The sequence below is a fragment of the Enterobacter sp. 186315 genome (assembly GCF_053290175.1).
Map to the genome: position 1 here is coordinate 1 of NZ_JBPTTK010000009.1, position 212687 is coordinate 212687.

Consider the following 212687-nt stretch of genomic DNA (forward strand, 5'->3'; position numbering starts at 1 on the left):
TGCCGCCCGACGTACTGCCGAAGCTGCTGCCGCCGCTCAGGCTGATACCGGTATGACTGACTTTATAGTCCGCCGCGTTGCCAATATCGCTGAACCCGAGCGTGCCCGTATCAAGGCTGTTTTTCTCTGCCGTGGCGGCAGAGGCGATAACCGCGCCGTCCAGCTGGGTATGGCGACCCACCATCACGTCAAAGCCGCCCTGCCCGGCAAACAGCCCGGTCTGCTCCTGCACCGAGTCGTACGTGCTCTTCATCCTGTCCTGGCTGGCGCTGATGTACCCCGATCCGGTCATGCTGCCGAAGGTGAAGCTCCCGCCCGCCGCCACGCTGGTCTGCTTCGATTTGAAATCGTTGCTGTCCTGCTGGCTGCGCATCCGCAGGTCGCGCCCGATATCGGCGATAATGTTGTCACCGCTCACCTGCGCACCGTCCAGAATCGCATCCCGGCCGCTGGTCATCGACACCGTGCCGCCGCTGTCCAGCGTGGTCTCGGTCCATGCCGTGCCGTTGCCCTTCTCGCTGCCTCCGGACGCGTTGACGTTCGCAAACACGCTGATGCCGTAGCCGTTAGTACCGCCGCCGATGCTGACGCCCACGCCTCCGCCGCTGCTGCTGTTTTTACCCGTGCTCTGCTGCGTGCTGGCCGCGCCGCCCAGCACGATATCGTTCGCAGCGGAAAGCGACGTGTCGCCCCCCGCTTTCAGCTGGCTGCCGCTGATGAGAATATCGCCGCTGTTCGCCCCTTTCCCCTGCCCCGTCGCGGTGATGGCAAGGTTGCTGCCCGCGTTCAGGGTGCTGCCTGCCACCGCGTCGCTGCGCAGATGGTTTTCAGATTTGGACTTTTGCGAGTTCAGCGAAATGCTGACGCCGATGCCGTTGTTCGGATCGCCGTTCGCCTGGGCGACATCCGCCCCCTTCGACGCCTGCACGCCCGATAGCACCGCCTTGGTGGCCTGCAAGGCGGCAAGGCGACCGTCGCTCTCCTCTTTTGCCTCCTGAGCAGCCTGTACGGCGGTGTTCAGCGCCGAGCCAACCACGCCCGACAGCGCGACCGTCAGGCCACTGCTCTTCTGCTCGTATTTTTCAACACGGGTGCGTTTGTCGTGGCCCGGATCAATCACCACGCTGTCGCCCGTAATGGCGAGATCCTGCTTCGCGATCAGATCCGCGCCGCCGATATGCGCCTGCTTGCCCGCCGCAATGCTGACGTTGCCGCCCGTCGACCCCACGGTGCTGAAACTGTCGCTCTGGGTGGTGCCCTTCTCGCGCATATCGTGCGTGGTTTTGCTGCTGCCGATGGTAAAGCCGATGCCGCCCGTCCCCATCAGTCCGGATTTTTTGGTCTCCTTAAAGCGCCATGAGGTGTCGCTGTTGGTGGCGGCAACGATGTCCACGTCATTCCCGGCACGCAGCTGCACGTCGCCGTCGCCCGCCACCGCAGAGCCTTTCACCAGCAGGTTATTACCCGCCGAGACCGACACGTTATCGCCGCTCAGCAGCGCCCCTTTTTCACGGGTGTTACTGTCTTCCGTGATGGTGTGCGTGGTCTTTTTGCTCAGGAAGCCGCTGCTGGTTTTGGTTTTTTCCCGGAAGCGATAGTCGCTTTCCGTGGCGGTGGTCAGCGTCACATCGCGACCCGCCGCCGCGCGGATATCGCCCTGCGCCGTCACGTCTGCGGCCTGCGCGGTAATATCCCGACCGGCGATAATGGCGGTGTTGCCGCCGCTGGCAATCGCGGTGCCCTGCTGGCGCACGGACTCATCAATCGACGTTTTCTTCTTCGATTTGCTGCTGGCGAATTCCGATGTGGCTTCCGCCAGCAGGTTGACGTCGCGTCCGGCCTGAATGCCCACATCGCCCTGCGCGGCGATCCCGGCGGCACGGGCGGTGACGTCATTGCCTGCCACCAGCACAAGATTATCGCCCGCCGTCAGGGTGCTGTTTTGCACCGCCACGCTGGCGCTGGCAATCGTCTTTTTACCCGATTTACGGGTCTGGCTCTCGGCGATATCGTTAGCGGCAATCGTGATGTCATGACCTGCGGCCATGCCCAGACTGCCGCCTGCCGACACGTTTGCGCCAGTCACGTTGATATCCTGCCCGGCACGCATCGTCAGCGCGTCCGTTGCGCTGATGGACGCGGTGTTACCCACGTCCGTACCGCTGAATCGTGTGGTGCCTTTGCCAACGCTCCACTGCTGAACGCGGGTCTGGTTGTTAATGCTCCCGCCGACGCTTTCCAGCGACACGCGCTTGCCGCTGATGGTCGAGCCAATATTGTTGATATCGCCCAGCGCGCTCAGGTTAAGGTTGCCCCCCGCGCTGACCAGCCCGGCGTTGAGGTTATCCAGGCTGTTGCTGCTGTCGACGTTCAGCTGGCTGGCGGCACTTATCGTGCTGCCGCTGTTGCTGACCTTCCCGCCCGCAAGCTGAACGTTATTGGCGGTAATGACGCTGCCGCGCTGGACGGTAACGTCTTTCGGCGAAAGATAGACTTTCGGGATCATCACCGTCTGTCCGTTAACGGTGGCGGATTCCCACCACAGCAGGCTGCCGTTCAGCGCTGCGACCTGCTCAGCCGTGAGCGATACGCCAAACTTCAGCCCCAGCTTTTGCTGCTGCGCGGCGGCGCTGTCCATCAGGTAGCGCATTTGCTCCATATCTGAACCGACGCCATTGATATAGCGGCTGCCGGTCAGGTTGAGGACGGCATTGCTGACGTAGCGGGTATCAAAGGCCGCATCGCCGAGGAAGCGATAGTCCCTTTCCGGGTTAAGTCCGAGTTTGCCGAGGAAATACGCCGAACCGAGGAACTGTTTTGTATCGGTAAAGGCGCTGTTGGTTTCGCGCGGCGCGTCGCCGGGCTTCATGCCCAGCAGCGCATGAAGATCGCGATACAGAGTCGAGTCAAGCTGCCCCAGACCGTCGAGCTTCGGGTTAACGGTGATGAGGTACGGGCTGTTTGGATCGCTCGCCGGAACGAAGTAGCCGTTTTTGCCCGACGGCAGCGGCCAGGCGCTGGTATCCGCCCCTTTGCCGAAGGCGTTGTCCAGCGCGCCGCCGGTGAGATCCTGTAACGCATCGCTAATCGCATCGCGCCACGCTGGGCCGCTTAGGGTGGTCGTGTCAGCACGGGTAAGGGACTGCGCTTTTTCAGCGCTGCCCACAGACGTTTTGCTGAGCGGGGTCAGCGCTGGCGCTGCCACGGTATTGCTAAAGCCAGCCGTGTTAGCGGTGGTCAGGGTATTGCTAATATCACGGGTGAAACGGGCGCTGATATTGCCGCCGGCCTGAATGACCGAGCGGAACGCTTCCCCCTCCGTCCATTCGGTTTCACGGCCTTTGAGGGTATATCGCAGTTTGGTGGTTGCGGGTTTCTCCGCATTGACGTCCCGGGACATGATTTCGCGGAGGTTATCGGCAGCCATATTCGCGTAGCCATAACCATCAGGATCGTAAGCGTAAACCATGTACTCGGTTGAAGAACCTGACTGCCAGCTTTGGTTACTGAGCGTGGAGCCTTTGAGCGAAATATCATTTTTGGCAAGGATCGTACTGGCCTGGTTACTCAGATTTCCGGCTTCAACGGCAAGATTATTACCGGACGCAATCCGTGCCACACCGCCCCTGCTGGTAACCGAGGTTCCTTTCTGACCAAGGATAAACTTCTGTTCTGGCGAGTCTCTAAAACCCGCATAGCTGTAACTGACAAACGTCTTTTCAACACAGCTACCGTTGGCGCCACAGCCACTAATTGCGCGTTGATATTCTCTTCTTATAACGCCGTAACTGCCCTCAGGCAGAAGGCTAATATCCACAGATAGGTTCGTGTTACCCAGCCCCGGAATAGCACTCTCGCCATCAATGCGCGTTTCCGTCACCTCCAGCCCATCACGCTCATTCAGCAAATACCCGGTCTTGACCGTAATATCGCCCTTCTGGGTTTCGATATTCCCCGAGCGGTTCACCACTTCCGTATTCGCCGCGCCCGCCGCATTTTTCTGCATCCACAGGCTATTGTCCGCGAGGATATCGCCGTACTGGTTATGAATACGATCCGCGAACAGTTTCATATTCTGCGCGGCGTACAGCAGCGCCGTGTTAAGCAGCGTGCCCGCCGCATTCACCATCATCGAGCCTGCGGTGCCGGTAAAACCGGCCAGCGTCACGTCGCTGCGGCTGATCAGAGTAATATCGCCGCCGCCCTGTAAACTCCCCTGCTCGTTGAAGGTCAGCTTGCTACCGCTGAACTGGCTGTTGCCGCTGCCCGTAACGATTTTCCCGCTGTTGGTCAGCGCGTTACCGGCGTTCAGCACAACCGCGTTTCCCTGCATCACTCCCTGGTTTGTCACCGCCCCCTGCGAGGTGACGGAGAGGGTGCTGCCCGCCGCCAGCGTCGCGGTGTGGGTAAAGGTGCGAACCAGATCCAGCGTGACGTTGCCGAGCGCCACCACCTGCCCCAGCAGGCTCACCCCGGTCGCGTTCACCCGCAGATCGCCTGCGCTAAACAGCGCGCCAGCCTGCTGATGATCAAGGGTATCGGCGGTGACCGTCAGCGCGCTGTTACCAAGCAGCGTGCCGCCGTTGGTCAGCGTGGTGTAATTCACCCGCAGATCCGCACCGTTCACCTTGCCGGTATTGCTCAGGGTGCTGCCAGTCAGATCGGCCCTTCCCGATGCTATCCAGGTGCCGCTGTTACTGGCCTTCGCCGCGTTAAGCACCAGCTGTCCGGCCTGCCACCAGCCGGTATTAATAAACTCCGGCGTGGAGAGGGTCATCTTGCCGCCCGACATCAGCTTGCCTGCGTTTTGCAGACGGCTGCTTGCGGTAACGCTGCTTTCCCCGTTGCCCTGAATAATTCCGGCGTTAGTAAGCGAGCCGGTCGAGAGGGCCAGCGCGTTCTGGCTCAGCAACACGCCCGCCGCCGCGTTGGTGGTCTCTTGCGCGGTGATATGCAGGCTGTTCTCACCCTGAATGCGCCCGCTGTTGGCGAGGTTTTTGGTGCTGACGGTGGTGGATTTACCCTGGATCTGCCCGGCGTTGTTCACGCCTGCCGACGTGAGGCTAAGATCGCCCGCGCTCAGCAGTTTCCCCGTCCTTTGGGTCAGGCCGTTGTTCAGCGTGACCCGCAGGCCGTTGACGCCCGTAATTTCACCGTTGTTCGCGAGCGCATCACCAGAAACCGTCAGACGGCTGGCGATCCACTGACCGTCGTGGGTTATGCCGAGCGCCTGAATGGCGGCGTCGCCGTTGGCGGTAATTTTACTGCCCGCGCTGCTGATGAGATTACCGCTGATGGCCAGGCGCAGCGCGTCGGCGCTTTGCAGCGAGCCGCTGTGGATCATATCGCTGGCGCTTAAAACGATTTTTTGACCCTGCCAAAGCCCTTTGCTGGTGACGCTGCCCGCGCTGACGTTCAGCTCGCCGGAGGTTAACAGCTTGCCCTTTGTCTCGTTGACCAGCGTCATCTGCGGCGCAGCCATCGCCAGCCGCGAGGCGAGCGTCAGCGCCTGAATACCGGTCATCGTTCCCTGATTGGTCACGCTGTCCTGATGCAGCGCCAGCGTGGCGGCCTGAAGCGTTCCGCTGTTGCTCAGCTGTTCGCCCTCTGCGGTCATTGCGCCCGCGCTCAGCGCCGCGCCGCGGTTGTCCAGGGTGGCGGCGCGCAGGGTGGCGTTGCCGTGACTCAGCAGCTCCCCGTGATTGCGTAACGCGCCGGACACCTGGGCCACCAGCGATCCGGCGGCCAGCAGCGTGCCGCTGTTGCGCCAGTCAGCGGCCGCAACGGTGATATCCTGCCCCTGCATATGACCGCCGCTGTACAGATCGGTGGCCGACAGCGTCAGAGTGCCTGCGGTCAGGCTGCGGGAAGCGTCGCCAGCGTTCAGGGTATCGCCCGCCATACTCAGGCTGCGGTTTCCCTGAATCAGCCCGGTGCTGGTGAGCTGGCCGTAATTAAGCACGACGCGATCCGCACTTAGCTCCCCGCTGTTGGTCAGCGTATTGCCGTTAAGATGCAGCGCGGTATCGCTGGTTATCACCCCGCGATTGTCCAGTTCCGGCACGCGCAGAGTGAGATCGGTGGTGCTGTAAATCAGCCCATTTTGCTTGTTAAGAAGCCGCGTGGCCTCAAGGGACAGGCTCTCGCTGCCCTGAATCAGGCCGCTGTTATTGATGTTCTGCCCGCGCATGGCCAGCGCGGGGGCGGTCAACACGCCGCTGTTGGTGAGCGCAGGGGCGTGGATGTTGATCAACGGCGCGCTGCTTTTACCGCTGTGCGTCAGGGAGCCTGCGTTGACCTCCAGCGCATTGCCCGCCGAGTGCGTTCCGCGCAGGTCCGCCGAGGCGCTCTGAATACGCAGGTTCCCTTCGGATTGCAGCCGCGCACCGTCAAGGGTGGTGAGGCTGTTGCTATTCAGGGTGAGATCGCCCGTGGCGGCCATATCACCGCCGAGCGTAGCCGTCCGCGCGGAGAGGTTCATCGCCCCTGCGCTGTTCAGCCCGCCGCTGTTGTGAAGCGTAGTGCTGTCGACGCCGATTTGTTTGCCCTTAAGCGTGCCGCGATTGTCGAAAGCGCTCGCCTTGACTCTCGCGCTCTCCCCGGCGCTCCACTGCCCGCTGTGGGTTAGGGTGCCGCCTTTTACGGAAAGTCCTTTCCCGGCGATAAGCGCTCCCTGAGTGGTCGCCCCTTCGCGGGTCTGAAGAGTGATATTTGCCGCCGCGTTGGCCTGGGCGGTCTGGCTCTGGGTAAAGGTTCCGGCGTTCAGGGCAAGATCCTGTCCCGCCGTCAGCCTGCCGCCGTTATGTGCGAGCGTGCCGCCCGCCGTCAGGTGCAGGTTTTTATCGCCAAGCAGGGTCGCGTTGTTGAGCATCAGATCCTGCGCGCTGTTGACGGTGAGATGCGTACCCGCTTTGTGCGCGCCGCTCAGCTGCACGCTCTGCCCGCCGGCAACGAGCGCCCCGCTGGCGAGGGTGTTGCTGAGGGAAAGTTTGCCGCTGGCATCAAGAGAAATATCCCCCTGACGCGCGTTCAACTCCCCGAGGTTAACCCCCAGCCCCTTTTCGCTGGAGACCAGACGAATGCGGTTGGCGTACATCCCGCCAAGCGCCCCGGTGTCTACCGCTACTTTCGGCGCGGCACCTTCGCCTTTCAGGGCGCTGACGCTGCCTTCCGGGGTGACGCGGTTGCTTCCGGCAATCACGCGCAGATCTTTCGCGTGAAGCTGAGCGTTGATCTCCGCCGCGCGGGCGATAATCGACACCGCGTCGCTCTGGCTGGCGTCCAGCCCCAGCCCTTCAACGACGATCGCGCCTTTGCTGACCTCCAGCGACTGTAGCTTTCCGCTGGCATCCAGCACCGGTTTTCCGGTCGTCAGCGTGGCGTTGGGGGTATTGATAAATCCGCAGCCGTTACAGGTGATGCCGTAAGGGTTCGCCACCATCACGTTGGCGGCTTTGCCCGCTACTTCGGTGTAGCCATTCAGCTGCGAGCGCGATGTCCCGGTGACTTCGTTAATGATGCCTTTCGCTTCCTGCCCGGCCTTCAGGTTGGGGTTACTCTGAACAACGCCGCCGAGCTGCGTCTGGACCATTTTCCCGGTGGCGTTATTGAGGATAAGCCCCTCTTTTCCCACGTTGTAGTCGGTGTATTTGTTATGGGAAATGCCGGACGCATTGGGCGTAGCGATGTCAATCACCGGCACGCCGTTCACTGCGCTATCCAGCCGCGTCGTGCCGGAAGGGGTAAGCGTAGCGGCCACCGCAGGCAGCATCGGCTGGGTTGCCAGCAATACGCTCAGCAACGCGCTCAGCGCGCGCTGTGTGAAATGAATCTGTTCCTGTTTCATCGTCCCTGATCCTCAGAAAGCCACGGATGCGCGGTAGTAAAGAGTGAGATGATCCGGCGCCATCCAGGCCGGATAGTGCAGCGGCGTGCCGAGCGTAAGCTGGGCGGCGTACCATCGATGGCTGACGGTCAGGCCGAACGCCGCGCCCCAGACGGTGCCGCTGGCATAGGGGTCAACCGCGTCTTTTTTCAGCCAGCCCCCGTCCACGGCGGCCATCGCGCCGATCTCGCCCACCCACGGCAGGGTAAAGAGCAACGCGCTGATTTCGTTTCGCCAGTAGCCGCCGTTATCCCCGGAGAGGTACTGCTCTTTAAAGCCGCGCACCGAGCTTTCCCCGCCGAGCGTGAGGCGCTCGCTGCCGTAGAGCCGGTCGGGCGACCACTGAAAATAGAGGCTGCTCAGCCAGCACAGGCTCTCGCTCAGAGGACGCTGATAGCTGGCATTGACGCTCCCTTTGCGGAACTCCGCTTTCGGCACGTCGCCCCGTTTGTCGCTATCGTCCTCTGCGTCAAACCAGGGGACGCCCCGGGTAAAGCTGGGGTTTAGCGTGGCGACGCCGGAGGCGATTTTTTGCGTGTGGCTAATGCCCAGCGATGCGCTGGAGAGCCTGCGGCTGCTGGTCGCCAGCAGGGTGTCGTCGAGGTAGTTGTGGTTGTTCCGGTGCGTCACGCCCGCCGAGACGCTGGTTTTGATATCGCCATTGCGAAACAGCACCCACGAGCCGTTCAGGCGATGCGTTTCGCTGTCGCCGCTGGAGCGCCACAGGTAGCCGTTGTTATCAAGCACGCTAAGGTAGTTGCTCCAGCTGTAGCTGTAGTCCAGCAAGCCGTAGCCGTAAGGTACGCTGAGCCCGGCGGCAAAATTCTGCGCATCATGGCTAGTCGAAAAATCGCTGCTGCGCCCGCCGCTGACAAACCATTTATCGGCCAGTCCCAGCAGGTTGTTTCCGTACAGCGCGCCGTTAAGCTGGCCGGTGCCGGTGCTTTTCTGCCCGCTGTTATCGAAGCTCACGGAGCCGCTGAACGGAAATTCCGGCGTGGCGGTCAAATTCACAATCGAATAGCCCGGCTCGTCGCCCGGTAAAATTTCAATTTCTACGGGCGTCTTGCGCACCCGGTTCAGCTGCTCCATACCCTGCTCGATGTCGCGCAGGTTGAGGACCTTCCCCTCCATCCGGGGAAAGGTCATATGCAGCGTGCGGGCGGGAACGCCTTCCAGGCGGATTTGCTGAAGCTTGCCTTCCAGCACGGCGATATGCAGCTCGCCGCCGGAGAGATCCTGCTCGGTTAAAAACGCCCGGCTGGTGACGTAGCCCCGGCTGATGTACCAGTCGGACACCGCATGGGTAATTTGCGTTAAATCCGCCCTATCCAGACACTGTCCGAGCCAGGGCGCCGTCAGCCTGTTCGCGGCGGTGAGTGACAGCAGACGCGCATTCAGCAGATCTATGCGATTGATCACAAAGCAGCGGCCCGCTTCCGCAGAGGTGCTGGCGGCCCGAGCAGGCTCCGGCAGGACAATGCTGCGCTCCAGTTCTTCGCGCTGGCGCTGGTTGGTTTCCAGAAAATGCTGCTGCTGTTGCTCAACGGCGCTTCTGTCCGCGGGGGACAACATTGCCCCCTGAAGCGTGCCTGAAACCAGCATGGCAGCGCCTAAAATCACTCTCTTCCCTGACATATCCACGCTCCCTGCGCGATGTCCGTTTACGGACCTGTCGATAAAAAAGCGAGCAACTTATTTCAAAATGTAAGCGCTGTAAATTGGAGCTTTTTAAACCACTTCCTTTTCGGATTTTGACCCGGGACAGGTTCTGAGAGCCCCGTACGGCGAAAAACTAAAGAAATCCCCCGTCGCGCCGATCATCATCCGTGTGTATTATTTCCGGTAGCTTTCTCAACAACTATCCTTAACTCAAATACTTAAGCGTTAATGCGAAAGGCATCATGAGCACACCGATCAAACGTCTGGAAATCATTAAAAATGCCATCGAGCTGGAAGATGACGACATCATCCAGAGCCAGCTGGCACGACTGAAAAGTGAAGCGTTTGACGATGGGCTACAGGCGATCGTCGGGGCGCTTGAGCAGAAGAATTACACCGCCGCGCTTCGGGCGATTATCAGCTGGTTGCAGAGCCAGCGGGCGATTACCCAGTGGCGCGATCCGCAGGTGGCGGCGAGCAGGCTGGAGCTGAAAGCGCTGGAGGAGCGTCTGCGGGATTTGATTGACCGCCGCAACGCCCGGGTGCAGCAGTTGGATGAGTTTAACGACCTCTACTTCTCCCGCCTCGGGCCGCTGATGCAGCAAATACTGTCCCTGCGCAAAACGCTGGCGGAGCTGAACCTGCGCCGTCAGCAGGCGGAGGCGCGTCGTCGGGAAGAAGATTACCGCCGCTGTCAGCTTTATATGGCGCAGGCGGTTGAGGTGCTGGCCTCCCTGACCCAGCGCTGGCGCGAGCTGCCCGCCGAGTCGGTGCAGGCCGCCGAGGCGCGTAAACATCTTCAGCAGCAAAGCAACCTGATTGCCAACCTGCTGGCGGAAGCGCTGGAGCTGGAAAGCGGGCTAACGCGTGAAGAGGAGCCCGCGCGCCAGGCGCGGGACGAGGCCAACAGCGAGTATGAAAAATACCGCGAGCAGCATCAGGACGTGGAAAAACGGCTGCGCAAAGGCAAAAACCTCTCGGAAGAGGATCGGAACGAGCTGAAACGGCTCTGGCGTCAGGCGAGCAAGCTTTGCCATCCGGATCTGGTGGCGGACGATCTGAAGGAAGAGGCGAACGCGATGATGGTGCAGCTGAATCAGGCGAAACAGCGCGGGGACGTTAAAGCGATCCGCTCGCTGGTGGCGCGACTACAGCAGGGCTTTGAGCCGCTGATGGCGAGCGACCGGCTGAACGATCTGGAGCGTATCCGCAAAAAAATGGCTCAGGTGCGCGAGCAAATCGACACCCTGGTGAACGAGCTGGCGGAGCTTGAAAAAGAGGAGTCGTGGCTGCTGGTCTCCTCGCTGAACAATATGGAAGCCTACTTTGCCCAGCAGGAGAAAGCCCTGCACGAGGTGCGCGCTTCGCTCGAACTTCAGGTGAACGAAGCGCAGCTGGATTCGGCAGCCTGATTATTTGGCGTGCCAGTACGCGCTGGCACGCACAAGCTGTTGGTCGATAGCCGCGGTTTCAAACTGACGGCTCAGGCTTTTCACCACCTTCCCTTCCCCGGTCAGCCAGATAAAGTAATCCTCCGCCGGAACGGTGAGCGCCGCCAGATGCTCAGCCACCGCCTGCTCGCTGTGGCCGACAACCCAGGTGATGTTAAATCCGCTCAGATGCGCCAGATAGTCTTTATAAGAGGCGTCGCCCACGGTCACCACCGCGTGGATTTCCGGGCGTACCGGCAGCGCGGCGATGGCCTCCAGGCGGCGGCGCAGCGCGGGCATGCCGGACTCGTCGCAGACGTACAGCTGCCAGGCGTAATCTTCCGGTACCACCAGCGAGCCGCGCGGACCGCCGATGGTCAGCGTGTCGCCCGGTTTTGCCCCAAGCGCCCAGCGGCTGGCAATTCCGCCGTCGTGGATAAAGAAATCAAGCACCAGCTCGTTGCGCGCCGCGTCAAACAGCGGCGTATAGTCGCGCGTCTGCGGGCGAACGCCCTCGCCCCAGTCGATACCCTCTTCCGTTACGACGGGCGGCACAAAGGTCGTGCCCGGTTCCGGGAAGAAGACTTTGGTGTGGTCGTCGAAACCGCGAGAGCTAAAGCCCTCCAGCGCCTCGCCGCCTAACACGATGCGCTGAAAGCCGGCGCTGACCCGCTCCGCGCGGAGCACGGTCAGCTCGCGAAAGCGCAGGTCGTTACGGACGCGTTGTGGATAGCGTGTGGATGTCATAATTAAGCCCTTTTAACGTGAATACGATATATCTAAATTATTTTTAGATGATAATGATTGCTATTAAGGCGGAATGCAAGGGTTTTTAGATTGCATCTAAATATATCTTAGATATAGTTTAGATATATCAGTTATGAGGAATTGACCATGCGACATGAACACGAAGGCGGCGGACGTCGACCGCGATTTTTCGGCCACGGCGACCTGCGGCTGGTGATTCTGGATCTGCTGACGCGTAACGCCAGCCACGGTTACGAGTTGATTAAAGAGATCGAGAATTTGACCCAGGGGAACTACACCCCAAGCCCCGGCGTGATCTACCCGACCCTCGATTTTTTGCAGGATCAGGCGTTTATCAGCATTAAAGAAGAAGAGAACGGGCGTAAGCAGATTTCAATTACCGTCGCCGGACAGCGCTGGCTGGATGAAAATCAGGAGCAGCTTGAGAACATTCAGGTGCGAATTAAAGCCCGCTGCGTCGGTTTTCAGCTGCGCAAAAACCCGCAGATGAAGCGGGCGCTGGATAATTTTAAGGCCGTGCTGGATCTTAAAGTGAATCAGGGAGAGCTCAGCGACGCGCAGCTTAAGCAGATTATCGGCGTAATCGACCGCGCGGCGCTGGAGATCTCCCAGCTGGATTAAGCCGGAGCGTGCTCGCTCACGCGGAAGACGCGTACCAGCGCTTTCAGGTGCATCGCCTGTTCGTTAAGCGATGCCGCTGCCGCCACGGACTCCTCCACCAGCGCGGAGTTCTGCTGGGTGGTGGCGTCAATCAGGCCAATCGCGCTGTTAATTTGCGAAATGCCCTCCGTCTGTTCATGGCTGGCCTGGCGAATGTCGCGCAGGATCATGTCCATTTCCTCAACGTTCCCGACCATACCGTTGATCAGCGTGCTCGCCTTCTCAACGAGATTCATCCCGTCCTGGGTCTGGCTGGTGGAGCTTTCAATCAGCTGGCGAATTTCGCTCGCCGACGAGGCGCTCTTCTGCGCAAGCTGGCGCACTTCGCCCGCCACCACCGCAAAGCCGCGCCCGTGCTCGCCAGCCCGCGCCGCTTCTACCGCCGCGTTCAGCGCCAGGATGTTGGTCTGGAAGGCAATGGCGTCGATCAGATCGATAATGTCGGACATGCGGTTGGAGGTTTCGTTAATCAGGCGCATTTTGCTGGTCACCTGCTTCATCATCTCGCCGTTGCTTTTCACTACCGTGGCGGCATCCGCCGAGAGGGTGGTGGCTTCCCCGGTATGGGAGGCGGTGTTTTTCACCGTGGCGGTGATCTGCTCCATCGATGCGGCGGTCTGCTCGACGGAGCTGGCCTGCTCTTCCGTGCGCGCGGCCAGATCCTGGTTCCCCGCAACAATCTGCGCGGCGGCGCTGGAGATATTCTCGGAGCCGGACTGCACCTGCTGCACGATCTCCAGCAGGCGGGTTTTCATCTCCATCAGCGCGTGCAGCAGTAGCCCGGTTTCATCCTTCCCGTGCGAGGTAATGCTGCGCGTCAGATCGCCCTCGGCAATCGCCTCCGCAAAATCCACCGCCTTGCCCAGCGGACGGGTAATGGAGCGCACAATGAACCAGCCGATCGCGCTGCCCATCGCCACGCTGAACAGGGTAATCGCAATCAGCATCAGGCGGTTGGTTTTGAAATCGCCGTCCACCTGCGTTCCCGCGCGTTGCATCTCGGCGTCCTGAATCGCAATCAGCTCCTGTACTTTGGCTTTATAAGCCTGTTGCAGGCTGAGGGTGTTGGTCATCATCTCCTGAATCGCCCCCGCGCGATCGTTGTTCTGTACCGCCTGTAAAATACGGTAGCGGGAGTCCAGGTACTGCTGACGCACCCCGCGAATATCCGCGAGCACCCGCTGCGATTTGCCGTCGGGCAGCGCGTTATTCAGGTCGCCCAGGATAACGGTGATGCGCTCGCTGATCGCCTTCAGATGCTGCTGCGACTGCGCCGTGTAGGTGCCCTGGTCATCCAGCAGCATCAGCTGCTGCGTGCTGATAAATTCCTGGAAGTTGTCGATTAACTGATTGGCTTTTACCGTGGTTGGGTAGTCATTGCCGATGATGGACTGCATCCCGTTGTTCGCCCGGTTCAGGCTCATCAGGGATAAACTTGCGCTGACCACCATCAGGACAATAAAGAATCCAAACGCCAGAAATAATTTTGTGCCGATCTTTACGTCATGTAAGAACATATTTACTCCATCAAGGTGATTATTTCTCAGACGATCGCTGTTATCGGTAACGAATCCGCTAACTTTATGACTTTGATCGTTTTTTTATTTCATAACCCGCGCAATGGATAGGCTAAGACTATTAATAGACAGGCATTGATCGTTATACCGCCAGCGGAAAGGGGTTTACTGAAATAGCATCGGGGAAATCAGGCTTAGGCTGAGATAAATAACTGAGCAAGTTTTTTTAGTTATTTAATATAAAATTAACATATCGCCTGAATAATAACGGCATAGCGGGGGAAAAATAAAGCCGCTTATCCCGTGAGGAATAAACGGCTTTTACGGGAACCTGACGGCTTAGTGCAGCACGGTGACCGCATCCTCCAGCCGTCCGGCGCGGTGCTTCACCATCGCCGAGATCTGGGCGCTCTCTTCTACCAGATCGGCGTTTTTCTGGGTGATGCTGTCCAGCTCGGCCACGGCGCGGGTTAATTCAGACAGCCCGGTGGCCTGTTCGGAGGTGGAGTGGCTGATCTGGGCGATAAGCTGGGTGACGTTTTTCACCTGCTCGACGATATCGTCCATCGTGCGCCCGGCAGCGTGAACCTGATCGGAGCCAGACTGCACCTTGCTGGCGCTGGCATCAATCAGCTTGCGGATATCGTTTGCCGCGTTGGCGCTGCGGCTTGCCAGATGACGCACTTCCCCCGCCACCACCGCAAAGCCTTTGCCCTGCTCGCCCGCCCTTGCCGCTTCAACCGCCGCGTTCAGCGCCAGAATATTGGTCTGGAAGGCGATGTCGTTGATAAGCGAGGTGATGGAGCCGATCCGCTGGGTGCTGTCGGCGATATCGTCCATGGTTTTCACCACGGTTTGCATGGCGTGTCCGCCCTGGCTAGCCGCGCTGCTGGCCGCCACGGAGAGTTTATCCACCTCGGCGGCGGTCTCCGAATTGCTCTGCACCGACGCGGCCATCTGGTTCATGGTCGCGACCGTCTGCTGCACGTTGGCGACGGTCTGACGGGTGCGGTCGTTCAAATCTTCATTCCCCTGCGCCAGCCTGTCGCTGCCGTCGCGCACGCTCACCACCTGGCTTGAAACGTCGTTGATCAGCCAGCGGCACATTAACCCCAGCTGCCCGACCGCGCGCAGGGTCAGCCCCAGCTCGTCGCTGCGGTTAAGGTGCTGCACGCTGTTGCGCTCCCCGGTCGCCACCTTCAGCGCCTGACGCGCCACGTTCTCTACCGGGCGAACAATCTGCTGCTCGAACAGCAGCGTGCCGAGCAGCATCACCACGGCGCTTGCCGCCAGCGGTGCCCAGCCGGCGGCGGTAGTCAGCAGCGTGGCGGCCAGGGCCGCAAACAGCACCGCCATCACTCCGCGCACCCGCCAGCGCAGCGGCATCGACGGGAGTTTCCCGAGCCAGCCCTTGCGCACCACCAGCCCTTTATGCACCCGCTTGTTGCAGCGCCCCGCGTTCAGCGCCTGATATAAAGGCTCCACGGCGGCGATCTCCTCCTGCGTCGCGCGAACGCGAATCGACATATACCCGGTGGTCTGGCCGTTACGCACCATCGGCACGGCGTTCGCCCGCACCCAGTAGTGATCGCCATTTTTACGGCGGTTTTTGACGATCCCGCTCCAGGGTTCGCCCTGTTGCAGCGTGTACCACATGTCGGCAAAGGCCGCTTTCGGCATATCAGGATGGCGCACCAGGTTGTGCGGCTGGGCCAGCAGCTCGTTCAGCGTGTAGCCGCTTACCTGCACAAAGGTGTCGTTAGCGTGGGTGATGTAGCTTTGCAGATCGGTGGTCGACATTAAGGTGGTGTCAGCATCCAGAGGATATTCGTTCTGGGTGACCCAGGAAGAAGAGGACATTATTGGCATCCCTTGCAGGTTATTTGAATGTTAATTTTGTGGGTTAATCTTTTTTCGGCGGTAAACAGTTTATCTTTAGTTGTTAAATTTGATTGAGATCGCAAATCCGCCATAAACCGCACCTTTTGTGCGTTTTTCTAATCGATTGATTTAGAATACTTTCGAAGAGAAATTACTTACAAAGTATGACCTGTTAATGTCCACTTAAGCAGTGCCCTGCACCACCTCAGTGCAATTGAGCTCATGTACAGTGCAAACGCCCCCGTCGTCCCTGCCGCTTCATCCCGTTTGGCCTGCATCGGCATGATTAAATATTGCGCAACATATTTTAAACCTGGCGTTTATCCCGATTTTTGTTAAGGCACCGGAAGTGGCGTAATCCCTGCAATACTTATCTCAGTATCATGTGATACGCGATCCCCGGGAGCATATTTTGAACAGGTTACCTTCCAGCGCCTCGGCTCTTGCCTGTACCGCGCACGCACTGAATCTCATCGAAAAGCGAACGCTTGACCATGAGGAGATGAAACAACTTAACCGTGAGGTCATCGACTACTTTAAAGAGCATGTGAATCCTGGTTTTCTGGAGTATCGCAAATCTGTTACCGCTGGCGGGGATTACGGAGCCGTAGAGTGGCAGGCGGGAAGTCTGAATACGCTTGTCGACACCCAGGGACAGGAATTTATCGACTGCCTGGGTGGTTTCGGTATTTTCAACGTGGGGCACCGTAATCCAGTTGTGGTTTCCGCCGTACAGAATCAACTCGCGAAGCAACCGCTTCACAGCCAGGAACTGCTTGATCCCCTTCGCGCCATGCTCGCGAAAACGCTGGCGGCCTTAACGCCCGGCAAGCTCAAATACAGCTTCTTTAGCAACAGCGGCACGGAGTCGGTCGAGGCGGCGCTTAAGCTCGCCAAGGCGTACCAGTCCCCGCGCGGCAAATTCACCTTTGTTGCCACCAGCGGCGCGTTCCACGGTAAATCGTTAGGCTCGCTGTCGGCGACCGCCAAATCGACGTTCCGTAAACCTTTCATGCCGCTGCTGCCGGGCTTCCGTCACGTTCCCTTTGGCGACATCAACGCAATGCGCACCCTGCTGAGCGAATGCCGTAAAACCGGGGATGACGTGGCGGCGGTGATCCTTGAGCCTATTCAGGGCGAAGGCGGCGTGATCCTGCCCCCGCAGGGTTATCTGCCCGCCGTGCGTCAGCTGTGCGATGAGTTTGGCGCGCTGCTGATCCTCGACGAAGTGCAGACCGGAATGGGGCGCACCGGCAGGATGTTTGCGTGCGAGCATGAGAACGTGCAGCCGGACATTCTGTGCCTGGCGAAGGCCCTCGGCGGCGGCGTGATGCCGATTGGCGCGACGGTGGCCACCGAAGAGGTCTTCTCGGTGCTGTTCGACAACCCGTTCCTGCATACCACCACCTTTGGCGGCAACCCGCTCTCCTGTGCGGCGGCGCTGGCGACCATCAACGTGCTGCTGGAGCAAAACCTGCCTGCGCAGGCGGAGCAGAAAGGCGACATGCTACTGGACGGCTTCCGCCAGCTGGCGCGGGAATATCCGGATCTGGTGCAGGATGCGCGTGGCAGAGGAATGCTGATGGCGATTGAGTTTGTCGACAACGAAATCGGCTACAGCTTCGCGAGCGAGATGTTCCGCCAGCACGTGCTGGTGGCCGGAACGCTCAACAACTCGAAGACGATCCGCATTGAACCGCCGCTCACCCTAACCATTGAGCAGTGCGAGCTGGTGCTCAAAGCGACCCGAAAAGCGCTCGCGGCGCTACGGGTTAGCGTGGAAGAAGCGTAAAGTAATATTGCCGGGCGAGCCCTCTTCTCGCCCGGCCTTTATCAGGTAAATCTAACGTTCCAGCCCGCCGGTGTAAGAATTTACTTACAAAAACAGGGGTTATTTACAACCCCTATTCTGATTTCAGAAAAGTTGTTCGTGTCTAAAAATTAAAACATTATTCCGGTCGTGTCATAATTCCCGTCACAGGCTGCGTAATATTCACAGCATCAATATTATGTTAATGGTAACCGAACATTATTCCAGGAATATCCGTACATGTTTAAATTAAACGTCGATGAGTTAAACGGCGACGCTTTGCATGCCTTTTCCTTTGCTCACAATACCAAACCGACATTAGCCACCGAAACCTTATTCAATGCGCTGATGCCAGCCGGGAAACCGTTTGAATTAGAACAGGGAAAAACCCACTACCTGAGTCCTGACCGGGAAAATGCAGGGATTATTTTGTTTGAACACGGAATATGTTCAATATGTCATGTGGGCAACGATCTGTTCATTTCCAGCATGTTCTCACCCGCAATATTAGGGCTGATTGACGGATATAGCGTATTTTATGAAGTCCCTTCCCGACCGCAGCATTATCTTTATGCCGAAACGTTGTGCTATGGAAAATTTGTCGCGCTGAATGACTTTGTTCGCATCTGCGATGAACAGAACCTGTGGCACGACGTTGCCCGTATTCTGGCGCACCGGCTGATGGTAATGAGCGCCCGCGAGGAGGAGCTGCTGGGCGTGGACTCCTATCTTAAGGTCCGCACCCTGCTTATCGAGCTGAACGCCTACCCGGAAGAGTACCGCTTGCAAATCCAGGTACTCAATTTTATTCAGCGCCGCACCAATATTTCGCGCAGTCGCGTCATGGCAATATTATCCGAGCTTCGCAAAGGGGAATATATTACCATCGACAACGGCAAACTTATTGCCATCGAACAGAAACTTCCCGCCGCATTTTAAGTCACTCTACGCCGCGTTCTGCGGCGTATCTTCCCTTTTGCTTTATTTCATTAAATAATATTAATTCAGATAGCTGACGCCTGTAGTTGTCTATACAGGATATAATCAGACGTTAAAAATCTACGCCCCTCTGTCAAGGCCTTAAGACCTGTCTTATGTTGGACTGATTTAACAATTTTAATTCACAAACAACTTTGTAAAACTATTCCCCGAGCTGATACGGAACATCCTCATCAGAAGATTTAATTTCCTGGCTAATTATTATGGCTTACGCCTTTTATTGCCAAGAGGAAGTGAAATCATGGAAAAATCCAAAATAAGAGAACAGGTTTACATATGAAAAACGCATTTGTGATTAAGAGTCTGGCAGCAGCAGTGATTATGGCAGCAGGCATTTCTTCAGCAATGGCTGGAACCAGCGGCGCAACCTCTAACACCGTGCAGGGCGGTACCGTTGAGTTTAAAGGTGCTGTGGTTGATGCAGCCTGTGCGGTAACTGCCGACACCGCAAACCAGATCGTTACCCTGGATCAGGTTCGCCTCGCGACCTTCACCGGTAAAGACACCGTGGCTAACCAGAAAACGCCTTTCTCTATCAAACTGGCTGACTGCGACACCACCACCTCTACTCAGGCTTCTGTAACCTTCGACGGTAACGCAGCAGACGGCGAAGCTGGCGTGCTGGCTAACACCGCGGGCGCAGGCTCTGCGTCTGGCGTAGGCATCCAGATTTATGACAAAGACGGTTCTGCGCTGGATCTGGGTAACGCGTCCCAGGCCGTTACGCTGATCGACGGCGACAACACCCTGAACTTCACTGCGGATTACTACCAGACTGCCGACACCGCAACCGCGGGCAGCGTAGACACCACGGCAACGTTTAACGTGACCTACCAGTAATTCCACACCAGGGAGCACGACACGCCACGGACGGTGTTTTCACGACTGAAAGAGGCTGGTATGAAAACACGCTTCATCACACTCGCTTGCCTTGGCACGCTTTTACTACCCGCACTGGCGCAGGCTGGCGGCCATCAACACGTGACGATTAAAGGCGGCAACGTTGAATTTCAGGGGGCCGTCGTCAATGCGGCCTGCACGGTAGAGGCAGACAGTCAGCATTTACAGGTGCAGATGGGGCAGGTCCGCTCAAGTGATTTTCGCGGACTCGGCAGCTGGACCAACCCACAGGCCTTTACGCTGACGCTCAAAGATTGCGATACCACCGTGAGCCAGCAGGCGGGCATTACGTTTCGCGGGCAGACGGATAAAAAGGATCCCGGCGTACTGGCTATCGTCGATGGCGCACAAAGCGCACAGGGCGTAGGGCTGGGACTGTTTGACGCCATGGGGAACCAAATTATCCCTAACCAGCAGCCCCTGAACTTCACCACCTTAGAGGACGGGACGAACCAGCTGAGGTTCACCGCGCGCTACCGGGCGACATCAAGAACCGTGGTTGCCGGTGAGGCCAATGCCCAGACCTGGTTCACCCTGACCTATCTGTAACTACCGACCTATCTATTTCTGGCAAAAGTCTAAAGGCTCACTATGTCTGTTATTTCTACGCTTCGTCGCGTACTCGCGATGACGATTCTTTTCACGGCAGCCGCCAGCGCGGCGCCGAACGGCGGCGTTTCATTAGGCGCGACCCGCGTGATTTATCCGCAGGGCAATACGCAGGTTTCACTCGCAGTGAATAATACCGATCCGAAGGCCGTGTTCTTAATTCAGTCCTGGATTGAAAATGCCCAGGTAAATAAAAGCAGCGATTTCGTCATTACGCCGCCTTTATTTGTGATGAAGCCGAAGAAAGAGAACACGCTGCGCATTATGTACGTCGGCCCGAATAACCTGCCGACCGATCGCGAAAGCCTGTACTGGGTGAACGTCAAAGCGATCCCGTCCGGCAGCAAAGAGACCGCAAATAAAAACACGCTTCAGATTGCCGTGCTGAGCCGCATCAAGCTCTTCGTTCGTCCGAAAAATCTGCCGATGGCCTCCATTGATGCGCCGGCAAAACTGCGCTTCCACACCAGCGGCAGCACCCTGACCATCAAGAACCCGACGCCGTATTACATGACGCTGGTGCAGATGCACGCGGGTCTCGCCACGCTGCCTACCACCATGGTGGCGCCGATGTCGCAGGTAGACGTGAAGCTTCCGGCGAATGCCCAGGGCGAAATCAGCTACCAGACGGTGAATGACTACGGAGCCAACAGCCCAACACTAAAAGCCACTATGGATTAACCTCAGACAGGTCGGCTAACTCATGACTCTACGAATGAACAGGATCGCCCGCGCTATGGCGCAGGTGCTATCAACCCGCCGCAATGTTTACCGCATTATTTTGCCGGCAGCAATTACGCTTCTGCCGCTGCAATCCTGGGCGGATAACTATTTTAATCCGGCGTTTTTATCGGACGACCCTCATGCCGTTGCCGACCTTTCCCATTTTGAAAAAAGCGATAGTCAGGCACCGGGGAAATACCACGTTGATATTTATCTCAACGATGAGTTTGTCGACGCTGAAGATGTGACGTTTGCGGCGGCGAAAAATAAAAATGACGCCAAAGACGACACCGGCCTCCAGCCCTGCTTTACCGCAGGGCGCATGGAAGGCATGGGCATCAACATGAAGGCCTTCCCTGAGCTGGCGAAGCTGGCGCCCGAGCAGTGTGTGCCGATCAACGCCATCCCTGACGGGGCGACGGAGTTCGACTTTGAGCACCAGCGTCTGAACATCAGCGTGCCGCAGGCGGCAATGAAGCAGAGCGCGCGCGGCTATATTCCGCCAGAGCAGTGGGATCAGGGGATTAACGCCCTGCTGCTGAACTACGATTTTTCCGGCAGCAACAGCGGGGGAAACAGCGACGAAGACAGCTACTATCTGAACCTGCAAAGCGGCCTGAACCTGGGCGCGTGGCGGCTGCGTGATTACTCCACCTGGAACTATTCCCGCGGCGAGGGCGATACCCAAAACGAATGGGAACATATCAGCACCTACGTGGAACGCACCATCGCGCCGTTAAAGGGCGAGTTAACCGTCGGTGAGAGCTACACCCCGTCCGACGTGTTTGACAGCCTGGGCTTTCGCGGCGTGCAGATCGCCTCCGATGACAACATGCTGCCGGACAGCCTGAAAGGGTTCGCCCCGACGGTGCGCGGCATCGCCAAAAGCAACGCCAAAGTGACCATCCGACAAAACGGCTACGTCATCTATCAGACCTATGTCTCACCGGGCGCGTTCGCGATTAACGATCTCTACCCCACCTCGTCGAGCGGTGATTTACAGGTCACGGTTCACGAGAGCGACGGCAGCGACAACAGCTTTACCGTGCCTTACTCCGCCGTACCGCTGTTGCAGCGTGAAGGCCGACTCAAGTACGCCTTCACCGCCGGTAAGTACCGCAGCACTAACGACGACCAAAATGACGATAACTTCGTCCAGGCCACGGCGCTCTACGGGCTGGTACACGGCTTTACCCTCTACGGCGGCTCACAGGCGACCAGCGATTACCACGCCTTTGCCTTAGGGCTGGGGCTGAACATGGGCGACTTCGGCGCCGTGTCGGTGGACGTCACCCAGGCCAACAGTACCCTGGTGGACGGCAGCCAGCACGACGGGCAGTCGATGCGTTTCCTGTACGCGAAAGCGCTGAACAACATCGGCACCAACTTCCAGCTGCTGGGCTATCGCTACTCCACCGAAGGTTTCTATACCCTCGACGAAACCACCTACAAGCATATGCACGGCTATACCGGTGACGACGAGTGGAAGGATGAGGATCACGACGGCAAGCAGGACGACCCGGTGTGGACCGATTTCTACAACCTGGCCTACACCAAAAAGGGCAAGATCCAGCTCAACATCTCCCAGCAGGTGGGGGATATGGGGTCGGTCTTTATCACCGGCCAGGAGCAGACCTACTGGAACACCGACGAAAAAGATCGCCTGTTCCAGGTGGGCTATAACGGCAGCTGGCAGGATATCTCCTACAGCCTGACCTACAACTACAACATTTCGCCGGGCCAGGAGGAGTCAGACCAGGTCTACGCCTTCAACGTGTCGCTGCCGATTGGCAAATGGCTGTCCGGCAACAGCAATGCCGATCTCTATCGCTCGGCGAACACCACCAACGCCAGCTTCAACATGAACACCGACCGGCATGGCAATACCACCCAGAGCACCGGGATCAACGGCACCCTGCTGGCGGATAACAACCTGAGCTACAACGTGCAGGAGAGCTACGGCAACCACGGTACGGGCGACAGCGGCAACGCCAGCCTGAACTACCAGGGCACCTACGGCAACCTGAAGGCCGGGTACAACTATAGCGATGGCTATCACCAGACCAACTACGGCGTCAGCGGCGGCGTGGTGGTTCACCGCAACGGCGTGACCTTAAGCCAGCCGCTGGGCGACACCAATATTCTGGTGAAAGCGCCGGGCGCGGCGGGCGTCGAGCTGGAAAACGCCACCGGGGTGAAAACCGACTGGCGCGGCTATGCGGTCATCCCTTACGCCACCACCTATCGCCAGAACCGCGTGGCGCTCAACACTAACTCCATGGGACAGAACATCGATATTGACGATGCGGTGACCAACGTGGTGCCCACTCAAGGGGCGATGGTGCGCGCTGAATTTACCGCTCACGTCGGCGTGCGCGCGCTTATGACGCTGCTGCACAACGGCAAACCCGTACCGTTCGGCGCAATGGTGAGCCAGAAAGGCGGGAGCAGCACCATAGTCGGCGACGAGGGGATTGCCTATCTGGCAGGGCTGCCGCTCGCGGGCGCGCTCGACGTGCAGTGGGGTCAGGGAAGCGATCAGCACTGCAAAGTGCAATACCAGCTACCGGAAAACGCGACCACGCAGCCGGTGAACAAGATCAGCGAAAGGTGCCAATAATGATACGTACACTTTTTAAAACCAGCTTATTCCTGTTTTGCACCGTCATCCTCTGGTGCAAGGCCGACAACGCGATGGCGACCTGCGCCCTGACGTCAGCGACGGCAAGCGTGACGATCACGCAGGATTACAATTTCAAAACCAACAGTAATGGTTCGTCCGTTTTGGGTAACGGCACGGCCAATACCTTCTGGAGCGGTCAGCAGGATGAACAGTACTCCTGCCCACAATCCACCAAAGCGCTCTATTTTTGTTCAACTGACGATCAGATGACGGGCGGAGGAACATCAACGGTTCTTGGGCCGGGTATTTCTGGCGGGGCCTATGCCTACGACGGTGGCTCATGGACCACCATTGAATATAGCGGCTGTTTTGGTGTGTCAACATCCGGGATATATAACGCAACAGGAACGCTGCCGGGGAGTTTGGTGAAATGGAAATATGCCGGGGTGAAACTCATCATCACTGATTCGAACCAGGCCAGAAATGTCACGGTCACTAACAAGCTTGTAGGCACGATTTTCCTGACAACGGAATTGTTAAACAAAAAAACAATTGGGGGTACTCCTCTCACCCGCGTTTACCTGACCGGCACCATCCACATCCCGGCCTCCTGCAAGCTCTCGTCCGGCTCAACCATTGTGCTGCCGGACACCTACTCAGGCGAGTTCAGCAAAGCCGGCGCGGGCGGAAAAGTCGGAACGGGAACCAGCCAGACCATGTCAATTGCCTGCCTGGGCGGGAGCGATAGCGCCACGATTGACCTGCATGTCTCCACCAGCAAAGTCTCCGGGGACGATATTGTCACCTCTAATCCGGACGTTGGCGTGCGCGTTCTGGATGGCAGCGGCAATACCGTATCGGCGAATAACGGCAAGGTGTCTGCGACCCTGAGCGCTGGCGCGGTCAACGTACCGTTCAGCTATGTGCCGGTCGCCATTACCGGAAAAAACCCGGCGCCGGGGGACTACTCCGCGATTGAAACCATTTCAGTCACCATCCCGTAAGGCAAGGAGCAGCAATGAAACGTTTCGTACTCCTGCTGGGGCTGTTTAGCGCGGCCTCCCACGCGGACACGCAGATTGGCAACTGGAACATCACTATACAGGGCAAGGTGCTGGCCTCTTCCTGCGACCTTGAGAGCGTGGATCAGACCGTGTCGCTGGGCCACTTCTCCACCACAACCTTTAAGAATGTGGGCGATACCAGCACCGACACGCCGGTGAAACTCCTTCTGAAAAACTGCGGTGAAAACATCGTTGGCGCAAAGGTGACCTTTAGCGGCGTTTCGAATCCCGACAATCCGGATCTGCTGGTCCTGTCCGTGACCCACAGCCCCATCGTGGCACAGGGCGTAGGCGTGGAACTGATGGACACCGCTAAAAAGGTGATTCCGATTAACAGCACCACCGCACAGTACCCGCTGAGCGCTGGCGATAACACGCTGAATTTCCTGATGCACTACAAGGCGACAAAAATTCCGGTAAGCGGAGGAAGTGGTACCGCCGTCATGTATTTCGACATGAGCTATCAATAATGAAAAAAGTCATTTTTACCCTGCTGGGCTGCGGCTGGTCGCTTGCGGCACTCGCCCACGACGGCTCGATCACCATTGACGGCCTGATTGAAGATAACTCCTGCACCGTGGCGCAGGAGTCGGTTGACCAGTCGGTCACGCTGGGGGACATTGCCTCACGGCAGCTGCGCCAGGCGGGAGATTCTTCCCTGCCGGTGGCCTTTAGTATCGATCTGCAAAACTGCGGCTCGGGGACGACGGGCGTTGAGATCACCTTCACCGGCGATGCGGACGATGCCAATCCTTCGCTGCTGGCACTGACGAAGGACAGCGGCTCCGCGTCCGGGCTGGGCATCACGATCAAAGACGATCGTTCAACGCCCATTCCGCTCAATCAGGCCAGCCGGACGTACACCATCGACCCCACGCAGACCGATAACCGCCTGACGTTTTACGCGCAGTACACCGCCACCTCGTCAGAAGTGACCGCGGGTACCGCAAATGCCACCGCCACCTTTACGATGACCTGGCAGTAACCATGAAGCCGATTCACCTTCTCAGGACGTTAAGCGTGCTGGCGGTCTGCTGGGCCTTTTCCGCCCAGGCCGCCATCGTCACCGGCGGCACGCGCTTTGTCTTTTACAGCAACGCCGACAGCCTGACCGTCAACCTGCGCAATACCTCAGCGGCCCCGTATCTGGTACAAACGAAAATCAGCGCCGACGCCAGAACCGCGCCTTTCGTGGCCACGCCGCCGCTGTTTGTGCTTAAGGGCGGCAGGGAAAATATTCTGCGGATTATCTACACCGGCGAGCCGCTGCCCGCCGATCGCGAAAGCCTGTTCTGGCTGACGGTGGCGGGTATTCCCTCCTCCTCAACGTCCACGGATCCCAACCTCGTCGAGATAGCGCTGCGCCAGCGCATGAAGCTGTTCTGGCGTCCCGCCACGCTCAAGGGCAATGCCGACGAGGCGTACAAGCACCTGATCTGGTCGCACAGCGGCGCGCGCGTCACCGTCCACAACCCCACGCCCTGGTACGTCACGCTGATCAACCTGAAGAGCAACGGCCAGGCGATTGACGATCCGGGGATGGTCGCCCCCTTCTCCTCGCGCACGGAAAGCTGGTGTCCGGCGCAGGGTAACTGCGCGCTTCAGTGGCAGACGCTGAACGATTACGGCTCCCTGCTGCCCGTAACCTCCGCGAATGTTTCCGGGGAGCCTCACTGATGCGCAGCCGTATAACGCAGGATGCCGCCTGCTGGGTGATTGGCCTGCTGGCGCTGATTTTCCTGGTCGTGATGCATCTGGCCCTGCCGAACACGGGCGGCAGCGGCGCGGATCTGCCCCAGGCGCTGCTGGTCTGGACCACGCTGCTGGTACTGATTACCGGCGGGGCGTGGATCTTATGCCACCAGCGGCTCCAGCTCACCCATTGCGCCCGCCTGCTGGCGATTGCCGCCGTCCTGCTGACGCTGCCCCTGCTCTGGAGCCAGCACCCGGACTGGCAGCTCGACGCGCTGCCGCGTCTGGCCGGGCTGTGGGCAGGGCTCGGCTTTTATCTGCTGCTCATCAACTGCCATTTCACCGACCGGCAGAAGCAGGTGATGCTGTGGCTCATCGTGACCGCCGCCCTGATCCAGACCGTCTGGAGCCTGACGGGCATGTGGTGCCCCTCTCTGTTACCGGAGGTGGCGCAGAACGCGCTGCGCCTGAATCCCGGCATCGGCGTAGGCGTTTTCCAGCAGCGCAACGTCACCGCCTCGTTTATTGCCACCGGCGCGGCTCTGCTGCTCTGGCTGCTGGCCGACAGCCAGTATCACCTCGCGAACCCCGTTCGGGAACGGCTGCGACAGGGGGCGATCTCTGCCGCGATCGTCGTGCTGTACATGACCCTGACGCTTATCGCCTCGCGTACCGGCTGGCTGGGCGGGCTGTTGATCTGGCTGTGGTTCACGGTGGTGTACTGGCGCAAAGAGAGCAGCGAGGAGATTTCCTCGCGCGGATGGGTACGGCTGGCGCCCGCGCTGGGGATCGGCCTCGGCGCGCTGCTGCTAAAAAGCGGGCTGCTTGAGGCGCTCAATGCGCACGACACCTCCACCGCCGATCGCATTTTTATCCTGCAACAGACCTGGCAGATGATTAAGGAGCACCCGCTGACGGGCTGGGGCTACGGCGGATTCACCTGGTCATTTGCCCATTTCCTGGCAGACCGTCCCGTTCCGCTCTCTCGCGGCATGAATGCCCTGACGCATCCGCATAACGAGCTGCTGTTCTGGTGGGTTGAGGGGGGAATTGTCGCCCTGGCGGGTACTGTGCTGGCGATGATAGCGGGCGGCGTGCTCCTGCTGCGCCAGCCGCGGCGCTACACGCTGGCGGTGCTGGGCTGTCTGCTGCCGGTGCTTCTGCACACCCAGCTGGAATATCCGCTTTACCAGTCGCCCGTTCACTGGCTGCTGGTGATGCTGCTGCTGAGTTTTGCCGATACGCCCGCTGCCGACCCCTCGGCGTCGCGCAGCGTGTTCAAAACGTCGCGCTTCAGGCTGCTCCCGACCCTGATGGCGGCGCTGGCCTGCTCCGGCGCGCTGCTGGTGGCGGTGACCTTCTGGCAGGGGCGTTACCTGACGAAATTTCAGGCCTCACCGGAAGGCTATGCCAGCCGGGTACTGACGCTGACCGAAACGGGCATTGGCACCGAACGTCTGCGAAAAGACCAGGCGCTGAGCTATATCGTGCGCTATCAGAAAAGCGGCAACGTGGAAGATCTCCAGCAGTTCAGCACCCTGGCAAGGCGCTGGCTCACCACCTGGACCGATGCGGATATCTATCACAATCTGATCAACATCGAGCACTATCTCGGCAACGAGAAGCTGGCGCTACAGGTTGCTGACGAGGCCCACCGGCTCTATCCCGAGGATCCTCGCTTCGTGCTCTGAGCTATGAACGGCTCAGCTCCGCCACGGTCATGGTGAAGGCAAGCAGGGTATCGCCTTCGTTGGCGTAGCGGTGCGCGGCTTCGGTTTTCGCCACCGCCGACGCCCCCGCAGGGATGCGGGTCACTTCGTCATCAACCGTCAGGGTTAACTCTCCGGCTTCAACGTGCAGCAGCTCGAAGGTCACGCTCGGATGGCCGGGCGACGAGAAGCTCTCGCCGGGCTGCATTTCCCATTTCCACAGCTCGACCATATCCGGGCCAGCGGTTCCGGCCAGCAGCCTCGCGCTGCCGCCCTTCGCCCCCTGCCACAGCACCGGGATCGCCTCTTTCGCAATCAGATGCACCGACGGCTCGCTGGAAACGTTGACGATATCCGCCACCGACACGCCCAGCGCGACGGCCAGCTTGCACAGAATGGCGATACTCGGGTTGGCCGCGCCCTTTTCGATCTCCACCAGCATCCCTTTGCTGACGCTGGCGCGGCGCGACAGCTCGTCCAGCGACAGCTTTTTCTCTTTGCGCCAGTTGCGAATACGGTTTGCCACCGCCAGGCTTACTTGGGCGATATCGGCCCCCTGCGTGGTCATTATATTGACTTTATCAGTCATTGGTCACTACCATGATATAAAACAGTCGATACAGGATTATTTATGTCTCTCGTTACGCCGTCAATAGACCCGCGTCTTGCCGGGATCGCCCCTGGCTTCCGGGCGCTGAGCATTCTGGTTGAAGCCGCGCCGATTACCCACCCGGAGGTGGCTCCCGCCGCCCTGGCCCACGCCTGCCAGCAGGTGCTGAATGACGACCTGCCCTGGGCGCAGGCGCATCTCGACGCCTGGGACGAGGTGTTTAAAGCCTTTGGCGCGAAGCCCAAACGCACTCCCTGTTCAGCGTCAGCGCTGCGTAAGCGGGTGCTGAAAGACGGCTCGCTGCCGCCGCTCGATCCGGTGGTGGATATCTACAACGCCATCAGCATTCGCTACGCCATTCCGGTCGGCGGCGAAAACCTCGCGGCCTACAGCGGCGCGCCGCGCCTGACGATCGCTGAGGGTAGCGAACCCTTTGATACCGTCAAAGAGGGGCAGCCCGCGGTGGAATATCCCGACGCCGGGGAAGTTATCTGGCGTGACGACATCGGCGTAACCTGCCGTCGCTGGAACTGGCGGCAGGGGGTGCGCACCCGGCTGGACAGCCAGGCGCAGCGCATGTGGTTTATTCTTGAAAGCCTGCCCGCCATGCCGCTCGACGCGCTGGAAGAGGCGGGTAAAGAGCTGGTGGACAACCTGCAAAAGCTGATGCCAGGCGCCACGGCGCAGGTTCAGCTACTCACACTCTGAGGAGCAAACAATGTTTCACGGGTTAAGCGCGTTTCCGCTAACGCCGCTCAAGGACGGCCGGTTTGATGACCAACGGTTTTCGCAGATGCTGGCGCCGCTGGTTGACGCGGGCGTGGATTCGCTGGGGATCCTCGGGTCAACCGGCAGCTACGCCTACCTCACCGTTGAGGAGCGGGCGCACATTACCCACCGCGCGGTGGCGCAGGCCGGAAATACTCCGGTGATGGTCAGCATCGGCGCGCTTCGCCAGGATGACATTTTCCGCCTGGCGCATGACGCCCAGGCCGCAGGCGCGCGCGGCGTGCTGATGGCGCCCGTGTCCTATCAGCGGCTGACGGAAGAGGAAGTCTACTCCCTGTATGAAACGGTCTCCCGGCAGCTCTCCGTCCCGCTGTGCGTCTACGATAATCCGGCCACCACCGGGTTTACCTTCAGCGAAGAGCTGATGGTTGCCGTCGCGGCGCTGCCTCAGGTCGGCTCGGTAAAGTTTGGCCGTATCCCGCAGGATGTGGCGGCGCTGCGCGCGCGTCTGCCGCAAACGGTCACTATGGGGATCAGCGGCGACTGGCAGGCGGCATCTGCACTACAGCAGGGTTTTGACGTCTGGTATTCGGTCGTTGCCGGACTGTTCCCGCAGGCGGCGCTGGCTATCGTGCGCGCCACCGATACCGCGCCGTCAGACAGGCTCGAACCGCTGTGGGCGCTGTTTCGCCAGTACGGGAGCCTGCGGGTGATGGCCGCCGCAGCAGAGCTAATGGGGAAAGCTGCCGCGCCCGCGCTGCCGTTCCCGTTACGGGCGCTGCACGGAGAGGCGCGAGAAACGCTGGCCGCCGTGCTTGAGCGTCTGCAACTGGCCTGAATGCAAGCGCGGCGCAGACCGTTTTTATCCATTTTCACACTGAATTATATTGACCAAATATAGTTAGCCTGATAATTATTATGCGGGGATAGGATTTTCCTCATAATGGATTAACACAGGAGTGTGACCTCATGGATGCTAAAAAACTTTGCGCCGCGTTCGCGGTATTTGCCCTTTCCACTTCAGTTTGTCTGGCCGCAGGCCATAGCGGGAAAATCCGCTTTATCGGCCAGGTCGTCGAAGGCGGATGCTGGAACGTGACGGGTACGCACAACGTCACCTGCCAGCACAACAACGCCACCACCCATTATCAGCTGACCAGCAACAGCCAGTCGACGCTCGATGCGAGCAACGCCACGGTGATTACCCGCGCGGTTGCCCGCGACGCGTCCCTTGAGCTGATGCAAATCACCTACCACTAACGCTCTGCCCCGGCTGCCCGGCAGGTATCACGCCGCCGGGCAGATCGGTTATTCCGGCAACAATCCGACAAAACAGCGCTTTTTGCGCGGCTCCGACATCAACGCTTCCAGCTTATCCACGCACGCCAGATAGTGCGGCGTTTGCTTATGCGCCAGCACCGCCTCTTCATCCTTATAGGCTTCGTAGATAAAGAAGCGGGTCTTCACCCTCGGGTCCTGCAATACGTCAAAACGCAAATTTCCCGGCTCCCGGATCGCCCCCTCGTGGTTGGCGCGAAACACCTCCAGAAACTCGTCTACCCGCTCGGGTTTGATGTTGATCTCCACTAACGTCACGTTCATTTTGCCTCTCCCTGTTTCTCTTCCTGCCAGAACTGGAACGCGTCGCGCGCGCTCATGTTCTCGTGAACCACTTTTTTCACCGACTTGAGCATCGCCAGCGGCGCGCTGGACTGGAAGATGTTGCGCCCCATGTCCACGCCGGATGCCCCCTGATCGATAGCCCGCCAGCACATCTCCAGCGCCTCCTGCTCCGGCAGCTTTTTACCGCCCGCGATGACAATCGGCACCGGGCAGCTGGCGGTCACTTTTTCAAAGCCCTCTTCCACGTAGTAAGTTTTGACAACCTGCGCCCCCATTTCGGCGGCGATACGGCTGGCGAGCGAGAAGTAGCGCGCGTCGCGGGCCATCTCTTTACCCACGCCCGTCACCGCCAGCGTCGGCATACCGTAGCGCGCCCCCGCGTCCACCAGCTTAATAATGTTGTTGATCGACTGATGCTCAAACTCGCTGCCAATATAGACCTGCGCCGCCACCGCGCAGACGTTCAGGCGCAGGGCATCCTCCATCGCCACCGCCACGCACTCGTTGGAAAGCTCGCCCAGAATCGAGTTCCCGCCGGATGCGCGAAGCACCACGGGTTTATTGGTCGCAGGCGGCACCTGGCTGCGTAAAATTCCGCGCGTACACATCAGCACGTCGGTTTCGCCAAACAGCGGCGCGATAGAGAGATCGATACGCTCAAGCCCGGTGGTCGGCCCCTGAAAATAGCCGTGGTCAAAGGCCAGCATCACCGTGCGGTTGCTGTGCGGACTGAAGATGCGCGCCAGCCGGGACTGCATCCCCCAGTCCAGCGCCCCGCACCCCTTCAGGGTGAAGGGCACATTCTGCTGCGGTGTCCCGATACCGAAATCCTTGCCGTCTTTGATGTCGTCTAAATCAGCCATGTGCTCCCCCGTCAGAAATCGTATTTGTTGATGTTCTCTTTGGTGAATATCACGCGCTCCGGCAGCAGCACGATGCCGTTGCCCTTCGCCTCATACTGGTAGCCCTGCACGCTGTTCGGCTCGACCTTCAGCGTCCCGATATCTTTCACGTCCACGCTGTCGCCCACGTTAAGATCGCCTTTTTTCAGCAAACGATCGGCGACGTTGACCGCAATTTTGCCCTGCTGCACCACGTCCCACAGGCCGAAGGCTTTAACCGTGCCGCGCTCCACGTACGGGCGCATGACGTTCGGGGTGCTGAACCCGACGATCGCCACCCCGTCACGCTTGAGGTTTTCCGCCGCCTGCGCCGCCGCTGGCAGGGCGTTGGCGTCCGGGGCGATAATCGCGTCCAGATCCGGATAGGCTTTTAAGATCCCCTCGGCGGTTTGCAGGGATTTGGTGGCGTCGTTATAGCCAAACTGGGTGGTGACGACCTGCCACTGAGGATGGTCTTTCGCGATGTTGGCCTTCGCCTCTTTCACCCACTGGTTCTGGTCGGTGACGGTCGGGCTTGAGTAGAAGAACGCCACTTTGGCATTCGGTTTAGTGACCTGCTTGCCCGCCATCTCCACCAGCAGGCCGCCGAGCTGCTGCGGCGTGCCCTGGTTAATGTAGATGCTGCGGCACTCCGGTTTGGTGTCGGAGTCCCAGGTCAGCACCTTCACGCCGCGCTGCATCGCGCGCTTGAGCGCCGGGCAGAGGCCGTCCGGCGACACGGCGGAGACAATAATGGCGTTATAGCCCTGGTTGACGAAGTTGTTGATGAGCTGCACCTGGCCGGACACGCTCGGCTCGGTCGGGCCGTCGTAGGTCACGTCCACGCCGAGATCTTTCCCCGCCTCTTTCGCCCCGTTGCCGCCGCTGGTAAAGAACCCCACGCCGACCAGCTTCGGGATAAAGGCGATGCGGTCTGCCGCCTGCGCCGACGCAACGCTGAGAGCCATCGCCAGCACGATCAGTTTTGTTTTCATCTTACGCTCCGGATAGTTTTCTAAAGAGAGATCGCACCCATTCACGGTGCAGACTCAGCGAACGTCCCATCACCACCACAACCAGCAGCGCCCCTGACAGCGCGCTCGACACCTGGTTGGGGATGCCGACCATCTGTAAACCCTGTTGCAGATACCCCACCAGCAGCGCCGCCAGTGCCGTCCCCACAACCGAACCTGAACCGCCATAAATATTCGCCCCCCCGAGCACCGCGGCGGTAAGCGCGGGCATCAGCAGATCGCGCCCTAAATCCGAACGCGCAGAGCCGAAATAGGAGACCATCACCAGCGCGGCAATCGCCGAGGCCACGCCCACCAGGCCGTACAGCGCGTAGGGCATCCCGTTCACCGACAGCGCCGCATAGCGCGCCGCGCGCGGGTTTTGCCCTATCAGGAACAGGTGGCGTCCGAAGCGCCCGCGATGGGTGATCAGCCAGAAGAACAGCGTGATAAAGGCGAACAGCACCAGCGGGATCGGCAGCCCTAAAACGGTAAGGTTGGCGAACGCGGTAAAGCTATCCGGGAAGCCGCCGATCCCCTCGTAGCCCGTCGCCCCCGCCATGCCGGAGAGCAGCAGCGCCCCGCCGCCGTACAGGTACAGCGTACCGAGAGTGATCACCAGCGGGCTGATCCCGGTGTAGTGGATAAGCAATGCGTTAACCAGCCCGCACAGCAGGCCAAGCAGCAGCGTGAGCGGAATCGCCACCGCCATCGGCCAGCCCGCCTGCATCATCACCCCCAGCGCGATGGCGCACAGGCCGATGGTGGAGCCGAGCGAAATGTCGATCCCGCCGCTAATAATCACCAGCGTCAGCGGCAGGGCCACAATGCCGATGCAGATAAAATCGCTGGTGCTGAACAGCAGCATGTTCACGTCGAGCATGCGCGGGTTGATGGCCCCAAACAGGAGGATTTCGAGCACCAGCAACATCAGCAGCGCGCTTTCCCAGTTAAGCTTCATTTACGCCACCTCTTTTTTGCGTTTTGGAAACGGGGTGACGTGCTTTCCCCCTCTGTTACCCGGCTGGAAGCGGCTGTACTTCAGCGCCCGCTGCTGACGCGCCAGCGCCTGACGCAGGCGACCGTCGAGCACCAAAACGCCCAGCAGCACCAGCCCGGCGATAAAGTCGTTCCACCAGGCCGGGAGCTTAAACAGCACCAGCACGGTGTCGATCTGGGTCAGGAAAAACGCCCCGAGGAACGCGCCGACCAGCGTCCCGGTGCCGCCCAGCAGCGAAATGCCCCCCAGCACGCAGGCGGCGATGGCCTTCATCTCCAGCCCGCTGCCGGTCTGGTTCGGCACAAAGCCAATCTGCGAGGAGAAGACGATCCCGGCGCAGGCCGCCAGCATCCCGTTGAGCGTAAAGGCGATCATCCGGGTACGGTTCACCGCCACGCCAAGCTGGCGCGCGGCGGCGAGGTTATCCCCCACCGCGTAAAAATCACGGCCAGGCAGGGTGCGCGAGAAGATCCACGCCCCGGCCGCCGCCAGCAGAAGCACGCCGTAGCCGATGGGCGAGATCCCAAGTGCGACTGGCTCTGACAGAGACTTGAGGCTCGACGGCAGCCCTTCGATCCACTTGCCGCCCGTCCACAGCAGCATCGCGCCGCGGTAGAGCCCGAGCGTGCCGAGCGTGGCGACAATCGCCGGAATGCGCAGCCCGACCACCAGAAAACCGTTAAACGCCCCGGCCAGCGCGCCGATCAGCAGCGCAAAAAGGATCGCCACGGGCAGGCTGTAGCCGCCGTTCAGGGCCACCCCCACGGCGATCGCGCACAGCCCCACCGTCGATCCCACGGACACGTCGATGTTGCGGGTCAACATCACCATCGCCGCCCCCAGCGCCAGCAGGATCAGGATCTGCGAGCTGGCGAAGATCATCCCCAGCGTCTGAAAGCTGAGATAGGCCGGATTAAGCGCCACCAGCACGACAAACAGCGCGAGGATCGCCAGCAGCGCGCTCAGCTCGCGGTTCTTCAGTAACGTCTTCATGATTGTCCTCCGAAGGCCAGCGACATCATTTTGTCGAGGCTGACGGCGTGGCGCGGCAGCTCGCCGCTGAGCATTCCCTGATGCATCACCAGCACGCGGTCGGCAAGGCCGGGAAATTCGTCGAGATCGCTTGAGATCATCAGCACCGCCACGTTTTGCGCCGCCACGCTTTTGATAAGCTGATAAATATCCGCCCGCGCCGAGACATCCACCCCGCGCGTGGGTTCGTCCACGATCAGCAGCAGCGGGTTGGCCTCCAGACAGCGCGCCAGCAGCACCTTTTGCTGGTTGCCGCCCGAGAGCGTGCGCACGGGCTGATCGGCATGGTTAAGCTTGATCCCGAGCGCCCGGTGATAGCGTTCCACCACCGCCGCCTCGCGCTTGCGCTGCTGCCAGAGCGACGGCTCGTTCAGCGCCACGGTGTTCCAGCGAACGGGCGCATCCAGGAACAAGCCGGAAACCTGACGATCCTCCGGCAGATAGACCAGCCCTTTCTCCAGCCGCGAGGCTACCGTTTCGCCGCCGATATCCTGATTTTCCAGCCAGACGCGCCCGCCGCGCACGGGGCGCAGGCCGTAGAGGGTTTCGGCAAACTCGGTGCGCCCGGATCCCACCAGCCCGGCCAGACCGACGATCTCCCCGGCGTAGATCTCCATGCTGAGATCGATAAACCCCTCCCCGGTGAGCGACTCCACGCGCAGCACCGGAAAATCCTGCGCCTGGGTGCGTCGGTTGCCCGGCAGCGCCAGCCACAGCTTTTGCGTATCGCTCAGATCGGTATCGCGACCGACCGGAGTCATCGCCGCGATCAGCGCGCTGTCGTCGTACTGCGCGGTTTCACCGCTGAGCACCACCGCCCCGTCGCGCATCACCGAAACGTGGCTGGCGAGCTGGCGGATCTCCGGCAGCTTGTGCGAGATAAACACAACGCCGACCCCGAGCGCCTGAAGCGCACGGATCTGGCGAAACAGCCGTTCGGTTTCCCCCGGCGTGAGCGAGGCCGTAGGCTCGTCCAGAATGAGGATCGTCGCGTTGCGCATCAGGCCGCGCAGGATCTCCACCATCTGCTGATCCGCCACCTCAAGGGTGCTGGCGGTGGCGTCCAGGTTAAGCTGGCACTGAAGCTGCTGAAGCTTTTCCGCCAGACGCTTATGCACTCCGCTTTCCCGCGGCAGGCGGAAAAGGATGTTTTCGCGCACCGTCAGATTCGGAAACAGCATCGGCTCCTGCGGCACCAGGTAGATGCCGAGCCTGTGCGCCTGCCCCGGCGTGAGCCGAGCAAAGGGCTGGCCGTTTACCGAAAGTTCACCGCCGTCCGGGGTCTCTACGCCCGCGATGATTTTCATCAGCGTCGATTTCCCCGCGCCGTTACCGCCCATCAGCGCGTGAACCTGACCGGCAAGCAGCGTGAAATCAATGCCTTTTAATACCGGCACACCGGAGAACTGCTTGCTGATATCACGTGCTTCGATCAGTGGGGTCATCATCGCTCCGCTATTGAACAAATGATTTTTAGATTTAATAATGTTCAAAAGCGTAGACGGTGAACTATATTTACAACCGTGCAGGGATCACAGTTTTATCGATTCAGATCCATTTAAACCTGAAACCATCTTAAAGATCCGTTTTGCCGCGTGGCTCACATTTTCAACCCGCGCCATCACGAACATATGATCTAAATTTTTATAAGAGTTCAAATATGGGCGAGAAACGCATTACTGAAGAGAGTCGGTTTGCAGGGCTGGCACTGGCGGAAGAGGAGCTGGTGGCGCGCGTCGCCTGGTGTTACTACCACGACGGGCTGACCCAGAACGACATTGGCGAGCGGCTTGGCCTGCCACGACTGAAGATTTCGCGCCTGCTGGAAAAGGGGCGGCAGTCGGGGGTGATCCGCGTGCAGATCAACTCCCGCTACGAGGGCTGTCTGGCGCTGGAAACCGAGCTACAGCAGCGCTTCGGGCTGAAGCTGGTGCGGGTGATGCCCGCGCTTAACACGCCGCCGATGAACGTGCGTTTAGGCATTGGCGCTGCCCAGTCGTTAATGGGCGTACTGGAACCCGGACAGCTGCTGGCGGTGGGATTTGGTGAAACCACCATGAGCTGTCTTCAGCACTTAAGCGGATTTATCAGCTCTCAGCAGATCCGCATGGTGACGCTCTCCGGCGGCGTGGGGCCGTATATGACCGGGATAGGCCAGCTGGACGCCGCCTGTAGCGTCAGCATGATCCCCGCCCCGCTTCGCGTGTCATCCGCCGAGGTGGCGGGAATATTAAAGCGTGAAACCAGCGTGCGGGACGTGATCCTCGCCGCTACCGCCGCCGACGTGGCCGTTGTGGGGATTGGCGCGCTGAACCAGCGTCGGGACGCGACGATACTACGCTCCGGCTATATCAGCGAAGGTGAACAGCTGATGTACGCCCGCAAGGGGGCCGTGGCCGATATCCTCGGCTATTTCCTCAACGCTGAAGGCGAGTGCGTGGAGGAGCTGGAGATCCACAAAGAGTTACTTGGCGTCACCCTCGATGAGCTGGCGCAGCTGCCGACCATCGTTGGCGTGGCCGGCGGTGAAGAGAAAGCCGATGCGATTTACGCCGCACTGAAAGGTCGCCGTATCAATGGCCTGGTGACGGAAGAGAACACAGCCCGCGCGGTGCTCGCTCTGGCAACATAAGAGCCAGCCCTGCGCTAACAACGAGGCAAACTCATGGGTTACCTTTTAGCGTTAGATGCAGGGACAGGCAGCGTTCGCGCCGTCATTTTCGATTTGCAGGGCAATCAGGTGGCCGTCGGCCAGGCCGAGTGGAAACACCTTAGCGTAGAGAACGTGCCGGGATCGATGGAGTTTGACCTCGATACCAACTGGCGGCTGGCCTGCCAGTGCATCCATCAGGCGCTGGAGCGCGCGCGCCTGAGCGCGGCGGATATCCAGTCCGTCGCCTGCTGCTCCATGCGCGAAGGCATTGTGCTTTACGACCGCGACGGCGAGGCTATCTGGGCGTGTGCGAACGTCGACGCCCGCGCCAGCCGCGAGGTGGCCGAACTCAAAGAGATCCACGACTACCGCTTTGAATCCGAAGTCTATGACGTATCCGGCCAGACGCTGGCCCTGAGCGCCATGCCGCGCCTGCTGTGGCTGGCGCACCATCGCCCGGATATCTACCGCAAGGCCGCCACCATCACCATGATCAGCGACTGGCTGGCGGCGAAGCTCTCCGGCGAGCTGGCGGTTGACCCGTCGAACGCGGGCACCACCGGCATGCTCGATCTGTTTTCCCGCGACTGGCGTCCGGCGCTGCTGGACATGGCCGGGCTGCGCGCCGATATCCTTTCACCCGTCAAAGAAACCGGCACCGTGCTCGGTGCGATCACCCGCGCGGCGGCGGCGCAGAGCGGCCTGCGCGAAGGCACGCCGGTGGTGATGGGCGGCGGCGACGTGCAGCTGGGCTGTCTTGGGCTCGGCGTGGTGCGCCCCGCACAAACGGCGGTACTGGGCGGCACCTTCTGGCAGCAGGTGGTCAACCTGCCGCAGGTCAGAACCGATCCTGAAATGAACATCCGCGTGAACCCGCACGTCATTCCCGGCATGGCGCAGGCGGAATCCATCAGCTTCTTTACCGGGCTGACGATGCGCTGGTTCCGCGACGCCTTTTGTGCGGAAGAAAAGCTCATTGCCGAGCGCATGGGCATGGATACCTACTCGCTGCTCGAAGAGATGGCGAGCCGCGTCCCGCCCGGCTCACACGGGGTGATGCCGATTTTTTCCGACGCGATGCACTTCAGCCAGTGGTATCACGCCTCGCCGTCGTTTATTAACCTCTCCATCGACCCGGAAAAGTGCAACAAAGCGACGCTGTTCCGGGCGCTGGAAGAGAACGCGGCGATTGTCTCCGCCTGCAACCTGGCGCAGATCTCGCGTTTCTCCGGCGTGACCTTCGACAGCCTGGTGTTCGCGGGCGGCGGCGCGAAAGGGGCGCTGTGGAGCCAGATTTTAAGCGACGTCACCGGGCTGCCGGTGCGCGTACCGGAGGTCAAAGAGGCCACGGCGCTGGGCTGCGCGATTGCGGCCGGAGCAGGCGCAGGGCTGTTTGCGGACATGGCCGCGACGGGCGAAAAGCTGGTGAGATGGAGCCGGGAGTTCACGCCAAACCCCGAGCATCGGGAGCTGTACGACGGCATGATGCACAAATGGCAGGCGGTCTACGCCGACCAGCTTGGGCTGGTGGACAGCGGGCTCACCACGTCAATGTGGCAGGCGCCGGGGCTGGTAAAAACCCACACCCCTCACCCTGCCCCTCTCCCCTAAGGGGAGAGGGAATTGCTTTGTGCGGCCTTTCACCCTCTCCCTTTTGGGGAGAGGGCCGGGGTGAGGGGCATTATTTGAATCCCATCACAATCACCGCATTCCCCTTTTCCCTTTTACTTTCCACTGGCTAAATTAGTAACTCATCCGACCACATAACAATAATTTTACATTGGAAGAGACTATGAGCCGCTACCCGTCGTTATTCGCCCCCCTCGATCTGGGATTCACAACGCTCAAAAACCGCGTGTTGATGGGCTCGATGCACACCGGTCTGGAGGAGCATCCGGACGGCGCGGAACGTCTGGCGGCCTTTTACGCCGAACGCGCACGTCACGGCGTAGCGCTGATTGTTACCGGCGGCGTTGCCCCTGCCCCGTCCGGCGTGGGTATGGAAGGCGGCGCGGTGCTAAACGATGCGTCGCAGCTGGCCCATCACCGGATCGTGACCGATGCGGTTCACAAAGAGGGCGGCAAAATCGCCCTGCAAATTCTGCACACCGGGCGCTACAGCTATCAGCCAAACCTGGTGGCCCCCTCTGCCATTCAGGCGCCGATCAACCGCTTCAAACCCCACGCCCTAAGCCACGACGAGATCCTGATCCTCATTGACGACTTCGCCCGCTGCGCCGCGCTAGCACGGGAAGCGGGCTACGACGGCGTGGAGGTCATGGGCTCTGAAGGCTATCTGATTAACGAATTTCTCGCCGCCCGCACTAACCAGCGCGACGACGAATGGGGCGGCGACTACGCTCGCCGGATGCGCTTTGCCGTTGAGGTGGTACGCGCCGTGCGCGAACGGGCGGGCGCGGATTTTATTATCGTTTTCCGCCTGTCGATGCTCGATCTGGTGGAGGGCGGCGGCACCTTCGATGAGACCGTGCAGCTGGCGCAGGCCATCGAAGCGGCGGGTGCGACTATCATCAACACCGGGATTGGCTGGCACGAGGCGCGTATTCCGACCATCGCCACCCCGGTGCCGCGCGCGGCCTTTAGCTGGGTGACGCGCAGGCTGAAGGGCCACGTGTCTGTCCCGCTGATCACCACCAACCGCATTAACGATCCGCAGGTGGCGGACGATGTGATCTCGCGCGGCGACGCCGATATGGTGTCGATGGCGCGGCCGTTCCTCGCCGATGCGGAGCTGCTGTCAAAAGCCGAAAGCGGGCGCGCGGATGAGATCAACACCTGTATCGGCTGTAACCAGGCCTGTCTGGATCAGATCTTCGTCGGCAAAGTCACCTCCTGCCTGGTCAACCCGCGCGCCTGTCATGAAACCAAAATGCCGATCGTCCCGGCTGTCCGCAAAAAGCGTCTGGCAGTGGTCGGCGCTGGCCCGGCCGGGCTGGCGTTTGCGGTTAATGCGGCGGGCCGCGGGCATAGCGTGACGCTGTTCGATGCGAGCGCGGAGATCGGCGGGCAGTTTAATATCGCCAAACAGATCCCCGGCAAAGAGGAGTTTTACGAAACCCTGCGCTACTACCGCCGGATGCTGACCCTGACGGGTGTGGATCTGCGGCTTAATCAGTTCGTGAGTGCGGGCGATCTTGTGGATTTCGACGAGGTGATCCTGGCGAGCGGGATCGCCCCGCGCACTCCGGCGATCGCGGGTATCGATCATCCGAAGGTGTTGAGCTATCTCGACGTGCTGCGCGACAAAGTGCCGGTCGGCGAAAAGGTAGCGATTATCGGCTGTGGCGGGATCGGCTTTGATACCGCGATGTACCTAAGCCAGCCGGGAGAAGCCACCAGCCAGAACATCGCCGAGTTTTGCGTGGAATGGGGCATCGACACCAGCCTGAACCAGTCCGGCGGCCTGCGTCCGGAAGGGCCACAGCTGCCGAAAAGCCCGCGTCAGATCGTGATGCTGCAACGTAAAGCGAGCAAGCCGGGGGAAGGCCTGGGGAAAACCACGGGCTGGATCCACCGCGCCACTCTGCTTTCGCGCGGGGTGAAGATGATCCCTGCGGTGAGCTATCAGAAGATCGACGACGAAGGCCTGCACGTTACGATCGGCGGCGAACCGCAGCTGTTAGCCGTGGATCATGTGATTTTGTGTGCCGGTCAGGAGCCGAAACGGGATCTGGCGGATCCGCTGCGCGAGGCGGGGAAAACGGTGCATTTGATCGGCGGGTGCGACGTGGCGATGGAGCTGGATGCAAGACGCGCGATTGCGCAGGGGACGAAACTGGCTCTGGCGATCTAACGGCAACCTGGTTGCCGTTTTTCGTGTTTACCCCCTCTCCCTATGGGAGAGGGTTGGGGTGAGGGCATCAGGCCGCACCGCTCTCAATCTCAACGACGACGACCCAGCTTCACCGCCTTCAGCACCACAAACTTATTGTTGGTCGCCACGGTCACGCAGTTGCCGAAAATTTTCTTCAGCTTGTGGAAATAGTCCAGGTGACGGTTCGCCACGATGTACAGCTCGCCGTTGATTTTCAGGCAGCGGCGCGCGTGGTGGAACATCTCCCAGGCGACGTTATCGGTCAGGGCGTGCTTCTGGTGGAACGGCGGGTTGCAGAACACCGCGTTGAAGCGGAACGGCTCTACGCCCGACAGCGCGTTGTTGATCATAAACTCGCAGCGATCGAGCGCCTCCGGCATATTCACTTCGACGTTCATCCGGCTCGATGCGACCGCCATCGGCGATTCGTCGCTGAACACCACGCTGGCTTCCGGGTTCTTCGCCAGCAGGGTCAGGCCAATTACGCCGTTACCGCAGCCCAGATCGACAATCTCCCCTTCCAGATTTTCCGGCAGGTGTTCCATAAAGAAACGCGCGCCGATATCCAGACCGGTACGCGAGAAGACGTTCGCGTGGTTATGGATGGTCCAGTCGGTGCCTTCCAGCTTCCAGCTCAGTGTTTCCGGCGCATCCGCCAGCTCAGGGGCGCTGAAGGTACAGTTAATCAGACGCGCTTTTTTCCACGCCAGGGTCGTGGTGGTCGGGCCGAGCACTTTTTCGAACAGCTCCAGCGTGGAGGTATGGATATCACGCACCTTCGCACCGGCGATAATCCGCGTGTCTGGCGTCACCACTTTACGCAGCGCGCGCAGCTGCTGCTCCAGCAGCGCCATGGTTTTTGGCACTTTGATCAGCACCACGCCTGGCGACTGCGGATACTCCGCCGTGCTGTCGAGGAACTTAACGCTGGACTCGTCGAGCTCGTTATGGCGCAGGTTTTCACGCGTCGCCAGCTCGCTCAGGTAAGAGTCGCCGATGCTGTACGGCGAATGCTCCGCCAGGGCACAGCCCAGCGCGCCGAACGCGTCATTCAGGATCAGAACCGGGCCGCGGATTTCAGTGTCATCCAACTGTTGCAGCAGATATTCATCCGCCGCTTCCCACGCCTGAAGCGGGTTAACGTCGTCCGTTTCCGGGAAACGTTTTAAGTCGAGTGAACGGAAACCGTTGTCTAAGTGGCTCATCGGCCCTCCTGAATGGTAAAATTTGGCGTTATCCCTGAAAAGGGTGCGTGAGTATACCCGTTTTCACACTGATGTGGGCTTTTGATGAACCAACTAACTTATCTCCAGGGCTACCCGGAGCATTTACTTTCACAGGTTCGCACCCTGATCGCCGAGCAACGCCTGGGCGCCGTGCTGGAAAAACGCTATCCGGGCACCCACGATTTCGCCACCGATAAAGCGCTCTGGCAGTATACGCAGGATCTCAAAAGCCGCTATCTGAAGAGCGCCCCGCCGATCAATAAGGTGATGTACGACAACAAAATCCACGTTCTGAAAAACGCGCTCGGGCTGCACACCGCCATCTCCCGCGTGCAGGGCGGCAAGCTGAAAGCCAAAGCCGAAATTCGCGTGGCGACCGTGTTCCGCAACGCGCCGGAAGCCTTTCTGCGGATGATCGTGGTGCATGAACTCGCGCACCTGAAAGAGAAAGACCACGACAAAGCCTTCTACTCCCTGTGCTGCCACATGGAGCCGCAGTACCACCAGCTGGAGTTTGATACCCGGCTATGGCTTACGCATTTATCGTTAAATGGTAATGCGGAATAGCGCACGTGAATTGTCATGATGACGTGCTACAGTGGCTAAAGGTTCCCAGCTACGGAGTACGTAAACGTTTATGATACGTTTCGCAGTCATTGGTACGAACTGGATCACGCGCCAGTTCGTCGACGCCGCCCACGAAACCGGCAAATTCAAACTCACCGCCGTCTATTCCCGCAGCCTTGAGCAGGCGCAGAGCTTCGCGAACGACTATCTGGTGGAGCATCTCTTCACCTCGCTCGACGCGATGGCGCAAAGCGATGATATTGACGCGGTCTATATTGCCAGCCCGAACTCCCTGCACTTCCCGCAAACGAAGCTGTTCCTCAGCCATAAAAAGCATGTGATTTGCGAGAAGCCGCTGGCCTCGAATATTCAGGAAGTGGAAGCCGCCATCGCCCTCGCCCGCGAGAATCAGGTGGTGCTGTTCGAAGCCTTCAAAACCGCCAGCCTGCCGAATTTCCTGCTGTTGCAGCAGTCCCTGCCGAAGATCGGCAAGGTGCGTAAAGCCTTTATCAACTACTGCCAGTACTCGTCGCGCTACCAGCGCTATCTGGACGGCGAAAACCCAAACACCTTTAATCCGGCCTTCTCTAACGGCTCGATCATGGATATCGGCTTTTACTGTCTGGCCTCGGCTGTCGCGCTCTGGGGCGAGCCGCACGGCGTTACCGCGACCGCCAGCCTGCTGGACAGCGGCGTGGACGCGCACGGCCTGGTGGTGCTGGATTACGGTGATTTCAGCGTCACGCTGCAACACTCGAAGGTGAGCGATTCGGTGCTGCCGAGCGAGATCCAGGGTGAAGCGGGTTCACTGGTTATCGAGAAAATCTCCGAGTGCCAGAAAGTCAGCATCGTGCCGCGCGGCGGCAAGGCGCAGGAGCTGACGCAGCCTCAGCATATAAACACTATGCTTTATGAGGCAGAGGTTTTTGCGCGTCTGGTTGAGAGCAATGAAGTCAATCACCCTGGGCTGGCGGTCAGCCGCACCACGGCGAAACTGCAAACGGAGATCCGCCGTCAGACCGGCGTGGTATTCCCGGCAGACGGCGTGAATGAGGAAGCGATCGCGTAAAGCTGTGTAATGAAATTGTGCCCGCCATTGACGAAATGAATGGCCTGACATATTTTGTTACCCGCAAAGGGGAGTAACTTCTTCGCCGGTGGATCGTCATTACGATGCGTGTAAAACCGCATCCGGTCGCCGGGCAACCATCAGCGTTTATGGTTGTAAGTGAGACCTTGCCGGAAGGCGAGGTCTATGCATAAAAAGCTAACGGCTATCGTCTTCTGACCATGGCCGTTTTTGTTTTTTATGTGGAAGGAAAATTTTATGCATTCTGTCGGCACTCCAATGTTGTGGGGCGGATTCGCGGTTGTCGTGCTCATCATGCTCGCGATCGACCTCTTTTTGCAGGGCCGCCGCGGCGAGCATGGTATGACCATGAAGCAAGCCGCCGCGTGGTCGCTGGTCTGGGTTACCCTCTCTCTGCTTTTCTGCGCCGCCTTCTGGTGGTATCTGGCCTCAACCGAAGGCCGCGCGGTGGCCGATCCTCAGGCGCTCGCCTTCCTTACCGGTTATCTGATTGAAAAAGCGCTGGCGGTCGATAACGTCTTCGTCTGGCTGATGCTGTTTAGCTATTTTGCCGTACCTGCCTCCCTGCAACGCCGCGTGCTGGTCTACGGGGTGCTCGGCGCGATTATCCTGCGTACCATCATGATCTTCGCCGGAAGCTGGCTCATCACCCAGTTCGAATGGCTGCTGTACGTCTTCGGCGCGTTCCTGCTGTTCACCGGGATCAAAATGGCGCTGGCGAAAGAGGATGAAACCGGCATTGGCGAAAAACCGCTGGTGAAGTGGATCCGCGGGCATCTGCGCATGACGGATAAAATCGAGAGCGAGCATTTCTTCGTGCGTAAGAACGGCCTGCTGTTCGCCACGCCGCTGCTGCTGGTGCTGATTCTGGTTGAACTGAGCGACGTGATTTTCGCGGTGGACAGTATTCCGGCCATCTTCGCGGTGACCACCGATCCGTTTATCGTGCTGACCTCTAACCTGTTCGCGATCCTCGGCCTGCGCGCCATGTACTTCCTGCTGGCGGGCGCGGCGGAGCGCTTCTCGATGCTGAAGTATGGCCTGTCGGTGATCCTGGTGTTTATCGGTATCAAGATGCTGATTGTCGATTTCTACCATATCCCAATCGCCATTTCGCTCGGCGTGGTGTTTGGCATTCTGATCGTCACGCTGCTGATCAATACCTGGGTTAACCGCCAGCACGATAAGAAGCAGCAGGTTTAGTAAAACGTTCGGTGCGGGCTGATGCCCTCACCCCGGCCCTCTCCCACAGGGAGAGGGTGAACACATTTTTGTAACACAGTAGTTAAAAAACATGATGCAACACGTAAAATCCAGCATTTTACACTTCCCCCCTTCGCCACTTTCCTGAATACTCACACAGGCAAACAAAGATTTACATCCGGAAATAAATGTGACTGAGAGCACATCCAGGATGGAACACAATTTCACTTAGGAATACAGAATGAGCACACAATCGAAGGGGCTCTTTGCGCGTCTGGCGCAGGGGAGTCTGGTAAAACAAATTCTGGTAGGGCTGGTGCTGGGTATTCTGCTGGCGATGGTGTCAAAACCTGCGGCAGAAGCGACCGGGCTGCTCGGCACGCTGTTCGTGGGCGCACTGAAGGCCGTCGCGCCGGTGCTGGTACTGATGCTGGTGATGGCCTCTATTGCCAACCACCAGCACGGACAAAAAACCAATATTCGCCCGATTCTCTTTTTATATCTGCTGGGCACCTTCTCCGCCGCGCTGACCGCCGTTGTGTTCAGCTTCCTGTTCCCTTCTACCCTGCATCTGACCAGCGCGGCAGGCGATATCACTCCGCCGTCCGGCATTATTGAAGTGATGCGCGGCCTGCTTATGAGCATGGTGTCGAACCCGATCACCGCGCTGATGAACGCCAACTACATCGGTATTCTGGTCTGGGCAATTGGTCTGGGCTTCGCGCTGCGCCACGGTAACGAAACCACCAAAAACCTGGTCAACGACATGTCCAACGCCGTGACCTTTATGGTGAAGCTGGTGATTCGCTTCGCGCCGATCGGTATTTTCGGCCTGGTCTCTTCGACTCTGGCAACCACCGGTTTTGAAACCCTGTGGGGCTACGCACAGCTTCTGGTGGTGCTGGTGGGCTGTATGCTGCTGGTGGCGCTGGTGATTAACCCGCTGCTGGTGTTCTGGCAGATCCGTCGCAACCCGTATCCGCTGGTGCTGACCTGCCTGCGTGAAAGCGGCGTGTACGCGTTCTTTACCCGCAGCTCCGCGGCGAATATCCCGGTCAACATGGCGCTGGCTGAGAAGCTGAACCTGGATCGCGATACTTATTCCGTATCCATTCCGCTGGGCGCGACCGTCAATATGGCGGGTGCGGCCATCACCATCACCGTGCTGACGCTGGCGGCGGTGCATACGCTGGGTATTCCGGTGGATCTGCCAACGGCGCTGCTGTTGAGCGTGGTGGCATCGCTGTGCGCCTGTGGCGCTTCCGGCGTGGCGGGTGGTTCACTGCTGCTGATCCCGCTGGCGTGTAACATGTTCGGTATTCCGAATGAGATCGCCATGCAGGTCGTTGCCGTCGGCTTTATCATCGGCGTGTTGCAGGACTCCTGCGAGACCGCCCTGAACTCGTCAACCGACGTGCTGTTCACCGCCGCCGCCTGTCAGGCAGAAGACGCGCGCTTAGCGAAGAATGCTTTGCGAGGTTAACAGCAAAACGGCAACCCTGAGGTTGCCGTTTTTAGTGTTTGTACCCTCTCCCCGTGGGAGAGGGACAGGGTGAAGGCACCAGCCCGCACCCTTTTTACAGCGTCACACCACTCTTAAAGATCGCCAGCTCGCGGAAGTCGTTCTTCTCGTTGCAGGTCGGTTTGCCGTTAGCAAATTCCACAATGGTATCGATAAATTCAGTCAACAGCTGCGGCATGGCTTTGCCGTGGATCAGCTGACCCGCATCGAAATCAATCCAGTGCTTCTTCTTCGCCGCCAGCTCGCTGTTGGTGGCAATTTTCACCGTCGGCACAAAACCACCGTAAGGGGTGCCGCGCCCGGTGCTGAACAGCACCATGTGGCAGCCCGCCCCGGCCAGCGCGCTGGTGGCAACCGCATCGTTACCCGGTGCGCTGAGCAGGTTCAGGCCGTGGGTTTTCAGACGCTCCCCGTAGCGCAGAACGTCCACCACCTGGCTCGCACCCGCTTTCTGGGTACAGCCGAGGGATTTCTCCTCAAGGGTGGTGATCCCGCCCGCCTTGTTGCCCGGCGACGGGTTTTCGTAAATCGGCTGGTTGTGCGCGATAAAGTACTGTTTGAAGTCGTTGACCATCGTGACGGTCTTTTCAAAGGTCTCTTCGTCGCGGCAGTGGCTCATCAGAATACGTTCAGCGCCAAACATCTCCGGCACTTCCGTCAGCACGGTGGTGCCGCCGTTGGCAATCATGTAATCCGAGAAGCGCCCCAGCATCGGGTTCGCCGTGATGCCGGAAAGGCCGTCCGAACCACCGCACTCCAGACCAAACTTCAGCTCGCTCAGCTTGCCCGGCTCGCGTTTGTCGTGGCGCATCACCTCGTACAGCTGGTGAAGCTGCTCGAGCCCCGCTTCCACCTCGTCATCCTGATGCTGGCACACCATAAAGTGCACGCGGTCAGGATCGAAATAACCCAGCGTCTCGCGGAAGGCGTCCACCTGGTTGTTTTCGCAGCCCAGGCCAATCACCAGCACCGCGCCCGCGTTCGGGTGGCGCACCATGTTTTGCAGCATGGTACGGGTGTTAATGTGGTCATCGCCCAGTTGCGAACAGCCGTAGGTATGGCTGAAGAGATGCACGCCATCGGTGCCTTCGGCGTCATTTGTCTCTTTCAGGAAACGCGTCTGGATCTGACGCGCGATGCCGTTCACGCAGCCGACGGTCGGCAGGATCCACAGTTCGTTGCGGATCCCCACGTCGCCGTTGGCGCGGCGGTAGATCTGAACCTCGCGATCTGCCGCCTGCCCGGCTTCGGCCTGAAAATCAGGTTGATAGCTATACTCGTCCAGATCGCTCAGATTGGTGCGGGTATTGTGGGAATGAATATGTTCACCCGGCGCAATATCCGCCAGCGCGTGACCAATCGGCAAACCGTACTTAACGACGTTTTCCCCTTTGGCGATAGGGTACACGGCAAACTTATGCCCGCGTGCAATCGCCTGACGCAGCGTGACGCTTTGGTCTTCCACGGTCACTACTGCGCCTTCGGTCAGATCGGCCAGCGCTACCGCAACGTTATCCAGCGAATGGATTTTGATGTATTGCATATCAACCTCAAACGGGCTTAGTTCAGTTCAATGGCGAAGTAGTCACGCGCATTGTTAAAGCAGATGTTTCTCACCATGTCGCCCAGCAGCTGAATATCTGCCGGCGCTTCACCCGCCTGCACCCAGCGGCCAATCATCTGGCACAGAATGCGACGGAAGTATTCATGGCGGGTATAAGACAGGAAGCTGCGGCTGTCGGTCAGCATCCCGACAAAGCGGCTTAACAGGCCAAGCTGCGCCAGCTGCGTCATCTGACGCTCCATGCCGTCTTTCTGATCGTTGAACCACCAGCCGGAACCGAACTGCATCTTGCCCGGCATCCCTTCGCCCTGGAAGTTGCCGATCATGGTGCCCAGCACTTCGTTATCGCGCGGGTTCAGGCAGTACAGGATGGTTTTTGGCAGCAGGTTTTGTTCGTTCTGTTTGCTCAACAGTTTTGACAGCTCTTCCGCCAGCGGACGGTCGTTGATGGAGTCAAAACCCACGTCCGCGCCCAGCAGCTTGAACTGACGCTGGTTGTTATTGCGCAGCGCGCCGATGTGGTATTGCTGCACCCAGCCGCGACGGGCGTATTCCGCGCCGAGGAACACCAGCACCGCCGTTTTGAACTGGGCCACTTCGTGTTCGCTCAGGGCTTCACCGGAGAGGCGACGCGCCAGAATGCTGTCCAGCTCGGCTTCGTTAGATTCTGCGAACAGCACCACGTCCAGCGCATGGTCGGACACTTTACAGCCGTGGGCCGCGAAGTGATCCAGACGCTTAGTCAGCGCGGTTTGCAGATCGGCAAAGCGACGAATGTCGGTGTCGGACACTTCCGCCAGCTTCGCCATGTAGTCGTTAAAGGTCGCCAGCTCGATGTTGAAGGCTTTGTCCGGGCGCCAGCTTGGCAGCACTTTGATATCAAACGAGGTGTCTTTGGCGACCACCGCGTGGTGCTCCAGCGAGTCAATCGGATCGTCGGTGGTCCCGACCATCTTCACGTTCATCTGCTTCATGATGCCGCGCGCGGAGAACTGTTCCTGTGCCAGCAGTTCGTTGCACTGGTTCCAGATTTCATCTGCCGTAGACGGCGAGAGCAGCTTGCCGGTGATACCGAACGGACGGCGCAGTTCGAGATGGGTCCAGTGGTATAACGGGTTGCCGATGGTGTGCGGAACGGTCGCCGCCCAGGCGTCAAACTTCTCGCGATCGGACGCGTCACCGGTACACAGGCGTTCAGCCACGCCGTTGGTGCGCATCGCGCGCCATTTATAGTGGTCACCCTTCAGCCAGATGTCATACAGGTTTTTGAAACGGTAATTTTCGGCAACCTGCTGCGGCGGTAAATGGCAGTGGTAGTCGAAAATCGGCTGGTCTTTTGCGTAGTCGTGGTACAGACGGCGGGCAAATTCGGTATCTAACAGGAAATCTTCGGTCATAAACGGCGTCATTATCGTCTTCCTCGTAACGGGAGCGTCAGAAAGCTTATGTTCAGATGCTGCAAAGTTATCACACCAATTCCCAGAGGCTGAAGGTTTTTTCGTGAGTTAGATCAATAAACGTCGACAAAAAAATTACCCTCAAAGGAGTAAACCCTCTCGCAAGCCGCGCCAGAACTGGCTTCCCTCTCCGTACAGAATGTCCCTACAAAGAATCACACATTTGTGATGTCACTCACCTTTTAAAGTTGTATGACAAGTTATCTTTTCGCCGTCGCAAACACTACGCCGACGGAATGCATTCCCGATGCAAGACATCGGATTTAACGGTACGGATACCGACTTATGCACGATTACTTATGGCAAGGTTCGGGCCGTTCCGGGAAATTATCCCGGCTACGCCCCTCCCGTTACAGAACAGCTCCCGGAAACGGTTGAGATGTTGCCGCACCCCGGTGCGGAAATAACATAACGATGAGGTTTTACATGCGTAAAATTAAAGGGTTACGTTGGTATATGATTGCACTGGTGACGTTGGGCACCGTGCTTGGCTACCTGACACGTAACACCGTGGCAGCAGCGGCGCCAACGTTGATGGAAGAACTGCATATCTCCACGCAGCAGTACTCCTACATCATTGCTGCCTATTCCGCGGCTTATACCATCATGCAGCCTGTTGCAGGCTACGTTCTCGATATTCTCGGTACCAAAATCGGCTATGCCTTCTTTGCCGTCGCCTGGGCAGTATTCTGCGGTGCGACCGCACTGGCGGGCAGCTGGGGTGGCCTGGCGCTGGCGCGTGGTGCGGTCGGTGCCGCTGAAGCAGCGATGATCCCTGCGGGTCTTAAGGCGAGCTCAGAATGGTTCCCGGCGAAAGAGCGTTCTATCGCGGTTGGTTACTTCAACGTGGGTTCTTCTATTGGTGCGATGATTGCGCCACCGCTGGTGGTGTGGGCTATCGTGATGCACAGCTGGCAGATGGCGTTCATTATCTCCGGCGTGCTGAGCTTTGCCTGGGCAATGGCGTGGCTGATCTTCTATAAACACCCGCGCGACCAGAAAAAGCTGTCGACCGAAGAGCGCGACTACATTATTAACGGCCAGGAATCTCAGCATCAGACCAACAACGGAAAGAAAATGTCCGTCTGGCAGATCCTCGGCACCCGTCAGTTCTGGGGTATCGCGCTGCCGCGCTTCCTGGCAGAACCGGCCTGGGGTACGTTTAATGCCTGGATCCCGCTTTTCATGTTTAAAGTCTACGGCTTTAACCTGAAAGAAATTGCGATGTTCGCCTGGATGCCAATGCTGTTCGCTGACCTGGGCTGTATCGTCGGCGGTTATCTGCCACCGCTGTTCCAGCGCTGGTTTGGCGTGAACCTGATTGTCTCCCGTAAGATGGTGGTGACGATGGGCGCCCTGCTGATGATTGGCCCTGGCATGATCGGCCTGTTCACCAGCCCGTACGTGGCGATCGCCCTGCTGTGTATCGGTGGTTTTGCTCACCAGTCCCTGTCCGGTGCGCTGATTACGCTCTCTTCTGACGTCTTCGGTCGTAACGAAGTGGCCACCGCCAACGGCCTGACCGGGATGGCCGCCTGGACCGCAAGTACCATGTTCGCCCTGGTCGTGGGTGCGCTGGCTGACACTATCGGCTTCAGCCCGCTGTTCGCGGTGCTGGCTATCTTCGACCTGCTGGGCGCGGTGGTTATCTGGACGGTGCTGAAAAGTAAGTCCGCCGACGAACTGGCGAAAGAGTCTCTTGGGGGACCGGCGACGCAGAGTTAGCGTTGGGATGAACGTGCCGGGAGGCGGCTTCGCCTTACCCGGCCTACAAGACTTAACCGTACGTCAATACCCTTCCAAAGGCCGCTCAATAGCGGCTTTTTTCATGGCGAAATCTGGAGACTATCTTCTAAAAGTGGTATAACAAATAATCCGCCGTACCCTGCCTGGAGCGCATATGGAAATCACCGAATCACGTCGTTTATATCAACAACTTGCTGCCGAGCTGAAAGATCGCATCGAGCAAGGTGTCTATCTTGTCGGTGACAAACTCCCCGCTGAGCGCTTTATCGCGGATGAAAAAAGCGTTAGCCGCACCGTGGTTCGCGAAGCCATCATCATGCTGGAAGTGGAAGGCTATGTTGAGGTGCGCAAAGGCTCCGGTATTCACGTGATTTCCAACCAGCCAAAACACTCCCCTGTCCCGGACGAAAGCCTTGAGTTTGCAAGCTACGGCCCGTTCGAGCTGCTTCAGGCGCGTCAGCTTATTGAGAGCAACATTGCCGAGTTCGCCGCGACCCAGGTGACCAAGCAGGACATCATGAAGCTGATGGAAATCCAGGACAAAGCGCGTCAGGAAAAATGTTTCCGCGATTCCGAATGGGATTTGCAGTTCCACGTTCAGGTGGCGCTGGCCACGCAAAATACCGCGCTGGCGGCAATTGTCGAAAAAATGTGGACTCAGCGCGTTCATAACCCGTACTGGAAGAAACTGCACGATCACATCGATTTACGCACCGTGGATAACTGGTGCGACGATCATGACCAAATTCTTAAAGCGCTGATTCGCAAAGATCCGCACGCGGCTAAACTGGCGATGTGGCAGCATCTGGAAAACACCAAGCAGATGCTGTTTAACGAAACCAGCGACGACTTCGAATTCAACGCAGACCGCTATCTTTTTGCGGACAATCCGGTCGTTCACCTCGATACGGCGGCCAATCTCGCAAAATAAGATTTCCCTTTCGCTGGCAGGCGCTCCGCTGCGCCTTCCGGCGCGAGTGGGTAAGCAAAACATATATAGTGTCAGCCTGTGTAAATCCCCTCGCTCCCTTCCAGGGCTTAAGCCAAAATCATTTCGCCCCATGCAAAATCTGTGACGCAGAACGTTGGGCTTTGTTACAATTGGATTCACTTTGCTTTTTTTAAGTTAGTGCTTGCCAACCAGCCATTTAACAGGGAACAGTTCTGGCCACCACAACGTGTCCGCGAGCGACCATAATGAAATTATAAAAATGTCGCCGTGCTGTTTTTCCCGGATAACAGGCGTGACGTTAACCGATTTCCAGGAACACTGAATGGAACTTTTGACCCAACTACTGCAAGCCTTATGGGCTCAGGATTTCGAAACGCTCGCCAATCCTTCGATGATTGGTATGCTCTACTTTGTCTTGTTTATGATCCTGTTCCTTGAAAACGGATTACTGCCCGCTGCGTTCCTGCCTGGCGACAGCCTGCTGGTGCTGGTGGGCGTACTCTGCGCTAAAGGGGCAATGGCCTTCCCGCAAACCATCTTGCTGTTAACCATCGCCGCCAGCCTCGGCTGCTGGGTGAGCTACATCCAGGGACGATGGCTTGGCAATACGCGCATCGTGCAAAACTGGCTGTCGCACCTCCCCGCGCATTACCACCAGCGCGCGCACCATCTTTTCCACAAACACGGGCTTTCAGCGCTGCTGGTTGGCCGTTTCATCGCCTTTGTGCGTACCCTGCTGCCGACCATCGCCGGGCTTTCCGGCCTGAGCAGCGCTCGTTTCCAGTTCTTTAACTGGATGAGCGGCCTGCTGTGGGTCTTAATCCTGACCACGCTGGGCTACGCGCTGGGTAAAACGCCGGTCTTTATGAAGTATGAAGATCAGCTTATGTCCTGCCTGATGCTGCTGCCCGTCGTGCTGCTGATCTTTGGCCTGGTGGGTTCGCTTGTGGTTCTGTGGAAGAAAAAATACGGAGCCAAGGGCTAACGATGGCGACCTCACCGTTCACCCTGCGACGTTTTTCTTACGCACTGATTGCGCTGGTCATAATCAGCGCACTGCTTCTTGCCTGGAGCGCGCTCCAGCGCGAGGAGTCCACGCTTGCCATCCGTTCTGTCAATCAGGGTGCAAGCGTGCCGGACGGTTTCTCCATCTGGCACCATCTGGATGCCAACGGCATCCGCTTTAAAAGCATCACCCCGCAGGATGATGTTTTGTTGATAAAGTTTGACTCAAGCGCACAAAGTGCTGCCGCCAAAGCGGTGCTCGACAGAACCCTGCCGCGCGGATACATCATCGCTCAGCAGGACGAGGACAGCCACCCGGCGGCCTGGCTGTCACTTTTGCGCGACACGTCACATCGATTCGGATAACTTCCAGGATTCTGAATCTTTTCACTCACTTTGGTGATTCCCCCGTTTACTTACTATGCTTAAGTACGCGGAGCATCAGACATATGTTCTCCGCATGACTTTGGACATCAGCACACTCCCCGGACGTGCTGTAACAATGGAAGGTTCCAATAATGAAATACCGCATCACTCTGGCTCTGGCCCTTTTATCTTTAAGCTCCGCTTCTTTTGCGACTTCTCTGTGTCAGGAGAAGGAGAACGACATTCAGCGCGAAATCAGTTATGCCGAAAAGCATAACAATCAGCACCGCATCAACGGTCTGAAGAAAGCGCTGAGTGAAGTGAAGGCTAACTGTTCGGACGACGAACTTCGTGCCGACCACAAGAAGAAAATTGATAAGCAAAAGGACGAGATAGCTGAACGCCGTCATGACCTTGAGGAAGCCAAAGAGAAAGGTGATGCGGATAAAATTGCCAAACGCGAGAAGAAGCTGAAGGAAGCGCAAGAAGAACTGAAGGCGCTGGAATCACGCGATTATTGAGTTAACGGAAGTCTCACAGGAGAAAATCATGTCAAAAGAATCTACGTCAGAAAACCTGCGCTCTGAGCTGAAATCCCTGGCGGATACCCTGGAAGAAGTACTGAATTCCTCCGCCGATAAGTCAAAAGAAGAAGTCAGCAAACTGCGCAGCAAAGCGGAGAAGGCGCTGAAAGAGAGCCGCTACCGTCTGGGTGAAACCGGCGACGTGCTGGCAAAACAGACCCGTGAAGCGGCAGCACGCGCTGACGAATATGTTCGCGATAATCCATGGACTGGCGTAGGAATCGGTGCCGCAATTGGTGTGGTGCTGGGCGTCCTGCTTACGCGTCGTTGATTATGGAAAATCCTCGTCACGCACAAGGGCCTGCAAATAACGTCCTCGGCATTGGCCAGCGTATCTTGACCACTCTGGTCAGCATTGCCGAAACGCGCGTCCGGCTGGCAGTCGTTGAACTGGAAGAGGAGAAAGCGAATCTCTTCCAGATGCTGCTGATGCTCGGGCTTACCATGCTCTTTGCCGCGTTTGGTCTGATGAGCCTGATGGTGCTGATTATCTGGGCCATCGATCCTCAGTATCGACTGAACGCGATGATCGCCACGACCGTGGTGCTGCTTGTCGGGGCACTGATTGGCGGCCTGTGGACGCTACGCAAAGCGCGCCAGTCGACCTTCCTGCGCCATACGCGTCAGGAGCTGGCGAATGACCGCTCTCTGCTGGAGGATGACAAGCCGTGAGCAGCAAAGCCGAACTCATGAAACGCAAAGCGTACCTGTTAAGCCAGATCCAGCAGCAACGGCTGGATCTGTCTGCCAGTCGCCGCGACTGGGTTGAATCAACCCGTTCGTTCGACAGAGGCTGGAGTACCTTCCTGAACCTGCGTTCATGGGCTCTGGTGGGTAGCAGCGTGATGGCGATTTGGTCGGTACGTCACCCGAATATGCTGATACGCTGGGCCAGACGTGGATTTGGCGCCTGGAGCGCCTGGCGTCTGGTGAAAACCACGCTGCGACAGCAGCAGCTACGGTGATAAAGCAAAACGGTAACCTTGGTTACCGTTTTTTGTTTTTGCGCCCTCTCCCTGTGGGAGAGTGTTCCCTAGAAAAAATGTTGGCACGGAACAGTTCCCTCGCCCCTTTGGGGAGAGGGTTAGGGTGAGGGCACCAGCGCACACGCCCCCTTGCTCAATATCTTTGATAAAGATTGACAGTTTTCCTTGCTAACATTCCCCATTCGTCACGTTTATGATTCTCTCCATCGAAAGCAAGTTCGCGATATATATCCGAATTCGTAGACAAATAATGATTAGCCGCCTAAGTGGTTTTCTGGAGAGAAAGATGAAAAAATTAGAAGATGTTGGTGTACTGGTAGCACGCATTCTGATGCCAATTCTGTTTATCACCGCAGGGTGGGGAAAAATCACCGGATATGCAGGTACCCAGCAGTACATGGAAGCAATGGGCGTGCCGGGGTTCCTGCTGCCACTGACCATTCTGCTTGAGTTTGGCGGCGGCCTGGCGGTACTGTTCGGCTTCCTGACCCGTACCACCGCGCTGTTCACTGCGGGCTTCACGCTGCTGACCGCCTTTATCTTCCACAGCAACTTTGCGGAAGGCGTGAACTCCCTGATGTTCATGAAAAACCTGACCATCGCTGGCGGCTTCCTGCTGTTGGCTATCACCGGTCCGGGCGCATACAGCATCGACCGCGTTCTGAATAAGAAGTGGTAAGCACGCTATACTGATGTAAAAAAGCGAGGAGATTTCTCCTCGCTTTTGCTATCTGACGGAGGAGGAAAAAATGGGACAACTCGTAGACGGCGTCTGGCAGGATGTCTGGTATGACACTAAATCCACCGGGGGTCGCTTCAAGCGCTCCGTTTCGGCCTTCCGTAACTGGCTGACCGCCGACGGTGCGCCCGGCCCAAGCGGCGAAGGCGGCTTCGCGGCCGAAAAAGATCGTTATCATCTCTATGTATCACTCGCCTGTCCGTGGGCGCACCGCACGCTGATTGTGCGCAAGCTCAAAGGGCTGGAGTCATTGCTGCCTGTCTCGGTGGTCAATCCACTGATGCTGGAAAACGGCTGGACCTTTGACAGCGATTTCCCGGCCGCCACCGGCGACGATCTGTATCATCACGATTTTCTGTATCAGCTTTATCTGCGCGCCGACCCGCACTACACCGGCCGCGTGACCGTTCCGGTACTGTGGGACAAGAAAAACCAGACCATCGTCAGCAACGAATCTGCGGAGATTATCCGTATGTTCAACACCGCGTTTGATGCCCAGGGCGCACGCGCGGGGGATTACTATCCGTTCGAATTGCGCGACAAGATTGATGAGCTGAACGGCTGGATTTACGACAACGTAAACAACGGCGTGTATAAAGCCGGTTTCGCCACCAGCCAGGAAGCCTATGACGAAGCGGTCGGAAAGGTCTTTGAATCGCTGGAACGCCTGGAGCAGATCCTCGGCAAGCATCGCTATCTCACGGGCGATCGCCTGACGGAAGCGGACATTCGCCTGTGGACCACGCTGGTGCGTTTTGATCCGGTGTACGTCACCCACTTCAAGTGCGATAAGCATCGCATCAGCGACTACATGAACCTGTACGGTTTCCTGCGCGACATCTATCAGATGCCGGGGATCGCCGAAACGGTCGATTTTGACCATATTCGCACCCACTATTACCGCAGCCATAAAACCATTAATCCGACGGGCATTATCTCCATTGGCCCGTGGCAGGATCTGGATGAGCCGCACGGGCGCGACGTGCGTTTCGGCTAAATATTCAGGGCATCGATTGATGCCCTTTTTTATTTTTCGAACTCAATCTATTCTTATAGTGATTGCTTAAAAAACAAGTGATTGACTGATTATTGAGGCAAGGAAAATGGACTGGTATTTAAAAGTACTGCGCAACTACATCGGATTTGGCGGACGTGCCCGCCGCAAAGAGTACTGGATGTTCGTTCTGGTGAACTTCATCCTCGTTATCGTACTGGGCATTGTTGATAAAATTCTGGGCTGGGAACGTGCGGGGGGTGAAGGCGTTCTCACGACGATTTACGGTCTGCTGGTGATGCTGCCTTCCTGGGCCGTGCTGTTTCGTCGTCTTCACGACACGGATCGTTCGGCCTGGTGGCTACTGCTGCTGCTGATCCCGATTATCGGCTGGCTGGTGATCCTGATCTTTAGCTGTCAAAACGGCACGCCGGGCGACAACCGCTTCGGCCCGGATCCTAAACTCCACGCATAAAAAAAGCCCGGTAACTTACCGGGCCCGTTTGCTTATTTGTTGTAGTGGGCAAAAAGCTTGGGTATTTCGCGCAGACACCAGGACTTGGCTTCGCCCATGCTGTCACGACGCCACGCCATAATGATATCTACTTCGCTGGTGTACTCCGGGCTAACTACCCGCAGACGTCCTTCGGCGATGTCTTTTTCCACGAACGGGTAAGGCATGGTCGCCATTCCCAGCCCCGCCAGCAGCGCCTGGCGCTTGTCTTCCAGCGAGGTCACCGTCAGACGCGGCTGTTTATCCAGCAGCTGAACGGTTAACACCGGGCGCTCACGGGCGGTATCCGCCACCGCAACGCCGCGATACTTCACGCGCGTGACTTCGGAAAGCGGCTCCGGCTCCTGATGGATCGGGTGATCCGGCGCGGCCACATAGACGTTCATCACGCTGTAAAGCTTGCGGGAGTTGATCTCCGACGACGAACGAAAATGCATGTCCGGCGCAATCACGATATCCGCCCTGCCCGTTTCCAGACGCTCCCACGCCCCGGCCAGCACTTCGGTGATGATCGACAGCTGGGTGTTGGCTTTCGCCGCCAGCCGGTCCACCAGCGGGAACAGCGCCTCGGTCGGCACCAGCGCTTCGGTAACCAGCGTCAGGTGGGTTTCCCAACCGCGCGCCAGCGCTTCGGCGTCGGTGGTCAGCTTGTCGGCGGCTTCCAGCAGCACGCGCCCGCGCTCCAGCAGCATTCGCCCCACGTTGGTGAATTTTGTTCTATGACCGGAACGATCGAACAACACCACGTCCAGCTCCTCTTCGAGCTTCTGCATGGTATAGCTCAGCGCAGACGGAACGCGCCCCAGTTCATCTGCCGCAGCGGCAAAGCTGCCACGCCTGTCGATCGCGTCCATCACGCGAAGCGCCTCAAGCGTCAATGCTCTCTCTTTAGCCATCTCGTTCTCATTCAGGAAATTTGAACATACCGGGCAGAATATCTGGCTAACAATGCATCGTCCATACCTTTACCATTGTTTTAGTGTAAAGAGAGGTCACGTTTATGATTACGACAAGAACAGCTAAACAGTGCGGACAGGCTGACTTCGGTTGGCTACAGGCTCGCTACACCTTCTCCTTTGGACACTACTTTGACCCTAAACTCCTCGGTTACGCTTCCCTGCGCGTATTGAATCAGGAAGTGCTGGCGCCAGGCGCCTCCTTCCAGCCGCGCACGTATCCGAAAGTCGATATTTTGAACCTGATACTGGAAGGCGAGGCAGAATACCGCGACAGCGAGGGCAATCATGTCCAGGCGAAGGCTGGCGAAGCGTTGTTGATTTCAACGCAGCCCGGCATGAGTTACAGCGAGCATAACCTCAGCAAAGATAAAACGCTGACCCGGATGCAGCTGTGGCTGGATGCCTGCCCTGAGCGGGAAAATCCGCTGGTGCAAAAGATTGATATTAAACACGGTAAACAGCAGCTGATTGCGACGCCCGACGGCAGTCACGATAGCCTGCAACTGCGCCAGCAGGTGTGGCTGCACCATATCGAGCTGAAAAAGGGTGAACAGGTGAGCGTCCAGCTTCACGGGCCTCGCGCCTATTTGCAGTCCATCCACGGCACGGTCCATGCGCTGACGCACTCGGAAGAGAAAGAGGCGCTGACCTGCGGTGACGGGGCGTTTATTCGCGATGAAGCGAACGTCACCCTAGTCGCTGACACGCCGCTGCGCGCCCTGCTGATTGATTTGCCGGTTTAAAGAACGCCCTCACCCTAACCCTCTCCCAACGGGAGAGGGGACCGATCGAGCGCCGTACGCGACGACGAAATTACTCTGCCAGCGCGTTAGCCATATCGGTTTTAATCTGCTTGCGCTGTTCTGGCGTCAGCACCTGGTTCACGTCGAAGTAATATTTCACGCGATAGTAACGCGCCTGCTCTTCAATTTTGCTGAATGCCGCAAGCTGATTTTTCACCGTGCTTTCATCCCATTTATTTGCCTGGAACATCGCCACCAGCGCGCCGTCTTTCACGTTCGTCATGGGGATTTTGCTGACGTTGTCTTCCAGCGTCTGATGCAGATCGTCAATCTTTTTCACCTGCTCACTGCTGAGCTTCAGGTGCTGCACCAGCGGATCCTGAGAAGGCGAAGGCGCGGCCTGAACGTTCGCTGCCTGGGCGGTCATGCTCACGCCAACCAGCGACGCTGCCAGCAGGGCAATACGGGTCATTTTCATCATCTTACTGTCCTTTCATTCTGTTTATGGGAAATGCAGGCGCATTGTTTTTCAAGAGCGGATGAATATGTGTGATTTATTATATAAACAAATTTGTATGTTCTGCGGGCGATAAAAAAGCCCCCTTCGCAAAGGGGGCTGAGGCTGATACAGGTTACATTGCCTGGGTAAAGGTTCGCGAAATCACATCCTGCTGCTGGGCGCGCGTCAGGGCGTTAAAGCGCACCGCGTAGCCTGACACGCGGATCGTCAGGTTGGGGTAATTCTCCGGATATTCGATGGCATCCAGCAGCATTTCCCGGTTCATAACGTTCACGTTCAGGTGCTGCCCGCCCTCCACGGAGGCTTCATGATGGAAATACCCGTCCAGCAGCCCGACAAGGTTGGTTTTGCGCACCGCCTCATCTTTGCCCAGCGCCTGCGGCACAATCGAGAAGGTATAGGAAATACCGTCTTTGGCGTAGGTGAAGGGCAGTTTCGCGACGGAGGTTAGCGAGGCCACCGCCCCTTTGCGATCGCGCCCGTGCATCGGGTTCGCCCCCGGCGCAAACGGCGTGCCGCTGCGGCGTCCGTCCGGCGTGTTCCCGGTCTTCTCGCCGTACACCACGTTCGAGGTGATGGTGAGGATAGACTGGGTCGGCACCGCGTTGCGGTAGGTCGGCAGCGCCTGGATCTTCTTCATAAAGCGCTCAACCAGATCGCAGGCAATGCTGTCCACGCGGTCGTCGTTGTTGCCGTACTGCGGGTACTCCCCTTCAATCACAAAATCCACCGCCAGGCCGTTCTGGTCGCGCACCGGTTTGACCGTGGCGTATTTAATTGCCGACAGGGAATCCGCCGCCACCGACAGCCCGGCAATGCCGCAGGCCATCGTGCGGCAGACGTCCCGGTCGTGCAGCGCCATCAGCGAGGCTTCGTAGCTGTATTTATCATGCATGTAGTGGATGAGGTTCAGGGCGCTGATGTACTGCACCGCCAGCCAGTCCATAAAGCGATCGAGGCTGGCCATCACGGTATCGTAGTTCAGCACGTCGTCCAGCAGCGGCGCGGCTTTCGGGCCGACCTGGATTTTTAGCTTCTCATCCACGCCGCCGTTGATCGCGTACAGCAGCGTTTTAGCGAGGTTGGCGCGCGCGCCAAAGAACTGCATCTGCTTGCCGATCACCATCGGGCTGACGCAGCAGGCGATAGCGTAGTCGTCGCTGTTGAAGTCTGCACGCATCAGATCGTCGTTCTCGTACTGTAACGATGAGGTCACGATCGACACCTGCGCGGCGTATTTCTTGAACGCGATCGGCAGATGCTCAGACCAGAGGATCGTCAGGTTGGGCTCCGGCGCGGGCCCCATGGTGTGCAGCGTATGCAGATAGCGGAAGCTGTTTTTCGTCACCAGCGTGCGGCCGTCCAGCCCCATCCCGCCGATCACCTCCGTCGCCCAGATCGGATCGCCGGAGAACAGCGTGTCGAACTCCGGGGTACGCAGGAAGCGCACCATGCGGATCTTCATGATGAAGTGGTCGATCAGCTCCTGAGCCTGTACCTCGCTCAGCCGTCCGGCCTGCATGTCGCGCTCAATATAGATATCGAGGAAAGTCGCCGTGCGCCCCAGCGACATCGCCCCGCCGTTTTGCGATTTGACCGCCGCCAGATAGGCAAAGTAGACCCACTGCACCGCCTCCTGGGCGTTCATCGCCGGACGAGAGATATCAAAGCCATAGCTCGCCGCCATCTGCTGGATTTGCAGCAGCGCGCGCCTGTGTTCTGCCAGCTCTTCGCGCAGACGGATGGTGGCCTCAAGATCCTCGCCGCGCTCCAGCCTGCCCTGTAGGTCGGCGAACTGAAGCTCGCGTTCGCGCACCAGATAAGTGATGCCGTACAGCGCCACGCGGCGATAGTCGCCGATGATGCGCCCGCGCCCGTAGCCGTCCGGCAGACCGGTCAGCACGCCGGATTTACGGCAGCGCATCATCTCCGGCGAGTAGACGTCGAAGACCCCCTGATTGTGGGTTTTACGCAGGTCGGTGAACAGGTATTCAAACTGCGGATCCATTTCGCGGCCGTAGGCCTCAAACGAGCTGCGGATCATGTTGATCCCGCCGTACGGGTGCAGCGCGCGCTTGAGCGGCTTGTCGGTTTGCAGGCCGACGATCGTTTCCAGCTCTTCGTCGATATACCCCGGGCCGTGGGCGGTGATGGTGGTGGCAATATTGGTATCAAAATCCACCGGGGCGTGGGTGGCATTCTCCTGACGAATGCCAACCATTACCTTTTGCCACAGCGCCGTCGTAGCTGGCGTCGCCTGCGCGAGAAACGCGTCGTCGCCCTCGTAAGGGGTGTAGTTATGCTGGATAAAATCGCGAACGTTAACGGTGTTTTTCCAGTCTTCACCGCGAAACCCGGCCCAGGCGTCGCTGTAAGGCGCAACGCCGGTATCAATTGTAACTTTCATGAGATTCTCGCTTTATCAGGCGTAAGCCGCAGCCGGGACACGCTTTCCAAGACGGAGAGCATCCAGCGCGATCATTTTTTCTTCATTAGTAGGTACTACCGCGCAAGCCACGCGGGAGGCGTCAGTTGAAATCACGCGCTCGCCGGCGCTTCCCGGCAGGGCGTTTTTGGCCTCGTCGAGAACGATGCCGAAGACCTTAAGGTGCTCCGCCACCAGGGCGCGGATCAGCGTCGAGTTTTCGCCGATGCCGCCGGTGAACACCACGCCATCCAGCCGGTGCAGCGACGCGGCGTGTCCGGCGATGTGCCGCGCAATGCGATGCACAAAGGTGTTGATCGCCAGCGCCGCGCGCGGATGTCCCTCGTGCCAGGCTTTTTCAAGGGTGCGAAGATCGGCGGACAGCCCGGAGATCCCCAGCAGCCCCGACTCTTTGTTCACCACCCGTTCGAGATCGTCGAGCGACTGCCCGGTCTGGCGGGCAATCCACGCCATCGCGCCGAAATCGACATCGCCACAGCGCGTGCCCATCACCAGCCCTTCCAGCGGCGTCATCCCCATTGAGGTATCCACGCTTTCACCGTTGCGAACCGCGCAGATGGACGCCCCGTTACCGAGATGGGCAATCACCAGCCCGCTGTCGTCGGGGGACAGCCCGAGAAGCGCCTGCGCCTGCCCGGCCACGTAGCGGTGTGAGGTGCCGTGAAAACCGTAGCGGCGCACGCCAAGCTCCTCGAAATAGCGGTAGGGCAGCCCGTACAGATAGGCTTCTGGCGGCAGGGTCTGGTGGAAGCTGGTATCAAAGACCGCCACCTGCTGCACGCCGGGGAACAGGCTCGCGGCCGCTTCTACGCCGCTTAAGTTGGCGTAGTTATGCAGCGGGGCCAGCGGGGAGACCTGGCGGATCTGCTCGATCACGGCGTCCGTAATCAGGGTCGACTCGCTGAACAGCTCGCCGCCGTGGGCAATGCGGTGGCCGATTAGGGCCACGCTGCTCATCAGGTTGCGTTTTTCCAGCTCCAGGGCGATGGCGGCCAGCGCCCCTTCGTAGTCGTGATGAGCCAGTCTGACCGGCTCACCCCCGTTCACGGATATAAAGGCGTTTTCAGCGTTGATGCCGTCGGCAATGCCCGTCACCAGGGCATCGCAGCTGTCGGCGTCCAGAACCGAAAACTTCACGGAAGAGGATCCGCAGTTAATCACCAGTACAACCGGAAATTCAATCATCGTGCTACTCCGCTCATCCTGAGCCTTGATTAAAACAGTTTATAAACGATGTTCAGAATGGTCAGCAGACCCACCACGGTGACGAAAATGTTCTCCGGACGGCCTTTGTACTTCGCCAGCGCCGGGGTTTTGCGGATGGCGTACATCGGCAGCAGGCACAGCAGAGAGGCGATAATCGGCGCGCCCATCGCTTCAATAAGGTCCAGAATGTTCGGGTTGGCGTAGGCCACCACCCAGGTCGAGCCCATGATGAAAATCATGCTGATGGTGTTGAGCTTGCCGAGCGTGACCTTCTTCTTGTCACCCTTATAGCCGAACTTAAGGATCAGGCCGTTCAGCCCTTCCAGCGTGCCGAGGTAGTGGCCGAAGAAGGATTTAAAGATGGCGACCAGCGCAATGATAGACGCACCGTACTCCAGCACCGTGGCGAAGGTGGATTTGGTTCCTGACATCGACGCGAAGTGGTTCGCCAGGTATGAGAGCACCGGGATATTCTGGGCTTTGGCCTCCGCCATGTTCTGCGGAGAGAGGGTAAACAGGCAGCTAAAGGCGAAGAACATCACTACCGCCACCATCAGCAGGCTGGCGCGACCGATGATTTTGGAACATTTCTGCTCGGTGTACTCCTTGCCAAATTCCGGCTCGTACTCTTCACGCTTCGAGACCACAAACGAAGAGACAATCGGCGAGAAGTTAAAGGAGAAGACCATGATGGAAATCCCGAGCCATACCGTTACCAGAATGCCGTCGTGACCGGTGAAGGCGATGTCGCTCAGGTTAACCTGGTCGATGACCGCAGAGTTCCAGTAAGGGATCAGCGACAGGGAGATCAGCACCAGGCTGGCGATAAACGGGAACACCAGGAAGCTCATCACCTTGACCATCAGGTCTTTACCAAACCAGATGACAAAGGCCATCAGCAGCAGCAGGAAGAGCGCCACAAAGCCGCGGTTCAGGGCTGGCAACTGGAGCTGGTTTTCCCAGAAGGTCATGAAAGTGTTGGTAATGGTAACGCCGTAGATCCACAGCAGCGGGCAGATCGCGAAGAAATAGAGGAACGTTATCACCACCCCGCCGGTCTTGCCGAAGTGCTCCTCCACCGTTTCGGTAATGTTGCCGGAGACATTACTCCCCGACAGGCACAGCCGCGCCAGCGCCCGGTGGCAATAGAAGGCGATTGGGAAGGCGAGAAGCAGCATCAGCAGGATGGGGATCAGGCCGCCGAATCCGGCGCGGATCGGGAAGAATAATACCCCTGCGCCGATTGCCGTGCCGAACAGGCCGAGCGTCCAGGTGGTGTCCGATTTGCGCCAGGTCGAGGTTTTTGTCTGGCCAACGATAATGCTTTCAGAGTTGCTCATAGGTCATCCTTATGCGTCAACGAAGCCGGTAATTTGAGAAACGCGGGAGAGATCGATATTGCCGCCGGAAATAATGCTGACGGTCTTACGCCCCTGAATATAGTGGTCGAGCTTGCCGCTTAATAACGCCGCACAGGCCAGCGCGCCCGCCCCTTCGGTCACCACTTTATTTCGCTGGATCAGGGCAATCATGCTGTTGCGAATATCGTCTTCGCTGACCAGCACAATGTCGTCCACCAGTTCACGGACAATATTGAAGGTTAAATTCCCCGGGCGAGAAACATCGCAGCCGTCGGCTAATGTTCCGGTCACGCGGTGGTTCATTATTTCCCCGGCATAATATGAGGCCGCCATGCCGTGAACGTTTTCCGACTGTACGCCGATAATATTAATGGTCGGGTTAATGGATTTAATCGCCGTTGCAATGCCCGCAATTAATCCGCCGCCGCCGATTGGCACAATCACGTTATCCACATCGTAGAGATCTTCGAGAATTTCCAGACCGATGGTGCCCTGCCCGGCAATGACTTTGGCGTCGTCGTAAGGCGGGATAAAAATACGCCCTTCCATCTCGACGATTTCGCTCACTTTGGCGATGGTGTCGTTAAAGTTCTCGCCGTGCAGCACCACTTCCGCCGAGTAGTCGCGGGTGGCCGCCACTTTGGACTTTGGCGCGCCCATCGGCATCACCACCTTGCCGTCGATACCGAGCATCGCGCAGGAGAGCGATACCCCCTGCGCGTGGTTTCCCGCCGAGCAGGCGACCACGCCCTTGCGTTTTTCGGCGTCGGTGAGCGAGGCCAGCTTATTAAACGCGCCGCGTATTTTAAACGACCCGGTACGCTGCATATTTTCAAACTTCAGGTATATCTCACCTTTACAACGTTCGCTGAGGTAATTAGAGCGCGGCATTCCGGTTTTATAGATTTTACCGGCCAGGCGTTTTCTGGCGTCCTGAATATCGTCAATCGTTACCGGGAGATCGTAGGTAATGTGCATAATATCCTCGTTATAATAATTCATTTTTTCAGGCAAAGTCAGGGTATCAGAGCGGAAATAAATAACGCCCCGGGTGTTTTAAAACGTAATGAACCTTATCGTCGCTTTTTACAATTTAGCGCTGAATATTGTTTCGCCAGTTCAACTAATACCGACGCGGATTTTTTAATACTGTAATTTTTTGACCATACGGCAGCGTAGCGCGCCACCGGTAATTCATCCTCAACCGGCAGGACAATAAACTGGTCAGAGCCGAACGGCGCAATCATGTCGCGGGGAATAACCGTCAGATAATCGGCATTGAGGACAAGGTTATAAATGGTGACCACGGAGTCGGTCTGGACGATGTTTTCAATGCTGATGTGGTTGTCTTGCAGGGTGGTCAGGAGATCTTTGTAGTAGCCCATATCGGTTTGCGGCATCACCCACTGCTCTTGGGTGAGCGATGCCAGGGTTGTCGGGCCGGTGCACGTTCGTGATTTGCTGGCCACCAGCACAAACTCGGATTCAAACAGCGGCTCGACGTGCAGATCCTGAAGCAGCATTTCGTCGCTCAGGGTACCGATGGCAAAGTCCAGCCGACCGTCGCGAATGGCAGGCAGGAACGACGAGAGCTGCGCTTCATACATCGAGACACGCGCCTTCGGGAACACCTCCCGGAACTTTTTGATCATCTCTGATAGGAAGGTAAAGCCAATCAGTGACGGGTAGCCAAAAGAGACATCCATGACGGTGCTGAAACTCAGGCTGTTGATTTCGCTCACCATGTTTTTCATCTCGCGAGTGATCGACTCGGCGTAGGAGAGCAGCACCTGGCCTGCGGCGGTCAGTTTGACGCCGGTGTTTTTGCGCACCATCACTTCCACGCCGAAGTAGGATTCGATATCGCTGATGATTTTGCTGACGGCGGGCTGCGTCAGCCCCAGCTGTCTGGCAGCAGAACCTATGGAGCCACTTTTAATGACTTCCTGAAATACCACGAGGTGCTGTGTTTTCGGTAGAATAATAGTGTTCATAATATTCTGCGCTTATTTCCCTATGACGGGGCGAATTCTACCCAATAATCTTTCGGGGGGTATGTGCTGTTACTCACAATTTATCTTTGCTCGACTTCTCCGCCCTCTCAAATCACCAATAAAAACACTATAAATCAATAAATTAACTTAACATCAGAGTGCGTTTTGGCTGATATCGATCAATAAAAACGGCGCTAATAACTTTATTTTATGGCAATAAACACGGTGTTTTTATGCGCGATTAAAATATCAAATAAGACCATCTTTCAGGCAATTAACGGTTAATAAAACGACGTTATTTCATTAAACGATTTTTGTGAATTATCAACTTCGCGGTTAATTTTTTTTGCAGCCCAACGGAAAGAGTGGAGCAGGTCACATATTCATGCGGTAAATGTTTTGAGATTCAATAACCCTTTAGCAAACGAGAAAGCATTAGGCATCATCGAAGCAACATCATTAACAAATCAACAACACTGAAAAATCACCCATTTATAGCGCGAAATAGTGTGATTTAAATCGCCCGCGGCGCATGAATGTATTCATTTACGGTAAAAACAGTGAAATGTGCTTAGTGTCGCAAATTTGAGAATTGATATCGTTTGTCTACATTGGCGCCAGGTCAGAAAGCAAAAACCCCGCCGAAGCGGGGTTTTGTAAGAAGTTGAAGCTGACCGATAAGCCGGGTTCTGTCGTGGACAGTCATTCATCTAGGCCAGCAATCGCTCACTGGCTCAAGCAGCCTACCCGGGTTCAGTACGGGCCGTACCTTGTGAACCCCTATTTGGCCTTGCTCCGGGTGGAGTTTACCGTGCCACGGACTGTTGCCAGCCGCGCGGTGCGCTCTTACCGCACCCTTTCACCCTTACCTGATCCCACTTACGTGGGCCATCGGCGGTTTGCTCTCTGTTGCACTGGTCGTGGGTTTCCCCCCCAGGCGTTACCTGGCACCCTGCCCTATGGAGCCCGGACTTTCCTCCCCTCCGCCCGTCTCCCCCGAAAGGGACGACGACGAAGCGGCGACTGTCTGGTCAGCTTCGGCGCGCAGTATAGAGGGTTTGCGCGCCGCTGTCACCCTTGGGTGCGCATCCCTATCTGTAACGTCGCCGCGATGTTGCGCGACGAGCGGTAAATATTGTCGAACGCGCCGCGAAACGCCTCTTCCAGCGAGCCAATACTGGTCAGCACGCTGAACACTGCGTCGATACCGTACTGATGCACTACGCCCACGTCTTTGGTCAGGCTTCCGGCGATCCCGATCACCGGCTTATGGTATTTTTTGGCGACGCTCGCCACGCCCACCGGCACTTTGCCGTGAATGCTCTGGCTGTCGAGCCGCCCTTCCCCGGTCACTACCCAGGTGCAGTCGTGGATGTGCTCTTCCAGGTTAAGCGCCTGGGTGACAATCTCGATGCCGCTCTTAAGCTCCGCGCCCAGAAACGCCATCAGCGCCGCGCCCATTCCGCCAGCCGCACCCGCGCCGGGCACATGCTTCACGTCGATACGCAGGGATTTTTTAATCACGTCCGCGTAGTGGCTCAGGTTGGCGTCCAGCTCGAGGATCATCCCTTCGGTTGCCCCTTTCTGCGGGCCAAAGATGCGCGATGCGCCTTTCTCCCCCACCAGCGGGTTGGTCACGTCGCACGCCACGCGGATGGTACAATCTTTCAGACGCGGATCGAGACCCGAGGCATCAATGCTGTTGAGCGCCATCAGGCTGCCGCCGCCAAAGCCGATCTCGGTGCCGTTGGCATCGCAGAGCTTCGCGCCCAGCGCCTGGACCATGCCCGCGCCGCCGTCGTTGGTCGCGCTGCCGCCGATACCGATAATGATATTGCGTGCGCCTTTATCCAGCGCGCTCAGGATAAGCTCCCCGGTGCCGCGCGAGGTGGTCACCAGCGGGTTACGCTGGGCGGGTGGGACCAGCGCCAGACCGCTCGCGGCCGCCATCTCAATAAACGCGGTGTTGCCATCGCCGGACATTCCCCAGCAGGCGTTGACCTTCTCGCCTAACGGCCCGGTCACAACGGCATGGTGCTCTGCGCCCTGGGTGGCGGCAATCATCGCTTCGACCGTACCTTCCCCGCCGTCAGCAACAGGAACAGAAACATAAAGTGCATCGGGGAAGATTTCCCGAAATCCTTTTTCTATCGCCTGAGCTACCTCGGAGGCAGACAGGCTTTCTTTATAAGAGTCTGGAGCGATTACGATTTTCATAGTTGTAGCCTGTTACTGCATTCCGGCCTGGACTGTAGGCCCGGCAGCGTTGCGCCACCGGGCACGCCGTCATTAGCGAGAGATTTCGACCTTCGCCAGTTTTTCGTAGTAGCACGCAATGGCGCTGTGGTCAGCGGTTCCCAGACCATCGGCACGCAGCGCCTGCATCATCTCCATCACCGCAGCGGTCAGCGGCAGCTGTGCGCCCACGCCGTGGGAAGTGTCCAGCGCGTTCGCCAGATCTTTAATGTGCAGGTCGATACGGAAGCCCGGCTTGAAGTTACGATCCATCACCATTGGCGCTTTGGCGTCCAGCACGGTGCTGCCCGCCAGGCCGCCGCGGATCGCCTGATACACCAGATCCGGGTTCACGCCCGCTTTGGTCGCCAGGGTCAGCGCTTCGGACATCGCGGCAATGTTCAGCGCCACAATCACCTGGTTTGCCAGCTTGGTGACGTTGCCCGCCCCGATTTCACCGGTATGCACCACGGAACCCGCCATCGCTTTCAGCAGGTCGTAATATTTGTCGAAAATCGCCTTGTCGCCGCCCACCATCACGGACAGGGTGCCGTCGATCGCCTTCGGCTCGCCGCCGCTCACCGGGGCATCAAGCATGTCCACGCCTTTCGCCTTCAGCGCTTCACTGATTTCACGGCTCGCCAGCGGGGCGATAGAGCTCATATCAATGACTACCAGGCCAGGCTTAGCGCCTTCGATAATGCCGTTCTCGCCCAGCGCAACCTCTTTCACGTGCGGGGAGTTCGGCAGCATGGTGATGATGACATCGCACTGCTCGGCAATGGCTTTGGCGGTGGTGGCGGTTTCTGCTCCGGCAGAAATGACCTCTGCCACCGCGTCAGGATTACGGTCAGAAACCACCAGTGAGTAACCTGCTTTAATGAGGTTTTTACTCATTGGTTTACCCATGATACCCAGGCCAATAAAACCAACTTTCATCGTCATAATCTCTCTCTTTCTCTCAGGGGTGGTTATTTCTTAAAGGAATCAGCCAGCTTTTGCGTGGCAGAGCGGAACACGCCGAGGTCGCTGCCGACGGCAACGAAGGTCGCGCCCCACTCCAGATAGCGGCGGGCGTCGGCCTCAACCGGTGCGAGGATGCCGCACGGTTTGCCGTGCGCTTTCGCGCGGGCAAAAATATGCTGGATTGCGCGCTGCACGTCCGGGTGGCCGGCGTTGCCCAGATGACCAAAGGCTGCCGCCAGGTCGCTTGGGCCAACAAAGATGCCGTCTACGCCGTCGGTAGAGGCAATCGCATCCACGTTGTCTACGCCCTGCTGGCTCTCAATCTGCACCAGGATGGTGATGTTCTTGTTGGACTGCGCGAAGTAATCCGGCACGGTGCCAAACATGTTGGCGCGGTGAGACACGGACACGCCGCGAATGCCTTCCGGTGGATAGCGCGTGGACGCCACCGCCTGCACCGCTTCCTCTTCGGTTTCCACAAACGGGATCAGGAAGTTATAGAAACCGATATCCAGCAGACGCTTGATGATCACCGGCTCGTTGGTCGGCACGCGCACCACCGGGGCGCTGTGGCTGCCCTTCAGCGCCATCAGCTGGGGAATAAAGGTGGTGATATCGTTTGGCGCATGTTCGCCGTCCAGCACCAGCCAGTCGAAACCGGCCAGGCCCAGCACTTCGGTGCTGATCGGGCTTGCCAGCGCTGACCAGCAGCCAATCTGAATCTGGTGCGCCGCGAGGGCCGCCTTAAATTTGTTCGGGAAGATATCGTTACTCATCGCTTATACCTTTGCTTATTTCTGCAATTCCATACGTTTGATGTCGCCTACCACGAACAGGTAGCAGACCATCGCCATCAACGCTGAACAGCCAACGAATACCAGTGCCGCGTTGAACGAATGCAGTTCACTGACCAGATAACCAATTACCAGCGGAGTCACGATGGACGCCACGTTACCAAAGACGTTAAACACGCCACCGCACAGGCCGACAATCTCTTTTGGCGCGGTATCGGAAATCACCGGCCAGCCCAGCGCACCGAACCCTTTGCCGAAGAAGGCGAGCGCCATCAGGGCCACCACCAGCGCGGTATTGTTGGTGTAGTTACACAGGATGATGGTCGACGCCAGCAGCATACCGACCACAATCGGCAGCTTACGCGCCAGGGTAATCGACCGGCCCTGCTTAATCAGATAGTCCGAGAACACCCCGCCCAGCACGCCACCCGCAAAGCCGCACAGCGCCGGAATAGAGGCCACCAGGCCCACCTTCAGGATCGACATCCCCTTTTCCTGCACCAGATAAATCGGGAACCAGGTAAGGAAGAACCAGGTGATGGTGTTGATAAAGTATTGACCGAAAAATACGCCCAGCATCATGCGGTTGGTCAATAGCTGTTTGATGTAATGGAGCTTAGGACCTTTCGCCGCGTCGGAGCCTGGCTTCTTGTGGTCCATATCCACCACCGCGCCGCCCTCGGAGATAAACTTCAGCTCCTGCTCTGACATACGCGGATGGTCGGTCGGGTTATGAATGAACTTCACCCACATGGCGGTCAGGACAAAACCAATCACGCCCATCACGGTAAAGACGTGTTCCCAGCCCCAGGCGAAGGTCAGCCAGCCGAGCAGCGGCGAGAAAATCGCGAGCGAGAAATACTGCGCAGAGTTGAAAATCGCGGAGGCCGTACCGCGCTCTTTGGTCGGGAACCAGGCCGCCACAATGCGGGCGTTCGCCGGGAACGACGGCGCTTCCGAGAAGCCGAGCATAAAGCGCATAAAGAACATCGAGATACCCGCCCACGCTATCGGGAAGAGATCCACAAAGCCCTGTAAGAAGGTGAACAGCGACCAGAAGAACAGGCTGTATGAATAGACCTTTTTCGAGCCGAACTTGTCCAGCAGCCAGCCGCCCGGGATCTGCATCAGCAGGTAGGCCCAGCCGAAGGCGGAGAAAATGTAGCCCATCGACACGGCGCTGAGCTGAAGCTCTTTCGCCACCTCGGTCCCGGCAATCGACAGCGTGGCGCGGTCAGCGTAGTTCACCGCCGTCACAATAAATATAATCAGTAGAATTAAATATCGGGTGGGCATTCCCTTTTTAGCTTCTACGGTAGTATCCAGTATCATGTTTATTTCCTCGGGCACATCGATAGATTTATTTTTATTGTTTTTATAAGGACTATTTCCTGATTATTTATCGATAGCAGGTAATATCAGGTAATTAACCAGACGCAATGAAAACGTGATTCAGTATAATCGCCACTCAGGGGCTGCACATTGGATTAACGCTCAATTATCAGGTCGCAATTCAATATTATTTTGAGCATATGCACAAAGCCCTGGGCGCTGATGCACAGAATCAGGTAATAACGGCCAGAGGGCGTCTTCTCCGGTATCGCAGAGTGATCGCGATCACATTTTTATATCCAAAGTCCTGACATTCTTTATTTAAGAAAGCCGCGTCTTTATTTCGTTAATAAGAAAATAAACACCAGACTGGCTGCATTTAATATCTGACACTTTGCTGGAGATTTCTGAACAATGGCCGACATTGAAATTCGACAAGCGTCGCCGACGGCGTTCTATATAAAAGTCCACGACACAGATAATGTGGCGATTATTGTTAACGACAACGGTTTAAAAGCGGGAACCCGATTCCCGGACGGGCTTGAGCTGATTGAGCATATTCCTCAGGGCCATAAAGTGGCACTGGTGGATATCCCCGCGCACGGCGAAATCGTCCGCTACGGCGAAGTGATTGGCTACGCGGTTCGCGCTATTCCGCAGGGTAGCTGGATTGAGGAGTCGCTGGTGGAGCTGCCAAAAGCGCCGCCGCTGAACACCCTGCCGCTGGCCACCCGCGTGCCGGAGCCTCTGCCACCGCTGGAGGGTTACACCTTCGAAGGCTACCGCAACGCGGACGGTAGCGTCGGCACCAAAAACCTGCTCGGCATTACTACCAGCGTACACTGCGTGGCGGGCGTGGTGGATTACGTGGTGAAGATCATCGAGCGCGATCTGCTGCCAAAATACCCGAACGTCGACGGCGTGGTGGGTCTGAACCACCTTTACGGCTGCGGCGTGGCGATCAACGCCCCGGCAGCGGTAGTGCCTATCCGCACCATCCACAACATCGCCCTGAACCCGAACTTCGGTGGTGAAGTGATGGTGATTGGCCTCGGCTGCGAGAAGCTCCAGCCCGAGCGCCTGCTGCAAGGCACCGAAGACGTACAGGCGATTGCGGTTGACGATGCCAGCATCGTGCGTTTGCAGGACGAGCACCACGTCGGCTTTAAATCAATGGTCGAGGATATTCTTCAGGTGGCCGAGCGCCATCTGCAAAAGCTCAACCAGCGCCAGCGCGAGACCTGCCCGGCCTCCGAGCTGGTGGTGGGGACACAGTGCGGCGGCAGCGATGCATTTTCCGGCGTGACGGCGAACCCGGCGGTGGGCTATGCCTCCGACCTGTTCGTGCGCTGCGGCGCGACGGTGATGTTCTCGGAAGTGACCGAAGTGCGTGACGCCATCCACCTGCTGACCCCGCGCGCCGTCAACGAAGAGGTGGGCAAACGCCTGCTGGAAGAGATGGCCTGGTACGATAACTATCTGGATATGGGTAAAACCGACCGCAGCGCTAACCCTTCTCCGGGCAACAAAAAGGGCGGTCTGGCAAACGTGGTGGAAAAGGCTCTCGGCTCGATTGCTAAATCCGGCCAGAGCGCGATTGTCGAAGTGCTGTCACCGGGCCAGCGCCCGACCAAACGCGGCCTGATCTACGCGGCAACGCCCGCCAGCGATTTTGTCTGTGGCACCCAGCAGGTGGCCTCCGGCATTACCGTGCAGGTCTTCACCACCGGGCGCGGCACGCCGTATGGCCTGATGGCGGTGCCTGTCATTAAGATGGCGACCCGCACCGAGCTGGCAAACCGCTGGTATGACTTAATGGATATTAACGCAGGCACCATCGCCACCGGGGAAGAGAGCATCGAGGACGTGGGCTGGAAGCTGTTCCACTTCATTCTGGACGTGGCGAGCGGCCGTAAGAAAACCTTCTCCGATCAATGGGGATTACATAACCAGCTGGCGGTATTCAACCCGGCGCCCGTGACCTGATCCTGAAAGTGCAGTAAACCTCTTTAGCATGGCTCCGGCCATGCTTTTTTTTGCTGTTGGTTGTTACGTAGGCCGGGTAAGCGCAGCGCCACCCGGCATAAACAGACGCGCGGCGAGTTACTCCCCCTGCTGCTCCAGCGCATACTTATACAGCGCGTTTTTCTTCACGCCGTGGATTTCCGCAGCCAGCGCGGCGGCTTTTTTGAGCGGCAGTTCGGCCTGTAGCAGCGCCAGCGTGCGCAGGGCGTCGGCGGGCAGCGCATCGTCTTCGGCTTTATGCCCTTCAACAATCAGCACCATTTCGCCTTTACGACGGTTTTCGTCTTCTTTCACCCACGCCAGCAGCTCGCCGACCGGTGCGCCGTGAATGGTTTCCCAGGTTTTGGTCAGCTCGCGCGCCAGCACCACATAGCGCGACTCGCCCCAGACGGTCACCATGTCGTCCAGGCTTTCCAGCAGTCGGTGGGTGGATTCGTAGAAAATCAGGGTGCGCGGCTCGGCTTCCAGCGCTTTGAGCACGTCGCGACGGCCTTTTGATTTGGCCGGCAGAAAACCTTCGTAGCAGAAACGGTCGGACGGCAGCCCCGCCGCGCTCAGCGCCGCAATTGCCGCGCACGGCCCCGGCAGCGGCACGACGCGGATCCCCGCTTCACGGCAGGTGCGCACCAGGTGATAACCCGGATCGTTAATCAGCGGCGTTCCCGCATCGGAGACCAGCGCAATGTTCTGGCCCTCTCTCAGCTTCGCCACCAGGGTTTCCGCTTTTTGTTGCTCATTGTGATCGTGCAGGGCGAACAGGCGGGCGCTAATCGCAAAGTGCTGCAACAGTAACCCGGTATGACGGGTATCTTCAGCCGCAATTAAATCAACAGCTTGTAATACGGTGAGCGCACGTTGGGTAATATCAGATAAATTCCCGATAGGAGTAGGTACAATATAAAGCTGGCCTTGAGAATTATCCGCCGTTTCGTGTTGTTTCATTGTTTCGTCCGTATTGCCGATTTAATATTGAGCATTGCGTAAAAAAACTCACTGGATACAGTATGGTACCGTTAACGTTACTTCGAACAAAAGCCGCGCGCAGCGTGCCTTTGCTGCTGGCAGCCCTGATTTTTGCAGGCTGTGGCACCCAGACACAGGACCAAAGCGTCGCCCATATGCAGGGCTCAGCTCAGGCTGATTCTGGCTTTTATCTGCAACAAATGTCGCAGAGCTCAAATGATACCAAGACCAACTGGCAATTACTCGCCATTCGTGCACTGCTGAAAGAGGGGAAAACCCAGCAGGCCGTCGAGCTGTTCAACCAGTTGCCGCAAGAATTGAACGACAACCAGCGTCGCGAGCAGCAGCTTCTGTCCGCCGAACTGAAGGTGGCGCAGAAAGATTACGCCGCTGCCAAAAAGATCCTCGGCGACATCGACGTGAGCGCGCTGGATAAAAACCAGCAGGCGCGTTTCTGGCAGACCGGCATCACGGCTGAACAGGGTCGCCCGTCCCTTCAGCTGCTGCGCGCCCTGATTGCCCAGGAGCCGCTGCTCAACGGCGCTGATAAACAGAAAAATATCGATGCGACCTGGCAGGCGCTGGCCTCCATGACCCCGCAACAGGCGCAGACGCTGGTGATCAACGCAGACGAAAACGTGCTGCAAGGCTGGCTCGATCTGCAACAGATGTGGTTCAACAACCGCAGCGATCCGAAGATGCTCAAGGCCGGTATTACCGACTGGCAGACGCGCTACCCGCAAAATCCGGGCGCCAAAATGCTGCCGACGCAGCTGGTTAACGTGCAGAACTTTAAGCCTGCCTCCACCAGTAAAATCGCCCTGCTTCTGCCGTTGAACGGCCAGGCGGCGGTGTTTGGCCGCGCTATCCAGCAGGGGTTTGAAGCCGCGAAAAACGGTATCTCTCCGGTGGTGGGCAATGCGGTACCTGCGCAGTCCGCCCAGGCTGCGAACGTTAACGATGTCATCAGCCCTTCCGCCGCTGAGACCAGCGATCTGACCACGGCGCAAACTCCCGCGCAGGGCACGATGCAAAACCCGGTGACCGCACCGACAACCCCTGCGCCGACCGCACCGGCACAAACGCCAGCCGCGCCAGCAGACACGCAGGCCGCGCCTGCCGCAGAAACGTCAGCGACGGCACAGCCGCAAACCACCCAGCCCGCAGCACAACCGGCAGCACAGCCACAGGCCGTTGCCACCACCAGCGCCAATCCGGGTGCCGAGCTGAAAGTCTATGACACCAGCTCACAGCCGCTCGATCAGGTTCTGGCTCAGGTGCAGCAGGACGGGGCCAGCATCGTGGTGGGCCCGCTGCTGAAAAACCAGGTCGAAGAGCTGACGAAGAGCAATACCCCGCTGAACGTGCTGGCGCTCAACCAGCCGGAGCAGGTGCAGAATCGCGCCAATATCTGCTATTTCGCTCTCTCCCCGGAAGATGAAGCCCGCGATGCGGCGCGTCATATTCACGAGCAGGGTAAACAGGCTCCGCTGCTGCTGATCCCACGCAGCTCGCTGGGCGACCGCGTCGCCACGGCGTTTGCCCAGGAGTGGCAGCAGCTCGGCGGCGGTATCGTGTTGCAGCAGAAGTTTGGCTCCGCCTCTGAGCTACGTGCCGGTATCAACGGCGGCGCGGGTATTTCACTGACCGGTAGCCCGGTAACGGCAAGCCTGCCGCAGCAGCAGGGCGTGACCATCGGCGGCCTGACCATTCCGGCACCGCCAACCGACGCGCAAATCAGCGGCGGCGGTAAAGTGGATGCGGCCTATATCCTCGCCACGCCGCAGGAAATTGCCTTCATCAAGCCGATGATTGCGATGCGTAACGGCAGCCAGAGCGGCGCGACCCTGTACGCCAGCTCGCGCAGCGCGCAGGGCACGGCAGGCCCGGACTTCCGACTGGAGATGGACGGTCTGCAATACAGCGAAATTCCAATGCTTGCAGGCAGCAACCCAACGCTGATGCAGCAGGCGCTTGGCGCAGTGCGTAACGACTACTCTCTGGCGCGTCTGTACGCTATGGGCGCAGACGCCTGGGCGCTGGCAAACCACTTTACCCAGATGCGTCAGGTGCCGGGGTTTGAACTCAACGGCAACACCGGCGATCTGACCGCCAATCAGGACTGCGTGATTAACAGGAAGTTATCATGGCTCAAATACCAGCAGGGGCAGATCGTCCCGGCCAGTTAAGCCGCAAACAGACCGGCGACGCGTGGGAAGTGAAAGCGCGCAGCTGGCTTGAAGGCAAAGGACTGCGCTTTATCGCCGCCAACGTTCGCGGACGCGGCGGCGAGATCGATCTCATAATGAAAGACGGTCAAACGACCGTGTTTGTCGAAGTACGCTACCGGCAGTCATCGCAGTTTGGCGGTGCCGCCGCCAGCGTGACGCCCGCCAAACAACACAAATTATTACAGACCGCCCTCTTGTGGCTTGCCCGCCATAATGGGAGCTTTGATACTGTGGATTGCCGGTTCGATGTGGTAGCCTTCACCGGCAACGACGTCGACTGGTTCAAAAACGCGTTTGGCGAAGACACCTGAACAAGATTTAAAAGGGATAACGTGCTCGAAAGAATTAAAGTTTGCTTCACAGAAAGCATTCAAACTCAGATTGCAGCGGCGGAAGCCCTCCCGGACGCGATTTCTCGCGCAGCGATGACGCTGGTACAGTCTCTGCTCAACGGCAACAAAATCCTCTGTTGTGGCAATGGCACATCGGCCGCCAACGCACAGCATTTTGCTGCCAGCATGATCAATCGTTTTGAAACAGAACGACCGAGTTTACCCGCCATTGCACTTAATACCGATAATGTGGTCTTAACAGCGATTGCTAACGATCGTCTGCATGATGAGATTTACGCAAAGCAGGTGCGCGCCCTGGGCCACGCCGGAGATGTGCTGTTGGCCATCTCCACGCGGGGGAACAGCCGCGACATCGTTAAGGCCGTCGAAGCGGCGGTCACCCGTGATATGACCATCGTCGCATTAACGGGCTATGACGGCGGTGAGCTGGCGGGTCTGCTGGGGCCGCAGGATGTGGAAATCCGCATTCCGTCGCACCGCAGCGCGCGCATTCAGGAAATGCACATGCTGACGGTAAATTGCTTATGCGATCTAATCGATAACACGCTTTTCCCTCACCAGGATGATTAAGGAGTATTAATGAAGGCTTTATCGACCCTCGCAGTCCTGATGTCTGCACTGCTTCTTCAGGGATGTATCGCTGCGGCCGTTGTGGGCACCGCGGCCGTCGGCACAAAAGCCGCGACCGACCCGCGCTCCGTGGGCACGCAGGTTGATGACGGTACGCTGGAGCTGCGCGTCAACAGCGCGCTGTCGAAAGACGAACAGATTAAGAAAGAGGCGCGCATCAACGTTACGGCATATCAGGGCAAAGTGCTGCTGGCAGGCCAGGCGCCGACCACCGAGCTGGCGTCCCGCGCCAAGCAAATTGCGATGGGCGTAGAAGGCACCACGGAAGTGTTCAACGAAGTGCGTCAGGGTCAGCCGATTGGTCTGGGAACCGCGTCGTCCGATACCTGGATCACCACCAAAGTCCGTTCCCAGCTGCTGGGCACCGACCAGGTGAAATCCTCTAACGTGAAGGTGACCACCGAGAACGGCGAAGTGTTCCTGCTGGGTCTGGTGACCGAACGTGAAGGGAAAGCGGCGGCGGATATCGCCAGCCGGGTGAGCGGCGTGAAGCACGTCACCACTGCGTTTACTTACATCAAGTAAACCCCACCTGACCGTAAGCCCGGTAAGCGCTCGCGCCACCGGGCTTTTTTTTACAGCAACGCAATACTCCCCACAATCACCCCGCTCAGCGCCACCAGCACGCCGGTCAGCCACAGCGCTTTCGCCGGGAATGACTTACGCAGCATCACAAACGACGGCAGGCTGACCGCAGGCAGCGTGATCAGCAGCGCCAGCGCCGGGGCTGTCCCCATTCCCGCCAGCATCATGGTCTGCACGATTGGGATTTCAGCCGCCGTTGGGATCACAAACAGGCAGCCCGCAACGGCCATCGCAATCACCCACATCAGGGTGTTGTCGATAGCGCCATCCGCGTGAGGGAACAGCCAGACGCGCGCCGCGCCCAGCACCAGAACGGCGAGGATATAGACCGGGATCGTGCTCCAGAAAAGCTGCCACATCGCCTTGCCCCAGCGGGCTAAGAAACTGCCCTGCGGCTCGCTCACGTCGAGATCAACGGACGCGGCTTCGACCGTTTTGTCCTTCACCAGATTTTGTACCAGCGTGGCAACCACCAGCACCGTCACTACCCCGGCGACCAGGCGGATCAGCGCAAAGTGCCAGCCGAGCACAAAGCCCATAAACACCAGCGTGGCCGGGTTCAGCAGCGGGTTGCCCATCCAGAACGCCAGCGCGCCGCCCATCGACACTTTCTGGCGACGCATTCCGGCGGCTACCGGCGCGGCGCAGCACGAGCACATCATGCCGGGCAGAGAGAAAATCGTCCCCAGCAGCGTGCCCTGAAAGCGCGGTTGCCCTAACGTTTTCACCAGCCAGTTGCGCGGGATAAGCACCTGAATCAGCGAGCCTAGCAGCACGCCTAACACGGCCGCTTTCCACACGGCAAGGAAGTAGACCATCGCGTAATCCCACGCCGCCTTAAGCGGGCTGGAATCGGCGTTAGCCAGAATGGATTTACCGATACTGTGCGTTTCGGCTGCGGTGAAGGCTTTGCCATAGTAGGGCTGCCACTTCACGAACCAAAGACCAACAATGACAACAAGAAAGAAAAGCGCGGGCTTCCACCACTGAACGGGTGTTGCCGCCTGAGATGAAGACTGACCAGTCATACCATTCCCCGGGGAGTGAGATTAAATTCGCCGGGGGAGTTTACGCCTCACCCCTGGCGATTTCACGCAGTTTCGCCGAAGGGATAATATTTACCCCTTCTTTCGATGGGGAAAGCCCCTCTTTCAGCATAGCGCGCGCCACGTCCCGCGCCTCAATGGACTTCCAGTTGCCCGGCAGCAGCGAAAAAAGCGGGGCAAAGAAGGACTCGTTAAAACGGCGTTTGTCGCGATCCCCTAACAGCATGGAGGGGCGCACAATCGTCAGGTATTCCCACTTCTGCGCGATCAGCGCGTCTTCCATCTTGCCCTTCACCTTGTTGTAGAAGAACGGCGAGCTGGCGTTTGCTCCCATCGCGCTAACCACCACAAAATGCGTCGCCCCGAGCTTTTTGGCCGTCAGCGCGGTATCCACCACCAGCGTGTAATCTGCATGGACAAAAGCCTCTTTGCTGCCCGCTTCGCGCCGCGTCGTGCCCAGGCAGCAAAACGCGATATCAATGGGATCGGTTACCTGCGCCAGCGCGTCGGTCAGCTGGGGATCGTGGGGATTAAAGACGCCCGCGATATCGCCAAGCGGGCGGCGCGTCGGGGCGGCGATGTAGTTCACCTTGCGCTCCTGAATCAGCAAACGCAGTAAATGTTCACCCACCAGCCCGGTTGCACCTGTTATCAATACCTGACTCATTTTTTTCTCCTTTACAGAATAGTCCGTATGCGAACTCAGCCTGGTCAACCACACTTAGAAGTCTGTTATCGGTAAGTATTTACCACAAACGGGAAAATAACAGTCTGAACCCAAAACAACGGAGGAAGCATGGGCAAGAAAATCGCAGTCTTGATTACCGACGAGTTTGAAGATTCAGAATTCACCTCGCCCGCAGAGGCGTTTCGTAAGGCCGGGCACGAGGTGATCACCATTGAGAAGGAGGCGGGTAAAACCGTCAAAGGCCACAAGGGCGAAGCCAGCGTGACGATTGACGAGTCTATCGACAACGTCAGCCCGTCAGATTTTGACGCGCTGCTGCTGCCGGGCGGCCATTCGCCGGACTCCCTGCGTGGCGACGATCGTTTCGTGACCTTCACCCGCGACTTCGTGGGCACCGGCAAACCGGTCTTTGCCATCTGCCACGGCCCGCAGCTGCTGATCAGCGCAGAAGTGGTGCGCGGACGTAAGCTCACCGCCGTGAAGCCGATCGTTATCGATCTGAAAAACGCGGGCGCAGAGTTTTACGATCAGGAAGTGGTTAACGACAAAGACCAGCTGATCACCAGCCGCACGCCGGACGATCTGCCCGCGTTTAACCGCGAAGCGTTACGCCTGCTCGGCGCGTAACCAGTGCAGCTTTTTGCCAAAGCCCAGGGTGTTGTCGGTGAATTTCAGCTCATCAAGGCGGATTTCCCACACCGGGGCTTTTAGCGCAAGGGCTACCGGGAAGCGACGCACGTAGCGCTGACGCTGCGCGTCGCTCTCCTCACCTTCCAGACGGCGGATCTCGCCTTTAAACTGTAAACCACGTATCAGCGCCACGGTTTTTGGCTGGCCGTTTACCGTCCCCGCCACCTTCGCCTGCTGGCCCGTCATCTTTGCATGACGCGTCGAGTCTTCGCTTAAGACGTAGAATGCCACGCGCTCGGGATCGTAATAGTAGAAGGCATTCGCACACCACAGCTCGCCTTCGTCATGAACACACCAGGTAACAACGTGCTGCTTTGCCAGCCAGCGGTTAATGGCCGTCAGTGTTTCCATTTTTCTTCTCTCTCGTGCTAAGGTGCGTTCACCTTAACATACTGAATCTCAATACCGTGTCCTGGTTTCTCTATCTCGTTCGCACCGCTGATAACGCACTCTACACCGGCATCACTACCGATGTGGCGCGGCGTTTTCTTGAACATCAGACGGGAAAAGGGGCAAAAGCGTTGCGCGGGAAAGGGGAGTTGCAGCTGGCGTTTTCCGCCGCCGTGGGCGACCGATCCCTGGCGCTGCGGCTGGAATATCGCATTAAGCAGCTCACCAAGCGCCAGAAAGAGCGCCTCGTCGCCGGGGACGGCTCGTTCGAGGCGCTACGCGAAAGCCTGATTAAAAGCGGCTGAAGTGGTCGTGGTATTCCACCAGGCCATTCACGCCGTTCAGGGCATCATCCGCCAGACGGTGCAGCTGGAACGCGGACTCGGTTCCCGGCCAGCGACAGCGCAGATCGTGATGCGCCGCCGGCTCAAAGCCTAAACGCCCGTAGAAGGCCGGATCGCCCAGCGTCACTACCGCCGCGTAACCGAACTCGTTCAGTGAATCCAGCCCTTCATAGACCAGCTGGCGCGCAAGGCCCTGACCCCGGTAGTTTTCGTCCACCGCCAGCGGTGCCATTCCCACCCACTGAAGATCGTCGCCCTGCACCAGCACCGGACTGAACGCGACGTAGCCGACCACCTGGCCTTCATCATCGGTAGCCACCAGCCCCAGCGTAATCAGGCCATCTTCACGGAGATCGTGAACCAGCTGGGCTTCGGTATCGCTCTCAAAAGAGCGGCGCAGTAGCGCGTCGATACCCGGTGCATCAATCCCAATTTCAACTCGAATCAGCATGGCTCACCTACTGAAGTGTGTTTACTTTGCGGCGGAGCTTTCAGCCCGGCCTCGACAAAATCCGCCATTTGCAGCAGGACCGTCCGCAGCGCTTTTGGCATCTGGTCCAGCTCAATGGCATCCATCAAATTCTTCACGTACAGGCCAAGTTCCGTATCCCCTTCGATAACCAGACGGCGCTGGAAGAAGAGCGTATCAGGATCCTGCTTGCGCGCGGCGATCATCAGCAGATCGCTGGCGTTGGCGCTAAAGCTCACATCCGCCTCGGCGGCCTGGCGCACGATCAGCTGGTCGTTCTCAACCGAGGTGAACCAGCGCAGCCCGATATCACGGACTTCAATGCTCAGCCAGCGGCCCTCCAGGAACTCCAGCTCACCGTCCTCCAGCGCCTGACGGAACTGCCAGCTCAGCACTTGCTCCAGCACCTGGCGCTTGAGGGCGAACGGCGTCAGCTTTACCGGCACGCTCATCATTGATGGGCCAAATTGTACGAGTCGTGAACGCAATTTATCCAGCACGAGCTTTACTCCCTGATATCTGTAGTCCTGTTATTCTGCCATATCCAAAGGATGAGATAGCGGCGTAAATCAACAAAGCCGCTTCCGGCCTTCGCCATTATTGGTGCCATCAATACGCCATTAGCTGCCTTAAATCAAAAATTGTCGCGTATGGGTTAATTAAAATCCCAGCTCGTTAACAATTTTGCGATCGCTGCGATCGACATGATCAGGATAAATTATGGAGCTGCTCTGCCCTGCCGGAAACCTTCCGGCGCTTAAGGCGGCCATCGAAAATGGGGCCGACGCGGTCTACATCGGGCTGAAAGATGACACCAACGCCCGCCATTTTGCTGGCCTTAACTTTACGGAGAAGAAGCTTCAGGAAGCCGTTAACTTCGTTCACCAGCACCGCCGCAAGCTGCATATTGCCATCAACACCTTTGCCCATCCTGACGGCTACGCCCGCTGGCAGCGCGCGGTAGATATGGCGGCACAGCTGGGCGCCGACGCGCTGATCCTGGCCGACCTTGCGATGCTTGAGTATGCAGCAGAACGCTATCCGCATATTGAGCGTCATGTCTCTGTTCAGGCATCCGCCACTAACGAAGAGGCGGTTCGTTTTTACCATCGTCACTTCGACGTGGCCCGCGTGGTATTGCCGCGCGTGCTGTCTATTCATCAGGTTAAGCAACTCGCCCGCGTCACGCCAGTGCCGCTGGAAGTTTTTGCCTTCGGCAGCCTGTGCATCATGGCCGAGGGGCGCTGCTATCTCTCCTCTTATTTAACCGGTGAATCCCCTAACACCGTGGGCGCCTGCTCCCCTGCCCGCTTCGTGCGCTGGCAGCAAACCCCGCAGGGGCTGGAGTCTCGCCTGAACGACGTGCTGATCGACCGCTATCAGGATGGCGAAAACGCGGGTTATCCAACCCTGTGCAAAGGCCGTTATCTGGTGGAGGGCGAGCGTTATCACGCGCTGGAAGAGCCGACCAGCCTCAACACGCTGGAGCTTCTGCCGGAGCTGCTGGCCGCCAATATTGCCTCCGTGAAAATCGAAGGTCGCCAGCGCAGCCCGGCCTACGTGAGCCAGGTGGCGAAAGTCTGGCGTCAGGCCATCGACTGCTGCATGGCGGACCCGCAACACTACGCGCCGCAGCCCGCCTGGATGGACACGCTGGGCGCAATGTCCGAAGGCACGCAGACCACGCTTGGCGCGTATCACCGTAAATGGCAGTGAGAAGACCATGAAATATTCATTAGGGCCGGTGCTGTACTACTGGCCAAAAGAGACGCTGGAAGATTTTTATCAGCAGGCGGCGACAAGCAGCGCCGATGTGATTTACCTCGGCGAAGCGGTGTGCAGCAAGCGCCGTGCCACCAAAGTGGGCGACTGGCTGGATATGGCCAAAAGCCTGGCGGGCAGCGGCAAGCAGGTGGTGCTGTCCACCCTCGCGCTGGTGCAGGCGTCGTCCGAACTCGGCGAGCTGAAGCGCTACGTGGATAACGGTGAATTCCTGCTGGAGGCCAGCGACCTGGGCGTGGTGAACCTGTGCGCCGAGCGCAAGCTGCCGTTTGTCGCCGGACACGCCCTCAACTGCTACAACGCCGTGACCCTGCGCCTGCTGCTCAAACAGGGCATGACGCGCTGGTGTATGCCGGTCGAGCTTTCCCGCGACTGGCTGGCGAACCTGCTGAACCAGTGCGACGAGCTGGGCATTCGCAACCAGTTTGAGGTCGAAGTGCTGAGCTACGGCCATCTGCCGCTGGCCTATTCCGCCCGCTGCTTTACCGCCCGCTCGGAAGACCGGCCAAAAGACGAGTGCGAGACCTGCTGCATTAAATATCCAAACGGGCGCAGTATGCTCTCTCAGGAAAATCAGCAGGTGTTTGTCCTGAACGGCATCCAGACCATGAGCGGCTACGTCTATAACCTCGGCAACGAGCTGGCTTCTATGCACGGGTTAGTGGATATGGTGCGCCTGTCGCCGCTGGACACCAGCGTCTTTGCGATGCTCGACGCCTTCCGCGCCAACGAAAACGGGGCCTCGCCTCTGCCGCTGAAGGCGAACAGCGACTGTAACGGCTACTGGAAACGGCTCGCAGGGCTGGAGCTTCAGGCCTAAAAAAAGCTCACTTTGTTAACAACGGTTAGTAAACTTTAATGCAGTATTAAAGATTACCGTCGACAAAGTGAGCTGTTATGACTGATAAAACCATTCCGTTTTCGGTGCTGGATCTGGCGCCGATCCCACAAGGCTCCTCCGCGCGAGAAGCCTTCTCTCACTCTCTCGCACTTGCTCAGCTGGCTGAAAAGCGTGGCTATCACCGCTACTGGCTGGCGGAGCACCACAATATGGTGGGGATCGCCAGCGCCGCGACCTCGGTGCTGATTGGCTATCTGGCAGCAAACACCACCACCCTGCACCTCGGCTCCGGCGGCGTGATGCTGCCTAACCACGCCCCGCTGGTGATCGCCGAGCAGTTTGGCACGCTGAACACGCTCTTCCCTGGCCGTATCGATCTGGGTCTGGGACGTGCGCCGGGCAGCGATCAGCAGACCATGCGCGCCCTGCGTCGCCACATGAGCGGCGATATCGACAACTTCCCGCGCGACGTGGCCGAGCTGGTGGACTGGTTCGACGCCCGCGATCCGAACCCGCACGTGCGCCCGGTGCCGGGCTACGGCGAGAAAATCCCGGTCTGGCTGCTCGGCTCAAGCCTGTACAGCGCCCAGCTGGCGGCGCAGCTCGGCCTGCCGTTTGCGTTCGCCTCGCACTTCGCCCCGGATATGCTGCATCAGGCGCTGCATCTGTATCGCACCCACTTCAAACCGTCGGCGCGTCTGGAGAAACCGTACGCGATGGTGTGTATCAACATTGTTGCCGCCGACAGCAACCGCGACGCTGAATTCCTGTTTACCTCAATGCAGCAGGCATTCGTCAAGCTGCGTCGCGGGGAAACCGGCCAGCTCCCGCCGCCGGTGGAGAATATGCACCAGCTGTGGTCTGCCTCAGAGCAGTACGGCGTGCAGCAGGCGCTGAGTATGTCGCTGGTGGGGGATAAAGCGAAGGTGCGTCACGGCCTGGAGGCGATACTGCGCGAAACCCAGGCGGACGAGATTATGGTTAACGGCCAGATTTTTGATCATCAGGCGCGCCTGCACTCGTTTGATTTAGCGATGCAGGTGAAAGAGGAGCTGGTGGGGTAGCGGCCTACCGTTCTCTCCCTCTCCCTTTGGGAGAGGGCTGGGGTGAGGGGATCGGGCCGCACGCATTACTGATATACAGGCAACAGATTAAAGCTCGACAGCACATGCACCAGCGCGTTACCCACGCCAAACACCAGAATCAGCGCAATCATCGGCTTCCCGCCCCAGACGCGGAATGTCGGGCTGCCGAAGCGTTTACGTGATTTACGTGCCAGCAGCGCCGGAACAATCGCCGCCCAGATGGTCGCTGCCAGCCCTGCATAGCCGATGGCGTACAGGAAACCGTTCGGCCACAGCAGGCCACCGACAATCGGCGGCAGGAAGGTCAGCAGCGCGGTCTTGAAACGCCCCATCGCGGAATCATCAAACCCAAACAGATCCGCCAGGTAGTCGAACAGGCCCAGCGTCACGCCGAGGAACGAACTCGCCACCGCAAAGTTGGAGAACACCACCAGCAGCAGATCTAGGCTGCGGCTGTTAAGCACGCCGCTCAGCGCCTGCACCAGCACATCAATATTGCCGCCCTTCTGCGCAATGCCGATAAATTCCGAACGCGGGATGTTGCCCATCGTCCCCAGCAGCCAAACCACATACAGCCCCAGCGCCAGCAGCGTGCCGTAGACCAGGCATTTGACGATGGTGCGCGGATCTTTACCGTAATACTTCATCAGGCTCGGCACGTTGCCGTGATAGCCAAACGACGCCAGGCAGAACGGCAGCGTCATCAGCAGATACGGCGTGTAGGACGTGTTCACTTCAGCCACGTTAAACAGCGTGGCGGGCGTCACGTGCCCCAGCAGGCTGCCGAAGGTCAGGAAGAAGGTGATCACCTTCGCGCCCAGCACGATTGCCGTCATGCGGCTCACCGCTTTGGTGCTCATCCAGACGATAAACGCCACGCCGAGCGCGAAGCACAGCCCCGCCGCCCTTGCCGGAACGTTCAGCGACATCTCCGAGAAGGTGTGATGCAGAATTGACCCGCTCGCGGAAATATAGGCGTAGGTGAGGATGTACAGCACAAACGCAATGGAAAGACCGTTGACCAGGTTCCAGCCTTTACCAAGCAGGTCTTTGGTAATGGTGTCGAAGCTGGAACCAATGCGGTAGTTCAGGTTAGCTTCGAGGATCATCAGCCCGGAATGCAGCATACAGAACCAGGTGAAGACCAGCGCCGCCAGCGACCAGAAGAACCACGCACCGGACATCACCACCGGCAGGGAGAACATCCCCGCACCAATGATAGTACCGCCGATGATCACCACGCCGCCGAGCAGCGAGGGTGACGTTTGTGTGGTGGTTAGTGTCGCCATACAGCCATGTCTCCAGTCAATAATATTGGTACCGCACTATAATGTGCAGCACTGTACCAGTACAAGAGTACAAAAGGAATAAAAAAAGCCCCGATAGTGTTTATCGGGGCTGTATATTTTACTTTACGTCAGAAGCGTGAGGCTTACGCGTCACCGAAACGACGACGGCTTGCGCCTTCTTCGCGGCGTGGGCCACGGCTTTCACGACGTTCACCGCTGAAGCGACCTGCGCCTGGCGCGCCGCCTTCACGACGAGGACCGCGACCGCCTTCACGACGCTCACCGCCACCGAAGCTACGGCGCTCGCCCGCTGGACGATCGCCACCGCGACGTTCGCCACGCTCACGCGGCTGTGCATCACCCAGCAGCTGCATGTTCATCGGCTTGTTCAGGATGCGGGTACGAGTAAAGTGCTGAAGCACTTCGCCCGGCATACCTTTTGGCAGCTCGATAGTTGAGTGAGAACCGAACAGCTTGATGTTACCGATGTAACGGCTGCTGATGTCGCCTTCGTTAGCGATCGCGCCAACGATGTGACGCACTTCAACGCCATCATCACGGCCCACTTCAATGCGGTACAGTTCCATTTCGCCAGCGTCACGACGCTCACGACGTGGACGGTCTTCACCACCACGCTCCGGACGGTCACCACGTGGACCACGATCGTTACGGTCGCCACGACGTTCAAAACGATCGTCACGGTCACGGAACTCACGCTTAGGACGCATCGGCGCATCTGGTGGAACGATCAGAGAACGTTCGCCCTGAGCCATTTTCAGCAGTGCTGCGGCCAGAGTTTCCATATCCAGCTCTTCGCCTTCAGCGGTAGGCTGGATCTGCGACAGCAGCGCGCGGTACTGATCCAGATCGCTGCTTTCCAGCTGCTGCTGGACTTTAGCGGCGAATTTTTCCAGGCGGCGTTTGCCCAGCAGGTCTGCGTTTGGCAGATCGGCTTCTGGAATGGTCAGCTTCATGGTGCGTTCAATGTTACGCAACAGACGACGCTCGCGGTTCTCAACGAACAGCAGCGCACGGCCAGCACGACCCGCACGACCGGTACGGCCGATACGGTGAACGTAAGACTCGGAATCCATTGGGATATCGTAGTTAACAACCAGGCTGATACGCTCAACGTCCAGACCACGTGCTGCCACGTCGGTTGCAATCAGAATATCCAGACGACCGTCTTTCAGACGTTCCAGAGTCTGCTCACGCAGCGCCTGGTTCATGTCGCCGTTCAGCGCTGCGCTGTTGTAGCCGCTACGCTCCAGGGCTTCAGCCACTTCCAGCGTCGCGTTTTTGGTACGAACGAAGATAATCGCCGCATCAAAATCTTCTGCTTCCAGGAAACGCACCAGCGCTTCGTTTTTACGCATACCGTAAACAGACCAGTAGCTCTGGCTGATGTCCGGGCGAGTGGTTACGCTGGACTGAATGCGCACTTCCTGCGGCTCTTTCATGAAGCGACGGGTAATGCGACGAATAGCTTCTGGCATGGTGGCAGAGAACAGAGCGGTCTGATGACCTTCCGGGATCTGCGCCATAATGGTTTCTACGTCTTCGATGAAGCCCATACGCAGCATTTCATCTGCTTCATCCAGTACCAGACCGCTCAGTTTAGAGAGATCAAGAGTACCGCGCTTCAGGTGATCCAGCAGACGGCCCGGCGTACCGACGACAATCTGAGGACCCTGGCGCAGGGCGCGTAACTGCACGTCATAACGCTGGCCGCCGTAAAGGGCAACCACGTTTACGCCGCGCATATGTTTAGAGAATTCCGTCATTGCTTCAGCAACCTGAACAGCCAGTTCACGGGTTGGAGCCAGGACGAGGATCTGCGGTGCGCGCAGGTCCGGATCTATGTTGTTCAGCAGCGGCAGCGAGAACGCCGCAGTTTTACCGCTACCAGTCTGGGCCATGCCCAGCACGTCACGACCAGAAAGCAGGTGTGGGATACACTCAGCCTGGATCGGAGATGGTTTTTCGTAACCCAGATCGTTAAGGGCTTCAAGGATAGGAGCCTTCAGGCCCAGATCTGCAAAAGTGGTTTCGAATTCAGCCATGTAGTACAAGTGCCTCGATATTAATGGCGGCCAGTCTACTTAGCTCATCGTGAAAATGATTAGCAATTTTCATTGAAAAGTGTGAACCGGCTCAAAGTAGGTGTATTGACGAACAACAACGCCCTCACCAGTTAAGGTGATGGCAATCAAAAGATTACGGGCTGATGTTTATGTCGTCAGCTATTGCTGGTCCGATTCTGCCAGGTCGTCTTGCTCCTGGCCCAAGAGCGATAATTCCAACAATGCATAACGGTGCTCAACGAAATTGTGTACGTTGTTAGCAACCGCTAATTTGAACAGTGCCGTGGCGCTGTCCATATCCCCCAGACTTAGGTAGTACTTACCTAAATAGAAGTTGGTTTCACTGAGATGCTCAGCGAGCGAGGTGTTATCCGTTGCGTCTGCCTTGAGTCTGTCCATCAGCGTTGCTTCGCTAATGTTACCCAGGTAGAACTCGACAATATTCCATCCCCATTGTTCCTTGTCCGACTTGTCGAAACGTTGCTTTAACGCCTCTTTTGCCTGCTTCGCATCGAGCTTCTGCTCAACGATGTAAAGCCACAGGCTACGGAAAGGATCATTAGGATCGTCTTGATAAAACGCCAGCAGATCATCTTGCGCTAACTTGTCGCGACCGCCGTAATACAATGCGATACCGCGATTCAAGTGCGCGTAGTTGTAAGTTGGATCAAGCTCAAGTACAGAATCAAACGCTTCATAGGCAGCATCAAAATTGCCTGCCTGCGTTAAATAAATGCCTAAGTAATTGAATACTTCAGGCATATCAGGTCGGATTGCCAGCGCTTGTGAGAAATCATTTCGCGCCAATGCCCTCAGACCGAGACTATCATACAACACTCCGCGCTCATATAAAAGCTGTGCGCGTTCGTCATCGGTTAAAGCCCGACTGGCAAGAATTTGTTCCATGCGTGCCAGAATCACTTCCTGCTGCAAAGTCGGTTGCAATGGCACTGCGAGGACTTCGCTCTTACGCCAGGCAGAGTTGCTGCATCCTGCCAGCGTTAAAGCTGTCGCAACGAAACACCAGCGCAAAAAAGGCTTCATTTCCCACTCCCGAAGACAACTATTGGATGAACGTCCTGTCCCCCGGCGGCTTAACAAGGCGTCCTGCCTGATAATAGGCCCTCCGCTTAAGCGGAGGGCAAATGGCAACTTACTCGCCCTGCTGTTCTGCGGCCGGTGCTTCCGGCGCGGCAGCTGGCTGAGACTGCTCGGTTGCTTCTTTGATGCTCAGACGGATACGGCCCTGGCGGTCAACTTCCAGAACTTTAACCGGGACTTCCTGACCCATTTGCAGGTAGTCGGTCACTTTCTCAACGCGCTTGTCAGCGATCTGAGAGATGTGTACCAGACCTTCTTTACCGCCACCGATGGCAACGAACGCGCCAAAGTCAACGATACGAGTCACTTTACCTGCATAGATACGGCCCACTTCGATTTCCGCAGTGATCTCTTCGATACGACGGATAGCGAATTTCGCTTTCTCGCCGTCGGTTGCTGCGATCTTCACAGTACCGTCATCTTCGATTTCGATAGTGGTGCCAGTCTCTTCAGTCAGGGCACGGATAACAGAACCGCCCTTACCGATAACATCTTTGATCTTGTCTGGATTGATCTTGATGGTGTGGATACGTGGTGCGAACTGAGAGATGTCGCCACGCGGCGCGTTAATCGCCTGTTCCATCACGCCCAGGATATGCAGACGCGCACCTTTAGCCTGGTTCAGAGCAACCTGCATGATCTCTTTGGTGATACCTTCAATTTTGATATCCATCTGCAATGCAGAGATACCTTCGCGGGAACCCGCGACTTTGAAGTCCATATCGCCCAGGTGATCTTCATCGCCCAGAATGTCAGACAGAACAACAAAGTTGTCGCCTTCCTTCACCAGACCCATTGCGATACCCGCAACAGCGGCTTTGATCGGCACGCCTGCATCCATCAGCGCCAGAGATGCGCCACACACGGAAGCCATAGAAGAAGAACCGTTAGATTCGGTGATTTCAGAAACCACGCGAACGGTGTACGGGAATTTATCAGCTTCCGGCATAACTGCCAGCACGCCGCGCTTCGCCAGACGACCGTGACCAATTTCACGACGCTTCGGCGAGCCAACCATACCGGTCTCACCTACGGAGTACGGAGGGAAGTTATAGTGGAACAGGAAGCTGTCAGTGCGCTCGCCCATCAGTTCATCGATGTTCTGTGCGTCACGTGCAGTACCCAGCGTTGCTGTTACCAGCGCCTGAGTTTCGCCACGGGTGAACAGCGCGGAACCGTGAGTACGTGGCAGAACGCCAGTACGAACGTCCAGACCACGGATCATGTCTTTTTCACGACCATCGATACGTGGTTCGCCAGCCAGTACGCGGCTACGAACAACGTTTTTCTCGATTGCGTGCAGGATTTCACCCAGTTCGTTAGCGTCCAGGGTTTCGTCTTCTGCAACCAGCGTCGCGATAGTTTCAGACTTGATCACGTCAACCTGAGCGTAACGCTCTTGTTTGTCAGTGATGCGGTAAGCATCGCTCAGACGAGATTCAGCCAGCGCAGCAACGCGTGCATTCAGCGCGTCGTTCACTGCTTCAGGCTGCCAGTCCCAGCGTGGTTTACCGGCTTCTTTCACCAAATCGTTGATGTTCTGGATAACGATCTGCTGCTGGTCGTGGCCGAACACCACAGCGCCTAGCATCTGATCTTCGCTCAGCAGTTCAGCTTCGGATTCAACCATCAGAACCGCAGCTTCAGTACCGGCAACAACCAGGTCCAGCTTACTCTCTTTCAGCTCTTCCTGAGTTGGGTTCAGCACGTACTGGTCGTTGATGTAACCTACGCGCGCAGCACCGATTGGGCCATTGAATGGAATACCGGACAGGGACAGCGCAGCAGATGCGCCGATCATTGCCACGATGTCCGGGTTAACCTGTGGGTTAACGGAAACAACGGTAGCGATAACCTGTACTTCGTTTACGAAGCCTTCCGGGAACAGCGGACGAACCGGGCGGTCAATCAGACGCGCAATCAGGGTTTCGCCTTCGCTTGGGCGGCCTTCACGACGGAAGAAACCACCAGGGATTTTACCGGCAGCGTAAGTACGCTCCTGGTAGTTAACGGTCAGCGGGAAGAAGTCCTGACCTGGTTTTGCTTTTTTCTGGCCAACAACGGTAACGAATACCGCAGTGTCATCCATGCTTACCATAACGGCAGCAGTAGCCTGACGCGCCATCATGCCGGTTTCCAGCGTGACGGTGTGCTGACCATACTGGAATTTACGAACGATCGGATTCAGCAAAGTTCTGTCCTTTCTTAAATGTTTGACAGCACACGTTAGTGTACTGACGGTTTAACCCGATCTTCTTCGCATCCTCGCGACTAATGACAACCGACACCCCCATGGGTGAAGCCTCTCATTAGCCGCGCGAACCTCTGCAATGAAGATCATTTATAGCAACAATACAATAGTTTCCAGTGAATTGCTGCCGTCTGGTTGAAAAAAGGGGCCATCAGGCCCCCTTTTCTGAAACTCGCAAGACTTAGCGACGCAGACCCAGACGCTCGATCAGCGAGGTGTAGCGTGCAACATCTTTACGTTTCAGGTAGTCGAGCAGTTTACGACGCTGAGAAACCATGCGCAGCAGACCACGACGGCTGTGGTGATCTTTTTTGTGCTCTGCAAAGTGACCTTGCAGGTGGTTAATCTGTGCAGTCAGCAGTGCAACCTGAACTTCGGTAGAACCGCTGTCGTTAGTACCACGACCAAACTCAGAAACGATTTTAGCTTTAGCTTCAACGCTTAGAGACATTTTAAAACTCCAAAATATAAAGAATGTAAGGATGCCGATCTCTAATTCAGCAATCCCATGTACGCCTCGCAAAATGTTAAACAAATTGCCAGACGTTAAGCGGCGATATTCTACTCGTCTACCTTGCATACCGCAAGGCAAGCCGTTAAGCAGGATATTCAACCACCAGACGGCGCGGCGCAACGCGGCCCTCACCGTCCATTTCGCCCATGCCGATGAACTTTTCTTCGTCACCTTCGGTCACGCGCACAAGTCCACTCAGCGGGCCATCCGACGTGCGAACCGGATTCCCGTTTTTAAAATACACGGAAGAGGTTAACGGCAGATTAACGAGGGGGAAATCCGCAGCAGGGCTGTCCATTGGCATCAGCAGGGGATCAAGCAGCTCCGCAGGAGAAATACCCTGCTGCTCGGCCTGTTCAACCAGCGACTGAAGATGTTCCAGCGTGACCATACGCTCAACCGGATATTTACTGACCGCGAGGCGACGCAGGTAAACGACGTGCGCGCCACAGCCCAGCTTTTCACCGAGGTCGTCAATAATAGTACGAATATAGGTGCCTTTTGAGCAGTGTACTTCCAGCTCCAGCTCATCGCCTTCGTGGCGAATAAAGAGGAGTTCATACACCGTAATCGGGCGTGCCTCGCGCGGTACGTCAATGCCCTGACGCGCATATTCGTAGAGTTTCTTGCCCTGATATTTCAGCGCTGAATACATCGACGGGATCTGCATCGTATCGCCACGGAAGCTTTCGAGCGCGGCATCAAGCTGCTCTGCGCTAAAGGCAACCGGACGCTCTTCGACAACCTGACCATCCGCATCGGAAGTGTCCGTGCGCTGCCCAAGTTTCGCTATCACACGATAACGCTTATCAGAGTCCAGCAGATACTGAGAAAACTTGGTGGCTTCGCCCAGGCAAACCGGCAGCATACCGGTCGCCAGGGGATCCAGTGCGCCCGTGTGACCCGCACGGTTAGCGTTATAAAGACGCTTCACTTTCTGCAATACGTCGTTGCTGGATGCGCCTTGTGGTTTATCCAGCAGCAAAACACCATGCACGTCGCGACCGCGACGACGAGGACGACTCATCAGTCCTCCTTGCTGTCGTCCGCAGGGTTAACACGACGTTCGTCGTCATGTTTCACCACGCTGGTCACCAGGTTGGACATGCGCATACCTTCTACCAGCGAGTTGTCGTAGAAGAAGGTCAGTTCCGGCACGATACGCAGGCGCATGGCTTTGCCCAGAAGGGAGCGGATAAAACCAGACGCTTCCTGCAAGGCTTTAATGCCGTTTTTCACCGCTGCTTCGTCCTGGTCGTTCAGGAAGGTCACGAACACTTTGGCATAAGCCAGATCTCGGGACATTTCCACACCAGAAACGGTGGTCATCATGCCCACGCGTGGGTCTTTAATTTCACGTTGCAGAATGAGTGCGATCTCTTTCTGCATTTCCTGCGCGACGCGCTGAGGGCGACCAAATTCTTTCGCCATAATAAATTCTCCAGACAAAAAAGGGGCTAAAGCCCCTTTTTAAAATTATTGCCGGGTGGCGCTTCGCTTACCCGGCCTACGTCAGTAATCTTCAGTCGACGAAGATTAAGCGATGGTACGCTGAATTTCGATGATCTCGAACACTTCGATCATATCGCCAACGCGAACGTCGTTGTAGTTCTTCACACCGATACCACATTCCATGCCGTTACGGACTTCGTTAACGTCATCTTTGAAGCGGCGCAGGGATTCCAGCTCGCCTTCGTAGATAACCACGTTGTCACGCAGTACGCGGATTGGGTTGTGACGCTTGATGTTACCTTCGGTAACCATACAGCCCGCAATCGCACCGAATTTCGGTGATTTGAACACGTCACGCACTTCAGCCAGACCGATAATCTGCTGTTTCAGCTCTGGAGACAGCATACCGCTCATAGCCGCTTTCACTTCGTCGATCAGGTTATAGATGACGGAGTAGTAACGCAGATCCAGGCTTTCAGCATCGATAACTTTACGCGCGGAAGCATCAGCACGAACGTTGAAGCCAACCAGAATAGCGTTGGAAGCCGCTGCCAGTGTTGCGTCGGTTTCGGTGATACCACCTACGCCAGAACCGATGATCTTCACTTTCACTTCGTCGGTAGACAGTTTCAGCAAGGAATCGGAAATCGCTTCGACAGAACCCTGAACGTCGGCCTTCAGAACGATGTTCACTTCGTGAACTTCGCCTTCGGTCATGTTGGCAAACATGTTTTCGAGTTTAGATTTCTGCTGACGAGCCAGCTTAACTTCACGGAATTTGCCCTGACGATACAGTGCAACTTCACGCGCTTTCTTCTCGTCACGAACAACGGTCACTTCGTCACCCGCAGCCGGAACGCCGGACAGACCCAGGATTTCCACTGGAATGGATGGGCCCGCTTCCAGCACTTCCTGACCCAGTTCGTTACGCATCGCACGAACGCGACCGTATTCGAAACCACACAGAACGATGTCGCCTTTGTTCAGCGTACCTTCACGAACCAGTACCGTTGCAACCGGACCACGACCTTTATCCAGGAAGGATTCAATTACCGCACCGCTCGCCATACCTTTACGAACCGCTTTCAGTTCCAGAACTTCAGCCTGAAGCAGGATAGCGTTCAGCAGGTCATCAATACCGGTACCCGCTTTCGCAGACACAGGGATGAACTGCGCTTCGCCGCCCCACTCTTCCGGCATAACGCCGTACTGAGACAGTTCGTTCTTAACGCGATCCATATCGGCTTCTGGCTTATCGATTTTGTTCACTGCAACAACCAGAGGTACCTGCGCCGCTTTCGCGTGCTGGATAGCTTCAATGGTCTGCGGCATCACGCCGTCATCTGCTGCAACAACCAGAACAACGATATCCGTTGCCTGAGCACCACGAGCACGCATAGAGGTAAACGCTGCGTGGCCTGGAGTATCCAGGAAGGTGATCATGCCGTTTTCGGTTTCTACGTGGTATGCACCGATGTGCTGGGTAATACCACCCGCTTCGCCGGACGCCACTTTAGTAGAACGAATGTAGTCAAGCAGAGAGGTTTTACCGTGGTCAACGTGACCCATGATGGTCACAACTGGTGCACGCGGTTCAGCCGCAGCGCCGGTGTCACGGTCGCTCATTACTGCTTCTTCCAGCTCGTTTTCACGACGCAGGATAACTTTGTGGCCCATCTCCTCGGCAACCAGCTGTGCGGTTTCCTGGTCGATGACCTGGTTGATGGTTGCCATTGCGCCCAGTTTCATCATCGCTTTGATGACCTGAGAGCCTTTAACCGCCATCTTGTTCGCCAAATCGCCAACGGTGATGGTTTCGCCGATCACAACGTCACGGTTAACGGCCTGAGCAGGCTTCTGGAAGCCCTGTTGCAGAGCGGAACCTTTACGCTTGCCGCCTTTGCCACCGCGACCCGCTGCACGTGCTTCTTCACGGTCAGCTTTAGATTCAGCGTGCTTGTTGCCTTTCTTCTGAGGACGGGCAGTTTTAGATGCGGTACGGGTACGACCACGGCCACCTTCAACCTCACGGTCGTTTTCGTCTTCAGCCTGACGCGCGTGCTGAGAAGTGGTGACGTGATAATCGCTGGTGTCTTCAGTCGGCTCAGCGGCATTCACGCCGTTTTTCTCATTCTCTTCTGCCATACGGCGCGCTTCTTCAGCAACACGACGTGCATCTTCTTCCAGCTTACGGCGGGCTTCTTCTTCCGCTTTACGCTTCAGCTCGGCAGCTTCATTTTCACGGCGGGCTTTTTCAGCCTGGGCGGTTTTTGTCATTTCGTCTGTCTGTTGATTGCTCACTTTGTCTTTTTCCGCAGCGTCACGCTTCACTTTATCACTTGCGTCGCGTTTCGCTTTTTCTGCGGCCTCACGTTCAGCTTTTAATTCTGCTTCACGCTTGGCAGTTGCTTCTGCCTCACGCTGAGCTTGTTCTTCCGCTTCACGCTGTGCCTGCTCTTCCGCGGCAAGGCGTTCTGCCTCTTGCGGATCACGTTTTACAAAGGTGCGCGTCTTGCGGACTTCGATTTGTACCGATTTGCTTTTGCCACCGGTACCAGGAATGTTCAACGTGCTACGCGTTTTACGCTGCAACGTCAGTTTGTCAGGCGTAGAACCGTGTTCACGGTTCAGATACGCCAGCAATGTTTGTTTTTCGTTCGCGGTCACCGAGTCATCAGCGGACTTTGGGATCCCTGCATCAGCAAATTGCTGTACCAGGCGGTCCACAGAGGTCTGAATTTCGGCAGCCAACGATTTTACAGTTACATCAGTCATGCTGTTCCTTCCTGCTACAGTTTATTACGCTTCGTCGCCGAACCAGCAAATATTACGTGCGGCCATGATGAGTTCGCCGGCTTTCTCGTCGGTTAAACCTTCGATATCAGCCAGGTCATCAACGCCTTGTTCAGCGAGATCTTCCAGCGTACAAACACCACGGGCAGCCAGCTTGAACGCAATCGCACGATCAAGACCTTCCAGATTCAGCAGGTCATCAGCCGGCTTGTTATCGCCAAGGCTTTCTTCCTGAGCCAGTGCCAGGGTGGTCAGTGCGTTTTTAGCGCGTTCACGCAGGGCTTCAACGGTTGGCTCATCCAGACCGTCAATTTCCAGCAGCTCTTTCATTGGCACATAGGCCAGTTCTTCCAGCGTAGAGAAACCTTCTTCAACCAGAACGGTGGCAAAATCTTCGTCAATGTCCAGGTACTTAGTAAAGGTATCAATCGCCGCATGGGCTTCAGCCTGATGCTTAGCTTGCAGGTCATCAACGGTCATCACGTTGAGTTCCCAACCGCTCAGCTGCGAAGCCAGGCGCACGTTCTGGCCGTTACGTCCGATAGCCTGTGCCAGGTTACCGGCTTCAACGGCGATATCCATCGTGTGTTTGTCTTCGTCAACCACGATAGATGCGACGTCGGCTGGAGCCATCGCGTTGATCACGAACTGCGCCGGGTTGTCGTCCCACAGGACGATATCGATACGCTCGCCGCCCAGTTCAGTCGAAACCGCCTGAACACGCGCGCCACGCATACCTACACAAGCACCTACCGGATCGATACGTTTGTCATTGGTTTTCACGGCGATTTTCGCGCGAGAACCCGGATCGCGAGCAGCTGCTTTAATTTCAATGACTTCTTCGCCGATTTCCGGCACTTCGATACGGAACAGTTCAACCAGCATTTCTGGTTTAGAACGGGTCACGAACAGTTGAGCACCACGCGCTTCTGGACGCACAGCGTACAGAACACCACGGATACGGTCACCTGGACGGAAGTTTTCACGCGGCAGCATGTCTTCACGCAGGATAACGGCTTCAGCGTTACCGGCCAGCCCTTCGGATTTGATCTCCAGAGAGATGTTGTCGCGGTTTACTTTTTTCACCACGCCAGTGACGATTTCGCCTTCCTGATCGCGGAACTGATCGACAACCATCGCGCGCTCAGCTTCACGTACTTTCTGTACGATGACCTGTTTCGCGGTCTGAGTGGTGATACGGTCGAAGGTCACAGATTCAATCTGATCTTCAACGTACTCGCCCACGTTCAGGCTTTCGTCTTCGAAACGCGCGGCTTCCAGCGTGATTTCTTTGGTTGGTTGAGTCACTTCTTCAACAATCACCCAACGACGGAATGTATCGAAGTCACCGCTTTTACGATCGATTTCTACGCGAACATCGATCTCTTGTTCATATTTTTTCTTGGTTGCTGTAGCCAGGGCACTTTCCAGCGCTTCGAAAATTTTCTCACGCGGCAGTGATTTCTCGTTGGAAACGGCTTCAACAACAGCCAAAATTTCTTTGTTCATCGCGGGCTTTTCACCTCAATCCAGACTGTTAAAAGTGGGGAACCAGGTTCGCCTTCTGGATATTACTCAGCGCGAACACTTCATCTTTGCCTTCGACTGTCACCGTGATCATTTCACCATCAACGGCTTTAATAATACCCTGCCATTTACGGCGGTTCTGTACGGCCATTCGCAGAACGAGAGCCACTTCTTCACCGGTAAAGCGCACATAGTGCTCGGCCGTGAACATTGGGCGATCGAGGCCAGGTGAGGAAACTTCTAGGTTATAGGCAACGGTAATAGGATCTTCAACGTCCATCACCGCACTCACCTGATGGCTGACATCAGCACAATCATCAACATTGATGCCATCTTCACTATCAATATAGATGCGCAGCGTCGATGTACGGCCGCGAACGAATTCGATGCCGACCAGTTCGTAGCCCAGTGCTTCGACCGGTGCAGTAATCATCTCTGTTAATTTTTGCTCTAATGTGGACAAGCCCACCCCCAAGACATAAAAAAAGGGCGTAAAGCCCAGTTATTCTGTAGTCAGATAACAAAAAACCCCGATAAATCGGGGCTTTAGATAACTGAACCCTATAGCCACAACTGTGGCCTGGAGCACTCTCCGAAAGAATTTTTTCAAATCCAGCTACGAAGCCTCTAGGTCTTCACAGTATATTTGAAAAAGAACTTTATGGGAAAGTGGTTGCGGGGGCCGGATTTGAACCGACGACCTTCGGGTTATGAGCCCGACGAGCTACCAGGCTGCTCCACCCCGCGCCTGAAACGTGGCAAATTCTACGCGTTTTGGGTAGAAAATGCAAATAATGCTGGGATTTGGTACCGAAGACGGGACGTAAAATCGGCGTTCAGTATATTGATAGTTAACCCTACCTGTCAACCCTGAACGGGTCAGGTTAAATGCGGGGAAATTTTTACAAAAAACGCAGGAGTCTCTTTCGGTCATCGACAAAAGATGATTAAATGAATACTCACTTATTTTGCATAAACATGCATCGAGAGCGAAAGCGGTCTCTAATCAGTCAATCACGCAGGGTTTTATTTTATGACGACGATTCTCAAGCATCTTCCGGTAGGACAACGTATAGGCATCGCTTTTTCAGGCGGTCTGGATACCAGCGCTGCACTGCTGTGGATGCGCCAAAAGGGAGCGGTTCCTTATGCATATACTGCGAACCTGGGTCAGCCGGATGAGGAAGATTATGATGCGATCCCTCGTCGTGCCATGGAGTATGGCGCAGAGCACGCACGTCTGATTGACTGCCGTAAGCAGCTGGTTGCAGAGGGCATCGCCGCGATTCAGTGCGGTGCTTTCCACAACACCACCGGCGGCCTGACCTATTTCAATACCACCCCGCTGGGCCGTGCAGTAACCGGCACCATGCTGGTTGCCGCCATGAAAGAAGATGGCGTGAATATCTGGGGCGATGGCAGCACCTATAAAGGCAACGATATCGAGCGTTTCTATCGCTATGGCCTGCTGACCAATGCCGAGTTGCAGATTTACAAGCCGTGGCTGGATACCGACTTCATCGACGAGCTGGGTGGTCGTCATGAGATGTCCGAGTTTATGATCGCCTGTGGCTTTGACTACAAGATGTCCGTCGAGAAAGCCTACTCTACCGACTCCAACATGCTGGGCGCGACGCACGAAGCGAAAGATCTGGAATTCCTGAACTCCAGCGTGAAAATCGTCAACCCGATCATGGGCGTGAAGTTCTGGGACGAGAATGTAAAAATTCAGGCCGAAGAAGTGACCGTGCGTTTTGAACGCGGCCATCCGGTTGCCCTGAACGGCAAAACCTTTTCCGACGACGTCGAGCTGATGCTGGAAGCGAACCGCATTGGCGGCCGTCACGGCCTGGGCATGAGCGATCAGATTGAAAACCGTATCATCGAAGCGAAAAGCCGTGGCATCTACGAAGCCCCGGGGATGGCGCTGCTGCATATCGCTTACGAGCGTCTGCTGACCGGTATTCACAATGAAGACACCATTGAGCAGTATCACGCTCACGGTCGCCAGTTGGGCAAACTGCTCTATCAGGGCCGCTGGTTCGATCCACAGGCGCTGATGCTGCGTGACGGCCTGCAACGCTGGGTGGCAAGCGCGATCACCGGTGAAGTGACGCTGGAACTGCGTCGCGGTAACGACTACTCAATCCTGAACACCGTGTCTGACAATCTGACCTATAAAGCAGAACGTCTGACGATGGAAAAAGGCGAGTCCGTGTTCTCACCAGACGATCGTATTGGTCAGCTGACCATGCGTAACCTGGACATTACCGACACGCGTGAGAAGCTATTCAACTACATTGAGAATGGCCTGCTGTCCGCAAACTCCGGCAACGGCCTGCCGCAGGTTGAAAATCTGGAACACAGCGATAAGAAGTAATCACTGAACAGTTATGCAAAAAGCGCCCAATGGGCGCTTTTTTTATTGGTTTTGTAGGCCCGGTAAGCGCAGCGCCACCGGGCTAAATGTCGAAAAACGGATTTTATACAGACGAAAAAAAAGACGTCTTTCGACGTCTTTCTTCTGGAATATTGGTACCGAGGATGGGACTCGAACCCACAAGCCCGTTAGGGCACTACCACCTCAAGGTAGCGTGTCTACCAATTCCACCACCTCGGTACTGAATACTTACTGCGGGATATCGCTGGTCGGCTTAGCCGGTGCAGCTGGCTGAGTAGTCTGCTCAGTTTTCGCTGGCGCACTCAGATTTTCCCACTCGCTTCCTTTATTGGTCTTGTTGCTGTTGATATTGCCCAGCGCCAGACTGATGATGAAGAACAGCGTAGCCAGAATCGCAGTTGTACGGGTCATGAAGTTCGCAGAACCACTTGAACCAAACAGCGTACCGGAAGCGCCTGCTCCGAAGGAGGCTCCCATATCAGCGCCTTTACCCTGTTGCAGCATGATCAGCGCTACAAGAGCGATGGCTACAATAAGGAAAATAACTAAAAGAGCTTCGTACATAATCAACCTGTTCCTTGCGGATTTGCCGCATACCAATGCTTCGACCAATTAGCAGGATTTCGTGTTTCCCACTGAAGCGGGTGTGAATACTAACCAAAGCGAATGACCTTCGCAAGGGCATTTTTAGTGCATTGTATCAACTGCGGAAAAAAACATCAAAATGCCATGATTTGCACAAAACAAAGGCGGCAAACGCCGCCTTTTTAAACACTTATCCTGCAAGATTATGCAGCTTTAACGGCATCCGCAATACGATGTGCAAATTCAGTTACCTGCGCTTCATCCTCGCCTTCTACCATTACGCGGATTAGCGGCTCAGTACCGGATTTACGCAGCAGCACGCGGCCACGGTTGCCCAGCGCAGATTCCACCTCTGCCATCACCGCTTTCACGTTTGCATTTTCCAGCGGATCGCCGTTTCCGTCGGTAAAGCGGACGTTAACCAGGATCTGAGGGAACATTTTCATACCGCTGCACAGATCGTGCAGGCTCATGTGGTTGCGAACCATCGCCGCGACCACCTGAAGCCCGGCGACAATACCGTCACCCGTCGTGGTTTTGTCGAGCAGGATAATGTGGCCGGAGTTTTCCGCGCCGATGCGCCAGCCCTTCTCCTGAAGTTTTTCCAGCACATAGCGGTCGCCCACTTTCGCGCGAACAAACGGAATGCCGAGCTGTTTCAGCGCCAGCTCAAGACCCATGTTGCTCATCAGCGTTCCTACCGCGCCACCGCGCAGCTGGCCCTGACGCAGCCCTTCACGGGCAATGATATAGAGGATCTGATCGCCATCGACCTTATTGCCTTCATGGTCAACCATGATGACGCGGTCGCCGTCGCCGTCCAGCGCAATACCAATATCCGCCTTTTCAGCCAGAACGCGTGCCTGGAGGGCACGAACATCCGTTGCACCGACCTCTTCGTTAATGTTCAGCCCATCTGGTTCGCAGCCAATGGTAATCACTTTTGCGCCCAGCTCGCGGAACACGTTAGGTGCAATGTGGTAGGTCGCGCCGTTTGCGCAGTCCACCACAATTTTAAGATGGCTCAGGCTCAGCTCATTAGGGAAGGTCCCTTTGCAGAACTCGATATAACGGCCTGCTGCATCCACGATACGGCTGGCTTTACCCAGCTCTGCGGAGTCGACGCAGGTGATCTCTTTTTCCATCTCAGCTTCAATGGCTTCTTCAACGTCATCCGGCAGTTTGGTGCCATCGGTGGAGAAGAATTTGATGCCGTTATCATAAAACGGATTATGGGAGGCGGAGATCACGATCCCGGCTTCCGCACGGAAGGCGCGAGTCAGGTAAGCTACGGCAGGCGTTGGCATAGGGCCAGTAAAAGAGGCCGATAAGCCTGCGGCGGCAAGACCTGCTTCCAGCGCGGACTCCAGCATATAGCCAGAAATACGGGTGTCTTTACCGATAATGATTTTACGGGAGCCGTGACGCGCCAGCACCTTGCCCGCCGCCCAGCCCAGTTTCAGTACAAAATCAGGAGTGATTGGAGCGTCGCCCACGCGCCCACGGATGCCATCGGTACCAAAATATTTACGATTACTCATAGCGTTTGTTTTCCTTCGCTGCCAGCGTGGCTTCAACCACACGCATGGCTTCTACTGTCTCTTTGACGTCATGGACACGGATAATGTGCGCACCCTGCATCGCGGCAATCACCGCACACGCCAGGCTACCGCTCAAACGTTCGCTCGGCCCCACATTCAACAATTGCCCAATCATCGATTTTCTCGACATGCCAACCAATAGCGGCAGGCCAAAATGATGAAATTCCGATAAGCGCGCAAGCAGCTCATAGTTGTGGGAGAGATTTTTACCGAAACCGAACCCCGGGTCGAGCAGCAATTTCTCTTTTGCAATGCCCGCCCGCTCGCAGCGTTCGATATGCTCAATAAAGAAGCGATTAACGTCCGCGAACACGTCGTCATATTTTGGCGCTTCCTGCATGGTTTTCGGCTGCCCCTGCATGTGCATCAGGCATACCGGCAGGCCTGTTTCTGCGGCGGCTTCCAGCGCGCCCGGCTCGGTGAGGGATCGAATATCATTAATAATGTGAGCGCCCACTCTCGCGACTTCGCGGATCACTTCAGGCTTGGAGGTATCAACAGAGATCCAGACTTCGAAACGCTGAGCGATGGCTTCAACAACCGGGACAACGCGCGCCAGCTCTTCTTCCACGGAAACATCTGCCGCCCCCGGACGCGTCGACTCGCCCCCGACATCAATGATGGTGGCACCCGCGTTAATCATTAAATTAGCGTGCTTAACCGCTTCGATCAGCGTGTTATGCGTGCCGCCATCAGAGAAGGAGTCAGGGGTGACATTCAATATTCCCATCACGTGCGGGTGAGAGAGATCGAGATGAGAGTCCTGGGCGAAAAGTTTCATTGCGAAATCCCTGGTATTCTTATGGTTTAACGAAAAAGAAAAACCCCGGAGCAAGCTCCAGGGTTTCGGGTACAGATAATGGCATCAACAGCAGTGACTTACTTGTCGCCCAACTGTTCTGACATGGTGTTACCCGGGTTCGGCGTACGCGGTTCATCAACCGGACGTGGCGCGCGAGGGGTGCCATTGTTGTCAGAATTGTTGGAAGCGCCTGGGTCTTCCCAGCCCGCTGGCGGACGCACTTCGCGGCGTGCCATCAGGTCGTCAATCTGCGGAGCATCGATGGTCTCATATTTCATGAGCGCATCTTTCATCGAATGCAGAATATCCATATTGTCGTTCAGGATCTGACGAGCACGACCGTAGTTACGTTCGATCAGCGCTTTCACTTCCTGGTCGATGATACGTGCTGTTTCATCGGACATATGTTTCGCTTTCGCGACAGAGCGGCCCAGGAATACTTCGCCCTCTTCCTCTGCGTACAGCAGCGGACCGAGTTTGTCGGAGAAGCCCCACTGGGTGACCATGTTACGCGCCAGGTTAGTCGCGACTTTAATGTCGTTAGACGCACCGGTAGAAACATGTTCTGCACCGTAAATAATCTCTTCTGCCAGACGACCGCCGTACAGCGTTGAAATCTGACTTTCCAGCTTCTGACGGCTGGCGCTGATCGCATCGCCTTCAGGCAGGAAGAAGGTGACGCCAAGAGCACGACCGCGAGGAATAATCGTCACTTTATGCACCGGATCGTGTTCCGGCACCAGGCGACCGATAATCGCGTGACCTGCTTCGTGGTATGCCGTGGACTCTTTCTGCGCTTCCGTCATCACCATGGAGCGACGTTCTGCACCCATCATGATTTTGTCTTTCGCTTTTTCGAATTCCACCATGGACACCACGCGCTTGTTGCCGCGAGCAGCGAACAGAGCCGCTTCGTTGACCAGGTTAGCCAGGTCTGCACCGGAGAAGCCCGGCGTACCACGCGCAATGATTGCCGCGTCGATATCTGGCGCCAGCGGTACGCGACGCATGTGAACCTTCAGAATCTGTTCACGACCGCGAACGTCCGGCAGACCCACAACAACCTGACGGTCGAAACGGCCTGGACGAAGCAGCGCTGGGTCAAGTACGTCAGGACGGTTAGTTGCAGCGATGACGATAATACCTTCGTTGCCTTCAAAGCCGTCCATCTCAACCAGCATCTGGTTCAGCGTCTGTTCACGTTCATCGTGACCACCGCCCAGACCTGCGCCACGCTGGCGGCCTACGGCGTCGATTTCATCGATGAAGATAATACACGGTGCTGCCTTTTTGGCCTGTTCGAACATGTCACGCACACGAGATGCACCAACACCGACGAACATTTCTACGAAGTCAGAACCTGAAATAGTAAAGAACGGTACTTTTGCTTCACCCGCGATGGCTTTCGCCAGCAGGGTTTTACCGGTACCTGGAGGGCCAACCATCAGAACGCCTTTCGGGATCTTACCGCCCAGCTTCTGGAAACGGCTCGGTTCGCGCAGGTATTCAACCAGTTCGCCGACCTCTTCTTTCGCTTCGTCACAACCGGCGACATCAGCAAACGTGGTCTTGATCTGGTCTTCCGTCAGCATACGCGCCTTGCTCTTACCGAACGACATGGCACCTTTGCCACCGCCGCCCTGCATTTGGCGCATAAAGAAGATCCAAACGCCGATAAGAAGCAGCATCGGGAACCAGGAGATGAAGATAGAAGCCAGCAGGCTTGGTTCTTCTGGCGGCTCGCCTACCACTTTGACGTTTTTGGTCAGAAGGTTATCAAGCAGCTTAGGATCGTTCACCGGGATGTAGGTCGTGTAACGGTTACTATCTTTCTTGGTAACGTTGATCTCACGTCCGTTGATACGCGCTTCGCGAACCTGGTCCTGATTGACCTCTTGCAGGAAGGTAGAATAATCCACCTTGCGGCCATTCGACTCGCTGGGCCCAAAGCTCTGGAATACTGACATCAGCACAACGGCAATGACCAGCCAGAGTATTAGGTTTTTCGCCATGTCACTCAAGGGATTAACCTCATATTACAACTGTGTTAAAAACAGCGTCAGGATACTCTATATCCAGTTTCATTCAAACTTTCGTCTGAAATCTCCCGGTTATCATTTTCGCCCGGTCGCTACAATATACACTTCTCGGGAACGCGCCCGGGAAGAGTCCGGCTTACGAACTTTCACCTTCGCAAACAGGGAGCGAATTTCCTTAAGATACTCCTCGAAACCTTCGCCCTGAAACACCTTCACAACAAAACTACCACCAGGCGCTAGTACATCACGACACATTTCTAACGCTAGCTCCACCAGATACATGGCGCGGGGAATATCCACCGCCGGTGTTCCACACATATTTGGTGCCATATCCGACATGACAACCTGGACCTTACTGTCACCTACACGATCAAGTAACGCTTTCAGTACTAATTCATCACGAAAATCGCCCTGAAGGAAGTCCACACCGACAATAGGATCCATTGGTAAAAGATCGCATGCGATGATTCGGCCTGTACCGCCGATCTGCGTTACCGCATATTGGGACCATCCGCCAGGGGCTGCACCGAGGTCGACAACCGTCATTCCCGGCTTAAAAAGTTTGTCACTTTGCTGTATTTCATCAAGTTTAAACCAGGCACGGGAACGTAACCCTTTTTTCTGCGCCTGTTGAACATATTTATCGCTAAAGTGTTCCTGGAGCCAGCGGCTGGAGCTGGCAGAACGCTTTTTACCTGTCATTTAACATTTCCGTCGTGGTTCATCGTTACTTGCCATTGACGTAAATTTCTACGCAGCTATTTGGCGATATAAGGGAGATGGCGGTAGAATGAACCGTTTTCAATCCCAACGTAAGCAAAAATATACGATGAATCTGAGTACTAAACAAAAACAGCACCTTAAAGGTCTGGCACATCCGCTCAAGCCTGTAGTCATGCTTGGCAACAATGGTTTGACCGAAGGGGTGCTTGCCGAGATTGAACAAGCGCTGGAACACCACGAGCTGATCAAGGTGAAAATCGCCTCTGAAGACAGAGACACTAAAACCTTGATCGTGGAAGCCATCGTGCGCGAAACCGGTGCCTGTAATGTACAGGTCATCGGGAAAACGCTGGTGCTCTACCGCCCATCTAAAGAGCGTAAAATCTCGCTGCCACGCTAAGAATATCCTCAATTGAACACATTTTCTGTGTAAAACGAGGGATTTCTGTCAGCAGGTGAGCAAAATGCCACGCTCCGTGAGTTGATAAAAGGCCGCTACGCGGCCTTTTTCCTTTCTTTACAATGTATCAACATCTTAGCGTAGATGCGAATTACAGGTAGTCGACCTTGATAATTTCGTATTCTACTTCGCCGCCAGGCGTGCGGATGACGACCACATCATCCTGCTCTTTGCCGATCAAACCACGCGCAATCGGCGAGTTCACCGAAATCAGGTTCTGTTTGAAGTCAGCTTCATCGTCACCAACAATGCGGTAAGTCTGCTCTTCGTCATTGTCCAGGTTAAGTACGCTTACGGTACAACCGAAGATTACGCGGCCGTTGTTTGGCATTTTGGTGATATCGATAACCTGTGCATTCGACAGTTTCGCTTCGATATCTTTGATACGCCCTTCACAAAAGCCCTGCTGCTCACGCGCGGCGTGGTATTCAGCATTCTCTTTCAGGTCGCCATGCTCACGCGCATCCGCGATAGCGGCGATGATTTCAGGACGACGAACGGATTTCAGGAAATCCAGCTCTTCGCGCAGTTTTTCGGCACCACGTAAGGTCATCGGAATAGCTTGCATTTGTTATACCTCTTAAACATTCCTGTTGGGAGCAGCGTCACCCGCTCCGGCCTCTGTCCCCGCGACGTCGCGACGTGAGCGGGCCAGAAGCAAAAAGAAAACCGACCCGGAAGCGAAGCCCCAGGCCAGCAGCAATTTTTCAATTTGATACGCATTTTAACGCGAAGTTCACTATGGGTCATCGTTTACTTTGCAGGGCGATGCGCCGTAGTATGGCGGTTTGTTTCCGGGTTGTTAGCGCGAGATTATGCGATTTTCCAGATTTATCATCGGATTGACTACCAGTTTAACGTTCACCGTTCAGGCCGCGAATGTTGATGAGTACATTAATCAGCTGCCCGCTGGCGCTAACCTTGCACTGATGGTGCAAAAGGTCGGAGCCCAGACGCCTGATATTGACTATCACAGCCAGCAAATGGCGCTGCCCGCCAGTACCCAGAAGGTGATCACCGGCCTTGCCGCCCTGCTTCAGCTGGGCCCTGACTTCCGCTTTACTACCACGCTTGAAAGCAAAGGCAACGTGGACGGCGGTGTCCTGAAAGGCGATCTGATTGCCCGTTTTGGCGGCGATCCGACCTTAAAACGTCAGGATATTCGCAATATGGTCGCGGTGTTGAAAAAATCAGGCGTTCAGCAGATTGACGGCAACGTGCTGATTGACACCTCGATCTTCGCCAGCCATGACAAAGCCCCCGGCTGGCCCTGGAACGACATGACCCAGTGCTTTAGCGCCCCGCCTGCCGCCGCTATCGTCGATCGTAACTGCTTCTCCGTGTCGCTTTACAGCGCCCCAAAGCCTGACGACATGGCGTTTATTCGCGTGGCCTCTTATTACCCGGTGACGATGTTTAGCCAGGTGCGCACGCTGGCGAAGGGCTCGCCGGACGCACAGTATTGCGAGCTGGACGTGGTGCCCGGCGATCTTAACCGCTTCACCCTCACCGGCTGCCTGACGCAGCGCGCCGATCCGCTTCCGCTGGCCTTTGCCATTCAGGACGGGGCAAGTTACGCCGGGGCAATCATCAAAGATGAACTGAAACAGGCCGGGATCGCCTACACCGGTACGCTGCTGCGCCAGACCCAGACGAATCAGCCGGGCACGGTGATCGCCAGCAAGCAGTCGGCCCCGCTGCACGATCTGCTGCGGATCATGCTGAAAAAATCCGACAACATGATCGCTGACACCGTGTTCCGCATGATTGGTCATGCCCGCTTTGGCGTGCCGGGAACGTGGCGCGCAGGCTCAGATGCCGTGCGTCAGATCCTGCGCCAGCAGGCGGGCATCGATCTGGGTAATACCATTGCGGTAGATGGTTCAGGGCTGTCCCGCCACAACCTCATCTCCCCGGCAACGATGATGCAGGTGCTTCAGTACATTGCACAGCACGACACTGAGCTAAACTTTATCTCTATGCTGCCGCTTGCCGGACATGATGGTTCGCTTCAGTACCGCGCCGGGCTTCACGCAGCGGGCGTTGATGGCAAAGTGTCAGCCAAAACGGGTTCTTTGCAGGGCGTGTATAACCTTGCAGGCTTTATCACCACCGCCAGCGGTCAACGCATGGCGTTCGTGCAATATCTTTCCGGCTATGCTGTCGAACCGGCCGATCAGCGCAATCGTCGTATCCCGCTGGTTCGCTTTGAGAGCAGGCTCTACAAAGACATCTACCAGAATAATTAGTGATGAAATTACTTATTGTTGAAGACGATCTGTTATTGCAGGAAGGATTAGCGCTGGCGCTGGCTAACGAAGGCTATGCGCTGGACTGCGCGGCAACGGCCGCAGAGGCGGATTCACTGATTCAGAGCGGCGAATACAGTCTGGTTATTCTTGATTTAGGCTTGCCGGATAAAGACGGCGCAACGCTGCTCAGCCAGTGGCGCCGCAGGGGGGTGGATAACCCGGTGCTGATCCTCACCGCGCGCGACGCGCTTGAAGACAGAATCAATGGCCTTGACTCGGGTGCGGACGATTATCTGGTTAAGCCCTTTGCGCTTGCGGAGCTTCAGGCGCGTGTCCGCGCGCTGATCCGTCGTTATCAGGGCCACAGCGATAACCTGCTAACCGATGGCGATATTACGCTGAATCTGCAAACCCAGCAGGTGCTGCGCAACGCCCAGCCCGTTGAGGTGACGCCGAAAGAGTTCGCCCTGCTGACGCGTCTGATTATGCGTAGCGGCCAGACCGTTCATCGCGAAACGCTCCAGCAGGATATTTATTCCTGGCAGGACGATCCGGGATCAAACACCCTCGAAGTGCATATCCATAATTTGCGCCGCAAGCTCGGCAAAGACAGGATCAAAACCGTTCGCGGCGTCGGCTACCGCCTGGAGAGCCAAAAATGAACAGTATGCGTCGGCGGTTAATGGTTCTGCTGGCAGTCATCCTGTTGTTTTTCCAGCTCATTAGCGTTGTATGGCTCTGGCATGAAAGCCGTGAGCAGATTGGGTTTCTGGTGAATGAAACGCTGTCGGCCAAAGCGCGAAACAACCACGTCGAGAAAGAGATCCGCGAAGCGATCGCCTCGCTGCTGGTCCCTTCACTGGTGATGGTGGGCTTCACCCTGCTCTTCTCGTTTTGGGCGGTATCGTGGATTACCCGCCCGCTGAATAAACTGCGCGACAGCCTCGCCAACCGCTCGGCAGATAATCTAACGCCTGTTCCAGTATATTCCGACATGGAAGAGATTGGTGCGGTCACAGCCTCGCTGAATCAGCTTCTCGCCCGACTTGACCACACTATCCAGCAGGAACGCCTCTTTACCGCTGATGCTGCCCACGAGCTTCGCACGCCGCTTGCCGGGATACGGCTGCATCTGGAACTGATGGCGCAGTCAGGATCGCAGCAGGCCAATTCGTTAATTACCCGTATCGACCAGCTTATGCATACGGTTGAACAGCTTCTGATGCTGGCACGCGCCGGGCAGGCCATGGCCAGCGGTCATTACGAAACGATTGTCTGGACGGAAAATATCATTGCTCCACTGGGGCTCGAGCACGAAGCCAAAGAGCACAGGATTATCTGGCCGGAAAAAAGCCCGCTGACGGTACAGGGCGACGCAGTGCTGCTGCGCCTGATGCTCAGGAACTTGCTGGAGAATGCGGCGCGCTATAGCCCGACGGGAACGACGATTGAGGTCAGGCTGGCGGAGCAGGATGGCGGTACGCTGGTCAGCGTTATCGACGAAGGGCCGGGCATTGATGAAGCACATCGCCAGTCCATCACCGAACCCTTCCGTCGCCTTGACCAGCGCTACGGCGGCAGCGGTCTGGGGCTGAGTATCGTTCAGCGTATCGTACAGCTCCACCACGGCAGGCTGACGCTTGAGAACGGCGCGCAGGGCGGCCTGATCGCAAGCTGCTGGTTGCCATCAGCGTTGAGCTAAAAAAAAGCCCCCTGAGCGGGGGCTTCTTATTGAGATTAGTGCTTGTAGATAAACTCGACGCCTTCTTCGTCGTCTTCATCCCAGTCGTCATCCCAGTCTTCGTCGTCTTCTTCGCCTGCCAGCTCTTCAAGCTGCTCACGGTGGTAGTCATCCCACATGAATTCGACTTTCTCAGGCTGCTTCGCTTCTTCTGCCTGAACAACCGGGTTCTCGATGATAAAGGTCATCACATCCCAGCAGAGATCTTTCACGCCCATCTGGCTTGCAGCGGAGATCAGATAGTATTTATCTTCCCAGCCCATCGCTTCTGCAATTGCTTTCGCTTTCGCTTCGGCTTCTGCTTTATCCATCAGGTCGATCTTGTTGAAGACCAGCCAGCGCGGCTTAGAGGCCAGTTTTTCGCTGTATTTTTCCAGCTCGCCGATAATGATGCGGGCATTTTCAACCGGATCGGAACCGTCGATAGGATCGATATCAATGAGGTGCAGCAGTACGCGGCAGCGCTCAAGGTGCTTCAGGAAGCGAATCCCCAGGCCCGCACCTTCTGCGGCGCCTTCGATCAGCCCTGGAATGTCAGCAACCACGAAGCTCTTCTCGTTATCCATACGCACCACGCCGAGGCTTGGCACCAGCGTCGTAAACGGATAGTCCGCGACTTTTGGCTTAGCAGCGGATACGGCACGGATAAAGGTCGATTTACCGGCGTTTGGCATCCCCAGCATCCCGACGTCAGCCAGAAGCATCAGCTCCAGTTGCAGGTCGCGCTTATCGCCAGGCGTACCCATCGTTTTCTGACGCGGGGTACGGTTAACAGAGGATTTGAAACGGCTGTTGCCCAGACCGTGCCAGCCGCCTTTTGCGACCATCAGGCGCTGACCGTGTTTGGTCATATCACCCATGGTTTCGCCGGTGCCCTGGTCAATTACGCGGGTTCCGACAGGCACTTTGATGGTGACGTCTTTACCACGTTTACCGGTACAGTCACGGCTCTGGCCGTTCTGGCCACGCTCTGCGCGGAAAGATTTTTCAAAACGGTAGTCGATCAGCGTGTTGAGGTTTTCGTCTGCCTCCAACCACACGTCACCACCATCACCACCGTCGCCGCCGTCCGGGCCGCCGCGTGGAATGTATTTTTCACGGCGGAAGCTTACGCAACCATTGCCGCCATCACCTGCTACGACCAGGATCGTTGCTTCATCAACAAACTTCATTTTACTCTCCGTAACTCATTCGCCTGAGCGGGTACCGCTTCATTTTTGCGCCAACGCCCCCAAAGACGATGACCAATGGCGGAATACATCGCGCCCGCAACCACGACAAACGCACCGAGATAGCCCAACATGTTGAGCATCGGCTTGACGAAGACATCGGGCCAGGCCATTGATAACAAATCTGAAAATAACAGCGTAAACAGCGGCGTCAGCGTGATTAACGCGCTCACCTGCGCTGCCTGCCAGCGCGCCATTGCTTCGGCCAGCGCGCCATATCCGACCAGCGTGTTCAGCCCACAAAAGATGAGGCACGCCAGTTGCCAGTCGCTGAGCTGGGTGATAACGCCCGGCTTAGCTAACGGCAGTAAAGCAACTGTACATAAAGTGTACAGCAAAAAGAGGATCTGCTGTGAAGCCAGACGACGCAATAACACCTTTTGCGCGACGCCGTAACTCACCCAGACCGTTGCTGCTCCCACACCAAAAATTACACCCCAGGTGTAATCCGTCAGTCGGGTGAAAATCTCGATCAGGCTGGTGTTGAAGAACATCACCAGGCCACACAGCAGCATACTCGCCCCGATAATCTGCGTGCCGCGCATCTTCTCTTTGAGGATAAAGACGCTGGCGACCATCATGCCTACCGGTGAGAGTTGACCAATCACCTGCGAGGCCGTGGGGCTGAGATATTGCAGGGAAGAGCTGAACAGAATGAAGTTTCCGAACAGGCCGCCCGTTGCGATAGCCAGTAAAACCAGCCAGCGCGGTTTACGGAAGATGCGCAGAGGGGGAAGCTTGCCTTTGATGGCGAGGATAGCGCCAAGACCAATGCTTGCCATCAAAAAGCGATAAAACACCACCGTAGGCGGTTCCATCACTTCCAGTACCTGCTTCATTGCGATTGGCAACGCACCCCAGCACATTGCGGTGGTGAGCGCCAAAAGAATACCAATGCCGGCCTGCTGCTTCATGCCCGTTTTCCCTACAGAAAAATTACCGGGTTTCCAATGTAAAAAGCCCCGCAACAGGGTGCGGGGCTTTAATCCGTTACCGGACCGAGAAAACCTTACTCAGCAACGATGCTGATGTATTTACGGTTGTTCGGGCCTTTAACTTCAAATTTCACTTTACCGTCTGCTTTAGCAAACAGAGTGTGGTCACGACCGCAACCTACGTTGTTGCCAGCGTGGAATTTGGTGCCACGTTGACGAACGATGATGCTACCCGCCAGAACGGATTCGCCACCGAAACGCTTAACGCCAAGGCGTTTAGCTTCTGAATCGCGACCGTTACGTGTGGAGCCGCCAGCCTTTTTATGTGCCATTTAAATCTCTCCTCAGGTCTTAGGCGCTGATGCCAGTAATTTTCACATCAGTGAACCACTGACGGTGGCCCTGCTGCTTACGGTAGTGTTTACGACGACGAAACTTAACGATTTTAACTTTCTCGCCACGACCGTGTGCAACAACTTCAGCTTTGATCACGCCGCCATCAACGAAAGGAACGCCGATTTTGACTTCTTCACCGTTTGCGATCATCAGAACTTCAGCGAACTCAACAGATTCGCCAGTTGCGATGTCCAGCTTTTCCAGGCGAATGGTCTGACCTTCGCTTACTCGGTGTTGTTTACCACCACTTTGGAAAACCGCGTACATATAAACTCCGCTTCCGCGCACGTCCTCGTATGATTCAGAGTGCGCTATAAATATTCACAATAGGGCGCGAATATTACGCAAAACGCGAGCCTTTGACAAGTGCTAGAGTCGATACATGAAGAAAAAAAACACAACACGTACGGTAACGTTTATCTGAGCCGTTTTTTCAGTACAATCAGCACTACTATTGATAAACCGAAACCCTTCGTTAACCCATTTGATGTGGGATAAACAGGATACAAAGCCCGGCTTTTGCGATGAATTTAGAAAAAATCAACGAGTTAACCGCGCAAGATATGGCGGGTGTGAATGCAGCAATCCTGGAGCAACTCAACTCTGACGTTCAGCTGATCAATCAGTTGGGCTATTACATCGTCAGTGGCGGCGGCAAACGTATTCGTCCAATGATAGCAATTTTAGCGGCAAGAGCCGTTGGCTATCAGGGAAATGCGCACGTCACCATCGCGGCGCTGATCGAGTTTATCCACACGGCAACCTTGCTCCATGACGATGTTGTGGACGAATCTGACATGCGCCGGGGCAAAGCCACGGCAAACGCCGCATTTGGCAACGCGGCAAGCGTTCTGGTGGGCGATTTTATCTATACCCGAGCCTTCCAGATGATGACCTCTTTAGGCTCACTGAAAGTGCTGGAAGTGATGTCAGAGGCGGTAAACGTCATCGCGGAAGGCGAAGTGCTACAGCTGATGAACGTCAACGACCCGGACATCACCGAAGAAAACTACATGCGCGTGATTTACAGCAAAACGGCGCGTCTGTTTGAAGCGGCGGCGCAATGCTCCGGTATTCTGGCGGGCTGTACAGAAGCGCAGGAAAAAGGGTTGCAGGACTATGGCCGCTATCTGGGCACCGCGTTCCAGCTGATTGACGATTTGCTCGACTACAGCGCCGACGGCGAAACCCTGGGTAAAAACGTCGGCGACGATCTGAACGAAGGCAAACCGACCCTGCCGCTGCTCCATGCGATGCGTAACGGCACGCCGGAACAGGCGCAAATGATCCGCGAAGCGATTGAGCAGGGAAATGGTCGCCATCTTCTGGAACCTGTACTGGAAACAATGGCTATCTGTGGCTCACTCGACTGGACGCGCCAGCGTGCGGAAGAAGAAGCGGACAAAGCCATTGAAGCCCTTCAGTCGATCCCAGACAGCCCGTGGCGTGATGCGTTAATTGGTCTGGCCCACATCGCCGTTCAGCGCGATCGTTAATCGCTCCTCCTCTCCCCGTGAACCTCACGGGGAGTCTCCAGTAAGAGTTTATAAATTCCATAATCGCGTTAAATCATCGACTTACAGGCCGCATGAATAAAGCTATGTCTTATTCTGAATATTGCTTCCCGTAATACGAACTTTTTAGAACAGCTGTTCGAAGAAGGTATAGTGACCCGGCCATTCCACGAGACTGGCGCAGACGCATACGATTACGAGGACAGCATTATGGATATGAAATTTATCGACTGGCACTCGGCCGATATTATTGCAGCACTCCGCAAAAAAGGGACATCGCTGGCAGCAGAATCTCGCCGCAACGGATTAAGCTCCTCGACGCTGGCCAACGCACTGACCCGCCCGTGGCCTAAGGGCGAATTAATCATCGCTACCGCACTTGAAACACAACCGTGGATTATTTGGCCTTCGCGCTATCACGATCCCGTTACGCACGAATTTATCGACAGAACGCGGATGTTGCGCCAGAGAAAAGTGAAGGAAGAGCATCAGGACTGACGCTCTTTTTTGACAGGAATAGCAACCCCCCGGTCATTTCTGGCAGGGGGCTGCCGGACGATTACTCGCCCTTCACACGCTCGATATTGGCACCCAGCGCGTTCAGTTTGTCTTCGATACGCTCATAGCCGCGATCGATGTGGTAGATACGATCCACCACGGTAGTTCCTTCCGCGATACACCCCGCCAGCACCAGGCTTGCGGAAGCACGAAGATCGGTTGCCATAACCTGCGCACCCGACAGCTTCTCAACGCCGTGACAGATAACCGTATTGCTTTCGATCTCTGCGTGCGCGCCCATACGGATCAGTTCCGGTACGTGCATAAAGCGGTTTTCGAAGATGGTTTCGGTGATCACGCCCGTGCCTTCAGCGACCAGGTTAAGCAGCGTGAACTGTGCCTGCATGTCGGTCGGGAATGCCGGGTGTGGCGCAGTGCGAACGGTAACGGCTTTCGGGCGCTTGCCGTGCATGTCGAGGCTGATCCAGTCTTCGCCGACTTCGATATCCGCACCCGCTTCACGCAGTTTTGCCAGCACCGCATCCAGGGTGTCCGGCTGCGCGTTGCGGCAGACGATTTTGCCGCCAGAAATGGCCGCGGCCACCAGGAAGGTGCCGGTTTCGATACGGTCTGGCAGTACGCGGTAAACGCCGCCGCCCAGACGCTCAACGCCTTCGATGGTGATGCGATCGGTACCCTGACCGCTGATCTTCGCGCCTAACGTCGCGAGGAAGTTGGCTGTGTCCACGATTTCCGGCTCGCGCGCGGCGTTCTCGATAATGGTGGTGCCTTCAGCCAGCGTCGCCGCGGACATGATGGTCACCGTGGCGCCCACGCTCACTTTGTCCATGACGATGTGCGCGCCTTTCAGACGACCATTCACGGACGCTTTAACGTAACCTTCTTCCAGCTTGATCTCAGCGCCCAGTTTTTCCAGGCCAAAGATGTGCAGGTCAACCGGACGCGCGCCGATAGCGCAACCGCCTGGCAGAGAAACCTGCCCCTGACCGAAACGCGCCACCAGCGGGCCCAGCGCCCAGATGGATGCACGCATGGTTTTCACCAGGTCATACGGCGCGGAGAAGTTGTTCACGTTACCGGCATCGATCCAGACTGAACCGTTACGTTCCACTTTAGTGCCAAGTTGAGCGAGCAACTTCATGGTCGTGTCGATATCTTTCAGCTTCGGTACGTTCTGGATCTCTACCGGCTCTTCTGCGAGCAATGCTGCAAAGAGGATAGGCAGCGCGGCATTTTTAGCGCCAGAAATTGTGACTTCGCCCTGGAGGCGCGTCGGCCCCTGTACACGAAATTTGTCCATGTGTTAGCTCTCTTGAAAATTCAACCGTGCTGCGGGCGCAAACCCACAGCTCAAAAACCGTTTAGTTTGCGATCGCGTGCCCACTCTTGCGGGGTGAACGCTTTAATCGACAGGGCGTGGATGCGGTTATCCGCAATGTACTCCATCAGCGGCGCATATACAGCCTGCTGTTTCTTCACGCGGCTCATGCCGTTGAACATCTCACCCACAGCAATAACCTGAAAGTGACTGCCATCGCCAGTGACGTGGGCTTCCTGAAGGGAGAGTGCGTTCATCAGCACTGTCTGGATTTCATGATTTTCCATGGGGTCTACATCATCTGATAGTGAAAACAAGCCCAACATCTTAGAGCAAAGTGGCGTCGTCTTAAACAAGCAAAAAGCCCCAACAATGAAACAGTCGGGGCTTTCAGAAGTAACGCACTGAAAAAATTAGCGCGGTAATACGTCGCCGGGCAAATTATAGAGCTGTGCGAGGGTCAAAACGTTGTCGCTGACGCCGGTCAACGTCACCTTTGCCCCCTGCTTTTTGCCTGTCTCAACAAGATGCACAAGCAGGGCAATTCCGGCAGTATCCACGCGGGACACGCCGCGTAAATCAATCAGCGTAACGCCTTTCATCGCGTCTGCGCGCGCATCCCATAGCGGGTTCAGCACATCCTGATCCAGCTCGCCAGAGAGCAATAAGGTTTGACCTTCGCGCGACCAGCTAAGTTGCTGCTGCATTACTTTTTCTCGTCCAGGGTGATTTTCTGGCGGGAGATAGATTGCAGCTGAGCGGTCAGACCGTCGATGCCTTTGGTACGCAGCAGGTCGCTCCACTCGTTTTGCTTGGTGGTGATCATGCTCACCCCTTCAGCAATCATGTCATACGCCTGCCAGTTACCGGTCTGGGAGTTTTTACGCCACTGGAAGTCCAGACGCACCGGCGGACGGCCGTTAGGATCGACGATTGTGACACGAATAGGAATGATGGTGGCATCGCCCAGCGGCTGCTCAGGGGCGATTTGGTAGGTCTGACCGTGATACATCGCCAGCGCCTGACCGTAAGCCTGTTTCAGGTATTCGCGGAACGCGGCAAAGTAGGCATCGCGCTGTGCAGGCGTCGCATCTTTGTAGTAACGACCCAGAACCAGCGCGCCCGCGTATTTAATCTGTACGTAAGGCAGCAGCTCCTGATCGACCACATCACGCAGGTAATCAGGGTTAGCGCGGATTTTTGGCTGTTCCGTCTTCAGACGGGTGAAGGTCTTCTGCGCCGCCTCATCCATCAGTTTGTACGGGTTAGTCTGGTCGGCAGCATGTACTGCGCTCAGAGGGGCAATGACCAGCATGGCTACCATTAACAGTCGTTTAAACATGTATCACTTCTCCTGAGATGAATTCGTCGCGTCTGGGGCCGGCGCGGCGTCAGTGGTCTTATCATCACCACCTTTACTGTTGTAAAGGAACTGACCAATCATATCTTCCAGCACCATGGCTGATTTCGTATCCTGGATCACGCTTCCTTCTTTAAGGATAGTCGTTCCCAGCTCCGGGTCTTCAAATCCGACGTTAAGCGCCAGATATTGTTCACCCAGCAGGCCAGACGTGCGGATAGAAAGCGAGCTGGTGTCCGGGATATGGTTGTAGCGCTCTTCGATATCCATCGCCACGCGCGGCAGATAGGTTTTCTCGTCCAGGGTGATATCCGCCACGCGGCCAATCACCACGCCGCCGATACGCACCGGAGAGCGCGCCTTCAGGCCGCCGATGTTATCGAAGGTGGCATAGATACGATAGGTCGGCTCGGTGCGGATAGAGGTGATATCCGCCGCTCTCAGACAGATGAACAGCGCAGCCAGCAGTGCCAGTAACAGAAATACGCCGACCCAAATTTCATTTTTTCTCGTTTGCATGAACTCAATTCCCAAACATCAGTGCGGTGAGCACAAAATCCAGACCCAGTACGGCCAGCGACGAATGAACAACAGTACGTGTTGTCGCACGGCTGATCCCCGCCGACGTAGGGATGGCATCGTAACCATTAAACAGCGCGATCCAGGTGACCGTAATAGCAAAAACTACGCTCTTGATCAGACAGTTCACTAAATCCATCCGCAGATCGATTGCGTCCTGCATGGCAGACCAGAAGAACCCGGCATCAATCCCTTTCCAGTGAACGCCGACCAGCGAGCCGCCCCAGATCCCAACGGCGACGAAGAGGATCGTAAGCAACGGCAGTGAAATCACTCCCGCCCAGAAACGCGGGGAGATCACGCGGCGCAGCGGATCGACCGCCATCATCTCCATGCTGGAAAGCTGCTCGGTGGCGCGCATCAGGCCAATTTCTGCGGTCAGGGCTGAACCCGCGCGTCCGGCAAACAGAAGCGCGGCAACCACCGGCCCCAGCTCGCGCAGCAGGGAGAGCGCCACCAGCATCCCGAGGCTGGTTTCCGCACTGTAGGTTGTCAGGACCAGATAACCCTGGAGCCCGAGCACCATGCCGATAAACAGACCTGATACGATGATAATGACCATCGACAACACGCCGACGTTATAAAGCTGTCGCACCAGCAACGGCGTGTGCTTGCGGAATTCCGGTTTGCCGACCAGCGCGTTGAATAACATTAATCCGGCGCGCCCGAAGGTCCTGAGGGTTTTTATGCCACGGTGTCCCAGAGCGGCTAACGCATTTAACAGCATGAGTGGCTTAACTCCCTATTCCCAGTAAATCGTCATGATAGTCCCCGGACGGATAGCGGAACGGCACCGGGCCGTCTGCAATACCGTCCAGGAACTGCCGCACGCGGGGATCGCAATTTTCCTGTAGCGCCTGAGCGCCACCGTGCGCGACGATCCTTTTGTCTGCCACAATATAGGCGTAATCAGCGATGCTCAGCACTTCCGGCACGTCGTGAGAAACCACGATGCAGGTCACGCCAAGCGCGCTGTTCAATTCAGAAATGAGCTTCACCAGCACGCCCATGGTGATGGGGTCCTGCCCGACGAAGGGTTCATCGAACATGATGAGATCGGGTTCTAACGCAATAGCTCGCGCCAGCGCCGCACGACGCGCCATACCGCCCGACAGCTCAGACGGCATTAATTTGGCCGCCCCACGAAGGCCGACAGCCTCAAGCTTCATCATCACCGTGCTTTTCAGTAATTCAGGCGGTAAATGGGTGTGCTCACGCAGCGGGTAGGCTACGTTATCAAACACGTTCATATCGGTGAATAACGCACCCGACTGAAAGAGCATACTCATGCGCTTGCGGACAGTATACAGACGCGAGCGTGACATCTCCGGGACGTTTTCCCCGTCAAAGAGGATTTCGCCGCTATCCGGCGGGATCTGCCCACCGATAAGGCGCAACAGGGTGGTTTTACCAATTCCGGACGGCCCCATGATGGCGGTGATTTTACCGCGGGGGACTGTCAAAGAAATATCATCAAATATCAACCGGTTGCCGCGAGAAAAGCTGACGCCACGGACATCGACTAAATTCGCCATCGTTTGGCTCATTTATGGTTCCTTTCTTACCCTGGTTCATATTAAGCATGACGCTTAAATCAGCCCTAAACCCAACATTTTTACAGAATAATAGCCGTTGAGGTTAGCGAAAGCTGGCATTTGTTTTACTTTTCCAGCGCATAAAGTCAAAATTAGGAATTCGTGACGGCTGAGATTGCATGTTGAGCAACATGATTCATGCGCAGTGGACCGGCGAGTATACCTGAAGAAAGGACTTTTGATGCTTTTAGCAACAGCACTGTTAATAATCGGTTTACTTTTGGTGGTCTACAGTGCTGACCGTTTAGTATTTGCTGCATCAATATTATGCCGGCTGATTGGCGTCCCGCCGCTCATTATCGGCATGACGGTTGTCAGCGTAGGTACCTCGCTTCCTGAAATTATCGTGTCGGTCTCGGCATCGTTCCACGGCCAGGTTGACCTGGCTATCGGCACCGCCATTGGCTCTAACATCGTCAACATTTTACTGATCCTCGGCCTGGCCGCCCTGCTACATCCATTTCACGTGCATTCTGATGTTTTGCGTCGTGAATTGCCGCTAATGTTGATCGTGAGTCTGCTGGCGGGCTGCGTGCTGTACGACGGGGTGCTGAGCTACAGCGACGGCCTCTTCCTGCTCGCATTGGCCGTGATATGGCTGCTGTTTATCGTTAAACTCGCCCGCCAGGCCGAAAAACAGGGCAACGACAGCCTCACGCGTGAACATGTCGCGGAGCTGCCGCGCGAGGGAACTCTGCCCGTTGCGCTGCTGTGGCTGGGCGTGGCGCTGATTATTATGCCGATGGCCACGCGCATGGTGATCGATAATGCCACGGTGCTGGCGAACTATTTCGCCATGAGCGAATTAACCATTGGCCTGACGGTGATCGCCATTGGCACCAGCCTGCCGGAACTGGCCACGGCGATTGCAGGCGCACGTAAGGGTGAAGATGATATCGCGATTGGCACTATCATCGGCTCGAACATTTTCAACATCGCGATTGTGACCGGCTTACCGGCACTGATCGCGCCAGGACCGTTTAATCCGCTGGCCTTCTCGCGCGATTACGGTGTGATGCTGTTGGTCAGCGTGATTTTCGCCCTGCTCTGCTGGCGGCGAAAACGGCAAATTGGTAAAGGCGCAGGCGCGCTGCTGACGGGTGGTTTTATCGTATGGATGGCGATGCTGTACTGGCTCTCGCCTCTTCTCTCTGGGTAAACGGAAACGCATTATGTCGCAAATAGAATTGCAGCCGGGTTTTGACTTTCAGAAAGCAGGCAAAGACGTTCTGGAGATTGAACGTGAAGGTCTGGCGCAGTTAGATCAGTACATTAATCAGGATTTTAGTCTGGCATGTGAGAAGATATTCCACTGCGCGGGCAAAGTCGTGGTGATGGGGATGGGCAAGTCTGGCCATATCGGGCGCAAAATGGCGGCGACTTTTGCCAGCACCGGCACCTCCTCTTTCTTCGTTCATCCGGGTGAAGCGGCGCACGGCGATCTGGGTATGGTCACGCCGCAGGATGTGGTCATTGCGCTGTCAAACTCCGGCGAGTCCAACGAGATCCTGGCGTTAATCCCCGTTCTGAAGCGTTTGCAGGTTCCCCTGATCTGCATGACCAGCCGCCCGGAAAGCAATATGGCACGCGCGGCGGACGTCCATCTGTGCGTCAAAGTGCCAAAAGAAGCCTGTCCGCTGGGTCTTGCCCCGACCTCCAGCACCACGGCGGCGCTGGTGATGGGCGACGCGCTGGCGGTTGCGCTGCTCGAAGCCCGCGGCTTTACGCCAGAAGATTTTGCTCTCTCTCACCCGGGCGGCGCGCTGGGACGCAAGCTGCTGCTGCGGGTCAACGACATTATGCATACGGGCGATGAGATCCCTCACGTCAGCAAAGCGGCTTCTCTGCGCGATGCGTTGCTGGAAATCACGCGTAAAAATCTCGGCATGACGGTGATTTGCGACGATCTGATGAAAATTCAGGGCATCTTCACCGATGGTGACCTCCGCCGGGTGTTCGACATGGGCGTAGACGTCCGCACGCTGGGCATCGCCGATGTCATGACGCCGGGCGGTATTCGCGTTCGTCCGGGCACGCTGGCGGTGGATGTGCTGAACCTAATGCAGTCCCGACATATAACCTCAGTCATGGTTGCTGATGGCGACCAACTGCTGGGTGTGGTACATATGCATGATCTGCTGCGTGCTGGCGTAGTGTAATGAAGGATAAGACAATGAGTAATGCGGGTGCATCCCTTGCAACCTGTTATGGCCCGGTGAGCGCCCACATGATGGCGAAGGCGGAAAACATCCGCCTGCTGATCCTCGATGTGGACGGCGTTCTCTCCGATGGCCTGATTTATATGGGCAACAACGGCGAAGAGCTGAAAGCGTTCAACGTGCGCGACGGCTACGGTATTCGCTGTGCGCTCACGTCCGGGATCGACGTTGCGATCATCACCGGACGAAAAGCTAAACTGGTAGAAGATCGCTGCGAAACGCTGGGAATTACCCATCTGTATCAGGGGCAGTCTGACAAAATGCTGGCGTTCAAAGACCTGCTGGCGAAACTGTCCATCGCGCCGGAGCATGTGGCCTACGTTGGCGACGATCTGATCGACTGGCCGGTGATGGCAGAAGTGGGTTTGAGCATTGCGGTCGCCGATGCCCATCCGCTGCTTATCCCACGCGCGGATTACGTTACCCATATTAACGGCGGACGCGGCGCGGTGCGTGAAGTCTGCGATCTGCTTCTGCTGGCGCAGGGCAAGCTTGATGAAGCCAAAGGGCAATCCATATGAGTAAAACCAGACGTTGGGTTATCATTCTGCTAACGCTTGTCGCACTGGTACTGATTGGCGTCAACCTTGCCGATCGCGACGAAGCCCAGCCAGGTGTGGTCAACAACAACGAGCCGACTTACAAAAGCGATCACAGCGACACCGTGGTTTATAGCCCGGAAGGGGCGCTGAACTATCGCCTGATTGCCCAGCACGTAGAATATTTCTCAGATGACGGAATTTCGTGGTTTACCCAGCCAGTGATGACCACCTTTGACGAGAATAAGGTGCCAACCTGGTCTATCAAGTCTGACAGAGCAAAATTGACAAATGACCGTATGCTTTATCTGTATGGCCATGTTGAAGTTAACGCCCTGACCGCTGACTCTCAACTGCGCAAAATCACCACGGATAACGCCCAGATCAACCTGGTCACTCAGGATGTGACGTCACAGGATCTGGTGACACTGTACGGAACAACATTTAATTCCAGCGGTTTGAGAATGCGCGGGAACTTACGCAGCAAAAACGCCGAGCTGATTGAAAAGGTTAGAACCTCCTATGAAATTCAAAACAAACAAACTCAGCCTTAAAGTAATTATCGCCAGCGCGCTGTTGGCGACCAGTCTCCCCGCGCTTGCTGTAACGGGCGATACCGAGCAGCCGATCCATATTGAATCGGATACGCAGTCTCTTGATATGCAGGGCAACGTCGTGACCTTCACCGGCAACGTCGTGATGACCCAGGGCACGATCAAAATCAACGCCGACAAGGTGGTGGTGACGCGTCCGGGCGGCGAGCAGGGTAAAGAGATTATTGATGGCTACGGTAATCCGGCCACCTTCTATCAGATGCAGGACAACGGGAAACCGGTAAAAGGCCGTGCATCGCACATGCACTACGAACTGGCGAAAGATCTGGTGATCCTGACCGGTAACGCCTATCTGGAACAGCTGGACAGCAACATCACCGGTGACAAAATCACCTATCTGGTGAAAGAGCAAAAAATGCAGGCCTCCAGCGAGAAGGGCAAACGCGTGACGACCGTGCTTGTTCCATCACAGTTGCAGGACAAGAGCAACAACCAGGCTCCGGCTCAGAAGAAGAGTAACTAATTCGTTATGGCAACATTAACTGCAAAAAATCTCGCCAAAGCCTACAAAGGCCGCCGCGTCGTTGAAGATGTCAGTCTGACCGTCAACTCCGGCGAAATCGTTGGCCTTCTGGGCCCTAACGGTGCGGGTAAAACCACGACCTTCTATATGGTGGTCGGCATTGTTCCTCGCGATGCAGGGAATATCATCATTGATGATGAAGATATCAGCCTGCTGCCGCTGCACGCCCGCGCGCGCCGCGGTATCGGCTATCTGCCGCAGGAAGCCTCCATCTTCCGCCGTCTGAGCGTATACGACAACCTGATGGCGGTTCTGCAAATCCGTGACGATCTGACCAGCGAGCAGCGCCAGGATCGCGCGAACGAGCTGATGGAAGAGTTCCACATCGAACATCTGCGCGACAGCTTAGGCCAGGCGCTGTCCGGTGGTGAACGTCGTCGCGTTGAAATTGCCCGTGCGCTGGCCGCGAATCCGAAATTTATCCTGCTGGATGAACCCTTCGCGGGCGTTGACCCCATCTCCGTTATCGACATCAAACGTATTATCGAGCACCTGCGCGACAGCGGGCTGGGCGTGCTGATCACTGACCACAACGTCCGTGAAACGCTGGCCGTCTGCGAACGCGCCTACATTGTTAGCCAGGGCCATCTGATTGCCCACGGTACGCCACAGCAAATCCTCGAAAATGAGCATGTTAAGCGCGTGTACCTTGGGGAAGACTTCAGACTCTGATAGGGTAGAGGTTAAGTCACGCCGAACCGGAGAAAAATGCTCTGAACATGAAGCAAGGTTTGCAATTAAGGCTCAGCCAACAACTGGCGATGACGCCGCAGCTCCAGCAGGCAATTCGTCTGCTGCAACTGTCCACGTTAGAACTTCAGCAGGAACTCCAGCAGGCGCTGGACAGTAACCCCCTGCTGGAGCAAACCGATCTTCATGACGAGGTAGATACTCAGCAAGCGCAAGACACCGAAACGCTCGACACCGTTGACGCTCTCGAACAAAAAGAGATGCCGGACGAGCTTCCTCTGGATGCCAGCTGGGATGAACTCTACACTGCCGGAACCCCTTCCGGTACGCGTGCAGACTACCAGGATGACGAGCTACCGGTCTATCAGGGCGAAACCACCCAGTCGCTTCAGGATTACCTGATGTGGCAGGTGGAGCTGACTCCCTTTTCTGACACCGATCGCGCCATTGCCACCTCGATTGTCGATGCCGTCGACGATACCGGCTATCTGACCGTCACGCTGGACGATATTCTGGAAAGTATCGGCGATGATGAGATCGAGATGGAAGAGATCGAAGCCGTGCTTAAACGTATTCAGCGCTTCGATCCGGTGGGCGTGGCGGCGAAAGATCTGCGCGACTGCCTGCTGATCCAGCTTTCCCAGTTTGCGAAAGACACCCCCTGGATAGACGAAGCCCGGCTGATCATCAGCGATCATCTGGATCTGCTGGCGAATCATGATTTCCGCTCCCTGATGCGCGTCACGCGCCTCAAAGAAGAGGTGCTGAAAGAGGCGGTGGGCGTGATCCAGTCTCTCGATCCGCGCCCGGGGCAGTCGATCCAGACCAGCGAGCCGGAATATGTGATTCCGGACGTGCTGGTGAGAAAGCATAACAATCGCTGGGTAGTCGAGCTAAACTCCGACAGCATTCCTCGCCTGCAAATCAACCAGCAGTACGCTTCAATGTGTACCAGCGCCCGCAATGACTCCGATAATCAATATATCCGGAGCAATCTTCAGGAAGCGCGATGGCTGATCAAAAGCCTTGAGAGCCGAAATGATACGCTGCTGCGCGTAAGCCGCTGTATCGTCGAACAGCAGCAGGCGTTCTTTGAGCAAGGCGAAGAGTATATGAAACCGATGGTGCTGGCGGATATCGCCCAGGCCGTCGAGATGCACGAATCGACCATTTCCCGCGTCACGACGCAGAAGTATCTGCACAGCCCGCGCGGTATTTTTGAGCTTAAGTATTTCTTCTCCAGTCACGTGAATACCGAAGGCGGCGGCGAAGCCTCGTCAACGGCGATACGTGCCCTGGTGAAGAAGTTGATCGCCGCGGAAAACCCCGCGAAGCCACTGAGTGACAGTAAGTTAACCACCATGCTGTCCGATCAGGGTATTATGGTGGCACGCCGTACTGTTGCGAAGTATCGAGAGTCTTTATCCATTCCGCCGTCTAACCAGCGTAAACAGCTGGTCTGACCCAACCGATAAGGAAGACACTATGCAGCTCAACATCACTGGACAGAATGTCGAGATTACTGAAGCGTTACGCGAGTTCCTGAACACGAAGTTCGCGAAGCTTGAGCAGTATTTCGAGAGGATCAATCAGGTCTACATTGTGTTAAAAGTGGAAAAAGTGACTCATATCTCGGATGCTACCCTGCACGTTAACGGGGGTGAACTCCATGCCAGTGCGGAAGGGCAAGACATGTATGCGGCTATCGACGGCTTGATCGACAAGCTTGCGCGACAGCTTAATAAACATAAAGATAAACTGAAACAACACTAATTGTCCGGGCAGTTAACGGGTGCAGGAAGGCCTGTTGTGAAACACAACAGGCCATTTGTACGGTTAGCGCTTAGGTGAAATTATGATAAACAACGATTCCGCTCTTCAACTGAGCAATGTCCTGAACCAGGAATGTACCCGCAGTGGCGTTCACTGCCAGAGCAAAAAACGTGCGCTGGAAATTATCAGTGAACTCGCCGCCAAACAGCTGGGTCTGCCGCCTCAGGTGGTATTTGAAGCGATCCTGACGCGCGAAAAAATGGGCAGTACCGGTATCGGCAATGGTATTGCGATCCCGCATGGCAAGCTGGAAGAAGACACCCTTCGTGCCGTGGGCGTTTTTGTGCAGCTCGAAACCCCTATCGCGTTCGACGCCATCGATAATCAGCCCGTCGATCTCCTCTTCGCGCTGCTGGTGCCTGCGGATCAGACCAAAACTCACCTCCATACGCTTTCGCTGGTCGCTAAACGTCTGGCCGATAAAACGATTTGCCGTCGACTGCGCTCAGCCCAAAGTGATGAAGAGTTATACCAGATTATCACCGAAGCAGAAGGCCATCAGGACGATGCGTAACCGGGAGATAGCCTTCGAATCTGTTGTCCTGAGGAGAAACGGAACATGGTGCTGATGATCGTCAGCGGTCGTTCGGGGTCGGGGAAATCCGTCGCCCTTCGTGCGCTTGAAGATATGGGCTTTTACTGCGTCGATAACCTGCCGGTCGTGCTGCTGCCAGAGCTGGCGAGAACGCTTGCGGATCGTCAAACGTCTGCTGCCGTCAGCATCGACGTGCGTAACATGCCCGAATCACCGGAAGTCTTTGAGCAGGCGATGAGCAATCTGCCTGACGCCTTCTCGCCTCAGCTGCTGTTCCTTGATGCTGACCGCAACACGCTGATCCGCCGCTACAGCGACACGCGCCGTTTACACCCGCTTTCCAGCAAAAACCTCTCGCTGGAAAGCGCTATCGACCAGGAGAGCGATCTGCTGGAGCCGCTGCGCTCTCGTGCCGACCTGATTGTCGACACCTCAGAGATGTCCGTTCACGAGCTGGCAGAGATGCTGCGAACCCGCCTGCTGGGTAAACGCGAGCGCGAGCTGACGATGGTGTTTGAATCCTTCGGCTTTAAGCACGGCATTCCTATCGATGCGGATTATGTTTTCGACGTGCGCTTCCTGCCAAACCCGCACTGGGATCCGAAACTGCGTCCAATGACCGGTCTGGACAAGCCCGTCGCGGCGTTCCTCGACCGGCACACAGAAGTACACAATTTTATCTACCAGACGCGCAGCTACCTTGAGCTATGGTTACCTATGCTGGAGACAAACAATCGCAGCTACCTGACGGTGGCGATTGGCTGTACCGGCGGTAAACATCGTTCGGTTTACATTGCCGAACAGCTGGCCGACTACTTCCGCTCGCGCGGCAAGAACGTTCAGTCCCGTCATCGCACGCTGGAAAAACGTAAAACATGACCGTAAAACAGACTGTTGAAATCACCAATAAGCTGGGAATGCACGCGCGCCCGGCGATGAAACTGTTTGAGCTGATGCAGGGTTTTGATGCAGAGGTTCTGCTGCGTAACGATGAAGGCACCGAAGCGGAAGCCAACAGCGTCATTGCGCTGCTGATGCTGGACTCCGCTAAAGGTCGTCAGATTGAAGTGGAAGCCACCGGCCCGCAGGAAGAAGAGGCGCTGGCAGCGGTGATTGCGCTGTTTAACGCCGGCTTCGACGAAGATTAGGCCTGCTATTCTGGCGGGTGACGCTACGCCTACCCGCCCTACTTAAGCTTTTGACTCTCCATATACCCTTCCCCACCCAGCTGACGCATCTGGCGCATGATCCACGCCTGGCGGCTGCGCACGTATCCCGTCGGGGCATCGGCCTTAAATTTGATTGGGTTGGGCAATACGGCGGCCAGCAGCGCCGCTTCTGACAGCGTCAGGCGGCTGGCGGGCTTGTTGAAGTAGCGTTGCGACGCGGCTTCGACGCCAAACACGCCTTCACCAAACTCCGCGATGTTCAGGTACACGGTCAGAATGCGTTTTTTGCTCCATACCGTTTCAATGCCCACCGTCAGCCCGGCCTCCAGCCCTTTACGCAGCCAGCTGCGACCGTCCCATAAAAACAGGTTTTTCGCCGTCTGCTGAGAGAGCGTAGAGGCGCCGCGCACGCGGTTTTCATGGCGCTCGTTGTGCGCCAGCGCTTTCTCGATGGCCGCCACGTCAAAGCCCCAGTGCTCCGGGAATTTCTGATCTTCCGCCGCAATCACCGCCAGCCCCATCATCGGTGAGATCGCGTCCATGCTCACCCAGTCGGAATGGGCGACATAGCCGAAATCCCCGCTTAACCACGCGCTGACCTGACGCTCAACCATAACGGCGGAAAACGGCACCGGGAGGATACTAAACACCGCGATACCGCCGCCCCAGAAGACCGCCAGAATGACGAAGATACGCAGCAGGATCCGCCTCACCCACGCGCCTGCGGAAAACTTACGGCTCATTCGGCCAGTACCAGCACGCGATCCACCAGCTTTTCAATCCCGGTCGCGGCTTCAGCGATGTTTTGCGCGAGCATATAAGTCGGGGTGGTGACGACTTTATTGTCTTCGTCCACCACGATGTCATCGACCGGACAAGGCACATGCTCGCCGCCCATCTCCTCCATAACTTCCGCGGTATCAATGTCTGTACCAATGGTCAGACGCAGCGGGAAATCGAAAATTTTAGGCAACATTGCCGGGGCAATGCAGATAAAACCAAGCGGCTTACCGGCCTGGTGCATCGCCTGTGCCAGCGCTTTCAGCTCAGGATCGACCGTGCAGTCGCTCCCCTCGGTGGCAAAGGTGCTTAAATTTTTCGCCGCACCAAAACCGCCTGGCACGATCAGCGCATCCAGTTCGTCAGCCCGGGCCTCGCTCAGCGGATGAATATCGCCCCGGACAATACGCGCCGCTTCCGTCAATACGTTGCGGGTTTCCGGCATCACCTCGCCGGTAATGTGATTAATGACGTCAGCCTGATTTTTATCCGGTGCAAAGCACACCACCCCGGCGTCATGTCGGGCCAGCGCCAGCAGCGTTAATACGGCTTCATGTATTTCTGAACCATCGTAAACACCGCATCCGCTCAGCACGACAGCTATCTTTTTCATCATCACGTTCCTTCCTGGCAAATTCGTTAGGCACATTAATAATTTTGATTAAAACGCTATGCTTCACACATTTCACTGATTCATGTAACAAACCATTTAAGATTTGCTATCTTATTTGCGTGCGGCCTAAATATTCAGGCGGCGTCCATGCGAAAACAACACATAAAAATCAGGCGCAGCCACGATTTCCCTGGTGTTGGCGCAGTATTCGCGCACCCCGGTCTAGCCGGGGTCATTTTTTTCTGGCGTCCACCCAGGCCTTCAGCACCGCCACGTCGTTTTCCCACTCCTGCTTCATCTCTTCAACCCATTCACCGACATTATCTTCCCATGCAGGTAAATCCGGGGACTGGATTTGTTGCCCCAGCTGTTGCAGGTGGCGTAACCCCACGGAGCCGGCCGCGCCTTTGATCTTATGCCCCTCTTCGACGATCCCTTTCTGGTCACGCGCGGTAAGGTTAGATTCCAGCACGCTCAGATAGCCCGGCATCATTTTTTCGAATACCGCCAGACCGTCGGTAATCAGCTTCGGGCCAACCAAATCGATGTATTGCTCAAGCATGGCCGTATCCAGAATCGCTTGTGTCTTCGCGTTATCAACAGACGTCATGGTGCTCTCCTCTTCATCACAGGTATCCCAGAACTTCTTAATCATGGCGGTTAATGCCGGAACCGCCAGCGGTTTGCTCAGCACGTCGTCCATGCCGGCGTCGAGGTACTCTTTTTTGTCTTTCAGGACGTTAGCCGTCAGCGCCACCAGCGGCGGCAGCTCGTCTGCGGCGTATTTGCGGGTCAGCTCGCGCGAGATATCCAGCCCGGTCATGTCCGGCAGCTGAATGTCCAGCAGCACGAGGTCATACTCGCCCGGCGTGAACATCTCCAGCGCGGCTTTGCCGGTCATCGCGACGTCCACGCTGTTGCCCAGCTTTTCCAGCACCGAGCGCGCCACAATGACGTTCAGCTCGATATCTTCCACCAGCAGGACGTGCAGCGCAGGCAGCGGCATTTCGTCGTTCTCAAAGGTATCTTCTACCTCTTCCGCTACCGCTGGCGCGTGGACCGTCAGGGTAAAGACCGACCCGCTTCCCGGCTGGCTGGACACGGTGATGTCCCCGCCCATGCTTCTGGCCAGGCGTTTAGACACCGCCAGCCCAATCCCGGTGCCCGTGGCCGGTTTACCGCCGTGGCTGTCTTTCACCTGGTAATACATGGCGAAGATCTTATCCTGCTCCTCCTGCGGAATACCGATCCCGGAATCCTCGACCTCGAAGTGCAGCATATCGCCCTCGTCGTAGCGAATACGAACGGCCACCTTGCCCTTTTGCGTGAACTTCACGGCGTTGCTGATCAGGTTCCACAGGATCTGACGCAGGCGCGTGCCGTCGGTCGTTACCTTATGCGGCAGCGGCAGGGTCGGCTCCATCACAAAGCTCAGCCCCTTCTGCTGCGCCTGCAACCCTGAGAGGTTCTCGAGGTCGGCCAGGAAGCCCGTAAAATCTACCGGCTGGTTATCCAGCTGAACCTTACGACGCTCCATCTTATCCATGTCGATAATATCGTTGAAAATATTGCCCAGCGTGACCGCCGAAACGTGGATCGTCTTAAGGTATTTTTCCTGCTCGCTGGTCAGGTCGGTGTCTAACAGAATACGGCTCAGCCCGACGATGCCGTTCAGCGGAGTACGCAGCTCGTGGCTGATGGTCGAGATAAAGGTGGTTTTATCGCGGCTGGCGCGCTCAAGCGCGTCCTGATAGCGCTTGCGCTCGGTGATATCGCGCCCAAAGCCCATCAGGCCGTGGCGTTTGCCCACGCGGTCGTAATAGGGCACCTTACGGATTTCAAAGCAGGCTTTGCGCCCGTCCGGATAGTCCAGCCACTGTTCGTAGGTGAGCGACACGTTGTGGCGGAAGACCTTTTCGTCGGTTTCCATCACCTTCGCCGCCGCCTCTTCGGAATAGACGTCCTGCGGCTTCAGGTGGATAAGCTGCTTTTCACTTTTTCCGGTGAGCAGCTCCATCGCCCGGTTACAGCCGGAGAACTCTTTGTCTTCGTTGCGATAGAACACCAGGTCAGGCGAAGCGTCGAGGAAGGAGCGCAGGAAAGAGGATTGCTGTTCGAGCTGGATCTGGGTGACCTCGCGCTCTTTCATTTCGATTTTCAGCTGCTCCAGCGTGGCCTGGCGCTCGGCCTCCGCTTTTTCACGATCTGAAATCTCCTGATTTAACTGCGCAATGTTGTCCTTTAGCTGGACGTTGAGCTTCAGATCGCGCTCGCGCATCTCTTCCAGCTTCTCAACCAGCTTCGACAGGCGCTGGCGGGACTCCTCAAGCTGCTCTACCACCACCGAGAGAAAATAGACCGCCCAGGGGGTGATCAGCAGGCCGAAAAATATCGAGCGAATAACGTCAATACTTTCTACCTGGCCGTGCAGGACCATCGTGACCGCCATCTGGACGACAATCGCCAGAACAACCAGCGCCAGTGCCAGCAGCAAGGAAAAACGCACCAGGCCGAGCTTCATCATCAGATCGACATAGTACTGGGCCAGCATTCGAATTTGCTTCATAGAGGATCCCTTTACGACGTTATGGCTCAATAATACTCAAATTCAGGGCAGTACGGGGGAGCTTGTGAGAAAAAGTGCGGGGTATAACAGGAGATTAGCCTCGCTCCCGGGAGCCGGGAGCGAGAGAAAGGGTAATCAGGAACGTTTCAGGAGCAGCCAGAGGCTGATCAGGAAGAAGCTGGCGCTCGGCAGGAGCGCGCCGATAATCGGCGGAATGCCGTATACCAGCGTCAGCGGGCCAAAGATCTGGTCGAGCACGTAGAACACGAAGCCAAAGCTTATCCCGGTGACTACGCGGATCCCCATCGGCACGCTACGCAGCGGCCCAAAGATAAACGACAGCGCCATCAGCATCATCACCGCCACGGACATCGGCTGGAAGATTTTGCTCCACATATTGAGCTGGTAACGCCCGGCGTCCTGGCCGCTCGACTTCAGGTATTTCACGTAATTGTGCAGGCCGCTGATAGAGAGCGCGTCCGGATCCAGCGCCACCACGCCCAGCTTGTCCGGGGTCAGGTTGGTTTTCCAGGTGCCGGAAACGGTCTGCGAGCCGGTGATTTGCTTAGGATCTTTCAGGTCGGATTCGTCCACCTGCGACAGGCGCCACTGCTTGTGTTCAGGGTCAAACTTCGCGGACGAGGCGTGACGCACGGAGAGCAAACGACGCTCTTTGTTGAAGGCGTAAATGCTCACCCCACCCAGCTCATCGTCGCCTTTCACGCGTTCAATATAAACGAAGCTGTCGCCGTCTTTCGCCCACAGCCCCTGCTGTGTTGAAAGCAAGGAACCGCCGTACATCGCCTGAGCACGGTAGTTACGCGCCATCTGCTCGCCCTGCGGCGCGACCCATTCGCCAATCGCCATGGTCAGCAGCACCAGCGGGATCGCCGTTTTCATCACCGACAGCGCAACCTGCATACGGGTAAAGCCCGACGCCTGCATCACCACCAGCTCGCTGCGCTGCGCCAGCATCCCTAAGCCCAGCAGCGCGCCCAGCAGGGCCGCCATCGGGAAGAAGATCTGCACATCTTTTGGCACGCTGAGCAGGGTATACATCCCCGCGCCCAGCGCGTCGTAACTGCCCTGCCCGGCTTTTTTCAGCTGATCGACAAACTTGATGATGCCGGAGAGCGACACCAGCATGAACAGGGTCATCATGATGGTGGAGAAAATGGTTTTACCGATATAGCGGTCGAGAACGCCAAACGCCTGCATTACAACGCTCCTTTACGTGAGAAACGGGCACGAATGCGGCGCATCGGCACCGTATCCCACAGGTTTAAGGCCAGCGCCAGCAGGATGTACAGGCTGTTCACCGCCCACGTCCAGATCATCGGGTCGAGTTTGCCTTTCGCGCCGTTCGAACGAATAGAGGTTTGCAGCAGGAAGTACACCAGATAGAGCAGCATCGCAGGCAGCATCGACAGCACGCGCCCCTGACGCGGGTTGACCACGCTCAGCGGCACGACAATCAGCGCCATCATAAAGACGGTAAACACCAGCGTGATGCGCCAGTGGAACTCGGCGCGCGCCCGGTCGGTATCCGTGTTCCACAGGGTACGCATGTCCATCTGCTCGGTATCGCTCGGATCGAGCGCCACTGCCTGATGTCCAATAATGGCCTGATAGTTCTGGAAATCGGTAATGCGGAAGTCACGCAGCATCGCGGTGCCCTCAAAGCGGGTGCCTTTGTTGAGCGTCACCACCTGAGAGCCATCTTTGCGCTGTGCCAGCTGACCGGAATCGGCCACCACCACCGACGGACGGGCATTGCCTTTGGTGCGCAGCTGCGCGAGGAACACGTCGTTGAATCGGCTACCGTCCACGCTTTCAATAAACAGCACCGAGTTACCGTCGGTCGCCTGCTGGAACTGCCCCTGCGCGAGCGCCGCCATACCCGGGTTCGCTTTGGCTTCAGCCAGCACTTCGTCCTGGTGGCGAGAGGACATCGGCCCTGCCCACATCACATTCACAGCAGCAATAATGCCGGTGAACAGCGCGAGCAGCATGGCGGCCTTCACCAGTACGGCTTTACTCAAGCCGCACGCGTGCATTACCGTGATTTCACTTTCGGTATAGAGCCTGCCCAACGTCATGAGCAAGCCGAGGAAAAGGCTCAGCGGAAGGATAAGCTGCGCCATTTCAGGGATCCCCAGCCCAAGCAGGGAGAGCACCAGATTTGTTGGAATTTCGCCGTCAACGGCCGCACCGAGGATCTTCACCAGCTTCTGACAGAAGAAGATCAGCAGCAGGATGAACAGGATCGCCAGTTGGCTTTTGAGCGTTTCCCGCACCAGATATCTTATGATTATCACTTTAAATACGCCCGTAAAAACCCGTCTTTTTGCTGGAAAATCGCTTGTTTCATGGCTTAAACGTCATTTATTCTCTTGAGTCGTCGAAATCATCGCTAAGATTAAAAAACCCGGCGGATTCACGCTTCAGGACTTTTTCTGACGTGTCGAAACCGTAATAACGTAAGATTAACACGAAGTCACCACAACAGCGGACATGAGTTACGAAAGGTTTCAATTCTATCCGTAGCGGCCGCCGTTGTCTTTAAGATTCAGGAGCGTAGTGCATGGAGTTCAGTGTAAAAAGCGGTAGCCCGGAGAAACAGCGGAGTGCCTGCATCGTTGTGGGCGTCTTTGAACCACGCCGACTCTCCCCGATCGCCGAACAACTCGATAAAATCAGTGACGGCTATATCAGCGCCCTTTTGCGCCGTGGCGAACTGGAAGGCAAACCTGGGCAGACGCTGTTACTGCACCATGTTCCAAACGTGCTTTCCGAACGCATTTTGCTGATTGGTTGCGGCAAAGAGCGCGAACTGGATGAACGTCAGTATAAGCAAGTTATTCAGAAAACCATCAATACGCTGAATGATACCGGCTCTATGGAAGCCGTTTGCTTCCTGACCGAACTGCACGTAAAAGGCCGCAACACTTACTGGAAAGTGCGCCAGGCCGTCGAAACGGCAAAAGAGAGCCTGTACAGCTTCGATCAGCTGAAAACCACCAAAAGCGAACCCCGTCGTCCGCTGCGTAAAATGGTCTTTAACGTGCCGACCCGTCGCGAGCTGACCAGCGGCGAGCGCGCCATTCAGCACGGTCTGGCGATTGCTGCGGGCATCAAAGCGGCAAAAGATCTGGGCAACATGCCGCCAAACATCTGTAACGCGGCATACCTGGCCTCTCAGGCGCGCCAGCTGGCGGACTCTTACAGCAAAAACGTCATCACCCGCGTGATTGGCGAACAGCAGATGAAAGAGCTGGGCATGCACTCTTATCTGGCGGTCGGCAACGGCTCCCAGAACGAATCCCTGATGTCGGTCATCGAATACAAGGGCAACCCGTCCGAAGATGCGCGCCCTGTCGTGCTGGTCGGTAAAGGGCTGACCTTTGACTCCGGCGGTATCTCCATCAAGCCAGCCGAAGGCATGGACGAGATGAAGTACGACATGTGCGGCGCGGCGGCGGTGTACGGCGTGATGCGCATGGTGGCGGAGCTTCAGCTGCCGATTAACGTTATCGGCGTGCTGGCGGGCTGTGAAAACATGCCTGGCGGACGCGCGTATCGTCCGGGTGACGTGCTGACCACCATGTCCGGCCAGACCGTCGAAGTGCTGAACACCGACGCCGAAGGCCGTCTGGTGCTGTGCGACGTGCTGACCTACGTTGAGCGTTTCGAGCCAGAAGCGGTTATTGACGTCGCCACGCTGACCGGCGCATGCGTGATTGCGCTGGGCCATCACATCACCGGCCTGATGTCGAACCACAATCCGCTGGCGCACGAGCTTATCGGCGCGTCCGAACAGGCTGGCGACCGCGCGTGGCGTCTGCCGCTGGGCGACGAATTCCAGGAGCAGCTGGAGTCTAACTTTGCGGATATGGCGAACATCGGTGGCCGTCCGGGTGGTGCTATCACCGCGGGTTGCTTCCTGTCGCGCTTTACCCGCAAGTACAACTGGGCGCACCTGGATATCGCGGGCACCGCATGGCGCTCCGGTAAGGCTAAAGGCGCAACCGGTCGTCCGGTCGCGCTGCTGTCGCAGTTCCTGCTCAATCGTGCGGGTTTTAACGGCGACGAGTAATGTAAAATGCCGGGTAGCGGCTTTGCCTTACCCGGCCTACAACGTCACTCAACCGTAGGCCGGGTAAGCGTAGCGCCACCCGGCTTTACATTTAAATCCACGACAAGAAACCCCATATATGAAGAATGCAACGTTCTACCTTCTGGACAACGACACCCATCAGGATGGCCTCAGCGCCGTGGAACAGCTGGTGTGTGAGATTGCCGCAGAACGTTGGCGCGCAGGCAAACGCGTTCTCATTGCCTGTGAAGATGAGCAGCAGGCGATCCGCCTTGATGAAGCGCTATGGGCGCGCCCGCCGGAGAGTTTTGTTCCGCATAACCTGTCGGGAGAGGGGCCGCGCGGCGGCGCACCGGTTGAAATCGCCTGGCCGCAAAAGCGCAACAGCAGCCCGCGCGATATTCTGATTAGCCTGCGCATCGACTTTGCAGATTTTGCCACCGCTTTCACAGAAGTGGTAGACTTTGTCCCCTACGAAGAAACCTTGAAACAACTGGCACGCGAGCGCTACAAAGCGTACCGCCTGGCTGGTTTTAACCTGAATACGGCAACCTGGAAATAATGGAAAAGACATATAACCCACGCGATATCGAACAGCCGCTTTACGAGCACTGGGAACAGCAGGGCTATTTCAAGCCTAACGGCGATGAAAGCAAAGAGTCCTTCTGCATCATGATCCCGCCGCCGAACGTCACCGGCAGTTTGCATATGGGTCATGCCTTCCAGCAGACCATCATGGACACCATGATCCGCTACCAGCGTATGCAGGGTAAAAACACCCTATGGCAGGCGGGGACTGACCACGCGGGTATCGCGACCCAGATGGTGGTTGAGCGTAAAATTGCCGCTGAAGAGGGGAAAACCCGCCACGACTACGGTCGCGATGCCTTCATCGACAAAATCTGGCAGTGGAAAGCGGAATCGGGCGGCACCATTACCCGTCAGATGCGCCGCCTCGGCAACTCCGTGGACTGGGAGCGCGAGCGCTTCACCATGGATGAAGGTCTTTCCAACGCCGTGAAAGAAGTCTTTGTTCGCCTGTACAAAGAAGATCTGATTTACCGTGGCAAGCGCCTGGTCAACTGGGATCCAAAACTGCGTACCGCGATTTCCGACCTCGAAGTGGAAAACCGCGAGTCTAAAGGCTCCATGTGGCACATCCGCTATCCGCTGGCCGATGGTGCAAAAACCGCTGACGGTAAAGATTATCTGGTCGTTGCGACCACCCGTCCGGAAACCCTGCTGGGCGATACCGGCGTGGCCGTTAACCCGGAAGATCCGCGCTACAAAGATCTGATCGGTAAATTCGTGGTGCTGCCGCTGGTTAACCGCCGCATTCCAATTGTGGGCGACGAACACGCCGATATGGAAAAAGGCACCGGCTGCGTGAAAATCACCCCGGCGCACGACTTTAACGACTACGAAGTGGGTCGTCGTCACGCCCTGCCGATGATCAACATTCTGACCTTTGACGGTGATATCCGTGAAAGCGCAGAAGTGTATGACACCAAAGGCAACGAATCTGACGTTTACTCAAGCGACATCCCGGCTGAGTTCCAGAAGCTGGAACGTTTTGCCGCGCGTAAAGCGATTGTGGCGGCAGTAGACGCGCTCGGCCTGCTGGAAGAAATTAAACCTCACGACCTGACCGTGCCGTACGGCGACCGTGGCGGCGTGGTTATCGAGCCAATGCTGACCGACCAGTGGTACGTGCGTGCTGACGTGCTGGCGAAACCGGCTGTTGAAGCGGTTGAAAACGGCAGCATCCAGTTCGTGCCGAAGCAGTACGAAAACATGTACTTCTCCTGGATGCGCGATATTCAGGACTGGTGTATCTCCCGTCAGCTGTGGTGGGGTCACCGTATCCCGGCATGGTACGACAACGAAGGCAACGTCTACGTTGGCCGCACCGAAGACGAAGTGCGTCAGGAAAACAACCTGAGCGCCGACGTTGCGCTGCGTCAGGACGAAGACGTGCTGGACACGTGGTTCTCCTCCGCGCTGTGGACCTTCTCCACCCTCGGCTGGCCGGAAAACACCGACGCGCTGCGTCAGTTCCACCCAACCAGCGTGATGGTTTCCGGCTTCGACATTATCTTCTTCTGGATCGCCCGCATGATCATGATGACCATGCACTTCATCAAAGATGAAGACGGCAAGCCGCAGGTTCCGTTCCATACCGTCTACATGACCGGTCTGATCCGTGACGACGAAGGCCAGAAGATGTCCAAATCCAAGGGCAACGTTATCGACCCGCTGGATATGGTCGACGGGATCTCTCTGGAAGACCTGCTGGAAAAACGTACCGGCAACATGATGCAGCCGCAGCTGGCAGAGAAAATCCGCAAGCGCACCGAGAAGCAGTTCCCGAACGGGATTGAGTCTCACGGCACCGACGCCCTGCGCTTCACCCTGGCGGCGCTGGCCTCTACCGGCCGCGACATCAACTGGGATATGAAGCGTCTGGAAGGTTACCGTAACTTCTGTAACAAGCTGTGGAACGCCAGCCGCTTCGTGCTGATGAACACCGAAGATCAGGATTGCGGCTTTAACGGCGGCGAGATGGAACTGTCCCTGGCAGACCGCTGGATCCTGGCTGAATTTAACCAGACCGTAAAAGCGTTCCGCGAAGCGCTGGACAGCTACCGCTTCGATATCGCGGCAGGCATTCTGTACGAATTCACCTGGAACCAGTTCTGCGACTGGTATCTGGAGCTGGCGAAGCCGGTGATGAACGGCGGAACGGATGCGCAGCTGCGCGGTACGCGTAATACGCTGATCACTGTTCTGGAAGGTCTGCTGCGTCTGGCGCATCCGGTCATTCCATTCATCACTGAAACCATCTGGCAGCGCGTGAAGGTCATTGCGGGTATCAATGCCGACACCATCATGCTCCAGCCGTTCCCGGAATTCGATGCCGCGAAAGTGGACGAAGCCGCGTCGGCGGATACCGAATGGCTGAAGCAGGCGATCGTTGCGGTGCGTAACATCCGTGCTGAGATGAACATTGCCCCGGGCAAACCGCTGGAACTGCTGCTCCGTGGTTGCAGCGATGCGGCGGTTCGTCGCGTGACCGAGAACAACACCTTCCTGAAAACGATGGCACGTCTGGAAAGCATCACCGTGCTGCCAGCCGATGACAAAGGTCCGGTCTCCGTGACCAAAATCATCGACGGCGCCGAGCTGCTGATCCCAATGGCTGGCCTGATCGACAAAGATGCCGAGCTGGCGCGTCTGGCGAAAGAGGTGGCGAAGGTCGACGTTGAGATTGGCAAAATCGAAAGCAAGCTGGCGAACGAAGGTTTCGTGGCGCGCGCACCGGAAGCGGTTATCGCCAAAGAGCGTGAGCGTCTGGTTGCCTTCGCCGATGCGAAGACCAAGCTGATTGAGCAGCAGGCGGTTATCGCTGCGCTGTAAGACAGTCTGACGTGTAAAAGGCCGGGCGATCCCCGGCCTTTTTTATTACATGAACGGAAGCGCTGGCATCGCTCCGCGAGACATGACGGTTAAAAACCCGCTGTCGTTAGGTTCATCCGAATCGCGCAGCTCAAGCTCATCCAGCGACCCTATCACATGCGTATTTGCAGCCAGGTAGCGCAGCAGGCGCATCTTCGCCCACGGATAGGCCAGACCGCACGTAAACGCTATCGTCAGAGCCAGCACAACAATCTGATTCAGCATCCCGATAAAGGTCACCGTTGAGCGGAAGGTAAGCGATTCCCCAAGTTTTAATCCATTGATAAAGAGATTACGCAGAGACGCGATGGCAAAAGAGACAGTGATAATGACGCCAGCGAAATAAAGCAGATAGCTGGTGAAAATTTGTGCCTGATATTTCATTATTAGCACCTCACGCTGCTCGGCATTCACCTCTCCCATTGTTGAAAGCAGGTTAACATCCAGAATCATCGAGCCGATTGTTTTCGTTATCAGGAAACAAAAAGGCACAAGGATGAGAATGGCAAGAATAGCGACCGAGATGCAGCGTTTAAGAGAAACATTTATATGAAATTGATGAATACCAAAACGCGCACTATTACCTGACAGCTTCATCCACTGATGACAGAGAATGCCGTTCGCTATACTGAGAAGAATAAAACTCACCAATATAATCGTTGCTAATCCCAGAATAAAACCGGTGATATCTGAAGGGTATCCCAACACCATTTTTACCAACACAATAACGATCAGACTCGCAAAGATCAGAATGAGTGGCAGTATCAACATCGTCCAGTAGGCCGTGCCTGCTGAGCAGTGAAAACCGAATCGTACATTGTGTAGACTTGTCATCATAGCCTGGTAACGCCAGCTTTTAATCGCCATCAAGGGCATTAAGATGGTGAATGCAATCACGAGAAGCCCGGTAAGCGCTGGGTTGATTTGGTGACATATGATCACTCCTGTCACAATGATGACCAGTATCAACAACCAGCTCACAAAGAAAGCACCGCCTGAAGCATGATAATTAAAGCGAGCGCAGTTAAGCTCCATATTGCTATAAATATAGCGACGGCATTTCACCATCGCCCAGGGTAAGTAAATACCGAGGGTGATAAATACTAATAAAACATTAACAAGACAAATAATAAAATACTTACTGGCTTTTCCATGAAAGGAAAAGCTTGTCTGCGGCATACTCTGTGCCGACTCGCTACTTTTCATAAACCCCAAATTCCTTTTAAAGTGACGGATGCTGATTTTATTTCCAGAGGGAACATAACAGTATGTCTGTCATTTATAGCGACAGCAATAATGCACATATCCGAAAATGGGTCTTGCACGTCGTTTATGACAGTGGTATTAAATAAAATCATGCGTCGTTTATTTTCTTGAGTCTCAACATGAATTTTTCTCCTGCACACTCCCCTTTCCTGCGCCCTCTGACAGAAAAAGACAACCCGGCTATCGCCGCCGTGATCCGCACCGTTTCCGCCGAATACGGGCTGACGGCAGATAAAGGCTATACCGTTGCCGATCCGAATCTGGACGAGCTGTATCAGGTTTACAGCCAGCCTGACCATGCCTACTGGGTTATCGAGCAGGATGGCAAGGTGGTGGGCGGAGGCGGTATTGCGCCGCTCAGCTGTAGCGAGTCGGATATCTGCGAACTGCAAAAAATGTATTTCCTCCCTTCGGTTCGCGGGCAGGGCCTGGCGAAGAAACTGGCGCTGCTCGCTTTCGAACACGCGCGCGCGCAGGGTTTTAAACGCTGTTATCTCGAAACCACCGCCTTCCTCAAAGAGGCCATCGCGCTGTATGAACATCTGGGCTTTGAGCATATCGATGCGCCGCTGGGCTGCACCGGCCACGTCGATTGCGAAGTCAGGATGCTGAAAATTCTGTAAATTCCCTTTCCGCCCTCTTCTGTTAAGCGGCTGTAAACTGGATGCTCTACACTCTCAGTTCACACCACAACGGGGGAAACACGATGTCGAAGATAAAAAGCTACGCCGCACCGCAGGCGGGTGCAGAGCTTGAACTGTACGAATACGATGCGGGCGAACTAAAAGCAGAAGACGTCGAAGTACAGGTCGATTACTGCGGGATCTGCCACTCAGATCTCTCCATGATCGACAACGAATGGGGCTTCTCACAATATCCACTGGTTGCCGGACACGAAGTGATCGGCCGCGTTTCCGCGCTCGGCACAGCCGCTCAGGACAAAGGGCTGAAGATTGGTCAGCGCGTGGGCATTGGCTGGACGGCTCGAAGCTGCGGGCACTGCGATGCCTGTATCAGCGGCAATCAGATCAACTGCCTTGAAGGGTCTGTTCCGACCATCCTCAACAAAGGCGGTTTCGCCGATAAACTGCGTGCCGACTGGCAATGGGTTATTCCGCTGCCGGACAGCATTGATATTGAATCCGCGGGCCCCCTGCTCTGCGGCGGTATCACCGTCTTCAAACCGCTGCTGATGCACCACGTCACCGCCACCAGCCGCGTAGGCGTGATTGGGATTGGCGGTCTGGGCCACATCGCCATCAAGCTGCTGCACGCGATGGGTTGCGAAGTGACGGCGTTTAGCTCTAACCCGGCCAAAGAGAAAGAAGTGCTGGCGATGGGTGCGGATAAAGTGGTGAACAGCCGCGATCCGGAGGCATTAAAAGCGCTGGCGGGTCAGTTCGATCTGATCATCAACACCGTGAACGTCGATCTCGACTGGCAACCGTACTTTGAAGCACTGGCCTATGGCGGTAACTTCCATACCGTCGGCGCGGTCATGAAGCCGCTGCCGGTTCCGGCATTTACCCTGATCGGCGGGGATCGCAGCGTGTCCGGTTCTGCAACCGGTACGCCGTACGAGTTGCGCAAGCTGATGAAGTTTGCCGGACGCACAAAAGTGGCGCCGACCACCGAACTGTATCCGATGTCAAAAATCAACGAGGCTATCCAGCACGTTCGCGACGGCAAAGCCCGCTACCGCGTAGTGTTGAAAGCGGATTTCTGATGTGAGATAGCCGGATGTATGCGGCCTGATGCCCTCACCCCAACCCTCTCCCACCGGGAGAGGGCGCAAACACTAAAAACGGTAACGGTTGTTACCGTTTTGCATTTACCACGGCGGAAAACACCTCTGCCACCGCAACCGCTCCCGGATCCGTCACCCCGTCCAGATTCTCTTTATTTACATACGATGAACGTCCGGCCCCGGCCTTTTCCATTTTCGCGGTCGCCTCGGCCCCCTGCTGTGCAGCCTTCGCTGCCGCCTGAAGATCGCCCTTCTGCAACGCTTCCAGCGCCGGTTGCAGCGCGTCGATCAGCGTGCGATCGCCGAGATCTGCTCCGCCGTAATGTTTCATCTGCGCCAGCCCGCTCAGTAAGGCAGCGGGCAGCGGCTGGCCGTCATGCAGCTTCTGGCCGGCGGCGGTCAAGAAGATAGACATCAGCACGCCGCTTGAACCGCCCATCACCGTTGCCAGCCGTTCGCCCACCAGCATCAGCAGCGTCGACAGATCGTTAAGCGGGAGCTTATCGGATTCCAGAAGCTGCGCAATGTCCCGCGCCCCTTGCGCAAAGGTTGAACCGGTATCGCCGTCCCCCACTTTGGCATCCAGCGCGTTCAGCCGATTTTCCAGCTGGATAAGCCTGTCCGTTACGGCTGCCACATATCCGGCCACCTGCGCATTGGCTGAAGGGGTATACTCCACCCGATCGTGGATCGCGCTCGTCGGCTGGGTTTTCAGCGGCGCAAACCGCACGGGCTTCTGCCAGCCGAGCGTCTGCACATTTTCGTTAATCGCCTTTTCGAACAGGTCGTTAAGCTTCAGCAGCGACAGGGAAAACCCTTTCATATCCAGCGAGCTTACCAGCGGCGCCGGACCAATCAGGTAGGCTATCTGCTCTTTGAGCGCCGAATGCGCCAGCTCTTTGGTCAGCAGCGCCATCTCCAGCGCCGACACGCCCCCGAGGTTGTTAATCAGCACGGCGAAACGCCCCTCGCCCGCCTGCGCTTTCAGGGTATCAACCAGCTTATCGACGATAGCCTTGCTGTTTTGCGTATCCACCACCGATGCGCCAGGCTCGCCGTGAATGCCCAGCCCAAGCTCAACGTGGCCTTCTTTGATGCGCCCCTCCGCCTCGTCGCTGCCCGGCAGGTTGCAGGTCTGCATGGCAACGCCTAGGCTCCAGAGGTTATCGCAGGCCTGCTTCGCAATATCCCGCACTTCGCCAAGCGACTTACCCTGCTCGGCGGCGTAACCCGCAATTTTATGCACCAGCGCCGTACCCGCGATACCGCGCGGCTGCTTGTTGTCCGGCAGGGCAATATCGTCCGCCACAATCACCATCTCGACTTTCAGGCCATAGCGTTTGGCCTTCTCCGCCGCCAGGCCGAAGTTAAGGCGATCCCCGGTGTAGTTTTTGACGATCAGCAGGCAGCCGCGATCGCCCGTCACCGCCACAATGGCGTTCAACACGGCATCTACGCTCGGAGAGGCAAACAGATCGCCACAGACCGCCGCCGTCAGCATCCCTTTACCCACAAACCCCGCGTGAGCCGGTTCGTGACCCGAGCCGCCGCCCGAAATTACCGCCACGCGGCTCTTGTCCCAGTCGCTGCGCGCCACCACGCGGATCGCCGGGTCGATATCAAGTTTGACGAGATTGCCGTGCGGAGCGGAGATCAGAATACCTTCAATGGCGTCGTTGACCAGCTGTTTGCGGTCGTTAAAAAAGAATCTGGACATAGCTTCCCAAAATTTTGTGAACCGTATGCAAAAGCATAGTCCGCGCTGGATAATGCGCCGCAAAGTCAGGATTTTACTCACTCATCTTGCCGTCAGGTTGCCTATACTCCACGCAGGACAAAAAGAGGACGTTGATCATGAGTACACCACTGTTAATTGCCCGCACGCTGGATAAAGAGCTGTTTTTGCTTCCGGCGATGGCAAACCGCCACGGCCTGATTACGGGCGCCACGGGGACGGGGAAAACCGTCACCCTGCAAAAGCTGGCAGAGTCCCTGTCGGCGATTGGCGTTCCGGTCTTTATGGCCGATGTGAAAGGCGACTTAACCGGGGTGGCTCAGGAAGGCACGGCCTCTGAGAAACTGCTTGAGCGGCTGAAAAATATCGGCGTGAACGACTGGGAACCGCAGGCCAGCCCGGTGGTGGTATGGGATATCTTCGGTGAGAAAGGCCATCCGGTGCGCGCAACCGTGTCCGACCTCGGCCCGCTTCTGCTCGCCCGGCTGCTCAACCTGAACGACGTGCAGTCCGGCGTGCTGAACATTATTTTCCGCATCGCCGACGACCAGGGTCTGCTGCTGCTTGATTTCAAAGATCTGCGCGCCATTACCCAGTACATCGGTGACAACGCCAAATCCTTCCAGAACCAGTACGGCAATATCAGCAGCGCCTCGGTAGGCGCTATCCAGCGCGGACTGCTGACGCTGGAGCAGCAGGGAGCCGAGCACTTCTTCGGTGAACCGATGCTGGATATTAAAGACTGGATGCGCGCCGACAGCAGCGGCAAGGGCGTGATCAACATCCTCAGCTCAGAAAAGCTCTACCAGATGCCCAAACTCTACGCGGCGAGCCTGCTGTGGATGCTCTCCGAGCTTTACGAGCAGCTGCCCGAAGCGGGCGATCTGGAAAAACCGAAGCTGGTCTTCTTCTTCGACGAAGCCCACCTGCTGTTTAACGACGCGCCGCAGGTGCTGCTGGATAAAATCGAGCAGGTCATTCGCCTGATCCGCTCTAAAGGCGTCGGCGTGTGGTTCGTGTCGCAAAACCCGTCCGACATCCCGGATAACGTGCTGGGGCAGTTGGGTAACCGTGTGCAGCACGCCCTGCGCGCCTTTACGCCGAAAGATCAGAAGGCGGTCAAAGCCGCCGCCCAGACCATGCGCGCGAATCCGGCATTTGATACCGAAGCCGCAATCCAGGCGCTGGGCACCGGCGAAGCGCTGATCTCCTTCCTGGATGCGAAAGGCAGCCCGTCGATAGTCGAGCGGGCGATGGTGATTGCACCTTTCTCACGCATGGGGCCGGTGACCGACGACGAGCGCAACAGCCTGATCAACCATTCGCCGGTTTACGGGAAGTACGAAGACGAAGTGGATCGCGAATCGGCGTTCGAGATGCTACAAAAAGGGGTGCAGGCCACCACGGAATCACAGGGCGCGCCTGCCGCAAAAGGGCAAACTGCCGTTGAGGACGACGGGATCCTCGGAGGACTAAAAGATATCCTGTTTGGCACGACCGGGCCGCGCGGCGGCAAGCGGGATGGCGTGGTGCAGACCATGGCGAAAAGCGCGGCGCGGCAGGTGACGAATCAGATTGTGCGCGGGATGCTGGGCAGCCTGTTAGGTGGCCGTCGCCGGTAGACGCGGAACCCACGGGCGTCCCAGCGCCGAGCCTTGAACGCCGTGCTCATGCAGATAGCGGTCGATTTCAACCATCCCCGTCCAGCGGTTCTCACACCAGAGCGGTGCCAGAAGCGTCGGGCGGCGGGCGCTGGCCGAGATGCGGTGGTAGACGATCTCCGGCGGCGTATGGCGGATCATCTCCCCGGCGGTCACGGTGTATTCATCAAGCTCAATGCCGCTCAGGCGGCCAGCTTCCCAGGCTTTCGCCATGATGCTGCCCGTGACGATATGCAGCGGGTGGAGCTTGATACCGTCGACGCCGGTCTCCACCACCTTCTCCAGCGTTTCAAGCGCGTGCTGCTGGCCTTCGCCAGGCAGGCCAACAATTAGATGGGAGCACACCTTCAGTCCGCGCTCGCGGGCAAGACGGGTGGTGTTTTGATAGCAGGCAAAGTCGTGGCCGCGATTGATGCGGTGCAGCGTTTTATCGTGCGCGGACTGTAAACCCAGCTCCAGCCAGATCTCATACCCCTGCTCTTTGTACTCGCTGAGCAGATCCAGCACCGCCTCCGGCACGCAGTCCGGGCGCGTGCCGACGCATAAACCGACGATACTGGCCTGGCTGACCGCCTGCTGATACATGGATCGCAGCACCTGCACTTCTGCCCAGGTGCTGGTGTAGGCCTGAAAATAGGCCAGATACTGTTTCGCCCGGTTGACCTGCTTCGCCTGATGGGCGAGCTGTTCCGCGATGGAGCTGTGCTGCTGCGCTTCGTCAGCAAACGACGCGACGTTACAGAATGTGCAGCCGCCACGCCCGATGGTGCCGTCGCGATTCGGGCAGCTAAAACCGCCGTGCAGCGTCAGCTTATGAACCTTTTGCCCGTAACGTTGCAAAAGATCCCCACCAAACATATTGACTAATTTCTGTAACTGCATAATCTGATAGACCGTCCCGAACAAAGGGGACAAGCCTGCCACTTTTAGCCTCTGTCGGCGATGACCTGGATCAATCGCCCTGGACGGCCTTTATCTATTTGAATAACTACTCAAGATTACTGCAATTTCATTCATGCCAGCCGTAATTACTTTTCCTTATGTTCTGATGGTTTTTTTCATTTGTAGCGTCATCACTGAAAAACAGTGACTTTATGCGGGTTTGATGAGCATGCCAGATAATTATTCTGCTTAAAAACCGCTATTCAGCACGCTACATTGATAATACCGCTTTCATATAGTGAGTCAGATCACACTCCATATTGCTTCTCCGGCAGGTTTAGTGATTGTCAAAATAGTTAAATGCTCAATAAAAACAAATGCATAACAGCTCTTTAGCACATTTTTGTATAAATAAGATTGCCATTTGACCTGTAAACCAATTCCCGATAAGTTGGAAATCCGCTGGAAGCTTTCTGGATGGGCGGCCTGCCCATCATATTTATGCAGTAATTGAGATTCCCTCTGAAGCAAGTCCTCAAACTTGTTTACCTGCGCGAAAGGATGAAAAAGAGGGCGAATGCGAGGTCCGCGTATGATACGCAAACCCCGTCGCCATGCTCTTTCTGCGCCTGTGCGCCACGGTTACGTTCAGAGAGAAGCCCGACGAGCCTGGGGAGGTTCACTGATATGTTGTACGATAAATCCCTTGAGAAGGATAACTGTGGTTTCGGCCTGATCGCCCACATAGAAGGCGAACCTAGCCACAAGGTAGTGCGTACTGCTATTCACGCACTGGCCCGAATGCAGCACCGTGGCGCCATCCTTGCCGATGGTAAAACCGGCGACGGTTGTGGCCTGCTGCTGCAAAAACCGGATCGTTTCTTCCGCATCGTGGCGGAAGAGCGCGGCTGGCGTTTAGCTAAAAACTACGCTGTAGGCATGCTGTTCCTGAATCAGGATCCTGAAAAAGCCGCCGCCGCACGCCGCATCGTTGAAGAAGAACTTCAACGTGAAACCCTGTCGATTGTCGGCTGGCGCGATGTGCCAACCAACGAAGGGGTGCTCGGTGAAATCGCCCTCTCCTCGCTGCCTCGCATCGAACAAATCTTTGTTAACGCGCCTGCGGGCTGGCGTCCACGTGATATGGAACGCCGCCTGTTCATTGCCCGCCGCCGCATTGAAAAACGCCTTCAGGACGATAAAGAGTTCTACGTTTGTAGCCTCTCGAACCTGGTCAACATCTATAAAGGTCTGTGTATGCCGGCAGATCTGCCGCGCTTTTACCTGGACCTGGCGGACCTGCGTCTGGAATCGGCTATTTGCCTGTTCCACCAGCGCTTCTCCACTAACACCGTTCCACGCTGGCCGCTGGCTCAGCCGTTCCGCTATCTGGCGCACAACGGCGAGATCAACACCATTACCGGTAACCGCCAGTGGGCGCGTGCGCGTACCTATAAGTTCCAGACGCCGCTGATCCCTGACCTGCACGATGCCGCGCCGTTCGTTAACGAAACCGGCTCTGACTCAAGCTCAATGGATAACATGCTTGAGCTGCTGCTGGCCGGTGGTATGGATATCGTGCGTGCCATGCGTCTGCTTGTTCCGCCAGCCTGGCAGAACAACCCGGATATGGATCCGGATCTGCGCGCCTTCTTCGACTTCAACTCTATGCACATGGAGCCGTGGGACGGCCCGGCGGGCATCGTCATGTCCGACGGCCGATTCGCGGCCTGTAACCTGGACCGTAACGGCCTGCGTCCGGCGCGCTACGTCATTACCAAAGACAAGCTCATTACCTGCGCTTCCGAAGTCGGGATCTGGGATTACCAGCCTGATGAAGTGGTCGAAAAAGGCCGCGTAGGCCCGGGTGAGCTGATGGTTATCGACACCCGCGTAGGCCGCATCCTGCACTCCGCAGAGACCGACTACGACCTCAAAATCCGCCACCCGTATAAAGAGTGGATGGAGAAAAACGTGCGTCGCCTCGTGCCGTTCGAAGATCTGCCGGATGAAGAAGTGGGCAGCCGCGAAATGGACGACGACACGCTCGCCAGTTTCCAGAAGCAGTTTAACTACAGCGCTGAAGAGCTGGATTCGGTGATCCGCGTACTGGGCGAAAACGGCCAGGAAGCGGTCGGCTCAATGGGTGACGATACCCCGTTTGCCGTGCTCTCCAGCCAGCCGCGCATCATTTACGACTACTTCCGCCAGCAGTTTGCGCAGGTGACCAACCCGCCAATCGATCCGCTGCGTGAAGCGCACGTCATGTCGCTGGCGACCAGCATCGGCCGCGAGATGAACGTCTTCTGCGAAGCCGAAGGCCAGGCGCACCGTCTGACCTTTAAATCGCCGATCCTGCTGTATTCTGATTTCAAGCAGCTCACCACCCTGCAAGAGGAGCACTACCGCGCCGACACGCTCGACATTACGTTCGACGCGACCGAAGCGACCCTCGAAGAAACGGTGAACGCGCTGTGTGACAAAGCCGAGCAGATGGTGCGTAACGGCACCGTGCTGCTGGTGCTGTCCGACCGTAATATCGCGAAAAACCGTCTGCCGGTGCCTGCGCCGATGGCGGTAGGTGCGATCCAGACGCGTCTGGTCGATAAGAGCCTGCGCTGCGACGCCAACATCATTGTTGAAACCGCCAGCGCCCGCGATCCGCACCACTTTGCCGTGCTGTTAGGCTTTGGCGCGACGGCGATCTACCCGTACCTGGCCTACGAAACGCTGGCCCGTCTGGTTGATACCCGCGCGATCGAAAAAGCGTACCGGACCGTGATGCTGAACTACCGTAACGGCATCAACAAAGGCCTGTACAAGATCATGTCCAAAATGGGCATCTCGACCATCGCCTCTTACCGCTGCTCGAAGCTGTTTGAAGCGGTCGGCCTGCACGACGAGGTGGCAGAACTCTGCTTCCAGGGCGTGATCAGCCGTATCGGCGGCGCCGGTTTTGCTGACTTCCAGCAGGATCTGATGAACCTGTCGAAGCGCGCCTGGCTGGCACGTAAGCCGCTGGATCAGGGCGGTCTGCTGAAGTATGTCCACGGCGGCGAATACCACGCCTATAACCCGGACGTGGTGCGCACCCTGCAACAGGCGGTCCAGAGCGGCGAATACAGCGACTATCAGCAGTATGCCGAGCTGGTGAACAACCGTCCGGCGGCGACGCTGCGCGACCTTATCGCCCTGAACCCGGGTGATGACGCGGTCAGCATCGACGACGTTGAACCGGCATCTGAACTGTTCAAACGCTTCGACACCGCCGCGATGTCTATCGGCGCGCTCAGCCCGGAAGCCCACGAGGCGCTGGCGGAAGCGATGAACAGCATCGGCGGTAATTCAAACTCCGGCGAAGGCGGTGAAGATCCAGCGCGTTACGGCACCAACAAAGTGTCCCGTATCAAGCAGGTGGCCTCCGGACGCTTTGGCGTTACGCCAGCGTACCTGGTCAACGCCGACGTGATTCAGATTAAAGTCGCTCAGGGTGCAAAACCGGGCGAAGGCGGTCAGCTGCCGGGTGATAAAGTTACGCCGTACATCGCCAAACTGCGCTACTCGGTGCCGGGCGTGACGCTGATCTCCCCGCCACCGCACCACGATATCTACTCTATCGAGGATTTAGCGCAGCTGATTTTCGACCTGAAACAGGTCAACCCGAAAGCGATGATCTCCGTGAAGCTGGTTTCAGAACCGGGCGTGGGCACTATCGCCACCGGTGTGGCAAAAGCCTATGCGGATCTCATCACCATCGCCGGTTACGACGGCGGTACCGGCGCAAGCCCGCTCTCCTCCGTGAAATACGCGGGCTGTCCGTGGGAGCTGGGTCTGGTGGAAACCCAGCAGGCGCTGGTGGCGAACGGTCTGCGTCATAAGATCCGTTTGCAGGTGGATGGCGGTCTGAAAACCGGTCTCGACATCATCAAAGCGGCGATCCTGGGTGCGGAAAGCTTCGGCTTCGGCACGGGCCCGATGGTCGCGCTCGGCTGTAAATACCTGCGAATTTGTCACCTGAACAACTGCGCAACCGGCGTTGCGACTCAGGACGAGAAGCTGCGTAAGAACCACTACCACGGCCTGCCGTTCAAAGTGACCAACTACTTTGACTTCATCGCTCGCGAAACCCGCGAGCTGATGGCGCAGCTGGGCGTGAAGCGTCTGGTCGATCTGATTGGCCGTACCGACCTGCTGAAAGAGCTGGACGGTTTCACTGCCAAGCAGCAGAAGCTGGCGCTCGGCAAGCTGCTGGAAACCGCGCAGCCGCATCCTGGCAAAGCGGTTTACTGCACCGAGACTAACCCGCCGTTCGACAACGGCGTGCTGAACGCGCAGCTGTTGCAGCAGGCGAAACCGTATGTTGACGAGAAGCAGAGCAAGACGTTCTGGTTTGATATTCGCAACACCGACCGTTCCGTGGGGGCGTCCCTCTCCGGCTACATCGCGCAGATGCACGGTGACCAGGGGCTGGCAGCCGACCCGATTACCGCGCACTTTAGCGGTACCGCAGGCCAGAGCTTCGGCGTGTGGAACGCGGGCGGCGTTGAGCTGTACCTGACCGGCGATGCCAACGACTACGTGGGTAAAGGCATGGCGGGCGGTCTGCTGGCGGTGCGTCCTCCGGTCGGTTCGGCCTTCCGCAGCCACGAAGCGAGCATTATCGGTAACACCTGTCTGTACGGCGCGACCGGCGGTCGTCTGTTTGCAGCGGGCCGTGCGGGTGAACGTTTTGCGGTGCGTAACTCCGGTGCCATCACCGTCGTTGAAGGCATTGGCGATAACGGCTGTGAATACATGACGGGCGGGATTGTGTGCGTCATGGGTAAAACCGGCGTGAACTTTGGCGCAGGCATGACGGGCGGTTTTGCATACGTCCTGGATGAAGACGGCGAGTTCCGCAAACGCGTGAACCCGGAACTGGTGGAAGTGCTGGACGTTGAAACGCTGGCTATCCACGAAGAACACCTGCGCGGTTTGATTACCGAACACGTGCAGCACACCGGTTCTTCGCGCGGCGAGGAGATCCTGGCCAACTGGCCGGCGTTCTCGGCGAAATTCGCGCTGGTTAAACCGAAGTCCAGCGATGTTAAAGCACTGTTGGGTCACCGTAGTCGTAGCGCAGCAGAGCTGCGTGTGCAGGCGCAGTAAGGAATTCAGATGAGCCAGAACGTATACCAGTTTATCGACTTGCAGCGCGTTGATCCGCCAAAGAAACCGCTGAAGATCCGTAAAATTGAATTTGTTGAAATTTACGAGCCGTTTTCAGAAGGCCAGGCCAAAGCGCAGGCAGACCGCTGCCTGTCCTGCGGTAACCCTTACTGCGAATGGAAATGCCCGGTGCATAACTACATCCCGAACTGGCTGAAGCTGGCTAACGAAGGGCGTATTTTTGAAGCCGCCGAGCTGTCTCACCAGACCAATACCCTGCCGGAAGTGTGCGGCCGCGTGTGTCCTCAGGACCGCCTGTGCGAAGGCTCCTGTACGCTGAACGACGAGTTTGGCGCGGTGACCATCGGTAATATCGAACGCTATATCAACGATAAAGCGTTTGAGATGGGCTGGCGTCCGGATATGACCGGCGTGCGTCAGACCGACAAGCGCGTGGCGATTATTGGTGCGGGCCCGGCGGGCCTGGCCTGTGCGGACGTGCTGACCCGTAACGGCGTGAAGGCGGTGGTCTTTGACCGTCATCCGGAGATCGGCGGTCTGCTGACCTTCGGTATCCCGGCCTTCAAGCTGGAAAAAGAGGTCATGACCCGCCGCCGTGAAATCTTCACCGGCATGGGCATTGAGTTCAAACTGAACGTAGAAGTGGGCCGCGACGTGCAGCTCGACGATCTGCTGAAGGATTACGACGCCGTGTTCCTGGGCGTGGGCACCTATCAGTCCATGCGCGGGGGTCTGGAGAACGAAGACGCCTCAGGCGTGTTTGACGCGCTGCCGTTCCTGATTGCCAACACCAAACAGATCATGGGCTACGGTGAAACCACCGAAGAGCCTTTCGTCAGCATGGAAGGCAAACGCGTGGTGGTGCTGGGCGGCGGTGATACCGCGATGGACTGCGTGCGTACCTCAATTCGTCAGAATGCGGCGCACGTAATCTGTGCCTATCGACGCGATGAAGAGAACATGCCGGGTTCTAAGCGCGAAGTGAAAAATGCGCGTGAAGAGGGCGTGGAGTTCCAGTTCAACATCCAGCCTCTGGGTATTGAAGTGAATGCCAACGGCAAGGTCAGCGGCGTGAAGATGGCGCGTACTGAGATGGGTGCGCCGGATGCGAAAGGCCGTCGTCGTGCGGAGATCGTGGCAGGCTCTGAACACGTGATCCCGGCAGACGCCGTGGTGATGGCGTTCGGTTTCCGCCCTCACAGCATGGAGTGGCTGGCAAAGCATAGCGTCGAGCTGGATTCACAGGGTCGTATTATTGCGCCTGAAGGCAGCGATAACGCGTTCCAGACCAGCAACCCGAAAATCTTCGCCGGTGGCGATATCGTTCGCGGCTCTGACCTGGTGGTCACGGCGATTGCCGAAGGTCGTAAAGCGGCTGACGGGATCATGAACTACCTGGAAGTGTAACCCCCGCAACGGGTCAGCCTCTGGCCCGTTGCGTTTGCGCTATCACAGATACACGATGCTGATCACCGCGCTACCATCCAGCTTTATCTCCTGACGACTCCCCAGCTTATTCGCCACGGATGTACTGATCTGCAAGGGGATATTTGCGCTCATCACCGCCTGCGGCGTGGTCGTGCCCTTTTGCACGAAGGTGTAGTAATAATCCTGATTCGTCGGAAGCGGCAGCAGCATCGACTTCACCCACGGCCCATTTTTACTGGCCGCACCCGCCATTTCCACGTTTACTGGCGTGCCGGCATCAACGGCGCTTATTCCCGCCGCGTTAATCTGCACGGCATAGCTGCCAATCGGTTTACCTTCGCTCGTCAGGCCCAGGCCAAAAAGACGCGTGAGATCGCTGACATAACCACCGCCGTTGATCTGGAAACGCGCGCCCGTTTCGCCGCGATCGTCTTTTCCGACGATGACCGAATCTGCACGGGTATCTCGCGCCGTAATGGCAATGCCGGTTGAGGATTCACACTGAATAGTCAGAGTGATATCGCGCGTGCCAAGCTGAGTGAATGTCTCCACGGATAAGTTCGCCGCATGGCGTGTGCCGTAGTCCACCAATCCGTTGTTGCTCAGCGTAGGAATACAGGAAGCTGCGTCAGCCGTAAGATCGAAGTCGATGCTGGCCGTATCGTTCGCCAGCGCAGGAAGACTGAGCAGCATTACGGCAAGGCCAAATAAACGTGGTTTCATTGCGCCTCCACCCTCACCTGAAGATTGCCCCGATATTTCACCCTGTCGGTGATCGGCGCGCTTTTGATATTCGCATTGACCGCAAGCGTCACAGACATGGTTTTCCCGGTCAGCTCGTCACCGCTTACAAACGCGATACCGTCATTAAGATTGATATCGACCTGCGAAGCCTCTGCCGCCGTCAGCTCGCCGTGCGCGCTGGTTACCGGGGCCAGCAAGACATCCCTGTCATCCACGCGCGCCTTCATGGCGGTGAATTTCATTTCGCCCTTTTCACCTAAGGCAAAGTTACCGCCCTGCGGCAGTGACGATCCAAAAAAAAGCCTGATCCGCTGTGGTTTGTCGCACATGACGTTGAGCGTCAGCTGTTTTTCCGGAAGAGTAATTGGGTTGCCACCCGCGCTCTGCCTTTCCATCGCGCTAAGAGAGCCATAGGAGATCGTCTGCTGGCTGGTAATAAGCTGGCATTGCGCCTTCACGCCGCAGGAGAAGGCCAGCAGCAGAATCAGGGAGAGAGTGTGTTTCATTGACATATACCACTGGCATTCTCATAAAAACTATCAGTGGACGCTTCCTCTGATAAGGTAAATTTCAGCTTGCAGTTGCCCTCTTCGAGCTGAGCAATCAGCGGCTGCGCTTCCGGGATATCGTTTAAAAAGACGACGCCATCATCTACGGAGGTGGTGAGGTAGTTCCCCTCGCTATCGGTGATGGGTGCCCCCTTTGGCAGCGGTTTTCCGTTACCCATCGTGACAGCCAGCAGGACGCGTCGTTGCGTCAGGATATCGAACTGGACTTTGCCCACCGCACCTTTTGACTGTCTGAGCTGTCGTATCCCGTTACCGACATCCATGTTTTTTGGCAACGAATCGGTTCTCACCTCAATACGCGACGTTTTCCACGCGGTAACCGATGGGATCACGGCCTGTCCGCGGAAATCGGTCCAGACAGGGCCTTGCGGCGTGTCCAGACGAACGCCTGACACCGGTTTATCCAGCTGAGCGATAGCGAACGTTTCTTTGACAGATAAAGGCGAGAAGGTCACGCCGTCGCGATGGGCGGTGATTCCACCCTGCAAGGTGCCGGAATAACTTCTGCTGTTCTGGCCGTTGGTAGTGGCGTTAAGACTCAGTTGGCTATAATGCAGATTGCTGAAAATCCCCCCGGAGAAATTATTCTCTTTTTGCTGCTCATTTCGTTCGGTACTGAGCGTGTAGAAAGTATTCTCCGTAGCCCGGCCTGTTGTACTCGCACCATAGCGGTTGTCACCTTTATTCTGGCGAGCATAGAGGTTGACGGAGCGCTCACCAAAAGGCACAGACAGGGTGATATTAAACAAATCCTGATTAGTTGATCGATCGCCGCCACCGCTAAGCTGACGCTGCCAACTGGTAGAAACAGAAAATGATTCGAAGGTTTTTCCCCAGCCCAGCATTGCGAAACGCGAACGCTCACCGTCGTTAAACGGCTGGGTTTCATAAAAACTGGAGCTGAAAGAACCCAGCAGTGGACTCCCCCAGCTAATCCCCATGGAATATTCGTATTTGTTATGGCCAGCATCATTCGATGAAATCACCTGCGTGAAGTCACGATAATTAACAGATTTTTGGGTTACGGATGCGCTTACGCCAATATTCAGCGGCGCGGCGGTATTCAGGTTCAGCTGATATTTTTGTCCCTGAAGCGAATTACGGCGATCAAAGGATTGATTCGCCATCAGTGAAAGGCTGGTTTGCGGTAACAGTGCGGAATCAACCCCCACGGCTGCGGCCTGATAATCTTGAGCGGCAATAATGCCTGCATTGAGGTTATGCGAAAGACCAAGCCGCTTTCCTCCCGACAGACTTGCGACCCAGGGCTTTTCACTGTAGCTATCGCTGACGCGCCCTAGCGAAAACGTAAACCCGGCGGGTGAGCCCGGGTTTCTGTTGTACAGGGATGAGGGAACGCTATAGCTGTACTGGCTGCCATCAGTTTCCACAACGGTAACGTTGAGATCGCTGGTCATATTACGTAACGGGATATCCGCCAGCGTAAAATAACCAGCCGGTACCAGCGTGGAATAGACTAAAACGCCTTGTTGATGGATCTCGACACGCGCCTGAGGGGTATTGGCGATCCCTGAAACCTGCGCGCCATTCGTATCCATACTCAACGCATTCTCTGAAAGCAGCTCAATACCGTAGATGTTACCGCCTTCAAGCAGTCGGTTATTGAGGCTAACCTCACCCGCTTTCATCGTCGTTTTTACGTCGACAAAGGTGTGTTGCAGGTAGTTTTGCGAGTTTTCGCTGTTCAGCTTACCGGCACTGCGGCTGATTAACTGGCTGCTGCGAAAAAGCCAGTCGTTGATATTAAAGCCGCCGTTGAGCATCAGCTGTGAATAGTCTGAGCGGCCTCCGGTAAACTCATTGCGTGACGCAAGCAGTGAATAGTTAAGAAGCCCGGCAGCCCCACCGGTGCTGTAATCGTTTAACGCCAGGCTTTCCTGAACAAGCTGATCCTGTCGCAGGACGAGTTCAACTCGCTCCTGAACCGGAGCGAGTGTTATCACCGCATCGGGGTAAGCGGCGAGATAATCATAGCAACCGTCCTGATAATCAGACGGCAAACGAACGCCTGACTGCTCCATAAACGATCGGTCGAAACACAGCTGCCCATCGTTATCAAACGTGGCCACCACGCTTCCTGCATTCTGACCATTTATCCGGAGCGAAACAGACTGCTTTCCAGGGAGGAATTTGGCCTTCTGGGCAAAGTAGCGAGAGATATCAGGATCAACACCCAATGATTGAAGCGTTTCACGATCAAACTCGACCGGCGGGGCCTCCATTTCCTCAGCCTCAGCTACGTGCGCGGATCCCATGCTTATTGCACAAGCTAATAGCGTTTTCCTGAACATCCGTGTTTATTCCTGAATTCATTATTCCAGTGTGGTGGTGTAGCGATCCCCTTTGTAGCCATAACGACTCGCCGGATAAAATTCCACTTTTGTATCCGTTGAAGTCGGCAGTTTCACCATGAGATTTTTATGTGGCAAAATATAGGTTTGCGATAATTCTCCCGCTTTGCCAGAAGGCAAAGTCGTAAATGTGGCGGCCATGCGTACAACATAATTACTCGGGTTACTGATCTCTAACAGATTGCCTTTTTTACGCCAGATGAGATGTTTCCAGGGGGATAAATCCTCAGCGAGAGCAGCGGGATGGATAATGACGGGCATATCCTGCCGAATGGTCACTTTAACTTCAATTTTGCCTTTCTCTTTCGGGGGGATCCCCTCGAAAGTGACGCGTTTAAGTTCTTCATGCTTTAAGGGTTTATCGCTCTGAAGCATAAAACGCATTTTCTGAACCTGACCGCCTTCCACCCTTACTACAGGCTGGGAAACAATCAGATGAACTGATTTGTCGCTATCTGGCAAATCTACAATTTTGGTATAGAGCAATGCTGGGTAAGTATCGGTGTTGGTAACATTCATTGTCGCCTCACCTTTCTTGCCATCCACTAACAAAACCGAGGTTTCAGGCAGCATACCGTTGGCAAAGCATTGCGTTGAAAAGACAAATAACGGCAACAGAAATTTTGTTTTCATAAACTCATTTAGATAATAGGGTTAATAATAAAATCTCGAATGCCAGAGAATTGAAATAAAAAGTTAAAGACCCAATAACACGAAAAAGTGTCACTGGGTCTGAATTATAATTTTTTGATTAAATTACAGATAAACCAGACTAATCGTCGCGTTACCATCTAAGGTTACTTCGGTGCCAGCTCCCAGTTTATCTTTGGTCTGTACTGCTGCCGCAATATACAGAGGAACGGTCATCTCGGTGAAGTATTTAGGAACTTTGGTAGCTTTTTCAGCAACGCTGATGTAGCGGGTTTGATCAGGATAGAACAAACCACCTGAAGTAGAGGTCCAGCCTCCAGTCCCCTGGTCCAGATCTTTAAGGATAATTGCTGCTGGATTACCATCGACAAGCAGCTCAGCTGCGATAGCAGTAATAGTGTAGCTACCGATTGATTTGCCGTCGGTGGTTGTGCCCAAACCAAAAACAGCGCCGGTGGTCATCATGTTAGCGCCTAAACCAGCATAGTCTTCAATATAGGCATCAGCACCTACCGCCACCTTTGAGCTGGTACGGTTGTCTTGAGCAAGAATAGCGACAGAGGTCGCTGCATCACAGGTAATTGTCAGATTGATTTTTTTTCTTTCTAACTGAACCAGACCAGTAGAGTCGGTAGCCTTGTTCAGCATAGCGGTGCTCATTGAACCGAAATCGACTTTACCGCTATCACCCAGAGCTGGAGAACATGCTGCCGGGACAAATTTGCCCTCAACAGTCAGAGTGGTATCCGTAGCGGCGTGAACGCTTGCTGAAACAAACACTGCTGCACCTACAGCAAGAGCGGACAGCTTCTTATTAAAAGAAGTCATTTTTTCCCTTATTCGTGAAAGGCTTTCGATATATTCCTTGAGAGCCATGGTTTATAGACATTACATATAAATGAATGAGATATCATTCAAGCAAGAAATATTGCGGGAATATTTTTGCATTCTGACAATTTACATAGAAGTTAATTTTTCTAAATTAATTCGTGAATTTAGCTAAGCATATTAAATATTAATTCTTTAGCTCGCTAAGTATGGTATTTTTATTTTATCATTCTGCTTCGTAAATTCAGACTTACTATTCATAGAGCGCTGTAAATCATCAGATCATCCATATACAATTTTATCGAACCTCTTACAATGAATTAACGTCATCTATTTATCCCGTGAACATAAAAAAAAGCCACCTTCAAAAGGTGGCTTTTTTATCAGAAAAAATAAACGTGGTTATTTCACAACCCGCAACGCCGGGCGACCACCTCTTGGTGGAGGCGTATCGTCAGGATCGTCGCTTCCGTCTGTTTCATCGTCAGGCTTATCGCCGTCGATGACCGACATTACCGTTGTTTCGCTTTCCGCATCGTCATTCAGGATGCTGACATCTTCGTCGTAAGCCGCTTCAGGTTCAAACATCGTCCCTGCACCGTTTTCACGCGCATAGATAGCCAGCACGGCGGCCAGCGGCACAGAAACCTGGCGCGGCACGCCGCCGAAACGCGCATTAAAGCGCACTTCGTCGTTAGCCAGTTCCAGATTGCCCACCGCTCGCGGCGCTATATTTAAGACGATTTGTCCGTCACGCGCGTATTCCATCGGTACCAGTACACCCGGCAACGAGACATCCACAACCAGATGCGGCGTGAGCTGGTTGTCCAGCAGCCATTCATAGAAGGCGCGCAGCAAATACGGGCGGCGTGGGGATAGCTGTGACATTTCCACAGTCATTAGCCTCGACCAAGACGCATTTCGCGTTCTGGTTCAGTCAGGGATGCCAGGAAGGAGTCGCGTTCGAAGACGCGCGTCATGTAGCCTTTTAGCTCCTTCGCACCTGGACCACTAAACTCTACGCCCAGCGTCGGCAGACGCCACAGCAGCGGAGCCAGATAGCAGTCAACCAGGCTGAACTCATCGCTCAGGAAGAAAGGTTTTTGACCAAACACTGGCGCAATCGCCAGCAGCTCTTCACGCAGCTGTTTACGCGCCGCGTCAGCTTCAGATGACGTACCGTTAACGATAACGTTCATCAGCGAGTACCAGTCTTTCTCGATACGCTGCATGTACAGGCGGCTTTCACCACGCGCAACAGGGTATACAGGCATCAAAGGCGGATGCGGGAAACGCTCGTCAAGATATTCCATAATGATACGGGATTCCCACAGGGTCAGCTCGCGATCCACCAGCGTCGGTACGCTTTGGCTCGGGTTGAGATCGATCAGATCCTGAGGCGGGTTATCCTTTTCCACATGCTCGATCTCAAAACTGACACCCTTCTCGGCCAGCACGATACGAACCTGATGGCTATAAATGTCAGTAGGACCAGAAAACAGCGTCATTACCGAACGTTTGTTGGCAGCGACAGCCATGAAAACCTCCAGGTATATTCAGAATTTTTACTGCTACCAGCCCAACAGGGGCCAGCCAGATGTTGTATCGCCCATCCCAGAGAAAACGCATTGTTCAAGAATCGAGCAAAAAACGAGTATTCACTGATATTTGGGCAGAAAATTGGATGATAGTTTACCAGATTTTGATGGCTTTGTGGTGAGTGGATTCTGGAAATGCGGAAAAAGAGGAGATATATGCATTGATTTTGTGGATAACCTAAGCATTATCCATAAAAAAACCCGCCGAAGCGGGTTTTTCGCCAATCGTTCTGCAAAAGCAGAAATTGATTAACGTTTGGAGAACTGTGGACGACGACGTGCTTTACGCAGACCCACTTTCTTACGTTCAACCTGACGAGCGTCACGAGTAACGAAGCCAGCTTTACGCAGTTCAGAACGCAGGGATTCGTCGTACTCCATCAGAGCGCGGGTGATACCGTGACGGATCGCACCTGCCTGACCGGAGATACCACCACCTTTAACGGTGATGTACAGATCCAGTTTTTCTACCATATCAACCAGTTCCAGCGGCTGGCGAACTACCATGCGGGCAGTTTCGCGACCGAAGTATTGTTCCAGAGAACGCTGGTTGATTACGATTTTACCGCTGCCCGGTTTGATGAACACGCGAGCTGCGGAACTTTTGCGGCGACCAGTGCCGTAGTATTGATTTTCAGCCATTGCCTATATCCCGATTAGATGTCAAGAACTTGCGGTTGCTGTGCCGCGTGGTTGTGCTCGTTGCCTGCGTAAACTTTCAGTTTACGGAACATAGCACGACCCAGCGGGCCTTTTGGCAGCATGCCTTTAACCGCGATTTCAATCACACGCTCAGGACGGCGAGCAATCATCTCTTCAAAGGTCGCTTCTTTGATACCACCGATGTGGCCAGTGTGATGGTAGTACACTTTGTCTTCGCGCTTGTTGCCGGTTACAGCAACTTTTTCTGCGTTCAGAACGATGATGTAGTCACCAGTATCAACGTGCGGAGTGTATTCCGCTTTGTGCTTACCGCGCAGGCGACGAGCCAGTTCGGAAGCCAGACGGCCCAGAGTTTTACCGGTCGCGTCAACAACATACCAGTCGCGTTGTACGGTTTCTGGTTTAGCTGTAAAAGTTTTCATTAAAAGCTTACCCAAATAAATAAGTTACACGTTGGTGAACACCCAAACGTTTATCAGTTGAGGTTCACACGACAAAGTCCGGCAAACCTACCCCTTCGAATAGCTAATGCCGACACATAGAAAGTTTCGGGAAAAAAACCTTCTCGTAACGTGGGGTCGCAAGATTATAGAGAAGTTGAGGTTAAAGATCGACCCTTAAATGTGATTGAACGCGGGTTTTTCAGGGCCAGGCAACGTGCCGGGTGGCGGCTGCGCCTTACCCGGCCTACAGGAGCCCTTCTCATAGGGAGAGGGTAGCATTTATGGCATATGCGGGCGCTTCAGGTACTCTTCGCTTTGCATCTCTTGCAGACGCGACAGGCAGCGCTGGAACTCAAATTTCAGCCGCTCGCCCTGGTACACTTCATATAAAGGTACTTCGGCGCTCACCACCAGCTTCACGTGGCGCTCGTAAAATTCATCCACCAGCGCGATGAAGCGCCGCGCTTCGCTCTCCATCAGTGGCGTCATCACCGGCACATCCAGCAGCATCACGGTATGGAACAGACGCGAGAGCGCGATGTAGTCATGCTGGCTGCGGGCATCAACGCAAAGCGTGGCAAAAGAGACCGCCAGGGTTTGGTTTTCCACACCAAGCGTTGGTAAAGGACGATGGTTAATCTCAAGCTCGGGCGCACTTTCCCGTTTAGCTCCCGCCAGCGCCAGCCACAGCGTGTCCATCTGAGCGGTGGTTTCAGCATTCAGCGGCGAAAGCCACAGGTGCGCCTGCGTCAGCGTGCGCAGTCGGTAATCGACTCCCGCGTCGACGTTCATGATGTCGCAATGCTGCTTGATAGCATCAATGGCGGGCACGAAACGCGCGCGCTGTAAGCCGTTACGGTACAGCTCATCCGGGGGAATGTTCGATGTTGCCACCAGCGTGATCCCGCGGGCAAACAGCGCTTTCATCAGGCCGCCCAGCAGCATGGCGTCGGTAATATCGGAGACAAAAAATTCGTCGAAGCAGAGCACGTCGGTCTCTGCCTTGAACCGGTCGGCCACAATCTCCAGCGGATCGCTCTCGCCCTGAAGCGCCGTCAGTTCTTCATGCACCCGCAGCATAAAGCGGTGGAAGTGCAGACGCTGCTTACGCGTGCCGGGCAGGCTCTGGTAGAACATGTCCATCAGCCAGGTTTTACCGCGCCCCACGCCTCCCCACATATACAGACCACGAACGGGCGTATTGACCTGCGGCGCTTTCTTGCCGAGCAGGCGACCGAATGCCGCCTTCAGCCCGCTGCTCTGCTCGGTTTCCGCGGGCCTGGACGTCAGTTCCTGGTAGATCGTTTCCAGACGATTGACCGCTTCACGCTGTACGTCGTCCGGCTGATGTGAACCCTCTTTCAGGGCCTGTTGATAACGCGATGAGGGAGAAAGGCTTTGCATAATATTGTTGTTATTCCTTCAGTTAATACTCACCAGCGGGGGCGACTGATGAAAAAAAGGCCGTTCTACACTACGCGATGATACGTCAGGATTCCACTTCTGCGGAAATAGCGGTTATAGTGGCATTATCAGGCACAGGCAGGAGCCGAGCCAACACCCTACGGAACAACAAGACAACGGGAGAAGTTCATGACCTGGGAATATGCGCTAATTGGTTTAGTCGTTGGCATCGTAATCGGTGCTGTGGCCATGCGTTTCGGTAATCGCAAATTACGTCAGCAGCAGTCACTACAGTACGAACTGGAAAAGAACAAAGCTGAACTGGAAGAGTATCGTGAAGAGCTGGTCAGCCACTTTGCCCGTAGCGCCGAGCTGCTGGATAACATGGCGACCGACTACCGCCAGCTGTATCAGCACATGGCAAAAAGCTCCAGCAGCCTGCTGCCGGAACTGAGTGCCGATGCGAACCCGTTCCGCAACCGTCTGGCTGATTCCGAAGCCGGTAACGACCAGGCGCCGGTGCAGATGCCGCGTGACTATTCCGACGGCGCGTCCGGCCTGCTGCGCGGTGGCGCAAAACGCGATTAATCGCACAGGCTGAATAAATTTTACGGGCGCTTCTCATGCGCCCGTCCTTTATCTCCCACCCCAGCTATTATTTAGTCAAACACCTCATTGTTCAGCGGTTTAAAATTCAATAACATCACTCTGTTTTTGGGGCCGTTCTTCCTTTATTCCAGGTAGCGAGAGTCAGCATCGATGAAGAAAAACAACCAGCTGTTGAGCGCCATAGCGTTAAGTGTCGGGTTATCTCTCTCGGCGTCCTTCCCTGCCACCGCCTCCCTGCCCTCGCAGGTGCCAGGCCAGCCAGCCATTCCCAGCCTCGCACCGATGCTGGAAAAAGTGCTGCCTGCGGTGGTCAGCGTTAAGGTGGAAGGCACCGCGCTGCAAAGCCAGCGCGTACCTGAAGAACTGAAAAAATACTTTGGTGATGATTCTCCCGATCGGCAGGCGCAGCCGTTTGAAGGGTTAGGCTCGGGGGTGATTATCGACGCCGCCAAGGGCTACATCCTCACCAACAATCACGTCATCAGCCAGGCCGATAAAATCAGCGTACAGCTCAACGATGGACGCGAGTTCGATGCAAAGCTGATTGGCGGCGATGACCAGAGCGATATCGCGCTGCTCCAGATTCAGAATCCAAGTAACCTGCGCCAAATCGCCATTGCCGATTCAGATAAACTGCGCGTTGGTGATTTCGCCGTCGCGGTGGGCAACCCGTTTGGTTTAGGGCAGACCGCTACCTCCGGCATTGTATCCGCGCTCGGGCGCAGCGGCCTGAATCTGGAAGGGCTGGAAAACTTTATCCAGACCGACGCCTCCATTAACCGGGGGAACTCCGGCGGCGCGCTGCTTAACCTTAACGGCGAGCTGATCGGCATCAACACCGCGATTCTGGCCCCGGGCGGCGGCAGCGTCGGGATCGGCTTTGCTATCCCAAGCAATATGGCTCAAACCCTGGCGCAGCAGCTCATTCAGTTTGGCGAGGTCAAACGCGGTCTGCTGGGTATTAAAGGGATGGAGATGAGCGCGGATATCGCCAAAGCGTTCAACATTAACGTGCAGCGCGGGGCGTTTGTCAGTGAAGTGCTGCCGAACTCCGGATCCGCAAAAGCCGGGGTGAAATCCGGGGATGTGATCGTGAGCCTGAACGGTAAGCCGCTGAGCAGCTTCGCGGAACTGCGCTCGCGTATCGCCACCACGGAGCCGGGCGCTAAAGTGAAGCTTGGCCTGATCCGCGACGGTAAACCGATGGATGTCGAGGTAACGCTGGATAAGAGCACCTCCGCGTCTGCCAGCGCGGAGCTTATCGCGCCCGCCCTGCAAGGGGCGACGCTGAGTGACGGGCAGCTTAAGGACGGGACCAAAGGCATTAAGCTGGACACCGTCGAGAAGAGCAGCCCAGCGGCGCAGGCGGGTTTACATGAAGATGACGTGATCATCGGCGTGAACCGCAACCGCGTGCAGTCCATCGCGGAAATGCGCAAGGTGCTGGAAACGAAGCCAGCGGTCATTGCCCTGCAAATTATTCGCGGTAACGACACGATCTACATTTTACTACGCTAAGCATACCTTTCCGGGCATCACCGCTGCGTGTGATGTCCGGATAAGTCATGCTATGCTGCAAACCGTTCCTTTTATAACGACACGCGCATCATGCTTTCAAAGCTCTTTCGTTCCATTGCCATCGGCCTGGTCGTTGGCGGTCTGCTACTGGCGGTGATACCGTCCTTACGACAGTTCAACAAGCTGTCGGCGCCGCAGTTTGACAGCGCGGATGAAACGCCAGCCACCTACAATCAGGCCGTGCGCCGCGCCGCACCTGCCGTGGTTAACGTGTATAACCGGGGTCTTAACAGCTCGGCCCATAATCAGCTTGAGATCCGCACGCTCGGTTCCGGCGTGATCATGGACGACCGTGGCTACATCATTACCAACAAACACGTCATCAACGATGCCGACCAGATTATCGTCGCATTGCAGGACGGCCGCGTGTTTGAGGCGCTGCTGGTCGGTTCGGACAGCCTGACCGACCTCGCGGTACTGAAGATCAACGCCAACGGCGGCCTGCCGACTATCCCCATTAACCGTAAACGCACGCCGCATATCGGCGATGTGGTTCTGGCGATTGGTAACCCCTATAACCTCGGGCAAACCATCACTCAGGGGATCATCAGCGCCACGGGTCGTATCGGTCTGAACCCGTCCGGCAGGCAGAACTTCCTGCAAACGGATGCCTCCATCAACCACGGTAACTCCGGCGGTGCGCTGGTGAACTCGCTGGGCGAGCTGATGGGGATCAACACCCTCTCCTTCGACAAAAGTAACGACGGCGAAACGCCGGAAGGCATCGGCTTTGCGATCCCGTTCCAGCTGGCGACCAAAATCATGGACAAGCTGATCCGCGACGGCCGCGTGATCCGTGGCTACATCGGTATCGGCGGACGTGAAATTGCGCCGATGCACAGCCAGGGCGGCGGTATCGATCAGATCCAGGGGATTGTCGTTAACGAAGTGTCGCCTGGCGGCCCGGCGGCGAATGCGGGGATTCAGGTCAACGACGTGATTGTCTCCGTGAACGGCACGCCGGCGGTGTCGGCGCTGGAAACCATGGATCAGGTCGCGGAAATCCGTCCGGGCTCTATCATTCCGGTGGAAATCATGCGCAACGACAAGAAGCTGACGATTCAGGTCACCATTCAGGAATACCCGGCGACAAACTGACGGGCATAAAAAAACGGAGCGCTATGCTCCGTTTTTTTTTACCGGGGTAAGTACGTTTTACTTGTTAACGAACTCTTCGCCCAGCGTGATATCTTTCTTCAGCGTATCCAGCATGCCTTCCATCGCGTTTTGCTCAAACGCGCTCAGTTTGCCGATAGACTTACGCTCTTCGATACCGTTTTTGCCCAGCAGCAGCGGCTGAGAGAAGAAGCGCGCGTGCTCGCCGTCGCCTTCAACATAGGCGCATTCCACCACGCCCTGCTCGCCCTGAAGCGCGCGAACCAGAGACAGACCGAAACGTGCCGCAGCCTGACCCATAGACAAGGTTGCAGAGCCGCCACCCGCCTTCGCTTCCACCACTTCGGTGCCTGCGTTCTGGATGCGTTTGGTCAGGTCAGCCACTTCCTGTTCGGAGAAGCTTACGCCTTCAATCTGAGACAGCAGCGGCAGGATGGTCACGCCAGAGTGGCCGCCGATAACCGGCACTTCGATCTCAGTTGGCAGTTTGCCTTTCAGTTCAGCAACAAAGGTGTTGGAACGGATGATATCCAGCGTGGTCACGCCGAACAGTTTGTTCTTGTCATAAACACCGGCTTTCTTCAGCACTTCCGCTGCGATAGCCACGGTGGTGTTCACCGGGTTAGTGATGATACCCACGCACGCTTTCGGGCAGGTTTCAGCAATCTGTTGAACCAGGTTTTTCACGATGCCTGCGTTGACGTTAAACAGGTCTGAGCGATCCATACCCGGTTTACGCGCCACGCCCGCGGAGATCAGCACAACGTCAGCGCCTTGCAGGGCAGGACGTGCATCTTCACCGGAGAAGCCTTTGATTTTTACAGCGGTCGGGATGTGGCTCAGGTCAACCGCCACGCCTGGGGTTACCGGAGCAATATCGTACAGGGAGAGTTCTGAGCCTGAAGGCAGTTGGGTTTTTAGTAGTAGGGCAAGCGCCTGGCCGATACCACCAGCAGCGCCGAGGACTGCGACTTTCATCCTAAACTCCTTATTATGGTTAACTTAAGTATCTGAAACTCCGTTGCGGCGACCATAATTCAGCAGGTAAATAATTTCAATTTTCGTAGCTAAAGAATTTGAGGTCACGCGCCTTTCGCCACGCCAGAATGCACTCAGGCAGCAGGCGGCAACGAATCAAGAGGTGGTTACAATACACCTTGCTAAGCCACCAAAACAACATCATTTTGATAACATTTAATTTACTTTTAAGCTTATTTGCATGCCGTGAGCCAGGCATGTTTTCTGATAACGAAATCTGATAAAATCACTCCCTTTCATAACATTATTTCAGCCTTCCACCTGGCAGATAATTTGCATAAAAATTCATCCACATGCATAATAATGTTGTTTCTATCGTCATATTCCGGGTGACTTATGCGAAGCTCGTCTAAGCAAGAAGAATTAGTCAAAGCGTTTAAAGCGCTGCTCAAAGAAGAGAAATTCAGTTCTCAGGGAGAAATTGTTCAGGCGTTGCAGGAACAAGGTTTCGATAACATCAACCAGTCGAAAGTCTCCCGCATGTTAACCAAGTTTGGCGCCGTGCGTACGCGCAACGCCAAAATGGAAATGGTCTACTGTCTGCCCGCAGAGCTTGGCGTGCCGACCACCTCCAGCCCGCTGAAAAACCTGGTTCTGGATATCGACTATAACGATGCCGTTGTGGTTATCCACACAAGCCCGGGTGCCGCACAGCTGATTGCTCGCCTGCTGGACTCCCTGGGTAAAGCAGAGGGTATTCTTGGAACGATCGCCGGTGACGACACTATCTTTACCACCCCGGCTAACGGTTTCTCGGTAAAAGACCTCTACGAAGCGATTCTGGTTCTGTTCGAACAGGAGCTGTAATCGCCCTCCCCGTGGCCGCGCGCTGCGGGGATTATCCTGCTCCCGCCCCGTTTCCCCCTACGTTCAACCCCACTTCGCTTTTGCAAATAGTGCTTTTTACCTCCACGTAACATTCATCCAGTGAATGCCAAATCAAAAAATCGCACAAAAAATCAAATTCACATATCCATATGATTTTTTTAGAGATAACCAAACATTGCGACCAATAATTAATCATTTTTATGCAATTTGGTTATAAAAAACCGCGTTATTAACACGTAATAACCAGTGAAACAATTAGCATGGTATTAATTTTTGCCGTGATTAGTGTATACTTGATTTTGTGATGAGGGTCACGAAACAAAGACCCCAATAAAATTCGACGAGGTAAAGAATCATGAAAATCAAAACTACTGTAGCGGCTCTGAGCGTCCTGTCTGTCCTGTCATTCGGTGCTTTCGCCGCCGACTCCATCAACGCTGAACAGGCGCAATCACGTCAGTCAATCGGTACGGTTTCTGTGGGTGCAATCGGTACGTCACCAATGGATATGAACGCCATGCTGAACAAGAAAGCGCAGGAACAGGGTGCATCGTCTTACCGCATCATTGAAGCGCGTTCAGGCGACCACTGGCACGCAACGGCTGAGCTTTATAAATAAGATTTGCTGATATCTGAACAAGACAACCTCTCAACGGCACCAGGCATAAAAATAGCGGTTCAACCCTTCTCGCCGTTGGGCAAACACGATTCAGGAGTAAAGACTATGAACACTAAATTAATCATCGCAACCCTCGGTCTGGCATCTGTACTTTCCTTCGGCGCAGGCGCCGCGGTGCATCAGGTCAATGCCGATCAGGCGCAAAATCTGCAACCAATGGGTAGCGTATCCGTGACTTCAGTAGCAGGCTCTCCGATGGATATCCGTCACGACCTGGCTGCTAAAGCTGAAAAGGCGGGTGCCAGCAGCTATCGCATCACCGAAATGAATCAGGGCGATCACTGGCACGCCACGGCTGAGCTGTACAAATAAACCCTCGTCGTATCTCATCATACGACTTGCCCCTGACCTTTTTAGTCAGGGGCTTTTTTTATGGTCGTGCGTTAAAGCGGAGCTGACCTTCCAGCTCTTCCTCTGCTTCATCAAACAGCAGAATGAGCGCGCCAAAACGTCGGCGCAGCTTTTCAGGCAGATGCGTAAACTCTATCTCCAACGGCAGCGGCAGCTGATTGCCGACAACCGCATCCCATAACGAATCTAAATTAGTGACGCTTTCCTTCTCCAGGCCAAAGACCCGAACAAATTCGCGATAGAAGTCTTCCTGACTGTCGATCTCGTCAAAATCAAATGTATAAATTTTCATTACCACCCACCCCGGCTACAGTCCCCCGATATGCAGGGTCTTCACTTCCAGAAACTCCTCCAGCCCCAGCACCGAACCTTCGCGCCCCAGGCCGGACTCTTTAACGCCCCCGAACGGCCCCAGCTCGGTGGAGACCGCACACTCGTTGACCCCAATCATGCCGCTCTCAATGGCCTGCGAAACGCGGAATACGCGCTGCAAATTCTGGGTATAGAAGTAGGCCGCCAGTCCAAACGGCGTATTGTTGGCGCGCTGAATGACCTCATCTTCTGAGGTAAAGCGGAAGCAGGCCGCCACCGGGCCGAATGTCTCTTCTTCGGCAAGCTTCATCCCTTCGTGGCAGTCGCCGAGCACGGTTGGCAGCCAGAAGTTACCACCCAGATCGTGCTCCTTGCCGCCCGCCAGCACGGTGGCCCCTTTAGCAACCGCATCGTCGACGTGTTCTTTAACCTTTTTCACCGCAGAGGGCTCAATCAGCGGCCCCACGACAACGCCCTCTTCCAGACCGTTGCCGACCTTCAGGTCTTTCACCGCATCGGCAAGCTGGTTCACAAACCTGTCGTAGACGGTTTCCTGAATGTAGAAGCGGTTCACGCTGACGCACACCTGCCCGGCGTTGCGGAATTTATTGGCGATGGCCCCTTTAACGGCGGCGTCGATATCCGCGTCCTCAAAGACGATGTAGGGCGCGTTCCCGCCGAGCTCCATCGAAACCTTTTTCATGGTCTCTGCCGCGTTGCGCACCAGGGTTTTGCCGACGGCGGTGGAGCCGGTGAAGGAGATTTTACGCACGTCATGGCTGGCCATAATCGCATCGCTGATCTCCTGCGTGTTCCCTGCGACCGCGTTAAGCACGCCGTCCGGCACGCCCGCCTGTTTCGCCAGCGTCAGCAGCGCAAAGGCGCTGAGCGGCGTGTTGTTCGCGGGTTTGATGACGCCGGTACAGCCCGCCGCCAGCGCCGGGCCGAGCTTACGCGTCAGCATCGCCATCGGGAAGTTCCACGGGGTGATCGCCGCAACCACCCCGACCGGCTCGCGGGTCGCCAGAATGCGTGAGCCTGGCTTCACGGGCGGGATAATCTCGCCGTTCGCGCGCTTCGCCTGCTCGGCGAACCACTGGATAAAGCTCGCGGCGTAGTCGACCTCGCCTTCCGCCTCCTTCAACGGCTTGCCCTGCTCGATGGTCATCAGCCGACCGAGCCAGCTTTTGTTCTCAATAATCAGTTCATACCAGCGATAGAGGATGGTGGAGCGCTCTTTCGCGGTTTTTGCTCGCCATGCGGGGAAGGCTTTAGTCGCCGCGGCAATGGCGGCTTCGGTCTCGGTTTTACCTGCTTTCGCCACCTTCGCGACCACCTCTCCCGTGGCCGGGTTGAGGACGTCAAAGGTGGTATCGAGGGTTTTCCATATGCCATCGACCAGATATCCGGTCTGAAAAAGGACGCTGTCCTGTAGGGCCTGGGTCGTCATGAGTCCTCCCTTATCTGAGTTTAAGAACCTGCCAGATTAAGTATAGCCACAAAAAAACCGACGCTTTTGGCGTCGGTTTTTATCATCAGCTCTCTGTGAGCGCGCTCTGGTATCGCTGTAGCATAAACACCAGTCGCCCTACAGGCTCTGTGACCTGAGGCGGCGCCTCCCAGTATTTAAGCTTCTCCTGGTAGACATCCAGCTCTTCCAGCAGCTGCTTAAAGTAGCGGCGGCGCTTGTCGTCGTTGCTGGCTGCAATCACGCGATCCGCCGTGTGCCGTAGCTGGCGGTGCCAGGCGGAGAGATCGTCGTTGATCGGCACCGGCGCATTACGCAACCGCTGGTGGGCAATGATCATCGTCAGCGCCAGGCGGAACTTGGCAATGTCCCCTGGGAACTTATTCAGCAGTAAAAAGAGCTGCTGATAAAGCGCCGGCAGATGGTTCTCTTTGCGTCGGGCGGTGTTGGTGGTCATGGACGATACGGCAGCCGACACGAACTGGTTCAGCAGCACGCGTCCGGTTCGCGCCTGGGAGTTATCGCGCACCAGCAGGATCACCATCATCGCCAGGAAGCAGCCCACCAGCTGGCCCAACGCGCTGTCGAGGAACTGGCTGAAGTGAAAGGTCATCGGGTTGTCCAGCACCAGAATATTAATGGTGCTCGCCAGCGCCCCGAGCGATCCCAGACGGCGTTTTTGCACTTCGATACCGATAAAGAACGCCATGACCGCAAGGCTAATACAGAGCAACAACATGCTCTGCTGAGTCGAGGGGAGGATCACCAGGAAGTAGAAGGCGCCCAGCGGCAGCGCGGCGATGGTGCCGTACAGGAAGTCGACGGCGACCATGCGCGGGTTTGGCAGGCGCATCGCCAGCGCGGTTACCACCGCAATCATCACCATTGCCCCGCTGCCGGACGTCCAGCCGGTCCACAGCCAGAACAGCGTGCCGAGCATACAGGCGAGCGTGGTGCGCCAGAAGTTGACCATCGCGTGGTGACGCTCGGCCGATTCCGCCTTGATCACTACCTCGCCCTGGAGCACCTCTTCTTCTGCCGCGCTGATTTTGGTATTGCCGATCACGCCGCGCTTCAGCAGCAGGTAACGCGTTGCCGCCCCGACCCAGGTGTAAATGGTCACCGGCGTATCGCGCTCCCCGGTCCAGGCAATCACCCGGCGTATTCGTTTAAGCTGCCTGTGCACGTCCTGTACCGTTTCAACCGGCTCGGCGAACAGCTCGCGGAAGGTATCCGTGACCGCTTCCGGGCGGGTATTTTGAATCAGATAGGTTTCACACGCCTGGGTGATCAGCGTTAGGGACACGGTGTTAAGTGCTTTAAGACGGCGGTTGGCACGGGTCCAGCGCGAGGACTCCATGTTAAGGTTGCTGCGCATCCCTTCCAGCGCCTGGGTGCGGCGTACCAGCCCGCTCCAGGCTTTATCAACCTCTTCGCTGTCGCCATGCGCGATGCACTGCTGCATCAGCTGGTACTGGGCAACAATGAGGGCATCCAGCTCGCGATCCACCTCCTGCTTAATGGATCGTGGCGAAAACAGCAGATCGGCGACAATCGCACAGACGATACCAATGACGATCTCGCTGCAACGCTCCACCGCAAACTGCGGCGCAAGCAGCGGCTCGGTCTGAATGGTGATGACGATAATCAGCGCGGTATAGCCCGCCAGACCCCAGGCGTAGGAGTTTTCAACCTTGACCAGCGAGGAGACCCAGGTACAGAAGCCTGCCCAGATACAGCAGACCATGATCATCAGCAGCGGCGTGCGGATCATCAGGATAATAATGGTGAGCGCCGCAATACAGCCGATAAAGGTCCCGACGATACGCAGCATCCCACGATAGCGAATGGCGCCGGAGTAGGGTTCACCGCCCGCGGCAAATGCCGGGCCGGCGGCCACGATAGCCGCCGTCAGCACCGCCCAGCGGGGCGTTTCAAGCTGGAAGTGAAAGCCGACGAACAGCGCCAGCACGATGGCACAGGCCAGCTTCACGGCGAAGCGGAGGTGCTGGCTGGCGATGGAAAAAATGCCCATAGCGATTAACCAAACTCGCGCAGGCGATGGGCGATTTTACGGAAGAAAGAGTCCTGGCTGGCATCACGGTCTTTTTCACCGGTGATCACCACCGTCGCCGTCGTGCCCGCTGGCCACAGGTTGCCCTGCTGCTCGTCGAGATGAATACGCACCGGCACGCGCTGGGCCAGACGCACCCACTCAAGGTTAGAGTCAACGGTCGCCATGCCTTTGGCATCGCTGGTGCTGCTGGAGTTCGTTACCCCGGCGGCCACGCTGTCGACCGTCCCTTTCAGCACGCGGTTGCTGCCAAGCGGGGTGATCTCCGCACGATAGCCCGGACGCACGCCCTCAAGCTTGGTCTCTTCCATATAGGCCAGCACGTAGAAGGAGTTTTGCTTCACCAGCGCCACGGCGGTAGAGCCACGGGTAATAAACTCGCCCGTATAGACGTTAAGGTTAGTGACCCAGCCGTCGGACGGCGCGCGGATCACGGTGCGCTCCAGATCGAGTTTCGCCAGATCGCGCGTGGCCTGGGATTTTGCCAGCTGGTGCAGCACGGTTTGCAGCACGTTGTTAGACTGGTCGATCTCTTCACGGGACATCGCCTGAATACCCAGCTGGTTTCGACGCCCTGCTTCACGACGTTTTTCCGCCGCCAGCGCCTGGTAGTAGGCGACGTCGGCATCAGCCTGCTCTAAGGCTTTCTGGTAACGCGGCTGGTCGATGGTGAACAGCACCTGATCTTTTTTTACCAGCTGGTTGTCGTGTACATTCACGGCGGTGATAAGACCGGCGACGTCGGGGGCGATCGCCACCACATCCGCGCTAAAGCGCGCGTCGCGGGTCCAGGGGGATTCGGTGTAATAAACCCAGGCTCGGAAAATAGCAATGAACGCGAGGATAACCAGTGCCATAGTGATGGCGGTGCGGGAGATTTTTCTTGTTAGCGTTTTCACATCAACCTCAGACAAACATGCGCGATATCAGGTAAAACAGGCAGCAATACAGCGCGGTATTAAACAATGCAGGATGCCAGACGAAATCGTAGATCCCGGTCGGAACCAGCACCTTGCGCACCAGCCAGAAAATCGCCAGTGATAAAAGAAGCTCAAAGAATATCGGTGGGAACGAAAGACCGAACACCACGATAACGGGAAACAGACTCATGTTGACCTTGATTAGAGAGAATGCAGGCGACAGAATTTTTCAGCACACGCCATCGCAGAAGAGCAGGAAAAGCCGGGCGAGAGGGGCATGGCCGTTATGTAATTAATAATATATTAACGTAACTGTTATGCTGTTATCTATAATATGTGATCTAAATCACTTTTAAGCCAGAGTGAACAATGGAACGTTTAAAACGTATGTCCGTCTTTGCCAAAGTGGTTGAACTTGGCTCTTTTACCGCCGCCGCGCGACAGCTTCAGATGAGCGTGTCGTCCATCAGCCAGACTGTCTCTAAACTGGAAGATGAACTCCAGGTCAAGCTGTTGAACCGCAGCACCCGCAGCATTGGGCTGACCGAAGCAGGTAAGATTTACTATCAGGGCTGTCGGCGCATGTTGCAGGAGGTGCAGGAGGTCCACGAGCAACTTTACGCGTTCAACAACACCCCTATCGGCACGCTGCGTATCGGCTGTTCTTCAACTATGGCACAAAATGTCCTCGCCGGTATGACAGCAGAAATGCTGAAAGAGTACCCCGGATTAACGGTTAACCTGGTAACGGGCATTCCCGCCCCCGACCTGATTGCCGACGGACTTGATCTGGTGATCCGCGTGGGTGCGCTGCAAGATTCCAGCCTCTTTTCCCGCCGCCTGGGCAGTATGCCGATGGTGGTCTGCGCGTCAAAAAGCTATCTCGCCCAGTACGGCGTGCCGGAAAAACCCGCCGATCTCAGCAACCACTCCTGGCTGGAGTACAGCGTTCGCCCGGACAACGAATTCGAGCTGATAGCTCCGGAAGGGCTGTCGACCAAACTGCTGCCGGAAGGCCGCTTTGTGACAAACGATCCCATGACCATCTCACGCTGGCTGGTGGCCGGTGCCGGGATCGCCTACGTGCCGCTGATGTGGGTGATCGACGAGATCAACAGCGGCGTGCTGGAGATCTTATTCCCGCGCTATCAGTCCGATCCGCGCCCGGTCTACGCCCTGTATACCGAAAAGGACAAGCTGCCGCTTAAGGTGCAGGTATGTATTAACTATCTGACCGACTATTTTGTCGAAGTGGCGGAGCTGTTCCAGGGGATGCGGGGGAGAAGGAAGGAGTAGACTTCGACATTTTTCCCTCACCCTAACCCTCTCCCACAGGGAGAGGGAACATTTTCCACCCTCTCCCTGTGGGAGAGGGCCGGGGTGAGGGAAACATAAAGTTACGCCGTGCCGCCGACCGTCAGACCTTCCACTTTCAGCGTTGGCTGACCGACACCCACCGGCAGGCTTTGGCCCTCTTTACCGCAGACGCCGACGCCGTTATCCAGCTTAAGATCGTTGCCGACCATCGAAATCTGCTGCATCGCTTCGATACCGGAACCAATCAGAGTCGCGCCCTTCACCGCTTTGGTCACTTTGCCCTTCTCAATCAGGTAGGCTTCTGAAGTCGAGAAGACAAACTTACCGGAGGTGATATCCACCTGGCCGCCGCCAAAGTTTGGCGCGAAGATACCGTAATCCACGGATTCGATAATCTCCTGCGGAGTCGATTGGCCCGGCAGCATGTAGGTGTTGGTCATGCGCGGCATCGGCAGGTGCGCATAAGATTCGCGACGACCGTTTCCGGTTGGCGCTACGCCCATCAGACGCGCGTTGAGCTTGTCCTGCATGTAGCCTTTCAGCACGCCGTTTTCGATCAGCACGTTGTACTGACCTGGCGTACCTTCATCGTCGATGGCGACAGAGCCGCGGCGATCCTGCATGGTGCCGTCGTCCACGATGGTGCAGAGTTCAGAGGAGACCAGCTGTCCCATCTGACCGCTGAACACGGAAGTGCCGCGACGGTTGAAGTCGCCTTCCAGACCATGGCCCACCGCTTCGTGCAGCAGCACGCCCGGCCAGCCTGCGCCCAGCACTACCGGCAAGGTCCCCGCCGGAGCGGCAACCGCAGACAGATTCACCAGCGCCATGCGCACGGCCTCTTTCGCCCACGCGTCCGCGCGCGGTTCACCGTCAACGTCGCCCAGGAACCAGTCATAGCCAAAACGACCGCCGCCGCCGCTTGAACCGCGCTCGCGCTTGCCGTCGTCTTCGACCTGCACGCTGATGGAAAGTCGCACCAGCGGACGCACGTCGGCGGCCAGCGTACCGTCGGTCGCCGCCACCAGAATCAGTTCATACACGCCGCTCAGGCTGGCAGAGACTTCCTGCACGCGCTTATCCGCGGCGCGCGCCACTTTGTCTACACGACGCAGGATATCCAGCTTCTCTTCACGGCTCATGCTTTGCAGCGGATCGAGGCTGGTATACAGCGCGGAGTGCTGCACTTCGCCAAGAGTTTTCACCCGGCCATCGCCGGTATCACGCACGATGGTGCGCGCGGCCTGTGCGCTCTGTTCCAGCGCGGCCAGGCTAATCTGGTCGGCATACGCAAAACCGGTTTTTTCACCGCTCACGGCACGCACGCCCACGCCCTGGTCAATGTTGTAGGAACCATCTTTAATGATGCTGTCTTCTAAAACCCAGGATTCGTGATAGCTCGACTGAAAGTAAAGATCGCCGTAGTCGAGTCGGCGTTCGGTCAGTTGACCGAGAATGGAAAACAGGTCCTGATGGCTCAGGCCGTTCGCTGCCAGCAGATGTTCACTTACCAGGTTCAGACTCATCGTTTTGCTACTCGTTCGTTGCCGCCAGGGGCGGTAAAAAAATTGTTATCAATTGAGAGTGAGGCAATTACTCGCCTTCGTCAAATCATTGCTGTGCTTCTTTGCGCGGCTGGCGCAGCACCTCGTTGATCTGCGGCTTATCAATCGGACCGGTGATCCGATAACGTAGAATGGAGACTTTACTCCACAGCGGCCCCAGCACTTTACTGGCGGCGAACACCGCCGCGCCCACAATCGGGTTGACCACGAAGGCCGCCGCCACGCCGACGGTGGCCGAGATCTCCGGCGCCACCACGGCTTCCATATCCAGCTCGCGGCGCACCAGGTTTACCGAGCCTTTCATGGCGATATCCGCTTCGAGGCCGTCCACCAGCGTGTCGTCGGTATGCAGCACGCCATCTTTGATCCACGCCGTGCTGCGGATCGAGTCATAGTAGAACCCTTCGCTGAAGGTATCGCTGAAATCAAAGCGCAGCTTGCGCAGCAGGGCGTCAAAGCTCAGCATGCGCAGGATCTGACCGGCGTGACCGGTGCTAACGTCAGCAATCTCCCCTTTGCCGAAGTTGGCCTTCAGAATGCCGTTAAGGGTGGCTTCGTCCGGCGTCCACGGAGCGGCGCGCCAGTGCAAATCGTAGTTTACGTCAAACGAAGAGCCGCGAAGCGGGGTGCTGAGACCAAAGAAATTGGTCGCCGCATCCAGCTTGTTGCCCTTAATCTCACCCTTAATCGAGGTGCGCTGCTGGCCCGGATTATTTACCCACTCGCCGGACGCGGTCAGACGACCAAATCCGGTATCCAGCAGGCCGCCGGTAAGGGTAAGCGTATTGCCGTTAATGGCTAAATCCGCATCGATACGGCCATACTTTTGCCCCCACAGCCAGCACTCCGCGCAGCGCAGCTGTAAGTCAGGCCAGCTGCTGAAATCGACGCGGGAAGTTGCGCTGAAGGGTGACGCGCCGGAGGCGCTCTTTTTCCCGGACGCCGTCGCCGGGTTGTAGTAGAGATAGCGGATCGCCGCCTGCCACGGCGCGTTGTCGCGCATGTTCAGCGTGGCGTTGATCTCCCTGCCCTGCGCCTCGACCTTCGAGCCGTTCGCCGTCGGCTGTGAGACCAGGCTGAGGTTGTTCCACTGCTGCCCGCCCATCGTCAGCGCGGGGGTGCGCACGGTAATGGTCTGCGGGAACTGCGCCGCGTCATCGACGTTTTGCCCGACCCCTTTCTGGAACAGGGCCAGCCACTCGGCGCCATCCATCGGCGGCAGGTTCAGCTCGATCCCGCTCTGCTCCGGCAGCGGCGGCGTGGTGCGGCTGTCGGTGGTCCAGATGGCTCTGTCCAGCGTCAGCTTGTGATTCAGCAGCCAGCGGCTGTTAAAGTGGTTCGTGCCGCCCGCGCTGCCCGTCAGCGCAAAGCTGTTCAGGTTGCCATCCACGTTCAGCTTCACCGGCAGCGACTGCCCGGCTTTCTTCTCCAGCGGCGCCGGAAGCGAACTGCTGAGGTTTTTCAGATCGCCGGTAATATCGACCTTATAGCGCGCCCCGGCGTGATAGGGCAGCTCAATGCCCACCTTCCCGTTCCAGGAGACCGGGCCTTTGATGGCTTCAGCGACGGGCTTCGGCAGCACGTCCATACGCGCAGGCTGCCAGTTCGCGTTCATATTGACCGCCACCTGGTAGGCCTTTTCCCCTTCGGTGGTGGAGAAATCGATATTGACCGGCTGATTAAACCAGTTCGCCGTTAGCGGCTCGCTTTTCAGATTGCCGTTCACAAAGCTGAACTGCCCGGTGAGGTTCTTAAGCGTGCTGTCGAGCGGCTTGATGAACAGGCTGTTGTCGTTCAGCTTCACGTCGCCTTTGGCGGTGACCAGCGATCCGTTGAGCGGGATATCAAGATGTAAGCGAGCATTCACATCGCCGTCTAACTGGAGCTGCTCAAGCGTTGCCGCCAGCGACTCCTTCAGCGGGGTCTCTTCGAAATAAGGGCCAACCGCTTTGCCGGGACCATTGATATCCGCATCAATCAGCAGTTTTTCTTTCGAGTAGTCCGGAATGTTCGCCGTCAGGTTGGTTGCGGTCACCCCGCCCAGCGCCACGCTCCGGGACTTCATCCACAGACCGTCGTTAAGGAAGTTAAGCTCGATATCGAGGTTTTTCAGCGCGGGCCAGTCGGGCTGGAAAGCATAGGTAGCGTTGTGTAGCGGCACCAGCACCTGGAACTGACCTTCGTTATGTTTGTACGGGAAAAGGCGCGGATTGCCGCCGTACACCAGCGTGGCGTTATCGGCCTGCCCGCCCTGGATCGCCCCGCTCAGGTAATCGACCAGCTCTTTGCCCATCAGGTTTTCCGGGAAATAGCGCCAGGCCTGAGAGCCATCGTCAGTGCTGATCCCCGCCAGAATACCGAGCCAGGGTTCATCACCCTCGGGCTGCATGTAGCGGAAATCGCCGCGCGCGTGAACCGCTTTGGCCTTCACGTCGATATGGCGACCGTCAAGCTGGAAACCCTTGTCGTTCTTGAGCCAGTTGAGCACGGCGCTGCCTTTTTCAATTTCCAGCGGCGCGCGGAATACCGTTTCGTAAGGCATTTTGGCATCGGTCATTTCCGCCGTCAGCCTGCCGTTTTCAACGCTTCCCTCAAGCTTGCCGCTAAAGTGCTCGGCCCCCGGCAGCAGCTTCCACTGTTTCCAGGAAAGGTTTTTCCAGCTTGCCTGGAAGCGGGTTTTTTCCGTCGCCTGCAAAGGAATATCAAGCGCCAGACGATCGATCTGCCCGGCGGGCTGGGTCGCCAGCCAGATGTCACCCAGATCGGGTGAAATGCGGGAGGCCATCGAACGTAACCCCTCTACGGCGGCCAGGTCCAGATTGCTGGCGCGGATGCGCAGCTCATCGCTGCGCTTGCCGTTTATACCGCCTGCGTCCTGCTCCGGGATCCACGCCAGCGCCAGCGCGCCGCGCGGCCAGGGCTTGTTATCGAGAGTAATGCGCGTATCGGGAATAGCGAACTGCCAGCCGCTCTGAACACGGGTGACGTGCGCGGTCAGGTTATCCACAGAAAGCTGATGCGGGGTGTTTTCTGCGTTCCAGCTCGCCCCGCCCTTTTTCAGCCAGATATCCCCGCTGGCGAAATCACCGTCCGTCAGGGTCAGCCAGCCTTCCAGGCTAAAACGGGCCTTTTCCAGCTTCACGTTTTGCTGCATCCACTCGCCGAGCCAGGGCTTTACGTCCACATCGTCGGCCTGCAACCAGACTTTGCCGTTGTTCAGCAGACCATTGTCGTCGCGCAGATCCATGCGTACCTGCATCAGGCCGTGCTGCCCGTTCAGGCTGGAGAGGTTAACCTGCCCTTCGGCGCGGTGCCGCTCTTTGCCGTTAAGCCAGGTGAGCTGAGGAATAGCCAGCTCGGCGCGCTGGCCTGAGAGGGTAATAAAGCTAATTTCGCTGTCGCGCAGATCGAAATGATCGAACTGGCGCAGGAAGAGATCGCTGATACGGTTGGTTTCAAAGCCTTGATCGCTATCACCGCTACGCAGCGGCGTATTGGTCATAAACTGGAGCTGATAAAAGGTGAGATCGCGAAACTGCCAGCGCAGGTGCAGCAAACTTTGCCACACGTCCAGCGCCAGGGTGACGCGTTTAATTTTCAGGTGGCCGCCATCTTTCAGGCTGGCGTTGATATCGCGCACGTCCAGCGTCGGGCCAAAGTTTTGCCAGCTGGCGCTAATCTGACTCACGTCCACCGGCGTACCGGTGGCGGATTCAATTTTAGAGAGGATCTGCGGTCGCCAGCTGTCCAGATGCGGTAATACAAGGCGCAACCCGCTCACGAGCAGCGCGACAATCACGACAAGCGTTGCCCCTGTAAGCAGTAAAATCCCCGGCAATCGCCTCACGCATCTCTCCTTGTCAGCTTTAATCTCGCAGCGAACTGCGTTTACATCATGACGACGTCAAATTGCTCCTGGTTATAGAGCGGCTCGATTTGCACTTTAACCTGTTTGCCGACAAAGATTTCCACTTCCGCCAGCGCGTGCGACTCTTCCCCTTTCAGGGCCTCTGCTACCGAAGGGGAAGCATAGACCAGAAAACGATCGGAGTCGTAGGCGTGATGAACGCGGACGATTTCACGCATGATTTCGTAGCAGACGGTCTCTACCGTCTTTACCGTGCCGCGTCCGTGACAGGTCGGGCACTCGTTGCACAGCACATGCTCCACGCTTTCACGGGTGCGCTTGCGCGTCATTTCCACCAGCCCAAGCTGGGAGAAGCCGTTAATGCTGGTTTTTACGCGATCTTTGCTCAGCGCCTGCTCCAGCGAGTGCAGCACGCGGCGACGGTGGTCTTCATTATTCATATCGATAAAGTCGATGATGATAATGCCGCCGAGATTGCGCAGACGAAGCTGGCGCGCGATGGCCTGGGTCGCTTCGATGTTGGTATTAAAGATGGTGTCGTCCAGATTGCGATGGCCGACGAAGGCCCCGGTGTTGATATCCACCGTGGTCATGGCTTCGGTCTGATCGATAATCAGATAACCGCCGGATTTCAGCTCCACCTTACGCTCCAGCGCGCGCTGGATTTCGTTTTCGACGTCAAAGAGATCGAAGATAGGCTGGCGGCCAGAGTAGTGCTCCAGCAGGCCCGGCATTTCAGGAATGTATTCGGCGGTGAACTCCAGCAGCGCTTCGTAGGTCAGGCGGGAGTCCACGCGGATGCGGTCAAGCTGGGCATCGGCGAAATCACGCAGCACGCGCTGGGCGAGAGCCAGTTCACCGTAAAGCTGATAGCGGGTCTGGTTGCGTTTTTTACGCTCCATCACCTTCGTCCAGACGCGTTTCAGATAGGCGGCATCGGACGCCAGATCCTCTTCGCTGATCCCCTCTGCGGCGGTACGGATGATAAATCCGCCCTGCTCGTCGCAGTAAGCGCTCACCACCTTTTTCAGGCGCTCGCGCTCGCTTTCGCTCTCAATACGCTGGGATACGCCAACGTGCGAGGCTCCCGGCATAAAGACCAGATAGCGGGAAGGAAGGGTGATGTCGGTGGTCAGACGCGCACCTTTGGTGCCCAGCGGATCTTTCACCACCTGCACCATCAGGTCCTGGCCCTGACGCACCAGCTCGGAAATGTCGCGGACGGCGAACTGCTTTTGCTCTTCGCCCGCCACACATTCGGTGTGCGGCATGATGTCGGAAGCGTGAAGAAACGCCGCCTTATCCAGTCCAATATCTACAAAAGCCGCCTGCATACCCGGCAGGACACGACTGACACGACCTTTGTAGATATTGCCTACTATTCCGCGTCGCGCTTCACGTTCAATGTGGATTTCCTGAAGAATGCCACCATCAATGTAGGCCACACGGGTTTCCGAGGGCGTTACGTTTACCAACAATTCAGCCGTCATAATTATCCCTTCCCTCACGCAGTGAGTTAAAATTGCTCAGCAACTCATACGTTTCCACCAGCGGTAAGCCGACTACGGCGTGATAGCTGCCATTTATCTTCCTGACAAAACAGCCACCCAACCCTTGAATACCGTATGCACCTGCTTTATCCATCGGTTCACCGCTGGCGATATAAGCGGCGATCTCGTCGTCGGTAAGCACTCTGAACGTCACGTCCGTGACCACCAGGCAGTCGAGCACGTTCTGGCTGTCTGCCAGCGCCACGGCGGTCATCACCTGATGGGTTTGTCCGGACATCTTGCGCAGCATTCGCGCCGCGTGTTCCGCGTCGTGCGGTTTCTCAAGCACCTCACCGTTAAGGATAACGATGGTATCGGCTCCCAGCACCGGCAGGTCACGCGGGGTTTGCGCCACGCCCGCCTGCGCTTTCTCGCGCGCAAGACGAGAAACGTACTGCTGAGCGCTTTCGCCCTCTGCACGTTTTTCTTCAATGCCGGTCACGATTCGTTCAAAAGACACCCCTAACTGGGTCAGGAGTTCCTGACGGCGCGGAGAGCCGGAAGCAAGATACAAAGACGTCATAGAAACCTTTTATTGCACGGCGAACTGCTGGCGGATTTTACGCATCAGCAGGAACAGCCACGGCCAGAGCACACCGTTCACTACACTACTCCAGAACACTTCCGGTCGGAAAGAGACATTGATCACTAAAAACTCTGCCCAGAAAACAACGATATCCGCAGCAAGCGACAACAACATCACCACCAGCGCCTGTTGCCAGAGCGCGAGGTTTCGAAAGAGCTGGAATTTAAGTGCGACGAGGTACGCGATAATGCTCATGGATAAGGCGCGCACGCCAAGCGTAGAGCCACTAATGAGATCCAGTATGGCACCCATCACAAAACCTGTGCCGACATTTACGCGGTGCGGCAGGGCAAGGATCCAGTAGAGTAAAATGAGCAGCACCCAGTTTGGCCGGAAGACGAGGATGTCGTCCGGCCAGGGCATGATTTGCAGCAACAGCGCAATGAGAAACGAGAGCCAGATAACCCAGCGTCCCTGGCTACGATAACTTGCCACTACTGCCCTCCTGACGAGAGCTTAGGCGGCGGTGGCGCATCCTGCGTCAAGCCCGTAGCAGGAGCCGGTACTGGCGCTGGCGGCCCCATGGAATCAGCGGGAGGAAGCACCTGCGGCATCATCTGCATCAGACGTTCGTTTGCCACGCGATGGACTTCTTCCGGGGTCATCGGGTTACTGCCGTTACGATCGGCGCCCCAGAGCAGCAGCAGGTAGCGCAGACGCTGTAAGCCCGCCGTTGGACGCGCCTGAATCACGGTGTAAGCACGCTGCGTATCCAGCTTCACGGATGAAACCACCCCGACCGGATACCCTTCCGGAAAACGTCCGCCCAGACCCGAGGTCACCAGCACGTCACCCACGCGGATGTCCGTATTAGCCGGCAGATGCTCCAGTTGCAGATCGTCCGTACAGCCGTTACCGGCCGCAATAACGCGGATGTCGTTACGCAGCACCTGAATCGGCAGCGCGTGGGTCGCATCGCAAATCAGCAAGACGCGGCTGGTCAGTTTGGCCACGGCAACAACCTGGCCGACAACGCCTTTATCGCTGATCATCGGCTGGCCTTCATAAACACCGTTTACGCTGCCCTTGTCGATAACCACCTGATCGCTGTACGGATCGTTCACCGTGGAGATGACCTGGGTCACCATCTTCTGCTCATCCTGACGCAGCGGCGAGCCAAGCAGTTCGCGCAGACGCGCGTTTTCCTGCTTATATTGCCCAAGCATCAGCAGCTCGCTGTTTTTCAGCAGCAGTTCCTGACGTAACGCCCGGTTTTCAAGTTCGAGTTGGTCGCGTGAAGACAGCGTTTGCGAAACGGAGTCGAGCAGTTCACGGGGACCATTTGATACAAAGTAGAAAGGACTGACGGCGGTATCCATGTACGTTCGGATTTGGCTGAACGTACCGAGGCGGCTATCGGCAATAATGACCCCAAGCGCAACCAGCACCGCCAGGATAAGGCGAAACTGTAGCGATGGGCCACGGCTAAAAATTGGCTTCATAGGCTATGCGTATTCTCGTGTCAGAGAGAAAGGGTAGCGATTCGCTACCCTTTCACAGCCGACTACTCTTCGCTGAACAAGTCGCCGCCGTGCATGTCGATCATTTCCAGCGCCTTGCCGCCACCACGGGCTACGCAAGTCAGTGGATCTTCTGCAACTACGACAGGAATTCCTGTCTCTTCCATCAACAGGCGGTCGAGGTTACGCAGCAGCGCACCACCACCGGTCAGAACCATACCGCGCTCGGAGATATCGGAAGCCAGTTCTGGCGGGCACTGTTCCAGCGCAACCATTACAGCACTCACGATACCGGTCAGCGGCTCTTGCAGCGCTTCGAGGATTTCGTTGGAATTCAGGGTAAAGCCGCGCGGAACGCCTTCTGCCAGGTTACGACCACGAACTTCGATTTCGCGTACTTCATCACCCGGGTAAGCAGAACCGATTTCGTGCTTGATACGCTCTGCGGTGGCTTCACCGATCAGAGAGCCGTAGTTACGGCGCACGTAATTAATGATGGCTTCGTCGAAACGGTCACCGCCGATACGCACGGAGGAGGAGTACACTACGCCGTTCAGGGAGATAACCGCCACTTCAGTGGTACCACCACCGATATCAACAACCATAGAACCGGTCGCTTCAGAAACAGGCAGGCCTGCACCGATTGCCGCCGCCATTGGCTCTTCAATCAGGAACACTTCACGCGCACCCGCACCCTGAGCGGATTCACGGATTGCACGACGTTCTACCTGAGTAGCACCGACTGGCACACACACCAGCACGCGCGGGCTTGGGCGCATGAAGCTGTTGCTGTGAACCTGTTTGATGAAGTGCTGAAGCATTTTTTCAGTCACGAAGAAGTCAGCAATCACGCCGTCTTTCATTGGACGGATCGCGGCGATGTTGCCTGGGGTACGACCCAGCATCTGCTTCGCATCATGACCGACCGCGGCCACGCTTTTTGGCGAGCCGGCACGATCCTGACGAATGGCCACAACGGAAGGCTCATTCAATACGATGCCTTGTCCTTTTACATAAATAAGGGTATTCGCGGTACCCAGGTCAATGGACAGGTCATTGGAAAACATGCCACGAAATTTTTTCAACATACTAAGGGATAATCCTGAAAGCTGGGGCGGAAAACAAAATCCGCTTACTTTACCAACCACACGCAGCAGCGACAAGGCGCAAAAATCGTCTGCTACGGTGAAAATTAGTGCAGTACGTTTCCTTTGTTACAAATTCGTCCCCTGAGTCCCTCAGGGCTGAGTAAACAGTAGCGTCCCTCACTTTCATTTGTAACCCGATAAAGGGCGTTCACTGGCTTTTTGCTCGTCTTACTCAAAGCTACAGGCGCGATATTCTACGTGAAAACAAATTAAACGGCAGGTCAAACAGAGTATCTTTGCAAATATTTTTTCACATTGGTGTCAAGCGGCTGTGAAGAGGCAAAGAAATCCCCCTGACCGCCCGCCACACCGCGCTCTGTCAACATCTGCCATTCGCTTCGCGAGCGTACGCCAGCGGCAAATACTTGAGTTTGTGTTCCTTTACAGGCTTCAACCAGGCTCTGTACCAGAAGCTGGTTTTCCGTGCGTTTATCGATATCCCTGACCAGCCCAGGATGAAGTTTCAGAATTTCGACATCCAGATCCTTAATCCAGCTGGTGCTGACCAGCGTCAGCCCCGCCTGGGTGACCGCAACACGCGCACCGAGCGCGTTGATCAAACGGACCACCGGGCGTAACCGACTGATGTGTTGACCTACATCCGCCTCTGCAAGTTCAAAAATAATGCGCTGTCGTTGCGATTTTTCGCATTGCATTAACGTATCGCGCAGCCAGCGCTGAAAACGGGGACGAATTAAGGACTCGACGGTGACCTGTAAAGCCAGAGTTTCTTCCGGCCAGAAAGATAAGAAAGGGATTAAGCGGGTAACTTGCTGGCGGTCATACTCTTCTGAAAGACCAAATTGCAGCACCATCGGCAGATACTCAGCGGAAATAACCTCTTCGGTACCGTCAAAGATGCGGCACATCAATTCCCGGTGATGCACGTGGCCGTTACGTAATACCGCCGGTTTTTGATAGATACGCGGCCCGCCGCGGCTCAGCATTTGCTCAATCAGCGTTCGCCAGCGCACGTTGCCGCGTCCTTTTTCCGGCAGAGAATCATCGTAAACCGCCCAGCCGTTCGCCCCCTGCAACACCGCATTGCGGGTCGCGGCCTCGGCGTGTTCCATCACCTGCTCGGTGGCCTGCCCGCCACGCCAGGCGCAGATCCCGATGTGTACCATGTCATCCCGGTCAAGCATTTTGCTCTGCGGCAGCGCATCAACCGCCTTCAGCAGCTGGCTGGCGATGCTTTCCGACTCTTTCAGGGTGCGGTGCGGCAGCAGAACGGCAAAATCGCTGCGGTGATAGCGCGCCAGCAGCGAGCCGGGATAGCGCATAATAAAGGTCGACAGCAGATTGATCAGCGTGAAGAGATTCTCTTCCGCCGCGCGTGCTCCCCAGGTTTCCCGCAGCAGGTCGAAGTCCGGCAGACGGATCATCATCACCACGCCGTGCGTACCCACCTTTTCCGGATCGTCCAGCAGCGTCGCCAGCTGATTATCGAAGAACAGGCGGTTATTAAGGCCGGTTTTATTATCCTGCGCGGCGTAGGAGCGGATCAGCGTATCCATACGGCTGCGCTGATCGCTGGCGAACTGAATTTCTGACAGCAGCATGTCGAGCGCGCTGCTGGTACGCGACGGCCATTCATAGACCGAGCCGCGAACCTGCTGGCCGCGCTCGCCGTTCAGAATGCGCACGGAACGGTTCTCCAGCAGCTCCTGGCCGGAGAGCTGACGGCGCAGCCAGCGCACGGCGAGAAAAATCACCAGCACGATAAAGGCAACGGAGAGGGTGAGCGGTGCGGTAGTGAGCAAGGACTGGAAGTAGTTGGCCATCGGATCCTGATAGACCATTTTTATCGTCATACCCGGATGTTTAATAGAGTGTATCGACACGTCCCGGAACTGGTTTACCGACCCGACGGGTCGATAGGTCCCCTGTCGCGCGTGGCTAAACACGATCTGCTTGCCCTGGAGAACGTCGACCCGGACGATATCAACAGGCACCATCAGCTCATCCAGCTCGCCCGACAGCGCCGAAAACGGGGTGGAGATCAGCCGCGTATCGATAACCGTGGCCACCGACTGGACCCGATTAACCAGCTTATCCTGAATCGCATTGTAGAAACTCAGGGAACAGCCAATCAGCGTGACGAAGATGGTGAGTCCCGTCAGCAGCGTGATAAAGGCTGAGAATTTCGTCGTTAATCGCATCCTTGAGATTACTCCGTGGGTTGATGGGGTAGCGAGTAAGCGCTAACTTGCATTTGAGATGCGGCATACTACCAAACCTGGTGTATCTGGCAATTTATTGCGTTAAATCGGCACTGCGTTTCAATGTGCGAGTATAGTCGTCAGAAATATTTTTCCAATCATCTGAGTCCTAAGGAACCTTATATGCAGGCTTTGATCTTAGAACAGCAGGACGGCAGCACGCTGGCCTCGGTGCAAACCATTGAAGAGAGCCGTTTGCCGGAAGGCGAAGTGACCGTTGATATCGATTGGTCCAGTCTCAACTACAAAGATGCGCTGGCGATCACCGGCAAAGGTAAAATCATCCGAAACTTTCCGATGGTGCCGGGTATCGACTTCGCCGGTCATGTTCATGCGAGTGAAGATCCGCGCTTCCACGTCGGCCAGCAGGTACTGCTCACCGGCTGGGGCGTGGGTGAAAACCACTGGGGCGGGCTGGCATCACAGGCACGCGTAAAAGGCGACTGGCTGGTGCCGATGCCGAACGGGCTGGACGGTCGTAAAGCGATGATTGTCGGCACGGCGGGCTTTACCGCCATGCTCTGCGTGATGGCGCTGGAAGATGCCGGGGTCCGTCCTGAATCCGGTGAAATCGTGGTGACCGGCGCAAGCGGTGGCGTGGGCAGCACCGCCGTGGCGCTCCTGCACAAGCTGGGCTATCAGGTGGCGGCCGTTTCGGGTCGCGAAAGCACCCATGATTACCTGCGTCAGCTGGGCGCCAGCCGGATTCTGGGTCGCGACGAATTTGCTGAAACCCGTCCGCTGGAAAAACAGGTCTGGGCAGGAGCCGTCGATACCGTCGGTGACAAGGTGCTGGCGAAAGTGCTGGCACAGATGAACTACGGCGGCTGCGTGGCGGCCTGCGGCCTGGCGGGTGGATTTGCCCTGCCAACCACGGTGATGCCATTTATTCTGCGCAACGTGCGCTTACAGGGCGTCGATTCGGTGATGACCCCGCCAGCGCGCCGCGCCGAAGCCTGGGAACGCCTGTCGCGCGACCTGCCGGAGTCGTTCTATAGCCAGAGCGCAACGGAAATCAGCCTCAGCCAGGCGCCTGAATATGCCAGTAAGATCATGGATAACGCCTTCCACGGCCGTGCGCTGGTGAAAATTGCCTAATCTTCAAATTTTCGTGACATATTCGCGCTAATCGTTCTCCTCCGTCATGCTTAGAAAAACGCATGACGGAGGATGCCATGAAAACCAGAAAACTGACGGAAGCCGACGTAACGTCCGAGTCTGTCTTTATGTTACAGCGCCGCCAGATCCTGAAAATGCTTGGCATTAGCGCCACAGCCCTGACGCTCACCCCGGCGGCCCACGCCGATCTGCTCGACTGGTTTAAAGGCAACGATCGCCCGAAAGCCCCGTCCGGTGCCCCGCTCACCTTTACCAAACCTGCCGAATGGCAAAACAAACAGGCGCTGACCCCGGAAGATAAAGTCACCGGCTACAACAACTTCTATGAATTTGGCCTCGATAAGGCCGATCCTGCCGCCAACGCGGGCGGGATGAAAACCGATCCCTGGACGCTGAAGATTGACGGCGAAGTGGCGAAACCGCTGACCCTGGATCATCACGACCTCACCACCCGCTTCCCGCTGGAAGAGCGAATCTATCGGATGCGCTGCGTTGAAGCCTGGTCGATGGTGGTGCCGTGGGTCGGCTTCCCGCTGCACAAGCTGCTGGCGCTGGTTGAGCCCACCAGCAACGCAAAATATGTCTCCTTCCAGACGCTCTACTCCCCGGAGCAGATGCCCGGCCAGAAGGACCGCTTTATCGGCGGCGGGCTGGCCTATCCTTACGTCGAAGGACTGCGCCTCGACGAGGCGATGCATCCCCTGACCCTGCTGACCGTGGGGGTTTACGGTAAAGCGCTTCCGCCGCAAAACGGGGCGCCCATTCGCTTAACCGTGCCGTGGAAATATGGCTTTAAGGGGATCAAATCGATTGTCAGCATCAAGCTCACCCGCGAGCGTCCGCCAACCACCTGGAACCTGGCGGCACCCGACGAGTACGGCTTTTTTGCCAACGTGAACCCGCACGTTGACCACCCGCGCTGGTCGCAGGCGACGGAGCGCTTTATCGGCTCCGGCGGCGCGCTGGACGTAAAACGTCAGCCGACCCTGCTGTTCAACGGCTATGCGGATGAGGTCGCTTCGCTGTATCGGGGCCTGGATCTGCGGGAGAACTTCTAGTGCGGTTAACGGCAAAACAAATCACCTGGCTGAAGGTGCTTCTGCACCTCGCCGGGCTGCTTCCTTTTATCTGGCTGTTCTGGGCCGCCAGTCAGGGCTACTTCAGCGCCGACCCGGCGAAGGATATTCAACACTTTACGGGTAGGATGGCTCTGAAATTCTTGCTCGCCACCTTGCTGGTCACGCCGCTGGCGCGTTACGCTAAACAGCCATTATTGATACGTACCCGCCGTCTTTTAGGGCTATGGTGTTTTGCCTGGGCAACGCTGCATCTCACCAGCTATGCGCTGCTTGAACTGGGTATTAACAATCTGGCATTGCTCGGCAGCGAGCTGGTTACGCGCCCTTATCTGACGCTCGGGATCGTAAGCTGGCTGATTTTACTGGCGTTGACGCTCACCTCGACGCAGTATGCACAGCGAAAACTGGGCCGACGCTGGCAACTTTTGCACAACTTCGTCTATCTTGTGGCGATCCTCGCACCGATACATTTCCTGTGGTCGGTGAAGATATTATCCCCGCAGCCCATCCTCTACGCGCTGGCGGCAATTGTGCTTTTAGCGTGGCGTTACAAGAAGTTCCGCCAGTGGTTTCGATAGTTCGCGAAACTGTGCGTTTTCCCGCAGATTACTTATCAACCGCGACTCTTTTACGGTTTGCAGTTGATAATCTTCCCTGATAAGACCAGTATTTAGCTGCCAAATGCTACGAAATCGTTATAATGTGCGACTTTGGTTTTCCTGACAGGGGTTTTAGGCCTCTGAAAAGGTGACAATCGCGCATCGAAGGTATATTTTGTTTTTTACCGGACATTCGTAGGAGATAGCGGCACAATGGCTGACAAATTCCAGATCTTAGTTCTCAACGGACCGAACCTTAACATGCTCGGCACCCGTGAGCCGGAGAAGTACGGCACGCTGACATTGAACGAAATTGTTAACCGTCTTGGTACGGAAGCAGCCTCGCTAAATGTGGGTCTGGATCATTTTCAGTCAAATGCGGAGTACGCAATCATCGACCGTATTCATCAGGCTAAAGACACTGTGGACTATATCCTGATCAATCCGGCCGCGTTTACGCACACCAGCGTTGCTATCCGTGACGCCCTGCTCGCCGTGAGTATCCCGTTTATCGAGATCCACCTGAGCAACGTACACGCCCGAGAGCCGTTCCGTCACCATTCGTACCTGTCAGATATCGCCGCTGGCGTGATCTGCGGGCTGGGTGCAGACGGTTATTCATACGCTTTACAGACAGCGGTCAAACGCTTGTCACAATCACACTAAACAAGAGTACGGAACCCACTCATGGATATTCGTAAGATTAAAAAACTGATCGAGCTGGTTGAAGAATCAGGCATCTCCGAACTGGAAATTTCTGAAGGCGAAGAGTCTGTACGCATCAGCCGTGCAGCCCCAGCCGCTAGCTACCCGGTAATGCAGCAAGCTTACGCTGCCCCTGTGCAGCAGCCTGCGCTTGCCGCAGCCGTTGCGCCAGCAGCAGAAGCCGCACCTGCCGCAGCCGCAGAAATCAGTGGTCACATCGTACGTTCCCCAATGGTTGGTACTTTCTACCGCACCCCGAGCCCGGACGCGAAGGCGTTCATCGAAGTCGGCCAGAAAGTCAACGTAGGCGATACCCTGTGCATCGTTGAAGCCATGAAAATGATGAACCAGATCGAAGCAGACAAGTCAGGTACTGTGAAAGCGATTCTGGTCGAAAGTGGTCAGCCGGTTGAATTTGACGAGCCGCTGGTCGTCATCGAGTAACGAGGCGAACATGCTGGATAAAATTGTTATCGCCAACCGCGGCGAGATTGCTCTGCGTATTCTTCGTGCCTGTAAAGAACTGGGCATCAAGACCGTCGCCGTGCACTCAAGTGCGGATCGCGATTTAAAACACGTATTGCTGGCGGATGAGACTGTCTGTATTGGGCCGGCTCCGTCCGTAAAAAGCTATCTGAACATCCCGGCCATCATCAGCGCTGCTGAAATCACCGGCGCGGTGGCTATTCACCCGGGATACGGCTTCCTCTCTGAGAACGCCAACTTTGCTGAGCAGGTTGAACGCTCTGGCTTCATCTTCATCGGCCCGAAAGCCGACACCATTCGCCTGATGGGTGACAAAGTGTCTGCGATCACCGCGATGAAAAAAGCCGGTGTTCCAACCGTTCCAGGTTCTGACGGCCCGTTGACCGACGATATGGATGCTAACCGTGCTCATGCTAAACGCATTGGCTACCCGGTTATCATCAAAGCGTCCGGCGGCGGCGGCGGTCGCGGTATGCGCGTTGTGCGCAGCGATGCTGAACTGGCCCAGTCCATCTCCATGACCAAAGCTGAAGCGAAAGCCGCGTTCAGCAACGACATGGTGTACATGGAAAAATACCTGGAAAACCCACGCCACATCGAAATTCAGGTGCTGGCTGACGGTCAGGGTAACGCTATCTATCTGGCTGAACGTGACTGCTCCATGCAGCGTCGTCACCAGAAAGTGGTCGAAGAAGCACCAGCACCGGGCATCACGCCGGAACTGCGTCGCTACATCGGCGAGCGTTGTTCTAAAGCCTGCGTTGACATCGGCTATCGCGGTGCGGGTACGTTCGAATTCCTGTTCGAAAACGGCGAGTTCTATTTCATCGAAATGAACACCCGTATTCAGGTAGAACACCCGGTTACCGAAATGATCACCGGCGTTGACCTGATCAAAGAGCAGCTGCGTATCGCTGCCGGTCAGCCGCTGTCCATCAAACAGGAAGAAGTCCAGGTGAAAGGCCATGCGGTCGAGTGCCGTATCAACGCCGAAGACCCGAACACCTTCCTGCCAAGCCCGGGTAAAATCACGCGTTTCCACGCGCCGGGTGGCTTTGGTGTGCGTTGGGAGTCCCATATCTACGCCGGTTACACCGTACCGCCGTACTATGACTCAATGATCGGTAAGCTGATTTGCTACGGCGAAAACCGTGACGTGGCGATTGCCCGCATGAAGAACGCCCTGCAAGAGCTGATCATCGACGGCATCAAAACCAACGTTGATTTGCAGATGCGCATCATGAGCGACGAGCACTTCCAGAATGGTGGAACCAACATCCACTACCTGGAGAAAAAACTCGGTCTGCAAGAGAAGTAAGGTTGCGTTGACGCGAAAAGGCCGGTTAATCCGGCCTTTTTTATTTCTGGGGATCGGAAAGCCCCATCATGTACAATCCCCGCTTTCTTCATCCACAAGGGACAAACAATGGACACGCGTTTTGTTCAGGCCCATAAAGAGGCGCGCTGGGCGCTGTGGCTGACCCTTCTCTATCTTGCCGCATGGTTAGTAACTGCTTACTTACCTGATTCCGCGATTGGCATCACCGGCCTGCCGCACTGGTTTGAAATGGCCTGCCTGCTGGTTCCGCTGGTCTTTATTCTGCTGTGCTGGGCGATGGTGAAATTTATCTATCGCGATATTCCCCTGGAGGACGATGATGCAGCTTGAAGTCATTCTGCCCCTGATCGCTTACCTGCTGGTGGTGTTTGGCCTGTCCGTTTATGCGATGCGTAAAAGAACCACCGGCACGTTTCTGAACGAATATTTCCTCGGCAGCCGTTCGATGGGCGGCGTGGTGCTGGCGATGACGCTGACCGCCACCTACATCAGCGCGAGCTCGTTTATCGGCGGGCCGGGCGCGGCCTATAAATACGGGCTGGGATGGGTACTGCTGGCGATGATCCAGCTGCCTGCCGTCTGGCTCTCGCTCGGCATTCTCGGTAAAAAGTTCGCCATTCTGGCTCGCCGCTACAACGCGGTGACGCTCAACGACATGCTGTTCGCGCGCTATCAGAGCCGCCTGCTGGTGTGGCTGGCGAGCTTAAGCCTGCTGGTTGCCTTTATTGGCGCCATGACGGTGCAGTTTATCGGCGGTGCGCGACTGCTGGAAACCGCTGCCGGTATTCCCTATGAAACGGGCCTGATTATCTTCGGCGTGAGTATCGCGCTCTACACCGCGTTCGGCGGTTTCCGCGCCAGCGTGCTTAACGATGCGATGCAGGGCATGGTGATGCTTATCGGCACCATCGTGCTGCTGGTGGGCATCGTCCACGCCGCCGGCGGGCTGGGCCATGCGGTTGAAACCCTTGAGGCGATCGATCCGAAGCTGATCTCTCCTCAGGGGGCGGACGATATCCTGTCGCCAACCTTTATGACCTCCTTCTGGGTGCTGGTCTGCTTCGGCGTGATTGGCCTGCCGCACACCGCCGTGCGCTGCATCTCCTATAAAGACAGCAAGGCGGTTCACAAAGGCATTATTATCGGCACCATCGTGGTGGCGGTCCTGATGTTCGGCATGCATCTGGCGGGCGCGTTGGGCCGGGCCGTTATTCCGGATCTGACGGTGCCTGACCTGGTGATCCCGACCCTGATGGTAAAAGTGCTGCCGCCGTTTGCCGCCGGGATCTTCCTCGCCGCGCCAATGGCCGCGATTATGTCGACCATCAACGCCCAGCTCCTGCAAAGTTCCGCTACGATCATTAAAGATCTGTACCTGAACCTGCACCCCGAACAGGTGGCGAATGAACGCCGCCTGAAGCGCATGTCGGCGGCGATCACGCTGATATTAGGTGCGCTGCTGCTGCTGGCCGCGTGGCGTCCGCCGGAGATGATCATCTGGCTGAACCTGCTGGCCTTTGGCGGCCTCGAAGCCGTCTTCCTGTGGCCGCTGGTGCTGGGGCTGTACTGGGAGAGGGCGAATGCCGCCGGGGCGCTAAGCGCTATGATTGTCGGAGGCGTGCTGTATGCCGTGCTCGCGACCTTTAAAATACAGTACCTGGGCTTCCATCCGATTGTCCCGTCGTTACTGCTAAGCTTGCTGGCGTTTGTGGTCGGGAACCGTTTCGGTCAACCCGTTCCGCAGGCCGCCGTAATTTCTACTGATAAATAAAGAGTTTTGCCATGCCGTGGATCCAACTAAAACTGAACACAACCGGCGCTAACGCCGAAGAGCTAAGCGATGCGCTGATGGAAGCCGGTTCGGTTTCTATCACCTTCCAGGACACGCATGACACGCCGGTGTTTGAACCGCTGCCGGGCGAAACCCGCCTGTGGGGCGACACGGACGTGATCGGCCTGTTCGACGCCGAAACCGACATGAAAGAGGTCGTCGCCATTCTGGAAAACCACCCGCTGCTGGGTGCGGGCTTCGTGCATAAAATTGAGCAGCTGGAAGACAAAGACTGGGAGCGCGAGTGGATGGATAACTTCCACCCGATGCAGTTCGGCAAGCGTCTGTGGATCTGCCCAAGCTGGCGCGACGTGCCTGACAAAAACGCGGTCAACGTGATGCTCGATCCGGGTCTGGCGTTTGGTACCGGCACCCACCCGACCACCTCCCTGTGCTTACAGTGGCTGGACGGCTTAGATCTGGAAGGCAAAACGGTGATCGACTTCGGCTGCGGATCCGGGATCCTCGCCATCGCCGCGCTGAAACTCGGCGCCGCCAAAGCTATCGGGATCGACATCGATCCGCAGGCGATTCAGGCCAGCCGCGATAACGCAGAGCGCAATGGCGTATCCGATCGTCTTGAGCTGTATCTGCCGGACGCCCAGCCAGCGGCCATGAAAGCCGATGTGGTCGTCGCCAACATTCTGGCTGGCCCGCTGCGCGAACTGGCCCCGTTAATCAGCGTGCTGCCGGTTGAGGGCGGTCTGTTAGGCCTGTCCGGTATTCTGGCAAGCCAGGCCGACAGCGTTTGCGAAGCCTATGCCGATCTCTTCGCCCTCGACCCGGTGGTTGAGAAAGAAGAGTGGTGCCGCATTACGGGCCGCAAGAAGTAATTTTTCCGCGTGGCCATCCCCTGGCCACGCTATTTTTCCCCACGATTTGCCTCTTTTAGCACCCTGCTCTCCGGTAAAATATCGCTAATTTTTTCGCATTAAATATCTTTTATCATCAATCATTTACCGGAAGAATATTATGAAACCATTTGCTGGAAAAATGGCTGCGCTCGCGCTCGGCATGATGTCTGTCTCCGCGTGGGCATCCCACTGGAGCTATGACGGTGAAGGGGCGCCGGAAAACTGGGGCAAACTGGATGAAACCTTCAAAACCTGTCAGACCGGCATGAACCAGTCCCCAATCAACATCGACAGCACCGTTAACGCCCACCTCGCCCCGCTCAAAACCCACTACACCGACGGCCCTGTCACGCTGATTAACAACGGCCATACCATTCAGGCAGGTGAGAAAGCCGATACTCAGGACAGCATCACGCTGGATAACCAGACCTGGACGCTGCAACAGTTCCACTTCCATGCGCCGAGCGAGAACACCATCCACGGCAAAAAAGCGGCGATGGAGATGCATCTGGTGCATAAAAACGCAAAAGGTGAATTAACGGTGGTGGCGGTGATGTTCAACGTGGGTAAGGCCAACGGCGAGCTGGACAACCTGTGGCGCGCCATGCCGCAGCAGGCCGAGCAAAGCGCGGAACTCACCACCCATCTGAACCTGAACACGCTGCTGCCAACAGACAAAACCTACTGGCGCTTTAGCGGCTCGCTGACCACGCCGCCGTGCTCTGAAGGGGTGACGTGGATTATGATGAAGCACCCGCTCACGCTGTCTGCCGCCCAGCTGGAGAAATTCAGCCACACCATGCACCACGATAATAATCGTCCGGTACAGTCACTTCATGGTCGAGTAGTCATTGAATAAAGTCTGATTTCTGCGCTGAGATCATGTTCTAAAAATGCGACCTGGATCGCAAAGAAGCGGGATAATCTGCTGCTAAAAACAGCAGATTATCCCGGTTATGTGCGACATTTTTTCAGAAAAGATGAGAAGTTACGGGAATTTGTAAGAGGCGATAAATTAATCGTTATCACATAACTTTATGATTTAAATGATTAATAATTTTTACTGCCCTTTCGGCGTGGCGATGCATTGATCTACAACAGTGGATTGTTCAAAGTTTGGCCTTTCATCTCGTGCAAAAAATGCGTAATATACGCCGCCTTGCAGTCACAGTATGGTCATTTCTTAACTCATGCGCATCGGACACCACCAGCTCAGAAATCGCCTGATCGCAGCACCTATGGCAGGTATTACCGACCGACCATTCAGGACGCTGTGCTATGAGATGGGAGCAGGATTAACCGTTTCCGAGATGATGTCGTCTAACCCGCAGGTCTGGGAAAGCGACAAGTCCCGCCTTCGGATGGTGCACATTGATGAGCCAGGTATTCGCACCGTGCAAATCGCCGGAAGCGTACCTGAAGAGATGGCTGATGCCGCGCGTATCAACGTGGAAAGTGGCGCCCAGATTATTGATATCAATATGGGTTGCCCGGCCAAGAAAGTGAATCGCAAGCTTGCAGGTTCAGCCCTTCTGCAATACCCCGACCAGGTGAAGTCTATCCTGACGGCGGTTGTCAGCGCGGTGGACGTTCCTGTTACGTTAAAGATTCGCACGGGTTGGTCGCCGGAACACCGTAACTGCGTAGAGATTGCCCAACTGGCCGAAGACTGTGGCATTCAGGCCCTGACCATTCATGGACGCACTCGCGCCTGTTTGTTCAACGGCGAAGCTGAATACGACAGCATTCGGGCAGTTAAGCAGAAAGTTTCCATTCCGATTATCGCGAATGGCGACATAACTGACCCGCTTAAAGCCAGAGCCGTGCTCGACTATACGGGAGCTGATGCTCTGATGATAGGACGTGCGGCTCAGGGAAGACCCTGGATCTTTCGGGAAATCCAGCACTATCTGGACTCCGGAGAGTTGCTTGCTCCACTGCCTCTGGCAGAGATTAAGCGCTTGCTTTGTGCGCATGTTCGGGAGTTGCATGACTTTTATGGTCAGGCAAAAGGTTACCGAATTGCGCGTAAACACGTTTCCTGGTATCTCCAGGAACACGCTCCAAATGACCAGTTTCGGCGCACATTCAACGCCATAGAGGATGCCAGCGTACAGCTGGAGGCGTTGGAGGCATACTTCGAAAATCTTGCGTAATGAAATAAAGAGCTGACAGAACTATGTTCGAACAACGCGTAAATTCTGACGTACTGACCGTTTCCACCGTTAACTCCCAGGACCAGGTAACTCAAAAGCCCCTGCGTGACTCGGTTAAACAAGCACTGAAGAACTATTTTGCTCAACTGAACGGTCAGGATGTTAATGACCTGTATGAGCTGGTACTGGCTGAAGTTGAACAGCCACTGTTGGACATGGTGATGCAATACACCCGCGGTAACCAGACCCGCGCTGCGCTGATGATGGGTATCAACCGTGGTACTCTGCGCAAGAAACTGAAAAAATACGGCATGAACTAATTTCGATTAGCGAAATGCTTGTTTAAAAAGGCGCTACCTGGCATGGGGATGCGCCTTTTTTATTGCCGCTCGCAAAGCCGCCCGTCATGAGCGTCAACGCTTTGTAAACCTTCCTCTCCCCCACTTTTCAACCTTCCTAATTCGTGTATATTTCCACCACCTTAAATGCCTCTTTTCTCCCGGAATGACACAATGATTCGTAAGTACTGGTGGCTGGTCGTGTTTGCTGTATCAATATTCCTTTTTGATGCTTTGCTGATGCAGTGGATCGAGCTTATCTCCACCGAGACCGACAAGTGTCGCAATATGAATTCCGTGAATCCGCTAAAACTGGTCAACTGCGCCGATCTCGATTAAGCCTCTAACGTCGTTGAAATCCCTGTTATCACCTAGTAAAAGCAGGGATTTAAATCACTTTTCGTCATTACCTTTGGGTGATAATGTCTCAGCCCTTCTCCACCGCTCTTGCTAAATGCCTTTCATCGAGTTGAACAGACCATGCTGGTAAGCCAATACAACCCAATCCTTGTCGTGCTCTCCTTTGTTGTCGCCATCCTTGCTGCTTATACCGCCCTGAATATGGCCGCTCGCGTTGCGGGAAGCGAGGGTGTGTCTGCGCGTATCTGGCTTGCGGGGGGCGGTGTAGCTATGGGGATAGGCGTGTGGGCAATGCACTTCATCGGGATGCTGGCGATGGATCTCTCCATGAGCATGAGCTACAACGCCGTGCTCACGGTATTGTCGATGGCGATTGCCATTGGCTCCTCGCTGTTTGCGCTGTGGCTCGTCAGCTGTGAACGCCTGCGGCTGCGCCGTCTGCTGCCCGGCGCGCTGATTATGGGACTCGGGATTGTTGCCATGCACTATACCGGCATGGGGGCGCTGGAGGTCACGCCGGGGATTGTCTGGAATATAACCTGGGTGGCGATTTCGGTGGTCATTGCCCTCGCCGCTTCGCTGGCCGCCCTGTGGCTGACGTTCCGCTTACGCCATGACGCGGCGCAGGTTGCCCTGATGCGGCTTGGCGCGGCCATGACGATGGGGATCGCCATCGCCGGCATGCACTATGCGGGGATGAAGGCGGCGCAGTTCCCGATGTCGACGATGGTGCATCATCACGGCATTAATGGCAGCTGGCTGGCGGTGCTGGTGAGCGTCGTCGCCCTGTCGATTCTTGGGATCGGCCTGCTCGTGTCGATGCTGGACGCGCGCCTTCAGGCCCGCACCTCGCTGCTTGCCCGTTCGCTGGCGGAAGCTAACCGCGAGCTGGCGCAACTGGCGCTGCACGACACGCTGACCCGCCTGCCCAACCGCATTCTGCTGGAAGACCGACTCGATCAGGCCATCAGCAAGGCCGACCGCGAAGGCAACCCCTTTGCGCTGATGTTTATGGATCTCGACGGCTTTAAGGCCGTAAACGATGCCTACGGTCACGACGTCGGCGACAAGCTGCTGGTGTCGGTCACGAAACGTTTGCTGCTGCCGCTGAAAGGCCAATACACCCTCGCGCGTATCGGCGGCGATGAGTTTGTCCTGCTGGCTGAAATTCAGGGGCCGGACGACGCCGCCTCCCTCGCCAGCGCGCTGGTGCGTGCCATCGACAGCCCCTTCTCGATTGACCCGTATGAGCTGATGGTAACGCTCAGTATCGGTATCGCGCTCTATCCGCACGACGGGCAAAACGACCGCGAGCTGATGTTTAACGCAGACGCGGCGATGTATCACACCAAGCATATGGGCCGAAACGGTTACCACTTTTTCCAGCCGTCAATGAACACCCTGGCGCAGACCCATTTGCAGCTGATGAACGACCTGTGGATGGCTATCGATCGTAACGAACTGCGCCTGCTCTATCAGCCGAAATTCCACGCCCCGGCCGGGCCGATCCTCGGCTTTGAAGCCCTGCTGCGCTGGCAACATCCGAAGCAGGGGCTGCTGGCACCGGATATGTTCCTGCCGCTCGCCGAGAAAACGGGGCTGATCGTCCCTATCGGCAACTGGGTGATTAACGAAGCCTGCCGCCAGCTGCGGGAGTGGCATATGCAGGGGCATGAGAGCTGGTCGATGGCGGTCAACCTGTCGACGCTACAGTTTGAGCAGCCTTCGCTGGTGCAAACCGTGCTCGACTGTCTGGCGCGCCATAGCGTCCCGCCGGAAATGCTCATTCTGGAAGTGACCGAAACCACGGCGATGAGCAACCCTGACGAGAGCGTGCGCGTCCTGACCGAGCTGACCGATGCAGGCGTAAAAGCCTCGATTGACGATTTTGGGACGGGCTATTCAAGCCTGCTCTATCTCAAGCGCCTTCCGGCCTGCGAGCTGAAAATCGACCGCGCCTTCGTGAAGGAGCTGAGCGGAGAGAGCGACGATGCGACCATCGTGTCGGCGATTGTGGCGCTGGCGAAGACCTTAAATCTGAAGGTGGTCGCGGAAGGGGTTGAAACGCAGGCGCAGCAGGAATTTTTGACCGAGCTTGGCTGCAACACCTTGCAGGGGTATCTGCTGGGCAAACCGGTCAGCGCGCAAACCGTCGACGCGCTGTGTCAAAACGGCGAGATGTTACCGGCAAACGCGCCTCGTGAACCATCATAACCCTGCGCCATAAACCGCTGGCGACACCTGCGCGCCTGGCAGTGTCGCCAGAATATTATCCACCAGCGCCGGGGCCTGCTGATAAAGATTAAAACTGTCGCTATTCATTAACCAGTTTTTAATGACTCCGCTAAAAAAGCCGTGAAATACAATCAGCGCCAGTTCGATATTCACATTCGGTGAAATAACCTTTCTTGAGATGCACTGTTCAAGCGTGCCGCGAAGATATTCGTCATTTATGCCAATCCGGTTACGAATTTCACACTCTGAAATCATATCGCTATTAAATTCACACTTATGATAAAGAATTTGTAATAACGCGCACTGGTGAGGATCCCGCGCAATAAATTGCAGGCTGGCAATAAACTGTTCACGCAGCATTAACAGGGGATCATCCTCTTTTGATAATGACAGCCGATCGCGGATGATTTCACGAAGCGGTAATTGCTGTTCCCAGATGGCATTAAATATTTCGGACTTGCTGGAAAAATGCCAGTAGATTGCCCCGCGCGTCAGATTTGCCGCATCCGCAATATCGGTCAGCGTGGTGCTCGCCACGCCACGTGTGGAAAACTGCACGATAGCCGCCTCTATCAGCTGCTGCCGGGTCTTTTCAGCGTCTTCTTTCTTTTTACGTGCCATCGACGGTCGCTCATTATTAACTGGGATAAAACAGAATAAAAACATCGTCCTTAACAGGGGAGCGGAAGTATTCAACAGAACCGTTTTTTATTTTGTACAAAAAACTCACCTTTCTGAATTCATATACTAAACGAATAGATTGATGTAATTGAATTCACCAAAAATATGCATGGTTTTTATTAAAGATACCTAAGATTACCGCTATCCCCGTGCGCGATCGCAAAAAAATGAGTCCAGGATTGGATCTAAGCTCTTTCTCAGCACGTATAAATCAAAAAAAAGTAAATACCCTCCTTATTATACGCAGCTAACTTTTTGATTTATGCCCACCAGCCCTCACTCCGATCCCCGGCAAATATCGGTAACGGGTTTTTAAAGGAACAGTAATGACGATCCATTTCAGGCTATTACCTTTATCCGGTTTTATTGTTTGTGCTGCCCTGCTTTCAGGCTGCGATGGTCAGGACGGCCAGCAGCAGCAGCACGCGCAGGCGCCAGCCGTCAGCGTTTATACCGTTAAAAGCGCCCCGCTGTCCGTCACCACCGAGCTGCCGGGCAGAACGGACGCATACCGCGTGGCGGAGGTTCGCCCTCAGGTGAGCGGGATCGTCCTGCGCCGCAACTTCACCGAAGGCGGTGATGTCAACGCGGGCGACTCTCTGTATCAGATCGATCCGGCGACCTATCAGGCCGCGTATGACAGCGCCAAAGGCGATCTGGCAAAAGCGCAGGCCGCCGCCCGCATTGCGCATCTGACGGTGAAACGCTATGTACCGCTGGTGGGGACACAGTATGTGAGTAAACAAGAGTACGATCAGGCGGTGGCGACCGCCCAGCAGGCGGATGCCGGCGTCACTGCCGCACAGGCGGCCGTCGAAAGCGCCCGCATTAACCTCGCCTATACCAAAGTCACGTCGCCAATTAGCGGACGCATCGGCAAATCCAGCGTAACCGAAGGGGCGCTTGTGACTAACGGGCAAGCCACCGCGCTGGCGACCGTCCAGCAACTCGATCCGATTTACGTCGACGTAACCCAGTCCAGCAGCGACTTTATGCATCTGAAGCAGTCGAGCCTGCAAAAAGGCGACGGCGGCAGCAGCGTCCAGCTGTTGATGGAAAACGGCCAGCCTTATCCGCTGAAAGGCACCCTGCAATTCTCTGACGTGACGGTGGACGAAAGCACCGGCTCGATCACCCTGCGCGCCATCTTCCCGAACCCGCAGCATATGTTATTGCCCGGTATGTTCGTGCGCGCCCGCATTGATGAAGGCACTCAGCCGGACGCCATTCTTGTGCCTCAGCAGGGCGTAAACCGTACCCCGCGCGGCGACGCTACGGTAATGGTGGTCAACGATAAAAACCAGGTGGAATCCCGCACGGTCGTCGCGCCGCAGGCCGTTGGCGATCGCTGGCTGGTAACGGAAGGGCTGAAAAACGGCGACCGTGTGATCGTCAGCGGCCTGCAAAAGGTTCGCCCTGGCGTCACCGTGGTGGCAACGCCTGACACCTCCGCAACGCCCGCCGGTTAAGGACAAAAAATGGCTAATTTCTTTATCCAGCGGCCGGTTTTCGCCTGGGTCCTTGCCATCATTTTGATGATTGCAGGTGGGCTGGCGATTTTAAAACTTCCCGTTGCCCAGTATCCGACCATTGCGCCGCCCGCGGTTGCCGTGACGGCAAGCTATCCGGGCGCTGACGCCCAGACGGTGCAGGATACCGTGACGCAGGTTATCGAACAGAACATGAACGGCATCGATAACCTGATGTATATGTCCTCCACCAGCGACTCTTCCGGTAGCGTCACCATCACCCTGACCTTCCAGTCAGGCACCGATCCGGATATCGCGCAGGTTCAGGTTCAGAACAAACTCCAGCTCGCCATGCCGCTGCTGCCGCAGGAGGTTCAGCAGCAGGGGATTGGCGTGGAGAAATCCAGCAGCAGCTTCCTGCTGGTGGCGGGCTTTGTTTCCGACAATAAAAGCCTGACTCAGGACGACATTTCGGACTACGTGGCGTCGAACGTGAAGGACGCCATCAGCCGTACCTCCGGCGTGGGCGACGTGCAGCTGTTTGGTGCGCAGTACGCGATGCGTATCTGGCTCGACAGCAACGCGATGAACAAATACCAGCTGACGCCGCTGGACGTGATCAACGAGCTGAAAACGCAGAACAACCAGATTGCAGCCGGTCAGCTGGGCGGAACGCCTGCCGTGCCGGGCCAGCAGCTGAACGCTTCTATCATTGCGCAGACCCGCCTCAAAACGCCGGAAGAGTTTGGTCGCGTCACGCTGAAGGTGAACCAGGACGGCTCGATGGTGCATCTGAAGGACGTGGCCCGCATTGAGCTGGGCGGCGAAAACTACAACATGGTGACCAAAATCAACGGCCAGGCGGCAACCGGGCTGGGGATCAAGCTGGCGACCGGGGCAAACGCGCTGGATACCGCAGCGGCCATCAAAACCAAGCTGGCGCAGCTGCAACCTTTCTTCCCGCAGGGGCTGAAGGTGGTTTACCCGTACGACACCACGCCGTTTGTGAAAATCTCGATTCACGAGGTGGTCAAAACGCTGTTTGAGGCGATTATCCTCGTCTTCCTGGTGATGTACCTGTTCCTGCAAAACCTGCGCGCGACGCTCATTCCGACCATCGCGGTGCCCGTAGTGCTGCTCGGCACCTTCGCGGTGCTCGCGGCCTTTGGCTTCTCAATCAACACCCTGACGATGTTCGGGATGGTGCTGGCGATAGGGCTACTCGTCGATGATGCCATCGTGGTGGTTGAGAACGTCGAGCGCGTGATGGTGGAAGACAAGCTGCCGCCAAAAGAGGCGACGCAGAAGTCGATGGAGCAGATCCAGGGCGCGCTGGTGGGGATCGCGATGGTGCTCTCGGCGGTATTTATCCCAATGGCCTTCTTCGGCGGCTCGACCGGGGCGATTTACCGCCAGTTCTCTCTGACGATTGTCTCTGCGATGGCGCTCTCCGTGCTGGTCGCCCTGATTCTAACCCCCGCGCTCTGCGCCACGCTGCTCAAGCCCGCCTCGGCGGATCATCACGTTAAAGGCGGTTTCTTCGGCTGGTTCAACGCCCTCTTTGATAAGAGCGTGGAGCATTACAGCAACAGCGTCAGCGGTATTCTGCGTAAAACCGGACGTTACCTGCTGATCTACGTCCTTATCGTCGGCGGCATGGCGGTGCTGTTCCTGCGCCTGCCCACCTCCTTCCTGCCCGAAGAGGATCAGGGGGTGTTTATGACGATGGTTCAGCTTCCGGCCGGCGCCACGCAAACCCGTACCCAGCAGGTGCTCGATCGGGTGCAGAATTACTATCTGAACCAGGAGAAGGCGAATGTGGAATCGGTGTTTACCGTTAACGGCTTTAGCTTCAGCGGGCAGGGGCAAAACTCCGGTATCGCGTTTGTAAGCCTGAAGCCCTGGGAAGAGCGCCCGGGGAGCGAAAACAACGTCACCGCGATTGTTGCCCGCGCGACGAAGGCCTTCAGCCAGATAAAAGATGGCCTTGTGTTTCCGTTTAACCTGCCCGCCATTATCGAGCTGGGTACCGCGACGGGCTTTGACTTCGAGCTGATTGACCAGGCCAACCTGGGACATACGCAGCTGACGCAGGCGCGTAATCAGCTGCTCGGCATGGTGAAAGCCCATCCTGACCTGCTGGTGCGCGTGCGTCCTAACGGGCTGGAAGATACGCCGCAGTTCAAGCTCGATGTGGATCAGGAAAAAGCGCAGGCGCTGGGCGTGAGTATTTCTGACGTTAACCAGACCATCTCGACCGCGCTGGGCGGCACTTATGTGAACGACTTTATCGACCATGGGCGCGTGAAGAAGGTCTACGTCCAGGCCGATGCCCGCTTCCGTATGCTGCCGGGGGACATCAATAACCTGTACGTTCGCAGCGCCAACGGCGAAATGGTCCCGTTCTCCGCCTTTAGCTATTCGCACTGGGTTTACGGCTCGCCGCGTCTGGAGCGCTACAACGGGATGCCGTCGATGGAAATCCTGGGTGAAGCCGCGCCGGGTAAAAGTACCGGTGAAGCGATGGTGATGATGGAAAGCCTGGCATCAAAACTGCCTTCCGGCATCGGCTACGACTGGACGGGCATGTCCTATCAGGAACGCCTCTCCGGCAATCAGGCCCCTGCTCTGTACGCCATCTCGCTGATCGTGGTGTTCTTGTGCCTGGCGGCGCTTTACGAGAGCTGGTCAATTCCGTTCTCGGTGATGCTGGTTGTCCCGCTCGGGGTGATTGGTGCCCTGCTCGCGGCGTCCCTGCGCGGCCTGAACAATGACGTCTATTTCCAGGTTGGCCTGCTCACCACCATCGGGCTCTCAGCCAAGAACGCCATTTTGATCGTCGAGTTCGCAAAAGATCTGATGGATAAAGAGGGCAAAGGGATCATCGAAGCGACGCTGGAAGCATCGAGGATGCGCCTGCGCCCTATCCTGATGACCTCGCTGGCCTTTATCCTGGGCGTCCTGCCGTTAGTGATCAGCAGCGGTGCCGGGAGCGGCGCGCAAAATGCGGTCGGGACAGGGGTAATGGGCGGGATGTTGTCCGCCACGCTGCTGGCGATCTTCTTCGTTCCGGTCTTCTTTGTGGTGGTTCGCCGACGGTTTACCGCACACAAAGAGTAATCATGTTATAAAAAGGCACTTCGGTGCCTTTTTTAATTATCCATTTACCTTAGGTAAAACAGAAGCCAGCTGCAAATTCATAATTTCTCCATTAATTCATCTGGCTACCGTACTTTTCTCCACGATATTTACAATCCACATAATTTGAGATTATTCCTCGTGCGGTGACGGGTTATGGCGGTGGTAAAATAGCCATCAATTCGTTAATTACCGTCCCGGTACTTTAGCGAAGGCGAAATAATTTTGAGGTAACATCATGAAAAGATTCATTTCCGTTGCACTCCTCGCTGCGCTGCTTGCTGGTTGCGCGCACGACTCTCCATGTGTACCGGTATACGACGATCAGGGCCGACTGGTTCATACCAATACCTGTATGAAAGGCACCACTCAGGATAACTGGGAAACAGCCGGTGCGATTGCTGGCGGTGCGGCAGCATTAGCAGGTCTGACGCTGGGTATCGTTGCATTGACCAAGTAACGCGTGACGCGTAAAAGGACACCCGTAAAAGCGTGGCTCAGGCCGCGCTTTTACATTTTACTTATTAGCCAGGTTTAATTTGTGGGTTAATGCCATATCGGTATTGTTCACGTTTTTATTTTTTATTTTAAAGAGATATCGTTTACCCCTTCCTTTAATTAACTACCCTGCCAATATTCACGCCAGCAACTACTTTTCCCTGCCCCGGAAATAATCAAACTTTTGCTCTAATTTGTGGCGCAGGTTGTCATTTCGCACCATTTAAGGGCGCTCGATTTATTTAACCCTGTCTACACTCAGCTTTATGCGCTCTGTTATCTGCTATTTCATCGGGCGCAAACCTGGCATTCCCTTTGCTTAATAAACGTTGGCCAATGCCACAGACGGGTAAAAGCGTTTTAAAACGCCTCTATAACAATAATTTCGCCACACAGGATGCACCATGAAAAAGATGATGATAGCCAGCCTGGCCGCCGCGGGCGTGATGTTTGCTGTTGCCAACCAGGCCCACGCGGGCACAACGCTTGATGCCGTTAAAAAGAAGGGATTCGTGCAGTGCGGTATCAGTGATGGATTACCAGGCTTCTCTTACGCCGATGCCAACGGCAAATTCACCGGTATCGACGTTGACGTCTGCCGCGGCGTCGCCGCCGCCGTTTTCGGTGACGACACCAAAGTGAAATACACCCCGCTGACCGCGAAAGAGCGCTTCACCGCCCTGCAATCGGGTGAAGTGGATATGCTCTCCCGTAACACCACCTGGACCTCGTCCCGCGACGCAGGAATGGGGATGACCTTCACTGGCGTGACCTACTACGACGGCATCGGCTTCCTCACCCATAACAAAGCGGGGCTGAAAAGCGCCAAAGAGCTGGATGGTGCAACCGTCTGTATTCAGGCCGGTACCGATACCGAGCTGAACGTGGCCGACTACTTCAAAGCCAACAAGATGAAATACACCCCGGTGACTTTCGATCGCTCTGATGAATCCGCCAAAGCGCTGGAGTCCGGCCGCTGCGATACGCTGGCTTCCGACCAGTCGCAGCTGTACGCCCTGCGCATCAAGCTGAGCAACCCGGCGGAGTGGATCGTGTTGCCTGAGGTCATCTCTAAAGAACCTCTCGGCCCGGTCGTTCGTCGCGGCGATGAAGACTGGTTCTCGATTGTCCGCTGGACGCTGTTCGCCATGCTGAACGCCGAAGAGATGGGCATTAACTCGAAAAACGTCGATGAGAAAGCCGCAAATCCAACCACGCCGGATATGGCGCACCTGCTGGGTAAAGAGGGTGATTTTGGTAAGGATCTGAAGCTCGATAACAAATGGGCTTACAACATCGTTAAACAGGTCGGTAACTATGCGGAGATCTTCGAGCGCAACGTGGGATCCGAAAGCCCGCTGAAGATCAAACGCGGCCAGAACAATCTCTGGAATAACGGCGGGATCCAGTACGCTCCGCCAGTACGTTAAGCATCTGCTGTAACGGGCACCGCGCGTGCGGTGCCCACTCCAGAGTCATGGTTACCGAGGTTTCTTTATGTTCCATCGCCGCTCAGCCGTAAAAGGATCGTTATCCTTTTCTCACCCCGCGGTGCGCGCCTGGCTGTTCCAGATAATAGCCATCGTCGTCGTTGTGGTTATCGCCGTTTATCTCATCCATAACACCGTGACCAACCTGAATAATCGCGGTATCACCTCCGGCTTTGCCTTCCTCGATCGCAGCGCGGGTTTTGGCATTGTTCAGCATCTTATTGATTATCAGGAGGGCGATACCTACGGACGGGTGTTCGTGGTCGGCCTGCTGAACACGCTGCTGGTGTCGGCGCTGTGTATCGTCTTCGCGTCGATTCTGGGGTTCTTTATCGGCCTCGCGCGGCTCTCTGAAAACTGGCTGCTGCGAAAGCTGTCGACGATATATATCGAGACTTTCCGTAACATCCCGCCGCTGCTGCAAATCTTTTTCTGGTACTTCGCCGTTCTGCGCAACCTTCCCGGTCCCCGTCAGGCGGTGGACGCCTTCGACCTGCTTTTCCTGAGCAACCGCGGGCTGTACATCCCCTCACCTCAGGTTGCCGACGGGATCTACGCGTTCATCGCCGCCATTGCGATTGCCGGTGTTCTCTCGGTCGGGTTGTTCCGCTTTAACCGCAAACATCAGATAAAAACCGGTCAGCTACGCAGGACGTGGCCCGCAGCCGTCGCGCTGCTCGTTGCACTACCGCTGATAGCCCACGGGCTTTTTGGCGCCGCGATGCACTGGGATATCCCGCACCTGCGCGGCTTTAACTTCCAGGGCGGCATGGTGTTGATTCCGGAGCTGGCGGCGCTGACGCTGGCACTATCGATTTATACGTCAGCCTTTATCGCTGAGATCATCCGCGCGGGTATCCAGGCGGTGCCTCACGGTCAGCACGAGGCCGCCCGCTCTCTGGGCCTGCCGAACACGGTCACGCTTCGCCAGGTCATTATTCCGCAGGCGTTGCGGGTCATCATCCCACCGCTGACCAGCCAGTATCTCAATATTGTCAAAAACTCATCGCTGGCCGCGGCTATTGGTTATCCCGATATGGTGTCGCTGTTCGCCGGAACCGTGCTTAACCAGACGGGGCAAGCGATTGAAACCATTGCCATCACCATGTCCGTCTATCTGATCATCAGCCTCGTGATTTCCCTGCTGATGAACCTCTATAACCGTCGCATCGCTCTGGTTGAGCGCTGAGGAGCCATGATGACAAAAGCGATATTGTCTCACCCTGCGCGCCCGGCAAGAAAGACGGGCGGGCGCTACGTCACCTGGGCACGTAAAAACCTGTTCTCCAGCTGGAGTAACAGCCTGCTGACGATTGTCTGCCTGTGGCTTATGTGGGAGCTGATCCCGCCGCTGCTGAACTGGGCATTTTTGCAGGCGAACTGGGCGGGAACGACCCGCGCCGACTGTACAAAAGCGGGCGCGTGCTGGGTGTTTATCCACGAGCGTTTTGGCCAGTTTATGTATGGCCTTTATCCGCACGAGCAGCGCTGGCGAATCAACCTCGCGCTGATTATCGGTTTGCTTTCCATTGCAGCCATGTTCTGGAAAAAGCTGCCCCATCGCGGGCGCTACATCGCCTGCTGGGCGGTGGCGTACCCCGTAGTCGTGTGGGTGCTGCTGTATGGCGGCTTTCTGGGGCTGGAGCGTGTCGAAACCCGCCAGTGGGGCGGCCTGACGCTGACGCTGATCATTGCGTCGGTGGGGATCGCCGGCGCACTGCCGTGGGGAATTTTGCTCGCGCTGGGACGGCGTTCAACGATGCCGGTGGTGCGTGTGCTCTCGGTGATCTTCATCGAGTTCTGGCGCGGCGTACCGCTGATCACCGTGCTGTTTATGTCATCGGTTATGCTTCCGCTGTTTATGGCGGAAGGAACGACGATCGATAAGCTGATCCGCGCGCTGGTCGGGGTGATTTTATTCCAGTCAGCCTACGTGGCCGAGGTGGTGCGCGGCGGACTTCAGGCTCTGCCTAAAGGGCAGTACGAAGCCGCAGAGTCACTGGCGCTCGGCTACTGGAAAACCCAAGGGCTGGTTATTTTGCCCCAGGCGCTCAAGCTGGTTATTCCTGGACTGGTGAACACGATTATTGCGCTGTTTAAGGATACCAGCCTGGTGATCATCATCGGACTGTTCGATCTCTTTAGCAGCGTCCAGCAGGCCACGGTCGACCCTGCCTGGCTGGGGATGTCCACGGAGGGGTATGTCTTCGCCGCTCTGGTCTACTGGATCTTTTGTTTTAGCATGTCGCGCTATAGCCAGCATCTGGAAAAGCGCTTTAACACCGGGCGTTCACCGCACTGAGGAAATTATGAGCCAGATTACAATGACACCTGCCGACGCGATGATTACGCTGGAAAACGTCAATAAATGGTACGGGCAGTTTCACGTTTTGAAAGACATTAACCTGAAGGTAAAACAGGGGGAACGCATCGTTCTCTGCGGGCCTTCAGGATCGGGAAAATCAACGACGATCCGCTGTATTAACCACCTGGAAGAGCATCAACAGGGGCGTATCGTGGTCGACGGGATAGAGCTGAACGAGGACGTGCGTAATATCGAGCGCGTGCGCCAGGAGGTCGGAATGGTCTTTCAGCATTTCAACCTGTTCCCGCATCTGACCGTACTGCAAAACTGCACATTAGCGCCAATTTGGGTACACAAGATGCCTAAAAAGGAGGCCGAAGCGCTGGCGATACATTATCTGGAACGGGTTCGTATCGCTGAGCACGCCAGTAAGTTTCCGGGACAAATATCCGGCGGACAGCAACAGCGCGTGGCGATAGCCCGGTCGTTATGCATGAAACCTAAGATCATGTTGTTTGATGAACCGACATCGGCGCTGGATCCGGAAATGGTAAAAGAGGTGCTGGATACGATGATTGGGCTGGCGCAGTCCGGCATGACGATGCTCTGCGTGACGCACGAGATGGGGTTTGCCAGAACAGTCGCAGACCGCGTGATCTTTATGGATCGCGGCGAAATCGTTGAGCAGGCACCGCCGGATGAGTTCTTCGCGCATCCAAAATCAGAACGCACGCGAGCTTTCCTTTCGCAGGTGATTCACTAATCGTTTGCAGTGCCCGGTGGCAAGTTATCTGCCGGGCCTGTGGGCTATGTAGGTCGGGTAAGGCAAAGCCGCCACCCGACTTTTCAGACCGCACAAAGCAAAAAACCCCGCACCTTACGGTACGGGGTTCTTCTTAATTGATGTCTGGCAGTTCCCTACTCTCACATGGGGAGACCCCACACTACCATCGGCGCTACGG

At 56.5% G+C, this 212687-nt stretch carries 193 protein-coding genes, 2 tRNA genes and 1 other RNA gene; 99 read left to right on the top strand and 97 right to left on the bottom strand.

The window, feature by feature from the left end; genetic code table 11:
* The coding region (locus tag ACSVHP_RS12165; protein ID WP_447552043.1) for a hemagglutinin repeat-containing protein at positions 1 to 7846 on the bottom strand (7846 nt) is incomplete at its 3' end.
* Between the two features lie 12 nt (positions 7847 to 7858).
* The gene (locus tag ACSVHP_RS12170; RefSeq protein WP_447552044.1) at positions 7859 to 9523 is read right to left on the bottom strand and encodes a ShlB/FhaC/HecB family hemolysin secretion/activation protein; all 1665 of its coding nucleotides are present in this window, start codon (positions 9521 to 9523) and stop codon (positions 7859 to 7861) included.
* 266 nt (positions 9524 to 9789) lie between these two features.
* Here ACSVHP_RS12170 and ACSVHP_RS12175 point away from each other — a divergent pair, with 266 nt between their 5' ends.
* On the top strand, positions 9790 to 10959 hold the full coding sequence (locus ACSVHP_RS12175) for a DNA repair protein (RefSeq protein ID WP_234674267.1): 1170 nt from the start codon (positions 9790 to 9792) through the stop codon (positions 10957 to 10959).
* Here ACSVHP_RS12175 and ACSVHP_RS12180 read toward each other — a convergent pair whose 3' ends face one another.
* Positions 10960 to 11724, bottom strand: coding sequence for a siderophore-interacting protein (locus tag ACSVHP_RS12180; protein WP_447552045.1), 765 nt, complete (start codon positions 11722 to 11724; stop codon positions 10960 to 10962). It lies immediately after the preceding gene.
* Positions 11725 to 11871: 147 nt separating this feature from the next.
* Here ACSVHP_RS12180 and ACSVHP_RS12185 point away from each other — a divergent pair, with 147 nt between their 5' ends.
* Entirely contained in the window at positions 11872 to 12366 is a 495-nt protein-coding gene (locus tag ACSVHP_RS12185; protein WP_234674266.1) for a PadR family transcriptional regulator, read from the top strand.
* Here ACSVHP_RS12185 and ACSVHP_RS12190 read toward each other — a convergent pair.
* Together ACSVHP_RS12190 and ACSVHP_RS12195 are read right to left on the bottom strand one after the other, a co-directional pair.
* A complete protein-coding gene (locus ACSVHP_RS12190; RefSeq protein WP_234674265.1) occupies positions 12363 to 13922 on the bottom strand; it encodes a methyl-accepting chemotaxis protein in 1560 nt (519 codons plus the stop codon). The two genes, ACSVHP_RS12185 and ACSVHP_RS12190, sit on opposite strands and share 4 nt — an antisense overlap.
* 339 nt (positions 13923 to 14261) lie before the next feature.
* On the bottom strand, positions 14262 to 15782 hold the full coding sequence (locus ACSVHP_RS12195; protein ID WP_447552046.1) for a methyl-accepting chemotaxis protein: 1521 nt from the start codon (positions 15780 to 15782) through the stop codon (positions 14262 to 14264).
* Positions 15783 to 16215: 433 nt separating this feature from the next.
* Between ACSVHP_RS12195 and ygjG the strand changes: the two genes are divergently transcribed.
* The 11 genes from ygjG (at position 16216) to ACSVHP_RS12250 (ending at position 27914) form a co-directional block, all read left to right on the top strand.
* Positions 16216 to 17595: a putrescine aminotransferase gene (gene ygjG, locus ACSVHP_RS12200; RefSeq protein WP_447552047.1), complete on the top strand. Its 1380-nt coding sequence runs from the start codon at positions 16216 to 16218 to the stop codon at positions 17593 to 17595.
* 258 nt (positions 17596 to 17853) lie between these two features.
* Complete coding sequence (locus ACSVHP_RS12205; protein WP_447552048.1) at positions 17854 to 18552, top strand: helix-turn-helix domain-containing protein; 699 nt, start codon at positions 17854 to 17856, stop codon at positions 18550 to 18552.
* 336 nt (positions 18553 to 18888) lie between these two features.
* Positions 18889 to 19452, top strand: coding sequence for a fimbrial protein (locus ACSVHP_RS12210; protein WP_417314577.1), 564 nt, complete (start codon positions 18889 to 18891; stop codon positions 19450 to 19452).
* Positions 19453 to 19512: 60 nt separating this feature from the next.
* Positions 19513 to 20061, top strand: a complete 549-nt coding sequence (locus tag ACSVHP_RS12215; RefSeq protein WP_447552049.1) for a fimbrial protein — start codon at positions 19513 to 19515, stop codon at positions 20059 to 20061.
* 42 nt (positions 20062 to 20103) lie between these two features.
* A complete protein-coding gene (locus ACSVHP_RS12220) occupies positions 20104 to 20802 on the top strand; it encodes a fimbria/pilus periplasmic chaperone (RefSeq protein WP_447552050.1) in 699 nt (232 codons plus the stop codon).
* A 34-nt stretch (positions 20803 to 20836) separates the two neighbouring features.
* Positions 20837 to 23464 (top strand): fimbrial biogenesis usher protein, encoded by a 2628-nt coding sequence (locus ACSVHP_RS12225; RefSeq protein WP_447552051.1) that lies wholly within the window; start codon positions 20837 to 20839, stop codon positions 23462 to 23464.
* Positions 23464 to 24471 (top strand): fimbrial protein, encoded by a 1008-nt coding sequence (locus ACSVHP_RS12230; RefSeq protein ID WP_447552052.1) that lies wholly within the window; start codon positions 23464 to 23466, stop codon positions 24469 to 24471. The genes ACSVHP_RS12225 and ACSVHP_RS12230 overlap by 1 nt, the downstream gene beginning before the upstream one ends.
* A 14-nt stretch (positions 24472 to 24485) precedes the next feature.
* A complete protein-coding gene (locus ACSVHP_RS12235) occupies positions 24486 to 25001 on the top strand; it encodes a fimbrial protein (RefSeq protein WP_447552053.1) in 516 nt (171 codons plus the stop codon).
* A complete protein-coding gene (locus ACSVHP_RS12240; RefSeq protein WP_447552054.1) occupies positions 25001 to 25516 on the top strand; it encodes a fimbrial protein in 516 nt (171 codons plus the stop codon). The genes ACSVHP_RS12235 and ACSVHP_RS12240 overlap by 1 nt, the downstream gene beginning before the upstream one ends.
* Positions 25517 to 25518: 2 nt before the next feature.
* Positions 25519 to 26208, top strand: coding sequence for a fimbrial biogenesis chaperone (locus tag ACSVHP_RS12245; protein ID WP_447552055.1), 690 nt, complete (start codon positions 25519 to 25521; stop codon positions 26206 to 26208).
* Complete coding sequence (locus tag ACSVHP_RS12250) at positions 26208 to 27914, top strand: Wzy polymerase domain-containing protein (RefSeq protein ID WP_447552056.1); 1707 nt, start codon at positions 26208 to 26210, stop codon at positions 27912 to 27914. Before ACSVHP_RS12245 ends, ACSVHP_RS12250 begins: the two co-directional genes overlap by 1 nt.
* Position 27915: 1 nt before the next feature.
* Here the strand turns inward: ACSVHP_RS12250 and ACSVHP_RS12255 are convergent, their stop codons facing one another.
* Positions 27916 to 28521 (bottom strand): helix-turn-helix domain-containing protein, encoded by a 606-nt coding sequence (locus ACSVHP_RS12255; RefSeq protein WP_447552057.1) that lies wholly within the window; start codon positions 28519 to 28521, stop codon positions 27916 to 27918.
* A gap of 42 nt (positions 28522 to 28563) precedes the next feature.
* Here ACSVHP_RS12255 and ACSVHP_RS12260 point away from each other — a divergent pair, with 42 nt between their 5' ends.
* The 3 genes from ACSVHP_RS12260 to ACSVHP_RS12270 all read left to right on the top strand — a co-directional run bounded on the left by ACSVHP_RS12260 (position 28564) and on the right by ACSVHP_RS12270 (position 30531).
* On the top strand, positions 28564 to 29250 hold the full coding sequence (locus tag ACSVHP_RS12260) for a B3/B4 domain-containing protein (RefSeq protein WP_447552058.1): 687 nt from the start codon (positions 28564 to 28566) through the stop codon (positions 29248 to 29250).
* Between the two features lie 10 nt (positions 29251 to 29260).
* Positions 29261 to 30109, top strand: a complete 849-nt coding sequence (locus ACSVHP_RS12265) for a dihydrodipicolinate synthase family protein (protein WP_447552059.1) — start codon at positions 29261 to 29263, stop codon at positions 30107 to 30109.
* 131 nt (positions 30110 to 30240) lie between these two features.
* The gene (locus ACSVHP_RS12270; RefSeq protein ID WP_447552060.1) at positions 30241 to 30531 is read left to right on the top strand and encodes a hypothetical protein; all 291 of its coding nucleotides are present in this window, start codon (positions 30241 to 30243) and stop codon (positions 30529 to 30531) included.
* A 48-nt stretch (positions 30532 to 30579) separates the two neighbouring features.
* Here the strand turns inward: ACSVHP_RS12270 and lsrG are convergent, their stop codons facing one another.
* The 6 genes from lsrG to lsrA are packed head-to-tail and all read right to left on the bottom strand — an operon-like array spanning position 30580 to position 36265.
* Positions 30580 to 30873, bottom strand: a complete 294-nt coding sequence (gene lsrG, locus ACSVHP_RS12275) for a (4S)-4-hydroxy-5-phosphonooxypentane-2,3-dione isomerase (protein ID WP_227441856.1) — start codon at positions 30871 to 30873, stop codon at positions 30580 to 30582.
* Positions 30870 to 31757, bottom strand: coding sequence for a 3-hydroxy-5-phosphonooxypentane-2,4-dione thiolase (lsrF, locus tag ACSVHP_RS12280; protein ID WP_447552061.1), 888 nt, complete (start codon positions 31755 to 31757; stop codon positions 30870 to 30872). The genes lsrG and lsrF overlap by 4 nt, the downstream gene beginning before the upstream one ends.
* A gap of 11 nt (positions 31758 to 31768) precedes the next feature.
* Positions 31769 to 32770: an autoinducer 2 ABC transporter substrate-binding protein LsrB gene (gene lsrB, locus ACSVHP_RS12285; protein WP_447552062.1), complete on the bottom strand. Its 1002-nt coding sequence runs from the start codon at positions 32768 to 32770 to the stop codon at positions 31769 to 31771.
* 1 nt (position 32771) lies between these two features.
* Entirely contained in the window at positions 32772 to 33749 is a 978-nt protein-coding gene (gene lsrD, locus ACSVHP_RS12290; RefSeq protein ID WP_447552063.1) for an autoinducer 2 ABC transporter permease LsrD, read from the bottom strand.
* Positions 33750 to 34781, bottom strand: coding sequence for an autoinducer 2 ABC transporter permease LsrC (lsrC, locus tag ACSVHP_RS12295; RefSeq protein ID WP_447552064.1), 1032 nt, complete (start codon positions 34779 to 34781; stop codon positions 33750 to 33752).
* On the bottom strand, positions 34778 to 36265 hold the full coding sequence (lsrA, locus tag ACSVHP_RS12300; protein WP_447552065.1) for an autoinducer 2 ABC transporter ATP-binding protein LsrA: 1488 nt from the start codon (positions 36263 to 36265) through the stop codon (positions 34778 to 34780). The genes lsrC and lsrA overlap by 4 nt, the downstream gene beginning before the upstream one ends.
* A 215-nt stretch (positions 36266 to 36480) precedes the next feature.
* Here lsrA and lsrR point away from each other — a divergent pair, with 215 nt between their 5' ends.
* The 3 genes from lsrR to ACSVHP_RS12315 all read left to right on the top strand — a co-directional run bounded on the left by lsrR (position 36481) and on the right by ACSVHP_RS12315 (position 41287).
* Positions 36481 to 37452 (top strand): transcriptional regulator LsrR, encoded by a 972-nt coding sequence (gene lsrR / locus ACSVHP_RS12305; RefSeq protein ID WP_234674714.1) that lies wholly within the window; start codon positions 36481 to 36483, stop codon positions 37450 to 37452.
* Between the two features lie 33 nt (positions 37453 to 37485).
* The gene (gene lsrK / locus ACSVHP_RS12310) at positions 37486 to 39084 is read left to right on the top strand and encodes an autoinducer-2 kinase (protein WP_447552066.1); all 1599 of its coding nucleotides are present in this window, start codon (positions 37486 to 37488) and stop codon (positions 39082 to 39084) included.
* A 181-nt stretch (positions 39085 to 39265) separates the two neighbouring features.
* A complete protein-coding gene (locus tag ACSVHP_RS12315; RefSeq protein WP_447552067.1) occupies positions 39266 to 41287 on the top strand; it encodes an oxidoreductase in 2022 nt (673 codons plus the stop codon).
* Between the two features lie 89 nt (positions 41288 to 41376).
* Here the strand turns inward: ACSVHP_RS12315 and rlmG are convergent, their stop codons facing one another.
* A complete protein-coding gene (gene rlmG, locus ACSVHP_RS12320) occupies positions 41377 to 42513 on the bottom strand; it encodes a 23S rRNA (guanine(1835)-N(2))-methyltransferase RlmG (RefSeq protein ID WP_447552068.1) in 1137 nt (378 codons plus the stop codon).
* 84 nt (positions 42514 to 42597) lie between these two features.
* Between rlmG and ACSVHP_RS12325 the strand changes: the two genes are divergently transcribed.
* The 4 genes from ACSVHP_RS12325 to sstT all read left to right on the top strand — a co-directional run bounded on the left by ACSVHP_RS12325 (position 42598) and on the right by sstT (position 46877).
* A complete protein-coding gene (locus ACSVHP_RS12325; protein ID WP_234674719.1) occupies positions 42598 to 43101 on the top strand; it encodes a M48 family metallopeptidase in 504 nt (167 codons plus the stop codon).
* Between the two features lie 70 nt (positions 43102 to 43171).
* A complete protein-coding gene (locus ACSVHP_RS12330; protein ID WP_447552069.1) occupies positions 43172 to 44170 on the top strand; it encodes a Gfo/Idh/MocA family protein in 999 nt (332 codons plus the stop codon).
* Positions 44171 to 44428: 258 nt separating this feature from the next.
* On the top strand, positions 44429 to 45394 hold the full coding sequence (locus tag ACSVHP_RS12335; RefSeq protein ID WP_447552070.1) for a TerC family protein: 966 nt from the start codon (positions 44429 to 44431) through the stop codon (positions 45392 to 45394).
* A gap of 241 nt (positions 45395 to 45635) precedes the next feature.
* Positions 45636 to 46877 carry a serine/threonine transporter SstT gene (gene sstT, locus ACSVHP_RS12340; RefSeq protein ID WP_234674722.1) on the top strand — a complete coding sequence of 414 codons (1242 nt, stop codon included), beginning with the start codon at positions 45636 to 45638 and terminating at the stop codon, positions 46875 to 46877.
* Between the two features lie 94 nt (positions 46878 to 46971).
* On the opposite strand, the gene ACSVHP_RS12345 is transcribed toward sstT, so the two are convergent.
* Together ACSVHP_RS12345 and uxaC are read right to left on the bottom strand one after the other, a co-directional pair.
* Positions 46972 to 48459, bottom strand: a complete 1488-nt coding sequence (locus ACSVHP_RS12345) for a UxaA family hydrolase (protein WP_447552071.1) — start codon at positions 48457 to 48459, stop codon at positions 46972 to 46974.
* Positions 48460 to 48476: 17 nt separating this feature from the next.
* Positions 48477 to 49889: a glucuronate isomerase gene (gene uxaC, locus ACSVHP_RS12350; protein ID WP_417314616.1), complete on the bottom strand. Its 1413-nt coding sequence runs from the start codon at positions 49887 to 49889 to the stop codon at positions 48477 to 48479.
* A 474-nt stretch (positions 49890 to 50363) separates the two neighbouring features.
* Here uxaC and ACSVHP_RS12355 point away from each other — a divergent pair, with 474 nt between their 5' ends.
* The 11 genes from ACSVHP_RS12355 to ACSVHP_RS12405 all read left to right on the top strand — a co-directional run bounded on the left by ACSVHP_RS12355 (position 50364) and on the right by ACSVHP_RS12405 (position 57784).
* Positions 50364 to 51662, top strand: coding sequence for an MFS transporter (locus tag ACSVHP_RS12355; RefSeq protein ID WP_417314617.1), 1299 nt, complete (start codon positions 50364 to 50366; stop codon positions 51660 to 51662).
* Between the two features lie 175 nt (positions 51663 to 51837).
* Positions 51838 to 52614: a transcriptional regulator ExuR gene (exuR, locus tag ACSVHP_RS12360; RefSeq protein ID WP_234674726.1), complete on the top strand. Its 777-nt coding sequence runs from the start codon at positions 51838 to 51840 to the stop codon at positions 52612 to 52614.
* Between the two features lie 343 nt (positions 52615 to 52957).
* Positions 52958 to 53620: a DedA family general envelope maintenance protein YqjA gene (gene yqjA / locus ACSVHP_RS12365; protein WP_417314618.1), complete on the top strand. Its 663-nt coding sequence runs from the start codon at positions 52958 to 52960 to the stop codon at positions 53618 to 53620.
* Positions 53621 to 53622: 2 nt separating this feature from the next.
* Positions 53623 to 54006, top strand: a complete 384-nt coding sequence (gene mzrA / locus ACSVHP_RS12370) for an EnvZ/OmpR regulon moderator MzrA (RefSeq protein ID WP_417314620.1) — start codon at positions 53623 to 53625, stop codon at positions 54004 to 54006.
* A 152-nt stretch (positions 54007 to 54158) separates the two neighbouring features.
* Entirely contained in the window at positions 54159 to 54527 is a 369-nt protein-coding gene (locus tag ACSVHP_RS12375; RefSeq protein ID WP_417314622.1) for a DUF1090 domain-containing protein, read from the top strand.
* Between the two features lie 28 nt (positions 54528 to 54555).
* Positions 54556 to 54861: a DUF883 family protein gene (locus ACSVHP_RS12380; protein WP_234674730.1), complete on the top strand. Its 306-nt coding sequence runs from the start codon at positions 54556 to 54558 to the stop codon at positions 54859 to 54861.
* 2 nt (positions 54862 to 54863) lie between these two features.
* Positions 54864 to 55262 (top strand): phage holin family protein, encoded by a 399-nt coding sequence (locus tag ACSVHP_RS12385; RefSeq protein WP_234674731.1) that lies wholly within the window; start codon positions 54864 to 54866, stop codon positions 55260 to 55262.
* On the top strand, positions 55259 to 55555 hold the full coding sequence (locus tag ACSVHP_RS12390; RefSeq protein WP_234674732.1) for a YqjK-like family protein: 297 nt from the start codon (positions 55259 to 55261) through the stop codon (positions 55553 to 55555). The genes ACSVHP_RS12385 and ACSVHP_RS12390 overlap by 4 nt, the downstream gene beginning before the upstream one ends.
* Before the next feature lie 307 nt (positions 55556 to 55862).
* Entirely contained in the window at positions 55863 to 56255 is a 393-nt protein-coding gene (locus ACSVHP_RS12395) for a DoxX family protein (protein WP_234673160.1), read from the top strand.
* 70 nt (positions 56256 to 56325) lie between these two features.
* Positions 56326 to 57312, top strand: a complete 987-nt coding sequence (locus tag ACSVHP_RS12400) for a glutathione S-transferase family protein (RefSeq protein ID WP_447552072.1) — start codon at positions 56326 to 56328, stop codon at positions 57310 to 57312.
* 106 nt (positions 57313 to 57418) lie between these two features.
* Positions 57419 to 57784 (top strand): DUF805 domain-containing protein, encoded by a 366-nt coding sequence (locus tag ACSVHP_RS12405; protein WP_234673164.1) that lies wholly within the window; start codon positions 57419 to 57421, stop codon positions 57782 to 57784.
* Between the two features lie 32 nt (positions 57785 to 57816).
* Here the strand turns inward: ACSVHP_RS12405 and yhaJ are convergent, their stop codons facing one another.
* Complete coding sequence (yhaJ, locus tag ACSVHP_RS12410; RefSeq protein ID WP_234673166.1) at positions 57817 to 58719, bottom strand: DNA-binding transcriptional regulator YhaJ; 903 nt, start codon at positions 58717 to 58719, stop codon at positions 57817 to 57819.
* A gap of 104 nt (positions 58720 to 58823) precedes the next feature.
* On the opposite strand from yhaJ, the gene ACSVHP_RS12415 reads away from it, so the two are divergent.
* Complete coding sequence (locus tag ACSVHP_RS12415) at positions 58824 to 59525, top strand: pirin family protein (protein WP_234673168.1); 702 nt, start codon at positions 58824 to 58826, stop codon at positions 59523 to 59525.
* Between the two features lie 70 nt (positions 59526 to 59595).
* Here the strand turns inward: ACSVHP_RS12415 and ACSVHP_RS12420 are convergent, their stop codons facing one another.
* The 11 genes from ACSVHP_RS12420 to garP all read right to left on the bottom strand — a co-directional run bounded on the left by ACSVHP_RS12420 (position 59596) and on the right by garP (position 72379).
* On the bottom strand, positions 59596 to 60006 hold the full coding sequence (locus ACSVHP_RS12420) for a Spy/CpxP family protein refolding chaperone (RefSeq protein ID WP_447552073.1): 411 nt from the start codon (positions 60004 to 60006) through the stop codon (positions 59596 to 59598).
* Between the two features lie 151 nt (positions 60007 to 60157).
* On the bottom strand, positions 60158 to 62452 hold the full coding sequence (gene pflB, locus ACSVHP_RS12425) for a formate C-acetyltransferase (protein WP_447552074.1): 2295 nt from the start codon (positions 62450 to 62452) through the stop codon (positions 60158 to 60160).
* A 15-nt stretch (positions 62453 to 62467) separates the two neighbouring features.
* A complete protein-coding gene (gene tdcD, locus ACSVHP_RS12430) occupies positions 62468 to 63676 on the bottom strand; it encodes a propionate kinase (protein WP_447552075.1) in 1209 nt (402 codons plus the stop codon).
* 29 nt (positions 63677 to 63705) lie between these two features.
* Positions 63706 to 65037, bottom strand: coding sequence for a threonine/serine transporter TdcC (gene tdcC, locus ACSVHP_RS12435; protein ID WP_447552076.1), 1332 nt, complete (start codon positions 65035 to 65037; stop codon positions 63706 to 63708).
* A gap of 9 nt (positions 65038 to 65046) precedes the next feature.
* Positions 65047 to 66036, bottom strand: coding sequence for a bifunctional threonine ammonia-lyase/L-serine ammonia-lyase TdcB (gene tdcB / locus ACSVHP_RS12440; RefSeq protein ID WP_417314634.1), 990 nt, complete (start codon positions 66034 to 66036; stop codon positions 65047 to 65049).
* A 95-nt stretch (positions 66037 to 66131) separates the two neighbouring features.
* Complete coding sequence (tdcA, locus tag ACSVHP_RS12445; protein WP_447552077.1) at positions 66132 to 67052, bottom strand: transcriptional regulator TdcA; 921 nt, start codon at positions 67050 to 67052, stop codon at positions 66132 to 66134.
* A gap of 662 nt (positions 67053 to 67714) precedes the next feature.
* Positions 67715 to 68091: RNase P RNA component class A (gene rnpB / locus ACSVHP_RS12450), an RNA gene on the bottom strand.
* A 32-nt stretch (positions 68092 to 68123) separates the two neighbouring features.
* Entirely contained in the window at positions 68124 to 69269 is a 1146-nt protein-coding gene (gene garK, locus ACSVHP_RS12455; protein WP_417313038.1) for a glycerate 2-kinase, read from the bottom strand.
* Between the two features lie 72 nt (positions 69270 to 69341).
* Entirely contained in the window at positions 69342 to 70235 is an 894-nt protein-coding gene (garR, locus tag ACSVHP_RS12460) for a 2-hydroxy-3-oxopropionate reductase (RefSeq protein ID WP_417313040.1), read from the bottom strand.
* Positions 70236 to 70258: 23 nt separating this feature from the next.
* On the bottom strand, positions 70259 to 71029 hold the full coding sequence (gene garL, locus ACSVHP_RS12465; RefSeq protein WP_234673185.1) for a 2-dehydro-3-deoxyglucarate aldolase: 771 nt from the start codon (positions 71027 to 71029) through the stop codon (positions 70259 to 70261).
* A 15-nt stretch (positions 71030 to 71044) separates the two neighbouring features.
* Positions 71045 to 72379 carry a galactarate/glucarate/glycerate transporter GarP gene (garP, locus tag ACSVHP_RS12470; RefSeq protein ID WP_234673186.1) on the bottom strand — a complete coding sequence of 445 codons (1335 nt, stop codon included), beginning with the start codon at positions 72377 to 72379 and terminating at the stop codon, positions 71045 to 71047.
* Between the two features lie 414 nt (positions 72380 to 72793).
* Here garP and garD point away from each other — a divergent pair, with 414 nt between their 5' ends.
* Positions 72794 to 74365, top strand: coding sequence for a galactarate dehydratase (gene garD, locus ACSVHP_RS12475; RefSeq protein WP_447552078.1), 1572 nt, complete (start codon positions 72794 to 72796; stop codon positions 74363 to 74365).
* A 117-nt stretch (positions 74366 to 74482) separates the two neighbouring features.
* Here garD and rsmI read toward each other — a convergent pair whose 3' ends face one another.
* On the bottom strand, positions 74483 to 75346 hold the full coding sequence (gene rsmI / locus ACSVHP_RS12480) for a 16S rRNA (cytidine(1402)-2'-O)-methyltransferase (RefSeq protein ID WP_447552079.1): 864 nt from the start codon (positions 75344 to 75346) through the stop codon (positions 74483 to 74485).
* 62 nt (positions 75347 to 75408) lie between these two features.
* Between rsmI and ACSVHP_RS12485 the strand changes: the two genes are divergently transcribed.
* The 4 genes from ACSVHP_RS12485 to dolP are packed head-to-tail and all read left to right on the top strand — an operon-like array spanning position 75409 to position 79106.
* Positions 75409 to 77556: a penicillin-binding protein activator gene (locus ACSVHP_RS12485; RefSeq protein WP_447552080.1), complete on the top strand. Its 2148-nt coding sequence runs from the start codon at positions 75409 to 75411 to the stop codon at positions 77554 to 77556.
* Complete coding sequence (locus ACSVHP_RS12490; protein WP_447552081.1) at positions 77514 to 77909, top strand: YraN family protein; 396 nt, start codon at positions 77514 to 77516, stop codon at positions 77907 to 77909. Before ACSVHP_RS12485 ends, ACSVHP_RS12490 begins: the two co-directional genes overlap by 43 nt.
* Positions 77910 to 77930: 21 nt before the next feature.
* Positions 77931 to 78521 carry a DnaA initiator-associating protein DiaA gene (gene diaA, locus ACSVHP_RS12495; RefSeq protein WP_003861754.1) on the top strand — a complete coding sequence of 197 codons (591 nt, stop codon included), beginning with the start codon at positions 77931 to 77933 and terminating at the stop codon, positions 78519 to 78521.
* A 9-nt stretch (positions 78522 to 78530) separates the two neighbouring features.
* A complete protein-coding gene (gene dolP, locus ACSVHP_RS12500) occupies positions 78531 to 79106 on the top strand; it encodes a division/outer membrane stress-associated lipid-binding lipoprotein (RefSeq protein ID WP_417312680.1) in 576 nt (191 codons plus the stop codon).
* A gap of 50 nt (positions 79107 to 79156) precedes the next feature.
* Here dolP and ACSVHP_RS12505 read toward each other — a convergent pair whose 3' ends face one another.
* Both ACSVHP_RS12505 and ACSVHP_RS12510 read right to left on the bottom strand, forming a co-directional pair.
* On the bottom strand, positions 79157 to 80194 hold the full coding sequence (locus ACSVHP_RS12505) for a permease (RefSeq protein ID WP_447552082.1): 1038 nt from the start codon (positions 80192 to 80194) through the stop codon (positions 79157 to 79159).
* Between the two features lie 40 nt (positions 80195 to 80234).
* The gene (locus tag ACSVHP_RS12510) at positions 80235 to 80879 is read right to left on the bottom strand and encodes an NAD(P)H-binding protein (protein ID WP_447552083.1); all 645 of its coding nucleotides are present in this window, start codon (positions 80877 to 80879) and stop codon (positions 80235 to 80237) included.
* 129 nt (positions 80880 to 81008) lie between these two features.
* Here ACSVHP_RS12510 and ACSVHP_RS12515 point away from each other — a divergent pair, with 129 nt between their 5' ends.
* On the top strand, positions 81009 to 81527 hold the full coding sequence (locus ACSVHP_RS12515; protein ID WP_234673231.1) for a type 1 glutamine amidotransferase domain-containing protein: 519 nt from the start codon (positions 81009 to 81011) through the stop codon (positions 81525 to 81527).
* On the opposite strand, the gene ACSVHP_RS12520 is transcribed toward ACSVHP_RS12515, so the two are convergent.
* A complete protein-coding gene (locus ACSVHP_RS12520) occupies positions 81507 to 81941 on the bottom strand; it encodes a YhbP family protein (protein WP_234673234.1) in 435 nt (144 codons plus the stop codon). The two genes, ACSVHP_RS12515 and ACSVHP_RS12520, sit on opposite strands and share 21 nt — an antisense overlap.
* A gap of 14 nt (positions 81942 to 81955) precedes the next feature.
* On the opposite strand from ACSVHP_RS12520, the gene ACSVHP_RS12525 reads away from it, so the two are divergent.
* A complete protein-coding gene (locus tag ACSVHP_RS12525; RefSeq protein WP_447552132.1) occupies positions 81956 to 82285 on the top strand; it encodes a GIY-YIG nuclease family protein in 330 nt (109 codons plus the stop codon).
* Here the strand turns inward: ACSVHP_RS12525 and ACSVHP_RS12530 are convergent.
* Together ACSVHP_RS12530 and ubiT are read right to left on the bottom strand one after the other, a co-directional pair.
* Positions 82272 to 82775, bottom strand: a complete 504-nt coding sequence (locus tag ACSVHP_RS12530) for a GNAT family N-acetyltransferase (protein WP_417312684.1) — start codon at positions 82773 to 82775, stop codon at positions 82272 to 82274. The genes ACSVHP_RS12525 and ACSVHP_RS12530 overlap by 14 nt on opposite strands.
* Positions 82769 to 83293 (bottom strand): ubiquinone anaerobic biosynthesis accessory factor UbiT, encoded by a 525-nt coding sequence (gene ubiT / locus ACSVHP_RS12535; RefSeq protein WP_447552084.1) that lies wholly within the window; start codon positions 83291 to 83293, stop codon positions 82769 to 82771. Before ubiT ends, ACSVHP_RS12530 begins: the two co-directional genes overlap by 7 nt.
* A gap of 220 nt (positions 83294 to 83513) precedes the next feature.
* On the opposite strand from ubiT, the gene ubiU reads away from it, so the two are divergent.
* The 3 genes from ubiU to ACSVHP_RS12550 all read left to right on the top strand — a co-directional run bounded on the left by ubiU (position 83514) and on the right by ACSVHP_RS12550 (position 86480).
* Positions 83514 to 84509 carry a ubiquinone anaerobic biosynthesis protein UbiU gene (ubiU, locus tag ACSVHP_RS12540; protein ID WP_447552085.1) on the top strand — a complete coding sequence of 332 codons (996 nt, stop codon included), beginning with the start codon at positions 83514 to 83516 and terminating at the stop codon, positions 84507 to 84509.
* A 7-nt stretch (positions 84510 to 84516) separates the two neighbouring features.
* Positions 84517 to 85395, top strand: a complete 879-nt coding sequence (locus ACSVHP_RS12545; RefSeq protein ID WP_447552086.1) for a U32 family peptidase — start codon at positions 84517 to 84519, stop codon at positions 85393 to 85395.
* A 77-nt stretch (positions 85396 to 85472) separates the two neighbouring features.
* Positions 85473 to 86480, top strand: a complete 1008-nt coding sequence (locus ACSVHP_RS12550; RefSeq protein WP_447552087.1) for a luciferase-like monooxygenase — start codon at positions 85473 to 85475, stop codon at positions 86478 to 86480.
* Positions 86481 to 86545: 65 nt separating this feature from the next.
* Here ACSVHP_RS12550 and mtr read toward each other — a convergent pair whose 3' ends face one another.
* From mtr to ACSVHP_RS12610, 12 genes are all read right to left on the bottom strand, one after another.
* Positions 86546 to 87790, bottom strand: a complete 1245-nt coding sequence (gene mtr, locus ACSVHP_RS12555; protein ID WP_447552088.1) for a tryptophan permease — start codon at positions 87788 to 87790, stop codon at positions 86546 to 86548.
* 143 nt (positions 87791 to 87933) lie between these two features.
* On the bottom strand, positions 87934 to 89853 hold the full coding sequence (locus tag ACSVHP_RS12560; protein ID WP_447552089.1) for a DEAD/DEAH family ATP-dependent RNA helicase: 1920 nt from the start codon (positions 89851 to 89853) through the stop codon (positions 87934 to 87936).
* A complete protein-coding gene (gene yrbN / locus ACSVHP_RS12565; protein ID WP_097397692.1) occupies positions 89846 to 89926 on the bottom strand; it encodes a protein YrbN in 81 nt (26 codons plus the stop codon). The genes ACSVHP_RS12560 and yrbN overlap by 8 nt, the downstream gene beginning before the upstream one ends.
* 107 nt (positions 89927 to 90033) lie before the next feature.
* Positions 90034 to 90918: a lipoprotein NlpI gene (gene nlpI, locus ACSVHP_RS12570; RefSeq protein WP_234673253.1), complete on the bottom strand. Its 885-nt coding sequence runs from the start codon at positions 90916 to 90918 to the stop codon at positions 90034 to 90036.
* A gap of 109 nt (positions 90919 to 91027) precedes the next feature.
* Positions 91028 to 93166 (bottom strand): polyribonucleotide nucleotidyltransferase, encoded by a 2139-nt coding sequence (gene pnp, locus ACSVHP_RS12575; protein ID WP_234673255.1) that lies wholly within the window; start codon positions 93164 to 93166, stop codon positions 91028 to 91030.
* A 241-nt stretch (positions 93167 to 93407) separates the two neighbouring features.
* A complete protein-coding gene (rpsO, locus tag ACSVHP_RS12580; RefSeq protein ID WP_002434239.1) occupies positions 93408 to 93677 on the bottom strand; it encodes a 30S ribosomal protein S15 in 270 nt (89 codons plus the stop codon).
* Positions 93678 to 93822: 145 nt separating this feature from the next.
* Entirely contained in the window at positions 93823 to 94767 is a 945-nt protein-coding gene (gene truB, locus ACSVHP_RS12585) for a tRNA pseudouridine(55) synthase TruB (protein ID WP_447552090.1), read from the bottom strand.
* Positions 94767 to 95171 carry a 30S ribosome-binding factor RbfA gene (gene rbfA / locus ACSVHP_RS12590; RefSeq protein WP_003024988.1) on the bottom strand — a complete coding sequence of 135 codons (405 nt, stop codon included), beginning with the start codon at positions 95169 to 95171 and terminating at the stop codon, positions 94767 to 94769. The genes truB and rbfA overlap by 1 nt, the downstream gene beginning before the upstream one ends.
* Positions 95172 to 95276: 105 nt before the next feature.
* On the bottom strand, positions 95277 to 97967 hold the full coding sequence (gene infB, locus ACSVHP_RS12595; protein ID WP_417312694.1) for a translation initiation factor IF-2: 2691 nt from the start codon (positions 97965 to 97967) through the stop codon (positions 95277 to 95279).
* Between the two features lie 24 nt (positions 97968 to 97991).
* Positions 97992 to 99494 (bottom strand): transcription termination factor NusA, encoded by a 1503-nt coding sequence (gene nusA / locus ACSVHP_RS12600; RefSeq protein ID WP_234673261.1) that lies wholly within the window; start codon positions 99492 to 99494, stop codon positions 97992 to 97994.
* Positions 99495 to 99522: 28 nt separating this feature from the next.
* Positions 99523 to 99975: a ribosome maturation factor RimP gene (gene rimP / locus ACSVHP_RS12605; RefSeq protein WP_014071903.1), complete on the bottom strand. Its 453-nt coding sequence runs from the start codon at positions 99973 to 99975 to the stop codon at positions 99523 to 99525.
* Positions 99976 to 100182: 207 nt separating this feature from the next.
* A tRNA-Met gene (locus ACSVHP_RS12610) sits at positions 100183 to 100259 on the bottom strand.
* Positions 100260 to 100545: 286 nt separating this feature from the next.
* Here ACSVHP_RS12610 and argG point away from each other — a divergent pair.
* Positions 100546 to 101892 (top strand): argininosuccinate synthase, encoded by a 1347-nt coding sequence (gene argG / locus ACSVHP_RS12615; protein WP_447552091.1) that lies wholly within the window; start codon positions 100546 to 100548, stop codon positions 101890 to 101892.
* A gap of 153 nt (positions 101893 to 102045) precedes the next feature.
* On the opposite strand, the gene ACSVHP_RS12620 is transcribed toward argG, so the two are convergent.
* From ACSVHP_RS12620 to rlmE, 6 genes are all read right to left on the bottom strand, one after another.
* Positions 102046 to 102132, bottom strand: a tRNA-Leu gene (locus ACSVHP_RS12620).
* Positions 102133 to 102141: 9 nt separating this feature from the next.
* Positions 102142 to 102477, bottom strand: coding sequence for a preprotein translocase subunit SecG (gene secG / locus ACSVHP_RS12625; RefSeq protein WP_234673266.1), 336 nt, complete (start codon positions 102475 to 102477; stop codon positions 102142 to 102144).
* A 224-nt stretch (positions 102478 to 102701) separates the two neighbouring features.
* On the bottom strand, positions 102702 to 104039 hold the full coding sequence (gene glmM / locus ACSVHP_RS12630; protein ID WP_234673268.1) for a phosphoglucosamine mutase: 1338 nt from the start codon (positions 104037 to 104039) through the stop codon (positions 102702 to 102704).
* Positions 104032 to 104880, bottom strand: a complete 849-nt coding sequence (gene folP, locus ACSVHP_RS12635; RefSeq protein WP_447552092.1) for a dihydropteroate synthase — start codon at positions 104878 to 104880, stop codon at positions 104032 to 104034. The genes glmM and folP overlap by 8 nt, the downstream gene beginning before the upstream one ends.
* A gap of 98 nt (positions 104881 to 104978) precedes the next feature.
* Complete coding sequence (gene ftsH / locus ACSVHP_RS12640) at positions 104979 to 106913, bottom strand: ATP-dependent zinc metalloprotease FtsH (protein WP_014833437.1); 1935 nt, start codon at positions 106911 to 106913, stop codon at positions 104979 to 104981.
* 102 nt (positions 106914 to 107015) lie between these two features.
* Positions 107016 to 107642 (bottom strand): 23S rRNA (uridine(2552)-2'-O)-methyltransferase RlmE, encoded by a 627-nt coding sequence (gene rlmE, locus ACSVHP_RS12645; RefSeq protein ID WP_003861812.1) that lies wholly within the window; start codon positions 107640 to 107642, stop codon positions 107016 to 107018.
* Between the two features lie 127 nt (positions 107643 to 107769).
* Between rlmE and yhbY the strand changes: the two genes are divergently transcribed.
* Complete coding sequence (gene yhbY / locus ACSVHP_RS12650) at positions 107770 to 108063, top strand: ribosome assembly RNA-binding protein YhbY (RefSeq protein ID WP_032614629.1); 294 nt, start codon at positions 107770 to 107772, stop codon at positions 108061 to 108063.
* A 151-nt stretch (positions 108064 to 108214) separates the two neighbouring features.
* Here yhbY and greA read toward each other — a convergent pair whose 3' ends face one another.
* On the bottom strand, positions 108215 to 108691 hold the full coding sequence (gene greA, locus ACSVHP_RS12655; protein WP_234673272.1) for a transcription elongation factor GreA: 477 nt from the start codon (positions 108689 to 108691) through the stop codon (positions 108215 to 108217).
* Positions 108692 to 108938: 247 nt separating this feature from the next.
* Between greA and dacB the strand changes: the two genes are divergently transcribed.
* From dacB to pmrB, 3 genes are read left to right on the top strand one after another with little or no spacing between them, the layout of a single operon-like run.
* Positions 108939 to 110372 carry a serine-type D-Ala-D-Ala carboxypeptidase gene (gene dacB / locus ACSVHP_RS12660; protein ID WP_417314563.1) on the top strand — a complete coding sequence of 478 codons (1434 nt, stop codon included), beginning with the start codon at positions 108939 to 108941 and terminating at the stop codon, positions 110370 to 110372.
* Between the two features lie 2 nt (positions 110373 to 110374).
* On the top strand, positions 110375 to 111037 hold the full coding sequence (gene pmrA, locus ACSVHP_RS12665; protein ID WP_234673276.1) for a two-component system response regulator PmrA: 663 nt from the start codon (positions 110375 to 110377) through the stop codon (positions 111035 to 111037).
* Positions 111034 to 112077, top strand: coding sequence for a two-component system sensor histidine kinase PmrB (gene pmrB / locus ACSVHP_RS12670; protein WP_447552093.1), 1044 nt, complete (start codon positions 111034 to 111036; stop codon positions 112075 to 112077). The genes pmrA and pmrB overlap by 4 nt, the downstream gene beginning before the upstream one ends.
* 35 nt (positions 112078 to 112112) lie before the next feature.
* Here pmrB and cgtA read toward each other — a convergent pair whose 3' ends face one another.
* The 4 genes from cgtA to rplU all read right to left on the bottom strand — a co-directional run bounded on the left by cgtA (position 112113) and on the right by rplU (position 114943).
* Positions 112113 to 113288 carry an Obg family GTPase CgtA gene (gene cgtA, locus ACSVHP_RS12675; protein WP_417314566.1) on the bottom strand — a complete coding sequence of 392 codons (1176 nt, stop codon included), beginning with the start codon at positions 113286 to 113288 and terminating at the stop codon, positions 112113 to 112115.
* Positions 113285 to 114259, bottom strand: coding sequence for a DMT family transporter (locus ACSVHP_RS12680; RefSeq protein ID WP_417314567.1), 975 nt, complete (start codon positions 114257 to 114259; stop codon positions 113285 to 113287). Before ACSVHP_RS12680 ends, cgtA begins: the two co-directional genes overlap by 4 nt.
* Before the next feature lie 95 nt (positions 114260 to 114354).
* Positions 114355 to 114612 carry a 50S ribosomal protein L27 gene (gene rpmA / locus ACSVHP_RS12685; RefSeq protein ID WP_004385076.1) on the bottom strand — a complete coding sequence of 86 codons (258 nt, stop codon included), beginning with the start codon at positions 114610 to 114612 and terminating at the stop codon, positions 114355 to 114357.
* A 19-nt stretch (positions 114613 to 114631) separates the two neighbouring features.
* The gene (rplU, locus tag ACSVHP_RS12690) at positions 114632 to 114943 is read right to left on the bottom strand and encodes a 50S ribosomal protein L21 (protein ID WP_010436026.1); all 312 of its coding nucleotides are present in this window, start codon (positions 114941 to 114943) and stop codon (positions 114632 to 114634) included.
* Positions 114944 to 115200: 257 nt separating this feature from the next.
* Here rplU and ispB point away from each other — a divergent pair, with 257 nt between their 5' ends.
* Both ispB and sfsB read left to right on the top strand, forming a co-directional pair.
* Positions 115201 to 116172, top strand: coding sequence for an octaprenyl diphosphate synthase (ispB, locus tag ACSVHP_RS12695; protein WP_417316176.1), 972 nt, complete (start codon positions 115201 to 115203; stop codon positions 116170 to 116172).
* A gap of 228 nt (positions 116173 to 116400) precedes the next feature.
* Positions 116401 to 116688, top strand: a complete 288-nt coding sequence (gene sfsB, locus ACSVHP_RS12700) for a DNA-binding transcriptional regulator SfsB (protein ID WP_234673286.1) — start codon at positions 116401 to 116403, stop codon at positions 116686 to 116688.
* Between the two features lie 61 nt (positions 116689 to 116749).
* Here sfsB and murA read toward each other — a convergent pair whose 3' ends face one another.
* The 7 genes from murA to mlaF form a co-directional block, all read right to left on the bottom strand.
* Positions 116750 to 118009, bottom strand: a complete 1260-nt coding sequence (gene murA, locus ACSVHP_RS12705; protein WP_447552094.1) for a UDP-N-acetylglucosamine 1-carboxyvinyltransferase — start codon at positions 118007 to 118009, stop codon at positions 116750 to 116752.
* A gap of 50 nt (positions 118010 to 118059) precedes the next feature.
* A complete protein-coding gene (gene ibaG / locus ACSVHP_RS12710) occupies positions 118060 to 118314 on the bottom strand; it encodes a BolA family iron metabolism protein IbaG (protein ID WP_044597584.1) in 255 nt (84 codons plus the stop codon).
* Positions 118315 to 118440: 126 nt separating this feature from the next.
* On the bottom strand, positions 118441 to 118734 hold the full coding sequence (mlaB, locus tag ACSVHP_RS12715; protein ID WP_447552095.1) for a lipid asymmetry maintenance protein MlaB: 294 nt from the start codon (positions 118732 to 118734) through the stop codon (positions 118441 to 118443).
* On the bottom strand, positions 118734 to 119369 hold the full coding sequence (mlaC, locus tag ACSVHP_RS12720; protein WP_234673292.1) for a phospholipid-binding protein MlaC: 636 nt from the start codon (positions 119367 to 119369) through the stop codon (positions 118734 to 118736). The genes mlaB and mlaC overlap by 1 nt, the downstream gene beginning before the upstream one ends.
* 3 nt (positions 119370 to 119372) lie before the next feature.
* Entirely contained in the window at positions 119373 to 119906 is a 534-nt protein-coding gene (gene mlaD, locus ACSVHP_RS12725; protein WP_234673294.1) for an outer membrane lipid asymmetry maintenance protein MlaD, read from the bottom strand.
* 4 nt (positions 119907 to 119910) lie between these two features.
* Positions 119911 to 120693, bottom strand: coding sequence for a lipid asymmetry maintenance ABC transporter permease subunit MlaE (gene mlaE, locus ACSVHP_RS12730; RefSeq protein WP_417316183.1), 783 nt, complete (start codon positions 120691 to 120693; stop codon positions 119911 to 119913).
* A 7-nt stretch (positions 120694 to 120700) separates the two neighbouring features.
* A complete protein-coding gene (gene mlaF / locus ACSVHP_RS12735; RefSeq protein ID WP_234673298.1) occupies positions 120701 to 121513 on the bottom strand; it encodes a phospholipid ABC transporter ATP-binding protein MlaF in 813 nt (270 codons plus the stop codon).
* Between the two features lie 229 nt (positions 121514 to 121742).
* On the opposite strand from mlaF, the gene ACSVHP_RS12740 reads away from it, so the two are divergent.
* The 11 genes from ACSVHP_RS12740 (at position 121743) to npr (ending at position 129662) form a co-directional block, all read left to right on the top strand.
* Positions 121743 to 122720, top strand: coding sequence for a calcium/sodium antiporter (locus tag ACSVHP_RS12740; RefSeq protein WP_447552096.1), 978 nt, complete (start codon positions 121743 to 121745; stop codon positions 122718 to 122720).
* A 13-nt stretch (positions 122721 to 122733) separates the two neighbouring features.
* Entirely contained in the window at positions 122734 to 123720 is a 987-nt protein-coding gene (gene kdsD / locus ACSVHP_RS12745) for an arabinose-5-phosphate isomerase KdsD (RefSeq protein WP_234673303.1), read from the top strand.
* A gap of 14 nt (positions 123721 to 123734) precedes the next feature.
* Positions 123735 to 124301, top strand: coding sequence for a 3-deoxy-manno-octulosonate-8-phosphatase KdsC (gene kdsC, locus ACSVHP_RS12750; protein WP_447552097.1), 567 nt, complete (start codon positions 123735 to 123737; stop codon positions 124299 to 124301).
* Entirely contained in the window at positions 124298 to 124873 is a 576-nt protein-coding gene (lptC, locus tag ACSVHP_RS12755) for an LPS export ABC transporter periplasmic protein LptC (protein WP_447552098.1), read from the top strand. The genes kdsC and lptC overlap by 4 nt, the downstream gene beginning before the upstream one ends.
* Entirely contained in the window at positions 124842 to 125396 is a 555-nt protein-coding gene (gene lptA, locus ACSVHP_RS12760) for a lipopolysaccharide ABC transporter substrate-binding protein LptA (protein WP_234673306.1), read from the top strand. Before lptC ends, lptA begins: the two co-directional genes overlap by 32 nt.
* A gap of 6 nt (positions 125397 to 125402) precedes the next feature.
* Positions 125403 to 126128 (top strand): LPS export ABC transporter ATP-binding protein, encoded by a 726-nt coding sequence (gene lptB / locus ACSVHP_RS12765; RefSeq protein ID WP_447552099.1) that lies wholly within the window; start codon positions 125403 to 125405, stop codon positions 126126 to 126128.
* A gap of 47 nt (positions 126129 to 126175) precedes the next feature.
* Positions 126176 to 127609 carry an RNA polymerase factor sigma-54 gene (gene rpoN, locus ACSVHP_RS12770; protein ID WP_234673307.1) on the top strand — a complete coding sequence of 478 codons (1434 nt, stop codon included), beginning with the start codon at positions 126176 to 126178 and terminating at the stop codon, positions 127607 to 127609.
* A 22-nt stretch (positions 127610 to 127631) separates the two neighbouring features.
* Positions 127632 to 127919: a ribosome hibernation promoting factor gene (hpf, locus tag ACSVHP_RS12775; protein WP_234673308.1), complete on the top strand. Its 288-nt coding sequence runs from the start codon at positions 127632 to 127634 to the stop codon at positions 127917 to 127919.
* An 82-nt stretch (positions 127920 to 128001) separates the two neighbouring features.
* The gene (gene ptsN / locus ACSVHP_RS12780; protein ID WP_234673309.1) at positions 128002 to 128493 is read left to right on the top strand and encodes a PTS IIA-like nitrogen regulatory protein PtsN; all 492 of its coding nucleotides are present in this window, start codon (positions 128002 to 128004) and stop codon (positions 128491 to 128493) included.
* A 45-nt stretch (positions 128494 to 128538) separates the two neighbouring features.
* Positions 128539 to 129393 carry an RNase adapter RapZ gene (gene rapZ, locus ACSVHP_RS12785; protein WP_234673310.1) on the top strand — a complete coding sequence of 285 codons (855 nt, stop codon included), beginning with the start codon at positions 128539 to 128541 and terminating at the stop codon, positions 129391 to 129393.
* Positions 129390 to 129662 (top strand): PTS phosphocarrier protein NPr, encoded by a 273-nt coding sequence (gene npr / locus ACSVHP_RS12790; RefSeq protein WP_003861872.1) that lies wholly within the window; start codon positions 129390 to 129392, stop codon positions 129660 to 129662. The genes rapZ and npr overlap by 4 nt, the downstream gene beginning before the upstream one ends.
* A gap of 38 nt (positions 129663 to 129700) precedes the next feature.
* Here the strand turns inward: npr and mtgA are convergent, their stop codons facing one another.
* The 5 genes from mtgA to lptF form a co-directional block, all read right to left on the bottom strand.
* Positions 129701 to 130426 carry a monofunctional biosynthetic peptidoglycan transglycosylase gene (gene mtgA / locus ACSVHP_RS12795; protein WP_234673311.1) on the bottom strand — a complete coding sequence of 242 codons (726 nt, stop codon included), beginning with the start codon at positions 130424 to 130426 and terminating at the stop codon, positions 129701 to 129703.
* Positions 130423 to 131076 carry an isoprenoid biosynthesis glyoxalase ElbB gene (gene elbB, locus ACSVHP_RS12800; RefSeq protein WP_447552100.1) on the bottom strand — a complete coding sequence of 218 codons (654 nt, stop codon included), beginning with the start codon at positions 131074 to 131076 and terminating at the stop codon, positions 130423 to 130425. Before elbB ends, mtgA begins: the two co-directional genes overlap by 4 nt.
* A gap of 232 nt (positions 131077 to 131308) precedes the next feature.
* Positions 131309 to 133642 carry an aerobic respiration two-component sensor histidine kinase ArcB gene (arcB, locus tag ACSVHP_RS12805; RefSeq protein ID WP_234673313.1) on the bottom strand — a complete coding sequence of 778 codons (2334 nt, stop codon included), beginning with the start codon at positions 133640 to 133642 and terminating at the stop codon, positions 131309 to 131311.
* Positions 133643 to 133777: 135 nt separating this feature from the next.
* Complete coding sequence (gene lptG / locus ACSVHP_RS12810; RefSeq protein WP_447552101.1) at positions 133778 to 134860, bottom strand: LPS export ABC transporter permease LptG; 1083 nt, start codon at positions 134858 to 134860, stop codon at positions 133778 to 133780.
* Positions 134860 to 135960 carry an LPS export ABC transporter permease LptF gene (lptF, locus tag ACSVHP_RS12815; protein ID WP_234673315.1) on the bottom strand — a complete coding sequence of 367 codons (1101 nt, stop codon included), beginning with the start codon at positions 135958 to 135960 and terminating at the stop codon, positions 134860 to 134862. The genes lptG and lptF overlap by 1 nt, the downstream gene beginning before the upstream one ends.
* Positions 135961 to 136226: 266 nt before the next feature.
* Here lptF and pepA point away from each other — a divergent pair, with 266 nt between their 5' ends.
* The 3 genes from pepA (at position 136227) to ACSVHP_RS12830 (ending at position 141155) form a co-directional block, all read left to right on the top strand.
* Positions 136227 to 137738, top strand: coding sequence for a leucyl aminopeptidase (gene pepA / locus ACSVHP_RS12820; protein WP_234673316.1), 1512 nt, complete (start codon positions 136227 to 136229; stop codon positions 137736 to 137738).
* 118 nt (positions 137739 to 137856) lie between these two features.
* On the top strand, positions 137857 to 138300 hold the full coding sequence (gene holC / locus ACSVHP_RS12825; protein ID WP_234673317.1) for a DNA polymerase III subunit chi: 444 nt from the start codon (positions 137857 to 137859) through the stop codon (positions 138298 to 138300).
* Positions 138300 to 141155 (top strand): valine--tRNA ligase, encoded by a 2856-nt coding sequence (locus ACSVHP_RS12830; RefSeq protein ID WP_447552102.1) that lies wholly within the window; start codon positions 138300 to 138302, stop codon positions 141153 to 141155. Before holC ends, ACSVHP_RS12830 begins: the two co-directional genes overlap by 1 nt.
* A 45-nt stretch (positions 141156 to 141200) precedes the next feature.
* Here ACSVHP_RS12830 and ACSVHP_RS12835 read toward each other — a convergent pair whose 3' ends face one another.
* Positions 141201 to 142400 carry a YjgN family protein gene (locus ACSVHP_RS12835; protein WP_447552103.1) on the bottom strand — a complete coding sequence of 400 codons (1200 nt, stop codon included), beginning with the start codon at positions 142398 to 142400 and terminating at the stop codon, positions 141201 to 141203.
* Positions 142401 to 142579: 179 nt separating this feature from the next.
* On the opposite strand from ACSVHP_RS12835, the gene ACSVHP_RS12840 reads away from it, so the two are divergent.
* Complete coding sequence (locus ACSVHP_RS12840) at positions 142580 to 143083, top strand: GNAT family N-acetyltransferase (protein ID WP_234673323.1); 504 nt, start codon at positions 142580 to 142582, stop codon at positions 143081 to 143083.
* A gap of 83 nt (positions 143084 to 143166) precedes the next feature.
* Positions 143167 to 144186 carry an NADPH-dependent aldehyde reductase Ahr gene (gene ahr, locus ACSVHP_RS12845; RefSeq protein ID WP_447552104.1) on the top strand — a complete coding sequence of 340 codons (1020 nt, stop codon included), beginning with the start codon at positions 143167 to 143169 and terminating at the stop codon, positions 144184 to 144186.
* Between the two features lie 91 nt (positions 144187 to 144277).
* On the opposite strand, the gene ACSVHP_RS12850 is transcribed toward ahr, so the two are convergent.
* Entirely contained in the window at positions 144278 to 145924 is a 1647-nt protein-coding gene (locus tag ACSVHP_RS12850) for a glycerone kinase (protein WP_447552105.1), read from the bottom strand.
* A 137-nt stretch (positions 145925 to 146061) separates the two neighbouring features.
* Between ACSVHP_RS12850 and ACSVHP_RS12855 the strand changes: the two genes are divergently transcribed.
* A complete protein-coding gene (locus ACSVHP_RS12855) occupies positions 146062 to 147564 on the top strand; it encodes a helicase HerA-like C-terminal domain-containing protein (protein WP_447552106.1) in 1503 nt (500 codons plus the stop codon).
* Here ACSVHP_RS12855 and ACSVHP_RS12860 read toward each other — a convergent pair.
* Complete coding sequence (locus ACSVHP_RS12860; RefSeq protein WP_447552107.1) at positions 147544 to 148485, bottom strand: TIGR01212 family radical SAM protein; 942 nt, start codon at positions 148483 to 148485, stop codon at positions 147544 to 147546. The two genes, ACSVHP_RS12855 and ACSVHP_RS12860, sit on opposite strands and share 21 nt — an antisense overlap.
* A gap of 303 nt (positions 148486 to 148788) precedes the next feature.
* Positions 148789 to 149088, bottom strand: coding sequence for a hypothetical protein (locus ACSVHP_RS12865; RefSeq protein ID WP_447552108.1), 300 nt, complete (start codon positions 149086 to 149088; stop codon positions 148789 to 148791).
* 84 nt (positions 149089 to 149172) lie between these two features.
* Between ACSVHP_RS12865 and gltB the strand changes: the two genes are divergently transcribed.
* Positions 149173 to 153633, top strand: coding sequence for a glutamate synthase large subunit (gltB, locus tag ACSVHP_RS12870; protein WP_447552109.1), 4461 nt, complete (start codon positions 149173 to 149175; stop codon positions 153631 to 153633).
* 9 nt (positions 153634 to 153642) lie between these two features.
* Positions 153643 to 155061, top strand: a complete 1419-nt coding sequence (gene gltD / locus ACSVHP_RS12875) for a glutamate synthase subunit GltD (RefSeq protein WP_417316216.1) — start codon at positions 153643 to 153645, stop codon at positions 155059 to 155061.
* Positions 155062 to 155103: 42 nt separating this feature from the next.
* On the opposite strand, the gene ACSVHP_RS12880 is transcribed toward gltD, so the two are convergent.
* The 10 genes from ACSVHP_RS12880 to zapE all read right to left on the bottom strand — a co-directional run bounded on the left by ACSVHP_RS12880 (position 155104) and on the right by zapE (position 164354).
* A complete protein-coding gene (locus tag ACSVHP_RS12880) occupies positions 155104 to 155805 on the bottom strand; it encodes a DUF1120 domain-containing protein (protein ID WP_447552110.1) in 702 nt (233 codons plus the stop codon).
* On the bottom strand, positions 155802 to 156332 hold the full coding sequence (locus ACSVHP_RS12885) for a hypothetical protein (RefSeq protein WP_447552111.1): 531 nt from the start codon (positions 156330 to 156332) through the stop codon (positions 155802 to 155804). Before ACSVHP_RS12885 ends, ACSVHP_RS12880 begins: the two co-directional genes overlap by 4 nt.
* Positions 156329 to 158707 carry a fimbrial biogenesis usher protein gene (locus tag ACSVHP_RS12890; RefSeq protein ID WP_447552112.1) on the bottom strand — a complete coding sequence of 793 codons (2379 nt, stop codon included), beginning with the start codon at positions 158705 to 158707 and terminating at the stop codon, positions 156329 to 156331. Before ACSVHP_RS12890 ends, ACSVHP_RS12885 begins: the two co-directional genes overlap by 4 nt.
* 21 nt (positions 158708 to 158728) lie before the next feature.
* Complete coding sequence (locus tag ACSVHP_RS12895; RefSeq protein ID WP_447552113.1) at positions 158729 to 159400, bottom strand: fimbria/pilus chaperone family protein; 672 nt, start codon at positions 159398 to 159400, stop codon at positions 158729 to 158731.
* 123 nt (positions 159401 to 159523) lie between these two features.
* Positions 159524 to 160294, bottom strand: a complete 771-nt coding sequence (locus ACSVHP_RS12900; protein ID WP_447552114.1) for a DUF1120 domain-containing protein — start codon at positions 160292 to 160294, stop codon at positions 159524 to 159526.
* Positions 160295 to 160648: 354 nt separating this feature from the next.
* A complete protein-coding gene (sspB, locus tag ACSVHP_RS12905) occupies positions 160649 to 161140 on the bottom strand; it encodes a ClpXP protease specificity-enhancing factor (RefSeq protein WP_417316348.1) in 492 nt (163 codons plus the stop codon).
* A 5-nt stretch (positions 161141 to 161145) separates the two neighbouring features.
* Positions 161146 to 161784, bottom strand: coding sequence for a stringent starvation protein SspA (sspA, locus tag ACSVHP_RS12910; RefSeq protein ID WP_234673352.1), 639 nt, complete (start codon positions 161782 to 161784; stop codon positions 161146 to 161148).
* A gap of 309 nt (positions 161785 to 162093) precedes the next feature.
* Positions 162094 to 162486 carry a 30S ribosomal protein S9 gene (rpsI, locus tag ACSVHP_RS12915; RefSeq protein WP_003860436.1) on the bottom strand — a complete coding sequence of 131 codons (393 nt, stop codon included), beginning with the start codon at positions 162484 to 162486 and terminating at the stop codon, positions 162094 to 162096.
* 14 nt (positions 162487 to 162500) lie between these two features.
* Positions 162501 to 162929: a 50S ribosomal protein L13 gene (gene rplM, locus ACSVHP_RS12920; protein WP_182062705.1), complete on the bottom strand. Its 429-nt coding sequence runs from the start codon at positions 162927 to 162929 to the stop codon at positions 162501 to 162503.
* 300 nt (positions 162930 to 163229) lie between these two features.
* Positions 163230 to 164354, bottom strand: coding sequence for a cell division protein ZapE (zapE, locus tag ACSVHP_RS12925; protein ID WP_234673354.1), 1125 nt, complete (start codon positions 164352 to 164354; stop codon positions 163230 to 163232).
* Between the two features lie 189 nt (positions 164355 to 164543).
* Between zapE and zapG the strand changes: the two genes are divergently transcribed.
* The 3 genes from zapG to degS all read left to right on the top strand — a co-directional run bounded on the left by zapG (position 164544) and on the right by degS (position 167639).
* Positions 164544 to 164942, top strand: coding sequence for a Z-ring associated protein ZapG (gene zapG / locus ACSVHP_RS12930; RefSeq protein WP_234673356.1), 399 nt, complete (start codon positions 164544 to 164546; stop codon positions 164940 to 164942).
* A gap of 171 nt (positions 164943 to 165113) precedes the next feature.
* Complete coding sequence (gene degQ / locus ACSVHP_RS12935) at positions 165114 to 166481, top strand: serine endoprotease DegQ (protein ID WP_447552115.1); 1368 nt, start codon at positions 165114 to 165116, stop codon at positions 166479 to 166481.
* A 90-nt stretch (positions 166482 to 166571) separates the two neighbouring features.
* Positions 166572 to 167639, top strand: a complete 1068-nt coding sequence (gene degS / locus ACSVHP_RS12940) for an outer membrane-stress sensor serine endopeptidase DegS (protein WP_447552116.1) — start codon at positions 166572 to 166574, stop codon at positions 167637 to 167639.
* A 57-nt stretch (positions 167640 to 167696) separates the two neighbouring features.
* Here the strand turns inward: degS and mdh are convergent, their stop codons facing one another.
* The gene (gene mdh / locus ACSVHP_RS12945; RefSeq protein ID WP_234673360.1) at positions 167697 to 168635 is read right to left on the bottom strand and encodes a malate dehydrogenase; all 939 of its coding nucleotides are present in this window, start codon (positions 168633 to 168635) and stop codon (positions 167697 to 167699) included.
* A gap of 396 nt (positions 168636 to 169031) precedes the next feature.
* Between mdh and argR the strand changes: the two genes are divergently transcribed.
* From argR to yhcN (ACSVHP_RS12960), 3 genes are all read left to right on the top strand, one after another.
* Positions 169032 to 169502 (top strand): transcriptional regulator ArgR, encoded by a 471-nt coding sequence (gene argR, locus ACSVHP_RS12950; protein ID WP_003860428.1) that lies wholly within the window; start codon positions 169032 to 169034, stop codon positions 169500 to 169502.
* Positions 169503 to 169878: 376 nt separating this feature from the next.
* Positions 169879 to 170142, top strand: coding sequence for a peroxide/acid stress response protein YhcN (gene yhcN, locus ACSVHP_RS12955; RefSeq protein ID WP_234673366.1), 264 nt, complete (start codon positions 169879 to 169881; stop codon positions 170140 to 170142).
* 105 nt (positions 170143 to 170247) lie between these two features.
* Positions 170248 to 170514: a peroxide/acid stress response protein YhcN gene (gene yhcN / locus ACSVHP_RS12960; RefSeq protein WP_234673368.1), complete on the top strand. Its 267-nt coding sequence runs from the start codon at positions 170248 to 170250 to the stop codon at positions 170512 to 170514.
* Between the two features lie 58 nt (positions 170515 to 170572).
* Here the strand turns inward: yhcN (ACSVHP_RS12960) and ACSVHP_RS12965 are convergent, their stop codons facing one another.
* The 5 genes from ACSVHP_RS12965 to aaeX all read right to left on the bottom strand — a co-directional run bounded on the left by ACSVHP_RS12965 (position 170573) and on the right by aaeX (position 175517).
* On the bottom strand, positions 170573 to 170845 hold the full coding sequence (locus ACSVHP_RS12965) for a barstar family protein (RefSeq protein WP_234673370.1): 273 nt from the start codon (positions 170843 to 170845) through the stop codon (positions 170573 to 170575).
* A 15-nt stretch (positions 170846 to 170860) separates the two neighbouring features.
* The gene (locus tag ACSVHP_RS12970; protein ID WP_447552117.1) at positions 170861 to 172315 is read right to left on the bottom strand and encodes an NAD-dependent succinate-semialdehyde dehydrogenase; all 1455 of its coding nucleotides are present in this window, start codon (positions 172313 to 172315) and stop codon (positions 170861 to 170863) included.
* A gap of 85 nt (positions 172316 to 172400) precedes the next feature.
* Positions 172401 to 174368: a p-hydroxybenzoic acid efflux pump subunit AaeB gene (gene aaeB, locus ACSVHP_RS12975; protein ID WP_447552118.1), complete on the bottom strand. Its 1968-nt coding sequence runs from the start codon at positions 174366 to 174368 to the stop codon at positions 172401 to 172403.
* A gap of 5 nt (positions 174369 to 174373) precedes the next feature.
* Entirely contained in the window at positions 174374 to 175306 is a 933-nt protein-coding gene (gene aaeA / locus ACSVHP_RS12980; protein ID WP_234673376.1) for a p-hydroxybenzoic acid efflux pump subunit AaeA, read from the bottom strand.
* Between the two features lie 7 nt (positions 175307 to 175313).
* A complete protein-coding gene (gene aaeX / locus ACSVHP_RS12985; protein ID WP_003860416.1) occupies positions 175314 to 175517 on the bottom strand; it encodes a p-hydroxybenzoic acid efflux pump operon protein AaeX in 204 nt (67 codons plus the stop codon).
* 179 nt (positions 175518 to 175696) lie between these two features.
* On the opposite strand from aaeX, the gene aaeR reads away from it, so the two are divergent.
* Positions 175697 to 176623 (top strand): HTH-type transcriptional activator AaeR, encoded by a 927-nt coding sequence (gene aaeR, locus ACSVHP_RS12990; RefSeq protein ID WP_234673378.1) that lies wholly within the window; start codon positions 175697 to 175699, stop codon positions 176621 to 176623.
* 101 nt (positions 176624 to 176724) lie between these two features.
* On the opposite strand, the gene tldD is transcribed toward aaeR, so the two are convergent.
* The 8 genes from tldD to csrD form a co-directional block, all read right to left on the bottom strand.
* On the bottom strand, positions 176725 to 178170 hold the full coding sequence (gene tldD, locus ACSVHP_RS12995; RefSeq protein WP_234673380.1) for a metalloprotease TldD: 1446 nt from the start codon (positions 178168 to 178170) through the stop codon (positions 176725 to 176727).
* 85 nt (positions 178171 to 178255) lie between these two features.
* Positions 178256 to 182056 carry an AsmA2 domain-containing protein YhdP gene (gene yhdP / locus ACSVHP_RS13000; RefSeq protein WP_447552119.1) on the bottom strand — a complete coding sequence of 1267 codons (3801 nt, stop codon included), beginning with the start codon at positions 182054 to 182056 and terminating at the stop codon, positions 178256 to 178258.
* Between the two features lie 41 nt (positions 182057 to 182097).
* A complete protein-coding gene (rng, locus tag ACSVHP_RS13005; protein ID WP_234673384.1) occupies positions 182098 to 183567 on the bottom strand; it encodes a ribonuclease G in 1470 nt (489 codons plus the stop codon).
* On the bottom strand, positions 183557 to 184150 hold the full coding sequence (locus tag ACSVHP_RS13010) for a Maf family protein (protein WP_234673386.1): 594 nt from the start codon (positions 184148 to 184150) through the stop codon (positions 183557 to 183559). The genes rng and ACSVHP_RS13010 overlap by 11 nt, the downstream gene beginning before the upstream one ends.
* A gap of 9 nt (positions 184151 to 184159) precedes the next feature.
* Positions 184160 to 184648, bottom strand: a complete 489-nt coding sequence (mreD, locus tag ACSVHP_RS13015; protein WP_010436160.1) for a rod shape-determining protein MreD — start codon at positions 184646 to 184648, stop codon at positions 184160 to 184162.
* Complete coding sequence (gene mreC, locus ACSVHP_RS13020; RefSeq protein WP_447552120.1) at positions 184648 to 185655, bottom strand: rod shape-determining protein MreC; 1008 nt, start codon at positions 185653 to 185655, stop codon at positions 184648 to 184650. Before mreC ends, mreD begins: the two co-directional genes overlap by 1 nt.
* A gap of 62 nt (positions 185656 to 185717) precedes the next feature.
* Positions 185718 to 186761 carry a rod shape-determining protein MreB gene (mreB, locus tag ACSVHP_RS13025; RefSeq protein WP_000913396.1) on the bottom strand — a complete coding sequence of 348 codons (1044 nt, stop codon included), beginning with the start codon at positions 186759 to 186761 and terminating at the stop codon, positions 185718 to 185720.
* Between the two features lie 281 nt (positions 186762 to 187042).
* A complete protein-coding gene (csrD, locus tag ACSVHP_RS13030; RefSeq protein ID WP_447552121.1) occupies positions 187043 to 188983 on the bottom strand; it encodes an RNase E specificity factor CsrD in 1941 nt (646 codons plus the stop codon).
* Positions 188984 to 189166: 183 nt separating this feature from the next.
* Between csrD and acuI the strand changes: the two genes are divergently transcribed.
* From acuI to ACSVHP_RS13100, 14 genes are all read left to right on the top strand, one after another.
* Entirely contained in the window at positions 189167 to 190141 is a 975-nt protein-coding gene (acuI, locus tag ACSVHP_RS13035; protein WP_234673392.1) for an acrylyl-CoA reductase (NADPH), read from the top strand.
* A 77-nt stretch (positions 190142 to 190218) separates the two neighbouring features.
* Positions 190219 to 191220 carry a protein-methionine-sulfoxide reductase catalytic subunit MsrP gene (msrP, locus tag ACSVHP_RS13040; protein ID WP_447552122.1) on the top strand — a complete coding sequence of 334 codons (1002 nt, stop codon included), beginning with the start codon at positions 190219 to 190221 and terminating at the stop codon, positions 191218 to 191220.
* Positions 191220 to 191819 carry a protein-methionine-sulfoxide reductase heme-binding subunit MsrQ gene (gene msrQ, locus ACSVHP_RS13045; RefSeq protein WP_447552123.1) on the top strand — a complete coding sequence of 200 codons (600 nt, stop codon included), beginning with the start codon at positions 191220 to 191222 and terminating at the stop codon, positions 191817 to 191819. The genes msrP and msrQ overlap by 1 nt, the downstream gene beginning before the upstream one ends.
* A gap of 234 nt (positions 191820 to 192053) precedes the next feature.
* Positions 192054 to 192506 carry a type II 3-dehydroquinate dehydratase gene (gene aroQ / locus ACSVHP_RS13050; protein ID WP_234673399.1) on the top strand — a complete coding sequence of 151 codons (453 nt, stop codon included), beginning with the start codon at positions 192054 to 192056 and terminating at the stop codon, positions 192504 to 192506.
* A 21-nt stretch (positions 192507 to 192527) separates the two neighbouring features.
* On the top strand, positions 192528 to 192989 hold the full coding sequence (accB, locus tag ACSVHP_RS13055; protein ID WP_234673400.1) for an acetyl-CoA carboxylase biotin carboxyl carrier protein: 462 nt from the start codon (positions 192528 to 192530) through the stop codon (positions 192987 to 192989).
* A 10-nt stretch (positions 192990 to 192999) separates the two neighbouring features.
* A complete protein-coding gene (gene accC / locus ACSVHP_RS13060; RefSeq protein WP_234673401.1) occupies positions 193000 to 194349 on the top strand; it encodes an acetyl-CoA carboxylase biotin carboxylase subunit in 1350 nt (449 codons plus the stop codon).
* A gap of 108 nt (positions 194350 to 194457) precedes the next feature.
* Positions 194458 to 194700 carry a YhdT family protein gene (locus ACSVHP_RS13065; protein ID WP_417315283.1) on the top strand — a complete coding sequence of 81 codons (243 nt, stop codon included), beginning with the start codon at positions 194458 to 194460 and terminating at the stop codon, positions 194698 to 194700.
* Entirely contained in the window at positions 194690 to 196141 is a 1452-nt protein-coding gene (gene panF / locus ACSVHP_RS13070) for a sodium/pantothenate symporter (RefSeq protein WP_447552133.1), read from the top strand. The genes ACSVHP_RS13065 and panF overlap by 11 nt, the downstream gene beginning before the upstream one ends.
* An 11-nt stretch (positions 196142 to 196152) precedes the next feature.
* On the top strand, positions 196153 to 197034 hold the full coding sequence (gene prmA / locus ACSVHP_RS13075) for a 50S ribosomal protein L11 methyltransferase (protein ID WP_447552124.1): 882 nt from the start codon (positions 196153 to 196155) through the stop codon (positions 197032 to 197034).
* Between the two features lie 139 nt (positions 197035 to 197173).
* Positions 197174 to 197914, top strand: coding sequence for a carbonic anhydrase (locus ACSVHP_RS13080; protein WP_447552125.1), 741 nt, complete (start codon positions 197174 to 197176; stop codon positions 197912 to 197914).
* A 331-nt stretch (positions 197915 to 198245) separates the two neighbouring features.
* Positions 198246 to 199211 carry a tRNA dihydrouridine synthase DusB gene (dusB, locus tag ACSVHP_RS13085; protein ID WP_234673404.1) on the top strand — a complete coding sequence of 322 codons (966 nt, stop codon included), beginning with the start codon at positions 198246 to 198248 and terminating at the stop codon, positions 199209 to 199211.
* Positions 199212 to 199234: 23 nt separating this feature from the next.
* Positions 199235 to 199531, top strand: coding sequence for a DNA-binding transcriptional regulator Fis (fis, locus tag ACSVHP_RS13090; protein WP_000462905.1), 297 nt, complete (start codon positions 199235 to 199237; stop codon positions 199529 to 199531).
* A gap of 192 nt (positions 199532 to 199723) precedes the next feature.
* A complete protein-coding gene (locus ACSVHP_RS13095; protein WP_234673405.1) occupies positions 199724 to 199888 on the top strand; it encodes a DUF2556 family protein in 165 nt (54 codons plus the stop codon).
* A 141-nt stretch (positions 199889 to 200029) separates the two neighbouring features.
* Complete coding sequence (locus ACSVHP_RS13100) at positions 200030 to 202123, top strand: putative bifunctional diguanylate cyclase/phosphodiesterase (RefSeq protein ID WP_447552126.1); 2094 nt, start codon at positions 200030 to 200032, stop codon at positions 202121 to 202123.
* Here the strand turns inward: ACSVHP_RS13100 and envR are convergent.
* Complete coding sequence (gene envR, locus ACSVHP_RS13105) at positions 202118 to 202765, bottom strand: acrEF/envCD operon transcriptional regulator (protein WP_447552127.1); 648 nt, start codon at positions 202763 to 202765, stop codon at positions 202118 to 202120. The genes ACSVHP_RS13100 and envR overlap by 6 nt on opposite strands.
* Before the next feature lie 386 nt (positions 202766 to 203151).
* Between envR and ACSVHP_RS13110 the strand changes: the two genes are divergently transcribed.
* From ACSVHP_RS13110 to ACSVHP_RS13140, 7 genes are all read left to right on the top strand, one after another.
* The gene (locus ACSVHP_RS13110; RefSeq protein ID WP_447552128.1) at positions 203152 to 204294 is read left to right on the top strand and encodes an efflux RND transporter periplasmic adaptor subunit; all 1143 of its coding nucleotides are present in this window, start codon (positions 203152 to 203154) and stop codon (positions 204292 to 204294) included.
* Between the two features lie 9 nt (positions 204295 to 204303).
* The gene (locus ACSVHP_RS13115; RefSeq protein WP_447552129.1) at positions 204304 to 207414 is read left to right on the top strand and encodes an efflux RND transporter permease subunit; all 3111 of its coding nucleotides are present in this window, start codon (positions 204304 to 204306) and stop codon (positions 207412 to 207414) included.
* Between the two features lie 256 nt (positions 207415 to 207670).
* Positions 207671 to 207892 (top strand): lipoprotein, encoded by a 222-nt coding sequence (locus ACSVHP_RS13120; RefSeq protein ID WP_181621040.1) that lies wholly within the window; start codon positions 207671 to 207673, stop codon positions 207890 to 207892.
* A 442-nt stretch (positions 207893 to 208334) separates the two neighbouring features.
* Positions 208335 to 209360 carry an amino acid ABC transporter substrate-binding protein gene (locus ACSVHP_RS13125; RefSeq protein ID WP_234673409.1) on the top strand — a complete coding sequence of 342 codons (1026 nt, stop codon included), beginning with the start codon at positions 208335 to 208337 and terminating at the stop codon, positions 209358 to 209360.
* 67 nt (positions 209361 to 209427) lie between these two features.
* Positions 209428 to 210609: an amino acid ABC transporter permease gene (locus ACSVHP_RS13130; protein ID WP_234673410.1), complete on the top strand. Its 1182-nt coding sequence runs from the start codon at positions 209428 to 209430 to the stop codon at positions 210607 to 210609.
* Positions 210610 to 210618: 9 nt separating this feature from the next.
* On the top strand, positions 210619 to 211722 hold the full coding sequence (locus ACSVHP_RS13135; RefSeq protein WP_447552130.1) for an amino acid ABC transporter permease: 1104 nt from the start codon (positions 210619 to 210621) through the stop codon (positions 211720 to 211722).
* Positions 211723 to 211729: 7 nt separating this feature from the next.
* Positions 211730 to 212488: an amino acid ABC transporter ATP-binding protein gene (locus ACSVHP_RS13140; protein ID WP_447552131.1), complete on the top strand. Its 759-nt coding sequence runs from the start codon at positions 211730 to 211732 to the stop codon at positions 212486 to 212488.
* The last annotated feature ends 199 nt before the right edge of the window (positions 212489 to 212687 follow it).

Excerpts from the sequence above, each read along its gene's own strand:
- ACSVHP_RS12170 (WP_447552044.1), bottom strand. The coding sequence starts at position 9,523 with ATGTCAGGGAAGAGAGTGATTTTAGGCGCTGCCATGCTGGTTTCAGGC.
- ACSVHP_RS12175 (WP_234674267.1), top strand. The coding sequence starts at position 9,790 with ATGAGCACACCGATCAAACGTCTGGAAATCATTAAAAATGCCATCGAG.
- ACSVHP_RS12180 (WP_447552045.1), bottom strand. The coding sequence starts at position 11,724 with ATGACATCCACACGCTATCCACAACGCGTCCGTAACGACCTGCGCTTT.
- ACSVHP_RS12185 (WP_234674266.1), top strand. The coding sequence starts at position 11,872 with ATGCGACATGAACACGAAGGCGGCGGACGTCGACCGCGATTTTTCGGC.
- ACSVHP_RS12190 (WP_234674265.1), bottom strand. The coding sequence starts at position 13,922 with ATGTTCTTACATGACGTAAAGATCGGCACAAAATTATTTCTGGCGTTT.
- ACSVHP_RS12195 (WP_447552046.1), bottom strand. The coding sequence starts at position 15,782 with ATGTCCTCTTCTTCCTGGGTCACCCAGAACGAATATCCTCTGGATGCT.
- ACSVHP_RS12205 (WP_447552048.1), top strand. The coding sequence starts at position 17,854 with ATGTTTAAATTAAACGTCGATGAGTTAAACGGCGACGCTTTGCATGCC.
- ACSVHP_RS12210 (WP_417314577.1), top strand. The coding sequence starts at position 18,889 with ATGAAAAACGCATTTGTGATTAAGAGTCTGGCAGCAGCAGTGATTATG.
- ACSVHP_RS12215 (WP_447552049.1), top strand. The coding sequence starts at position 19,513 with ATGAAAACACGCTTCATCACACTCGCTTGCCTTGGCACGCTTTTACTA.
- ACSVHP_RS12220 (WP_447552050.1), top strand. The coding sequence starts at position 20,104 with ATGTCTGTTATTTCTACGCTTCGTCGCGTACTCGCGATGACGATTCTT.
- ACSVHP_RS12225 (WP_447552051.1), top strand. The coding sequence starts at position 20,837 with ATGAACAGGATCGCCCGCGCTATGGCGCAGGTGCTATCAACCCGCCGC.
- ACSVHP_RS12230 (WP_447552052.1), top strand. The coding sequence starts at position 23,464 with ATGATACGTACACTTTTTAAAACCAGCTTATTCCTGTTTTGCACCGTC.
- ACSVHP_RS12235 (WP_447552053.1), top strand. The coding sequence starts at position 24,486 with ATGAAACGTTTCGTACTCCTGCTGGGGCTGTTTAGCGCGGCCTCCCAC.
- ACSVHP_RS12240 (WP_447552054.1), top strand. The coding sequence starts at position 25,001 with ATGAAAAAAGTCATTTTTACCCTGCTGGGCTGCGGCTGGTCGCTTGCG.
- ACSVHP_RS12245 (WP_447552055.1), top strand. The coding sequence starts at position 25,519 with ATGAAGCCGATTCACCTTCTCAGGACGTTAAGCGTGCTGGCGGTCTGC.
- ACSVHP_RS12250 (WP_447552056.1), top strand. The coding sequence starts at position 26,208 with ATGCGCAGCCGTATAACGCAGGATGCCGCCTGCTGGGTGATTGGCCTG.
- ACSVHP_RS12255 (WP_447552057.1), bottom strand. The coding sequence starts at position 28,521 with ATGACTGATAAAGTCAATATAATGACCACGCAGGGGGCCGATATCGCC.
- ACSVHP_RS12260 (WP_447552058.1), top strand. The coding sequence starts at position 28,564 with ATGTCTCTCGTTACGCCGTCAATAGACCCGCGTCTTGCCGGGATCGCC.
- ACSVHP_RS12265 (WP_447552059.1), top strand. The coding sequence starts at position 29,261 with ATGTTTCACGGGTTAAGCGCGTTTCCGCTAACGCCGCTCAAGGACGGC.
- ACSVHP_RS12270 (WP_447552060.1), top strand. The coding sequence starts at position 30,241 with ATGGATGCTAAAAAACTTTGCGCCGCGTTCGCGGTATTTGCCCTTTCC.
- lsrG (WP_227441856.1), bottom strand. The coding sequence starts at position 30,873 with ATGAACGTGACGTTAGTGGAGATCAACATCAAACCCGAGCGGGTAGAC.
- lsrF (WP_447552061.1), bottom strand. The coding sequence starts at position 31,757 with ATGGCTGATTTAGACGACATCAAAGACGGCAAGGATTTCGGTATCGGG.
- lsrB (WP_447552062.1), bottom strand. The coding sequence starts at position 32,770 with ATGAAAACAAAACTGATCGTGCTGGCGATGGCTCTCAGCGTTGCGTCG.
- lsrD (WP_447552063.1), bottom strand. The coding sequence starts at position 33,749 with ATGAAGCTTAACTGGGAAAGCGCGCTGCTGATGTTGCTGGTGCTCGAA.
- lsrC (WP_447552064.1), bottom strand. The coding sequence starts at position 34,781 with ATGAAGACGTTACTGAAGAACCGCGAGCTGAGCGCGCTGCTGGCGATC.
- lsrA (WP_447552065.1), bottom strand. The coding sequence starts at position 36,265 with ATGACCCCACTGATCGAAGCACGTGATATCAGCAAGCAGTTCTCCGGT.
- lsrR (WP_234674714.1), top strand. The coding sequence starts at position 36,481 with ATGGGCGAGAAACGCATTACTGAAGAGAGTCGGTTTGCAGGGCTGGCA.
- lsrK (WP_447552066.1), top strand. The coding sequence starts at position 37,486 with ATGGGTTACCTTTTAGCGTTAGATGCAGGGACAGGCAGCGTTCGCGCC.
- ACSVHP_RS12315 (WP_447552067.1), top strand. The coding sequence starts at position 39,266 with ATGAGCCGCTACCCGTCGTTATTCGCCCCCCTCGATCTGGGATTCACA.
- rlmG (WP_447552068.1), bottom strand. The coding sequence starts at position 42,513 with ATGAGCCACTTAGACAACGGTTTCCGTTCACTCGACTTAAAACGTTTC.
- ACSVHP_RS12325 (WP_234674719.1), top strand. The coding sequence starts at position 42,598 with ATGAACCAACTAACTTATCTCCAGGGCTACCCGGAGCATTTACTTTCA.
- ACSVHP_RS12330 (WP_447552069.1), top strand. The coding sequence starts at position 43,172 with ATGATACGTTTCGCAGTCATTGGTACGAACTGGATCACGCGCCAGTTC.
- ACSVHP_RS12335 (WP_447552070.1), top strand. The coding sequence starts at position 44,429 with ATGCATTCTGTCGGCACTCCAATGTTGTGGGGCGGATTCGCGGTTGTC.
- sstT (WP_234674722.1), top strand. The coding sequence starts at position 45,636 with ATGAGCACACAATCGAAGGGGCTCTTTGCGCGTCTGGCGCAGGGGAGT.
- ACSVHP_RS12345 (WP_447552071.1), bottom strand. The coding sequence starts at position 48,459 with ATGCAATACATCAAAATCCATTCGCTGGATAACGTTGCGGTAGCGCTG.
- uxaC (WP_417314616.1), bottom strand. The coding sequence starts at position 49,889 with ATGACGCCGTTTATGACCGAAGATTTCCTGTTAGATACCGAATTTGCC.
- ACSVHP_RS12355 (WP_417314617.1), top strand. The coding sequence starts at position 50,364 with ATGCGTAAAATTAAAGGGTTACGTTGGTATATGATTGCACTGGTGACG.
- exuR (WP_234674726.1), top strand. The coding sequence starts at position 51,838 with ATGGAAATCACCGAATCACGTCGTTTATATCAACAACTTGCTGCCGAG.
- yqjA (WP_417314618.1), top strand. The coding sequence starts at position 52,958 with ATGGAACTTTTGACCCAACTACTGCAAGCCTTATGGGCTCAGGATTTC.
- mzrA (WP_417314620.1), top strand. The coding sequence starts at position 53,623 with ATGGCGACCTCACCGTTCACCCTGCGACGTTTTTCTTACGCACTGATT.
- ACSVHP_RS12375 (WP_417314622.1), top strand. The coding sequence starts at position 54,159 with ATGAAATACCGCATCACTCTGGCTCTGGCCCTTTTATCTTTAAGCTCC.
- ACSVHP_RS12380 (WP_234674730.1), top strand. The coding sequence starts at position 54,556 with ATGTCAAAAGAATCTACGTCAGAAAACCTGCGCTCTGAGCTGAAATCC.
- ACSVHP_RS12385 (WP_234674731.1), top strand. The coding sequence starts at position 54,864 with ATGGAAAATCCTCGTCACGCACAAGGGCCTGCAAATAACGTCCTCGGC.
- ACSVHP_RS12395 (WP_234673160.1), top strand. The coding sequence starts at position 55,863 with ATGAAAAAATTAGAAGATGTTGGTGTACTGGTAGCACGCATTCTGATG.
- ACSVHP_RS12400 (WP_447552072.1), top strand. The coding sequence starts at position 56,326 with ATGGGACAACTCGTAGACGGCGTCTGGCAGGATGTCTGGTATGACACT.
- ACSVHP_RS12405 (WP_234673164.1), top strand. The coding sequence starts at position 57,419 with ATGGACTGGTATTTAAAAGTACTGCGCAACTACATCGGATTTGGCGGA.
- yhaJ (WP_234673166.1), bottom strand. The coding sequence starts at position 58,719 with ATGGCTAAAGAGAGAGCATTGACGCTTGAGGCGCTTCGCGTGATGGAC.
- ACSVHP_RS12415 (WP_234673168.1), top strand. The coding sequence starts at position 58,824 with ATGATTACGACAAGAACAGCTAAACAGTGCGGACAGGCTGACTTCGGT.
- ACSVHP_RS12420 (WP_447552073.1), bottom strand. The coding sequence starts at position 60,006 with ATGATGAAAATGACCCGTATTGCCCTGCTGGCAGCGTCGCTGGTTGGC.
- pflB (WP_447552074.1), bottom strand. The coding sequence starts at position 62,452 with ATGAAAGTTACAATTGATACCGGCGTTGCGCCTTACAGCGACGCCTGG.
- tdcD (WP_447552075.1), bottom strand. The coding sequence starts at position 63,676 with ATGATTGAATTTCCGGTTGTACTGGTGATTAACTGCGGATCCTCTTCC.
- tdcC (WP_447552076.1), bottom strand. The coding sequence starts at position 65,037 with ATGAGCAACTCTGAAAGCATTATCGTTGGCCAGACAAAAACCTCGACC.
- tdcB (WP_417314634.1), bottom strand. The coding sequence starts at position 66,036 with ATGCACATTACCTACGATCTCCCGGTAACGATTGACGATATTCAGGAC.
- tdcA (WP_447552077.1), bottom strand. The coding sequence starts at position 67,052 with ATGAACACTATTATTCTACCGAAAACACAGCACCTCGTGGTATTTCAG.
- garK (WP_417313038.1), bottom strand. The coding sequence starts at position 69,269 with ATGAAAATCGTAATCGCTCCAGACTCTTATAAAGAAAGCCTGTCTGCC.
- garL (WP_234673185.1), bottom strand. The coding sequence starts at position 71,029 with ATGAGTAACGATATCTTCCCGAACAAATTTAAGGCGGCCCTCGCGGCG.
- garP (WP_234673186.1), bottom strand. The coding sequence starts at position 72,379 with ATGATACTGGATACTACCGTAGAAGCTAAAAAGGGAATGCCCACCCGA.
- garD (WP_447552078.1), top strand. The coding sequence starts at position 72,794 with ATGGCCGACATTGAAATTCGACAAGCGTCGCCGACGGCGTTCTATATA.
- rsmI (WP_447552079.1), bottom strand. The coding sequence starts at position 75,346 with ATGAAACAACACGAAACGGCGGATAATTCTCAAGGCCAGCTTTATATT.
- ACSVHP_RS12485 (WP_447552080.1), top strand. The coding sequence starts at position 75,409 with ATGGTACCGTTAACGTTACTTCGAACAAAAGCCGCGCGCAGCGTGCCT.
- ACSVHP_RS12490 (WP_447552081.1), top strand. The coding sequence starts at position 77,514 with ATGGCTCAAATACCAGCAGGGGCAGATCGTCCCGGCCAGTTAAGCCGC.
- dolP (WP_417312680.1), top strand. The coding sequence starts at position 78,531 with ATGAAGGCTTTATCGACCCTCGCAGTCCTGATGTCTGCACTGCTTCTT.
- ACSVHP_RS12505 (WP_447552082.1), bottom strand. The coding sequence starts at position 80,194 with ATGACTGGTCAGTCTTCATCTCAGGCGGCAACACCCGTTCAGTGGTGG.
- ACSVHP_RS12510 (WP_447552083.1), bottom strand. The coding sequence starts at position 80,879 with ATGAGTCAGGTATTGATAACAGGTGCAACCGGGCTGGTGGGTGAACAT.
- ACSVHP_RS12515 (WP_234673231.1), top strand. The coding sequence starts at position 81,009 with ATGGGCAAGAAAATCGCAGTCTTGATTACCGACGAGTTTGAAGATTCA.
- ACSVHP_RS12520 (WP_234673234.1), bottom strand. The coding sequence starts at position 81,941 with ATGGAAACACTGACGGCCATTAACCGCTGGCTGGCAAAGCAGCACGTT.
- ACSVHP_RS12530 (WP_417312684.1), bottom strand. The coding sequence starts at position 82,775 with ATGCTGATTCGAGTTGAAATTGGGATTGATGCACCGGGTATCGACGCG.
- ubiU (WP_447552085.1), top strand. The coding sequence starts at position 83,514 with ATGGAGCTGCTCTGCCCTGCCGGAAACCTTCCGGCGCTTAAGGCGGCC.
- ACSVHP_RS12545 (WP_447552086.1), top strand. The coding sequence starts at position 84,517 with ATGAAATATTCATTAGGGCCGGTGCTGTACTACTGGCCAAAAGAGACG.
- ACSVHP_RS12550 (WP_447552087.1), top strand. The coding sequence starts at position 85,473 with ATGACTGATAAAACCATTCCGTTTTCGGTGCTGGATCTGGCGCCGATC.
- mtr (WP_447552088.1), bottom strand. The coding sequence starts at position 87,790 with ATGGCGACACTAACCACCACACAAACGTCACCCTCGCTGCTCGGCGGC.
- ACSVHP_RS12560 (WP_447552089.1), bottom strand. The coding sequence starts at position 89,853 with ATGGCTGAATTCGAAACCACTTTTGCAGATCTGGGCCTGAAGGCTCCT.
- yrbN (WP_097397692.1), bottom strand. The coding sequence starts at position 89,926 with ATGAAAATTGCTAATCATTTTCACGATGAGCTAAGTAGACTGGCCGCC.
- nlpI (WP_234673253.1), bottom strand. The coding sequence starts at position 90,918 with ATGAAGCCTTTTTTGCGCTGGTGTTTCGTTGCGACAGCTTTAACGCTG.
- rpsO (WP_002434239.1), bottom strand. The coding sequence starts at position 93,677 with ATGTCTCTAAGCGTTGAAGCTAAAGCTAAAATCGTTTCTGAGTTTGGT.
- truB (WP_447552090.1), bottom strand. The coding sequence starts at position 94,767 with ATGAGTCGTCCTCGTCGTCGCGGTCGCGACGTGCATGGTGTTTTGCTG.
- rbfA (WP_003024988.1), bottom strand. The coding sequence starts at position 95,171 with ATGGCGAAAGAATTTGGTCGCCCTCAGCGCGTCGCGCAGGAAATGCAG.
- infB (WP_417312694.1), bottom strand. The coding sequence starts at position 97,967 with ATGACTGATGTAACTGTAAAATCGTTGGCTGCCGAAATTCAGACCTCT.
- nusA (WP_234673261.1), bottom strand. The coding sequence starts at position 99,494 with ATGAACAAAGAAATTTTGGCTGTTGTTGAAGCCGTTTCCAACGAGAAA.
- argG (WP_447552091.1), top strand. The coding sequence starts at position 100,546 with ATGACGACGATTCTCAAGCATCTTCCGGTAGGACAACGTATAGGCATC.
- secG (WP_234673266.1), bottom strand. The coding sequence starts at position 102,477 with ATGTACGAAGCTCTTTTAGTTATTTTCCTTATTGTAGCCATCGCTCTT.
- glmM (WP_234673268.1), bottom strand. The coding sequence starts at position 104,039 with ATGAGTAATCGTAAATATTTTGGTACCGATGGCATCCGTGGGCGCGTG.
- folP (WP_447552092.1), bottom strand. The coding sequence starts at position 104,880 with ATGAAACTTTTCGCCCAGGACTCTCATCTCGATCTCTCTCACCCGCAC.
- ftsH (WP_014833437.1), bottom strand. The coding sequence starts at position 106,913 with ATGGCGAAAAACCTAATACTCTGGCTGGTCATTGCCGTTGTGCTGATG.
- rlmE (WP_003861812.1), bottom strand. The coding sequence starts at position 107,642 with ATGACAGGTAAAAAGCGTTCTGCCAGCTCCAGCCGCTGGCTCCAGGAA.
- yhbY (WP_032614629.1), top strand. The coding sequence starts at position 107,770 with ATGAATCTGAGTACTAAACAAAAACAGCACCTTAAAGGTCTGGCACAT.
- greA (WP_234673272.1), bottom strand. The coding sequence starts at position 108,691 with ATGCAAGCTATTCCGATGACCTTACGTGGTGCCGAAAAACTGCGCGAA.
- dacB (WP_417314563.1), top strand. The coding sequence starts at position 108,939 with ATGCGATTTTCCAGATTTATCATCGGATTGACTACCAGTTTAACGTTC.
- pmrA (WP_234673276.1), top strand. The coding sequence starts at position 110,375 with ATGAAATTACTTATTGTTGAAGACGATCTGTTATTGCAGGAAGGATTA.
- pmrB (WP_447552093.1), top strand. The coding sequence starts at position 111,034 with ATGAACAGTATGCGTCGGCGGTTAATGGTTCTGCTGGCAGTCATCCTG.
- cgtA (WP_417314566.1), bottom strand. The coding sequence starts at position 113,288 with ATGAAGTTTGTTGATGAAGCAACGATCCTGGTCGTAGCAGGTGATGGC.
- ACSVHP_RS12680 (WP_417314567.1), bottom strand. The coding sequence starts at position 114,259 with ATGAAGCAGCAGGCCGGCATTGGTATTCTTTTGGCGCTCACCACCGCA.
- rpmA (WP_004385076.1), bottom strand. The coding sequence starts at position 114,612 with ATGGCACATAAAAAGGCTGGCGGCTCCACACGTAACGGTCGCGATTCA.
- rplU (WP_010436026.1), bottom strand. The coding sequence starts at position 114,943 with ATGTACGCGGTTTTCCAAAGTGGTGGTAAACAACACCGAGTAAGCGAA.
- ispB (WP_417316176.1), top strand. The coding sequence starts at position 115,201 with ATGAATTTAGAAAAAATCAACGAGTTAACCGCGCAAGATATGGCGGGT.
- sfsB (WP_234673286.1), top strand. The coding sequence starts at position 116,401 with ATGGATATGAAATTTATCGACTGGCACTCGGCCGATATTATTGCAGCA.
- murA (WP_447552094.1), bottom strand. The coding sequence starts at position 118,009 with ATGGACAAATTTCGTGTACAGGGGCCGACGCGCCTCCAGGGCGAAGTC.
- ibaG (WP_044597584.1), bottom strand. The coding sequence starts at position 118,314 with ATGGAAAATCATGAAATCCAGACAGTGCTGATGAACGCACTCTCCCTT.
- mlaB (WP_447552095.1), bottom strand. The coding sequence starts at position 118,734 with ATGCAGCAGCAACTTAGCTGGTCGCGCGAAGGTCAAACCTTATTGCTC.
- mlaC (WP_234673292.1), bottom strand. The coding sequence starts at position 119,369 with ATGTTTAAACGACTGTTAATGGTAGCCATGCTGGTCATTGCCCCTCTG.
- mlaD (WP_234673294.1), bottom strand. The coding sequence starts at position 119,906 with ATGCAAACGAGAAAAAATGAAATTTGGGTCGGCGTATTTCTGTTACTG.
- mlaE (WP_417316183.1), bottom strand. The coding sequence starts at position 120,693 with ATGCTGTTAAATGCGTTAGCCGCTCTGGGACACCGTGGCATAAAAACC.
- mlaF (WP_234673298.1), bottom strand. The coding sequence starts at position 121,513 with ATGAGCCAAACGATGGCGAATTTAGTCGATGTCCGTGGCGTCAGCTTT.
- ACSVHP_RS12740 (WP_447552096.1), top strand. The coding sequence starts at position 121,743 with ATGCTTTTAGCAACAGCACTGTTAATAATCGGTTTACTTTTGGTGGTC.
- kdsD (WP_234673303.1), top strand. The coding sequence starts at position 122,734 with ATGTCGCAAATAGAATTGCAGCCGGGTTTTGACTTTCAGAAAGCAGGC.
- kdsC (WP_447552097.1), top strand. The coding sequence starts at position 123,735 with ATGAGTAATGCGGGTGCATCCCTTGCAACCTGTTATGGCCCGGTGAGC.
- lptC (WP_447552098.1), top strand. The coding sequence starts at position 124,298 with ATGAGTAAAACCAGACGTTGGGTTATCATTCTGCTAACGCTTGTCGCA.
- lptA (WP_234673306.1), top strand. The coding sequence starts at position 124,842 with ATGAAATTCAAAACAAACAAACTCAGCCTTAAAGTAATTATCGCCAGC.
- lptB (WP_447552099.1), top strand. The coding sequence starts at position 125,403 with ATGGCAACATTAACTGCAAAAAATCTCGCCAAAGCCTACAAAGGCCGC.
- rpoN (WP_234673307.1), top strand. The coding sequence starts at position 126,176 with ATGAAGCAAGGTTTGCAATTAAGGCTCAGCCAACAACTGGCGATGACG.
- hpf (WP_234673308.1), top strand. The coding sequence starts at position 127,632 with ATGCAGCTCAACATCACTGGACAGAATGTCGAGATTACTGAAGCGTTA.
- ptsN (WP_234673309.1), top strand. The coding sequence starts at position 128,002 with ATGATAAACAACGATTCCGCTCTTCAACTGAGCAATGTCCTGAACCAG.
- rapZ (WP_234673310.1), top strand. The coding sequence starts at position 128,539 with ATGGTGCTGATGATCGTCAGCGGTCGTTCGGGGTCGGGGAAATCCGTC.
- npr (WP_003861872.1), top strand. The coding sequence starts at position 129,390 with ATGACCGTAAAACAGACTGTTGAAATCACCAATAAGCTGGGAATGCAC.
- mtgA (WP_234673311.1), bottom strand. The coding sequence starts at position 130,426 with ATGAGCCGTAAGTTTTCCGCAGGCGCGTGGGTGAGGCGGATCCTGCTG.
- elbB (WP_447552100.1), bottom strand. The coding sequence starts at position 131,076 with ATGAAAAAGATAGCTGTCGTGCTGAGCGGATGCGGTGTTTACGATGGT.
- arcB (WP_234673313.1), bottom strand. The coding sequence starts at position 133,642 with ATGAAGCAAATTCGAATGCTGGCCCAGTACTATGTCGATCTGATGATG.
- lptG (WP_447552101.1), bottom strand. The coding sequence starts at position 134,860 with ATGCAGGCGTTTGGCGTTCTCGACCGCTATATCGGTAAAACCATTTTC.
- pepA (WP_234673316.1), top strand. The coding sequence starts at position 136,227 with ATGGAGTTCAGTGTAAAAAGCGGTAGCCCGGAGAAACAGCGGAGTGCC.
- holC (WP_234673317.1), top strand. The coding sequence starts at position 137,857 with ATGAAGAATGCAACGTTCTACCTTCTGGACAACGACACCCATCAGGAT.
- ACSVHP_RS12830 (WP_447552102.1), top strand. The coding sequence starts at position 138,300 with ATGGAAAAGACATATAACCCACGCGATATCGAACAGCCGCTTTACGAG.
- ACSVHP_RS12835 (WP_447552103.1), bottom strand. The coding sequence starts at position 142,400 with ATGAAAAGTAGCGAGTCGGCACAGAGTATGCCGCAGACAAGCTTTTCC.
- ACSVHP_RS12840 (WP_234673323.1), top strand. The coding sequence starts at position 142,580 with ATGAATTTTTCTCCTGCACACTCCCCTTTCCTGCGCCCTCTGACAGAA.
- ahr (WP_447552104.1), top strand. The coding sequence starts at position 143,167 with ATGTCGAAGATAAAAAGCTACGCCGCACCGCAGGCGGGTGCAGAGCTT.
- ACSVHP_RS12850 (WP_447552105.1), bottom strand. The coding sequence starts at position 145,924 with ATGTCCAGATTCTTTTTTAACGACCGCAAACAGCTGGTCAACGACGCC.
- ACSVHP_RS12855 (WP_447552106.1), top strand. The coding sequence starts at position 146,062 with ATGAGTACACCACTGTTAATTGCCCGCACGCTGGATAAAGAGCTGTTT.
- ACSVHP_RS12860 (WP_447552107.1), bottom strand. The coding sequence starts at position 148,485 with ATGCAGTTACAGAAATTAGTCAATATGTTTGGTGGGGATCTTTTGCAA.
- gltB (WP_447552109.1), top strand. The coding sequence starts at position 149,173 with ATGTTGTACGATAAATCCCTTGAGAAGGATAACTGTGGTTTCGGCCTG.
- gltD (WP_417316216.1), top strand. The coding sequence starts at position 153,643 with ATGAGCCAGAACGTATACCAGTTTATCGACTTGCAGCGCGTTGATCCG.
- ACSVHP_RS12880 (WP_447552110.1), bottom strand. The coding sequence starts at position 155,805 with ATGAAACCACGTTTATTTGGCCTTGCCGTAATGCTGCTCAGTCTTCCT.
- ACSVHP_RS12885 (WP_447552111.1), bottom strand. The coding sequence starts at position 156,332 with ATGAAACACACTCTCTCCCTGATTCTGCTGCTGGCCTTCTCCTGCGGC.
- ACSVHP_RS12890 (WP_447552112.1), bottom strand. The coding sequence starts at position 158,707 with ATGTTCAGGAAAACGCTATTAGCTTGTGCAATAAGCATGGGATCCGCG.
- ACSVHP_RS12895 (WP_447552113.1), bottom strand. The coding sequence starts at position 159,400 with ATGAAAACAAAATTTCTGTTGCCGTTATTTGTCTTTTCAACGCAATGC.
- ACSVHP_RS12900 (WP_447552114.1), bottom strand. The coding sequence starts at position 160,294 with ATGGCTCTCAAGGAATATATCGAAAGCCTTTCACGAATAAGGGAAAAA.
- sspA (WP_234673352.1), bottom strand. The coding sequence starts at position 161,784 with ATGGCTGTCGCTGCCAACAAACGTTCGGTAATGACGCTGTTTTCTGGT.
- rpsI (WP_003860436.1), bottom strand. The coding sequence starts at position 162,486 with ATGGCTGAAAATCAATACTACGGCACTGGTCGCCGCAAAAGTTCCGCA.
- rplM (WP_182062705.1), bottom strand. The coding sequence starts at position 162,929 with ATGAAAACTTTTACAGCTAAACCAGAAACCGTACAACGCGACTGGTAT.
- zapE (WP_234673354.1), bottom strand. The coding sequence starts at position 164,354 with ATGCAAAGCCTTTCTCCCTCATCGCGTTATCAACAGGCCCTGAAAGAG.
- zapG (WP_234673356.1), top strand. The coding sequence starts at position 164,544 with ATGACCTGGGAATATGCGCTAATTGGTTTAGTCGTTGGCATCGTAATC.
- degQ (WP_447552115.1), top strand. The coding sequence starts at position 165,114 with ATGAAGAAAAACAACCAGCTGTTGAGCGCCATAGCGTTAAGTGTCGGG.
- degS (WP_447552116.1), top strand. The coding sequence starts at position 166,572 with ATGCTTTCAAAGCTCTTTCGTTCCATTGCCATCGGCCTGGTCGTTGGC.
- mdh (WP_234673360.1), bottom strand. The coding sequence starts at position 168,635 with ATGAAAGTCGCAGTCCTCGGCGCTGCTGGTGGTATCGGCCAGGCGCTT.
- argR (WP_003860428.1), top strand. The coding sequence starts at position 169,032 with ATGCGAAGCTCGTCTAAGCAAGAAGAATTAGTCAAAGCGTTTAAAGCG.
- yhcN (WP_234673366.1), top strand. The coding sequence starts at position 169,879 with ATGAAAATCAAAACTACTGTAGCGGCTCTGAGCGTCCTGTCTGTCCTG.
- yhcN (WP_234673368.1), top strand. The coding sequence starts at position 170,248 with ATGAACACTAAATTAATCATCGCAACCCTCGGTCTGGCATCTGTACTT.
- ACSVHP_RS12965 (WP_234673370.1), bottom strand. The coding sequence starts at position 170,845 with ATGAAAATTTATACATTTGATTTTGACGAGATCGACAGTCAGGAAGAC.
- ACSVHP_RS12970 (WP_447552117.1), bottom strand. The coding sequence starts at position 172,315 with ATGACGACCCAGGCCCTACAGGACAGCGTCCTTTTTCAGACCGGATAT.
- aaeB (WP_447552118.1), bottom strand. The coding sequence starts at position 174,368 with ATGGGCATTTTTTCCATCGCCAGCCAGCACCTCCGCTTCGCCGTGAAG.
- aaeX (WP_003860416.1), bottom strand. The coding sequence starts at position 175,517 with ATGAGTCTGTTTCCCGTTATCGTGGTGTTCGGTCTTTCGTTCCCACCG.
- aaeR (WP_234673378.1), top strand. The coding sequence starts at position 175,697 with ATGGAACGTTTAAAACGTATGTCCGTCTTTGCCAAAGTGGTTGAACTT.
- tldD (WP_234673380.1), bottom strand. The coding sequence starts at position 178,170 with ATGAGTCTGAACCTGGTAAGTGAACATCTGCTGGCAGCGAACGGCCTG.
- rng (WP_234673384.1), bottom strand. The coding sequence starts at position 183,567 with ATGACGGCTGAATTGTTGGTAAACGTAACGCCCTCGGAAACCCGTGTG.
- ACSVHP_RS13010 (WP_234673386.1), bottom strand. The coding sequence starts at position 184,150 with ATGACGTCTTTGTATCTTGCTTCCGGCTCTCCGCGCCGTCAGGAACTC.
- mreC (WP_447552120.1), bottom strand. The coding sequence starts at position 185,655 with ATGAAGCCAATTTTTAGCCGTGGCCCATCGCTACAGTTTCGCCTTATC.
- mreB (WP_000913396.1), bottom strand. The coding sequence starts at position 186,761 with ATGTTGAAAAAATTTCGTGGCATGTTTTCCAATGACCTGTCCATTGAC.
- csrD (WP_447552121.1), bottom strand. The coding sequence starts at position 188,983 with ATGCGATTAACGACGAAATTCTCAGCCTTTATCACGCTGCTGACGGGA.
- acuI (WP_234673392.1), top strand. The coding sequence starts at position 189,167 with ATGCAGGCTTTGATCTTAGAACAGCAGGACGGCAGCACGCTGGCCTCG.
- msrP (WP_447552122.1), top strand. The coding sequence starts at position 190,219 with ATGAAAACCAGAAAACTGACGGAAGCCGACGTAACGTCCGAGTCTGTC.
- aroQ (WP_234673399.1), top strand. The coding sequence starts at position 192,054 with ATGGCTGACAAATTCCAGATCTTAGTTCTCAACGGACCGAACCTTAAC.
- accB (WP_234673400.1), top strand. The coding sequence starts at position 192,528 with ATGGATATTCGTAAGATTAAAAAACTGATCGAGCTGGTTGAAGAATCA.
- accC (WP_234673401.1), top strand. The coding sequence starts at position 193,000 with ATGCTGGATAAAATTGTTATCGCCAACCGCGGCGAGATTGCTCTGCGT.
- ACSVHP_RS13065 (WP_417315283.1), top strand. The coding sequence starts at position 194,458 with ATGGACACGCGTTTTGTTCAGGCCCATAAAGAGGCGCGCTGGGCGCTG.
- panF (WP_447552133.1), top strand. The coding sequence starts at position 194,690 with ATGCAGCTTGAAGTCATTCTGCCCCTGATCGCTTACCTGCTGGTGGTG.
- prmA (WP_447552124.1), top strand. The coding sequence starts at position 196,153 with ATGCCGTGGATCCAACTAAAACTGAACACAACCGGCGCTAACGCCGAA.
- ACSVHP_RS13080 (WP_447552125.1), top strand. The coding sequence starts at position 197,174 with ATGAAACCATTTGCTGGAAAAATGGCTGCGCTCGCGCTCGGCATGATG.
- dusB (WP_234673404.1), top strand. The coding sequence starts at position 198,246 with ATGCGCATCGGACACCACCAGCTCAGAAATCGCCTGATCGCAGCACCT.
- fis (WP_000462905.1), top strand. The coding sequence starts at position 199,235 with ATGTTCGAACAACGCGTAAATTCTGACGTACTGACCGTTTCCACCGTT.
- ACSVHP_RS13095 (WP_234673405.1), top strand. The coding sequence starts at position 199,724 with ATGATTCGTAAGTACTGGTGGCTGGTCGTGTTTGCTGTATCAATATTC.
- ACSVHP_RS13100 (WP_447552126.1), top strand. The coding sequence starts at position 200,030 with ATGCTGGTAAGCCAATACAACCCAATCCTTGTCGTGCTCTCCTTTGTT.
- envR (WP_447552127.1), bottom strand. The coding sequence starts at position 202,765 with ATGGCACGTAAAAAGAAAGAAGACGCTGAAAAGACCCGGCAGCAGCTG.
- ACSVHP_RS13110 (WP_447552128.1), top strand. The coding sequence starts at position 203,152 with ATGACGATCCATTTCAGGCTATTACCTTTATCCGGTTTTATTGTTTGT.
- ACSVHP_RS13115 (WP_447552129.1), top strand. The coding sequence starts at position 204,304 with ATGGCTAATTTCTTTATCCAGCGGCCGGTTTTCGCCTGGGTCCTTGCC.
- ACSVHP_RS13120 (WP_181621040.1), top strand. The coding sequence starts at position 207,671 with ATGAAAAGATTCATTTCCGTTGCACTCCTCGCTGCGCTGCTTGCTGGT.
- ACSVHP_RS13125 (WP_234673409.1), top strand. The coding sequence starts at position 208,335 with ATGAAAAAGATGATGATAGCCAGCCTGGCCGCCGCGGGCGTGATGTTT.
- ACSVHP_RS13130 (WP_234673410.1), top strand. The coding sequence starts at position 209,428 with ATGTTCCATCGCCGCTCAGCCGTAAAAGGATCGTTATCCTTTTCTCAC.
- ACSVHP_RS13135 (WP_447552130.1), top strand. The coding sequence starts at position 210,619 with ATGACAAAAGCGATATTGTCTCACCCTGCGCGCCCGGCAAGAAAGACG.
- ACSVHP_RS13140 (WP_447552131.1), top strand. The coding sequence starts at position 211,730 with ATGAGCCAGATTACAATGACACCTGCCGACGCGATGATTACGCTGGAA.